Annotated in this window: 222 protein-coding genes, 2 tRNA genes and 1 riboswitch (1 of these 225 cut by a window edge); of the genes, 117 read left to right on the plus strand and 107 right to left on the minus strand. The window is 56.7% G+C overall.

The features are described 5' to 3' along the window. The 7 genes from DC3_RS03845 to DC3_RS03875 all read left to right on the plus strand — a co-directional run. A partial coding sequence (locus DC3_RS03845; protein WP_222594686.1) for an Lrp/AsnC family transcriptional regulator occupies positions 1–496 on the plus strand: 496 nt, incomplete at its 5' end. A 42-nt stretch (positions 497–538) separates the two neighbouring features. Then, positions 539–1,654, plus strand: a complete 1,116-nt coding sequence (gene hppD / locus DC3_RS03850) for a 4-hydroxyphenylpyruvate dioxygenase (RefSeq protein WP_146882503.1) — start codon at positions 539–541, stop codon at positions 1,652–1,654. A 9-nt stretch (positions 1,655–1,663) separates the two neighbouring features. After that, positions 1,664–2,830, plus strand: a complete 1,167-nt coding sequence (locus DC3_RS03855) for a homogentisate 1,2-dioxygenase (RefSeq protein ID WP_146882505.1) — start codon at positions 1,664–1,666, stop codon at positions 2,828–2,830. Continuing rightward, positions 2,827–3,687 carry a hypothetical protein gene (locus tag DC3_RS03860; RefSeq protein WP_146882507.1) on the plus strand — a complete coding sequence of 287 codons (861 nt, stop codon included), beginning with the start codon at positions 2,827–2,829 and terminating at the stop codon, positions 3,685–3,687. Before DC3_RS03855 ends, DC3_RS03860 begins: the two co-directional genes overlap by 4 nt. Further along, positions 3,647–4,972 (plus strand): fumarylacetoacetase, encoded by a 1,326-nt coding sequence (gene fahA, locus DC3_RS03865; RefSeq protein ID WP_146882509.1) that lies wholly within the window; start codon positions 3,647–3,649, stop codon positions 4,970–4,972. The genes DC3_RS03860 and fahA overlap by 41 nt, the downstream gene beginning before the upstream one ends. A gap of 2 nt (positions 4,973–4,974) precedes the next feature. Further along, positions 4,975–5,442: a DUF6882 domain-containing protein gene (locus tag DC3_RS03870; RefSeq protein ID WP_146882511.1), complete on the plus strand. Its 468-nt coding sequence runs from the start codon at positions 4,975–4,977 to the stop codon at positions 5,440–5,442. A 42-nt stretch (positions 5,443–5,484) separates the two neighbouring features. After that, positions 5,485–6,141, plus strand: a complete 657-nt coding sequence (locus DC3_RS03875; RefSeq protein WP_146882513.1) for an acetoacetate decarboxylase family protein — start codon at positions 5,485–5,487, stop codon at positions 6,139–6,141. Here DC3_RS03875 and DC3_RS03880 read toward each other — a convergent pair. The 6 genes from DC3_RS03880 to ssuD form a co-directional block, all read right to left on the minus strand. Beyond that, the gene (locus tag DC3_RS03880; protein ID WP_146882514.1) at positions 6,101–6,601 is read right to left on the minus strand and encodes a hypothetical protein; all 501 of its coding nucleotides are present in this window, start codon (positions 6,599–6,601) and stop codon (positions 6,101–6,103) included. The two genes, DC3_RS03875 and DC3_RS03880, sit on opposite strands and share 41 nt — an antisense overlap. 16 nt (positions 6,602–6,617) lie before the next feature. Next, complete coding sequence (locus DC3_RS03885; protein ID WP_146882516.1) at positions 6,618–7,874, minus strand: MFS transporter; 1,257 nt, start codon at positions 7,872–7,874, stop codon at positions 6,618–6,620. 21 nt (positions 7,875–7,895) lie between these two features. Next, positions 7,896–8,636, minus strand: coding sequence for an amino acid ABC transporter permease (locus tag DC3_RS03890; RefSeq protein WP_246130535.1), 741 nt, complete (start codon positions 8,634–8,636; stop codon positions 7,896–7,898). A gap of 48 nt (positions 8,637–8,684) precedes the next feature. Then, on the minus strand, positions 8,685–9,458 hold the full coding sequence (locus DC3_RS03895; protein ID WP_146882518.1) for a transporter substrate-binding domain-containing protein: 774 nt from the start codon (positions 9,456–9,458) through the stop codon (positions 8,685–8,687). A 207-nt stretch (positions 9,459–9,665) separates the two neighbouring features. Further along, complete coding sequence (locus DC3_RS03900; protein ID WP_146882520.1) at positions 9,666–10,634, minus strand: aliphatic sulfonate ABC transporter substrate-binding protein; 969 nt, start codon at positions 10,632–10,634, stop codon at positions 9,666–9,668. 219 nt (positions 10,635–10,853) lie between these two features. Beyond that, positions 10,854–11,996 carry an FMNH2-dependent alkanesulfonate monooxygenase gene (gene ssuD, locus DC3_RS03905; protein WP_146882522.1) on the minus strand — a complete coding sequence of 381 codons (1,143 nt, stop codon included), beginning with the start codon at positions 11,994–11,996 and terminating at the stop codon, positions 10,854–10,856. A 305-nt stretch (positions 11,997–12,301) separates the two neighbouring features. Between ssuD and DC3_RS03910 the strand changes: the two genes are divergently transcribed. Then, positions 12,302–13,273, plus strand: coding sequence for an aldo/keto reductase (locus DC3_RS03910; RefSeq protein ID WP_146882524.1), 972 nt, complete (start codon positions 12,302–12,304; stop codon positions 13,271–13,273). 48 nt (positions 13,274–13,321) lie between these two features. After that, positions 13,322–13,963, plus strand: a complete 642-nt coding sequence (pcp, locus tag DC3_RS03915; protein WP_146882526.1) for a pyroglutamyl-peptidase I — start codon at positions 13,322–13,324, stop codon at positions 13,961–13,963. Between the two features lie 91 nt (positions 13,964–14,054). On the opposite strand, the gene DC3_RS03920 is transcribed toward pcp, so the two are convergent. From DC3_RS03920 to DC3_RS03930, 3 genes are all read right to left on the minus strand, one after another. Continuing rightward, entirely contained in the window at positions 14,055–16,079 is a 2,025-nt protein-coding gene (locus DC3_RS03920) for a hypothetical protein (protein ID WP_146882528.1), read from the minus strand. A gap of 137 nt (positions 16,080–16,216) precedes the next feature. After that, on the minus strand, positions 16,217–16,729 hold the full coding sequence (locus DC3_RS03925) for a GspH/FimT family pseudopilin (protein WP_146882530.1): 513 nt from the start codon (positions 16,727–16,729) through the stop codon (positions 16,217–16,219). A gap of 41 nt (positions 16,730–16,770) precedes the next feature. Beyond that, positions 16,771–19,737, minus strand: coding sequence for an FtsK/SpoIIIE family DNA translocase (locus DC3_RS03930; RefSeq protein WP_246130537.1), 2,967 nt, complete (start codon positions 19,735–19,737; stop codon positions 16,771–16,773). 513 nt (positions 19,738–20,250) lie between these two features. Here DC3_RS03930 and DC3_RS03935 point away from each other — a divergent pair. After that, the gene (locus DC3_RS03935) at positions 20,251–20,637 is read left to right on the plus strand and encodes a M67 family metallopeptidase (RefSeq protein ID WP_146882534.1); all 387 of its coding nucleotides are present in this window, start codon (positions 20,251–20,253) and stop codon (positions 20,635–20,637) included. Positions 20,638–20,643: 6 nt separating this feature from the next. On the opposite strand, the gene DC3_RS03940 is transcribed toward DC3_RS03935, so the two are convergent. Further along, a complete protein-coding gene (locus tag DC3_RS03940) occupies positions 20,644–22,317 on the minus strand; it encodes a LysM peptidoglycan-binding domain-containing protein (RefSeq protein WP_146882536.1) in 1,674 nt (557 codons plus the stop codon). Positions 22,318–22,484: 167 nt separating this feature from the next. Here DC3_RS03940 and DC3_RS03945 point away from each other — a divergent pair, with 167 nt between their 5' ends. Continuing rightward, on the plus strand, positions 22,485–23,744 hold the full coding sequence (locus DC3_RS03945; protein WP_246130538.1) for an MFS transporter: 1,260 nt from the start codon (positions 22,485–22,487) through the stop codon (positions 23,742–23,744). A gap of 47 nt (positions 23,745–23,791) precedes the next feature. On the opposite strand, the gene DC3_RS03950 is transcribed toward DC3_RS03945, so the two are convergent. The 4 genes from DC3_RS03950 to DC3_RS28925 all read right to left on the minus strand — a co-directional run bounded on the left by DC3_RS03950 (position 23,792) and on the right by DC3_RS28925 (position 27,710). After that, positions 23,792–23,971, minus strand: coding sequence for a hypothetical protein (locus tag DC3_RS03950; RefSeq protein ID WP_146882540.1), 180 nt, complete (start codon positions 23,969–23,971; stop codon positions 23,792–23,794). Positions 23,972–24,148: 177 nt separating this feature from the next. Then, positions 24,149–25,897, minus strand: a complete 1,749-nt coding sequence (locus DC3_RS03955; RefSeq protein WP_246130540.1) for an SLC13 family permease — start codon at positions 25,895–25,897, stop codon at positions 24,149–24,151. Positions 25,898–25,986: 89 nt separating this feature from the next. Further along, entirely contained in the window at positions 25,987–27,045 is a 1,059-nt protein-coding gene (locus DC3_RS03960; protein WP_146882542.1) for a [LysW]-lysine hydrolase, read from the minus strand. Beyond that, positions 27,042–27,710, minus strand: coding sequence for a hypothetical protein (locus tag DC3_RS28925; RefSeq protein WP_186815800.1), 669 nt, complete (start codon positions 27,708–27,710; stop codon positions 27,042–27,044). The genes DC3_RS03960 and DC3_RS28925 overlap by 4 nt, the downstream gene beginning before the upstream one ends. A gap of 100 nt (positions 27,711–27,810) precedes the next feature. Here DC3_RS28925 and DC3_RS03975 point away from each other — a divergent pair, with 100 nt between their 5' ends. Then, positions 27,811–28,482 carry a glycerophosphodiester phosphodiesterase gene (locus DC3_RS03975; protein WP_146882547.1) on the plus strand — a complete coding sequence of 224 codons (672 nt, stop codon included), beginning with the start codon at positions 27,811–27,813 and terminating at the stop codon, positions 28,480–28,482. A gap of 74 nt (positions 28,483–28,556) precedes the next feature. Here DC3_RS03975 and DC3_RS03980 read toward each other — a convergent pair whose 3' ends face one another. The 3 genes from DC3_RS03980 to DC3_RS03990 form a co-directional block, all read right to left on the minus strand. Continuing rightward, on the minus strand, positions 28,557–29,834 hold the full coding sequence (locus DC3_RS03980; protein ID WP_146882549.1) for a Glu/Leu/Phe/Val family dehydrogenase: 1,278 nt from the start codon (positions 29,832–29,834) through the stop codon (positions 28,557–28,559). Continuing rightward, positions 29,831–31,078 (minus strand): Glu/Leu/Phe/Val family dehydrogenase, encoded by a 1,248-nt coding sequence (locus DC3_RS03985; protein ID WP_146882551.1) that lies wholly within the window; start codon positions 31,076–31,078, stop codon positions 29,831–29,833. The genes DC3_RS03980 and DC3_RS03985 overlap by 4 nt, the downstream gene beginning before the upstream one ends. A gap of 466 nt (positions 31,079–31,544) precedes the next feature. After that, positions 31,545–32,507: a polyprenyl synthetase family protein gene (locus DC3_RS03990; protein WP_246130542.1), complete on the minus strand. Its 963-nt coding sequence runs from the start codon at positions 32,505–32,507 to the stop codon at positions 31,545–31,547. A gap of 154 nt (positions 32,508–32,661) precedes the next feature. Between DC3_RS03990 and DC3_RS03995 the strand changes: the two genes are divergently transcribed. Next, complete coding sequence (locus DC3_RS03995; RefSeq protein WP_146882553.1) at positions 32,662–33,393, plus strand: hypothetical protein; 732 nt, start codon at positions 32,662–32,664, stop codon at positions 33,391–33,393. Between the two features lie 63 nt (positions 33,394–33,456). On the opposite strand, the gene DC3_RS04000 is transcribed toward DC3_RS03995, so the two are convergent. Together DC3_RS04000 and DC3_RS04005 are read right to left on the minus strand one after the other, a co-directional pair. Then, entirely contained in the window at positions 33,457–34,470 is a 1,014-nt protein-coding gene (locus tag DC3_RS04000; RefSeq protein ID WP_146882555.1) for a homoserine dehydrogenase, read from the minus strand. A gap of 45 nt (positions 34,471–34,515) precedes the next feature. Then, on the minus strand, positions 34,516–34,929 hold the full coding sequence (locus DC3_RS04005) for a hypothetical protein (protein ID WP_146882557.1): 414 nt from the start codon (positions 34,927–34,929) through the stop codon (positions 34,516–34,518). A 276-nt stretch (positions 34,930–35,205) separates the two neighbouring features. On the opposite strand from DC3_RS04005, the gene DC3_RS04010 reads away from it, so the two are divergent. The 3 genes from DC3_RS04010 to DC3_RS04020 all read left to right on the plus strand — a co-directional run bounded on the left by DC3_RS04010 (position 35,206) and on the right by DC3_RS04020 (position 37,398). After that, positions 35,206–36,315 (plus strand): tetratricopeptide repeat protein, encoded by a 1,110-nt coding sequence (locus tag DC3_RS04010; protein WP_186815801.1) that lies wholly within the window; start codon positions 35,206–35,208, stop codon positions 36,313–36,315. Positions 36,316–36,391: 76 nt separating this feature from the next. Then, positions 36,392–36,793, plus strand: a complete 402-nt coding sequence (locus tag DC3_RS04015; protein WP_186815802.1) for an NUDIX domain-containing protein — start codon at positions 36,392–36,394, stop codon at positions 36,791–36,793. Next, positions 36,790–37,398, plus strand: coding sequence for a YdcF family protein (locus DC3_RS04020; protein WP_186815803.1), 609 nt, complete (start codon positions 36,790–36,792; stop codon positions 37,396–37,398). The genes DC3_RS04015 and DC3_RS04020 overlap by 4 nt, the downstream gene beginning before the upstream one ends. Here the strand turns inward: DC3_RS04020 and DC3_RS04025 are convergent. Further along, positions 37,384–37,725, minus strand: coding sequence for a DUF952 domain-containing protein (locus DC3_RS04025; RefSeq protein ID WP_146882564.1), 342 nt, complete (start codon positions 37,723–37,725; stop codon positions 37,384–37,386). The genes DC3_RS04020 and DC3_RS04025 overlap by 15 nt on opposite strands. Before the next feature lie 46 nt (positions 37,726–37,771). Here DC3_RS04025 and DC3_RS30120 point away from each other — a divergent pair, with 46 nt between their 5' ends. The 9 genes from DC3_RS30120 to DC3_RS04070 all read left to right on the plus strand — a co-directional run bounded on the left by DC3_RS30120 (position 37,772) and on the right by DC3_RS04070 (position 46,173). Further along, entirely contained in the window at positions 37,772–38,200 is a 429-nt protein-coding gene (locus DC3_RS30120) for an RDD family protein (RefSeq protein ID WP_146882566.1), read from the plus strand. A 42-nt stretch (positions 38,201–38,242) separates the two neighbouring features. Beyond that, on the plus strand, positions 38,243–38,767 hold the full coding sequence (locus DC3_RS04035; RefSeq protein ID WP_146882568.1) for a TetR/AcrR family transcriptional regulator: 525 nt from the start codon (positions 38,243–38,245) through the stop codon (positions 38,765–38,767). Then, positions 38,760–39,089: a DMT family transporter gene (locus DC3_RS04040; protein ID WP_146882570.1), complete on the plus strand. Its 330-nt coding sequence runs from the start codon at positions 38,760–38,762 to the stop codon at positions 39,087–39,089. The genes DC3_RS04035 and DC3_RS04040 overlap by 8 nt, the downstream gene beginning before the upstream one ends. A gap of 60 nt (positions 39,090–39,149) precedes the next feature. Then, a complete protein-coding gene (locus DC3_RS04045; protein WP_146882572.1) occupies positions 39,150–39,794 on the plus strand; it encodes an HD domain-containing protein in 645 nt (214 codons plus the stop codon). Positions 39,795–40,095: 301 nt separating this feature from the next. Further along, on the plus strand, positions 40,096–40,854 hold the full coding sequence (gene rpsB / locus DC3_RS04050) for a 30S ribosomal protein S2 (protein ID WP_146882575.1): 759 nt from the start codon (positions 40,096–40,098) through the stop codon (positions 40,852–40,854). A 170-nt stretch (positions 40,855–41,024) separates the two neighbouring features. Then, positions 41,025–41,834: a translation elongation factor Ts gene (tsf, locus tag DC3_RS04055; protein WP_146882577.1), complete on the plus strand. Its 810-nt coding sequence runs from the start codon at positions 41,025–41,027 to the stop codon at positions 41,832–41,834. 171 nt (positions 41,835–42,005) lie between these two features. Next, on the plus strand, positions 42,006–42,722 hold the full coding sequence (gene pyrH / locus DC3_RS04060; RefSeq protein WP_146882579.1) for a UMP kinase: 717 nt from the start codon (positions 42,006–42,008) through the stop codon (positions 42,720–42,722). A 416-nt stretch (positions 42,723–43,138) separates the two neighbouring features. Beyond that, positions 43,139–44,122, plus strand: coding sequence for a porphobilinogen synthase (gene hemB / locus DC3_RS04065; protein ID WP_146882580.1), 984 nt, complete (start codon positions 43,139–43,141; stop codon positions 44,120–44,122). Between the two features lie 65 nt (positions 44,123–44,187). Beyond that, positions 44,188–46,173, plus strand: coding sequence for a protein kinase domain-containing protein (locus tag DC3_RS04070; protein WP_146882582.1), 1,986 nt, complete (start codon positions 44,188–44,190; stop codon positions 46,171–46,173). Between the two features lie 83 nt (positions 46,174–46,256). Here DC3_RS04070 and speD read toward each other — a convergent pair whose 3' ends face one another. Continuing rightward, positions 46,257–46,697, minus strand: coding sequence for an adenosylmethionine decarboxylase (speD, locus tag DC3_RS04075; protein ID WP_146882584.1), 441 nt, complete (start codon positions 46,695–46,697; stop codon positions 46,257–46,259). A 486-nt stretch (positions 46,698–47,183) separates the two neighbouring features. Between speD and sdhC the strand changes: the two genes are divergently transcribed. From sdhC to lysS, 5 genes are all read left to right on the plus strand, one after another. After that, on the plus strand, positions 47,184–47,555 hold the full coding sequence (gene sdhC, locus DC3_RS04080; RefSeq protein ID WP_146882586.1) for a succinate dehydrogenase, cytochrome b556 subunit: 372 nt from the start codon (positions 47,184–47,186) through the stop codon (positions 47,553–47,555). 2 nt (positions 47,556–47,557) lie between these two features. Beyond that, positions 47,558–47,950 (plus strand): succinate dehydrogenase hydrophobic membrane anchor subunit, encoded by a 393-nt coding sequence (locus DC3_RS04085; protein WP_146882916.1) that lies wholly within the window; start codon positions 47,558–47,560, stop codon positions 47,948–47,950. Positions 47,951–47,959: 9 nt separating this feature from the next. Further along, the gene (sdhA, locus tag DC3_RS04090) at positions 47,960–49,714 is read left to right on the plus strand and encodes a succinate dehydrogenase flavoprotein subunit (protein ID WP_146882588.1); all 1,755 of its coding nucleotides are present in this window, start codon (positions 47,960–47,962) and stop codon (positions 49,712–49,714) included. Positions 49,715–49,728: 14 nt separating this feature from the next. Beyond that, a complete protein-coding gene (locus tag DC3_RS04095; RefSeq protein WP_146882590.1) occupies positions 49,729–50,436 on the plus strand; it encodes a succinate dehydrogenase iron-sulfur subunit in 708 nt (235 codons plus the stop codon). A 337-nt stretch (positions 50,437–50,773) separates the two neighbouring features. Then, entirely contained in the window at positions 50,774–52,297 is a 1,524-nt protein-coding gene (gene lysS / locus DC3_RS04100; protein ID WP_146882592.1) for a lysine--tRNA ligase, read from the plus strand. Between the two features lie 40 nt (positions 52,298–52,337). Here lysS and DC3_RS04105 read toward each other — a convergent pair whose 3' ends face one another. From DC3_RS04105 to ruvA, 3 genes are all read right to left on the minus strand, one after another. Further along, complete coding sequence (locus tag DC3_RS04105; RefSeq protein ID WP_146882593.1) at positions 52,338–53,048, minus strand: hypothetical protein; 711 nt, start codon at positions 53,046–53,048, stop codon at positions 52,338–52,340. A gap of 73 nt (positions 53,049–53,121) precedes the next feature. Continuing rightward, complete coding sequence (locus tag DC3_RS04110) at positions 53,122–54,357, minus strand: HEAT repeat domain-containing protein (RefSeq protein WP_146882595.1); 1,236 nt, start codon at positions 54,355–54,357, stop codon at positions 53,122–53,124. Between the two features lie 258 nt (positions 54,358–54,615). After that, a complete protein-coding gene (gene ruvA, locus DC3_RS04115) occupies positions 54,616–55,209 on the minus strand; it encodes a Holliday junction branch migration protein RuvA (RefSeq protein WP_146882597.1) in 594 nt (197 codons plus the stop codon). 311 nt (positions 55,210–55,520) lie between these two features. Here ruvA and lepB point away from each other — a divergent pair, with 311 nt between their 5' ends. Further along, positions 55,521–56,060, plus strand: a complete 540-nt coding sequence (gene lepB, locus DC3_RS04120; protein ID WP_246130544.1) for a signal peptidase I — start codon at positions 55,521–55,523, stop codon at positions 56,058–56,060. Between the two features lie 4 nt (positions 56,061–56,064). On the opposite strand, the gene DC3_RS04125 is transcribed toward lepB, so the two are convergent. Next, the gene (locus tag DC3_RS04125; protein ID WP_146882600.1) at positions 56,065–56,268 is read right to left on the minus strand and encodes a hypothetical protein; all 204 of its coding nucleotides are present in this window, start codon (positions 56,266–56,268) and stop codon (positions 56,065–56,067) included. Positions 56,269–56,400: 132 nt separating this feature from the next. On the opposite strand from DC3_RS04125, the gene DC3_RS04130 reads away from it, so the two are divergent. The 3 genes from DC3_RS04130 (at position 56,401) to DC3_RS04140 (ending at position 59,535) form a co-directional block, all read left to right on the plus strand. Continuing rightward, on the plus strand, positions 56,401–57,072 hold the full coding sequence (locus DC3_RS04130) for a hypothetical protein (RefSeq protein WP_146882602.1): 672 nt from the start codon (positions 56,401–56,403) through the stop codon (positions 57,070–57,072). 245 nt (positions 57,073–57,317) lie between these two features. Then, a complete protein-coding gene (gene pyrG / locus DC3_RS04135) occupies positions 57,318–58,958 on the plus strand; it encodes a CTP synthase (RefSeq protein WP_146882604.1) in 1,641 nt (546 codons plus the stop codon). Positions 58,959–59,070: 112 nt separating this feature from the next. Then, entirely contained in the window at positions 59,071–59,535 is a 465-nt protein-coding gene (locus DC3_RS04140; RefSeq protein WP_146882606.1) for an SRPBCC family protein, read from the plus strand. Here the strand turns inward: DC3_RS04140 and coaE are convergent. Together coaE and DC3_RS04150 are read right to left on the minus strand one after the other, a co-directional pair. Further along, positions 59,499–60,086: a dephospho-CoA kinase gene (coaE, locus tag DC3_RS04145; RefSeq protein ID WP_146882608.1), complete on the minus strand. Its 588-nt coding sequence runs from the start codon at positions 60,084–60,086 to the stop codon at positions 59,499–59,501. The two genes, DC3_RS04140 and coaE, sit on opposite strands and share 37 nt — an antisense overlap. After that, positions 60,083–60,670 (minus strand): hypothetical protein, encoded by a 588-nt coding sequence (locus DC3_RS04150; protein WP_186815804.1) that lies wholly within the window; start codon positions 60,668–60,670, stop codon positions 60,083–60,085. The genes coaE and DC3_RS04150 overlap by 4 nt, the downstream gene beginning before the upstream one ends. A 79-nt stretch (positions 60,671–60,749) precedes the next feature. On the opposite strand from DC3_RS04150, the gene DC3_RS28930 reads away from it, so the two are divergent. Together DC3_RS28930 and DC3_RS04160 are read left to right on the plus strand one after the other, a co-directional pair. Further along, positions 60,750–61,001, plus strand: coding sequence for a TfoX/Sxy family protein (locus DC3_RS28930; RefSeq protein WP_186815805.1), 252 nt, complete (start codon positions 60,750–60,752; stop codon positions 60,999–61,001). Positions 61,002–61,098: 97 nt separating this feature from the next. Beyond that, positions 61,099–61,545 carry a hypothetical protein gene (locus tag DC3_RS04160; protein WP_146882613.1) on the plus strand — a complete coding sequence of 149 codons (447 nt, stop codon included), beginning with the start codon at positions 61,099–61,101 and terminating at the stop codon, positions 61,543–61,545. 39 nt (positions 61,546–61,584) lie between these two features. Here DC3_RS04160 and DC3_RS04165 read toward each other — a convergent pair whose 3' ends face one another. The 4 genes from DC3_RS04165 to efp form a co-directional block, all read right to left on the minus strand. Then, positions 61,585–62,601 (minus strand): tetratricopeptide repeat protein, encoded by a 1,017-nt coding sequence (locus DC3_RS04165; RefSeq protein ID WP_186815806.1) that lies wholly within the window; start codon positions 62,599–62,601, stop codon positions 61,585–61,587. Between the two features lie 15 nt (positions 62,602–62,616). Further along, positions 62,617–63,963 carry an acetyl-CoA carboxylase biotin carboxylase subunit gene (gene accC / locus DC3_RS04170; RefSeq protein ID WP_146882617.1) on the minus strand — a complete coding sequence of 449 codons (1,347 nt, stop codon included), beginning with the start codon at positions 63,961–63,963 and terminating at the stop codon, positions 62,617–62,619. A gap of 79 nt (positions 63,964–64,042) precedes the next feature. Further along, positions 64,043–64,567 carry an acetyl-CoA carboxylase biotin carboxyl carrier protein gene (gene accB / locus DC3_RS04175; RefSeq protein ID WP_146882619.1) on the minus strand — a complete coding sequence of 175 codons (525 nt, stop codon included), beginning with the start codon at positions 64,565–64,567 and terminating at the stop codon, positions 64,043–64,045. After that, on the minus strand, positions 64,567–65,127 hold the full coding sequence (gene efp, locus DC3_RS04180; RefSeq protein ID WP_146882621.1) for an elongation factor P: 561 nt from the start codon (positions 65,125–65,127) through the stop codon (positions 64,567–64,569). The genes accB and efp overlap by 1 nt, the downstream gene beginning before the upstream one ends. A 304-nt stretch (positions 65,128–65,431) precedes the next feature. On the opposite strand from efp, the gene DC3_RS04185 reads away from it, so the two are divergent. Together DC3_RS04185 and DC3_RS04190 are read left to right on the plus strand one after the other, a co-directional pair. Beyond that, positions 65,432–65,860 carry a DUF3592 domain-containing protein gene (locus tag DC3_RS04185; protein ID WP_146882623.1) on the plus strand — a complete coding sequence of 143 codons (429 nt, stop codon included), beginning with the start codon at positions 65,432–65,434 and terminating at the stop codon, positions 65,858–65,860. 177 nt (positions 65,861–66,037) lie between these two features. Further along, the gene (locus DC3_RS04190) at positions 66,038–67,513 is read left to right on the plus strand and encodes an NHL repeat-containing protein (protein WP_146882625.1); all 1,476 of its coding nucleotides are present in this window, start codon (positions 66,038–66,040) and stop codon (positions 67,511–67,513) included. Positions 67,514–67,605: 92 nt separating this feature from the next. Here DC3_RS04190 and DC3_RS04195 read toward each other — a convergent pair whose 3' ends face one another. Genes DC3_RS04195 through DC3_RS04210 form a run of 4 tightly spaced genes read right to left on the minus strand, consistent with a single transcriptional unit; the run spans position 67,606 to position 71,202 of the window. Further along, positions 67,606–68,556, minus strand: a complete 951-nt coding sequence (locus DC3_RS04195) for a DUF8754 domain-containing protein (protein ID WP_146882626.1) — start codon at positions 68,554–68,556, stop codon at positions 67,606–67,608. 39 nt (positions 68,557–68,595) lie between these two features. Continuing rightward, complete coding sequence (locus DC3_RS04200; protein ID WP_146882628.1) at positions 68,596–69,657, minus strand: ADP-ribosylglycohydrolase family protein; 1,062 nt, start codon at positions 69,655–69,657, stop codon at positions 68,596–68,598. Positions 69,658–69,698: 41 nt separating this feature from the next. Continuing rightward, positions 69,699–70,430 (minus strand): metallophosphoesterase family protein, encoded by a 732-nt coding sequence (locus DC3_RS04205; RefSeq protein ID WP_146882630.1) that lies wholly within the window; start codon positions 70,428–70,430, stop codon positions 69,699–69,701. Positions 70,431–70,440: 10 nt separating this feature from the next. Continuing rightward, entirely contained in the window at positions 70,441–71,202 is a 762-nt protein-coding gene (locus tag DC3_RS04210; RefSeq protein ID WP_186815807.1) for a Cof-type HAD-IIB family hydrolase, read from the minus strand. Between the two features lie 228 nt (positions 71,203–71,430). Here DC3_RS04210 and DC3_RS04215 point away from each other — a divergent pair, with 228 nt between their 5' ends. After that, on the plus strand, positions 71,431–72,255 hold the full coding sequence (locus DC3_RS04215) for a MerR family transcriptional regulator (RefSeq protein ID WP_146882634.1): 825 nt from the start codon (positions 71,431–71,433) through the stop codon (positions 72,253–72,255). Positions 72,256–72,303: 48 nt separating this feature from the next. Here DC3_RS04215 and DC3_RS04220 read toward each other — a convergent pair whose 3' ends face one another. Then, positions 72,304–73,692, minus strand: a complete 1,389-nt coding sequence (locus DC3_RS04220; RefSeq protein WP_146882636.1) for an aminotransferase-like domain-containing protein — start codon at positions 73,690–73,692, stop codon at positions 72,304–72,306. A 100-nt stretch (positions 73,693–73,792) separates the two neighbouring features. Between DC3_RS04220 and DC3_RS04225 the strand changes: the two genes are divergently transcribed. Further along, positions 73,793–74,638 (plus strand): DMT family transporter, encoded by an 846-nt coding sequence (locus DC3_RS04225; protein ID WP_186815808.1) that lies wholly within the window; start codon positions 73,793–73,795, stop codon positions 74,636–74,638. A 42-nt stretch (positions 74,639–74,680) separates the two neighbouring features. Here DC3_RS04225 and DC3_RS04230 read toward each other — a convergent pair whose 3' ends face one another. The 6 genes from DC3_RS04230 to carB form a co-directional block, all read right to left on the minus strand. After that, positions 74,681–75,259, minus strand: a complete 579-nt coding sequence (locus DC3_RS04230; RefSeq protein ID WP_146882640.1) for a hypothetical protein — start codon at positions 75,257–75,259, stop codon at positions 74,681–74,683. A 194-nt stretch (positions 75,260–75,453) separates the two neighbouring features. Next, positions 75,454–78,216, minus strand: a complete 2,763-nt coding sequence (locus DC3_RS04235) for an Ig-like domain-containing protein (RefSeq protein WP_146882642.1) — start codon at positions 78,214–78,216, stop codon at positions 75,454–75,456. Positions 78,217–78,356: 140 nt separating this feature from the next. Next, on the minus strand, positions 78,357–80,345 hold the full coding sequence (locus DC3_RS04240) for an Ig-like domain-containing protein (protein WP_146882644.1): 1,989 nt from the start codon (positions 80,343–80,345) through the stop codon (positions 78,357–78,359). Positions 80,346–80,678: 333 nt separating this feature from the next. Then, positions 80,679–81,449, minus strand: a complete 771-nt coding sequence (locus DC3_RS04245; protein ID WP_146882646.1) for a methylenetetrahydrofolate reductase — start codon at positions 81,447–81,449, stop codon at positions 80,679–80,681. A gap of 27 nt (positions 81,450–81,476) precedes the next feature. After that, the gene (locus DC3_RS04250; RefSeq protein ID WP_146882647.1) at positions 81,477–81,986 is read right to left on the minus strand and encodes a GNAT family N-acetyltransferase; all 510 of its coding nucleotides are present in this window, start codon (positions 81,984–81,986) and stop codon (positions 81,477–81,479) included. A gap of 180 nt (positions 81,987–82,166) precedes the next feature. Beyond that, positions 82,167–85,235, minus strand: coding sequence for a carbamoyl-phosphate synthase large subunit (carB, locus tag DC3_RS04255; protein WP_146882649.1), 3,069 nt, complete (start codon positions 85,233–85,235; stop codon positions 82,167–82,169). A 721-nt stretch (positions 85,236–85,956) separates the two neighbouring features. On the opposite strand from carB, the gene DC3_RS04260 reads away from it, so the two are divergent. The 16 genes from DC3_RS04260 to DC3_RS04335 all read left to right on the plus strand — a co-directional run bounded on the left by DC3_RS04260 (position 85,957) and on the right by DC3_RS04335 (position 117,167). Further along, a complete protein-coding gene (locus DC3_RS04260; RefSeq protein ID WP_146882651.1) occupies positions 85,957–87,162 on the plus strand; it encodes an argininosuccinate synthase in 1,206 nt (401 codons plus the stop codon). Positions 87,163–87,369: 207 nt separating this feature from the next. After that, positions 87,370–88,320: a GNAT family N-acetyltransferase gene (locus DC3_RS04265; protein ID WP_146882653.1), complete on the plus strand. Its 951-nt coding sequence runs from the start codon at positions 87,370–87,372 to the stop codon at positions 88,318–88,320. Next, entirely contained in the window at positions 88,317–88,793 is a 477-nt protein-coding gene (locus DC3_RS04270) for a GNAT family N-acetyltransferase (protein WP_246130546.1), read from the plus strand. The genes DC3_RS04265 and DC3_RS04270 overlap by 4 nt, the downstream gene beginning before the upstream one ends. Positions 88,794–88,805: 12 nt before the next feature. Then, entirely contained in the window at positions 88,806–90,197 is a 1,392-nt protein-coding gene (gene argH / locus DC3_RS04275; RefSeq protein WP_146882655.1) for an argininosuccinate lyase, read from the plus strand. A 22-nt stretch (positions 90,198–90,219) separates the two neighbouring features. Continuing rightward, a complete protein-coding gene (locus DC3_RS04280) occupies positions 90,220–90,735 on the plus strand; it encodes a hypothetical protein (RefSeq protein ID WP_146882656.1) in 516 nt (171 codons plus the stop codon). After that, positions 90,732–91,211, plus strand: a complete 480-nt coding sequence (locus DC3_RS04285) for an HIT family protein (RefSeq protein WP_146882658.1) — start codon at positions 90,732–90,734, stop codon at positions 91,209–91,211. Before DC3_RS04280 ends, DC3_RS04285 begins: the two co-directional genes overlap by 4 nt. A gap of 15 nt (positions 91,212–91,226) precedes the next feature. Beyond that, complete coding sequence (locus tag DC3_RS04290; RefSeq protein ID WP_146882660.1) at positions 91,227–91,751, plus strand: N-acetyltransferase; 525 nt, start codon at positions 91,227–91,229, stop codon at positions 91,749–91,751. Next, complete coding sequence (locus DC3_RS04295; protein WP_222594687.1) at positions 91,748–92,158, plus strand: GNAT family N-acetyltransferase; 411 nt, start codon at positions 91,748–91,750, stop codon at positions 92,156–92,158. Before DC3_RS04290 ends, DC3_RS04295 begins: the two co-directional genes overlap by 4 nt. Before the next feature lie 129 nt (positions 92,159–92,287). Then, positions 92,288–93,472, plus strand: a complete 1,185-nt coding sequence (gene carA, locus DC3_RS04300) for a glutamine-hydrolyzing carbamoyl-phosphate synthase small subunit (protein ID WP_146882664.1) — start codon at positions 92,288–92,290, stop codon at positions 93,470–93,472. Between the two features lie 412 nt (positions 93,473–93,884). Beyond that, a complete protein-coding gene (locus DC3_RS04305) occupies positions 93,885–94,385 on the plus strand; it encodes a hypothetical protein (protein ID WP_146882666.1) in 501 nt (166 codons plus the stop codon). 21 nt (positions 94,386–94,406) lie between these two features. Continuing rightward, positions 94,407–97,412 carry a hypothetical protein gene (locus tag DC3_RS04310; RefSeq protein WP_146882668.1) on the plus strand — a complete coding sequence of 1,002 codons (3,006 nt, stop codon included), beginning with the start codon at positions 94,407–94,409 and terminating at the stop codon, positions 97,410–97,412. 106 nt (positions 97,413–97,518) lie between these two features. Further along, entirely contained in the window at positions 97,519–100,830 is a 3,312-nt protein-coding gene (locus DC3_RS04315) for a DUF11 domain-containing protein (RefSeq protein WP_146882670.1), read from the plus strand. Continuing rightward, positions 100,827–106,316 carry a DUF11 domain-containing protein gene (locus tag DC3_RS04320; protein WP_146882672.1) on the plus strand — a complete coding sequence of 1,830 codons (5,490 nt, stop codon included), beginning with the start codon at positions 100,827–100,829 and terminating at the stop codon, positions 106,314–106,316. Before DC3_RS04315 ends, DC3_RS04320 begins: the two co-directional genes overlap by 4 nt. Before the next feature lies 1 nt (position 106,317). After that, the gene (locus DC3_RS04325) at positions 106,318–114,615 is read left to right on the plus strand and encodes a beta strand repeat-containing protein (RefSeq protein ID WP_146882673.1); all 8,298 of its coding nucleotides are present in this window, start codon (positions 106,318–106,320) and stop codon (positions 114,613–114,615) included. A gap of 160 nt (positions 114,616–114,775) precedes the next feature. Further along, positions 114,776–115,357 (plus strand): M23 family metallopeptidase, encoded by a 582-nt coding sequence (locus DC3_RS04330; RefSeq protein ID WP_146882675.1) that lies wholly within the window; start codon positions 114,776–114,778, stop codon positions 115,355–115,357. A 161-nt stretch (positions 115,358–115,518) separates the two neighbouring features. Beyond that, positions 115,519–115,603: riboswitch (cyclic di-GMP riboswitch) on the plus strand. Positions 115,604–115,982: 379 nt separating this feature from the next. Then, positions 115,983–117,167, plus strand: coding sequence for an RCC1 domain-containing protein (locus tag DC3_RS04335; protein WP_146882677.1), 1,185 nt, complete (start codon positions 115,983–115,985; stop codon positions 117,165–117,167). A gap of 77 nt (positions 117,168–117,244) precedes the next feature. Here DC3_RS04335 and DC3_RS04340 read toward each other — a convergent pair whose 3' ends face one another. Beyond that, positions 117,245–117,634 carry a DUF3197 domain-containing protein gene (locus DC3_RS04340; RefSeq protein WP_146882679.1) on the minus strand — a complete coding sequence of 130 codons (390 nt, stop codon included), beginning with the start codon at positions 117,632–117,634 and terminating at the stop codon, positions 117,245–117,247. A 180-nt stretch (positions 117,635–117,814) separates the two neighbouring features. On the opposite strand from DC3_RS04340, the gene DC3_RS04345 reads away from it, so the two are divergent. From DC3_RS04345 to DC3_RS04360, 4 genes are all read left to right on the plus strand, one after another. Then, a complete protein-coding gene (locus tag DC3_RS04345; RefSeq protein WP_146882681.1) occupies positions 117,815–118,507 on the plus strand; it encodes a S4 domain-containing protein in 693 nt (230 codons plus the stop codon). A gap of 147 nt (positions 118,508–118,654) precedes the next feature. Further along, positions 118,655–120,325 (plus strand): PhoX family protein, encoded by a 1,671-nt coding sequence (locus DC3_RS04350; RefSeq protein ID WP_146882683.1) that lies wholly within the window; start codon positions 118,655–118,657, stop codon positions 120,323–120,325. 2 nt (positions 120,326–120,327) lie between these two features. Then, on the plus strand, positions 120,328–120,624 hold the full coding sequence (locus tag DC3_RS04355; RefSeq protein ID WP_146882684.1) for a hypothetical protein: 297 nt from the start codon (positions 120,328–120,330) through the stop codon (positions 120,622–120,624). An 86-nt stretch (positions 120,625–120,710) separates the two neighbouring features. Further along, the gene (locus DC3_RS04360; protein WP_146882686.1) at positions 120,711–121,607 is read left to right on the plus strand and encodes a metal ABC transporter substrate-binding protein; all 897 of its coding nucleotides are present in this window, start codon (positions 120,711–120,713) and stop codon (positions 121,605–121,607) included. A gap of 49 nt (positions 121,608–121,656) precedes the next feature. On the opposite strand, the gene DC3_RS04365 is transcribed toward DC3_RS04360, so the two are convergent. Then, a complete protein-coding gene (locus DC3_RS04365) occupies positions 121,657–122,802 on the minus strand; it encodes a hypothetical protein (protein WP_146882687.1) in 1,146 nt (381 codons plus the stop codon). Between the two features lie 128 nt (positions 122,803–122,930). Between DC3_RS04365 and DC3_RS04370 the strand changes: the two genes are divergently transcribed. After that, on the plus strand, positions 122,931–123,509 hold the full coding sequence (locus DC3_RS04370) for a hypothetical protein (RefSeq protein ID WP_146882689.1): 579 nt from the start codon (positions 122,931–122,933) through the stop codon (positions 123,507–123,509). 62 nt (positions 123,510–123,571) lie between these two features. On the opposite strand, the gene rpmB is transcribed toward DC3_RS04370, so the two are convergent. Together rpmB and DC3_RS04380 are read right to left on the minus strand one after the other, a co-directional pair. After that, positions 123,572–123,805, minus strand: coding sequence for a 50S ribosomal protein L28 (gene rpmB / locus DC3_RS04375; RefSeq protein WP_146882691.1), 234 nt, complete (start codon positions 123,803–123,805; stop codon positions 123,572–123,574). Between the two features lie 156 nt (positions 123,806–123,961). Further along, positions 123,962–125,365 (minus strand): xylulokinase, encoded by a 1,404-nt coding sequence (locus tag DC3_RS04380; protein ID WP_146882693.1) that lies wholly within the window; start codon positions 125,363–125,365, stop codon positions 123,962–123,964. A gap of 322 nt (positions 125,366–125,687) precedes the next feature. Between DC3_RS04380 and zapE the strand changes: the two genes are divergently transcribed. The 4 genes from zapE to DC3_RS04400 all read left to right on the plus strand — a co-directional run bounded on the left by zapE (position 125,688) and on the right by DC3_RS04400 (position 130,257). Continuing rightward, entirely contained in the window at positions 125,688–126,710 is a 1,023-nt protein-coding gene (zapE, locus tag DC3_RS04385) for a cell division protein ZapE (RefSeq protein WP_146882695.1), read from the plus strand. Positions 126,711–126,821: 111 nt separating this feature from the next. Then, positions 126,822–128,519: a gluzincin family metallopeptidase gene (locus DC3_RS04390; RefSeq protein WP_146882697.1), complete on the plus strand. Its 1,698-nt coding sequence runs from the start codon at positions 126,822–126,824 to the stop codon at positions 128,517–128,519. Between the two features lie 91 nt (positions 128,520–128,610). After that, positions 128,611–129,882 (plus strand): M20 family metallopeptidase, encoded by a 1,272-nt coding sequence (locus DC3_RS04395; protein ID WP_146882699.1) that lies wholly within the window; start codon positions 128,611–128,613, stop codon positions 129,880–129,882. A gap of 66 nt (positions 129,883–129,948) precedes the next feature. Then, on the plus strand, positions 129,949–130,257 hold the full coding sequence (locus tag DC3_RS04400) for a hypothetical protein (RefSeq protein WP_146882700.1): 309 nt from the start codon (positions 129,949–129,951) through the stop codon (positions 130,255–130,257). 1 nt (position 130,258) lies between these two features. On the opposite strand, the gene DC3_RS04405 is transcribed toward DC3_RS04400, so the two are convergent. Then, the gene (locus DC3_RS04405; protein WP_146882702.1) at positions 130,259–131,650 is read right to left on the minus strand and encodes a phosphoglucomutase/phosphomannomutase family protein; all 1,392 of its coding nucleotides are present in this window, start codon (positions 131,648–131,650) and stop codon (positions 130,259–130,261) included. Between the two features lie 293 nt (positions 131,651–131,943). Between DC3_RS04405 and DC3_RS04410 the strand changes: the two genes are divergently transcribed. The 14 genes from DC3_RS04410 to DC3_RS04475 all read left to right on the plus strand — a co-directional run bounded on the left by DC3_RS04410 (position 131,944) and on the right by DC3_RS04475 (position 147,083). After that, positions 131,944–133,743: a hypothetical protein gene (locus tag DC3_RS04410; RefSeq protein ID WP_146882704.1), complete on the plus strand. Its 1,800-nt coding sequence runs from the start codon at positions 131,944–131,946 to the stop codon at positions 133,741–133,743. Positions 133,744–133,760: 17 nt separating this feature from the next. Then, entirely contained in the window at positions 133,761–134,858 is a 1,098-nt protein-coding gene (locus tag DC3_RS04415; protein WP_246130548.1) for a mannose-1-phosphate guanylyltransferase, read from the plus strand. Further along, positions 134,859–136,295 (plus strand): undecaprenyl-phosphate galactose phosphotransferase WbaP, encoded by a 1,437-nt coding sequence (gene wbaP, locus DC3_RS04420; RefSeq protein WP_146882706.1) that lies wholly within the window; start codon positions 134,859–134,861, stop codon positions 136,293–136,295. It abuts the gene before it with no gap. Positions 136,296–136,308: 13 nt separating this feature from the next. After that, the gene (gene rfbF / locus DC3_RS04425) at positions 136,309–137,082 is read left to right on the plus strand and encodes a glucose-1-phosphate cytidylyltransferase (protein ID WP_146882708.1); all 774 of its coding nucleotides are present in this window, start codon (positions 136,309–136,311) and stop codon (positions 137,080–137,082) included. Beyond that, positions 137,079–138,062, plus strand: coding sequence for a GDP-mannose 4,6-dehydratase (locus DC3_RS04430; protein WP_146882710.1), 984 nt, complete (start codon positions 137,079–137,081; stop codon positions 138,060–138,062). The genes rfbF and DC3_RS04430 overlap by 4 nt, the downstream gene beginning before the upstream one ends. Beyond that, positions 138,059–139,384: a lipopolysaccharide biosynthesis protein RfbH gene (gene rfbH / locus DC3_RS04435; protein WP_146882712.1), complete on the plus strand. Its 1,326-nt coding sequence runs from the start codon at positions 138,059–138,061 to the stop codon at positions 139,382–139,384. Before DC3_RS04430 ends, rfbH begins: the two co-directional genes overlap by 4 nt. Next, positions 139,381–139,932, plus strand: a complete 552-nt coding sequence (rfbC, locus tag DC3_RS04440; protein WP_222594688.1) for a dTDP-4-dehydrorhamnose 3,5-epimerase — start codon at positions 139,381–139,383, stop codon at positions 139,930–139,932. Before rfbH ends, rfbC begins: the two co-directional genes overlap by 4 nt. Beyond that, positions 139,929–140,810 carry an NAD-dependent epimerase/dehydratase family protein gene (locus DC3_RS04445; protein WP_146882716.1) on the plus strand — a complete coding sequence of 294 codons (882 nt, stop codon included), beginning with the start codon at positions 139,929–139,931 and terminating at the stop codon, positions 140,808–140,810. Before rfbC ends, DC3_RS04445 begins: the two co-directional genes overlap by 4 nt. Before the next feature lies 1 nt (position 140,811). Then, complete coding sequence (locus tag DC3_RS04450; RefSeq protein WP_146882718.1) at positions 140,812–142,056, plus strand: lipopolysaccharide biosynthesis protein; 1,245 nt, start codon at positions 140,812–140,814, stop codon at positions 142,054–142,056. Continuing rightward, positions 142,043–142,996 carry a glycosyltransferase family 2 protein gene (locus tag DC3_RS04455; protein WP_186815809.1) on the plus strand — a complete coding sequence of 318 codons (954 nt, stop codon included), beginning with the start codon at positions 142,043–142,045 and terminating at the stop codon, positions 142,994–142,996. The genes DC3_RS04450 and DC3_RS04455 overlap by 14 nt, the downstream gene beginning before the upstream one ends. Further along, the gene (locus tag DC3_RS04460; protein WP_186815810.1) at positions 142,993–144,180 is read left to right on the plus strand and encodes a glycosyltransferase family 4 protein; all 1,188 of its coding nucleotides are present in this window, start codon (positions 142,993–142,995) and stop codon (positions 144,178–144,180) included. The genes DC3_RS04455 and DC3_RS04460 overlap by 4 nt, the downstream gene beginning before the upstream one ends. Then, positions 144,173–145,204, plus strand: a complete 1,032-nt coding sequence (locus tag DC3_RS04465) for a glycosyltransferase family 4 protein (RefSeq protein ID WP_146882724.1) — start codon at positions 144,173–144,175, stop codon at positions 145,202–145,204. The genes DC3_RS04460 and DC3_RS04465 overlap by 8 nt, the downstream gene beginning before the upstream one ends. Beyond that, the gene (locus DC3_RS04470; protein ID WP_146882726.1) at positions 145,201–146,334 is read left to right on the plus strand and encodes a glycosyltransferase; all 1,134 of its coding nucleotides are present in this window, start codon (positions 145,201–145,203) and stop codon (positions 146,332–146,334) included. Before DC3_RS04465 ends, DC3_RS04470 begins: the two co-directional genes overlap by 4 nt. Positions 146,335–146,414: 80 nt before the next feature. Beyond that, positions 146,415–147,083, plus strand: coding sequence for a hypothetical protein (locus tag DC3_RS04475; protein WP_146882728.1), 669 nt, complete (start codon positions 146,415–146,417; stop codon positions 147,081–147,083). 63 nt (positions 147,084–147,146) lie between these two features. Here DC3_RS04475 and DC3_RS04480 read toward each other — a convergent pair. From DC3_RS04480 to DC3_RS04500, 5 genes are all read right to left on the minus strand, one after another. Continuing rightward, a tRNA-Glu gene (locus tag DC3_RS04480) sits at positions 147,147–147,221 on the minus strand. 76 nt (positions 147,222–147,297) lie between these two features. Continuing rightward, a complete protein-coding gene (locus DC3_RS04485; protein ID WP_307724733.1) occupies positions 147,298–148,623 on the minus strand; it encodes a hemolysin family protein in 1,326 nt (441 codons plus the stop codon). 477 nt (positions 148,624–149,100) lie between these two features. Further along, positions 149,101–149,712, minus strand: coding sequence for a GGDEF domain-containing protein (locus tag DC3_RS04490; protein ID WP_146882729.1), 612 nt, complete (start codon positions 149,710–149,712; stop codon positions 149,101–149,103). A gap of 126 nt (positions 149,713–149,838) precedes the next feature. Continuing rightward, positions 149,839–151,488 (minus strand): putative ABC transporter permease subunit, encoded by a 1,650-nt coding sequence (locus tag DC3_RS04495; protein WP_186815811.1) that lies wholly within the window; start codon positions 151,486–151,488, stop codon positions 149,839–149,841. After that, positions 151,472–152,206, minus strand: a complete 735-nt coding sequence (locus tag DC3_RS04500; protein ID WP_146882733.1) for an ABC transporter ATP-binding protein — start codon at positions 152,204–152,206, stop codon at positions 151,472–151,474. The genes DC3_RS04495 and DC3_RS04500 overlap by 17 nt, the downstream gene beginning before the upstream one ends. A 232-nt stretch (positions 152,207–152,438) precedes the next feature. Between DC3_RS04500 and DC3_RS04505 the strand changes: the two genes are divergently transcribed. Further along, the gene (locus DC3_RS04505; RefSeq protein ID WP_146882735.1) at positions 152,439–154,403 is read left to right on the plus strand and encodes an amylo-alpha-1,6-glucosidase; all 1,965 of its coding nucleotides are present in this window, start codon (positions 152,439–152,441) and stop codon (positions 154,401–154,403) included. On the opposite strand, the gene DC3_RS04510 is transcribed toward DC3_RS04505, so the two are convergent. Further along, positions 154,392–155,189 carry a DUF2785 domain-containing protein gene (locus tag DC3_RS04510; protein WP_186815812.1) on the minus strand — a complete coding sequence of 266 codons (798 nt, stop codon included), beginning with the start codon at positions 155,187–155,189 and terminating at the stop codon, positions 154,392–154,394. The genes DC3_RS04505 and DC3_RS04510 overlap by 12 nt on opposite strands. A 102-nt stretch (positions 155,190–155,291) precedes the next feature. Between DC3_RS04510 and DC3_RS04515 the strand changes: the two genes are divergently transcribed. Further along, complete coding sequence (locus tag DC3_RS04515) at positions 155,292–155,855, plus strand: DUF402 domain-containing protein (RefSeq protein ID WP_146882738.1); 564 nt, start codon at positions 155,292–155,294, stop codon at positions 155,853–155,855. 45 nt (positions 155,856–155,900) lie between these two features. On the opposite strand, the gene DC3_RS04520 is transcribed toward DC3_RS04515, so the two are convergent. Next, positions 155,901–156,527, minus strand: a complete 627-nt coding sequence (locus tag DC3_RS04520; protein ID WP_146882740.1) for an FMN-dependent NADH-azoreductase — start codon at positions 156,525–156,527, stop codon at positions 155,901–155,903. A 227-nt stretch (positions 156,528–156,754) separates the two neighbouring features. On the opposite strand from DC3_RS04520, the gene DC3_RS04525 reads away from it, so the two are divergent. From DC3_RS04525 to DC3_RS04565, 9 genes are all read left to right on the plus strand, one after another. After that, entirely contained in the window at positions 156,755–157,150 is a 396-nt protein-coding gene (locus tag DC3_RS04525; protein ID WP_146882742.1) for a winged helix-turn-helix transcriptional regulator, read from the plus strand. A 233-nt stretch (positions 157,151–157,383) separates the two neighbouring features. Further along, positions 157,384–157,884, plus strand: coding sequence for a CarD family transcriptional regulator (locus DC3_RS04530; RefSeq protein WP_146882743.1), 501 nt, complete (start codon positions 157,384–157,386; stop codon positions 157,882–157,884). A gap of 58 nt (positions 157,885–157,942) precedes the next feature. Then, a complete protein-coding gene (gene rsmA / locus DC3_RS04535) occupies positions 157,943–158,695 on the plus strand; it encodes a 16S rRNA (adenine(1518)-N(6)/adenine(1519)-N(6))-dimethyltransferase RsmA (RefSeq protein ID WP_222594696.1) in 753 nt (250 codons plus the stop codon). 87 nt (positions 158,696–158,782) lie between these two features. After that, positions 158,783–159,706 (plus strand): carbohydrate kinase family protein, encoded by a 924-nt coding sequence (locus DC3_RS04540; RefSeq protein WP_146882746.1) that lies wholly within the window; start codon positions 158,783–158,785, stop codon positions 159,704–159,706. A gap of 67 nt (positions 159,707–159,773) precedes the next feature. Further along, entirely contained in the window at positions 159,774–160,028 is a 255-nt protein-coding gene (locus tag DC3_RS04545; RefSeq protein WP_146882748.1) for a hypothetical protein, read from the plus strand. A 394-nt stretch (positions 160,029–160,422) separates the two neighbouring features. Further along, the gene (locus tag DC3_RS04550) at positions 160,423–161,682 is read left to right on the plus strand and encodes an ABC transporter permease (protein ID WP_146882750.1); all 1,260 of its coding nucleotides are present in this window, start codon (positions 160,423–160,425) and stop codon (positions 161,680–161,682) included. Positions 161,683–161,691: 9 nt separating this feature from the next. After that, entirely contained in the window at positions 161,692–162,900 is a 1,209-nt protein-coding gene (locus DC3_RS04555) for an ABC transporter permease (protein WP_146882752.1), read from the plus strand. Position 162,901: 1 nt separating this feature from the next. After that, entirely contained in the window at positions 162,902–164,245 is a 1,344-nt protein-coding gene (locus DC3_RS04560) for an efflux RND transporter periplasmic adaptor subunit (protein ID WP_146882754.1), read from the plus strand. Further along, on the plus strand, positions 164,229–164,927 hold the full coding sequence (locus DC3_RS04565; RefSeq protein ID WP_146882755.1) for an ABC transporter ATP-binding protein: 699 nt from the start codon (positions 164,229–164,231) through the stop codon (positions 164,925–164,927). The genes DC3_RS04560 and DC3_RS04565 overlap by 17 nt, the downstream gene beginning before the upstream one ends. A gap of 20 nt (positions 164,928–164,947) precedes the next feature. Here DC3_RS04565 and DC3_RS04570 read toward each other — a convergent pair whose 3' ends face one another. Then, a complete protein-coding gene (locus DC3_RS04570; RefSeq protein ID WP_146882756.1) occupies positions 164,948–165,427 on the minus strand; it encodes a macro domain-containing protein in 480 nt (159 codons plus the stop codon). Continuing rightward, a complete protein-coding gene (locus DC3_RS04575) occupies positions 165,424–166,215 on the minus strand; it encodes a GNAT family N-acetyltransferase (protein WP_146882757.1) in 792 nt (263 codons plus the stop codon). The genes DC3_RS04570 and DC3_RS04575 overlap by 4 nt, the downstream gene beginning before the upstream one ends. Positions 166,216–166,257: 42 nt before the next feature. Here DC3_RS04575 and DC3_RS04580 point away from each other — a divergent pair, with 42 nt between their 5' ends. The 6 genes from DC3_RS04580 (at position 166,258) to DC3_RS04605 (ending at position 172,428) form a co-directional block, all read left to right on the plus strand. Beyond that, on the plus strand, positions 166,258–167,028 hold the full coding sequence (locus DC3_RS04580; RefSeq protein ID WP_186815813.1) for a DsbA family oxidoreductase: 771 nt from the start codon (positions 166,258–166,260) through the stop codon (positions 167,026–167,028). Between the two features lie 146 nt (positions 167,029–167,174). Further along, a complete protein-coding gene (locus tag DC3_RS04585; protein WP_146882759.1) occupies positions 167,175–168,188 on the plus strand; it encodes a LacI family DNA-binding transcriptional regulator in 1,014 nt (337 codons plus the stop codon). Between the two features lie 94 nt (positions 168,189–168,282). Further along, positions 168,283–169,611, plus strand: a complete 1,329-nt coding sequence (locus DC3_RS04590) for an alpha-glucosidase/alpha-galactosidase (RefSeq protein WP_146882760.1) — start codon at positions 168,283–168,285, stop codon at positions 169,609–169,611. Between the two features lie 339 nt (positions 169,612–169,950). Beyond that, entirely contained in the window at positions 169,951–170,835 is an 885-nt protein-coding gene (locus DC3_RS04595) for an SDR family oxidoreductase (protein WP_146882761.1), read from the plus strand. Between the two features lie 18 nt (positions 170,836–170,853). Then, positions 170,854–171,558 (plus strand): DsbA family oxidoreductase, encoded by a 705-nt coding sequence (locus DC3_RS04600; protein ID WP_146882762.1) that lies wholly within the window; start codon positions 170,854–170,856, stop codon positions 171,556–171,558. Positions 171,559–171,876: 318 nt separating this feature from the next. Beyond that, complete coding sequence (locus DC3_RS04605) at positions 171,877–172,428, plus strand: recombinase family protein (RefSeq protein ID WP_146882763.1); 552 nt, start codon at positions 171,877–171,879, stop codon at positions 172,426–172,428. 107 nt (positions 172,429–172,535) lie between these two features. On the opposite strand, the gene DC3_RS04610 is transcribed toward DC3_RS04605, so the two are convergent. The 37 genes from DC3_RS04610 to DC3_RS04770 form a co-directional block, all read right to left on the minus strand. Further along, the gene (locus DC3_RS04610) at positions 172,536–173,162 is read right to left on the minus strand and encodes a hypothetical protein (RefSeq protein WP_146882764.1); all 627 of its coding nucleotides are present in this window, start codon (positions 173,160–173,162) and stop codon (positions 172,536–172,538) included. Positions 173,163–173,170: 8 nt separating this feature from the next. Further along, positions 173,171–173,410 carry a hypothetical protein gene (locus DC3_RS04615; RefSeq protein ID WP_146882765.1) on the minus strand — a complete coding sequence of 80 codons (240 nt, stop codon included), beginning with the start codon at positions 173,408–173,410 and terminating at the stop codon, positions 173,171–173,173. 2 nt (positions 173,411–173,412) lie between these two features. Further along, complete coding sequence (locus DC3_RS04620; protein ID WP_146882766.1) at positions 173,413–174,279, minus strand: transglycosylase SLT domain-containing protein; 867 nt, start codon at positions 174,277–174,279, stop codon at positions 173,413–173,415. Beyond that, on the minus strand, positions 174,257–174,520 hold the full coding sequence (locus tag DC3_RS04625) for a hypothetical protein (RefSeq protein ID WP_146882767.1): 264 nt from the start codon (positions 174,518–174,520) through the stop codon (positions 174,257–174,259). The genes DC3_RS04620 and DC3_RS04625 overlap by 23 nt, the downstream gene beginning before the upstream one ends. A gap of 286 nt (positions 174,521–174,806) precedes the next feature. After that, positions 174,807–175,652: a hypothetical protein gene (locus DC3_RS04630; protein WP_146882768.1), complete on the minus strand. Its 846-nt coding sequence runs from the start codon at positions 175,650–175,652 to the stop codon at positions 174,807–174,809. 87 nt (positions 175,653–175,739) lie between these two features. Next, a complete protein-coding gene (locus tag DC3_RS04635) occupies positions 175,740–176,738 on the minus strand; it encodes a hypothetical protein (protein ID WP_146882769.1) in 999 nt (332 codons plus the stop codon). Next, positions 176,728–177,225 carry a hypothetical protein gene (locus DC3_RS04640; RefSeq protein WP_146882770.1) on the minus strand — a complete coding sequence of 166 codons (498 nt, stop codon included), beginning with the start codon at positions 177,223–177,225 and terminating at the stop codon, positions 176,728–176,730. Before DC3_RS04640 ends, DC3_RS04635 begins: the two co-directional genes overlap by 11 nt. Next, a complete protein-coding gene (locus DC3_RS04645; RefSeq protein WP_146882771.1) occupies positions 177,212–177,442 on the minus strand; it encodes a hypothetical protein in 231 nt (76 codons plus the stop codon). Before DC3_RS04645 ends, DC3_RS04640 begins: the two co-directional genes overlap by 14 nt. Next, positions 177,439–177,615: a hypothetical protein gene (locus tag DC3_RS28935; RefSeq protein ID WP_186815814.1), complete on the minus strand. Its 177-nt coding sequence runs from the start codon at positions 177,613–177,615 to the stop codon at positions 177,439–177,441. Before DC3_RS28935 ends, DC3_RS04645 begins: the two co-directional genes overlap by 4 nt. Next, a complete protein-coding gene (locus tag DC3_RS04650) occupies positions 177,612–178,115 on the minus strand; it encodes a hypothetical protein (RefSeq protein WP_146882772.1) in 504 nt (167 codons plus the stop codon). The genes DC3_RS28935 and DC3_RS04650 overlap by 4 nt, the downstream gene beginning before the upstream one ends. Continuing rightward, on the minus strand, positions 178,112–178,519 hold the full coding sequence (locus DC3_RS04655; protein ID WP_146882773.1) for a selenoprotein S family protein: 408 nt from the start codon (positions 178,517–178,519) through the stop codon (positions 178,112–178,114). Before DC3_RS04655 ends, DC3_RS04650 begins: the two co-directional genes overlap by 4 nt. Next, a complete protein-coding gene (locus DC3_RS04660; RefSeq protein ID WP_146882774.1) occupies positions 178,516–178,815 on the minus strand; it encodes a hypothetical protein in 300 nt (99 codons plus the stop codon). Before DC3_RS04660 ends, DC3_RS04655 begins: the two co-directional genes overlap by 4 nt. A gap of 4 nt (positions 178,816–178,819) precedes the next feature. Then, positions 178,820–179,089, minus strand: coding sequence for a hypothetical protein (locus tag DC3_RS04665; protein WP_146882775.1), 270 nt, complete (start codon positions 179,087–179,089; stop codon positions 178,820–178,822). 11 nt (positions 179,090–179,100) lie between these two features. After that, positions 179,101–179,877 carry a hypothetical protein gene (locus tag DC3_RS04670; RefSeq protein ID WP_146882776.1) on the minus strand — a complete coding sequence of 259 codons (777 nt, stop codon included), beginning with the start codon at positions 179,875–179,877 and terminating at the stop codon, positions 179,101–179,103. 80 nt (positions 179,878–179,957) lie between these two features. Further along, on the minus strand, positions 179,958–180,449 hold the full coding sequence (locus DC3_RS04675) for a hypothetical protein (protein WP_146882777.1): 492 nt from the start codon (positions 180,447–180,449) through the stop codon (positions 179,958–179,960). 10 nt (positions 180,450–180,459) lie between these two features. Continuing rightward, on the minus strand, positions 180,460–180,855 hold the full coding sequence (locus tag DC3_RS04680; protein WP_146882778.1) for a hypothetical protein: 396 nt from the start codon (positions 180,853–180,855) through the stop codon (positions 180,460–180,462). Positions 180,856–180,890: 35 nt separating this feature from the next. Then, complete coding sequence (locus DC3_RS04685; protein ID WP_146882779.1) at positions 180,891–181,616, minus strand: ATP-binding protein; 726 nt, start codon at positions 181,614–181,616, stop codon at positions 180,891–180,893. Then, entirely contained in the window at positions 181,616–181,762 is a 147-nt protein-coding gene (locus DC3_RS28940; protein WP_186815815.1) for a hypothetical protein, read from the minus strand. Before DC3_RS28940 ends, DC3_RS04685 begins: the two co-directional genes overlap by 1 nt. Beyond that, a complete protein-coding gene (locus DC3_RS04690; protein WP_186815816.1) occupies positions 181,759–182,310 on the minus strand; it encodes a M23 family metallopeptidase in 552 nt (183 codons plus the stop codon). The genes DC3_RS28940 and DC3_RS04690 overlap by 4 nt, the downstream gene beginning before the upstream one ends. Before the next feature lie 4 nt (positions 182,311–182,314). Continuing rightward, a complete protein-coding gene (locus DC3_RS28945; RefSeq protein WP_186815817.1) occupies positions 182,315–182,836 on the minus strand; it encodes a hypothetical protein in 522 nt (173 codons plus the stop codon). Beyond that, a complete protein-coding gene (locus DC3_RS04695) occupies positions 182,829–183,248 on the minus strand; it encodes a hypothetical protein (protein WP_146882781.1) in 420 nt (139 codons plus the stop codon). The genes DC3_RS28945 and DC3_RS04695 overlap by 8 nt, the downstream gene beginning before the upstream one ends. Beyond that, positions 183,245–183,721 (minus strand): hypothetical protein, encoded by a 477-nt coding sequence (locus DC3_RS04700; protein WP_146882782.1) that lies wholly within the window; start codon positions 183,719–183,721, stop codon positions 183,245–183,247. Before DC3_RS04700 ends, DC3_RS04695 begins: the two co-directional genes overlap by 4 nt. Further along, a complete protein-coding gene (locus tag DC3_RS04705; protein WP_146882783.1) occupies positions 183,721–184,047 on the minus strand; it encodes a hypothetical protein in 327 nt (108 codons plus the stop codon). Before DC3_RS04705 ends, DC3_RS04700 begins: the two co-directional genes overlap by 1 nt. Before the next feature lie 107 nt (positions 184,048–184,154). Further along, positions 184,155–184,550: a hypothetical protein gene (locus tag DC3_RS04710; RefSeq protein WP_146882784.1), complete on the minus strand. Its 396-nt coding sequence runs from the start codon at positions 184,548–184,550 to the stop codon at positions 184,155–184,157. Between the two features lie 5 nt (positions 184,551–184,555). Continuing rightward, a complete protein-coding gene (locus tag DC3_RS04715; protein WP_146882785.1) occupies positions 184,556–184,816 on the minus strand; it encodes a hypothetical protein in 261 nt (86 codons plus the stop codon). Then, a complete protein-coding gene (locus DC3_RS28950; protein WP_186815818.1) occupies positions 184,813–184,965 on the minus strand; it encodes a hypothetical protein in 153 nt (50 codons plus the stop codon). Before DC3_RS28950 ends, DC3_RS04715 begins: the two co-directional genes overlap by 4 nt. Further along, positions 184,962–185,309 carry a hypothetical protein gene (locus tag DC3_RS04720; RefSeq protein ID WP_146882786.1) on the minus strand — a complete coding sequence of 116 codons (348 nt, stop codon included), beginning with the start codon at positions 185,307–185,309 and terminating at the stop codon, positions 184,962–184,964. The genes DC3_RS28950 and DC3_RS04720 overlap by 4 nt, the downstream gene beginning before the upstream one ends. A gap of 132 nt (positions 185,310–185,441) precedes the next feature. Further along, on the minus strand, positions 185,442–185,849 hold the full coding sequence (locus tag DC3_RS04725) for a WDGH domain-containing protein (RefSeq protein ID WP_146882787.1): 408 nt from the start codon (positions 185,847–185,849) through the stop codon (positions 185,442–185,444). Beyond that, positions 185,839–186,237, minus strand: coding sequence for a hypothetical protein (locus DC3_RS04730; RefSeq protein ID WP_146882788.1), 399 nt, complete (start codon positions 186,235–186,237; stop codon positions 185,839–185,841). Before DC3_RS04730 ends, DC3_RS04725 begins: the two co-directional genes overlap by 11 nt. Then, complete coding sequence (locus tag DC3_RS04735) at positions 186,230–186,739, minus strand: hypothetical protein (protein ID WP_146882789.1); 510 nt, start codon at positions 186,737–186,739, stop codon at positions 186,230–186,232. The genes DC3_RS04730 and DC3_RS04735 overlap by 8 nt, the downstream gene beginning before the upstream one ends. Before the next feature lie 10 nt (positions 186,740–186,749). Further along, positions 186,750–188,051 (minus strand): hypothetical protein, encoded by a 1,302-nt coding sequence (locus DC3_RS04740; RefSeq protein ID WP_146882790.1) that lies wholly within the window; start codon positions 188,049–188,051, stop codon positions 186,750–186,752. After that, positions 188,051–188,281 (minus strand): hypothetical protein, encoded by a 231-nt coding sequence (locus DC3_RS04745; RefSeq protein WP_146882791.1) that lies wholly within the window; start codon positions 188,279–188,281, stop codon positions 188,051–188,053. Before DC3_RS04745 ends, DC3_RS04740 begins: the two co-directional genes overlap by 1 nt. A gap of 1 nt (position 188,282) precedes the next feature. Continuing rightward, on the minus strand, positions 188,283–189,107 hold the full coding sequence (locus tag DC3_RS04750; RefSeq protein ID WP_146882792.1) for a hypothetical protein: 825 nt from the start codon (positions 189,105–189,107) through the stop codon (positions 188,283–188,285). Further along, entirely contained in the window at positions 189,104–189,412 is a 309-nt protein-coding gene (locus DC3_RS04755) for a hypothetical protein (protein ID WP_146882793.1), read from the minus strand. Before DC3_RS04755 ends, DC3_RS04750 begins: the two co-directional genes overlap by 4 nt. Next, the gene (locus DC3_RS04760) at positions 189,412–189,954 is read right to left on the minus strand and encodes a hypothetical protein (protein ID WP_146882794.1); all 543 of its coding nucleotides are present in this window, start codon (positions 189,952–189,954) and stop codon (positions 189,412–189,414) included. Before DC3_RS04760 ends, DC3_RS04755 begins: the two co-directional genes overlap by 1 nt. Next, complete coding sequence (locus DC3_RS04765; protein WP_146882795.1) at positions 189,954–190,133, minus strand: hypothetical protein; 180 nt, start codon at positions 190,131–190,133, stop codon at positions 189,954–189,956. The genes DC3_RS04760 and DC3_RS04765 overlap by 1 nt, the downstream gene beginning before the upstream one ends. A gap of 1 nt (position 190,134) precedes the next feature. Beyond that, positions 190,135–190,371 (minus strand): helix-turn-helix domain-containing protein, encoded by a 237-nt coding sequence (locus tag DC3_RS04770; protein WP_146882796.1) that lies wholly within the window; start codon positions 190,369–190,371, stop codon positions 190,135–190,137. An 83-nt stretch (positions 190,372–190,454) separates the two neighbouring features. Here DC3_RS04770 and DC3_RS04775 point away from each other — a divergent pair, with 83 nt between their 5' ends. Next, the gene (locus DC3_RS04775; RefSeq protein WP_146882797.1) at positions 190,455–191,000 is read left to right on the plus strand and encodes a helix-turn-helix domain-containing protein; all 546 of its coding nucleotides are present in this window, start codon (positions 190,455–190,457) and stop codon (positions 190,998–191,000) included. Here the strand turns inward: DC3_RS04775 and DC3_RS04780 are convergent. Both DC3_RS04780 and DC3_RS04785 read right to left on the minus strand, forming a co-directional pair. Then, the gene (locus DC3_RS04780; protein ID WP_146882798.1) at positions 190,983–191,192 is read right to left on the minus strand and encodes a hypothetical protein; all 210 of its coding nucleotides are present in this window, start codon (positions 191,190–191,192) and stop codon (positions 190,983–190,985) included. The two genes, DC3_RS04775 and DC3_RS04780, sit on opposite strands and share 18 nt — an antisense overlap. A 554-nt stretch (positions 191,193–191,746) precedes the next feature. Continuing rightward, entirely contained in the window at positions 191,747–193,189 is a 1,443-nt protein-coding gene (locus DC3_RS04785; protein WP_146882799.1) for a hypothetical protein, read from the minus strand. Positions 193,190–193,227: 38 nt separating this feature from the next. On the opposite strand from DC3_RS04785, the gene DC3_RS04790 reads away from it, so the two are divergent. From DC3_RS04790 to DC3_RS04800, 3 genes are all read left to right on the plus strand, one after another. Next, the gene (locus tag DC3_RS04790) at positions 193,228–193,968 is read left to right on the plus strand and encodes a hypothetical protein (protein ID WP_146882800.1); all 741 of its coding nucleotides are present in this window, start codon (positions 193,228–193,230) and stop codon (positions 193,966–193,968) included. Between the two features lie 11 nt (positions 193,969–193,979). Further along, complete coding sequence (locus DC3_RS04795) at positions 193,980–195,371, plus strand: recombinase family protein (protein WP_146882801.1); 1,392 nt, start codon at positions 193,980–193,982, stop codon at positions 195,369–195,371. Between the two features lie 232 nt (positions 195,372–195,603). After that, the gene (locus DC3_RS04800; RefSeq protein ID WP_146882802.1) at positions 195,604–195,888 is read left to right on the plus strand and encodes a hypothetical protein; all 285 of its coding nucleotides are present in this window, start codon (positions 195,604–195,606) and stop codon (positions 195,886–195,888) included. Between the two features lie 88 nt (positions 195,889–195,976). Here DC3_RS04800 and proS read toward each other — a convergent pair whose 3' ends face one another. Continuing rightward, positions 195,977–197,446: a proline--tRNA ligase gene (gene proS / locus DC3_RS04805; RefSeq protein ID WP_146882803.1), complete on the minus strand. Its 1,470-nt coding sequence runs from the start codon at positions 197,444–197,446 to the stop codon at positions 195,977–195,979. A gap of 507 nt (positions 197,447–197,953) precedes the next feature. On the opposite strand from proS, the gene DC3_RS04810 reads away from it, so the two are divergent. From DC3_RS04810 to hisG, 6 genes are all read left to right on the plus strand, one after another. After that, positions 197,954–199,762: a proline--tRNA ligase gene (locus tag DC3_RS04810; protein WP_146882804.1), complete on the plus strand. Its 1,809-nt coding sequence runs from the start codon at positions 197,954–197,956 to the stop codon at positions 199,760–199,762. A gap of 38 nt (positions 199,763–199,800) precedes the next feature. Next, the gene (locus DC3_RS04815) at positions 199,801–200,031 is read left to right on the plus strand and encodes a hypothetical protein (RefSeq protein WP_146882805.1); all 231 of its coding nucleotides are present in this window, start codon (positions 199,801–199,803) and stop codon (positions 200,029–200,031) included. A 189-nt stretch (positions 200,032–200,220) separates the two neighbouring features. After that, the gene (locus DC3_RS04820; protein WP_246130550.1) at positions 200,221–201,321 is read left to right on the plus strand and encodes an ATP phosphoribosyltransferase regulatory subunit; all 1,101 of its coding nucleotides are present in this window, start codon (positions 200,221–200,223) and stop codon (positions 201,319–201,321) included. 8 nt (positions 201,322–201,329) lie between these two features. Next, a complete protein-coding gene (locus DC3_RS04825; RefSeq protein ID WP_186815819.1) occupies positions 201,330–202,019 on the plus strand; it encodes a class I SAM-dependent methyltransferase in 690 nt (229 codons plus the stop codon). 275 nt (positions 202,020–202,294) lie between these two features. Continuing rightward, the gene (locus tag DC3_RS04830) at positions 202,295–202,987 is read left to right on the plus strand and encodes a class I SAM-dependent methyltransferase (protein WP_146882808.1); all 693 of its coding nucleotides are present in this window, start codon (positions 202,295–202,297) and stop codon (positions 202,985–202,987) included. Then, complete coding sequence (gene hisG / locus DC3_RS04835) at positions 202,980–203,612, plus strand: ATP phosphoribosyltransferase (protein WP_146882809.1); 633 nt, start codon at positions 202,980–202,982, stop codon at positions 203,610–203,612. The genes DC3_RS04830 and hisG overlap by 8 nt, the downstream gene beginning before the upstream one ends. A gap of 97 nt (positions 203,613–203,709) precedes the next feature. On the opposite strand, the gene DC3_RS04840 is transcribed toward hisG, so the two are convergent. The 4 genes from DC3_RS04840 to DC3_RS04855 all read right to left on the minus strand — a co-directional run bounded on the left by DC3_RS04840 (position 203,710) and on the right by DC3_RS04855 (position 205,980). Beyond that, entirely contained in the window at positions 203,710–203,919 is a 210-nt protein-coding gene (locus tag DC3_RS04840; protein WP_146882810.1) for a (4Fe-4S)-binding protein, read from the minus strand. A gap of 34 nt (positions 203,920–203,953) precedes the next feature. Further along, positions 203,954–204,568: a GNAT family N-acetyltransferase gene (locus DC3_RS04845; RefSeq protein ID WP_146882811.1), complete on the minus strand. Its 615-nt coding sequence runs from the start codon at positions 204,566–204,568 to the stop codon at positions 203,954–203,956. A gap of 90 nt (positions 204,569–204,658) precedes the next feature. Further along, positions 204,659–205,579, minus strand: coding sequence for an SIS domain-containing protein (locus tag DC3_RS04850; protein ID WP_146882812.1), 921 nt, complete (start codon positions 205,577–205,579; stop codon positions 204,659–204,661). 324 nt (positions 205,580–205,903) lie between these two features. Further along, a tRNA-Arg gene (locus tag DC3_RS04855) sits at positions 205,904–205,980 on the minus strand. Positions 205,981–206,022: 42 nt separating this feature from the next. Here DC3_RS04855 and DC3_RS04860 point away from each other — a divergent pair. Next, positions 206,023–207,972, plus strand: a complete 1,950-nt coding sequence (locus DC3_RS04860) for a peptidylprolyl isomerase (RefSeq protein ID WP_146882813.1) — start codon at positions 206,023–206,025, stop codon at positions 207,970–207,972. Between the two features lie 68 nt (positions 207,973–208,040). Here the strand turns inward: DC3_RS04860 and rnr are convergent, their stop codons facing one another. Together rnr and DC3_RS04870 are read right to left on the minus strand one after the other, a co-directional pair. After that, positions 208,041–213,188 carry a ribonuclease R gene (rnr, locus tag DC3_RS04865; RefSeq protein ID WP_222594689.1) on the minus strand — a complete coding sequence of 1,716 codons (5,148 nt, stop codon included), beginning with the start codon at positions 213,186–213,188 and terminating at the stop codon, positions 208,041–208,043. Positions 213,189–213,337: 149 nt separating this feature from the next. Continuing rightward, positions 213,338–214,108 (minus strand): exodeoxyribonuclease III, encoded by a 771-nt coding sequence (locus DC3_RS04870; RefSeq protein WP_246130551.1) that lies wholly within the window; start codon positions 214,106–214,108, stop codon positions 213,338–213,340. 64 nt (positions 214,109–214,172) lie between these two features. Here DC3_RS04870 and DC3_RS04875 point away from each other — a divergent pair, with 64 nt between their 5' ends. The 3 genes from DC3_RS04875 to DC3_RS04885 all read left to right on the plus strand — a co-directional run bounded on the left by DC3_RS04875 (position 214,173) and on the right by DC3_RS04885 (position 215,385). Next, a complete protein-coding gene (locus DC3_RS04875; protein ID WP_146882815.1) occupies positions 214,173–214,484 on the plus strand; it encodes a hypothetical protein in 312 nt (103 codons plus the stop codon). 77 nt (positions 214,485–214,561) lie between these two features. After that, positions 214,562–214,777, plus strand: a complete 216-nt coding sequence (locus tag DC3_RS04880) for a hypothetical protein (RefSeq protein ID WP_146882816.1) — start codon at positions 214,562–214,564, stop codon at positions 214,775–214,777. After that, complete coding sequence (locus DC3_RS04885; RefSeq protein ID WP_146882817.1) at positions 214,777–215,385, plus strand: non-canonical purine NTP pyrophosphatase; 609 nt, start codon at positions 214,777–214,779, stop codon at positions 215,383–215,385. Before DC3_RS04880 ends, DC3_RS04885 begins: the two co-directional genes overlap by 1 nt. A gap of 37 nt (positions 215,386–215,422) precedes the next feature. On the opposite strand, the gene DC3_RS04890 is transcribed toward DC3_RS04885, so the two are convergent. Then, entirely contained in the window at positions 215,423–216,790 is a 1,368-nt protein-coding gene (locus tag DC3_RS04890; RefSeq protein WP_146882818.1) for an FAD-dependent oxidoreductase, read from the minus strand. Positions 216,791–216,983: 193 nt separating this feature from the next. Then, positions 216,984–217,607, minus strand: a complete 624-nt coding sequence (locus tag DC3_RS04895) for a hypothetical protein (protein ID WP_146882819.1) — start codon at positions 217,605–217,607, stop codon at positions 216,984–216,986. A 348-nt stretch (positions 217,608–217,955) separates the two neighbouring features. Between DC3_RS04895 and DC3_RS04900 the strand changes: the two genes are divergently transcribed. Together DC3_RS04900 and acs are read left to right on the plus strand one after the other, a co-directional pair. Continuing rightward, positions 217,956–219,116 carry a hypothetical protein gene (locus DC3_RS04900; protein ID WP_146882820.1) on the plus strand — a complete coding sequence of 387 codons (1,161 nt, stop codon included), beginning with the start codon at positions 217,956–217,958 and terminating at the stop codon, positions 219,114–219,116. 314 nt (positions 219,117–219,430) lie between these two features. Further along, a complete protein-coding gene (gene acs / locus DC3_RS04905; protein ID WP_146882821.1) occupies positions 219,431–221,368 on the plus strand; it encodes an acetate--CoA ligase in 1,938 nt (645 codons plus the stop codon). Between the two features lie 204 nt (positions 221,369–221,572). On the opposite strand, the gene DC3_RS04910 is transcribed toward acs, so the two are convergent. Then, entirely contained in the window at positions 221,573–222,022 is a 450-nt protein-coding gene (locus DC3_RS04910; RefSeq protein WP_146882822.1) for a rhodanese-like domain-containing protein, read from the minus strand. Positions 222,023–222,110: 88 nt separating this feature from the next. On the opposite strand from DC3_RS04910, the gene pdxR reads away from it, so the two are divergent. The 5 genes from pdxR to DC3_RS04935 all read left to right on the plus strand — a co-directional run bounded on the left by pdxR (position 222,111) and on the right by DC3_RS04935 (position 226,915). Then, the gene (gene pdxR, locus DC3_RS04915; RefSeq protein WP_146882823.1) at positions 222,111–223,589 is read left to right on the plus strand and encodes a MocR-like pyridoxine biosynthesis transcription factor PdxR; all 1,479 of its coding nucleotides are present in this window, start codon (positions 222,111–222,113) and stop codon (positions 223,587–223,589) included. Between the two features lie 40 nt (positions 223,590–223,629). Further along, a complete protein-coding gene (locus DC3_RS04920; RefSeq protein ID WP_146882824.1) occupies positions 223,630–224,028 on the plus strand; it encodes a nuclear transport factor 2 family protein in 399 nt (132 codons plus the stop codon). Continuing rightward, entirely contained in the window at positions 224,018–224,821 is an 804-nt protein-coding gene (locus DC3_RS04925) for a DUF3108 domain-containing protein (RefSeq protein ID WP_146882825.1), read from the plus strand. Before DC3_RS04920 ends, DC3_RS04925 begins: the two co-directional genes overlap by 11 nt. Further along, positions 224,818–226,131, plus strand: coding sequence for a histidinol dehydrogenase (gene hisD, locus DC3_RS04930; RefSeq protein ID WP_146882826.1), 1,314 nt, complete (start codon positions 224,818–224,820; stop codon positions 226,129–226,131). The genes DC3_RS04925 and hisD overlap by 4 nt, the downstream gene beginning before the upstream one ends. A gap of 178 nt (positions 226,132–226,309) precedes the next feature. Further along, a complete protein-coding gene (locus DC3_RS04935; RefSeq protein ID WP_146882827.1) occupies positions 226,310–226,915 on the plus strand; it encodes a DoxX family protein in 606 nt (201 codons plus the stop codon). Positions 226,916–226,964: 49 nt separating this feature from the next. Here the strand turns inward: DC3_RS04935 and DC3_RS04940 are convergent, their stop codons facing one another. Both DC3_RS04940 and DC3_RS04945 read right to left on the minus strand, forming a co-directional pair. After that, positions 226,965–228,227 (minus strand): glycosyltransferase, encoded by a 1,263-nt coding sequence (locus DC3_RS04940; RefSeq protein ID WP_146882828.1) that lies wholly within the window; start codon positions 228,225–228,227, stop codon positions 226,965–226,967. Positions 228,228–228,289: 62 nt separating this feature from the next. Continuing rightward, positions 228,290–228,769, minus strand: the 3' portion of a protein-coding gene (locus DC3_RS04945; RefSeq protein ID WP_146882829.1) for a metal-binding protein. The gene runs 42 nt beyond the window's last position; only the last 480 of its 522 coding nucleotides appear in the window; the start codon falls outside the window, past its right edge; it ends in the stop codon at positions 228,290–228,292.

Below are 228,769 nucleotides of genomic sequence, written 5' to 3' on the forward strand. Positions count from 1 at the left end.
TGTGGTTAAAAATCTGTATACACTTATGCAACTCGATGAACTGGATCGCAAGATCCTGGATCTTTTACAACACGACGCAAGGAGCACCTTGCAGGACATTGCCCGTCAGGTGGGCCTCAGTGCCCCTGGCCTGCAGAAACGCCTGACCAAGCTGGAGAACTCTGGCCTGATTCTGGGCCACCACACCCTGCTCAGCCGCGACATTCTGGGCTATGACCTGCTGTGTTTTGTGCAGGTGCACCTCAGTCACCATGAGCTTTCCAGGGTGCACCAGTTCAGAGAGGCCGTGCAGCACATGCCACAGGTGCTCGAATGTTACCACCTGACCGGAGACACCGATTACCTCCTGAAAGTGGTGGCAAAAAACCGCAAGGACCTGGAGCATTTTCTGGTCGAGGTGCTGACTCCCGCTCCCGGAGTGGACCGCATCCGCACCAGTCTGGTCCTGAACGAAGTCAAAGCCACCACCGCCCTGCCTCTGAATCCCGAGAACTGACCTCAAGCGCACTGCTGCCCTGCAGCATCAAGGAGGAACCCCATGACACAACTTGTGAGCCGTCCCATGACCGAGGAAGCCGATTTCCTCAAACTGAAAAACGTCGACCACGTGCACTTCTGGGTCGGCAACGCCAAGCAGGCCATGTTCTACTACTGGAAGGGGTTTGGCTTCAAACCCATTGCCTACAGCGGCCTGGAAACCGGAAACCGTGAATTTGCCAGCTACGTGCTGGAAAGCGGCAAGATCCGTCTGGTGGTCAGTGCGCCCTACGGCCCCACCAGTGAAATTGCCGCCCACCAGCACCTGCACGGAGATGGGGTCAAAACCATCGCTCTGGGTGTGGACGATGTCGATCAGGCCTACAAGGTGACCACCGAACGCGGAGCCAAATCCGCATGGGCTCCCCGCACTGAAAAAGACGAGCACGGGGAATACCGCACTGCCGCCATCTACACCTACGGTGAGACTTTGCACGTCTTCGTGGACCGCAAAGACTACCACGGTGCATTTGCGCCTGGATACAGACCCCTCCCGGAGATGCCTGTGGAATCCACTGGCCTTGCTGCTGTGGACCACATTGTGGGCAACGTGCAACTCGGCAAGATGGAACACTGGGTCAAGTACTACCACCACGTGATGGGCTTCCGTCAACTCATGCACTTCGACGATGAGGACATCTCCACGGAATACAGCGCCCTGATGAGCAAGGTCATGAGCGATGGCCGCATCAAGTTCCCCATCAATGAACCTGCAGATGGAAAACGCAAGAGCCAGATTGAGGAATACCTCGACTACTACATGACCCCCGGGGTGCAGCACCTCGCCCTGATCACCAGGGACATCCTCTCCACCGTGCGCAAACTGCGCGAAAACGGGATCGAATTCCTGCGGGTTCCAGACGCTTACTACGACGCCCTTCCTGAGCGTGTGGGCCAGATCAAGGAAGACATGGACACCATCCGCGAACTCGGGATTCTGGTGGACCGGGACGATGAAGGCTACCTGCTGCAGATCTTCTCGAAGCCTGTGCAGGACCGCCCCACCGTGTTCTTCGAGATCATCCAGCGTCATGGGTCCAGAGGGTTCGGCAAGGGGAACTTCCAGGCCCTGTTTGAGGCCCTCGAAATCGAGCAGGAACGTCGCGGGAACCTCTGAGGTCAGAACATGCCCTACTACCACAAGATGGGGGAGATCCCCCACAAGCGGCACACCCAGTTCAGGAAACCGGACGGCAAACTCTACCGGGAAGAGGTGATGGGACTCGAAGGCTTCAGTGGCATCCAGAGCATCCTGTACCACCACTTCCTCCCTCCCAGAATTGTTGAAACCGAGTACCTCGGAGACACAAAAGTTGAGTACCTGCCTTACGGGGCCATCCGGCACCGTGCCTTTCAGACCAAGACCTTTGAGGCCGGGGGTGACGCTCTGGCCTCCCGCAAAGTCCTGATGGGCAACAGCGATGTGACCCTCAGCGTGGCCCGACCCACCGAATCGATGGGCTACTTTTACCGCAATGCCCAGGCTTTCGAGGTCTGGTACACCCACGAAGGGGAAGGGGTCCTGGAAACCCAGTTCGGGAACCTGAGTTTCTCCGGGGGCGATTATCTGGTGATTCCTTTCGGGACCACCTGGAGAATGAAGCTGAATTCCAGCGAGGCCCGTTTCTTCGTGATCGAATCTCCCTCGCAGATCGTGCCCCCCAGACGTTACCGCAACGAGTACGGGCAGCTTCTGGAACACGCCCCTTACTGTGAACGGGACTTCAGGGCACCCGAAGAGCTCGTCACCCACACCGACAAAGGGGAATTCGAGGTGCGTGTCAAAGTCAGGGATGGCCTGAGCCGCCACATTCTGGACCACCACCCTCTGGACGTGATTGGCTGGGATGGATACCTTTTCCCTTACGCCTTCTCGATCCATGACTTTGAACCCATCACTGGCCGCATCCATCAGCCACCACCGGTTCACCAGACCTTTCAGGCGGATGCGTTTGTGGTGTGCTCCTTTGTGCCAAGGCTCTTCGATTACCACCCTCAGGGCATCCCGGCCCCTTACAACCACAGCAACGTCAACAGCGATGAAGTGATCTATTACTGCGACGGCAACTTCATGAGCCGCAAGGGGATTGACCGCTATGACCTGACGCTTCACCCCAGTGGCATTCCCCACGGCCCTCAGCCTGGAGCCACCGAGGCGTCCATCGGTGCGAAAGAAACCCTGGAACTTGCCGTCATGGTGGACACCTTCCGGCCCCTGGACATCGCAAAAGACGCCATTGACTTTGAAAAGACCGGATACCAGAGCTCCTGGATGGAGGGGGATGGGGAGTGAACCCCATCAAAACCCTCCTCAGGCACATTGTGGATTACGCAGGACTCTATCCCCCTGCAGCCCTTCCCCTGCCTGAGGTGCTCAGGAATTATGCCCTTTACCAGCATTCAGAGGCCTCCTGGATGCTGGGCCGTCTGGTGATGGGCAGTGCCCAGCTTCCTGCTTTTCAGAACTTGCGGCCCAGCCTTCCCCCTGGACGCTGGCCCCTCAGTGTGCTGGCCCTGACCCCGGAGGACTGGGAGACCCTGACGGTGTGCATGCAGCAGGGACTTCCTGTGAAAGCCATTGAAACCCGGGCAGAGACTGCTTTGCAGGTCGCACAGGTGGCGGGCATGGGTCGCAAGCTGGGTCTGCGGGACATCTACATTGAAGTGCCATTGGATCAGCCTGAACTGCTGTCTGCCATTCGTGCCCAGGAGTGCTATGCGAAAGCCCGGACTGGCGGGGTGGTTCAAAAGGCGTTTCCTGATCCTGAATTGCTGCTGCACTTCCTGCAAGACTGTGTGAAGCTGGAACTGCCCTTCAAACTCACTGCTGGCCTGCACCATCCGGTGAGGGGATGCTACCGCCTGACCTACGCTCCAGACAGCGAAAAAGGCCTGATGTATGGCTTTCTGAATGTCCTGCTTGCCACAGCATTCACCCTGCAAGGCCTCCCAGAGCTGGCAAAAAAAGCCCTGCTGGAAGAGGACCAGGGTGCATTTCACTGGCTTTCAGATGGCCTGGAGTATGCTGGAGTGAAGATTCAAAATCCCCAGCTGGAACGGACGCGGGCCATGCTGCATGCTTTTGGTTCGTGTTCATTTACGGAGCCCCATGACGAACTTTTATCCACTGCCCTTGAACGAAACCCATGATCCAGACCTGAAGTCCTGGGTCGAATCTGCAAACGGACATCCCGATTTTCCCATCCAGAACCTGCCTTATGGGATTTTCTCTGTGGGCCGCGAAGCTAGACGGGTCGGGGTGGCCATCGGAGATTACGTACTGGATGTTTCTGCACTCGATGGGGTTTTTGCCCCCGAGGTGCAGGATGCTTTCATGCAACCCACCCTGAACAGGTTCATGGGCCTGGGGCGGGCCTGCTGGCAGGACACCCGCCTGCGCCTGAGCGAACTCCTGCGGGATGATTTTCCCAGCCCTTTTGAGTCCAGCCCGCACCTGCACCACCAGTCGGATGTGCAGATGCACCTGCCCTTTCAGGTGGGAGATTACACTGACTTCTACGCAGGAATTCACCACGCCACACGGGTGGGAAGCCTGTTCCGGCCAGACAACCCCCTGATGCCCAACTACAAGCATGTGCCCATCGGGTACCATGGGCGCTCATCAAGCATTGTGGTCAGTGGGACTCCCATCACCCGGCCTGCCGGGCAGATCCTGCCTGATCCAGCGCAACCTCCGATTTTCGCACCCAGCCGGCGTCTGGACTACGAATTGGAACTCGGGTTTGTGGTCTCGGGAGGGAACGATCTGGGAGAACCCATCTCCATTGAGCAGGCCCGGGAGCACCTTTTTGGGGTGGTGCTGCTGAACGACTGGAGCGCCAGAGACATTCAGGCCTGGGAGTACCAGCCACTCGGCCCTTTCCTGTCCAAGAACTTTGCCACCAGCATCAGTCCCTGGGTGGTGACTTTTGAAGCGCTGGCCCCATTTCGCACAGCTGCCTTCGTCAGACCTCCAGGCGACCCATCCCCTCTGCTTTACCTGCAAGATGAGCGGGACCGGATGCTGGGAGGGTTGGACATCCACCTGACGGTTTCCCTGCAGACCCAGAGCATGACCGAACCGCAACAGATCTCACAGAGCAGTGCCACAGACCTGTACTGGACTCCGGCGCAACTGCTGGCCCACCACACCTGCGGAGGCTGCAATCTGCGCCCTGGAGACCTTCTCGGCAGTGGCACGATCTCTGGGGCGGCACAACAAAATGCCGGATGCCTGCTGGAGATCACCATGGGAGGCAAAGACCCTCTTCCCCTCGCTTCTGGTGAGACCCGGTGTTTTCTGGAAGATGGCGATCAGGTGGTCTTGCAGGGCTGGTGTGAGAAAGAAGGCTTTGCCCGAATTGGGTTTGGAAACTGCTCAGGACAGGTGCTGCCAGCCAGGCAGATCGAGGCCGCTCAAACGGTGGAGCAATGAGCATGGAGCATGCACAGGACATTCAGGATTTCATTGAGGGCAGCATGGAGGGCTTGCGCCTTCAGACCGAAGCCCACCAGAACCTCTGGCATCTGGGGGAAGAAGAGCAGTGGAATGTGGACCTGCAGCAGGGCCAGATCCGCTGGACTTTTGCAGATGGAACGGTGGCTGTGGCAAACATTCAGGTGGTGGGCACCTTCAACCCACAGGACAGCACCTTCCTGTGGGGATGGGACCACCCTTCGGTTCCTCCTGCCCTCAGGGACCACGCTGAGAAGGTCAGGGTTTACGGAGAGGAACACCAGATCCCCACGTTCACCGAACGCACAATCACCTGCACTGAACTGCAGGCCTGGGAATTCACGGCTGTGGCTGCCAGGCTCGGAGGGGCCAGTGGAGCTTACAGAGGCAATGCTGGAGGTCCACTGGTCTTCATGACTTTTGGAGAGGTGCAGATTTCCCGGACCTGATGGCGGTTCTCCAAAAGAGAAGGCTGATATGATCAAAGGCATATGACATTGCACTCGCTCAAGCCTGTGCCCCCACCCTGGACCCTGATGGGGCGGGGTTTTGTATTTGTGTACCGTTTTTCCGATGATTTCATTCAGTCCAGTGGCTGGGTTCCTGCCCCTTTACAATCCAGGTTTTCTGGCGGTCTGGGTGCGGTGATGCTGGTGGATTATGCGACGTCTCCAGTGGGGCCTTACCAGGAGTTGCTTTTTGTTCCTGGCATGTTTTCCGGGCAGGACAACCGCAACCATTTCTCCATCACCAAGATTTATGTCTCCACGCTGGAGAGTGTGGTCAGTGGCTGGCACAACTGGGGCATCCCCAAAGAGCGTGCAGATTTCCGCTTTCAAAAGGACAGGGTGACGGCCCACCTGGGTGAGGACGCCATTGCAGACTTTTTTCTGCGTTCTGAGGGTCCTTTTGTTCCCCTGAATGCAAAGCCCCTGCAGCCAGATCTCAGGACCCTCCTGCAGATGTATGGGAGGCAACACCTGCTGACCACCCTTTCAGGGACAGGCTGGGTGCGCCCTGCCCGCCTGATGGCCTTCAAAGGGAGCAGTGATCTGTTCCCGGACCTGACCCACCAGCGGCCCATTGCAGGTTTTGAGGTCAAATCCTTCAACCTGAATTTTCCTGTGCCTGAGCGAAAAGTCCTTTGAACCCCAGATAAAGGGCCACCAGATACAGCAGAAAAGCCCAGAAGACCACCACCCGGGCGATGGCATCGTCTTGCTGAAGTCGGTTCAAAATCACCAGAATGTTCCACCAGTCATGGGTGTCCGGGTCATCGGTGATCAGAGGCAGGGTGCGTTCCTGTGCGTCCCGGATGTACACACTGACGTTGATCATGCTCTCTGCAGCCCACATCAGGGTCAGGCCGCTGGCATACAGGTCCCTGCGGTATGCAAAATAACCTGAACACAGGAGAGGAACCAGCACCTGATTCAATGATCCTCCCAGGTACATGAGGAGTTCACCTGAAAAGCCGAACAGCACATGCCCGGCTTCATGAAAGATCAGGTTGGCGTAATCCAGAAGGGAGTACGTCTCAGGGCGGAAAAAATAGAAAAGCACCACTGCCGCCATGAAGACCAGTCCTGCCCAGCGCACATAGAGCATGTCTCATGGTACGCATTTATTCGGTGCCAGGTCTGGGCCTCAGGTGCAGCTTTCGGAGTTCTGGTACAGTTGCGGCTGTTGCTGCCACCACCAGCAGGGTGACCATTCCCCCCACCCAGACTGCAGGTACGGTACCCAGCAAGTGTGCTGCAATGCCACTCTCAAATGCGCCAATCTCGTTGGAAGACCCAATGAACAGCAAGCTCACCGAAGCGACCCGACCCCGCAGGTGATCCGGGGTCCTGAGGCGCAGGATGGCCCTGCGAATCACCATGCTGACCCCATCAAAGGCACCACTGAAAGCCAGGGCAACCAGCGAGAGATAAAAGTTTTTGGATAAGGCAAACACAATGATGCTGACCCCGAACCCTGCAATGCAAAGCAGCAGGGTGCGTCCTGCATTTTCCACAGGTGGACGTTTTGTGGCCCACAGCATCACCAGCAAGGCACCCACCGATGGCGCAGCCACCAGAAAGCCCAGTCCTTTTGCACCCACATGCAGGATGTCGTTTGCAAAGACAGGCAGCAATGCGACTGCTCCACCAAACAGCACGGCAAAGAGGTCCAGGGCCATGGAACCCACCAGCACCTTGTCATTCCAGACGAATTTGACCCCATTCTTGATGCTCTGTCCAATGGGTTCACGCACCCGTTCCACTTTTGCTGTGGTGGGGCGAATCATGAAGATGCTCACCCAGGACACCAGAAAGAGAAAGGCAATCATCAGGTAGGTGCCTTTTGCTCCCAGCCAGTCATAAGCCAGACCACCCAGGGCAGGGCCGATGATGGAGCAGGCCTGCCAGGCGCTTCCCAGCCAGGTGGAGGCGTTGATGTAGGCCTTCATCGGGACCACCTGGGTTTCGAAAGCAGAGGCTGCAGGATCGCCGAATCCTCTGGCAATTCCCGCAATGAAAACCAGTGCATAAAGTCCAGACAATCCCAGGGTTTCAATGCTTCCAGAGAGCACCGCGAACAGCACCGCACAGACCACGGAAGCTCCACGGGTGATCAGCAGGATGCGTTTGCGGTCATGCTGGTCTGCAAAGTACCCTCCGAAGAGGGCCAGTCCAACTGCAGGAATGGCTTCCCAGAGGCCAAGCCAGCCCAGTGCAAGCGGACTCCTGGTGATCTGGTAGATCTGAAATCCAATCACCACGGCCAGCGCACGGCTTGCCAGCGAAGCACCAACGGTGGCGGCCATCAGGTAACGGAAGGCGGGGTAACTGAGGGCGTTTTCGGAGGCCTGCGGGACAAACTTGTGGGGTTCAGTCATGGGGGGTCCTGGGGATGAAGACTAGACGGTGTGGGCGCGGGCCAGATGGGCTTCCAGTCTGCGTTGCAGGGCACTGAAGATGGAGGAGAGGACCCAGTAGATCAGGGCTGCACTGAGAAAATAAGCCCGGCCATCGAAGGTGCGGGAGTAATTCTCGTAGGCGACCTTCATCAGCTCGGGAATGGTGATGACGCTGAGCAGACTGGTGTCTTTGAGGAGGCCCACAAAACTGTTCCCCATGCTGGGAAGGGCTGTTCGGAGGGCCTGGGGCAGGACCACCAGGCTGAGGGTTTGCAAATGGTTCAGGCCCAGCGACCTTGCCGCTTCCCATTGCCCTTTGCTGATGCCCTCAATCGAGCCCCGGATGGTTTCGCTCATGTAGGCCCCCACATTGAGGGCAAGTGCGAGGGTGCCTGCGAGCCAGACAGGAAAATCAATGAGGATGTCAGGCACCAGCTTTGGAAAGCTGGCGTCGATGGTCTGCCAGAAGGAAGGCACCCCATAGTAGGTCATGTAGATCTGGACCAGCAGCGGGGTCCCACGAATCACACTGACATAAAGACGTGCCAGCGGATCAAGAATGGGGGTGCGGCTCACGCGCAGCATGGCCACCACGAAAGCGATGATGACCCCGAGAACCATGCTGCCCACCGCGTAGGCCAGGGTGTAGCGGGTGGCAAGCACCATGGCTGGAAAAGCTGCAGCAGCGTTTTCCCACATCAGCTTCAGGTCACTGAAGAGGGTGTTCAGCAACTCCATCATGAAACGCCACAACCTCCCTTCGGAAAGGGAGGCTGGGTGAGAATAGGTTTACTGGTCTTTGGGAGCTTTGGAGACATCTTTGCCAAACCACTTTTTGCTGATTTTCAGGTAGGTCCCATCGTTTTTCATGTCGTCCAGGGCCTTGTTGACCGCAGCAGCGAATTTGGGGTTGTTCTTCTGGAAGGGAATCCCCATCTCGGTGGTTTCACCGATCTGCGCTGCGCCTTTGACCAGCAGACGGGTTTTGACGGTCAGGTAAGCAATCAGCAGGCTGTCGTTCAGGGCAGCATCAATGCGTCCCAGGCTCAGGTCGCGCAGGGTGTCCGGGGCGGCCTGATAGGTTTTCAGCTCAATGCCACTGATGGCTTTGGCCATGTCGTAGTAGTTGCTGCCTAGACCCACCCCGAGCTTTTTGCCTTTCAGGTCGTTGAGGCTCTTGAACTTGCGGGGGTCCCCTTTGCGGATGATCAGCTGTGCGCTGGACACGATGTAGGGTTTGGAGAAGTCCAGGATCTTCTTGCGCTCAGGGGTGATGGAGACCTGGTTGACGATCACATCGTATTTTCCAGCCTGCAGACCGGCAATGATGCCACTCCACTCGGTGGTGATGAATTCAGGCTTGACACCGAGGCGGGCTGCAAGTTCTTTTGCAATGTCCACATCGAAGCCGACCAGCTGGTTCTTTTCATCCCGGTAGTTGAAGGGAGGGTAGGTGCCTTCGAGGGCAATTTTGAGGGTGCCACGGTCTTTGACCGTGTCCAGAAGTTCTGCGTGGGCTGCGCTGAGCAGCAGGAGGCTGAGGGCCATCAGGGTCTTTTTCATGGTTGTTGTCCTTTCGGGGAGAACAGATCTTCCGAAGTCGTCGTCATCATAAGATTAATTACAATATCTGTCAACTATTCAAATGGCTTGGCTCTGGTGTCTTGAACCTGACAAGAAAAAGTCCTCCACATGGAGGACTGATTTTAATCGGATGGGCCTTGAAAAACATCAAGATCAGGTACAAAAGATCAGAAGCAAAACCGATGTTTACTTGCTGCTGGCCGTAATGCTCTTGGTAAAAGGCACCTTGCCAATCAGCTCACTGGTGAAGTTCAGCTTGTTGGGAAGCACGCCCAGTTTGTAGAAGGTGTCCGCTTCCTTCTGGAGGTAATTCAATTGACTGGTCGGGAAGGGGGTGATGCTGTAGTTGCCAGATCGCAGCAGCACGGTTTTCAGGATGTCTCTGGGAATCCCGAGGTCCTCATTCCACAGGTCCACCAGTTTGTCGCGGTTTTTGTTGGCCCAGTCTGCCGTGCGTTTGAGTTCGGCCAGCAGGTAGGAGAGGGCTTTCTTCTTGCCTGGGTCTTTGAGCACTCTGTCCACGGTGATCCAGTAGCCCACCCCATCGGTCAGGCCTTTGCTGTCCCGGATCACCCGCACATTGTTTCCGGCCTGTGCGATGGCGTAGAAGGGGTCCCAGATCACCCATGCATCCACAGCTTTGCCTTCCAGGGCACCACGGGCCTCGGCAGGGGGCAGGTTCACGATCTCCACATCATTGAGGTCCAGCCCCACTTCCTGCAAGGCCAGCTGGATCAGGTAGTGGGAGGCAGAACCACGTTGCAGGGCAATTTTCTTGCCTTTCAGGTCCTTCACTGTCTTGATGGGAGAATCTTTCGTCACCAGAATCGCACTGCTCTTGGGATCTCGGGTCTTGGTGATGCCCACATACTTGATGGGGGTTCCTGCAGCGAAAGCAAAGATGCTGGGGGTGTCACCTGTAGAACCAAAATCAATGGCTCCTGCCCGCTGGGCTTCCAGCAGTTGAGGGCCTGCAGGGAACAGGTACCACTCGTACTTGATGCCCAGTTTGGCCGCCTCATCCAGCCATCCCAGGGACTTCAGGGCTGTGGGGAGACCCCCTTTCTGGTAACCGATTTTGAAAACAATGTCTTCAGCGTGGGCGATGGAACCGAGCGTGAGGAGTGCAAAAGCGGCAAGCAACTGTTTTTTCATGGTGAACCTCTGGTGTTTGAAATTGGAACTCCAGTGAAGGAGAAGTTTGATGAAAAAGCCTGCACCTGACCGTGCAGGCGGACATGAGGAAGTTTGTTCAGCTCTTTAAACTCTGGGACAGTGTGCACCTCCCCACCCCGGGATGGGAGTTCTCGGCCCCGGAGTGATGGAAAATCGCGTACCAATTAAAGGAGAGGAACGAACGAAGAATTTCTGGGTTCAGTAAGACACGGCGAGTCGTTTCTCAGACTCTTTGACCTGCAGGACGCCCGTCTGGGTCTTGCCGATGGCCGGGAACAGCAGTTCTGCAGTGTAGTAGGCTTCTTCAAGGTGAGGGTAGCCAGACAGGATGAAGGTGTCCACCCCGATGTCCTGGTACTCGTGGATGAGCCCAGCGACGTTCTCAGGGTTGCCCACGAAGGCGGTGCCTGCCCCTCCACGCACCAGACCAATGCCAGCCCACAGGTTCTTGTGGATGACCAGTTTGCTGCGGTCTCCACCGTGTAAGGCGATCATGCGACGCTGACCTTCGGAGTCGCGGGTGGCCTGGGCCTGCTGTGCCCTGCGGATGGTTTCATCGTCCAGTTTCTCGATGAGTTTGTTCGCCACAGACCAGGCTTCTTCTTCGGTTTCACGGACGATGATGTGAGCCCGGACCCCGAAACGGACTTTTCTGCCCGCCAGTGCCGCCTGCTCAGCGACCCGCTCGATCTTCTCTCTGGCAATGTGGGGAGGCTCCCCCCAGGTCAGGTACACATCGGTGTAATCCGCCGCCACCTGAATCGCGGGCTCACTGCTGCCCCCGAAGTACACCGGAGGAAGGGGTTGTTGCACCGGACCGAACTGCAGTTTGCCTTCCGTGATCGACAGGTGCTCTCCCTGAAAAGACACACTCTCTCCCTGCAGCAGGGCACGGAACACGTGCACCCATTCTCTTGTCAGGGCGTAGCGTTCATCCTTGTCCAGGTAGCGCTCGGGGAGGCCTTCGGCGAGGAGGGCTTTGTCTCCCGAGCCACTGACAAGGTTGAGAGAGACGCGACCGTTCGAGATGCGGTCGAGTGCGGCGGTCATGCGTGCAGCGAGGGCAGGACTGATGAGCCCGGGCCGGACAGCAACAAGGAATTTGAGTCGCTGGGTGAGGGGGGCGAGTGCGCTGGCGGTGATCCAGGCTTCTTCACAGCCGTATCCGGTGGGGAGGAGTGCGCCGTCAAAGCCGAGGGTGTCTGCGGCGAGGGCGACACTTTTGAGGTAGTGAAAGTCGTTGGTGCGTTTCTGGTTGCTGCTGCCCAGATGGCGACCATCCCCACTGGTGGGAATGAACCAGAAAATGTCTGGCACGTTTTTGGAAATCTGCTGGGTCATAAGACTCCTTTCAGCACCTGTGGGTGCAGGGAAGGGGATCTGCTGTCATTGGCGGTGGGTGCACCGCTTGCTTGAGGTGAAGATTAGAATAGATTACATAAATTGTCAACTATTGTCCTGAAGCTCCTGATTGTTCAAGATGGGCGAACTGTGGTTTTTGCTGATATTCAGCCGAAAAACCATCATCTAGGTCAAAATCCAGAAGTTGTCCAGAAGCCTGCCATCTGGTAAGCCTAGATTATTGTTGATTTAATTTGTAATCTTTTGCTAACCTGTGTTACAGATTCACCCTTCAAGGAGCACACATGACCACACGCAAATTGGGACCTTTAGAAGTCAGCCCACTGGGCCTCGGATGCATGGGCATGTCCCAGTCTTATGGCACCACCGATGACGCCGAGTCGATTCGCACGCTGGATTACGCTCTGGACCACGGCATCAACTTTCTGGACACTGCCGATGTGTATGGTCCCCACACCAACGAGGAACTGCTGGGCAGGTACCTGCAGGGGAAAAGAGACAAAGTCGTTCTGGCCACCAAGTTTGGCATCCACCGCACCCCCACCGAGTACTTCGGCATCAATGGCAAGCCAGAATATGTGAAGCAGGCCATTGAAGGGAGCCTGAAGCGCCTGCAGACCGATTTTATCGACCTGTATTACCTGCACCGGGTCGATCCCAATACCCCCATTGAAGACACTGTGGGAGCACTTGCCGAACTGGTTCAGGCCGGACTGGTGCGCTACATCGGCCTCTCTGAGGTTTCTCCCGGCACCCTGAGACGTGCCCACGCCGTGCACCCCATCACTGCCGTGCAGAGTGAATATTCCCTGTGGACCCGTGATCCTGAAGATGGGCTGCTCTCCACCCTGAGAGAGCTTGGGGTGGGTCTGGTGGCCTACAGTCCTCTGGGGCGCGGCTTTCTCACTGGAGCCTTCAAAACCCCTGACGATTTTGAACCCACAGACAACAGGCGCAACCATCCCCGCTTCCAGGGTGAGAATTTCTACAAAAACCTGGACCTTGCCAGCCGCATTCAGGATTTCGCCCATGAAAAAGGTGCGACTCCCGCGCAGGTGGCTCTGGCCTGGGTGCTGTCCCAGGGGCAGGACATCGTGCCCATCCCTGGCACCAAACGGGTCAAATACCTGCAGGACAACCTCGGCAGCCTGAATGTGCAGCTCACGCATGAAGAACTTGCACAACTGGACCGCATTGCACCACTGGGCATTGCTGCAGGGGACCGTTACCCCGACATGAGCGCCATCAATCGCTAAAGACAAAAAAACACAAATGGAGAGGGGAAGGCAGGTTATGCTTCCCCTATGCGTGTTTTGCTCACCGGTTTTGAACCCTTCGGGGGAGAACAGATCAACCCTTCATGGCTTGCTGTGCAGGGGGTATCTGCCCTTGTGCCCCATCTGGACATCGTCTGCCACCAGCTTCCCACAGTTTTTGGAGCGGCCCTTGAAGAACTGAGGGTGGCCATTGAGGACCACAATCCCAGGGTGGTGATCTGCACCGGACAGGCCGGAGGCAGGCCCTGCATCAGTCTGGAACGGGTGGCCATCAACCTGATGGATGCCCGCATCCCGGACAACGCCGGACAGCAGCCCCTGGATGAACCCATCTTTGAAGGTGCTCCAGCGGCTTACTTCACCACCCTGCCGGTCAAGCGCCTCAGGCAGCGGATGATCCAGGAGGGCATCCCTTCAGAAATCAGCTACACGGCTGGCACTTTTGTCTGCAACGACGTTTTTTATGGCCTGATGCATGACCTGTCCACCCGCTCTCCAGGCATCATCGGTGGTTTTGTGCATGTGCCGTACCTGCCCGAACAGGTGGCTGCCCGGACCTGGGAACCCAGCATGTCCCTTTCAAACATCACCCGGGCCCTGGCGATTCTGGCCGAAGAAAGCACAAAGAACCCCGAGGACATTCGCGCCCTCGGGGGAACCATCTGTTAAACCTCCCCCTGGTCAGGAGGAGAAAAGCGCAGCGAAGAGGGAGATTAAATCTCCCCCTCTGTAGGGGGAGAAAAGCGCAGCGAAGAGGGGGTCATTCCCATCCAATCTCAGGCATGGTCAGAAGCTGTTCAGGAGACAGGTCTGAGAAGATCTGATACTGGATGGTGTATTCGCCGGGTTCCACATTCCCGAGACGGAAGGTGTTGCCACTGAGTTCGGCATTGACCCCTCTGCTGGTCACATTGCTGCGGGTGGTGAAGGTGTCACTCTTCGGCAGGGCGTCCACGATGCTGAGGTTCTTCACCGCTTTTTCGACACTCAGGTTCAGGGTGATGTTGTAGGCCTTGCCATCGAAGCTCAGGGCTTTTTTCACCCGAACATGGCTGTTCTCCTGCTTGATGCCACTGATCACCAGGCTCAGGGGGCGCACCTGCACAGCATTGGTGGTGCTCAGTCCACTCAGGTCCAGGGTTCCGGTGACATTGCCGTTGGCGCACGCTTTCGCCACAAAGGACACCGTGAGAGGGCTGCCATCCGACAGGTTGCCCGTGGTGGAGGTAGGCACATTGGCGGTGATGCCCTGCGGAAGAGAGACACTCAGGGTGCTCTTGATCGGGTAGGGGAAAAGGGTTTTTGCCACGGCATTGATCGAGGTGTTCCCACAGAAATCCACCACATCCGGGCTGGTGGACACAATCACTTCGGTGTTCACCCGGTATTCCAGGGTCACGGTGTTTTCCTGCTCAATCACCACGGTCCCTGTCTGGGTGAAGGTGCTGGACCCGGGAATCTCGGTCGGAATCACAGTGTAGCCCCCAGGGGGCAGGCTGATGCTGATGGGTGTTCTTGCGGTGATGCTGCTGGTGCTGGTTGCAGGGGTATTGGGATCTGCCGGTGGATTTTCTGTTGCTGGAGGGGTTCCATCCACTGGAGGGGTGGTGTTGATGGGGGTTCCACCAGGGTTGGCCGTGAGCTGGAAAGGAATCCCATTGAGGGGCACCCGGTTCTGCCCGATCACAGCCACCGCATTGACTTTGAGTTTGCCCTCATTGAGTTTCGCCACAAAGCGGATTTTGGCTGGAGCCTGTTCCACACAGACCGAGGTGTTGCTCTGAACGTTCCCTTTCCCTTCCACCACGCTGGAGCCCACAGGAATGTAACTCTTTGGGAGCACAGGAACAGCACACCAGTTGCGGTTGTTGGTGAGGGTGTACCCGGCATTTGGAATCGGTCTGCCCTGGGGGTCCACCACTTCCACGGTCACAGTGGGGGTGAGTTTCACTCCGGTGGGTGTGGCAAAAGGAGGCACAATCCCGTTGAAGGGCTCATTGTTGACGGTCAGTTTCAGGTTGAAGGCATTGGAGTACTGGCTGGGTTTTTCGGGAATGCGGGCATAGATGCTCCAGGTGCCCAGCAGATCCTGCGTGACCTGAAAGCGGTCCGTGGCACTCTTGCCATTGTCAGAGGTGGTCAGGCGGTACCGCTTGCCATCCGGTGCATCTGCATAGAGTTCCAGATCTGCATTGCCATCCCCGTCATAGTTGATGATCTGGATTTCCCTGCCCAGCATGAAATCGGGCACATTCAGCTGTGCGGCCAGCATGTACTGGTCCGGACGGCCACGGGCATTGATGGTGAACTGGTCGGAAAGCAGATTGAAGCCCCCCGCCAGACGCAGGGCGTAGGCGTTCTTGCCTTTCCCTTCGCTGTTGACCTTCAGGGTGTAGGTGCCTGCAGGAAGCGGTGTGCTGATCAGGCGCTCCCAGGTGTGTGCAAGGGTGTTCTCGTACCGCCGTTCAAAGACCTTTCCATTGGGCCCGGTCAGGGTGATGATCGAGGCAAAAGGCAGGTCCTTGCCGTAGATCTCATCTCCGTAGTACCCGGTGGTGGCCCTTCCATTCACATAATCGTTGAGGTTGAGCCCAGGTGAATACACCTCCAGATTGATGGGGGTGTTCTTCTGGGCGTCGGTGATCACGAAGGTGTAGGTTTCCCCTTTGGTGATCCAGCCGAAGCCGTCTCCCACGTTCACCAGGGGCAGGGTGCCGCCCGTCTGGGCAAAGGCCACCATCGAAGAAAAAATCATGCTGCTGATCAGGTGTTTCTTGAGTCGCATATGCACCCATCTTAAAGTGTTCCCTTTGCTGCTTTGTAAAGGAAACATTAATGCTCCTGCCATGTTGACGAACTTCCTCCAGAACATCAAAAGAACCTTTCAGGTGCAGGGTCAGGTGAAGCAGGTGAGAAGAATTTTCAATTTTTCACCTCTTCCTGACGGATGCGTCCCCCGGAACTCATGATGACTTTCAGTGCCCGTTCTTTTTTCTTCAGCAGGATGCTTCCCGCAGCAAAGCCTGTTCCTGTCTGTTTTGGAAAGCCTGCAGGACTCCACAGCATGTTGCCTGGAAAGGTCATCTGGTAATTCAGCCCCTGGTACTCTGCAGTTCTCCAGGTGCGAAGGGGAGCTTCCTGCACATCACAGGTGCCACTCTGGTTTTCATCCAGACAGCTGAGGATGTCCTCGGGACGGAAATCCATGAGCACTTCCGCATTCCGTTTGATGGCCTCCATGCGGGCCTGCTGCAGCACCAGTTGCAATTCATTGCCTGCACGCCTGAGCAGCATCCCATCTGGATTGTTGCGGGACAGAAGAACCAGCAGCAAAATGCCCACAATGCCCATCACGACAATCAGTTCCAGTAAAGTCATGCCATAAGGTTTCACCCCTCCAACCTGACAGATTGGAAGGGTGAATGGTGTGCTCATGCGCAGATTTCAGGCAGTGCCCGGATGGGGGAGAGGGGTTCTCACTTGCCAAAGAACTCGGGCAAGTCCTCCCGGGTGATCAGGATGTCTCTGGGCTTGGAGCCCTGGTGTTTGCTGACAATGCCCATCGCTTCGAGCATGTCCATCAGTTTTCCTGCACGGGCGTGGCCCACACTCAGGCGGCGCTGCAGACGGGACACGCTGCCCTGCCCTTCCTCGATGCAGATCTCTGCAGCCTGACGGAGCAAAGGATCGGAGAAATCCATCGGACCATTGGCTTTGGGGCCTGCTCCGCCTTCATCGACCCCATCAAAGTCGGTGCCGTAAGCCTCGCCGAACCAGTCCTCGAAGAACTGGCGGCGCAGGTAATCGTTGATGCGCACGGTTTCACCCTCGGAGATGTACGGTCCCTGCAGGCGCACAGGTTTCACCAGTCCGGGCTGGTAGAACAGCATGTCCCCCTGTCCGGTGAGGCGTTCGGCTCCGGTGTTGTCCAGAATGGTGCGGGAATCGTGGCTGCTGGACACTGCAAAGGCAATGCGGGCAGGCACGTTCACCTTGATCAGGCTGGTCAGGATGTCCACACTGGGACGCTGGGTGGCCAGCACAAGGTGCATTCCGGTGGCGCGGGCCATCTGGGCCAGGCGCATGATCGCACTTTCCACTTCCTTGGGACTGGTGATCATCAGGTCGGCAAGCTCGTCAATGATGATCACCATGAAGGGCAGTTCAGGCTCACCAATCTGGCGCATCTTGGCGTTGTACTGCTCCAGATTCTTGGCCCCGACCTGGCTCATCATCTTGTAGCGCCGTTCCATGTGCGCCACCGTTCCAAGCAGCACGCCTGCGGCATCTGCAGGATTGGTGACCACAGGGCGAATCAGGTGAGGGATGCCGTCGTAGGGGGTGAGTTCCACCATCTTGGGGTCGATCATCACGAAACGCAGTTCCTGGGGCAGGTAACGGTAAAGCAGGCTCACGATCAGGGTGTTCACGCACACCGATTTTCCAGAGCCCGTGGACCCTGCAATCAGCAGGTGGGGCATGCGGGCCAGATCGCCCACATACATCTCTCCGTCAATGCTTTTGCCAAGCACGATGGGCAGTTTGGCTTTGGAGTCCCCAAAAGCCTTGGAGGCAATCGCCGCATGGAAAGTGATGGGTTCACGCTCGGCGTTGGGCACTTCCAGACCGATCACGCTTTTGCCGGGAACGGGCGCTTCCACACGCACCCCACCCACAGCGAGGGCGCGGGCCAGGTCATTGCTCAGACCGGAGATGCGGGAAATCTTCTCGCCGGGAGCAGGTTCAATCTCATAGCGGGTGACCGTTGGACCCCGCGCATGGTCCACCACCCGGGCCTGCACCTTGAATTCTGAGAGGGTCTGGCTGATCAGGTCGGCACGTTCACGGGCCATCTGGTCCAGAATGCGGCGGTCCTGGGTGGTGTTGGGAATGGGATCAAGCAGGTCCGGGGTGGGTTTGGTGGCAGGAATGGCCCCCACAGTGGGTTGAGGGTCTTTCAGGTTGGCTTTTGGCTGCTGGGGCTCCAGAGGGTTGGAGGCCTCAGCAGGATCATCTTCTGGTTCTTCTGCTTCCATCCAGGGAGGGGTTTCTTCCTCTTCTCTGGATGCAGGCGCAGGAGGAGTGTAGGTGGGAGCAGGAACAGGATCAGCAGAGATGGGGGTAGGGTCCTCGAAAGAGAACTCCAGGCTGCTGAAATCCAGATCAAATTCCACGTTCTCTGCCACTTCGTTTTTTGAGGCAGGAACAGCCGGAGACCCTTGCAGGTTTTCCAGGCTCTTCTCCCACCAGCCAATTTCGCGCAGGGTTTTCTTGAAGTTCTGGGTGAGTTTCTTGGCGAGTTCGCTGTCCAGCACCAGACCCTGGGCGTGGGCTGCGACTTCCACCAGAAACTCCATCCAGGGAACAAAAATGTCCACCTGCTGCTGCCATGCTGTGACTGCCTTGCTGGTCTGTTTCCAGGACAGGGTGCGGCTTTCCTGCTGGGACAGCACCTGCCTCAGTTGCACGGCCCGCACATTTCCGGAGAGGGTCTTGATGTTCATGTCCCGCTCGCGGTTCATTTTGCGGATGGTTCCGAGAAGCTCGTTGTACTCGCGGGTCAGCATGACCCGGTGCCCTTCCATCAGCTGTGCACTCTGCAGTTCCAGCTTCAGAGGCCTTTCGAGTTCATGCGGCAGTTCTGGCAGGGGATATTCTTCTTCCTGCAAATGCTCGGTGATCTCGCGGGCTTTTTTGGTGGAGAATTCCTGCAACAATTCCTGGGTGTTGTTCAATTCCTCTTCAAGCTGCAGTTTCTCTTCAGGGGTGAAATCGGGAATGTTCACCTTGGCCTTGCGCAGGGTGGTCAGCCAGACTTTCAGTTCCTGAGCAGAGGGGTAGAGGCTCATCAGGGCTTCGAGTTCCTGCTCATGCACCCGGAGTTTTCCGTACAGCTTGCGTTGCTGGGAATTCAGTTCGGTGGTCTGCGCGAGGCCCACCACCCGTTCACTGATCAGGCGAAAAAAGGCAATCAGCAGGCTGAAAGGGGGAAGCAGGAGCAGCACCTCTGCACCCAGCGTCACACCCACCAGGGGCAGCAGCAAACCTCCCCAGCTGATGCTCTGGCGAATGGGTTCGGTGATGTACCCCAGCCACTGCCCTCCTGAGAGGGGCTCAATGATGTTGCTGGCAAGCAGGCCAGACACCAGCAGGATCAGGCTGGCAATCACCTGACGGGAAATGGTTTTTGGGCTCTTCTCCATAAAGGAAAGCACCCCGTACACAATGGGATACAGGGGAATGGCATATGCCGCCCAGCCCAGATTGTCCTTGAGGTAATCCCGGACGGAAGTGCCCAGCCCTCCGGTGTACTGACTGGGGGCATAAATGCACAGCATGCAGAAGAGCGCAACGGCGAAAAGCACCAGTCCGTACACCTCGTGGTTCCCCGGTTGAACAGGCACTTTCTTGCTTTTGCTGGCGGATTTTATGCGTTTGGTCACCACTCAAGAATACCATGCAGCACATCTTCATGTATTTGAGCAAAATACTTTGGTGAGTATGATGCCCAGAGTCGAGAGCCGAGGGCCGAGGGCGTATCCTGAAGCCAGTGCTTTTGCTCTGGAAAGCCCTGGAAGCATGAACAAAAGATGCAGTGCTTTTATCAAACGCAGCAGCCTCGAATCTCCTTCTTGACAGCATTAATCTTGAAATCTACCTTGCTCTCGGCTCTGTCTTGGCCCTGACTCCGTGCTCCCCAGGCGGCTGGGTCGCACTGGGCCGCCGGCTCTCGGCATTGCATCTGAAATCCATTAAAATGAAACTGTGAAAGAGCTGTTTTCTGACCTGTGGCGCATCGCAAAAATCCTGTTCATGGCCTCTGCTGTCCCTCTGGCCATTTATCTGTTGCTGCTGTGGATCGGTGTCTTCAAGTAGGGAAAACCCCAAACGTGTGATTGTTTAAGGAAAACGACAGATTTTTTCGTGCACAATGGGCCTAACCGGGAGGTGGTGTTGTGATCCTGCGAATTCCAGAGGTGCTGTGGAAAGAACTGTGGAGCCATGCATTCCGTGATGCACCCAGGGAATGTGTGGGATTGCTGGCCGGGAACGGCAACCTTGTGCAGGCAGTGTATCCGCTGATCAATGTGGCCCATGATCCCACCCGGCAGTACTTTGCCGATCCTCAGCGTCTGGTGCGGGCCATGAAGGTCATGCAATCTGAGGGGATGGAACTGCTGGGAATCTACCACTCTCACCCCAATGGCCCGAGTGTGCCCAGCATGACCGACGTGCGCAATGCCGAATATGACGTGCCTTACCTGATCCTCAACCTGCGGGATGCTGAAGTGGGAGCCTACCTGCTCCCGAGCAAGGAGCAGGTGGACGTGCAGGTCGCCTGAAAAAACTCAGCGCTTGGAAGCGGTGAGAGGGGAGAGCACCCGTCTTACACCAACAACACGCCTGGCGTAATAGGTGTTGGTGACGTCATCGATGGAAACCCGTTCCAGATAACTGTTGGCATGGATGAACTGGTTGTCGCCCAGATAGATGCCCACGTGTGAAACCCCGTGCCCGAGGGTGTCAAAGAAGATCAGGTCCCCTTCTTGCATCTCCTGGCGGTCAATGGGCTGACCCACCTGCGACTGTTCCATGCTGGTTCTGGGCAGCCTCACTCCAGCCTGCTGCATGACCAGCAAGGTGAAAGAGCTGCAATCCAGGCCTCTCAGGGGATCATTTCCTCCATAGATGTAGGGCAGGTTGAGCAGGCTCATGGCATAATCCCGCCAGGGATTGGGGTTGGTGCTGACGATGTTCACCAGATTGGAAGGCTGGGGAATGTTCTTGAGGGTGCTCGGGAGAATCAACACCTGGCCCACCTTCAGGTCTGTGTCGGTCAGGCCGTTGGCTTCCTGAAGTGCGCCCACCGTGGTGGAGTATTTGCGGGCCAGGGCACTCAGGGTGTCACCCCTTTGCACAGTGTGGTGCTCAGGATCGATGACCGGAGTGATGGTGGTTGCATTTTCCACCACCTGCACAGGTTTCACGGTGACTTTCTCTTGCTCTGCAGAGGGCTTCACTGTGGACATGACTTTGACAGGAACAGGCTCAGCCTTGACCTCTGCTTTGATTTCTGTTTTGGCCTCAGGCTTCACTTCGGGCTGTTTTGCAGCAACTGCGCTTTCAGGAGCAGGCTGAATTTTTGCGATCAATTGCAGGGTCTGGCCCACATCCAGTGCACTCTTCTCCAGGGCGTTCCAGGTCATCAGGTCATCCACTGTGACCCCAAACCTGCGTGCCAGATTGTACAGATTGTCCCCTTTTTCAACGGTGTAAAGGGTGGGATTGTTCAGGACAGGTTTGACTTTGACCGCTTTGACTGGAGCCTGGGCCACCTCGGGAGTGGTTTTCACGGGCTCGGTTTTCACCGTTTCCACAGGTTTGACAGGGGACTTCACAGTCTCCGTTCTGACCTCGGTTTTGGTCTCAACCTTGACTTCAGCCTTGACCTCTGGTTTGACCACAGGAGTGGTTTTCACCTCAGTTTTCGCAGGTTCTGCTCTGGTTGTTTTTGCGTCAGCAGGCGTCACCGGAGATTTGGGCTCGGGTTTGACCTCTGATTTGGTTTCCGTTTTGGCTGGAGGAACAGGCTTGGTGTTGGTGACCTTGACTTCTGGCTTGACCGGAGCAGCCACTTTTTCTGGAGGTGCAGACAGTTTCAGGACCTGACCGATGTCCAGATCGTTGCCAGTGAGCCCGTTCCACCGTTTGAGGTCCTCCATGCTGAGCCCGTATTTTCTGGCAATTCCAAACAGCGTTTCCTGTTTGGCAACAACGTGCTCTTTTGGATGGGTGGTGATGGGAGCAGAAACAGGACCAGCTTTGGCATCTGGCACCTGAATCACCTGTCCAAGGGTGAGTTTAGGCTCCTCTAAATGGTTGAGCTTCATGAGTTCTTCGACACTGAGGCCGAAGCGTTTTGAGAGGCTGTAAAGCGTGTCATTCTTCTGAACGGTATAACTGCCCGCCTGGGCGGTGGAAAGCAGCAAAAGAACACCCAAAACACTGAGATTGGAACGCATGACCTTCCCATCATAAGCACAGAAGTGTGTTCAGAAGATGTGAGGCCTTCATGATTCCTCATGGTGTGAAGCATCTCTTTTTTAAGAAAACCCCAATGGTGTGACTTTTTCGGTTTAAGCCAGCTTGCTTAGTCAGGGTGTGCACAATGCAGGCTTATGATGGCCCTATGAACGGCTTGCATCAGTGGCGGCAACGCACCTTCCAGGCCCTGATCCACACCGATTTCAGGGTGTACTGGTACTCCCAGATCCTCAGCCTGCTGGCCAGCTGGATTCAGACCACCGCCCTCTCCTACCTCGTGCTGGAACTCACCCCCTCCAGTCAGGTGCTGGGCTGGGTGAATGTCGTCCAGTTCACACCCACCCTGCTGTTTTCCCTTTTTGCGGGTGCACTGCTGGACCGCATTTCCAAGAAAGCTGTCTTGCAAGGGACACAGGTGGCATTCATGCTGATTGCCATTGCTTCTGGTGTTTTGATCCATACCGGACTGATCACCCTGCCCCTGATTTTTGTGATGTCTGCCCTGACTGGGTTTGCCAACGCCTTCAACATGCCCGCCAGACAGTCCCTGCTCGCAGAGTTTGTGCCCAGAGAATCGCTTCCCAACGCCGTGGCCCTCAACAGTCTGGCCTTCAACACCTCCCGCACCATCGGACAGGCCCTGTTTGGTCTGGTGGTTCCCCTCGGGGTGTTCATGCTGGCAGGTGGAGACGAGCACGCCATCAGCCGACTGGCTTTCCCGTTCTACCTGAACGCCCTCACCTTTCTGGGGGTGATGTTCATCCAGGCCCAGTTGCACTGGAAGGACCCGGAGCCCCAGATCCAGCAGGGCATGCTTGGGCGCATCGCTGAAGGCCTCCGCTACGTGAAATCCAGCCCCAAGGTCAAGTTCATCATGCTGCTGATCGGGGTGGTCTCCATCACCGTCATCAACTTCAACATCCTGATTCCCTACTTTGCCAAGCAGGTGTTTCACCTCAAAGAAGCCGCCTTTGGAGGGCTCAGTGCTGCCTTCGGGGCGGGATGCATGATTGGAGCCCTCTGGCAGGCCAGCAAACCGAAACCCGAACGCAACCTCAGGTACGCTGCACTGGCCCTGCCCGTCACCAACATCCTTTTTGCCCTCAGCCCCAACCTGATGCTGGGAACAGTCGCCCTGGTGCTGTGCGGTTTTTCCATGATGAGCTGTCTGGTCAGTGCCAACAGCCTGATTCAACTGACCATCCCCCACGAACTGCGAGGCCGGGTGATGAGCCTGTACACCACCGTGCTGGTCGGAAGCGCCCCCATCGGGGCTGCCCTGGAAGGGTACGCCATCGCTGAAGATGGTCTTTTCGGGCCTCACCTGGGTGTGGTGGTGCTCAGTGCCATCGGGATGCTGTTCATTGGGTGGCTGCTGTATGCCTACCGCAATGCCCTGAAGTAGACAGCACAAGAAAAAACCCCCACTGGTGGGGGCGAATGGAAATTGACTCAAACAAATAAGGGGTTGTCGTTTTCGTCCAGATCAACGTCGTCCGGGTGCTTCCGCTTCAGGAAGAACAGGGCAACAATCACTCCAGCAATCACGCCGAGAACCACGGCGGTCACGACAGAGCCCGTGTAATTGCGTTTTTGTGCAGGGGTCGCACGGGTTTCACTGTTTTCTGTCATGGCTTCAGTTTATCAGGTGAGGATGAAAGGACGCAAAGATGGAGAAGGAGCAGAAGGCCAAAGGCAGAAGGCAGAAGGCGGAGACTCTGCGAATTTCATGGTTGGTCAGCTGCAAAAAACAAAAGCAATGGCCAAAGCCTCAGGTTAAAAGCCTTCTGCTTTCTGCCTTCTGCTCTCTTAAAACGGCCACTTCCACGGAATGATCACCATCCCGAGCACAAACGCCAGCAAAGTCAGGGGCAAGCCCACTTTCACGAAGTCGATGAACTTGTACCTTCCGGGTCCAAACACCAGCAGACTGGCGGGCTCCAGTGGGGTGATGAAACTGTTGCTGGCTGCAATGGTGATGGCCACAGCGAAGGTGCGTGGGTTGTACCCGAGTTCGTTGGCCACGCCGATGGCGAGGGGCAGCACCACCAGTGCCGCCGCCTGATTGGACATGGGCTGCGTGAGGACCACCGTCAGGATGTAAAAGGCGGCCAGAATGCCGTAGGGTCCGATGGGCTTCACCCAGTCTGCCAGGTATCCCGCGATGGCTTCGGCAGTTCCGGTGTCCTGAAATGCCACACCAAAAGCCAGCATCGCAGCGATCAGGGCCAGCACAGGCCACTCAATGGTGCTGTAGCTTTCTTCTGGCGAGACCACCCTGAAGATCAGCATCACCACCACACTGATCAGGATGGCGGAGGAAAAGGGCATCAGTCCACTGGCTCCCATCACGATGGGAAAAAGGAACCCCAGAACAGCCAGAGGGGCTTTGCGGTGCTCCCTGACGGTTTCTGAGACATCATCGATCAGCACGAAGTTGCTTTTCAGGCGGTCTGTTTGTTCCGGGGTGCCCTGCACCAGCAGCACATCTCCGACCTGAAAGCGGGTGCGGGCCACCGGCGCAATCACTGTTTTTTCGAGGCGGTGAAAGCCCAGCACGGTGCAGCCGTATTTTTCCCGGAAGCCGTATTCCTTGAGGGTGCGGCCCAGCAGGGGAGAGCGGGGCATCACCAGCAGTTCCACCAGTTTCAGCTGGCTGGGAGCGATGTTTTCTTCGGCTTTGGTGACGAGGCCAAGAGCAGATTTGACACGCATCAGGTTGGCACTGCTGCCCTCCAGAAGCAGGGTGTCCCCGGTCAGCACAATGAAATCGGCCCCTGGAGACTGAATCACCTTGTCTCCTCTGCGTACCGCAAGCACCCAGAGCTGGTATTGTTCGCCCAGTCCGGTTTCCCTGAGGGTTTTGTGGTGGTAGGCGTGACCTTCTGGGAGGGTGAGGTCCGCGAGGTAATCCCTGAGCTGGTAGTTGGTGCCGATGTCGGTGCTGCGCTCAGGGAGGAGGCGGGGAGCCACGAACCACAGGTAGGCCAGACCGATCAGGGTCATCGGAACCCCGATCCAGGCAAGCTCGAAGAAGCCAAAGGATTCCTGTTTGAATTTGGGCAGGATGCCCGAGACCACCAGGTTGGTGCTGGTTCCAATGACGGTGATGGTTCCGCCCAGGATGCTGGCAAACGCCAGGGGCATCAGGGTTTTGGAGGGATTCAGGTTCAGCCTGCGGGTCAGGCTGAGCATGAAAGGCAGAAAGACTGCAGCTGTTGCTGTGTTGCTCACAAAGCCCGAGATCCCAGCAATGACTGCAAGCATCATGCGCAGCACCCATTTGACTTTCTTTCCCAGGTACCGTTGCAAAGCTGACCCGATGTTTTCAATCACCCCGGTTTTCAGCAGGGCACGGGTCAGCACGAAAAGGCCTGCGATCACCACCACCGTTTCCGAACCGAAACTCTGGAAGGCCTCGTCGGGTTTGATCAGGCCGAACAGCACCAGCAGGGCCAGAATCAGCAGGGCGGTGACATCGACAGCAAGAAGTTCAGTGGAAAAAAACACCAGTGCCACCACCAGCAGCACCAGCATCAAAAGTTGCTCTGTCCCCATTCCGGTCCTTTCTGCAAAGCGGCCTGAAGTGAACAGAGCAAGGGATGTGTTGTTCTGCCTGTTCTGACTTCAGACAGCTTCCTGAGGGATCAGGCACCGACCAGTTTGATCAGGGCCCTTTTCAACACCTCAATTGCCTTTTCGTATTCTGCAAGTTCCAGGTGCTCGAACGGTGTGTGATCCAATCCAGAGTCGCCAGGGCCATAAGCGACCATCGGGGCATCCCAGTGGGGGGCCACCACATTCATGTCACTGGTGCCGGTTTTGACTTTGAATTTGGGGGTTCCTCCCAGTTCGCGGATGGCCAGTCTGAGGGCCCTGCTGATGGGGGTGTCCTTCTCACCACGGTAAGGCACTTCATGCCCAACGAACTGCAGGTGCATGCCCGGCAGGCGCTGTTCAAAGATCTGCTGCTGGGCGGCAGTGGGGTGCAGTCCAGGAGGCAGCCTCAGGCCCACACTGGCCCGCGCAACCTGCTGCATGCCGTCTGCGTCCCCATGAATGCTCTGGACCATCACCGAGATGGTGTTGAAGGCTCCGGTGGCTCCATGGGCCTCATCCCGGTCTTTCGCCCACTTCTTCACCCGGTTGCAGAATTCCACAATGTCATCCGAGGCACTGGTGCCCTCGCCTGCGGTGTGGAAATTGTCCTTGGTGATCTCGGCCTTGCAGATCAGGCGTCCCTTGTATCCCAGGGTGATGGCGTCCCAGGCACTGGGTTCCCCGATGAAGATGTAATTGGGCTGGTACTGGGTGACCGCATGTCTGGCCCCTCTGGAGGTGGGGGCTTCCTCTTCGGTGGCCCCGATGCACACAAAACGGGCCTTTTCCAGGGCAGAATCGGGAAGCTGCTGGACAGCGCTCACAAAGGTGCAGAAGCTGCCCTTGGCGTCTACCGAGCCGCGCCCGTACAGTTTCCCGTCCTCAATGCGAACCTGGATGTCTCCGGGCACCGTGTCAATGTGGCCCAGAAGCACAACAGTCAGCGGCCCATGTCCACGCTCTCCCACGGCACTGCCCGAAGGGTCCACATGGGCATTCTGGAACCCATTTTTGGACATGTACTCTGCAAGGTATTTTGCAACCTCGGCCTCATGGTAGGACACGCTGGGAATGGCCACCGCGTGCCTGAGAAGTTCAATGCTCACTGGTTTTTCTCCTGCTGGTCAATCAACACCCTGAGGACTTCACTCATCACCAGCACCACCAGGGCCAGGAAGATGCTGGACACGAACATCCAGGCGGCCTGGATGAGCATTTCACGGTTGTCGGTGTACTGCAGGCCCCCAAAGACCGCACCCACCAGCACAATCAGCAAAGACAGCAGCTTGAAGCGGCTGATCAGGGTGCGGGATTCTGCCTGCAAAGAAGACCTGCTGACAGGAGCAGAACTGTCGTCCACATCTGCTTCAACAGGAGCCGGAGCAGGTTTTGGAGCAGGCTGGGGCCGGGGTGCTGGAGCAGGTTTGGGTTTGGGCTGTTTCGGCTGGGGTGCGGGTTTGGGAGCGGGTTGCACGGCCCTTTGTTTGGCTTCCGACACCAGAGGCTTGAGCCCTTCGAAGAAGGTCTTCAGGTCGGTGGCCTGAAAACCCTGCACAGAGACCGAAAGCGCATCCTGACCGCCCGCCTGAATTTTCAGAAGCCCCTGTGCATCAATATTGATTTTGCTGATTTTCGACAGGGGAATGCGCTGTGCCCTGCGAGCATCCATGTAAACAAGTTCATCAGAAGAGGCGGCCAGCACAGCTTGCGGACTCTCTGCCCGCAGCCCTGCATCAATCCCCTCATCTCTCAGACGTTCGTCCCAGTTCATGTGACCTCCACAATACTGAACAACAGCATAGTGCATTTCTGTGTGTTTTCCAGAGAAAAACCCTTACAAGTCTAAGACGCCCGGGTGTTATAACGGCCTCATGAAACTGCTCGGCCACCGGGGAACCCCCAGAACCCACACCGAAAACACCCTTGAAGGCTTCCAGAATGCTCTGGTCTCAGGGCTGGACGGCATTGAACTCGACACCCAGCCCACCAGAGACGGTGACATGGTCCTCTTTCACGACGAGCACCTTCCCGATGGTCGCCTGATTGCCGCCCTGAAGCTTGAAGAAATCCAGCAGGATTATCCCTATGTTCCGCTGCTCTCAGACCTGCTGGACTGGGCAAAAGAACACCCGGACTTTTTCCTCAACATCGAACTGAAAAACGACTCCAATGTCTCCGATGGCCGCGAGAAGCACCTGATCGAAGTGCTGAAACGATACGGGATGCACGAACAGATCGTGATCAGCAGCTTCAATCCCATCAGCCTGGTGCGATTGTACGCCCTGGACAGCAGTTACCGGCTGGGTTTCCTGTATGACGGGGAACTGGGCCTGGAATGGCTGGCAAAAGTGGGCCTCCACCTGCCCCTCTACAGCCTGCATCCCCACCATTCAAGAGTGATGGAAGAACTGATTGCAGATGCACACCGCAAGAACAAGAAAATCTTCACCTGGACAGTCAATGATCCTGCGCTGGTGCAAAAGTTCAAGGTGTGGGGTGTGGATGGTGTGATCGGGGATGTGCCGGAGGTGTTGCTGGGTTAGACAGCAAAAACCCCCAGAATCCTGGGGGAAGTCCAATGTAGGGGCGCAGCGTGCTGCGCCCTGTTCCAGAAAATTCAGGGATACAGTCCGCGCAGTGCCCGGGCCTCCAGCACCCGTGCGCAGGCCACGATGTAGGCTGCGGTTCTCAGGGTGACGTTGTGGCGCTCTTTGACGTCCCAGAGGCTGTCGAAGGCTTCGCGCATGATGCGGTCCAGTCGGGCGTTGATTTCATCTTCGGTCCAGAAGTAGCTGGAGAAGTCCTGCACCCACTCGAAGTAACTGACGGTCACGCCCCCGGCGTTGGCCAGCACATCCGGGACCACCAGCACACCTTTGGCTGAGAGGATGTCGTCTGCAACGGGGATGGTTGGGCCGTTTGCGCCTTCCACAATCACTCGGGTTTTGATGCGGTCTGCGTTTTCCTCGGTGATCTGTTTTTCCAGGGCGGCAGGGATCAGCACTTCACACTCGATGTCCCAGAAGCTTGAGGGCTCGATGCTTTCGGTGCCGGGCATGCCTTTGAGGGTGCTGTGTTCTTTCAGGAAAGCCAGAGCTTCATAGGGGTTGATGCCTGCTTCGCTGTAAATGGTTCCGGTGATGTCCTGAATGGCAATCACTTTTGCGCCGTGGTCATGGAAGATGCGTGCGGCAGCATTCCCCACATTCCCGAAGCCCTGCACGGTGACCCTTGCCCCTTCGAGGGCGATTCCGAGTTTCTGCATGGCCCGTGCTCCGGCCACGAACACCCCCCGTCCAGTGGCGTCGTTGCGGCCCAGCGATCCACCCAGTGCGATGGGTTTTCCGGTCACCACACCGGTTGCGGTTTTGCCTTCGTTCATGGAGTAGGTGTCCATCATCCAGGCCATGACCTGCGGGTTGGTGTTCACATCGGGAGCGGGGATGTCCTTGTCTGGTCCGATGATGATGCCGATTTCGGTGGTGTAGCGGCGGGTCAGGCGTTCCAGTTCACCCATCGACAGTTTGCGGGGGTCCACACGGATGCCCCCTTTGCCCCCCCCGTAGGGGAGACCCACCACGGCGTTCTTGATGGTCATCCATGCGCTGAGGGCCATCACTTCGCTGAGGGTCACGTCCTGGTGGTAACGGACCCCACCTTTGGCTGGACCCCGGGAGGTGTTGTGCTGCACCCGGTACCCTTCGAAGTGGGCCACAGAGCCATCATCGAGGTGAATGGGAACATCCACCACCAGAATGCGCTTGGGACGCTTGAGGGTTTCCACCCAGTAGGCAAGTTTCCCGAGGTAGGGGGTGACGCGTTCCACCTGTTCCAGGTAGATCTCATAAGGGCCAATGTTGTTTTTGTCCAGGTAACTGGGGATCTCGAAATTCATGGGTACACTCCTCTGAGGGCAGTGGCGTTGTGCAGGCGGTTGAGGGCGATCACGTAGGCGGCGGTTCTGAGGTCGATGCCCTGCTTGTAGGCAATCTGCAGGATCTGCCCGACCGCTTCACGCATGTGCCGTTCGAGGGCGTCGCGGATTTCTCCCTCGGTCCAGAAGAACTGGTTGGAGTCCTGCACCCACTCGAAGTAACTGACGGTCACGCCTCCACCGTTGGAAACGATGTCTGGAATCACAATGGTGCCTTTTTTGCGCAGCACTTCATCGGCGGCAAGGGTCACAGCAAAATTGGCCCCTTCCAGTACGAATTTTGCACAGACGTTCTGCACGTTCCCAGAGTGGATGGCTCCAGCATCCACGGCAGGCAGCAGGAGGGTGACCTCCAGTTTGAACAGGTCATCATGGGGGAGGTGGCGTCCTTCAGGGAAGCCCTGGATACTGCCCGTTTCCTCTTTGTGGCGGATCAGGGCAGGAATGTTGAGGCCTCCGGGGTGGTAAAGGCCACCCGAGGAATCGCTCACGGCAATCACTTTTGCCCCCAGTTCGCTGAAGGCCAGAGCAGCGTAACGTCCAACCATGCCGAATCCCTGAATGGCGACAGTGGAGCGGTTGAGGTCGTAGCCATAAGCAGGGAGCACCCGTGCTGCTGCGTAGGCCGCACCACGTCCTGCACCTTCTTTGCGCCCAACAGAGCCTCCCAGAGACACGGGTTTCCCGGTGACCACGCCAGGAATGGTGCTGCCGTGGTTCTCGCTGTAGGTGTCCATGATCCAGGCCATGATCTGCTCGTCGGTGCCGAGGTCAGGCGCGGGAATGTCCTGCATGGGCCCGATCAGGTCCACGAGTTCGCTGGTGTAACGGCGGGTGAGGCGCTCGAGTTCCTTGGAAGAGAGTTCCTTGGGATTGACGTCAATGCCCCCCTTGGACCCTCCGAGGGGAAGACCCATGACCGCACATTTGACGGTCATCAGGGCAGAGAGGGTTTCGATTTCTTCCTGGGTGACGCCAGCTTTGTACCGGAGTCCTCCTTTGGCCGGTCCCAGGGCAATCGAGTGCACGCACCGGTAACCCTTGAAGACCCGCACGGTTCCGTCGTCCATGACCACGGGCATGGAGAGACTGACCGAGCGTTTGGGATAGCGCATGAACGCCATCGAAGCACTGGTGGCTTCGGAATGGGGCAGTGCGCGGTCAACTTGTTGTGTGATGTTCTGCCAACTCAGTGGGTTGGTCATCCAGACCTCCGATTGGATCGCTTTTGGCAGTGCCATACAGGTCTTTTCAGACCTGTGGGCAGCAGTTCAAAGGCGCTTTGTCGGTTGGATTATACCTGTCTGGTTCTGCTGTCAAGACCCCAGGGAGCTTTGTCCTGAAAATCCAGATTGACATGCAAAAAATGCCCTCTGGGATTTTGATGTCCGGGACGTGTTTAACCGTGGTGAAATATTTCCATTTTTGGAAATTTTGGATGAAGTTCACATTCCGAATTCCTGTCCAAAGTACACCAAATTTTCTCGGGCAAGACGATGGTTTTGATGTAGAACAAAGCATAAACCTGACCGCAAAGGCATAAAAATACGCCTGTTTTTCCCAGAGGGCTGAAAAAATAACGGAGCATCATTGTTTCTGGCGTAGTAACAGAAAAGAAAACAAAAAATGCTGTACCTGACAACAGATACAGCACACATCTGCTGAAAGGGATTACAGGGCCCGCTCTGCCTCAGCAAGGGCCAGATGTTCGAGTGCCTGACGCGCCGGGCTGACCGGAAGCACCTGCAAAGCCTCCACGGCACGCTTCACCCGGGCAGCAATCTCCCGCCGGGATTTCTGAATGACCCCCATGCTGTGGGCCAGATCAAGCACGCGCTCCACATCCCCCTCTTCTGAGGCGCGGCGGGCCAGGATTTCCCGAACTTCCTCTGCATGCTCCGTTTCCAGCAGGTACAGCACAGGCAAAGTGGCTTTGCCTTCCCTCAGGTCCCCTCCGATGGGCTTGCCCAGTTTGCTGGCATCTGCAGTGAGGTCCAGCAGGTCATCCTGAATCTGGAAGGCCCGGCCATACTCCAGACCATAAGTGGTCAGGGCCTGCAAGATGGGTTCTGGCGCATCAATCATCAGGGCAGGAGCACGCACGGCGGTGGCCATCAGCACGGCTGTTTTGGCGGTGATGATCTCCAGATAATTCTCCATGCTGTAATCCCGGTAGGAAGCCACCTGAAACTGCAGCACTTCACCTTCACAGATGCGCATGCTGGTTTCAGCAAACTCAGCGGTCAGGCTGGAAGGATGCTCCGACAGGATTTTCAGCACCCGGGAAAGCATGAAATCACCCGACAGCACAGACACGGCATTGCCATACTTGCGGAACGCCGCCTCCATGCCCCGACGGGTGCTGGCATCATCGATCAGGTCGTCGTGCAGCAGGGTGGCAGAGTGCAGGAGCTCAACTGCAATGGCCAGATCCAGTTCCCTGAGGTCATGAATGCCCAGTGCACGGGCCGACAGCATCACCAGCGCAGGACGAAACCGCTTCCCTCCGGCACCCACCAGATCTCCGTTGATCAGACGAATGAATTCCACTTTGGATGCCAGCACCTCGCGCATGCGTTCTTCAAAGGCAGACAGGGCGGGCTGGATCAGAGACAGGGTGGGGGTACCTAACACATGGGTAGTATAACGTCTTTTGTCAGGCCTGTCCCTGAACCTGTAAAAGATCCCACTTTTCCCTCTCCCACAAAGGTAAAAATCAGACAAGATGAGGCAAAAGTCAGGAAGTCGATGTTTTTCTTAAAGGAAAAACCGCTATGCTGAAACCAGCATGATGAGGCACAAATTTCTCGGTTTACTGATGCTGGCGATGACCGCATGTGCACCCACGGTCACACAGAACCCAACTCCAGCACCGACAGCTGCCTCCGCAGCCTGGTTTGAAGGCCAGTGGAATGCTGCTGGGGTGCAACTCAACCTCACCCGTGGAGAAGACAACGTCATCGGAACACTGGTCCGTCCTGGCCTGCAGTGTGCCGCCAATCTGAAGGTGCTCACCCAGCAAAGCGACCAGTTGATTGCCCGTCAGGATCGGCTTTACGGAGGTGGAAACTGCGTTTCGGACCAGCTTGTGGTGATCCGCCGCACTGCAGGTCAGATGTCTGTGAATTTCGGAACAGGGGACACAGACCTTCCCCTCACATCAAATGCAGCTGCAGGCAGCAGCCTCCTGAAACCCGGCGTTTACAGTGCAGTGGCGGTCCAGCGCAATCCCGCAGCGTCCTACGCCCTGCAACTGGTGGTCAGTCAGACGGCCCAGGGCGCAGTGGTGTCTGCCCTCTATCCCGATCAGGGTTGCGCTTCCAGACTGCAATTTCAACGCAATGAAGGCAATGTGGCCCGTTTCACCGAACAGGTCCAGCATGGCACCTGTCTGAATGGCGGAACGGTTCGTCTGGACATTCAGGCAGGAACAGGAAACCTGCGCTACCAGTGGAGCAAAAATGAAGTCCCTGCGACGGTGGAGGCCTTTTTGCGTCCCGGTGCCCTTCCCAGAAAATAAACAGGGTTTTGAAAACAAAACATCCCCGAAACTTTCGGGGATGTTTTGTTGTGATTTTTAATCTCAGACTTCAGGCAGATCTTCAAAGGGGTCTGAGGGGGTTCCTGCTTTCAGGGCAATGGGTTTGGGGCCCAGAATGCCCTGCAGATAATTGATGAGGTCTCCCACCACACCACTGGCGGTGACAGCACCTCCCGCACCGCCTCCGGCCACAAAAATTTCTCCGCACTCGTCTCCAAAGAACACCATGGCGTTGCGTCCGGAAGCTGCACGGGCAATGGGATGATCCATCGGGAGCAGTCGTGGAGCCACTTTGGCCTTCCACTGACCACCTTCTGCATAAATGCTGCCAATCAGGCGGATGCGCTGGTCATTGTCCAGCGCCTTGCGCACTGCATCCTGCGGAATGGTGTCAATGCCACGCACAGAGACATCTGCGTAAGGAAAATCAGGGTCAAAGGCAAGACGGGCCAGCACGGTCAGTTTATGTGCAGCATCAAAACCACCCACATCCAGCGTGGGGTCTGCCTCTGCGTAACCCAGGTCCTGGGCTTCCTTGAGGGCCTGCTGGTAATCCTTGCCCTTTTCCATCTGGGTGAGGATGTAATTGCAGGTGCCGTTCAGGATGGCTTGCAGGGCAATGGGTTGGCTGGAACGCAGGATGCCCGACAGTGGATCAATCACAGGCGTGCCTGCCATGACAGCGGCCTCATAATACAGCTGGCCTGTTTTGGCAAAGGGTTTCAGTTCGGTCCAGCGTTCGGCCAGCATGGCCTTGTTGGCTGTGATGACCACCTTGCCTGCCTGCAGGGCAGGAAGCACCAGATCCAGTGGCCTCTGCACGCCACCCATCACCTCAATCACCACATCGACCTCGTTCAGGAAATCTTTCTCGGTGACGAGGGGAGCATTGGGAAAGCAGGTCTCTCTGGGCTTGCTGGCATCCCGGACCAGCACCCCTTTCAGCTGGAGGTCAAAACCCAGGGCTTCAAACTGGGCCCGTTGCCGGTGGAGGATGTCCAGCACTCCAGTGCCCACGGTGCCACATCCGATCATGCCAATACGCAAGGTCTGCATGCAGGGAGTATACGGGTGAGAAGGCAGCACCCCAAAAGCATTTGCTTAATTCACTTTGGAAAAGACCCGCACTTCCAGGTTCACCCCGGCCTTGACCGGGTTCAGAACCACCACCCGCAGGTACTTCCAGCTTTTCAGGGTTTTCTGGAAGGTTTTTCCGTCCTGGCTGTATTCCAGTCGGAAACTGTACCCTTTCACCTGGGTGCGTCCAGGGAGCAGAGTGGCCCCCTGAGGTGCCTGCAGTTTCAGCCCCAGCCGACCAGCTGGAAATTCAGCACGGGTGGAAACGCTGATCAGGTAGACCAGCACCTGTCCTTTTTTCACCAAAGTGACGTCCTGCAGTTTGTTCTGCTGCAGTTGTTTCACCACCACCGTGGTCTGAATGTCTTCGGCGCGGGGTGAGGTCTGGGCCAGGCCAGATCCCAGCAGACAGGCCAGAAGTGCTTGCATCAGCTTCATGTTGATGCCCATTGTACCCCCTGATGAGGAAGGCATCTGCATGTGATGAAGCCATTCAACAAACAGAACATGATGCGCTTGAAGCTCTTATGAACAAAATTGTAAAGACTGTCTTATACAGGATTTTTTTGACAGAACAGTGAGAGACCCATAAAGTTCATTTCTCACCTTTGATTCACTTTGGTACGGCAAAAACCGCGTATGATGCCTTTGTTTGAGATGCTGACTCGTGTCTTTGTTCTGTCAGCGTGGCAGATCTCCTGGAGGTTCCATTCAGTGAAGCGTTTAATTACTCTTGGTTTGTGCCTGCTGGCGCCAATCACTTTTGATGTGGCGTTTGCGCAGAACAGCTCCCAAAGCACCCCTGCCAAAAAGACCACAGGTACCACACCCACTGCCCAGAACTACCTGGCGCTCGGCAAGTACTACTACAACTCTGGACGCTACGATGCTGCTTACGCTGCATTTCGTACTGCCATTGAACTGGACAAGAAGAACAAAGATGCCCTGCTGTACCTGGGACGCACCCAGATCCAGCTGAAGCTCTACACTGCTGCCCAGGACAGCTTCAAGCAACTTGTTGCTCTGGATGCCCGCAACGTCAGTGCCTACATCGGTCTGGCCCAGACCTACCGTTACCAGTACATCACCGCCAAAGACCTCAGCACGGTGAAAAACAACCTCGACCAGGCCCTCAACATCCTGGAAGATGCTGAAAACGCCAATCCCAAGAGTGCTTCGGTGTTCAATGAGCGTGCCCTGGTCTACAACCTGAAAGGGGACGACTCCAAGGCCCTCGAAAACGCCCGCAAGGCTTCTGAGCTGGCGGCCGACGATGCCATCATCCTGGCCAACTATGCCCGCCTGCAGTATGAGGCTGGCAACATGAATGGCGCTGTGGACACCCTGCAAAAGGCCGTGATTGCCGATCCCACCGACCCCATCAACCGTGCCCTGTATGGCCGTTTGCTGGCTGAAAAAGGCGATCTGAAGGCAGCCAACCTGGAAATCGCTCAGGCCCTGCGCTTCAAGCCCCAGACCGCCACGGTGCTTGGGTACGCCGGGATTGTGAACTACCTGGCCAAGGACATGAACAATGCCAGGACCAACCTGAGTCAGGCTGTTCAGAAAGATCCAGCCCGCTACCCCGAGTTCTACTTCTATCTGGGTCGCATTGCGCTGGACGGGGGCAACAGCAAAGATGCCCACGCCAACTTCACCAAGGCTGTGACCCTGAACGGCACCAATGCCGAATTCAGGTTCTACTTCGCCAAGTCCCTCGAAGCCATCGGGGACAAGGCCAATGCCCGCACCCAGTACCAGAAAGCCCTGGAACTGAACAAGGGTTACAAGGACGCTCAGGAAGCCCTGGACCGCCTGAAGTAAAATCACTGCACGCTAGACCGCCCCCAGGGGCGGTTTTTCCATGAAAAAGGCAAACGGTATGATTTTAGAGCAACCCTTGATTCAGAATGCAGCAGGAATGGTGGTCATCAATGCACAACAGCAGATTTTGCTGCAACAGCGAGCGTCTGGCCTGTGGGACCTTCCAGGGGGGCATCTGGAACCTGGAGAATCCCTGGAGGAATGTGCCTTTCGGGAAACCCTGGAAGAGACAGGGCTGCAGGTGCATGCAGCGCATTTGCTGGGGGTGGCCAGTGGGAAGGATGTGTATGTCGACACACCGGAAGGCCAGCGCATCTTTTATGTGACGGCAATCTATCAGGCAAAGGCATTTGAGGGCGAATTGAGCTGCAGTTCGGAGAGCAAGGCTGTAGGATTTTTCCCTCTCCACAGTCTTCCTGATGTCATTTCGCCTTCTGTGAAATGTGTACTGCAGCACCTGAGAGAGAATGGCCTGTGAAAGCCAGATGGCCTGCACAGGTGGTCCGCTGGACACTGCGCCTGGGCTTGCTGGCTCTCCTGGTTTACCTGGGAACAGCCATTTACCTCGGGACACAGGTCAAGAAAGACACCCGCAGACAGACCGATGCCATTGTGGTGCTCGGCGCCCGGGTGAATCATAAAAATGGCATCAATCCGTGCCTGAGAGCCAGGGTCAACCATGGGGTCAGATTGTGGGAGCACAGGTATGCTCCTCTGATCATCATGAGTGGGGGAAACGACATCGAAGATGGAGCCAATGAGGCAGATGCCATGTTCAGGATGGCACGTCAGGCTGGGGTTCCAGAAACAGCCCTTGTCCGGGAGCGTGAAGCCCACTCCACCTATGAAAACCTGCTTTTCACCAGAAAGATCATGCAGGACAGAGGCCTGAAATCTTTACTCATCGTCACCGAAAATTACCACATGCCCAGGGCCTCCCTGATTGCCCAGGAGCTGGGATTGGACCACGCTGTGTCACCTGTGCAGGACAGCCCGTGCTGGACCCGCTGGACATTTCTTTCCCGGTATTTCCTGCGGGAACCTCTGGCCCTGATCAAAAACAAGGTGTTAGGGCGCTGGTAAGGTGTCGGGCAGCATGAAAGTGTCATGGTGCCATTCAAGCCTGTGGGTGCTTTCCACCTGATTCAACGGCAGTGGACTGTAAAGGTGTGGAAAATCTTCGTTGTACCCATACAGGTCTTCTGCCCTGAGTCCTGAGAGATTCTGGCCTGAGATTTGAAGCAAAAGCAAATCCTGGTGGGCAGGATAAAGAAAATTTGCTACTTCTACCACCTGATGCAGGTAAGACAGGTGGATGAACCCGTCTTTCTGCAACTCAGGAGGAGCATATGTTTTTGTGTTTCTGATGTCTTCCCATTCTGTGCTGGGCATGGTGCGGTAGATCTTCATGTTGAAAATTGTAGAACCCTGATGGTGCTTTGACTACAATCAGCAAATGTATTATGCGCCGATATGGAAAAGACTTCTGGCCTTTGTGATTGACTCTGTGGTGATGGTCTTGATGACTCATGCACTGTCTGTGGTTCTGTGGTGGCTGGAATATGCTTTTCTTCATCACCTGTCAGGAATGGTCGGTTTCCCAACTGTGGTTCTGCCCATTGGTTTTGCATGGCTTTATTTTGCCTTGCTGGAATCCTCGTCCTCAGGACAGACCCTCGGAAAGCGGTGTGTGAACATTCATGTCAGGCACATCACAGGTCTGCGGTTGACCTTTGCACAGGCCAGTTTGCGCTGGAAATTGAGGTTTTATCTGGTCCTGGGTGTTGGGGCATTTCTTATTCCTCCCCTGTGGATGAACCGTTTCAGACAGTTCTTGCATGATGCTGCTGCGGAAAGTGTGGTGCTGGAAAAGAGAGAAACGTAAAAAAAGCACAGTTACTGTACCGTCTGGACGGTACGGTAACGTATGGACACCCGATCCCAGATTCTGGATGCTGCTTACCGGCTGATTCAGCGCTCAGGTGCAGCAAGCCTCACCATTGAAGCTGTTGCAAAGGAAGCTGGTCTCAGCAAGGGAGGGGTGCTGTATCACTTCTCCAGCAAACAAAAATTGATTGAGGGGATGCTTGAAGCATCTCTCAGCCATTTCGAACAGGAAATGCAGAAATACCCTCAGGAAGGCGCAGGAGCAAAAACCCGTGCTTACGTTGAGGCCACGTTTGACTCACCTGCCGTTCCCGAAATTCCCTCTGCGATCATGGCTGCCATTGCCACAGATGCCAGTTACCTGAGGATCTACCAGGACCGCTACCAGATCTGGCAGGCCGAGCTGAATCAGGATGGGCTCTCGCCAGAACGGGCCATGCTGCTCAGGCTGGCTGCAGATGGACTCTGGATGGCAGACATTTTTGGGCTCAGTGCACCCACAGGAGAGGCCAGAGAAAAACTCAGGGCAGAAATGCTCAGACTGGCAGGAGTCAACAATGAATAGCAGTTACATCTACCTGTTCCTGGCCATTTTTGCCGAGATCATCGGAACCAGTGCCCTGAAAGCCTCTGATGGATTCACAAAATGGCTCCCCAGCACCCTGGTGGTTGTGGGTTATGCCACGGCCTTCTATCTGCTGTCCCTCAGCCTGAAAAACATCTCCATCGGGACAGCTTATGCCATCTGGTCGGGCCTTGGAACCGCAGGCATTGTGCTCATCGGGACCCTGTTCCTGAAAGAGAGCCTTGATCTGCCCAAAGTGCTGGGCATTGCCCTCATCATTGCAGGTGTGGTGGTGCTCAACGTCTTCTCCAAGGCCCACTGAAAAAGCCCGGGATATGCTTCAGAAACCTGTGCCAGAAAGTGTGCTAGCCTTGATTTACCTATGAAGCTGACCGTCCGCTACCAGCAGGCTCTGGCGTTTGCTTTTACACACCACCAACACCAGGAACGAAAAGGGAGTGGAACACCTTACCTGGCGCACCTCCTCAGCGTCTCCAGTCTGGTTCTGGAACATGGAGGAACCGAAGACGAGGCCATTGCCGCTCTGCTTCATGACAGCATCGAAGACATTGGCGATCACCTGAAGCCAGACATCCTGCAGCACTTCGGTGAAGAAGTGCTTGCCGTGGTCCTGGCCTGCACCGATGGCACCAGTCTGGAAAAACGCAATGCACGCCATCCTCTGGAACACTGGCTGGCCCGCAAGACCTTTTACGTGCAGAACTTGCACCACAAGTCTTATGCTGCCCGTCTGGTGGGCCTTGCAGACAAGGTGCACAATGCCCGTTCGATTCTGGAAGACTACACCTTCCTCGATGAAGAGGTGTGGAAGCGCTTCAAAACTGGCAAGTGGGGCTCCCTGTGGTATTACCGCGCCCTGCGAGAAGGATACGCTCCCTCTGCAGAAGATCCTCAGGGCTACTGTCAGCTTTACCGCCTCTTTGAAGATGTCATCTACACCCTGGAGCACCTGACGGGCGTGGAACACCTGTCCACAGAGGATTTGCGGGGGAGGGTGCTGGTTTAAAGAGCAGAAGGCAAAAGGCAGAAGGCAAATGATGCTTTTGCTAAAGCTAAAATGACCTTCTGGTCAGGTTGTTGGGAAGTCCAGGTTTTTTCTGGGCCTTCTGCTTTCAGCCTTCTGCGGGCACCCCTGGTGCCCATGTAACCCAATCCATATTGTTCCCTTCATTTTGTGCTAGACTCTTCTTTGGCTGTTTTTTGCCAGTGGTCTGTCAGGCCGTTTTGTGGGCAGAGGGTGTCCCCAGAACAACAACGCTTGCAAGACCAAAATCACTTGCTTTTCAACGCCCTCACAAGGAGTTTAGATGTCTTACATCAGCATGAAGCAACTGCTCGAGGCAGGCGTGCACTTCGGCCACGAAACCAAGCGCTGGAACCCCAAGTTCAAGCGTTTCATCTTCGCCGAGCGCAACGGGATTTTCATCATTGACCTGCAGAAAACCCTCAAGCAGATTGACCGCAGCTTTGACTTCATCAAGGAAACCGCCGAGCGTGGTGGCGTGATCCTGTTCGTGGGCACCAAGAAACAGGCCCAGGAAATTGTGGAACTCGAAGCCCGCCGCACCGGCATGCCCTTCGTGACCCAGCGCTGGCTCGGTGGAATGCTCACCAACTTCCGCACCATCCGCAGCCGCATCGATCGCCTTGAGGAACTCAACGAGATGATCGAAACCGGAGCCATCAACGCCCGTCCCAAAGCTGAACGCATCCAGCTGGGCAACGAGCGTGACCGCCTGGAGCGCTACGTGGGCGGCATCCGCAACATGACCCGTCTTCCTGACGCCCTGTTCGTTGTGGACCCCACCAAAGAAGTGATTGCTGTGCAGGAAGCCAACAAACTCGGCATTCCTGTGATTGCCCTCGCTGACACCGACTCCAACCCCGACGTGATCGACTACATCGTTCCTGGCAACGATGATGCCATCCGTTCCATTCAACTGATCACCAACCGCATCGGCGACCTCGTTGTCGAAGCCCGTGGTGGCGGCGAAGCTGTTTCCAGCAACGAAGTTGTGGAAGAAGCTGCTCCCGCAGTTGAAGAAGAAGCAGTCGTCCAAGAATAAGTGTGAACCTGACGGGAGTGGGGGGATCACAGCCCCTCACTCCCGATTGTGTGTCTGCACAAGACGACCAGATGGATTGACCCTGGACTGAAACGTCTGGGGCACCATCAAAACACCTGAGCACCACCCAACCCGAGTGAAAATCATCTCAAAATAAAGGAGATTCAGCCATGATGGAGTCCATCAAAAAAGTACGCGAACTGACCGGCGCTGGAATTGTTGACGTGAAAAAGGCACTGAACGATGCCGAAGGCAACGAAGAAAAAGCTGTGGCCCTGCTGCGCGAGCGCGGCATTGTCAAAGCTGCCAAGAAAGCCGACCGTGAAGCCAAAGAAGGCCTCGTGGCTTTCAAGGTTTCCGACGACGGCAAGAGCGCTGCCATGGTTGAAGTGAACAGCGAAACCGACTTCGTGGCCCGCAACGCCGACTTCCAGGCTCTGGTGAAGCAACTTGCCGAGGCTGCCCTGGCTGCCAAAACCAGCGACCTCGAAGCCTTCCGCAACGTGGAAATCGGCAATGGCGAAACTGCCGACACCGCTGTCAAAGGCGCTGCAGGCAAAATCGGTGAGAACATTGTGCTGAGCCGCGTGGCCTACCTGGAGTCCGACGGCGTGATTGGCGCTTACGTACACTCCAACGGCAAAATCGGTGCCCTGGTGGCCCTGACCGGCGGCGATGCTGCAGTGGCCAAGGACATCGCCCTGCACGTGGCTGCAGAGCGTCCCCGCTACCTGACCCGCAACGAAGTGGACGGCAGCGCCATCGAAGCCGAGCGTGAAATCCTCACCAACAAAGCCCTCAACGAAGGCAAACCTGCCCAGATCGTTGAAAAAATCGTGGCGGGCCAGCTCGGCAAGTTCTACGAAGAAAACGTTCTGCTGGAGCAGAAATTCGTCAAGGACAACAGCCTGACCGTGGCCAAGTACGCTGGTGACAACACCGTTACCGCCTACGTTCGCTTCGAAATCGGCGCAAAATAATCTCAAGCGGGGTTTTCCCCGCTTTTTTCATGTGGTGGAGCCTGTCGAGCCCGGCAAAAGAACTGTAGGGATGACCGAATGTCCTGACCGTTCCATTCGCTTTGCTCAGCCAAAAGCACTTGCAGTGCTTTGGCGAACAGCAACAGGCTCCACCCTTTTTCGGGAGGAAACATGGCGTACAAGAGGGTACTCCTTAAGTTGTCCGGCGAATTTCTGTCTGCCGAAAATGGATTTGGGATTTCCCACGAGGCCACCACGGCCCTGGCCCGCGAGATCAAGGCGGCCAGAGACGCCACAGGTGTGGAACTGGCCATCGTGGTCGGTGCAGGCAACCTGTGGCGTGGGGCACGCAATGGTGAGGGCATGGACCCTGCCACTGCCGACTACATGGGCATGATCGCCACAGTGATGAACGCCATCGCCCTGCAAGACGCTCTGGAGCAGGCCGGTCAGCCCACCCGTGTGCAAACCGCCATCACCATGAGCCAGGTCGCTGAGCCCTACATCCGCCGCCGTGCCATTCGTCATCTGGAAAAGGGCCGCGTGGTGATTTTCGGTGCTGGCACCGGGAACCCCTTCTTCACCACCGACACCACCGCCACCCTGCGTGCGCTGGAAGTCGGGGCAGAAGTGGTCCTGATGGCCAAAAACAAAGTCGATGGGGTCTATTCTGACGACCCCCGCAAGAACCCCGATGCCTACAAAATCGACAGCATCTCCCACCGCGAAGTGGTCGCCCGTGGCCTGCAGGTGATGGACGCCACTGCCCTGACCCTCTGTCAGGACAAAGGGCTGCCACTGGTGGTCTTTGACATCTTCGCTGAAGGCAACCTCGTGCGCCTCCTCAGTGGTGAAAAAGTCGGGACCTTCATTTCCAGCGCAGAGTGATTGAGCAAAAATCATATTGGGGCGGGCCATGTGCTCGCCTTTTTTGTTGATAGATGCCGAGGGCCGAGGGCTGAGTGCTGAGTACAGTTTGCAGGGATGGATCGCTCAGATGGAAGATTTGATTCCTGGATGGTCCTGAAAATCTGGGGTTTCTGCCAATAGGGCGAGGCACGCATCTTGTGCAAAACGAGAATCCGCAAGCTGGATTCTCTGCACGCCTCGCCCCTACAGGTTTTAATTCTGGATTTTTCACAGGAGGGTGCAGCATATTGCTCCCCCAGAAAAGAATCTCAGAAACTCTGACCCTGCAATGCAACAATTTTTGTCTTTTGCCCTCGGCTCTGGGTTCTCGGCTTTTCCCACCATCGTGCAATTCCGGGTTTTTCGTCCCGCCCACTTTGGGTATCCTGTACTTTATGGATTTGACCTACCGTCCCCGCCGCCTGCGTTCTAGCCACAGCATCCGTGAAATCGTGCGTGAGACCACGCTGGAACCCCGTCATTTGCTCTACCCCATGTTCATTGAAGAAGGGGAGGGAGTGAAGACTCCCGTGGCTGCCATGCCCGGGATTCACCGTTACTCGATCGATCTGGCAATTGAGCATGCCAGAGAGGCCTGGAATCTGGGCATCAAAGGGGTGGCCCTGTTTCCTGCAATTCCAAATGGTCTGAAAGACAAATACGGCTCCGAAAGCCACAATCCTGAAGGCCTCTTTGCCCGCACCATCCGGGCGTTTAAGAAAGAACTTCCTGAGCTTCTGTTGATCACGGATGTGGCTCTGGACCCTTATTCTTCTGACGGTCACGATGGAATTGTCTCTGAAGCAGGGGAGATCCTCAACGATGAAACAGTTGAGGTGCTGATCAAGATGGCCCTGACGCAGGCCGCAGCAGGTGCAGACATTGTGGCCCCTTCAGACATGATGGATGGGCGCATTGGTGCTTTAAGGGCTGCACTCGATGAGGCAGGCTTTGAGCGGGTCATGATCATGTCCTACTCAACCAAGTATGCCTCTGCATACTATGGGCCTTTCAGAACAGCGCTGGACAGTGCACCCAAGATGGGAGACAAAAAGACCTACCAGATGAATCCTGCGTCGGGATACCGTGAGGCCCTGAGGGAGTCCAGCCTCGATGAAGCCGAGGGTGCGGACTTCCTGATGGTCAAACCCGCACTGGCTTACCTGGACGTTTTGCGCGTTGTGCGGGACAACACGCAACTTCCGGTGGTGGCTTACAACGTGTCCGGTGAGTATGCCATGGTCAAGGCCGCTGCCCAGGCCGGATACATCGATGAACAGCGCATTGTTCTGGAGACCCTGACCAGCATGAGAAGGGCCGGAGCGGACGCCATCCTGACTTATCACGCGCTGGACGTAGCCCGGTGGTTAAAATCGTAATGGCTTCTTAACAAACTCTAAAATTTGCTATCCTATGAGAATAAACCGCACTCTTAGGGAGCAAAATGGTTTGGTTGATCCTGATTTTTGTTGTGAGTGGTGTGCTGTGGTACCGGACGTCAGAACGCGTTCTGGCCCTGGCCCTGGCAGTGATCACTCTGCTCTTCGTCACCTACCTGGTCAGTTTCAGTACGGTTGAGCGTGCGCTCACTCCGGCTTTGATTGCCAGCTTCCTGATTGGCACCAGCTTTTACGTGACAAAGTTTGTGCCAGTGAAAGGACCGAACCGAAAACAGCGGCGGAAACCCAGAGCGCGACTGGTCCGCCAGGGCGGGGAACTGCAACTGAACATCCGGGGTTACCAGATCCTGGAACGCATCGGAGAAGGGGGGATGGCTGTGGTTCATCTGGCCAGACGCCTGGAAGATGAGAAACTCGTTGCCATCAAGGTTCCTCTGGAAAAACACTTTGGGGACAACAAAGTGCTGCGCCGTTTTGTGCAGGAGGCCGCCACCCTCAAGCGACTGGAGCATCCCAACATCGTGCGGGTCTTTGACTACAATGCTGACACCCAGCCCTTTTACATGATCATGGAGTACGTCAAAGGCCAGTCCCTTGAGGGGTACATGCTCTCCCAGCCGGTCAGTGTGCCTTCTGTGCTGAACATCTCACGGGCGGTGTGTGATGCCCTGCGCTACATCCACTCACAGGGTCTGGTGCACCGGGATGTGAAGCCCTCCAACATCATGTTGATGCGCGACCAGATCACCCAGGGGGACATCGAGTCCTACCAGGTGCGCCTGATGGACTTCGGCATTGCTGTGGGTCAGGCGGTTTCCCGTCTGAGCGTGGGAGCGGGTCGTGTTGGGACCCCGATCTACATGAGCCCTGAGCAGGCCAAGGGGGGCAGTGTCGATGCCCGCAGTGACATCTACAGCCTTGGAATGGTCATGTACGAAATGGCTGCCGGACGCACCCCATTTGCTGGAAGCTACGATGTGGTGGTGCACCAGCAGGTGTTTGATGTGCCCACCCCACCCCGCCAGTACAATGTGCGGATTCCCATCTCCCTGAACGACCTGATCATGCGCATGCTGGAAAAGGACCCCGCCAACCGTCCCACGCTGGATGAGGTTCTGCGTCTGATTGATTCGGGAGATCTGGTGGACAACTCCATCCCCAGCCTGCCCAGCACACTGGTGGTGGTCACCAACAGCGGCCAGAATTTCATTCGTGTTCTGGACACCCAGGGGAACCTCCTGCAGGGGCTCGGAAACATGGAGTCTGGTGTGTTGCCCACCATTCCTGTGGCCTGCCATTACCTGCCAGATGGGAACCTCCTGGTTGGGGTGGTGGATTACAAAACCGCCAATGCTCCGATGTTGCGCATTCTGAACAGCGAAATGGAACTCGTGGGCGGATTTGCTCCTTACGGCCTGAAAGAGGGGAACCTGCTGAACCTTGTTTCCGTGGCTGTTACGCCCAGCAAACGCATTTACGCTCTGGATCTGGACACCTGCATGGTGCAGGAGTACACCCTGGAAGGGGAGATGGTCCGCAAGTTCGGGGGCCGTGGAGATGGGCAGGGCACTTTCCGTGAACCACGCATGATCGCTGCCAACGATGAGTTTGTGTTCGTGCTGGACACCCAGCTTCGCGAGGTCCAGCGGTTCAGTCCTGATGGGACCTACATTTCCAGGGTGGCTTTCAAACAGTCCAAGGACGCTCAGGCCCTCCAGACCCTGGATGGTGTTGGTGTGGACCTCAAGGGCAATGTGCTGGTCAGCGATGCCAGCAGCAGCCGCATTCGCGTCATGAGCCCGGCTGGAAAACCTGTTTCTGCTGTCCTGATCGATCCCTGGCACGGTGAGCCTTCCGGTGAACTGATGATTGATGTGGACCACGAGGGGCACATTTACGCTGCCCGCAAAGGTGGACAGCTGATCCGCAAGTACTCTGCCGATGGGCAACTGATGGGCATGCTGGACGCCCTGGCCCCTGTGCTGGCGTTCAGTGTGCGCAGGACGGTTCCTGTGTCGGTCAAAGCCTGACCCCTCAACAGAGACACAAAACATGCAAAAGAGGCTGGATTTCCAGCCTCTTTTTTGATGGAGCCTTGTGGTTTTGAGGGTGGTCAAGCCAGACGTGCAGCGAGGTATTCCCGTTCTCCGGAGAGGATTTTTTCCACCACGGAAAGGTCTTTGGGAAACTCTTTGCCTCTGTTGATGAAGTGGGTGTCGTATCGTCCGATGTCCAGTTTCTCAACGAGATAATTCAGGGCATGCTGGGCGTCAAATTCTTTGCAGGAGAAGATGTCGACGCTGACAAAGCCGCGTCTGGGGAAGGTGTGAATCGCAATGTGCGATTCTGCAATGATCACGACGCCGGTGTATCCCGAGTCGTCTTCGGTGAGGCCCTGGTATTCGGTCACAGCGGGAGGCAGCACCACAGTCATGTCGATTGCCCGGGGAAGGTCTCGCAGGATGTCCTCCAGGAGGGCTGCGTCTTCCAGTTTTTCAGAGGCGGCGTGATAACCATCGATCATCAAGTGGGGTCCGAAGCCGAACAGTTCCAAAATAGGCCTCCTTTTGCCTTGACAAGGCAACGGGATTAATTATACATGAGTGAGAGGACCCGTCAAACAAAAGAGCATGATTTTTCTGCATTCTGAAAAATTCTGGTAAAAAGCTAAAAAAGTCGTGTTTAGGAACACAGAAACAACATTTAAAATTTCTTTAATGCAGGAGAATTCCTGTTCTTTGAGGTTGCTGAGGGAGCAAATGTCCAGAAAAGGGACCAAAAATCAGCAGAGAATGAAGTGTTTGTGCAAAATTTCACATTAATAAAACGATTCGATGATCGGGTGCCAGGGCTGAAATGACTAGACCATCCTGGCTCCATCTAGACGAATGACCCTCTCATCATGCTCTCAAGCAGGAGTAGGCTTGAGGCAGGTCACCGGGACCACACTGTAGTGTAGTTAAAACACCATTTCGAGAAGAACGTGCTACACTATAACGTGTTGTTTAACCGACGTTAAAGGATTCTCAAGGAGGAGAACATGATCGGAGGGTATCGAGGCAAGGAAGGACAGTGGGCATTTGTCCTGCACCGCATTTCGGGGCTGGCCATCCTGCTGTACCTGCTTTTACACATCCTCTCCATCGGGTCGATTGCCATCAGCAGAGACGCCTACGAGGCTGTGCATGCTGTGGAAAGCCACTGGCTATTCTCGATGGGTCTGGTGTTTGTGACCGCTGGCGTGCTGTACCACGCCCTGAACGGACTGCGCATCATCTTCATGGATTTCGCAGGCTGGGGCGTCAAGATTCAGCGCGAGCTGTTCTATGTTGTGCTGGTGATCAGTGCCATCGGTGGAATCCTGACCGGCGTGCTGACCCTGATGCGTGTGCTGGCTGAACACGGAGGTTGATGATGATTCGCGCGAAACGTTTTGAAGACGCCAAGGCCCAGGCCACCGGCAACGCTGAACTGTTCTGGTGGGTGTTCATGCGCGTCAGTGGAATCGTGCTGATGTTCCTGGTGCTTGGCCACATCTACATGACCTTCATCTCCGTTCCTGAGTCCCAGTCTGCCAGTTACGAGACCATTGTCACCAAACTCCAGCAGCCTGTCTGGAAGCTGTACGACTGGCTGATCATGGTGCTCGCGGGTCTGCACGGTGTGAACGGTGCCCGTTACGTCATGGAAGACTACCTTCCCAACAAGAGCACCCGGTTCTGGGTCAAAGCCATCTTCTACACCATCGTCGGTGTGATCTTCGTGTGGGGCACCATCGGCCTTTACACCTTCAAGCCCGAGCTTTAAGGAGCCAATATGCATCACCGTTACGATGTCCTTGTGGTCGGCGCAGGTGGAGCAGGTCTCATGGCCTCACTGTATGCCGCGAAAAGCAAAAATGTCTCTGTCGCTGTGATCAGCAAACTGTACCCCACCCGCTCCCACACCGGAGCAGCGCAGGGTGGCGTGGGTGCAGCCCTCGGTAACGTCAACGAGGACCACTGGGAATGGCACATGTTCGACACCATCAAAGGTGGCGACTACCTCACCGACCAGGACGCAGCTGAAATCTTCGCCAAAGACGTGATCGAGGCTGTGTACGAACTCGAACACATGGGCCTGCCCTTCAGCCGTCTGGACAATGGCAAGATCGCCCAGCGCAAATTCGGTGGGCACACCCGCGAATACGGCAAATCTGCCGTGGAACGCGCCTGCTACGCCGTGGACCGCACCGGTCACATGATCCTGCAGACCCTCTACCAACAGAACGTCAAAGCAGGAACCACCTTCTACAACGAGTTCCAGGTGCTGGACCTGATCATCGAGGACAACGTCTGCAAAGGCGTGGTGGCCCTGGAACTGTCCAGCGGCGAAATCCACACCTTCCATGCCAAGGCCGTGATTCTGGCCTCCGGTGGTTATGGTCGCGTCTTCAAGATCACCAGCAACGCCCTGTCCCTGACCGGCGACCTGATGAGCATCTACTACCGCAAAGGCCTGCCCCTCGAGGACCTGGAGTTCTACCAGTTCCACCCCACCGGCATCGCCAAACTCGGGATTCTGATCACCGAAGGTGCCCGTGGTGAAGGGGGAATCCTCAGGAACGACAGCGGAGAGCGCTTCATGGAGCGTTATGCGCCCACCATCAAGGACCTGGCGCCCCGCGACATGGTGTCCCGTGCCATCTACCGTGAAATCCGTGAAGGACGCGGGGTGGGCAAGGAAAAAGACGCCATTATGCTCGACCTGACCCACCTGCCCAAGGACATCATCGAAAGCCGCCTCCCCGACATCACCGACTTTGCCCGCACCTACCTCGGTGTGGACCCGGTGAAAGAACTCGTTCCGATCCAGCCCACCGCACACTACGCGATGGGTGGGGTGCCCACCACCATCGACGGGGAAGCCCTCGCCAGCGAAGACGGCACCCAGGTGCGCGGTCTGTACGCCGCAGGGGAAGTGGCCTGCGTGAGCCTCCACGGAGCCAACCGTCTGGGCACCAACTCCCTCGGGGACCTGATCGTGTTCGGACGCCGTGCCGGTCTGGCCGCAGCCAAGTACGCCCAGAAAGCAGAGTTTGAAACCCTGCCCAACAACCCCGACGCGTTCTCCAAAGGCCTCATCGAGCGCCTGCGCAACGGAAGTGGCAGCGACAATGCCGCCAAGATCCGCAAAGAGCTGCAGGACACCATGATGATGAACGTGGGCATCTTCCGCAACGGCAAGGACATGGAAGCCCAGATCCAGATCGTGAAAGAACTGCAGGCCCGCTACAAGAACGTGTCCGTCGCCGACCCCAGCGCACGCTACAACACCGAACTCGTGGAAGCTTTAGAGCTCGGGTTCCTGCTGGACATTGCAGAAGCCATGACGGCCAGTGCCCTGAACCGCAAGGAATCCCGTGGCGCCCACGACCGTGAGGACTTCACCGAGCGCAACGACAATGACTGGCTGAAACACACCATGGCCTACCGGGACATGCAAAACCCCGGAAACGTCATTCTCAAGTACAAGCCCGTCGTCCTGAAGGGTGAAACCCTGAACTTCGTGCCCAAACCCCGGGTGTACTAAGGAGACCAGACCTGATGAAAGTCACCGTCAAAGTTCAGAGATACAACCCAGAGAAAGACAAAAAGCCAACCTGGCAGTCTTTCGCTGTGGAATGTGAACCAGGAGACCGGGTGCTGGACCTCCTCAACCACATCAAGTGGTACATGGACTCCACCCTGACCTACCGCCGCAGCTGTGCCCACGGCATTTGCGGAAGCGACGCCATGCTGATCAACGGCAGAAACCGCCTCGCCTGCAAAATTCTGGTGAAAGACCTCACCAAAGAAGGCGGCACCATCACCGTCGAGCCCATCCGTGGCCTCAAGGTGGAGCGCGACCTGCTGGTCGACATGGAACCCTTCTTCGACGCCTACCGCGCCGTGATGCCCTTCTTCATCAACGATGATCCCGCCCCCGCAGGAGAGCGCCTGCAGAGTGTGGAAGATCGGGCCATCTTCGATGAAGGCACCAAGTGCATCCTGTGCGCCTGCTGCACCACCTCCTGCCCCATCTTCTGGGTCAACGGACGTTACCTCGGTCCAGCCAGCATCGTGCAGGCCCACCGTTTCATCTTCGACTCCCGTGACAAGGGCAGTGACCAGCGCCTGAAAGTGCTCAACCAGAACACGGGCGTGTGGCGTTGCCGCACCGCCTACAACTGCACCGAAGCCTGCCCCAGAGACATCCCCATCACCGAACTGATCGAGGAAGTCAAACGCGCAGTGCTGTACCAGAAAGTCTGATTCTTGAGTTTGAAGGCGCAGCACGCTGCGCCCCTACACCCCCTTCTGGAGTTCTGGGAGGGGGTTTTGTGTTGTTTGAGGGTGCTGCCACGTCAGATCCCCCTGCCTGTCGCTAAAGCTCCAGGCGGTCCCCCTTAACGAAGGGGGACTTGGTGTGCGTCTGGTATGGCTTTAAGTTCAGTGCAGCACCAACCCCCTTTCTCTAAGGGGGGACAGCCTTGCTGGGTGCTTCGCACCGGCAAGGCAGGGGGGATCTTGTCCCCAAAGCGCTTAAAACAGGAATATCTGTGTAGCACAGGTCTTCATGTCCCGCCCCTTTTTCGGTATCCTGTAAACCATGTCGCAGGAATTGCACGAACAGACCGTGGCGCGCCTCAAGAACCAGAAGGCGCTGATTGAAATGGGCTTTGAAGCCTACCCTTACACTTATCCCCAGACGCACCACAGCCAGGACATCCTGAAAAAATACACCGAAGTGGAGCCCGGACAGCAGTGGCCCGAGGACACTTACGCTCTGGCAGGGCGTCTCACCAACCTGCGGGTGATGGGGGGGGCGGCCTTCGGAGACCTGCAGGATGAGAAGGGCAAAGTGCAGATTTACTTCAACAAGAAAGAAGTGCCCCACTTTGCTGCAGTGAAGCACCTCGACCTTGGGGACATTGTGGGTGTGAAGGGTTACCCCTTCGTGACCAAGACCGGTCAGGTGACCCTGCATGTGACCGAGTGGCAGCCCCTGCTGAAAAGCCTGCATCCTCTGCCCAGCTCCTACTACGGTCTGCAGAACATCGAGACCCGTTACCGCCAGCGCTACCTGGACCTGATGGTCAATCAGGATGTGCGGGAAACCTTCAAACTCCGCTCCAGAATTGTGCGTTTCATCCGGAACTTCCTGGATGACCGGGATTTCATGGAAGTGGAAGGTCCCACCATTCAGGCCATCGCAGGGGGCACAGAGGCCAAGCCTTTCGTGACCCACCACAATGCCCTGTCCCATGATTTCTTCCTGCGCATTGCACTGGAGCTGCACCTCAAGCGCCTGCTGGTGGGTGGTTTCGAGCGGGTCTACGAGATTGGCCGTGTGTACCGCAATGAGGGCATCGACCAGACCCACAACCCCGAGTTCACCATGCTGGAGCTGTACTGGGCTTACGTGGACTACGAGGACATCATGAAGCTCGTGGAAGAGTTGTTCTCTGCGCTCGCTGTGGCCGTGAAAGGCAGCACCGAGTTTGAGATCTACGGTCAGCAGGTCAACTGGTCTGCACCCTTTGCACGGGTGGATTATGTCGGCAGCCTGAGAGAGAAAGTGCCGGATCTGGACTTTGATCCCCTGGATCTGCCAAAACTCCGCGAGTTCTGCGATGCCCGTTACCCCCAGTGGAAGAAAGTGCCGGACTACAAGCTGCTGGACAAACTTTTCGGGGAGTACGTCGAGCCTGGCCTAGTGAACCCCACCTTCGTGATTCACCACCCCCTGGTGATCAGCCCTCTGGCCAAGAAGCACCGCAGCCTGGAAGGGGTCACAGAGCGCTTTGAACTCTTCGGCATGGGCTTTGAGCTGGCCAACGCCTTCAGTGAGCTCAACGACGCTCTGGATCAACGCCAGCGCTTTGAAAGCCAGACCCAGCGCCGCGAAGCCGGAGACGATGAGGCCCACGAGCAGGACGAGGACTTCCTCACCGCTCTGGAGTACGGAATGCCCCCTGCAGGAGGACTGGGCATTGGAATTGACCGTCTGGTGATGCTGTTGACCGACAAGGAAAGCATCCGTGACGTGCTGCTGTTCCCCCTGATGAAGCCTGAAAAGCACAAAGCAGCCCACGAAGAGGCCAGCCAGGACCCTTCTGAAGAACAGGGCTGAAGGTCAAAACAGAACCAGACACATCAAAAAGAGGCGTGAATCACGCCTCTTTTTTCAGTTCGATTTTGTCCTTTTGCCTTGCAGGATCGGTCAACTGGTGGTACCAGGACGCGACCACCATGCTGCCCACCGTGTAAGACACCCACATCATCAGCGCGTAGGACATGAAAAAGCGCAGGAGCTCCTCGGCCTGATCTGGATTGAGGTTCATCATGTCATTGAAGGTGATGTTAGGGGCAGGAATCTGACTGCCTGCCAGATATTGCAGGTAGGACCACAGGAACACCAGGGCCACCTGTTTCCAGAGGTCGCCCTTGCGGATCAGCTCGGCATTTTGCTGCAAGACCTGTGCGACAGTGAGGTCTGCACGGGCTACCACAAAGCTGTACAGAAAAATCAGGGTGATCATGGTGTTGGCCAGCAGGTCCAGCACCAGAAAGCTTGCCCCTCCAAAAAACAACAGGATCAGGAAGCTGAGGCCCATGAAGAGCAGGCTCAGCAGCAGGTGGGTGGTGGTGAAGACCCCATCCCAGCGCAGGCCCTGGCCTTTTTCACCTCGCAGGCCACCGATCAGGTAACGCTGCAGGGCTGCCGCGCCAGTGCCAAGCAGCAACTGTCCGGTCAGACCGGTCAGGAATCCGGTCACGAAAGACCAGAAGATCACCAGGGGTTTTCGAATCAGCAGGACAGAAACGTCGATCAGGGTTTGACGGATGGAAATCACAGGTTGACCTCGGGGTACGGATGACACAAACTCAAAGCCATCATACACTGAGCCCAAATGAAAAAACCCCTCCGGAGAGGGGCAGGTTTGCACAGGGGGTTCAGGCGCTCGGGGTCATGCCGACGTACTGGATCAGTTCCATGCGGTCTGTGGGGAGTTTGAAGGCCTTGAGGATGTCTTTCAGGCTGGACTCGTAGTGCTCACTCCACAGGTTTTTGTGGCTGGTCAGGTACATGATGGTCTGCTTCTGGCGCAGGGTGAGGGCCTCGGGGGTCTGCTTGGGACGCTTGTAGAACACGGACATCAGCAGGCGGTTGAGGAGGGGCTTCACGCTGGCCGTGGCGGTGTCCTTGTCGGAAGCAGAGAGGGCATTGAGGGTGCGCTGCAGGGCTTCTTCACCGAGGATGGAGAGGCAGGCGATGACATCCACGTGCAGTTTGTTCTGCACCCAGGGGAGGTCAGCGTAGGCTTCTTCGACCATTTCGGGTTCCACGAGGGCCTTGACGATGGACTGCTCGACTTCTTCAGGGGTGTATTCCTTGAGGAGTCGGGCCAGGCTCATGGCCATCACCAGACGGGTGAGAGGGTGGCCTTCTTTGTCCAGAGCGTTCTTGATTTCACCAGCAACCACAGGAGCGGGGGTGCCACGGGAAACCGCAAATGCACCAGTGGCGCGCACATGGGAGTTGGTGTCGCTGCGCATGATGCCCATCAGGGCAGCCAGGATGCGGGGGTCTTCCACACCGAATTCACCGAGGAAGAAGGTGGCCCAGGACCGCAAGCGGCGGTCAGAGGACAACAGCAGCTTCTCGATGGCAGGAACAGCACCACGCACGGCACGGTGGGCATTTTGCACCCATTCGTCGTTGCGTTTGCGCTGCTCCATCATCTCGGGGGTGTTGAGTTGTTGCTTCATTGCGTCTTGCAATGCATCGGACTGGTCGAACTGTTCGAAAACGCTGACGCCGTGACCGATCTTGATCAGCATGCGAACAATCGCATAGCGGTCGAGCAGGTCTTCATTCTCCAGCGCCTTGACCATCACTGGGACGGCGTGGGGGGTGGCCTCGAACACGAAGGCACCCTGGTGGATCAAGCGGTCTTCCAGCGCTTCCAGGGCAGTCTGTCGACTCTTGCGGTCTTCAGATTCCAGGGATTTGATCAGGCTGGGAATGGCGTCCGCAGGACCAAGTGCGTCTTCGAGCATTGACCAGTCGGTATCGTTGGACTTGGTGTTTCTGCGCCCCAGTCCAAAGAGCGTGGCCATCAGATTGGGTCTGGTGGGCCGACTCTCTGTCGTGCGCGTGATTCGTCTGAAGAGTTGAAGTACGTCCACGTTAGCCTCCGCCTGTCTAGAGCTTCTAGTTCCATACTACGGGCTGCGTCTTACAGCTTTCTCACTGTGCTCTTACACGTTGACATGCTCTGGACCCTGTCTTTTGCGGAAGGTGAGCTGACGCTGTTTTGCACCGTGTCCCTTAAGTCTATACTTATAAACCTCATTCTAACATCCCAGTCATGGGATCTGAAAAGTGGGTGTTTTGAACGTCTAGATCGAAAACCATCCTCCATTACAAAAACTGAAAACTTTCACTCATTTTAACTTGGAGAGGCCCTTGCGAATCAACAGGTCTGTTGTGGCCTCCGGGTTCTCTGAAGTGAGCTCTGACACCACCGTCCGCACATGAACTTCACGGTAGCCCAGTGCAATCAGGGCATCAATGGCATCTCTTTCATTTGGGTTGCGCTGCACAGCGGCCTTCTTGCCCGTGCTCCCTGCGCGAAGCTGTTCAGGGATCTTGCCCTGCAATTCCAGCACCAGACGCTCAGCCGTGCGTTTTCCCACCCCGGACACGCTGGAGAGGAGTTTGCTGTCCCCATCCAGAATGGCCCCTGCCAGCACATTGATGGGAAGCTGGGAGAGCATGGCCAGGGCCAGTTTGGGACCCACGCCAGAAACGCCTGTCAGGATATCAAACATCTGCTGGAGGTCCACATGGTGGAACCCGTACAGCGTCATGGAATCTTCACGGACCACCATGCGGGTGAAAAGCTCGATGGTGTCTCCGGGTTTGCATTTGTCGAGTGTGGGACGGGCCACAAAGACCTCGTACCCCACCCCTGCGCACAGCACAATCACAGCGCTTTCCCGAGTGGCTTTGACGGTTCCTTCGAGGTAAGCAATCACGGGAATACTTTACCAGATACTGCTGAGGGCAAAGGGCCGAGGGCTGAATACCAGCTCATATTTTTGCGTATGGCAAGAAAAGGAGAGAAAAATGCAAGCAGACGAATTCATCCGGGGGCCACGTTTTTCAAGGCTTTCCTTCTGTTCAGCTAAGGGCCTGGGTTTGTCTTGACATCCTCAGTCCAGAAATTAACGTTGCTCTCGGCTCTGTCTTGGCCCTGACTCCGTGCTCCCCAGGCGGCTGGGTCGCACTGGGCCGCCGGCTCTCGGCTCTCGGCCCATCTCTCATGCAGGCTGCGTACACTGGTTGGGTGCTGAAGCGTTTCCTGAAAGAATGGGTCCTCCTGACCTTTTTGCCCCTCTACCTGCTTCTGACTTTTGTGGTGACCTTTGGAACCGTCAGTGGAGACAGCATGGCCCCCACACTGCATGAAGGTGAGCGTGTGCTGGTCCTGAAGTATGCCAGATGGTTCTCTGCCTGGGGCCTGTCCCGTTCTTTTCCACAATACGGCCAGTTGCTGGTGCTCAAAGCCCCTGAGGGGAGCGAATACTCCATCGAGAAGGGCTGGTTTGGCATCGAATACCGCCCTTACATGGTCAAACGCCTGATCGGAAAACCTGGAGACCGCATCGAACTCCGGGAAGGGGAGGTGTACCTGAACGGCGAAAAAATCCCCGAGCCTTACATCAAAACGGCCCGGGGCGCAGACAGCATGCCTGAGGTGACCCTCAAATCAGATGAATATTTTGTGCTGGGAGACAATCGCTCCACTGGCAGCAGTGTGGATTCCAGGTATTACGGTCCTGTGAAGTTCAGGGATCTGGCAGGGCCTGTGGTTCCTCTGTTCTGAGGATTCAGGTTTCCGAGATGGGGTCCAGGCAGAACCATCTGCCTTTGGGATCGGGCACACAAGGCTGGGGCTCAGGTTCGGGGTCTTCGCAGGCACAGGGGCTGCCAGAAGAAGCGAGACACTGATCCGGTGGGGGGCAGGTGGGAGCAGCACTGCTCCAGGACAGAGGGGAGAGCAAAAACAGGATGGTCAACAGCGTTTTTTTCATGGGTGGTGCTCCTGAATGAAAAGAGCAGGTGTCTGCTGGGCATGAAGCATTCTCATGGCAAAGACCTCCTCGCTTGCTAGAATTGTAAAAAATTTGTATGTTCAAAACCACCCGCGTTTGAAGATTGACCCCATGACCGCAGAGCCCTCCTTATGGCAGACCATCACCGACAGTCGGGCTGCAGCGTTCCTGGTGGATGCTGAGCAGTCCCAGTACTTTGTGCCCTTTCTGGATCGGGAGTGCACCGTCAAGCAGCTCAGCGAAGAAGTGCCCTGCACGGCCCTGCAGGCCTACCGGGCTGTGGACCTGATGGAGCAACTCGGCCTGATTCAACTGGTGCGCAAGATCACCCGCCGGGGAAAACCCATCAAGGTGTACACTTCCACTGCCAGAGCCCTGTTCGTGCCCTTCAAATACGCCCCACACAACAGTTTTGAAGACATGATGCTTTCCAGAGACAACACCTGGAGGGAGCTTCTGTTTCACAGCCTGATGGCCCAGTTCCATGAGGCCGCAGATGAGGCCCACAAAGACCTGGGGCTGCGTTTCGTACGGCACAATGGCAAAGCTTATGTGGTCCAGGCCCTGGGTTCAGGAGAAGACGGCTCAAAAGGCCTGATTGCCAGTTTCGGTGACCCGGAGGCCCCGGCCATCCGGGACGACTGGCGTGTCCTGAAGCTCAGCAGGGAGCAGGCCAAGGAACTGCAGCAGGAATTCTATGAACTGATCCACCGTTACGCAGGACAGCAGGAAGGACGGGATTACATTCTGCGGGTGGCTCTGGCGCCTTATAAGGAGAAATAGCCGCCGGTTCTCGGCTCTCGGCAATGCCACATCCCACCCAGGACCCCAGACCTCCCACCACAGGTGTCTAACCCACCCCATTTGCCTTAACCCCCCTCCGTCGTGCTACAATAAAGACCCGAAGGCTTGAGCACTTCGGCTTTTTTATTGCCGTTTTCTCTCTCAAGCGAACATCCCAGCCATCCCGACTCGGACCACCTTCAAGGGTCCTGAGCTTTCTTTTTTGTTTCAGAGAGGAGCAGCACATGAAATACATCTTCGTGACAGGCGGCGTGGTTTCCAGCCTTGGCAAGGGCGTGGTCACCAGTTCACTCGGGGCACTGCTGCGTGCCCGGGGCTACAAGGTCACTGCTGTCAAAATCGACCCTTACATCAACATCGATGCAGGCACCATGCGTCCCTACGAGCACGGTGAGGTGTTTGTGACTGCCGGGGGAAGTGAGACCGACCTCGACATCGGGAACTACGAGCGTTTCCTCGACATGGACATTCCTGAGGGGTCCAACATCACCACCGGTCAGGTGTACCAGACCGTGATTCGCAAGGAGCGTGCTGGCGAGTACCTGTCCCAGACCGTGCAGGTGATTCCCCACATCACCGATGAGATCAAATACCGCATTCGTACGGCTGGAGAGCGTGCCGGTGCAGAGATTGTGATTGTGGAGGTTGGCGGAACCGTCGGGGACATCGAGAGCACCCCCTTCCTTGAGGCGATCCGCCAGATGCGCTTCGATGAGGGTGTTGAAAACACCATGTTTGTGCATGTGACGCTGGTGCCTTACCTGGAAACCAGCCATGAGTTTAAAACCAAGCCCACCCAGCACAGCGTGGCCACCCTGCGCAGCGTCGGCATTTCTCCCGATGCCATCATTGTGCGATCCAAGGTGGAACTGCCCCAGGACATCGCCAAGAAAATTGCCCTGTTCACCAGTGTGATGCCGGGTCGGGTGTTCACCAGTTATGACGTTGCCAACATCTACGAGCTTCCCATTGCCTTTGAAGAGCAGGGTCTGGGCCGTGTGGTGGAGAAGCAACTTGAACTGGAGAAGGTCACTCCAAATCTGAGTGTGTGGCAGAACGCCGTGCAGGTCATGAAGCGTCCTGGCAATGAGGTGAAGATTGCCATTGCAGGCAAGTACACCGCCATGCCTGATGCTTACAAGAGCCTGCTTGAGTCCCTGGAGCATGCGGCCATTGCCAACAATGCCCGCCTGAACGTCAAGTGGGTCAACACCGAAGAGGTGACCGAGGGGGACATCGCCGAGCACTTTGAAGGCACCGACGCCATTCTGGTTCCCGGTGGGTTCGGCATCCGTGGGATTGAAGGGAAGATCCGCACGGCCCGCTATGCCCGTGAAAACAAAATTCCCTACCTGGGGATCTGCCTCGGGATGCAGATTGCGGTGATCGAGTACGCCCGCAGCATCTGCAAACTGGAACAGGCCAACTCCAGCGAGTTTGACCAGTACAGCCCCCATCAGGTGATCGGTCTGATGCCCGAGCAGCTTGAAGTGGAAGGCATGGGGGGCACCATGCGTCTGGGCGACTGGCCGATGAAGGTCGAAGCTGGCACCAAACTGGGAGAGATCTACAGTGTGCCCAATGGGGGCACCGTGATGGAACGCCACCGTCACCGCTATGAGGTGAATCCCGAGTACGTGCAGCAGCTGAAAGATGCGGGTCTGGTGATTTCTGGCGTGACCCCTGGCATCAAGAGCCGTGGGGCGGGCCTGGTGGAGGCCATTGAATTGAAAGACCATCCTTTCTTTGTGGCCTTACAGTCCCACCCTGAATTCAAATCCCGTCCGATGCGTCCCAGCCCTCCGTTTAAAGCGTTTGTGGCTGCTGCCCTGCGCCATCAGGGCAAGGATCAGGTCGAAGCGTAACCCCTTAAATTCCAATGAAAACCTGCAGGGCGGGCCACAGGCTCGCCTTTTGTCTTTGACACTGTCTTGACAAAAGTTTAGGTATGCCTAAAAATTAGATCAGGTGATTCGAATGATTTTGAGGGTACAGACTGTGATTCCTCTGCCCACCCATACGGTGTGGCAGAGACTGAGACGCATTGAAACACTGGAACACGTCACAAGAGGCCTGATGGGTTTCCAGAAACTCACGCCCATTCCAGAACTCGCTGAAGGGGCAACCCTGAAAGTGCGTTTCTGGTTCTTTCACTTGCTGCCTGCCCCGTGGGTTCACCACCTGAAGATGCGCCGATGCGACAGTGAACACCTGGAAATGCTCACCGAAGAGGGAGGAGGCTTCATCAAGGTCTGGAACCACACCATCCGGGTCCAGCAGCACCAGCAAGGCACCTTCTACACCGATGAGGTCGAAATCCGGGCAGGCCTCATGACCCCCATCGTTTATGCCTACTCCTGGGTGTTCTACCACTACAGACAGTGGAGGTGGCGACAGTGGGCCGCTCAGGATTCGGGGGCGAGCAACTCATCCAGAATGTAATTGACCTGCATTTCCAGCATGTCCAGTGAGCCCTCATTCATGACCACAAACGTGGCCCGTTTGCGCTTCTCCTCGCTGGGCATCTGGGTTCTGTCCCGGGCCAGGATCTGTTCACGGGTCAGGCCATCGCGGACCATCACCCGTTCAATGCGCTGTTCCAGAGGGGCGTCCACCACGATGGTGGCGTCCATCATGGTGTCCAGACCCCCTTCGAACAGAAGGGGAATGTCCTGAACCACCAGATCGGCATTCAGTTGCGTTTCGAGCTCCTGCATGCGGGAACGCACCCTCGGGTGGATGATGCCGTTCAGGATCTGTCTGGCATCGGGTTTCTGGAACACCAGTTCAGCCACCTTCGGGCGGTTCATGCCTTCAGGGGTCACATACTGTGGTCCGAAAGCCTCTGCAATGAGGGCCAGGACTTCAGGGGAGGAGGACACCTCACGGGCCACCTGATCGGCGTCCAGCACGGGAATGCCACGGGCCATGAGCATGCGCGCCACAGTGCTCTTTCCGCTGCCAATGCTGCCCGTCAGACCGATTCTCTTCATGGTTTTTGCTCCTTGAGGAAGCTTTCAAACTCTGTCTTTTTGACCCCACGCACCGTCAGTTTGCCATCCATCGCCAGGAAATCTCCTTCCATGGGCACGGAGAAACTGAGGGTCACCACCTGCTGCCGGGGCAACTCAACATCCAGGCCCAGCATGGGGATGGTCAGGCGGGTGTCTGGGAGTTCGCTTTCGGCCAGAATTTCACGGATTTCTCCGACAGGCAGAATGAGCACGTTCTTGACGGAGGCTGTGCCTCCGTAACCCACCGTCCAGCCCTGATCGGTCAGGTGCAGGGTGGTGCGGTCGGCAGGAATCGCCTGCTGTGAATACAGCGCATATCCTGCTGCACCTGCAACTCCCGCAGAGAGCACAGCACCAATGGCTCCGGTCATCACCAGGTTCTTCTGGCGACCCAGGTTGCCCAGCATCAGGCCCAGTGAACCCAGAAAACCCACACCTCCCAGCACGGTGAAAAGCCAGATGCCCACTGTGGCTGCGGACCCCACAGAGGGATCTTCCAGGTCAAGGGCTTCGTGGGCCTGTGCTGCACCCAGCAGCAACATCAAAATGAGCATCCAGTGCATTCTGTTCATTCTAGAAAGGGTTTCCGGGGCAATTGCCCCATCCCAGTATCTCAGGGAAAAGGACGAGTACCATGAGAACATGCGCAATCTGGGACCAAAAACCCTTTCATGGCTGAAACAGGCTGGAATTCAAACGGAACAGGACATCCGCAGTGTGGGTGTGATCGAGGTTTTTCTGCAGCTGAAAGACATGGGATTTCGGCCCTCCCTCAACGCCCTGTGGGCACTGGAAGGGGCATGTGAGGGCATCGACTGGAGGGACATCCCTTCAGAACGAAAGCTTGAGCTGAAAGAAGAACTGCAAAGACAACTCAGCTCACACGAACCTTGAAGGTGTGCTGCCCTGAGTTTCACCTGTTTCGAAAAGACGGTACAATTCAGGACACAGCTCATCCGTCGCTGAGCAATGACCCAAAGAGGGGGTTGAAATGGTTTTTTTGTTGCTTGTTCCCGGTCTGGGTGGAGCCCCCATTCAAACTTCAGGTGTGGTCTATGCGCAGCCTGGGCAGTCGGTGGTCCTGACCCTGCAGATTGACAACCCCCAGGAAGTCCTGATCAACAAGGATGCCCCAACCCGCCTTTCTCTAACCACACCCTTTAAAACACTCACCCTGGAAGCAGATGCGATCAAAGGGCCTGATGCAGATTATGAACCCGAAACCTATTTTGCCCGCGTGGAACCCTTGAAATTCAAATTTGGTGTGCCAAAAGGCTTTAAAAAAGGCAGTTACCCCCTGACCCTCAATGCAGATTTCTTCATGTGCAACACGAAAGATGGTCTGTGCTACATGAAAACAGTGCAGGTCAAAGGGGAGCTGAAAGTTGGAGAAAAGGGCGAGAATCAACCGATGGTGGTGAAGCTTCCCAAAAGATAGAAGGAGCACTCAGGTGCTCCTTCTATCTTTTCTCTGGGCTTACTGCAGCCGTTTCAGGGCATCCTGGGCTTCTTCAGATCCCTGATCTGCAGCTTTTTTGTACCAGAAGAGGGCCTGTTTCAGGTCTTTTCCTGTCCCCTTGCCTTTTTCATAAAATTCAGCAAGGGAAAACTGGGAGTCCCTGTCTCCTTCAAGTGCCAGTTCCTGATAGAGCTTAAAAGCTCTGGGGAGGTCTTTTTTGACCTTTGCATCTGAATCAGAAATCAGATATGCCACAGAAGCAATGCCGCTTGGATTGCCCAGGGATGCTGCTTTCTCATACCAGAAAAGGGCTTTTGCAGTCTGACCTTCCACCAAATACCGAGTGGCCAGTCTGTCTGCTGCTTCACCATACCCCAGATTTGCAGATTTTTCGTAGAAGGGTGCAGCCACAGCAATGCCCGAAGTGCCATTGAAGTTCCCACGCCATGCAGCTTCTGCAGCCTCATAAATGGCGATGGGATCATTGCCTTCAGCAATTTTGATCCACAGTTGTTTGGCTTTTTCTGGGTTTGCCGCCTCTCCAATGAAGCCATAGTTATAACCTCTGGCCAGCTTCGACATGGCGTAGAAATTGCCCTGATCTGCAGCTTTCTGATAAAGGGCAAAAGCCTTTTGCAGGTCGTAATCTGGTGTGCTGCCCACATTGTGGTGTTCTCCCAACCGGACCTGAGCCTCAGGAAAACCAGCGTCAGCGGCCTGCTTCAGGTGTACCAGACCCGTGTTTTGATCTGGAGTTGTGCCAATTCCGTAGGTGTACAGACTGTAGAGATCGGTTTTGGCCTGAAGATTTCCGCTTTCGGCAACCTTCACATAGGCCTGAAAAGCTTCTGCATAAGTTGCTGGTGCAGGCAGGGTTTTTACCATCCTGACCACAGCTTCAATGCCTGGATTGAATTTGATGGTTGAGCATTTCTGCAGGGTCAGCTGGACATCCTGTGATTTGATGGCGTTGCCACAGGCCAGATCAGATGCCAGTGCAGGGCTGACCAAAAGAAGGGCAAATGAGATGAGCATTTTTTTCATTCTGGGTTACTCCATTCGGGTTTTCAGGAAGTTGGTCAGGACCGCCCCGCGTTTGTAGTACGGGTTGTCCATGATCTTGATGTACAGGGGGATGGTGGTTTTGACCCCATCCACAATGGTTTCTTCCAGGGCGCGTTTCATGCGGGAAATGGCTTCCTGGCGGGTGGGTGCCCACACGATCAGTTTGCCGACCAGGCTGTCGTAATGGGGAGGAATCTGGTAACCGGCGTAAGCGTGTGAATCAAAACGCACACCAGGACCCCCTGCCACATGCAGGTTGGTGATCTTGCCTGCACTCGGACGGAAATCCTTGGAAGGGTCTTCTGCATTCACGCGGCACTCGATGGCGTGACCGTACAGTTTGACCTCCTCCTGTTTGATGCGCAGAGGGTTGCCTGCAGCCACCAGGATCATTTCCTTGATGAAATCCAGCTGGGAGATCATCTCGGAGACGCAGTGCTCCACCTGAATGCGGGTGTTCATCTCCATGAAGTAGTAGTGGCCATTGGTGTCCACAATGAACTCCAGGGTGCCTGCACCAGCGTAGTTCACGTATTTGGCCAGACGCACACCTGCAGCCAGAATTTCCTGACGCAGGGAGTCAGGCAGGGTCGAGGGGGCTTCCTCGATCAGCTTCTGGTTGCGGCGCTGGATGGAGCAGTCCCGTTCCCCGATGTGGATGACGTTGCCCTGTCCGTCTCCGAGCACCTGCACCTCGACGTGACGGAACTCTTCGAGGAATTTTTCCATGATGATGGCTTCATCCCCGAAGTACAGGCGGGCTTCTTCCTGGGCCTGGTTGAAAAGGCTCTGCAGTTCTTCCTGGGTGCGCACGACTTTCTGACCGCGCCCGCCACCCCCTGCACTGGCTTTGAGCAGCACAGGGTAACCAATCTGTTTGGCCGCAAGCAGGGCTTCATCGACGGTTTCCAGCACGCCTGTTCCGGGCACAGTGGGCACCCCACTGCTGGCGGCAATTTCACGGCCACCTGCTTTGGAGCCCAGTGCACGCATGCTTTCAGGAGTGGGGCCAATGAAGACAATACCGTGATCCCGGCACATCTCGGCAAAATCGGGGTTTTCGGCCATGAAACCGTAACCGGGGTGGATGGCCTCGGCCCCGGTGATCAGGGCGGCAGAAAGGATGTTGGGAATGTTGAGGTAACTGTCCTTGCTGGCGGCAGGCCCCACGCAGACAGACTCATCTGCAAGCAAAACAGGAAGGCTGCCCTCGTCGGGCTGGCTGTAGACGACCACCGTTTTGATGCCCATCTCTTTGCAGGTGCGGATGACCCGCAGGGCAATCTCACCCCGGTTGGCAATCAGGATTTTCTTGAAGGGAGGTTGATCCATGGTGCTCCTTAAAAGGCTTCCCCCTGCATGGCCCCCGTTGTCTGGAGCCCCGAGGGGGAAGCGCAAAATGATTTTGAGTTCAGGCAGGTTCGATCAGGAACAAATCCTGACCGTACTCGACAGGCTGGGCGTTGTTGACCAGGATCTTGCGCACGATGCCTGCCACTTCTGATTCGATCTCGTTCATCAGTTTCATGGCTTCTACAATGCACAGCACCTGACCGAGCTGCACCCGGTCTCCCACCTGAACGTAAGGAGCTGCGTCGGGGGAGGAGGCGGTGTAGAAGGTGCCCACGATGGGGGCCTTCACAGGAACCAGTTTGCTGGTGTCCTCTGCAGGTTGTGCGGCAGGCTGAGCAGTGGGGGTGGGTTCTGCAGCAACCTGAGTTTGTGCAGCAGGTTGAGCTGCAGGCTGGGCCTGGGGTGCAGCCTGACTGACCACCACAGGCTGGGGAGCGGCCAACACAGGTTGAGGGGCCTGCACGAAGACCTGTTCGGCTCCGCGTTTGATCGAAATCTCGTACTCACTGGTCTTCAGGCTGAACTCGGAGAATTCAGCGTCCGAAAGAGCATCCAGAATTTTCTTGAGATCTCGGGGGTCCATTATGCCCGTCCCAGGTACTTGCCGCCGTCTCGGGTGTCGACTTTCAGTTTGTTGCCGGTTTCCACGAACAGGGGGACCTGAATGGTGGCACCACTGCTCAGTTTGGCGGGTTTGGTGCCGCCGGACACGGTGTCACCACGCACGCCAGGATCGGTTTCCACAACTTCCAGAACCACCTGGTTGGGGAGTTCGATCTTCAGGGGCTTTTCCTTGTACATCTGGACGTCCACCTGCATGTTTTCCACCAGGAATTTGCTCTGGTCGCCAGCGAGGACCACGGGCAGGCTGACCTGATCAAAGGTCTCCATGTCCATGAAGAGGTAGTCGTCGCCGTCCTGGTACAGGAACTGCATGCTGCGGCTCTCCACGAAGATGTCCTGCAGTTTTTCACCGCTGTTGAAGGTGCGGTCCACGATGGAACCGGTCTCCATGTTGCGGAACTTGGTGACCACTTTCGCGCCACCGCGACCCATTTTCAGGTGAGAGTAGTCCAGGCATTCCCAGAGCTGACCGTCCATCTCGACTTTTGTGCCGTTCCGCAATTCCGTTACGCTGATCATTGATGCTGACTCCTTTTGCGCTGTGCCCGCAGGCACGATAAAATACGTCCAGGTGAGCTTTTCTCAGGCCATCCTGTGCGTTTTGCCCATCAAGGGTCTGACCTTCTGACGGGGGGAGAGTAGGCTGTTCTACTCGCAACAGGTGTATTCTAACGCGTTCTCTCTTCAAAGGTAAGTCACCTTTTCGAGAACACCCGATTCAGGCTGCTGTGGTGCAGCATGGAAGATCTTACCTCAAAAGTGGGGTGAAAATGCTGTGCCCGCTGTGGTGGCATCCCCGTTCTGAACACAGTACAGTCGCAGCATGACCATGGAACGCACCATCATGACCATTTTTGCGGTACTGGGCACCCTGTTTTTGCTGGGCACCTCCTGGAGCATCGGATTGCAGTGGCGTTTTCTGCAGAGCAGTGAGACAGCCATCGGGCAGGTGGTGGATCTGGAACGCAGCCGCAGCGATGATGGCTACGTTTTTTATCCGTACATCCGTTACACCACAAAAGAGGGACAAACCCTCACCTTCCGGAACCCGGTGGGCTCAAACCCCCACCCGCAAATTGGAGACCGGGTGCAGGTGCGCTATGATCCACGCCGCCCTTCCGGGGCCACCCTCTCTGGATTCTTTGATCTGTGGCTCGTTCCATTTGTGATGGGCATTCTGGGGATCTGCTTTGCAGGAGTGGGGTACTGGGGACTCTTCAGGTTTTCCGGCAAGCCACGTTTCAGACGCTAAAGAGTCAGGCAAGGATTGCAAGATGGTTGGGCCGGAGGCTGTTTTCAGGGCAGATCCGGCTCACCGCTTTTGACCAACCATGCTCCAATCATGGTCGGTTTTCTAAGCTTCATTCATCAGCAGGACGCGCACTGGTCAGCAGGCCAGCACAGGCGTTCTGGCTCTGGAGGAAGACCTATGAAATTCAAAGCACTGACTGTTGCCACCCTTGCCCTGATGATCACCGCCTGCGGAACCCGCACCCCTGCCCCTGTGACCCCCCAGCCTGAAAACCCTGAACAGGTGGTCATCAATGAGGGTGTGTTCTATGAGCTGGACACCGTGACCAGAACCGTGCGCCCTGTGTCAGGAGGCATTTCCAAGCAGGTGTACTATGGTGGCACTGGGTTCAGCACCACGCAGATTGTCACCGACAGCACCGACAGCGTGTACAACATCCAGTTCACCCTGAAAAATGAGACCCAGCAGAACATGGGTGTGGACAGCGACCTGACGGTGTTCTATCCTTCCTTTCAGGCCCAGACAGCAACCGGCACTGTGGTTCCTGGAGGCGGTGTGGTGAATGCAGCAGGTTATCTGCCTGAGATTTACGTGCCTTTCCACTCCTTTTCCAATCAGGTCAAACCCGGTGATGGGGTCATCTTCAATGTGGCGATTCAGGTGCCTGAACCTGCCACCAAAGCGGTGTTCTCGCTGGGGGTACAGGCGGGTCAGGACTACAACCAGATTCCGATCACCGCCAAGGCCTTCATGCAGCCTGCCTATGGAAAGTTTGGTGTTGAGGGTTTCAAGGCAGGTGCTGCAGACCAGACCCGTTTCAACAAACCCTTCAGCCTTGCCATTTGCGACAGCAGTGACAGCATTTACATGACCGATCAGAATGGACTGTGGCGCATTGAGCCTCACAAGACCGTGCTGCTCAGTGACCGCGATGTTTACCGTGGCAACACTTTCATTGACTGCATGGAGAACGGAGAACTGGCCATCTCCAACCAGACCACCCGACAGATCTACACCGTTTCCACCTACGCCTGGTACTCTCCCACCCTGATTTCTGGAGTCACTGAGGGCGGAAATGCCGATGGCGATGTCAACACGGCCCGCTATGGGAACCCCCGTCAGGTCAACCACCACGGCACAGACCTCTACATTGCCGATTACACCAACCGCTCTGTGCGCAAGTTGACCAAACAACCCAATGGCAGTTTCCTGTCTTCCACTGTGGTCACCATGCCTGCTGGAGAAGCCTATGTGGAAGGTGTGGCCGTTGATCCTCAGGGGAACGTGTTCTTTGGCACCAGCACAGGCATCTGGCGCAAAGCCCACAACTCCACCACCCCGGTCAAGATCGTTGCCAAAACCGCTGGCTACCAGCCTGTCACCATCAAATGGCATCCCAACGGCATGATTCTGGTGACCGAGTTCAATGAGCACCGTGTGCGTGCCTACACCCCCTCTGACCCCAGTGGTACTGCTGGGTGGAAACGCATCACGCTGGCTGGAAACGGTGGAGTGGCAACCACCTTCACCAGAGGTGAACCCACCAAGTATGCCCTGAACACCCCCCTGGGCCTGACCGTCAGCAAGTACGGCACCATCTATTTCAGCCAGTTCAACGGTCAGAATGTGATGCGAATTGACCGTCTGAAGTGAACCCCCGTTTTCTGTCTCCCTGGTGCAAAAGTCCTTTCATACCGAAAAATTCCCGGAATGTTCCGGGAATTTTTCGTTTTCCCGACAGGGCTTTATGGATTCAGCGCATTGATCTCTGGCTTGAATCCAATTTTTTGAATGTACTCCAGATACTCTGCCTCTGTGAGGGCCTGCTTTTTCCCACTGAGGGCCACAAAGAAAGCTTCCATCACGTTGGTTCCGAAGGACCTGCCACCAATTCTGGGGGTGGTGGTGATCAGTTCCTTGACTCCAGCGGCTTTTGCCCACTCCAGGTCTGCCTGGGTGGTGGTGTTGGTGAGGATGGTTTTGCCCTTCAGGTCTTTCGGAGCGTAACGGCGGATGTAGAGGAAATCTCCGGCGATCACATCTGCCCAGGCGTAATAATTGCTGCCTGTCCCTTTCACCTCTTTGTCCTGTTTGTCCCCGGTGGGATAAAACCACTTGAAGGGCAGCAGGGTCAGCACGGGGAGCAGGGTGTGGGCCACCCGGCGCAAACCTCCAATGGTGCGAATCGGGACGGGCATGCCCAGGCTGAAGATGATGTCTCCATACAGCACATCTGCACCGGATTTCGCCAGTTCTTCGGCCATGCCGAAACGGTCTACAGCAGCCACCATCAGGGTGCGGGTGCCGTTCCAGTGGATGTGGCGGTCCAGCTGGCGGATGGCCTCCCGTTCCAGGGTGTGTTTCAGTCCGCTGCCATCCAGAATGGGGGTGATTTTGGCATTTGAGCACAGTTTTACGATGTCCCGGAAGGAATATTTCCTGTCTCCAGCGATGATGTACAGGTCGGTGCCCCCGAGGCCAAAGGCATCCACCTTGCCATCGAGATCACGGAAGAGCTGGGCGGCCTTCTCCATGTCCCCATCGGTGCCGATGCGTTCCAGAATGAGTTTCTGGCCCAGCACCGAGAGTTCTTCGCGCGCGTTGCGTTTGCTGGACCCGATCGACACGCTGACCACATGTTTGTACCCTGCGGGAGCGGGACTCCAGCCCGCAGGAAGTGCACTGCTTAAAGTCATGCTGTAAACTCCTTAAACCCACATTATAGAGGTCAGGATTCAAGCGGAAGATGAAGTCTTCAAGGCAAGCTGCCACCACAGGCGACGCAGCACATGGCCCATCACACTGGCGTGAAACACCACCTGACGGGTGCCAGACAGCAGCACAGACGCTCTGGGGTGGTCCTGTACACGGTTGACCGCCAGGCTGTACGCCACTTTTTCAAGGTAGGCCAGACCCCTGGCGGGCTCCCACAACTGCGCTGCCCACTCCAGGGGAATGCCATCATTGCTGACCCGGATGCCGACCAGACCCCCCACCAGGGCGGCCATGGTGTCGGTGTCTCCGCCCAGTTCAATCACCCGGGTGACCGCCTCTTCGAAGTTGCTCGGAGAGGAGAACCAGGCATGCAGCACCACAGGCAGGGTGTGATAAACATAAGCACTCACTCCGCTTTCCAGACCCAGTTCCAGAGCGAAATCACGGGTGCTCTGCTGGTTTTCCAGGCTGCTGTCCAGGAGACCAAGCAAGTCCCAGAGTTCAGGGTCCTCCTCTTCGGGAATCCAGTTGAAGAGCTCCTCCAGAAAAGGGGTGATCTGCAAAACCCTGTGTTCCAGAATGAAACGGGCTGCCAGGGCCAGCACCAGGGTGCCCCGCTCGGCACGGGGGTCCAGATGGGTGATGCGTGTGCAGACCCGCACCATCTGCCGGAGTTTTTCTGGCTCGGTGATCATCAGGCCCAGAGGCAGGCTGCGCATCAGGGGACCATTGCCCGCAGACATCACCCCACTGCGTTCTGGAGGGATGCCCACAAACAGACGGGACACGGCAACCAGGGTGGCTTTTCCAGCACTGATGGGCAGCAGGTGGCCCCACTGGATCAGGTTGCGGGCCAGATGCTTCTGAAAAAGATCCACATCTCCGCCAGACCTGAGCAGGGCTTCCAGGGTGAGGAGTGCGTGTTCGGTGTCATCGGAAACCATGCCATGGCCCAGCCACAGCCGCATCCGGTCAGGATGCCCGAGTCTGGCTGCATGCTGTCTGGGAAGGTGTTCATAGGGAAGACCAAGCGCATCGCCCACGGCCATTCCCAGCAGCATGCCGTGAATCCGTTCCTGCATGATTCAAGCTTACTGCAAATGGGCTGAGTTGAAACTGAAACTCATGTCCGTCCTGAGCTGATCCAGCGGGCACGATCAGGACGGCCTCTCTCAGCAGCTTGCTGTGCAGCACGGCTCCAGTCATAGACCACCTGTTGTTGCGAGACTTTCCAGTGTTCACCTGTCTGGGTCAGCAGGGCATAACGGGCATGAGGGCTGCCTGATTCCATCACATGGAAAAAGGGCACATCATCGTCATAGGCTGGCATGCCCACACTGCCCGGATTGACCACCAGCGAGTTTCCAGCCTGAACGGTCCGGGAGATGTGGGAGTGCCCACACAGCACCAGAGGTGCACTGGATATCCCAAGGCGTTGCAGAATCTCCTTTTCAGAAGCCAGACGCACCCCATGCTCAGTCACGGTTTCCAGCAGGTACGTGGTGTCCGAAGTGGGTGTCCCATGACAGAGCAACACATCTTCCAGAAGCAAGGTGGCAGGCATCTCTCTCAGCCACTCCAGGTGATGCTTCTGCAACTCAGCATGGATGCGGGTGTAATCCGCACCGGTCGCTTCAGCAGCACTGGGCTCAAGGATGCTGCGGTCCTGGTTGCCAGCGATGCAGACCACCTGATGCGCCATCAAAAAATCAGCCACCTCCCGCGGATCAAGTGAGCCCCACAGGTGATCCCCCAGACAGACCACCACATCGGGATGGTGCTGTTGCAGATCTTCCCAGACGGCTTGCAAGGCCATCAAGTTGCTGTGAATGTCCGAAATCGCGGCGATCCTCATGGGCGGCCCTTCACAGGTTGGCGTAAATCCACTGGACCACCCCGAGCTTCTCAGGCTCAGGAACATGCTCTTTTGCCAGGGACCTCAGGTGTTCACCAGCAAAACCCACAGCAATCCCTGTCCCGGCCCACTCGAACATGCTGATGTCATTCACCCCATCCCCGAAGGCAATCACATCTTCAGGCCCATACCCATGGTGTTCTGCCAGCAAGGACAGGGCATGCCCTTTGGAACTGCCATGAGGGAGCACTTCAAGCACGGTGTGGTCCCAGGGATAAAACTGCCCGTGCACCTCCGCATGGATTTTTGCAGAGAGTTTTGAGAGGTCCTTCCCATAAATCACAATCTTGTTGACCGTCTCTGGAGTGAGCTCCTCCAGGGTCTGCACCGTGTGCCCCTCGTCTTTTGACCAGCTGAAAAAAGGATCTTCAGGATCTTTCAGGAACATGTGGGTCGGACTGGTCATGAAAAACTTCGCAGAACGGTGGCGTTTCAGCAGGCTCAGGGTCTTTAAAACCTCTTCCGCCCCGATGTACACCTCATGGAGCATTTCCTCCCCAACCCCGTGCACCCTTGATCCCTGACAGCTTCCAAAGTGAGAGGGAACATCCAGCGCAGTCAGGTAAGGCCTGGAACTGCGGTCCGTCCTCCCGGTGATCACTGTGACCTGGTGTCCCTTGCTGCGGGCGTAATCGATGGCTTCTCGGGTTTGGGCAGGCAATTCGTATTTTCGGGTGACAATGGTGCCATCCAGATCAAAGGCAAGCAACATAGGGTATTTTATGCACCCATGCATGAGGGTTTGCAGTGGGCGATATGGCTTAGAGTTATACAAATTGAGCGCTCAGCGATCAGCCATCAGCAGTCAGCTTGATGAAAATCTTTGGCCATAGCACCGTATGCTCGGCTCTCGGCATCAGACGGCAACCTATTAAGCTGTAAGACATGACATGTGAATCCCCCTTGACTCTTCCCTTGGGTCAGACCCGAGACTGAAGCCATGAACGGGACCCGCACAGACCTCCTGACCATCAGTGCCTTTGCCCGCATGACCCGCCTGTCCCAGAAAGCCCTCAGGCTTTACGACTCAATGGGGCTCTTGCCTCCGGTGCATGTTGATCCGCAGAGTGGTTACCGCTATTACCATGCGGAGCAGTTTCAGGACGCCCACCTGATTGGCCTCCTGAGGCAACTGGAGATGCCCCTGAACCGCATCTTTGAGGTGCTGCAGGCCTCTGAAGATGCAAGGGCGGCCCTGGTGCGGAGTTACTGGCGTGAAGTGGAACAGGATGTGCAGCAGAAAAAAGAGCTCGTTCAGTACCTCTCGGATGTCCTGGAGAAGAAGGAGAATCACATGTTTGAGATTCAGACCCGCACGGTTGCTGCGGCCAAGATCATCACCATCCAGCGGCGTGTTTTTGCCAGTGAACTTCCTGCTTTCATCGATGAAAGCTTTGGGAGGCTGCAAAAGCACCTCGAGGCCTCTGGTGCTCCTTTTGCTGGAGCTCCTTTTGTGATCTATCACGGAGCTGTGAACCACGATTCGGACGGTCCTGTGGAGGTGTGCATTCCCTTCACAGGGCCTGTGGAACCTTTGGAGGGCATGAACATCCGCATTGAACCCGAACATCCCGAGGCCTACACCTCCATCACAAAGGCCCAGTGTGTGTTCCCGGAGATCCTCAAGGCTTACGACGCTGTGGCCCTCTGGCTCAGGGGGCAGGGCAAGATGTGCAGCCACCTGTCTTCCAGAGAGGTGTATTTCGAGAACTGGGACACTGCAGGGCCAGATGATCTGGTCTGTGACATTGCGTACCCGTATTGATGAATTGGGGCGAGGCAGCGACCCGCCCCTACATGAATGGACCTGTGCTCAATCCCAGTTTTCCAGCACTTCCCGGAGCCTGTGGATGCCGTCTTTCAGGGTCTGGGGGTCAACGGAGCCGAAACTCATGCGGATGAAGTCCCCATTGGGCTCTGCCGGGAAGTACACGTTTCCGCACACCACAATCACCCCGTTGCGTTCTGCAGCGCGGGTGAATTCTTCTGCCCTGATGCCCTCGGGAAGCCGGAGCCACATGTGCACCCCTCCGGTGGGGTTGGTGTAGGGGGTGAGGCCAGGGATGTGCCGGAGCTCCTGCAGGGCGATGTTGCGGCGGTATTTGAGTTCCTGATGAAGCTTTTTCAGGTGTTTGGGCCATGCAGGGCTGGTGAGAAGGTGCAGGGCAGCTTCCTGCAGCAATCGGCTGACAAACAGCCCATCCACCACGCTCATGGAGTGGATTCTGGCTCTGGCTGCTCCTTTGGCAATCACCGCGCCCACACGCATGCTGGGGGCCACACTCTTGGTGAGGGACCTCAGGTACACCACGTGGTTTTCGTTTTCACTGACCAGGGGTGGGGGAGGGGTGCCCTCAAACGTCAGACCATGCAAGTAATCGTCCTCCACAATGAACGCCTGGTATTTCTCAGCGATTTCCAGCACCCGTTTTCTGCGGTACGGGCTGAGGGTGGCTCCACTGGGGTTGGCGTGCCTGGGCTGGGTGTAGAACACCTTGGCCCCGGACTTCTGGAATGCAGACTCCAGAAATTCGGGAATCACCCCCTGCGCGTCACTGGGGACAGGGATGGGGTTCACTTTGTTGGACCGCATGATGGCGAGGGCACCCAGGTAGGTGGGGGATTCCACCAGCACGTTCTGTCCAGGTTCGGTGAGGGCACTGAAGATGGTGGACAGGGCCGCCTGCCCGCCGGAGACAATCTGCACGTCTGCGGCCCGCACGTACCCGCCTGCCTCGTGGGCAAACCAGGCCCGCAGTTCCTCAATTCCCTCCGTGGGGGCCCAGCCCCACACGGTGGGTTTGCGCATCACAGCTTTGAGACTGGTCTGCAATGCTTCCACAGCCTGCAGCTCAGGGTCAAGATAGCCTGATTGCAGGGGGATGCAGCCGCTGGGAACATTGGCCATGAATTCCCGCAGGTTGTCTCCGGGGTGGTAGCGGCTGCCCAGGGTGATTTCCTGCCATGCGGTGGGTTTGGTTTCCCTGCGCTGCACCGGATCTGCAACGAAAGTCCCGCTGCCAGTCTTGGTGACAATTTTTCCTTCAAGCGCCAGGGCTTTGAGCGCCTTGTTGATGGTGATGGGGCTGGCCTGAAACTGCTCCATCAGGTCCCGCACGGTGGGGAGTTTCTCGCCAGCCTGACGGTTCTGGATATCATCTTTGAGTGCGTTCAGGATTCGATCTAGACTGGACTTTGACATGGGTTTCCCTCAATTGTTATCATAATCCATGAAAGAGACCGATAACAATACCCTGTATTTACAAGGTCAGCTACAAGTGTTATCCAAAGAGGTGTACGGGATGCTGCTGGCTTTCCTGGGGGTGCTGATTTTCAGCTGGACCCTCCCGGCCTCCCGCTTTGCCGCTCCAGAAATGGGAGGTCTGGCTGTTGGGGTCTTTCGCAACCTGATTGGAGCCGCTGTTGCTGTTGTCGTTCTCATTGTTGCAAAAGAAAAATTTCCTGCCCGACAGCACTGGAAGAGCATCATCCTGGCCACCATCGGTACGGTGGGATTCGGGACCAGTGTGGCCATCGCCATGAAAGACCTGCCCTCTGCTCACGGTGCCGTGGTGATCGCTGTGATTCCCCTGACCACTGCCCTGCTGGCTGTGCTGAGGGCCAAAGAGCGCCCACCGCTGAATTTCTGGATTGGTATTGTGGTCGGGTGCAGCACCGTGGTCACCTTCCTGATCAGCCAGAACGGAGGAAGCCTGAAATTCCACCCTGCAGACCTCTGGCTCCTGGCTGCGCTGGTGTTCTCTGCTTTCACCTACGTTGAAGGTGCCAAAGTGACCCGTCACATGCCTGGTTGGAAAGTGGTGTCCTGGATTCTGGTCTTCACCCTCCCGGTGATCCTGCCTGCCAGCATCTACATGCTGGTTCAGAACCCCCAGATCCTCAATCTCACCCCCATTGCATGGGGAGGTCTGCTCTATGTTGCTCTCTTCAGCGCCTACCTCGGATTTTTTCCCTGGTACCACAGCTTCACGCTGGTGGGCATTTCCAGGGCCGGAGTCATCCAGTTGTTGCAACCCCTGATGACTTTTGTGTGGGGAGCCCTCTTTCTGGGAGAACAACTCACGCCAGCCATCCTGATCGCTGGGGCAGTGGTGCTTGGGAGCACGGTGCTCTGCTGGAAGAAGTAGGGCGAGCGTTCAGCAAATAAAGCCAGAGCTTGATCTCTGGCTTTATTTGCTTTTCAAAGGATCTGTCATGATGACAGGTTTCTGGCTGTCTGGACCATGCCAGTTGAAGCGGGCAACGAATGTGCCACAGCGGTCCTCCTGTCCTGCGTAGGCAAAAGTGGAATCGAAACGGGTGCGGGCGATCTGGGCCACAGAGAGGTTGAGGTTCCCACAGCCTTTTCGCGGCGGAATCTGAAAGCGGACAGGTACACTTTTGCCTGTTCGCAGGTTCACACGGGTTCCTTCCACGCTGAGGAAGGACATTCCTGCCATGTGGGTCACCTCATTGAGCAGCAGTTCACCCTGCCCCACAGCCACGGGCAGGCCGTAAACCCTGAAAAGCAACCGTCCTGTCCACTTGTCGAACCCATCTGTAAAGCACACCATCGCATTTTGTGAACTGCAGGAGGACAGATAAACCACCCGACCTGCCAGCTGAAATCGAGGCAAAAGTGGTCCAGGGCCAAAGCTGGTGGTGGGAGGAAGGCCGTCTGCAGGACTTTTCCACAAGACTTTGGTTCCAAGTTTTGCTGTGAGCACCTTGTGGTCAAGGGAGACCTGCAAAGAGGTTGCATGTGCCATGACTCCAAACAACACCATTCCCAGCAACACCAGATGAAAAAGCATCTTGCCTGAATTGTGAGGGTCTGGGTATGAGTCTGGTGAGCCGATGACGGCTCAAAGCCTCAGGTCAAACCCCTTTGAACACAACAGAAATTTCCCGGGTCGCTCATCGAGCGACCCGGGAATCAACCTGCCTTCTTGCTGATCCTGAATCAGAAGGGCAGCTTGATTGAGAAGAGAGGGTGGTTTGTGTTCGGTCTGAGCATCTGTTTGTCCGAACCCTGCTGTTTTGCAAAGGAAGACAGGCTGTTCATCTGGGGACCACTGGAGGGGGCAGGCCACCACAGGAGATCCTTGGGTACAGCCTGCAATCCTTCCAGAGCAATCTCAAAAGGACTGGTGTTCACCAGGGTGGCCTTCAAAAGGTTCCAGCCCTGATTCAGGAACACATTGTAGGTCAGCAGCGACCCGCCACAGCTCAAGGTACCCGTGAGCAGCACTTTGCGATCCGCAAAAGCAGGAATGTACTGGTTGCTTCCCACTGCAGGCATGCCTGCAAAAGGACTGGTGTTTGCTCCCGCCAGTCCGCGCAGGCCAGAAGACCCGGGAGTGAACAGTCCGGTGTTCATGAAGCCTCCCAGAGCACCAGGATCACCGAGCTGGAAATCGCCTGTGCATCCCGTTGACAGGAGAGCAAGGGGCTGCATCAAGTCCTTGGCTGGTGTGGGCAAAGTGGCACTGAATTTGCCCTGTTCATTGATCGGCACTTCGACCAGCGGGGTGCCGTTGCTGAAATTCCCGTACAGGGTTCCCGAGAACATGAAACGTACATGGGTGCCCAGTTCAGGCTTCCAGTCCACCACCTGCTGGTCTGTGAGCACCGAAGTGCCACTGGTGGGAGGGGTCACGGGAGCACTCAGCCACCATTTGAGATCTGCAGGAACACTGGTGGTGCTGGTGAAGCTGACCTCCAGGGGACCGGTGTAAGTGACAGCCACCAGGTTCCAGCCTTTCTTCAAATGAACGTCATAGGTTTCCTTCTCATAAGGGTAAAAGGTGGGGGGCTGGCAGTTGACCGTACCTGTGAAGGTCACATCCTGATCGGCATAGAAGGGAATATAGCCGGTGCCTCCCAGATTGGGTTGCTTGACCGTGCTGGCCCAGATGGCGATGGGCTGAGAAGCCCCTTCAAGGAGCACACTGGTGTTCAGGGTGGCCACCAGAACTTCTGGATCGGTGACTTTGACGTCAGAGGTGCATTCTGCAGGGAAAGTGGGGGTTCCCAGGGCAGCCAGTTGGCTGCTCGCAGGAGCAGGCAGGTCCAGAGAGAACTTGCCCTGGGCATTCACAGCACCGGAAGAAAGGGGAGAAGGTGGATCTTTGCGCGAAGAGACCTCTCCAAGCACCTTGCCTGTGAGACCTGCATCTGCAGGCCACTCCTGGATTTGCTGGTCGTAAAAGCCTTTCAGGGCTTCAATTTTCACGGTAGAAGTCACCTGCACCCCATTGCTGGATGCCAGACGGCCTGCAGTGTCGAACACCTTTGCGGTGTAATTGAACGTGCCCTCGCTGGAAATCCACTCTTCCAGGGTGTAGGGGGCAGAGGGGTCCGTGGCAACCAGCGTGCCATCCTTGTAGAACTCCACCTTGCTGACCCCAACATTGTCCTGTGCATCGGCAGTGAGCACCAGTTGTCCTGCTTCATTGAAGGTGGTCTGGTTGGCCTGCAGGGTGATGGTGGGATCGGTCAGGTCAGGAATGTTGACATCAACCATCAGGGGTTCATCGCTGCCAGACAGGTTCTGGGCATCAAAAGCCACGGCATGGTAAATGAAGCTGTTTTTGACCCCCTCGGTCTCAAAAGCTTCAGTGTATTCATAAGGAGCAGTGAGGTCCTCTGCAACCTGCAGGCCATCCTTGTAGAACTCCACCTTGCTGACCCCAACATTGTCCTGTGCCGCGACCGTCAGTTTGAGGGTGCCTTTCCCTGTGAATTCCGTCTGGTTGGCCTGCAATTCCATGGTGGGAGGGGTCTGATCCGGGATGTCCACCACAACCTTCACAGGCTGGCTGCTGGTGGCATTGTTGTGAGCGTCATACACCCTGGCGATGTAATTGGCGTTGGACTGCAGCGGATCAATTTCAAAGGCCTCGGTGTACTCAAAAGGTGCGGTGAGGTCTTCAGCAACCTTCTTGCCATCTTTGTAAAACTCCACCCGGGACAGCATCAGGTTGTCCTGGGCAGTGGCCGTCAACCTGAGGGTGCCTTTGTCTTTGAACACCGTGGAATTGGCCGTCAATTGCACCTCAGCAGGAGGGGTCTGGTCAGGAAGATTGACCAGCACTTTGACGGTTTGACTGTTGCTGCTGTTGCTGGCGGTGTCCACCACACGGGCGTGGTAGCTGAAGTTCCCTGCCAGGCCTTCGGTTTCAAAGGCTTCGGTGTACTCAAAAGGTGCAGTGAGGTCCTCTGCAACTTTCTGACCGTCCTTGTAAAACTCCACCTTGCTGACGCCCACATTGTCCTGCGCAGTGGCCGTCAGTTTGAGGGTGCCTTTCCCGGTGAAAATCGTAGTGCTGGCAACCAGATTCACTGTGGGTGCAGTGCTGTCGTGGATGTTGACATCCACCTTCACAGCATTGCTGAGCCCCACATTTTTGCTGGCATCCTGCGCCTTGGCAGAGTACGTGGAACTGAAAACCACCCCATCGGTTTCGAAAGCTTCAGTGTATTCGTAAGGGGCCTGGGTGTCGGTGAAGACCAGTTTGCCATCCTTGTAGAATTCGACGTGGGTGACTTTGCCCCGGTCATCGCTGGTTTCTGCGGTGATCTTCAGGGTTTGCTTGCTGGTGATTTTCGTGCTGCTGGCATTGATCTTGATGGAAGGGGCCACCACATCGGGCACAGGAGTGCTTGCGCAGGCGGCGAGCAAAAGGGCCACAGAGGGTCCCATCAGCTGTTTCAGGTTCTTCATTTTCTCTCCAGTGCCAGACGTCTCAGAACAGAGGCCCACAGAAGGCTTGATCATCTGGCGGTTGTTGTGCGAGGTCTGAAAGTTAAAGGATGCCTGCGCCAGAGGATTTCAGCGCAGGCAGGATCTCACATGGATTCAGATCACCAGGGGTATTCGGTGTTGATGTAGAAGGTGTTGGAGGATGCGGTCTTGCTCAGGTCGGTGTAGACCACCGCCTGATACTGGTGTGAGTTCCAGTTTCCCTGGGTCTCAAGAGGAAAAGTGTCCGTGTACTCGTAAGGGGCTGTTGCGTCTTCACCAAGCAGCACACCCCACTTGTAGAATTCCACTTTGGTGATGTTGCCCTTCTTGACTGAAGCGTTGGCTGTCAGGGTCAAGCTGCCAGGCAGCTTGATGGTAGAGCTTTCAGAACTGCTGCCCTGCAGGAGAACGGTGGGAACAGTAGGATCCATGACTTCCACAAAGGTCACCCAGTACGTGTTGGCATTGCCATGCTGGTCATAGGCCCTCACAACAAAGGGCTGGTTCCCCACCTTCGCTGGAGCATACTCAAGGCTGTAAGGAGCAGACGTATCTGTGACCAGGACCTTGTCTGTCCACCAGTCGAGCAGTTCCACCCGGGCGATGGAATCGCGGTCTTCCACCTCAACGTTCACAGTGAAGGGATCGCCCAGATAAATACGGTTGCTGCTGAAATTCACAGATTTGAATGAAGGTCCCGGATTGAAGGCAGAAGTGTACACTTCTGCCGACTGCTGGGTCAGGCCCTCTTTGTTGTACGCTCTGGCAGTAAGCACCAGATTGCCCACCTGATCTCCAGTGAGTTGCACATCTGCAGTGTAGGGGGCAGTGGCGTCGGTGCCCACCAGTTTGTCTCCCAGGTAGAACTCCACCTTCTCGATGCCACTCTCAGGGTCAAAGCTGTCGGCCTCAAGCACCAGAGGAGCGTCTTTCAGGGTGGGGACCTGACCGTCCCAGTTGCCCACTTTCAGGGAGACCACGGGAGGTGTGCTGTCTTTGACGGTGAATGTCGCAGCAACGCTGTTCACAGCCTGGCCTCTGGTGTCAATGGCCCGGGCGATCACCTCTTTGGGACCCACGGTGGTGGCCTGATAATTCAGGATGTAAGGCTTCTGGGTGTCTTCGCCGAGTTTGACGTCACCCTCATAAAATTCCACTTTTGCAATGCCGATGTCATCGCTGGCTGTGGCCACCAACTGGGTCACGCCAGGAGCGTCCACGATGTTGCTGTTGGCTTCCAGTTGCACTGCTGGCAGGAGGTCCACATCCACGATCACCTTCTGGGTGTCGAAAGTGGCATCTGCTCCGTTGTAAATGCGTGCGATGTAAGCTTTGTTTCCCGAGGTGCTGACCACGTGATCCACAGTGTAGGGAGCAGTGGTGTCTGTTCCAATCAGGGTGAGGCCTTCATAGAATTCCACCTTGCTGACATTGGTTTCAGGATCGGCCACACTGGCATTCAGGGTCACTTTGGTGGGGAACACGTTAACCAGAGATGCACTGGCTGTCAGGGTGCCCGTAGGAGGGGTGCCATCGGCCAGAATGACCAGGGCCTGACTCTGGCCCACATTTCCAGCATTGTCGGTGGCCTTGACCACGAACTGATGGACTCCAGAGGTCTGAATCTGGTAGGGGAAAACATACCCATTTCCTTTGGGAAGGGCATCACCCAGAGGGTTCTGGAGGTCGTTCGCAGCAAACACCTGCACTTTGGTGATGGTGCCATCCTGATCGCTGGCTGTGATGTTCATTTCGACCAGTTTTGGAACACTGGTGATCACCGGGGTGGCTGTGGTGGCAGCAACGGTGGGAGCATCTGGATCGGCGGTGACAATCAGTACACTTTCGGTTTTCAGACCTGCACCGTTGGTGACACGGACTTTGAAGGTGTGCTGTCCTTTGGTGGCTATTTTGGTTTTGAAGGTGTATTTGTCTCCACTCAGGGTCGCCGTACCCAGCAGTTTGTCTCCCTCAAAGATTTCCACTTTGGAGATGGTGCTTTCTTTTTCAACGGCGACCACGGAAAATTCCACTTCAGTGTTCAATTGATTGATCAAAGTGGTGTTGCTGGAGAACGTGACTGTGGGAGGGGTGGTGTCTTTGGGCACTTGCGCTGTATTGCAAGCTGTAACGATCAGGCCCAGAGTCAGCATACTTAAGAAAGATTTAAAGGTTTTCACAGGTTCACATCATAAATGGATTGCTCATCATTCTCAAGAGGCAAGAATAGACCACCTGGCCTCCTGGTGAATAAGCCAGATGGTCTTCTCAAGGGTGGTTATTGTTAAGACAAATGTCCTTTTGTGTGTCCAAAAGCTGTTTTTCCAAATCAAATCAGCACATCCCTTCAGATGCATGTCAAAAACCTGAAACTTCTGAAGATCAATGCTCTGTCAAACAGAACAACACCAAAGCATCAAGGGACCTGCATATTTGAATTTTCATACGCCAGAAGGCAGAACCCCCTGCAAGTAATCTTTCACCCTCACCCGGATGGGCATGAAATACAGGTGGCCCCCATGCACCCTGGCCCAATCAATGGCCTGACGCGCAAATTCCCGGTTCCACTCCAGGGTGGGTTGGAATTCACGGGGAAAGATGGCCCGGTTGCGGGTCTCCCAGTAATTTCTGGAACGCTCCCCCACCACCGAGGTGATGCCCCAGACGATGGGCAGGTCCCTGCATTCTGAGGCTTCAAACATCTCTGCGAAGACCTCCATCAGGCGCAAATCGAAATAGGGCTGGGTGAAAAACCCCTCAGCACCAGCTTCCTGCTTGCGTTCCAGATACTCCAGTTCTCCCCGCAAACTGGAACGGTAAGGGTCCAGAGCGGCATAGACCTTCACCTCGGGCAGCTCACGTTTAAACTTGCGGATGGCATCAATGCAGGAGGTGGGGTACACTTTGCGGCTCATGTCAGTGGGCGGATCTCCGGTCACCACAATGACCTCTTTCACTCCACTGACCCTGAGTTTTTCTGCAAAAGGCAGGGGTTTTCTCAAATCCAGGTCAATGGCCCGAAAGTGCGGAATGGGACTGACCCTGGGCAGCTCACCTCTCACCTGTGTGCAGGCATCCCAGCTTCGGATGGGCATGCGCATCAGGTCAGGAATGTTCACTGCATTCACGGTCGGAAATTCATCCCTGATGAACGCCAGTTCTTCCTGCAGGTGCTCAGGGCTTCTCGGGACCAGTTCGATGGACATCCACATGGGGAACAGTGTACTGGATGGGGGAGATCAGAGCTCAATCCAGTAACGCCTGATGGGCACAGGATGATGATCAACGGTATAGACCCTGTCGAGAACGCCACCGTTTTTCTCCATCACCCTGCTGCTGGCCAGATTGCTGTCATCGCAGGTGAGCATGACCCGTTCATACCCTCTGGCCCTTGCGTGTTCAAGAACCTTTTGCAGGGCCAGGGTGCCATATCCTTTGCCCCTGTGATTTCGGGCCACTTCATACCCAATGTGCCCACCAAATTCCTTCAGGAAGTCATTCAGTTCATGCCTGAAGGAAATGCTGCCCACCACCTGCCCCTGATCCACCATCCAGAACAGGGTCATGGGGACCCGGCCCGGGCGTACTGTTTCTGGGTTCTGTTCGTCTTCCACGCTTTGCAAATAAGCTTCAAAATGCTCACCCATCCAGCTCAGGTCCAGGTGCTTCAGGAGTCCTTCCTGTTGAATGTCTTCAAGAAAGTTGAGGAATTCATCTTTGTATTCCAGGCAGGGGGCAATCAGGTCCATAGGGTTTCATGGTACCGGGTTCGGAGGGCGAGGGCGAGGCATGCCTCGCCCTCGCCCTCCGAACCCAGTACCATGAAACGCAAAAAGGGCGCAGCACGCTGCGCCCCTACAAGGTTTGTTTTAAGTTTTAAGTCTTCTGCTTTCTGCCTTCAGCCTTCTGCAATTGGCCATCATGCCAATTTACGCCAGCCACTCCTGCAAACTCTTCACAGAAGGAGCCTCATCCTGAACAGCAGCCAGAGCTTTTGCGGTCCAGATGGCGGCCTCTCTGGTGGTCACGATGGGGACGCCGCGCTCCAGGCAGGTGCGCAGGTACTGGCTTCCGGTGGTGTCGATCAGCAGGCGGGGCAGTTCTTTACCGGGTCGGGTGCCCACAGCGTATCCGGCGTCCTGCAGCATCTTGCACACATCGTCCAGATCTTTGCCGATCACGGTGACGGTGCCCTCTCCGGGGAGCAGGCTCTTGACGCCAAGCTGGGCACGGTAGAACGCCTTGTAAGGATCGGCGTCGATGCCCATGCTTTCCCCGGTGGATTTCATTTCGGGGCCCAGAATGGGGAGCACGTTCTTGAATTTCAGGAAGGGCAGGTGCACTTCTTTCACGCTGTACATTTTGGGAGTGGGGGTTTCCAGGAAGTTCAGGTCTTCCAGGGTCTTGCCCACCCCGATCAGGGCAGCATATTTCGCCAGAGGATGCCCGATGGCCTTGCTGACGAAGGGCACAGTGCGAGAAGCGCGGGGGTTGGCTTCCAGAATGTAGGCCACACCGTCTTTGATGGCGTACTGCACGTTCATCAGGCCTTTCACGCCGAGTTCCAGCGCGAGGCGTTCAGTGGTGGCTTTGACGGTTTGCAGCATTTCATCAGAGAGGTGGACGGGGGGCAGAATGCAGGCAGAGTCGCCAGAGTGAATCCCTGCAGCCTCGATGTGCTCCATGATGCCAGCGACAACGGCACGTTTGCCGTCGCAGAGGGTGTCCACGTCGAGCTCCAGAGCACCTTCCAGGAACTGGTCGAGCAGGATGGAGGGTTTGCCTTCCACTTCTGCGTAGACCTCTTCCAGGTAGGTTTTCAGTTCATCCATGCTGCGCACGGTGCGCATGGCGCGGCCCCCGAGCACGTAGGAAGGACGGACCATCAGGGGGAAACCCAGTTTTTCGGCGTGCTGGTAGGCTTCTTCTGCGTCCTGGGCAACGAGGCCCTTGGGCTGGGGAATGCCCAGTTTTTCGCAGAGGTCATTGAAGCTCTTGCGGTCCTCGGCCTGGTGGATGGTCTCAGGGCTGGTCCCGATGATGGGTGCTCCTGCAGCAGCCAGTTTTCCAGCCAGTTTGAGGGGGGTCTGGCCGCCGAGTTGCACGATCACGCCCACGGGTTTTTCGTGGTCGATGATGTTCATCACGTCTTCAAAGGTGAGGGGTTCAAAGTATAGACGGTCTGCAGTGTCGTAGTCGGTGGAGACCGTTTCGGGGTTGGAGTTGACCATGATGGTCTCGTAACCCGCTTCCTGCAAAGCCCACACAGCGTGTACAGTGGCATAATCGAACTCCACACCCTGTCCGATGCGGTTGGGGCCGGAACCCAGAATCACGATCTTGGGTTTGTCGGTGGGGGTGACCTCATCTTCCCACTCGTAGGTGCTGTAGTGGTAAGGGGTGAAGGCCTCGAATTCGGCACCGCAGGTGTCCACGGTCTTGTAAACCGGGGTGGCCTTGGCCTTCTTGCGGAGTTCACGCACTTCAAGCTCGGTCAGACCGACAATTTCGCCGATTCTGGCGTCGCTGAAGCCCAGACGCTTGATTTCGCGCCAGTACTCGTATTTCCACTCTTTGATGTCGCCGAGTTCCAGGATTTCTTTTTCGGCGTCCAGGATCTCTTTGACCTGGCACAGGAACCAGTGGTCGATGAAGGTGATCTTGTGGAGTTCCTCCAGAGACATGCCGCGGCGCACCAGTTCCAGCAGAGCACCAATGCGTTTGGGGTTGGGGTAGAGCATGCTGCGCAGGTTCTCATCGCTGCGCTCGGCAAAGTCTGCACGCAGGTCCCCTTCCAGAGAGCGGATGGCTTTCTGCAGGGACTCCTTGAAGGTGCGGCCAATGGCCATCACTTCGCCCACGGAGCGCATCTGGGTGCCCAGACCGTCGTGGGTGCTGGGGAATTTCTCGAAGGCAAACCTGGGGATCTTGGTCACCACGTAGTCGATGGTGGGCTCGAAGGCTGCAGGGGTGACGCGGGTGATGTCGTTGGGAAGCTCGTCCAGGTGGTAACCCACGGCCAGCAGTGCAGCAATCTTGGCGATGGGGAACCCGGTGGCCTTGGAGGCCAGGGCGGAGGAGCGGCTCACGCGGGGGTTCATCTCGATGACGATCACGCGCCCATTTTTGGGGTTCACGGCGAACTGGATGTTGCTTCCGCCGGTCTCCACGCCGATTTCCCGGATGATGGCCAGTGACTGGTCGCGCAGACGCTGGTATTCCATGTCGGAGAGGGTCTGCGCGGGGGCCACGGTGATGGAGTCTCCGGTGTGCACGCCCATGGGGTCGAAGTTTTCGATGCTGGTGATGATCACCACGGTGTCGTTGGTGTCGCGCATCACTTCGAGCTCGTATTCTTTCCAGCCCAGGATGGATTCTTCGAGCAGCACGCTGGTCACCGGAGAGTCGCGCAGACCCTGCTCGGTGATCTGCAGGAATTCCTCGTAAGTGTGGGCAATGCCGCCCCCGGTGCCCCCGAGGGTGAAGGAGGGACGGATCACCACAGGGAGCCCCAGTTCCTTCTGGAACTCTTTGGCCTCTTCGAGGGTGTGCACCATCTTGCCTTTTGCAGTCTCCACGCCAATTTTCTTCATGGCAGCCTGGAACAGTTCGCGGTCCTCGCCTTTTTTGATGGCCTCGGGACCCGCACCAATCAGTTTGACCCCGTATTCCTCAAGGGCCCCGTCTTCGTGCAGTTCCATGGCCAGGTTCAGAGCAGTCTGGCCCCCGAGGGTGGGCAAGATGGCATCAGGACGCTCCTTGGCAATGACGGCTTTCACGTAATCCTTGGTCAGGGGTTCGATGTAGGTCTGGTCTGCCAGTTCCGGGTCGGTCATGATGGTGGCCGGATTGGAATTGATCAGGATCACGTCGTAACCGGCTTTTTTCAGGGCCTTGAGGGCCTGGGTGCCGGAATAATCAAACTCGGCAGCTTGCCCGATCTGAATGGGTCCACTGCCGAGAATCAGAATTTTCTTGAGGTCGGTCCGTGCAGGCATAACACTCCTTTGTGGGTCACGCTGCATTCAGCAGCAGGGAAACGGGTCAGGGGTCGGGATGGTCTCGCTCATGTGGGCAGATGAATCGATCTGCCTGCATTCCAACCGTAAAGGATAGCATGAGTGGGTCGGGTCTTTGCAACACATCTATGCAATGGGTTAATAAATTTATGCACAAATCATCGTCGAAGATTCACAGTATTTTCCTTTGCAGAGCAGGTCTCTCCCTTAAGGTTTTTAAGGCTGGAGCATAAAAATGCCTCAGTGTGGGTCTATGAGATGCAGCTTTTTGCTGTCTGTGCTGCCAGAAACCCATTGTTGGGTATGCAGCAAGAAAATGCGTATTCGCTGTATATACACGGATACTGATGGTGGCCTGGGAGAGAGGATATGTCTTTTCTGACTGCCGAGGGCCGAGGGCCGAGAGCTAAAAAAGCTTTAGCTGAAGCCCTGTTTTCCCCTCGGCCCTCGGCTCTGGGCTCTCGGCAGCTTCACTTTACTGTGCAGGTCTGCTCTCAGCATATGCTGAATAATCCATTGACACCTCCGCATAAAAATGTTAATCTCTGTATGAATATACGCTTCAGGCGTGTTCCCCCAACCATGACGAACAGACTGCCACGACGTTAAGACCACCCGACACACCCGAGATTTAAAGGTGTTATGGTCTTCTACGTCGGGGCTTTTTCTGTCCCCATATGCCTTCTAGAGGAGATGCATCATGACCAAAGAGAAAATCGTACTGGCATACAGCGGAGGACTGGACACCTCCATCATTCTCAAATGGCTGCAGGTTGAACGCAATTACGACGTGATTGCCTTCACCGCTGACCTCGGACAGGGCGATGAAGTGGAACAGGCCCGCGTGAAAGCCCTCAACACTGGCGCTGTGAATGCCTACGCCCTGGACCTCAAAGAGGAATTCGTCAAGGATTTCGTGTTCCCCATGATGCGCTCCAGTGCCCTTTATGAAGGCTACTACCTGCTCGGGACCAGCATTGCCCGTCCCCTGATTGCCAAGTACATGGTCGAGATCGCTGAAAAAGAAGGTGCAGTGGCCGTTTCCCACGGAGCCACCGGAAAAGGCAACGATCAGGTGCGTTTCGAACTGACCGCCTTCGCCCTCAAGCCTGACATCAGAACCGTGGCCCCCTGGCGTGAATGGGACTTCAAAGGCCGTGCAGACCTTGAAGCTTTTGCCCACGAGCACAACATTCCAGTGCCCACCACCAAGAAGGACCCCTGGAGCATGGACGCCAACATGCTGCACATCTCCTACGAGGGTGGCATCCTGGAAGACCCCTGGAACGAGCCCCCAAGCCACATGTTCAAACTGACCGTGAATCCCGAAGAGGCCCCGGACACCCCTGAATACGTGGAAATTGAATTCGTTGCCGGTGATCCTGTCGCCATCAATGGTGAAAAACTCTCTCCTGCACAGCTGCTGGAAAAAGCCAACAAGATCGCCGGAGCGCACGGTGTGGGTCGTGTGGACCTTGTGGAGAACCGCTTTGTGGGCATGAAGTCCCGTGGCGTGTATGAAACCCCCGGTGGAACCCTGCTGTACCATGCCCGCCGTGCTGTGGAGTCCCTGGCCCTGGACCGCGAAGTGCTGCACCAGCGCGATCAGCTTGCCCCCAAATACGCCGAGCTGATTTACAACGGCTTCTGGTTTGCCCCTGAGCGTGAAGCCCTGCAGGTGTACTTCGACCACGTGGCCCAGCGTGTGACCGGAACCGCCCGCATCAAGCTGTACAAAGGCAGTGCCACTGTGGCTGGTCGCAAATCCCCCTACAGCCTCTATGACAAGGAACTGGTCACTTTCGAGGCCGACAGCGTGTACAACCAGGCTGACGCTGCTGCATTCATCAAATTGAATGCCCTGCGTCTGCGTGTGCTGAACCGGGCGAACAGCAAGGTGGAATGACCCCTGGGGGCGAGGCCTGCCTGTCTTGTGCTCTACGAGCGACCGATTCCTGGTCCCTCAGCACGCCCGCCCCCACAATTCCCCCCCCTGACAAGGGGGGAATCTTTTCCCTCGCTCCGCTTTCCCTCCCGGGTAAAATGGTGAAAACCCCTTAGCTGCTGTGCCAGGACGTTCCTGGCACCTCCCAGGGAATGAAGAGGACCCACCATGAAATCACTCCAACCTGCCACACGTGAAGATGCTGAACTGATTGTTTCTCTGGTGCACCGGGCCTGGAAGGACACCATCGATCCCCGGTCCAGCGGTCACCGCATGACTGCGCCCGAAGTGCTGGAGATTTTTGATGATGGGGGCGGGGGCTTTCTGGTTTCCCGGGACGACACTGTGGTGGGATGCATCTGCTACAGGCCCAATGGCAAGACGCTGGAACTCTCCAAACTGGCTGTTTTGCCTGAAGCCCGCAAACAGGGGTTTTCCATCATGCTGGTGCAGGCTGTTGAGGATTACGCCCGTCAGCACAACTTCAAACGCATTCTGCTTGCGGTGAGCCAGTACAACCTCTCGGTGATTCCGCTGTACGAGAAACTGGGTTACACCATCAACGAGAACGAGGTGTATGAGCATTCCCATCCGGGCAGTCCCACTCCGGTGGTGATGACCCGCAAGTTGCAGACCCGCAAGGATTACCGCCTGAGGGCCGCAACGCTGGAAGATGCCCCCACCATTGCCTCTCTGGTGCGTGCCGCCTGGAGAAACACCATCGACGAGCGGTCCAGTGGTCATCGCCTCACCCCCGAGGCGGTGCAGGAAAACCTGAAGTGTGGGGGCGGATTCATCATGGAAGAGCACTTCAACTATGGGGAAACCCGCCCTGTGGGCTGTGTGTGCTTTGTGCCTGATGGAGACACCATTGACCTGATGAAACTGGCTGTTTTAAACGACACCAGAGGATACGGTCTGGCCAAACGTCTGGTGCTGGCGGTGGAAGAACATGCAGTCAAAGAAGGATTCAAAAAAGTCCTGCTGGCTGTGAGCACGTACAATCTCTCGGTGATTCCCTTTTACGAGAGGCTTGGGTACAGCATCGATGAGGAGGCTGTATATAAGCACCCCAGTGCCTCCGTGCCCGGTCCAAAGGTGATGGTGAAGAGCCTGTGACCGACCCTTTTCCATACACCTTCCGTCTGGCCAACATGAACGATCTTGAAACGCTGGCAACCCACCGTTATGAGATGTTTTCAGACATGGGCCTGAAAGAAAAGGTGGATCTGGAGGCCATGCGGGAGGCTTTTGTCCCCTGGGTGAAGGCCCAGATGCAAGCAGAAACATACCTGACGTTCTTTGCTCAAAAAGAGGGTCAGGTGGTGGCCGGGGCCGCCCTGATGCTGGTCAACTGGCCTCCAGGTCATCTGGACGCGAACCCCATGCGGGGCTACCTCTTGAATGTGTACACCCAGCCTGAGAACCGCAAAAAAGGACTGGCCCGCCTGCTGGTTGAGCAGGTGATCGACGAGTGCCGACGAAGAAAGATCAGGGCATTGTCCTTGCATGCCAGTGAATACGGCAGACCCCTGTACGAGAAGCTGGGATTCCAGAACACCAACGAAATGCGAATTCAACTCGGAGACTGAGGAGATCAAGAAATGACCAAGAAACTTTGGGGAGGACGTTTCCAGGAGGCCACCGACAAACTGGTGGAGGTCTTCAATGCGTCTGTCACCTTTGACCAGAAACTTGCAGAGCAGGACATCCGGGGCAGTCTTGCTCATGTCGCCATGCTGGGCAAGCAGGGGATTTTGCAGCCCGAAGAAGTCACCCAGATCACAGAAGGCCTCAATAGCATTCTGGAAGACATCCGTGCGGGCAACTTCGAGTGGAGCGTGTCTTTAGAAGACGTGCACATGAACATTGAATCCCGCCTCAGGGACCGCATCGGTCCAGTGGCTGGAAAACTCCACACTGCACGCTCCAGAAACGATCAGGTGGCCACCGATTTTCGGCTGTTCACCAAGGAAGCTGCGCTGGAGCTGGCGGACCTGCTGCATGGCCTGAGAACCGTGATGGTCCTGGAGGCCGAAAAGCACCTGACCAGTGATGAAGGCCAGCCCGTGATCATGCCCGGTTACACCCACCTGCAGGTGGCCCAGCCCATTTTGCTGTCCCACTGGTTCCTGGCTTACGTGGAAATGCTGGAAAGAGACGAATCCCGCTTCCGGGACGCTGCAAAGCGTATGGATGAAAGCCCCCTGGGTGCAGGCGCACTGGCCGGAACCCCCTGGCCCATTGACCGCTTTGCCACTGCTGAAGCGCTTGGTTTTGCCCGTCCCACCCGCAACAGTCTGGACAGCGTGGGCAGCCGTGATTTTGCGCTGGAATTCCTGGCTGCCTGCAGCATTGCCACCGCGCACCTGAGCCGCCTCTCTGAGGAACTGATCCTTTACAGCACCTTCGAGTTTGGTTTCCTGACCCTGCCAGACAGTCACACCACGGGTTCCAGCATCATGCCCCAGAAGAAGAACCCTGACGTGTCCGAGCTGTCCCGTGGCAAGGCAGGACGGGTTTTTGGTGACCTGATGGCCCTCCTGACAGTGGTCAAAGGAACCCCTCTGGCTTACAACAAGGACTTCCAGGAAGACAAAGAGCCTGTTTTTGATGCTTTTGAAACCCTGGCGATCATCCTGCAACTGCACATCGACATGATGCCAAAAGCAAAGTGGCATGCGAAAGTGACCCGTCGTGCTGCCCAGCGCGGTTACTCCACTGCAACAGACCTTGCAGATTACCTTGCCAGGAAGGGTTTACCCTTCAGGGAAGCCCACGAGGTGGCGGGAGAACTGGTGCACCTGTGCGTTTCTCAGGACCGGCAACTCTGGGACCTCACCGAAGAGGAACTGAAAAACGCCCACGAACTGCTGACTTCTGATGTGGCCCAGTACCTGACCGTGGAATCCAGCGCCAACGCCCGACTGTCTTATGGTGGCACTGGACTGGAGCGGGTCAGAGAAGCCGTTCAGGACGCCAAGGAACGCCTGTAATTCTCTCTTCTGGAGGTCCAGCATGGAAATCAAAAAACAGCTTGATCCCACTTTAGGAGCCCTGTTCACCGAGGCTTTCGAAGGGGAAAGTGTGTCCAGCTGGGAAGGCCGCATCGACCTGGGACTGTACGGCGAGGAAGCCCCCATGACTGTGGTGGTCACCGAAGAGGAAGACATCACCGATGAGCACCGGGATGCTTTCGATGAGATCAGCAGTGACCCTGAGCGGTATTTTCGTCTGGCCTATCAGGAAGTGCAGTTTGAGTTGCAGGATCGCCCGGAGAAATATGGCCTGAGCCGTGAAGCTGCAGACATCGCCGTGACCCTGCTCGGTTCAGGGCAGGGGAGTGAAGTGCTGTTTGATCCTCTGGTTGTGATTCATCCAGGTCAGGATGGACAGACCTGCTTCGGGATTGGGTTCAAAGAATCCCAGCTTGATGTGCAAGACGGTACAGGTGTGCTGTTTCTGGATGGTCGTCCTGTGGCTGTTCTGAGCCTGTCTCAACTTCTGGACTTGCCTGAAGGGGTGCTGGAGTGAAAGTCAGTTTTCTGCTCGATGGCTCCCAGTTTCGCAAGTACAAACAGGAGTGGGAAGAACATCTGGCCCATCCAGAAAAGAATCCTCTGCTGGATGAGGCAGGACTCAGACGAAATTCTTTTGTGCTGGAGAATGACCTGTGCCTGTACAGCCAGAATCCACAGTTCTCTGATGGGCTCACTGGCAGCGGAATCATCGTCACGAAAGCTCCGAGGGCAACCGTGTTTGACCTGACCCCTGGAGAATGGGTTGCAACATATGAACTGCTTCATCAGGTGAAAGCCCACCTGGACCACATGTACAGGCCTGATGGGTACACAGTGGGCTGGAATGTGAGTCCTGCTGGAGGGCAACACATCCCACAGGTGCATCTGCATGTGATTCCACGTTTTGAAACCGATCCATTCGCTGGGTGTGGCATCCGCTATTTTTACCGGGAGTGCCTCAAGCAGCCCTCAAGCCCTCAATTCCCCTGATCTGTCGGAGGCCCCATGCTGACCTTGGAATCCATCGCTGTCCCTGACATCCACCCGAACGCTCCCCTGATGCTGAGAAAAGCACGCCTCACCGACATTGATGCGATCAGTGAATTGATTGGTTACTGGGCGGTCCGGGGCCTGATGCTGGTGCGCAGCAAGCAACTGCTGTCTGAAACCATCCGTGATTTTTTTGTGCTGGAAGCAGAGCCTCTGGAAGGCCATCCAGGGGGAATCGCTGGTGTGGTCGGCCTTCACATGCTGGCCATTGATCTGGCAGAGGTGCGAGGTCTGGCCGTGCATCCCAGTTTTCAGGGGAAAGGACTCGGTCGCTGGCTGGTGCTGGCCTGTGAAAGGGAAGCAAGAGATCTGGGTTTGCCTGCGCTCTTCGCCTGGACCTACCAGCAGAAATTCTTTGAGAACTGCGGGTTCACCCGCATCGACAAGACCAACCTGCACCCCAAGGTGTGGAGTGAATGCCAGCGTTGCCCTTTCTACGAGAACTGCAACGAGATCGCCATGTTGAAGGACCTGAAGTGACGAATTACACCACCGACCTGCCTGGTGCAGTGGATTTCCAGAGTCTTTACCTGACCGCTGGATGGGGAAATCAGGACAAACCGCTGGAGTGGTTTGAAGCTGCCCTGAAAGGGTCGTGGTTTGCTGTTTCGGTGTACGAGGAAGAGCAACTGATCGGGTTTGGAAGGATCATCAGCGACGGGGCGATTCATGCCTTCATCACCGAGATGATTGTCCATCCCGACTGGCAGGGGAGAGGGATTGGGAAAGAAGTGCTTTCCCGACTGGTGGACCACTGCCAGACGCAGGGCATCCGGGACATTCAGCTGTTCTGTGCCCGGGGCAAGCAGGATTTCTACCTGAAGCAGGATTTCGTGCCCAGGCCAGAGGATGCCCCTGGCATGGAGTGGAAGTTCAAGCATGACTGACTGTCTGGATGACTGCCCATCCATAAAGGCATTTGACTGGGTAACTGATGGTCTGAAGTTCCAATTGATGGTAGTGTGGAACGCTGGAGACCATGAAACCTTGCCTGTGAGCAAGGTATGGGAGGTAACATGATCCGTAAAGAACGCGCAATTCTGGCCCTCGAAGACGGTACCGTATACCGTGGGTACGCCTTCGGGCACCGTGGTGAGACCGTCGGTGAAGTGGTGTTCAACACCTCCATGACCGGGTACCAGGAAATCATGACTGACCCCTCTTACAACGGTCAGATCGTCTGCATGACCTATCCGCACATCGGCAACTACGGTGTGGCGATTTATGACATGGAGTCCAACAAGCCTTACGTGCGGGGCTTCATCAGTCGCGAATTCAGTGAGTCTTACAGCAACCACCGCGCCCAGGAGTCCCTGGAACGCTTCATGCAGGACCACGGGATTGTCTCCATCTCCGGGATTGACACCCGTGCCCTGGTGCGCCGCCTGAGAAGTGGGGGTGTGGTCAAGGGCGTGATTGCCCACAGAAGCTTCACCCATCCCACCGATCCTTACGGCGAGTTCACCCCCGAAGAGGAGCGCGACCTGGTGCAGCGTGCTCGCAACCACGAGGACATCGATGGTCGGGACATGACCCCGGAAGTGACCACCCCCCTGCCTTACGCTTACCCCACCTTGCAGGAAGGGAAGCGTGTGGTGCTGATGGATTTCGGCATCAAGCACTCCATCATCAAGAACCTGGCCCGTGTGGGGATTGAGCCCATCGTGGTGCCTGCCACCACCACCCCGAGCCAGATCATGGCCCTGCAACCGCACGGTCTGTTCCTGTCGAACGGCCCTGGGGACCCTGCTGCACCCACCTATGCCCATGAGACGGCCTGGAACCTGCTTGGCCTGTTGCCCACCTTCGGCATCTGCCTGGGGCACCAGATTCTGGGCCTTGCGGTTGGGGGCAAGACCTACAAGATGAAGTTCGGTCACCGTGGGGGCAACCAGCCTGTGAAGAACCTGCTGACCGGTGAAATCGAGATCACCTCCCAGAACCACGGGTACGCAGTGGACATCGACTCCATTCCTGGCGGCCAGTTCATTGCCACCCACATCAACCTGAACGACAACACCCTGGAAGGCATGGCCCACAGCCGCTATCCAGTGTTCAGCGTGCAGTACCACCCCGAGGCTTCTCCCGGTCCTCACGATTCGCACTATCTGTTCGAGCGTTTCATTGAGGAGATCAATGCCTTTGATGGGGCCACAGGGTCTCCCATCCAGAAAGCCCTCTCTGGCAAGCTGGGAGTGTAAGAGACCCCACAATCAAATGTGTCCATTCTGAGCCCGGCCTGAAGGCCGGGTTTGTTGTTGGGCATGAAGGTTTTCCAATGGAAAAAGTCAGATTTTGTTCAGGTCATATTACGGATTTTTAACAGAACGGTGTTGTGGGGCGGTTTTGTCAGGACTTGCTTACACAACAGAAAGCCCTTCATGTTATGCTTTTTGCAGACAAGTTCGAGATTGAACCAGTGCTTGCAGTTTTTCAAAGTAGGGGTTTTCCTGTAAGAAAGCTGTGATTGGTCTGAGTTTAATCTGAAGACAAACTGAAGCAGTGATCCAACCAGAGTGATGCGGGCGCCTAGTGCTGGTTGGGGAGTTGGTGGCGCGACCGGCAGTCATTTGATCCAAATGGCTGCCGGTCTATTTTGTCTGGAGGTACAGGTTGAAGCACACAAGAACACAACTGATCCTGCTCCTGATGGGAGGACTCACGTTTGCCCAGCAGACGCAGGCTCCCAGGCTGGAACTGAAAAACCAGGTCTTCACCGTGGTGAGAACCGTCAAGGACGGCAAAACCACCGAAGAGCTGAAAGCCAGTAACGGCCTGCAAACGCCGGGACAGGTGGGTGTGTTGCGCCTCACCCTCAAGAATGTCTCGAAAGAGGTCCTGAAGAACATTCGTCCCAGACAGCCCCTCAACTCCTCCCAGGAATACCTGGCGGGTTCGGCCAGCAACAGCCACCCGGTGGAGTTCAGTTTTGATGGCGGAGAAACCTTCGCCCCCGAGCCCCTCTTCAAGACCGTCAGTGTGCAGGAAAACGGCAAGACGGTTCTCAAGAAGGTTCAGGTGAAACCCAGCGAGTACACCGATGTGCGCTGGAACATCCCTGAACTCCAACCCGGCCAGAGCGACGTTCTGGATCTCAGATACAAAGTCAGGTAACACCCTCAGGAGGAGGATTTCATGAGCAAGAAGTTTCTCGCACTTTCACTTGCACTGGCAGCCGCAGGGACTGCATTCGCCGCAGGCACGCCTGCCAACACCAAGATTCGCAACCAGGCTGTTGCCGACTTTACGGATTCCAGTGGCACCCGTCAGACCACCAAATCCAACGAGGTGCTGACGGTGGTGCAATCGGTGTTCCAGTACACCATCACCCCTGACGAAGCCACCACCGGAAACACCCCTGCCCGCAGCACCAGTGTGCCCAACACCGGAGCCCCCCGTTACTTCGCCTACTACGTCACCAACTCCGGGAACGCCACCGACCGCATCTTCCTGACCCCCACCCTGGCTGGAACCTCCACCATCGTCGGCACCCCCACCTTCAAGCTGTACTACGACTCCACCCCCAACGGACAGGTGGACAGCGGCGAAGTGGAACTCTCCAAAGTCAGCGGTGTGTACTACGTGGATGCTGCTGCCGACCAGACCGTCAACATCGTGGCCGAAGTGCGTCTGCCCGTGCAGGCCACTGTGGCAGGCACCCCCCGCGCCGACTACAACCTGGTCGGGGACAGCACCAACCTCACCGGTACCGGAGACGAGTTCGGCAACCAGAACAACACCGTCAGCATCAGTGTCAGCAACGACGCCTCCTTTGCCATCACCAAAGATGCCAACCTGGCCGACCTCGTGGACCGCAACGGCCTGCTGAAATACACCATCCAGGGCACCAACAACGGTGTGACTGCCGCCTCTGCTGTTGCTGTGACCGTGAACGGAGCCACCCGCTACGGCATCCTGATTCAGGACAACCTGCCTGTGAATGGTTCAGGCAACCAGCTGGAATTCCTCACCACTGCCCTCGGCACCACCGGTCCTGACAACTATGTGACCAGCGGTCGTGGCGTGGCCGTGCCCATCTACAACACCGGCACCCTTGCCGCTCCTGTCTGGACCACCACCTTCAGCAGCAGTGCGGTGTCCGTGGGCATGCTGATCCAGAACGATGCCACCGGAACCACCGACCCTGGTGCCTTCTTCCAGAACGGTGACCAGTTCACCCTGGCTTTCACCGTGCGGGTGGACAACGACAACAACGCCGCCAACACCCCCGATGCCAACATCCTCAAAGTCGGCACCCCCATCGACAACACCGCCACCGTCAAGTTCAAGAAGAACCCCCTCGACACCGGCACCACCACCCCCTCCAACACCCGCACCAACCACGTCGCTCCTGCTTACGCTGTTGCTGTCGGTCAGGATGACAGTGGCATCGCCGGAACCCAGGGTCTGGACAACAGCGGCACCGAAGAAACCTACACCACCGGGGGCAATGCCTACCTGGGCCAGACCTACACCTGGACCGTGTACCTCACCAACAACGGCAACACCGACGATCAGGTGCGCCTGAACCTGGATGGGGCCCTTCAGCTGCAGAACGCCACCATCTCCTACACCAACGGCACCTCCATCACTGCAGGCAGCTCCATCGCCATCGCACTGGGCCAGACCGTCACCCTGCGCGTGACCGGCACCATTCCCCTGAGTGCCACCACTGGCTCCCCTGCGGGCATCCGTCTGATTGCAGACTCCACCAACGTGGGGGGCACCATTGGCATCAGCGGCAAAGATGTAACCGTGGCTGGAGATGCAGCCGACACCGTGATCCTGCGCAGCCCCAACGTCACCAACCCCTACGCAGTGGATGGTGCAGTGGATGACGCCGCCGCCAGCAAGACCGGAGACGGTGACAGCAGCAACGACAGCACCAACACCGCCACTGCGCCTGCCCAGTACGTCAAGGTCAACCCTGGCACCACCGCCTACTACCCTGTGGAAATCCGCAACACCGGCACTGTGCAGGACAGCTACGATCTCGTGCTGCCCAGCGGTGCTGTGCTCCACACCTTCACCGACACCAACGGAGATGGCAACTGGGATGTGGGCGAACCCGTGGGCTCTGCAGTCAGCACCACCAGCCCCCTCAACCCCAATGCTTTCGTGAACCTTGTGCTGTCCTACCCCATTGCCAGCAACCAGGCCCCTGGTGACATCACCGTGCCTGTGCAGGCCAGAAGCACCACCCTGAACACTGTCTCTGACAGCTTCAACGTGATCTTCCAGGTGCAGGCCAACAACCAGGTGACCTTCACCCCGGACCGCACCGGCAGCGTGGTTCCCGGTGGTGTGGTGGAATACACCCACACCCTCGCCAACAACGGCAACACCTACGTCCAGTTCGACCTGGCTGCTGCTGGCACCAGTGGCACCAGCGACAAGGGCCTGATCTACACCTACACCACCGACGGCACCACCTACGTGATTGATCCTGCGGCCAGCGCCATCTGCGTGGCCCCCGGAGGCACCTTCAATGTGAAGGTCCGCGTGGAAGCCCCCTCCAGTGTGCCCATCGGCACCGAAGACCCCGAAATTCTCTCTGGGGTTGCAGGCTTCTACACCGATGCCACCTGCACCACTGCCGTGGCCGGAGCAGGAACCCAGACCCTCTCTGTGACCGACACCACCACCGTGGTGGGCACCCTGATCAAGGTCGAGAAGAAAGTCAAGAACCTCGGTCCCAAAGTGGTGGATGCTGGCTACTCCGACAACAACACCGCCTACCCCGGCGACACCCTGGAGTACAAACTGGACGCCTACAACAACGGCAACCTGGACGTGTACGCCCTGGTGGTCTCTGACCAGATGCCCACCGACACCACCTTCGAAGCGTTCGAAGTGAACACCTCCAGCCTGCCTGTGGCCACCAACGTGCTGGTGTCTGCCGACTACGATCCGCTGAACCCCACCGCTGCCACCTGGGTGGACTTCGACACCATCGATGGGGACAACGACAACATCGTGACCGCTTCCGAGTGGGCTGCTGCTTTCCCTGCTGCCACCTTCAGCACCCTGGTGGTCGGTTTTGACACCGACGGTGACGGCAGCATCGAGTACAGCAACACCGAAGACAACATCCAGCCTGCCAAGGGCGCAACCGTGCTCTTCCGGGTCAAAGTCAAATAAGCCTCTTCTCAGGGGCACTCTGATCAGGGTGCCCCTTTTTTTAAATCCACCTTTTCTTTCCCACAAACCCAGAATCGATTTTTCACACCCTCAAGGAGACCCTGATATGCCTGCTTCCCTGCGAAACCTGATGCTGACCATCCTGAGCCTGCTGGCTCTCGGACAGGCCCAGGCCCAGACCGAAGCGGGCAGCTCCATTGAGAACCAGCTGAAAACGCAGTACAACGAGAGTTTTCCCGGCAACCCCCGCTCTCAGGGGTTCTCCAGAACGGTGACCACCACCGTTCTGGGGCTCTGCGCACCCAGAATTCTCCCGGATGGCACCGTGAGCAATCCCGGTCAGGTCATTTCCAGCATTGCTGGAAGCCGCGCCATCCTCAGTTACACCGTGTTCAACCAGGGCAATGGGGCTTTTTCCCTGCCCCTCTCGGTCAAAGCCCTGGATGGCTGGACCGCCCAGAGCATCAAAATTTTTCATGACCTGCAAAACGATGGGGCCATTGACCCCACCGACCCGGAAATCACGGCCATTGACCTGAAAGCCGGTCAATCTGCACGGGTGCTGGTGCAGGTGCAGACCCCCTTCAGCACCTCAGGCAGTGCCCATTTTGATCTTCAAGCCCTGTGCACAGATGGTCTGGGCACCAAAACCGACAATGGTAACGTGGGCCGGGTGACCCTCACTGCTGAATCTGCCGTCAAACTGGACAAGCAGATGACCCTCACGGAAGTTCGCAAAGACGACGAGGTGACCGTCAAACTGAAAGTCACCAACACCGGATTTGACGACCTGCAGAACGTGCAGGTGATGGATCGCCTCGACCAGGAAGGCCTGCAGGGCATGGCCTACGTGCCCGGGTCTCTGGAAGTGGTCAGCGGTGTGAAGCCCTTCCCTGGAGCCCTGTATTTTGACAGTGGAAACCAGGCCGTGTCGGTCATCTTTGACCGCATCCCCAGAGCGGGCATCCGTGAAGTGCAGTTCAAACTGAAAGTCCTTTCTGCTGCCCTGCTGGGAAACCGGGTGAACAGTGCCCAGGTGCAGGCGGCATCCAGCACCGATCCTTCAGTGCTGGTCTCTGCAGATTCCAGTTTTGCCTTCAAGGTGCTGAACCGCCCCGAAATCTGGCTGGGGCCACTGTCCCAGCCCCAGGCCGCAGAAATGACCGATGCAGACATGCAGCAGGGCAAAATCACTGCCCAGGGCAAGGAGCTCTGCATGGGGCACACCGTGCTGAACGCCGCCCAGATCAGTGATGTGGTGTCCATTGCCGTGGAATCCATCAACCCTGATGTGCAGGTGCGTATTCTGTCTGCGCAGGGCACCCCACTTCCTGCAGAAATCCCCCTGGAACCCACCCAGAGCCTGAACTTCCAGACCTGTTACACCACGAGCACCCCCACAGAAAGCACCTTCGATGTGGTCTGGAAGGCCACCTCAAAACTGGGGGCCACCCCGAACCGCACCCTGGACCGCATCACCGTGCAGTACCCCCCGGAAATCTGGCTCGGTCCACTTTCCCTGCCGAAAGCTGCCGAACTGACCGAGGAAGACACCGTGCATGGTGAAATCCTTGCCCGCAACCTGATGGAATGTCTGGACCACACCGTGCTGAACGCTGCGGGTGTGACGGACACCGTGACCCTCACCCTGGAAGACATCAACGACACCCCGGTGTTGAACAGCACAGATGTGAAGTTTGACTTCTATCAGGGCACCAGCAAACTCACCCTTCCGGTGAAGTTCACCCTTCCTGCTGGGGGCAGTGAGAACTTCCGCATCTGCTACACCCGGGTGTCCAGCAAACAGACCCCCTTCAGTGTCCGTGTGGTTGCTGCTTCGGACCGGGGTGGGGTGAACCGCTCTCTGGACAGCCTGAGCCACGCCGTGCTGGGGCCAGACCAGAAGCTGAACCTGCAGAAATCCCAGTCTGTTGCGGCGGGCACCAAACTGCTCCACGGTGAGGAGTACACCTACACCCTCAGCCTCACCAACAAACTGCCCTACACCCTGACCGAACTCCTGGTCACCGACCTGCTGGACCCCAATCTGGATTACATCAGCATGGAAGTGCTGCTGGATGGCACTGTGCAGCCCGACGTTCAGGTGGTCCGCACCGAACTGAAAGACGAGCAGGGGAAACGCACAGCCACCCGTCTGGAATGGAAGATTCCTGCGCTGGACCCAGAGCAGATCGCAGAGATCCGCTTCAAAGTGAAAGTGCACCCGGATGCCCGTGATGGTTACGTGCTGGACAATGCCTTCACTGCAGATGCCCTGGAACTCGTTGCCCCCCTCGAATCGAACCACGTGCAGGTGCTCCTGTGGTCCACCGCCCTGCTGCTCAAGAAAGAAGCCGACAAAAAAGTGGTGGAGTACGGAGATGTCCTCAACTGGACCCTCACCCTCACCAACCCCGCCAGCACCGTGACCGTGCAGGATGTGATGCTGGAAGACCTGCTGCCCAGAGGACTGGTGTACATCCCTGGCAGCACCCAGTGGAAGCTGGAAAATGCGGGTGCTGCAAATCAACCCATGCACACCGCTCCAGATCCGGTGCAGCAGGGACAGTTGCTGCGCTGGGGTCAGAGTGCCCAGTCCACCCTGCCTGCCCTGCCTGCCCAGGCCCGACTGGTCCTCACCTTCAGCACCCGCGTCACCCCCGAAGTGGGCGATGAGATCATCAACGGGGCCACCGCCATCGGATGCGGCCTGAAAGACCCCAACCTGAACCAGTGCGTGGTGACCGTGGCCTCCAACAGTGGTGGGGTGTCCACCGCCACCGTGCAGGTGAAGAGCGCCCTGTTCAAAACCCCAGCCCTGCTGGTGGGCCGCGTGTACGTGGACCGGGATGAGGACCGCAAGTATGACCCTGCCATCGATCAGCCCCTGAAAAACGCCCGGGTGGTGCTCTCGAGTGGCCGCTCCATCACCACCGATGCAGAAGGCAGATACAGTGCAGACGGCATCCAGACCGGCATCTGGGCCCTGCGTCTGGACCCCTTCAGTGCACCCTACACCCCCGAAGCCATGCCCGAAGACCGGGGCAAACCCGGAAGCCGCAACCTGATGATCGCTGGACTCACCACTGTGGATTTCCCCTTGCTCCCCTCCAGTGCCGATGTGCGCACCTTCCGCACCACCCGTCTGCAATACGGTCCGCTGACCGTTCAGAAAACTGTGCACCCCGCCGGGAATAATGAATACATCGTGACCGTCAAGCTCACCGCCACCCAGGACCTGCCCGACTTCCAGATCACCGACCTTCTCCCGGAAGGTGCGACCCTGCTGGAAGGGGAAGCCGCACCCCAGTTCGAAGTGCTCTCTCAGGGAGACCACCTGCTGGATTACCGGATTCATTTCGAGGGTGCGTGGTCGGGAGCCCTGACCGATCCACAGGTGCGCTGGAGGTACCCATGAAACGCCTGCTCACCCTCTTCCTGATGCTCGGGGCCACCCAGGCCCTGGCCCAGAACACCGCCACCACCCTTCCCATCACCAGTGTGGGAAATGGCCTGAAATGGGAAGCCAGAGAAGAACAGCTGATCGTCCGGGTGCTGCAGAAAGGCCCTGTGCGCCTGCAGCTGTATGGGGCCAGCTTCGACTCCGAAGATTACCGCAGCAAGACCTACTTCGGGGATGAACGCTACGACCTGAATGCCGTGACGTCCATCTTCACCCTGACCGACAGCACTGGACGGGTCCTCAAGCAGCAGGTGTACGCCGGGGGCAAGCAAAACTGGTCCACCTTCTACCAGCAGGACCTGCAGCCCGGAGATTACCTGCTCACTGTGACCACCAGTGGGTACGGCAAGAACACCTTCCAGGTGAAGGCCGACAGTGCCAACGCCCAGGTGATTGTGAAAGGGGCCAGCCTGAACGTGCGCGGTCAGGCCTGGATTCCTGTGATGACCCTGGAACTGCTGCCCCCTCTGCAGGATGAAGTCAGCCTGCGCCTGTACGATGGGGACGGCCTCATGGAGATGGACGCCCAGATCATGACCCCCTCGGGTCGGGTGTTGCCCCTCAAGATTTCTGGAGACCTGCAGTGGGCAGACACCCCCCTCCCCAGAGAGGCCGGAAAATACGTGGTGTACGCCCGGCAGTCTCCGGAGGCAAAGCAGTTTTCCAACACCGTGCGTTTCGAACTGCTCCAGCGCAGCACGGAGAAACCTGCTCCCGTTCAGGAGACTCCGAAACCTGTTCTTCCAGAGCCCACCCCTCCTGCTCCCCAGGAACCCGTGGTGGAGGTGCCGGAAAAAACCGTGCCTGTCCAGCCTCCGGTGGAAGAGCCGCAACCTGTGGTGGTCACCCCTCCAGTGGCCCCTCAGCCTGTGGTGATTCCTGCCCCCCAGCCTTTTGTGATTGCCCGCAGCGAACCCGACCAGAAACAGGTGGGTCGCCTGCAGATCGAATCCGTGCTGGTGCTTCCCGATGAGGTGCAGCCCTTTTCCAGTCAGGTGAAAGTGGGCGATACCACCTTGCAGGTCAACAGGGGCAGCTTCGATGATGAATTCCCGGCCCAGAATTATGGCGTGCAGGCGGTCAGAATTCCGGGAACCACGGTCAATGCCCCTGCCAGTGTTTCCGTGCCCAACCAGGGCATCGGCAAGATCCGCGTTGAATACCGCCCTGAGGTCAGCCTGCGTCTGGTCGCAGACCGCGAGGTTCTGACTGAAGGTGAGGTGGTGGAGTTCACCGTGACAGGCAGCACCCAGTTCGGGGAGTACATCCCCGCAGAACTGGCCCTGATGCTGCCCGAAGGGTTTGAAGCCCTGGACCCCACCGAGTACACCTCACCCATCCGGGCAGGGGAGGGGGCCACCCTGGTGGTGCGTGCCCGCGCGGTGAAAGCTGGCACCTATGCTGTTCCGGCAACACTTGCCCCCTGGGAGAAGAAAAGCGCGGTGAACATCACCGTGATCCGCCCTGCGGAGTTGACCCTCAGCAAGACGGCCAGTGTGAAAGAAGCCGCTCCGGGCTCCACCGTGACCTACACCGTGACGGTCAGCAACGCCGGAGACGCCCCTGCGAAGAACATTCAATTGAAAGACGTGCTGCCTGTGGGCCTTTCTGGAAACAGTCTGGAAGAGACTTTTGATCTTGCAGGAGGCGAGCAGAAGACCTTCACCTATGACGCACAGGTCAATGTGGGTGCGCCTGAATGGATCACCAACACCGTGCAGCTCAGCGGTGCAGGTCTGGAAAAAACCCTGGTTTCCAAAAGTGACCTGCATGTGGCAAGGCTGCTCTTGCAGCGGTCCGCCCTCACCACCCCCAGCATTCCCGGTGAGGATCAGGAGGTGGTGCTGCAGCTCACCAACCCCTCCACCCTGCCTTTGCCTTTCACCCTCACAGACGACAGCACGGGCCTCCTGAGACCGGACAACGATGCCCGATTCTCGGGGTACCTGCAGCCTGGTGAGAGCCGCCGCTTCACCTACCAGGCCACCACCACCTTCGGGATTCAGCAGAAGGCTGTCCTCAAAGCGGTCCTTGAGAGCAACGGTGAGAAGCAGATTGCAGAAACCCCTTTCGAGCGGGTGCTGTTCTCCCTGAGCAAAACCGTGGATCAGCCGCGCACCGTGGTGGGTCGCCCGGTGAATTACACCATCACCCTCAAAAACCCCCTGAAGCGCGAGGTGGATGTCAAACTCTCCGGCAAGCACGATTCCGGTCTGGACATCGCCAGCGGAGAAAATGCCCTGCTCAGCTTCCAGCCACTTGAGGAAAAAGTGCTCGAAGTCTCTGCCCAGACAAAGCTGGTCGGAATCTTCGAGAACGTCGTGCAGCTCAGCAAGAACGGTGAGGCCATCTCCAACCCTGCTGTGGCGAAGGTGGAGGTCCTGCCCGAGTTGCTGCCCTTACGGGAATCCATCATCACCATTCCCTTCACCCAGAAGAGCCATGCTGGAACACTGGTCTTTGCCCAGGCCCTGCTCGAAGGGGCCACCTACGTCACGGGCAGCAGTGCCCTGAACGGGGAATCCCTGCCTGATCCCATGATCAGCGAGAAGGGCGTGATGTACTGGACGGTGCCCGCCTCGGTTTCGGGCAGCATCACCTACCGCCTGAGCCACACCACAGCCCTCAAAGACGTGCCTGCTCCCGGTCTGCTGGCGATCTACCCCAATGGCAGGCAGGAAGTGCTCTCTGGTGCGGTCAAATACGAGGATTACCTCGCTGCTGGAAAAGTGCAGGGCACCCAGACCAACGCAGGCCACATCAAACAGCCCCTCAGTGGCACGGTGGTCCGACAGCGGGACAGCATCAGCGTGGTGGTGGAAGGCACCGCCGACGAGGAACTGGTCCTGACGGTCAACGGTCAGCCGGTGGCAGCAGAACTGCTGGGCAAACGGGTGCTGGACCGGGGCAACAACCAGCAGCGTCTGGAGTACTCCGCCGTGCCCCTTCAGGTGGGTGTGAACATCCTGCAGGTCGGAGAAGAACAGATTCAGGTGATCCGTCCGGGCATTGCCCGCAACCTGCGTGTCACCCCCTTGCAGATCTACGCCGATGGCACCAACCCGATCCGCTTCAAGGTGGAAGTGGTGGATGAGGCGGGCGTTCCCACCGGAGAGGGCAACGTCACCCTGGAGGTGTCCAGCAGTGAAGTGGTGACGAAAGACAACGACCCCCTGATTGCGGGCTATCAGGTGTACCTGCAGGACGGAGCGGCCTACCTGGAGTTCCGCCCCCAGACCACCCCGCAGGACATCAGCCTGAACCTCAGCTATGGCAGCATTCGGTACAGTGGGAACTTCCGTCCACAGTTCACCCAGCGTCGCCTTGCCATTGGGCAGGCCAGCGTCGGGGTCAGCTTCTCCACAGGACTCGTGCAACTGCTGGGCCGGGCCTATTACGAAGGCCCCCTGTGGGAAGGGAAACTCTACATTGCTGCAGCCAGCGATGGCCTGACCCCCCTGCCAGACACCGCCCAGAACCAGGCGTTTCCCATCCGGGGCGACAACAGCACCAGTGAGCAGCAACTCTTCGGGATGGACCCGGTGGCTTTTGTCTATGACCATCCCAGCTTTGAAGTGGCCTACCGCCAGGGCAAGGTGCCCGTGGATTTTGTGGCCGTCCCCAGCAACAACACTACACTGACCGCGAGCACCAAAGGGAACAGCAGGTTCTCTGCGTTTGCTGCACTGGTCCCGGTGGCGCAGTTCACCACCGAAACCTTCCCCATGCTGGACCGGGGTTCCCGTTTCTTCCGCTTCGCCCAGATGTCTGTGCTGCCCGACAGCGAGCAGGTGACCCTGATCCGCACCGACCTGAAGAGCGGAGTGCAGGACCGCCAGGTGCTTGCAAAGTCCAGCTACCTGATGGAATACAACTACGGCTACCTGATCCTCAGCGATCTGGTGCTGCCCACCGACCTCGGGGACCTGGACACCCGTCACAGCCTCGAAGTGCGCTACCGCACGGCCACTGCTCCCAGTGAACGCCAGTTGCAGTGGGGTGCCCAGTACAGCCTGACGGACGGAAACCTGAAGGCCACCGCAGGTGTGGTGAACGTGGGCAACCACTACACCATCGGGGCAACGGCCAGTTACAGCGACAGAATCTGGACGGTGGGCGCTTCTGCCCTCACCGATCTGGAAGGCTACAAGTGGGACGCCAGTGCCTCCTACAAATCAGAGGACTTCACCGCCACTGCAAAAAGCGGTTTCCAGAGCGCAACCTACCAGGGCCTGGGAGGCACACAGGAGGGCTTTTATGCCCAGGTGGGCGTCAGCAAGACTTTTGATCGCAACTGGGGTGTGAGTGCCGGAGCAGATTACACGGTGCGCTCAGGGCAGGAAAACCTGAGCGTGCAGGCCGCTGCCACCTACAAAGCAGATGCCTTCAACGCCTCTGTGGGTGTGCGCCAGCTTTTTGGCACCCAGAACAGCACCTTCATGGAGGCCGGACTGGGCTACGACACCCGCCCTTTCAGTGTGAACCTCAAGCACGCCCAGAACCTGCAGGATTCCAGCCAGTCCGTGACCTCCCTGAAAGCCCGCTACCAGATTCAGGACAATGTGGCTTTTGTGGCCACCGACGAATACACCTGGAATGGGAACAACAAAGCTGCGGTGGGTCTGGAAACCCGCAGCGACAGCACCAACCTGTCGGTGTACTACGACCTGCCCACCGCTTCTGGCGATGGAAACCGTGCAAGGCTCAGTGCCGACACCAAACTGCCCCTCTCTGCCAGCTGGTCTGTGGACCTCAAAGGTGGAATGGACCGCAACTTCAACAGCGGAACCAACAACTACGTGTTCGGGACCACCTTCCGCTACCAGGGAGAGGGACTGGTGGGCAGCCTGGGCACCGATCTGGGCCTGAACAGCAAAGGGGAACTCTCCGTGCTGGTCAAGACGGGCCTCACCGCCAGTGTCAGCAATGTGCTCACCCTCTCTGCCGACTACCAGCAGAAATTCGGAGCGGAAGCAGGCAAGCAGGCCAGTGTGGGCTTTGCAGCCCGTGCAGCCCAGTGGAACGCTCTGGGCTACCTGAAGTACGCCGATGGCTCCATGGGAGGAAATGCCCCTGCACTCACCGCACGGGTTGCAGGCAGCTATTTCCTGCCTGACTGGCAACTGCGCGCAGGACTGGACCTCAAGTACCCCCTCATGGACCCCGAGGGTTTCACCTACCAGGTGTACGCCGGGGGCACCTATTACTTCACCGATGCTTTCGGTATTGGAGCCAACGTGCGGATGCTTTCCACCCCTGCGGTGAACAGCTACACCTATGGGTTTGGGCTGGAAGCCTCTCTGCGCATGCTGGAAGGCCTGTGGCTGACCGGAGGGTACAACTTCAAAGGGCTGGACAGCGCACCCAACATTGAAGCGAGAAGCGGGTTCTACGTGAGGCTCGACTTCCTGCTGGACGAAATGACTTTCGGAGGAGAATAAAATGTTTTGCACTGCATCTTCAGGTTTGAACCGTGCAGGAAGGGGGCGTATTGCTGGCATCTGGCAGTCCCTCCTGAAATGCCTGCTGCTCCTCCTGTTTGTGGGGTCTGCTGCACAGGCCCAGACCACCACCCTGAAAATCACCCCCATCACCTGGGACATCATCGGTCTGGACTCCAACAACGTGAACACTGGCCCCAACGTCTTTGTGGTGGGGGCACGGGTCTGCAACATTGGCAGCAGCACCGCCACCAATGTGACTGCGCAGTTCCTCAAGACCGGGACCAACAACCCCTACATCAACCTGCAGGACCTGGACAGTTACAGTGTGGCCTCCCTGCCTGCCGGGGTCGATCCCAACCCCACCGGCAGAAAAACCTACATGTACCCCAACCCCACCCAGACCAGCATTCCTGCCAACTGTTTTGATTTTTACTTCAACGGGGTGATCACCCGCACCACAGATGCGTACACCACCAAGCAGGATTACATCATCCGGGCCACGGCCACCAATGCCAGCACCGTGCAGACCCCCTCTGGACGTGCCCTTTACATCGAGAAACTGGTGTCCCAGAACCGCAACTCGGTCAAAAGCCTCACGGGTTCCACCACGGTTGAGGTGGGCAAAACCTACCAGTACACCCTGGTGGTGGACACGGCCACAGGCGGGTACGAGCAGATTGAGCACTTCCCCAACTTTCCCAACAACCAGTTCCAGATCCTGAAAATCGAAACCTCTTACGATGAGCCTCCAAATCAGAAAAACCAGATCGCCTGGGGGGACGCCTGCGGCTGGAATTACGTTTACGATTACAGCAAGAGCAACCCCAACCAGAGCTTTTGCGGACCTGTTTCTGGCTACAACATCACTGGAGGCAAAGCCGGGGGGAACCCCATCACCACGGTTTACACCGTCAGGATTCTGGGTCCCGGGAACGGGGCCATCAACAACCTGATCTACGATTTCTCGGGCAGCAGTTACCACTACAACAGCGATTACAACACCGGTGGAACCATGAATTTCACCTCGGTGTTTCCCCCCAACCTGACCGTGACCAAGAGCACCAGCACCCCGGTGGTTGCCCGGATCAGTGGGGCCACCGCCAGTTACAGCATCACAGTCTCCAACGCTGCCACCGACAGTGGCACCGCCACCAGTGTGGTGATCAGTGACCCGCTTCCCACGGGGTTCACCTATGCGTCAACAGGCACGGTGGTGCTGTCTGGTGGAGCCACCCGCACCACCACCAGCAACCCCACTTCGGGCAGCACCACGCCCAGCTGGGGAAGCTTCACCCTGCCTGCTGGAGCCAGTGTCACCATTCCTTTCACGGTGAATGTCTCGACCAGTGCAGCACTCACCACCCACCAGAACGGGGTGACTGCCACTTACACCAGTCCGGACGGCACCACCGGCAACCAGAGGACCTACAATTCAGCGAGCAGCACTGCTGAAGATGTGACCCTGATCAATCCTTTCGATTTCGGTGATGCCCCCACCGCCAGTCCTTACAACTACGGAAGTGCCAGCCATCTCGTTGGTGGAGGGTACCTGGGTCTCGGGGTGGACACCGAGTCGGCCAACCAGCCCACCACGGCAGCCAATGGGGACGACCTGAACGGCACCGATGACGAAGATGGCGTGACCCTCAACCCTGCTCTGGGGAGCAATTACAGCACAGTGGCCCTGGCGGGCAGCAGCAACGTGATGTCTGTGGTGGCCTCTGCATCAGGGTTTGTGAATGCCTGGATCGACCTCAACCTGGACGGGGATTTTCTGGATGCCGGGGAGCAGGTCCTCACCAACCAGGCCGTGGTTGCAGGAAGCAACAGCCTGAACTTCACCCTGGGCAATGCTGTGCGGCACGGGGTCAGTTACCTGCGGGTGCGTTACACCACCAGTGCTGTGGGCTCTCCATCACCCGTCGGGCAATTGAACAGCGGTGAAGTGGAGGATCACCAGATCAACCTGGCCGTTCCGATGCCTTCTGGTCAGTGTGGGGTGGGCCTCGACAATGGAGGGTTTGAGTCCCTCTCGGTGCCCCTGAGCACCTACATCATCACCGAAAAAACCAATGTGCCGGGCTGGAACACCACCGCCACCGACAACCAGATCGAAATCTGGAAGTCTGGATTCAATGGGGTGCCTGCTTTCGCAGGAGGCCAGTTTGCAGAACTGAACGCCAACATGGTCTCCTCGCTGTACCAGGATGTGGTGACCGTACCCGGGCAGGTGGTCCGCTGGACTTTCGCCCACCGGGGCCGCCTCGGGACCGACACCCTGCGCCTCAGGGTGGGCGCTCCCACCACCAGCATTGCTTCCATGACCCTGCTGCAGACGGCCTCCGATGGCACCAGTGGATGGGGATTCTACACCGGAAGTTACACCGTTCCTGCCGGACAGTTTGTCACCCGCTTTGCCTTCGAGTCGGTTTCTGCCTCTGGAGGAGACCCCACCTTCGGAAACTTCCTGGATGCCGTCTCCTTCGCTGCCCCCTGCAATTTCTCAGGCACCATTTTTGAGGACTACAACTATGGGGGAGGGGCAGGGCGCAACTTCAACAGCGGTCAGGGCATGGCCGGAGTGCCTGCCAGAGTGGAACTGTACAACGCAAATGGCAATTACATGCTCAGCACCACCGCAAGCAGCACCGGAGCGTACAGCTTTGATTTCTCCCTGCTGGGGACCCATTACATCCGTGTGGTGAACAGCACGGTGCAATCCAGCCGCAGTGGGTACACCAGCAGCCTGATTCCAGTGCAGACCTACCGTTCTGTGTACACCTCGGGAAGCGTCACGGGCGTTTCAAACGAGGTGGGGGGCCGGGCACCCGCTTCTGTGGATGCGGCTTCTGGAGCATCCGGTGCAGTGCTGGACACCACCGCCTTCACCCTTTCCAGTGGAGGGCAGGTCCAGACGGTCAGCCCCATTGATGTGATCCAGACCTCGGTGAACGTCACGGGCGTGAACTTCGGCTTCAACTTTGACACCATTGTGAACACCAACAGGACCGGGCAGGGCTCTCTTGCCCAGTTCATCACCAACGCCATCACCCTCGGAGGGGAAACCAGCCTGGCCCAGTCGGGAAACCGCAGGACCACTGCAGGGACCAGTGAATCCCTCCCAGCAGGTTACGAGAGCAGCATCTTCATGATTCCTGCGGCCCAGCACACCAGTGGGGTGGCGATCATCAACCTCTCAGGGGCCTCCGATCCAGCCCTCCCCAGCATCCTTGGGGCCAATGCGGTGCGGACCATTGTGGATGGGACCACCCAGACCGCCAACATCGGCAACACCAACAGCGGTGTGCTCGGTGCTGGAGTGACGGTGGGCACCGGGAACGATGGTCAGGAAGGTGGGGGAGATGATCCCACGCTGGCCCAGGTGCAGCGTCCAGAAGTGCAACTGACCGGGCGTTTTGGCATCAACGGCCTGTGGGTCGGGGCAAACAATGTCTCCCTGCGCGGTCTGGCTGTTCGGGGCTTCGGGCAGAACAGCACCACCAGCAACCACGGGGATGTGGTCATTGATGGGGCCAGCAACGTGACCATCGAAGGCATGATCCTTGGAACAACGGCGAGCAGTTTCAGCGATCCTGGCGCAGGGAACCGCAGCAGCAACGGCATTGTGATCTGGAGTGGCGCAGTCAGCAACCTGACCCTTCAGAACAACCTGATTGGTTTCATGGAGCGCAGAGGCATTGCTGCCACCGGAAACACCCTGCAACTCGACACCGTGCTGATCCAGCAGAACGAAATCCGCTCCACCAACCGCCTCGGGACCACCCAGGGCGGAGGGATTGAACTGAACCCCAACTACAGCCCTTCTGGGACGTACCACCGCCTCATCACCATCAGGCAGAACCTGATCACCGGGGTGGGCACAGGGGATTCAGGGATCGAACTGGGTTACACCCCCAGCGACACCGTCAAACGCATCGAGGACAACACCATCAGCAACAATGCTTTTGGTGGGATCAGCCTGTCTCTGGACACGGCCACAGGAACGGCCACCTTCAACAGCAGCACCGTGCGGGACTACATTCTGCACAACGTGATCACCGGAAACCAGACCGGTGTGCAGATTTACGCTGCAGGCACCATCTCTGCCCTGAACAACAAGACCATCTCCCAGAACGCCATCTATGACAACACGGCCCTGGGGATCGACCTGAGACAGGACGGGGTTTCGGCCAACGATGGGGGGCTCACCACGGCCCAGCCCAACCAGATGATCGATTACCCGATCATCACCTCCAGTGTGCTGACCGGAAACAGCCTGCAGCTCAGAGGGGTGGTGGGTGGAAACCTGCCCAGCAACGCCATTCCCACCCCCAACAACTCCACCTTTGCTGGCGTGACCGTTGAGTTCTTCATTGCAGACAACAATCCGGCCAACCAGAACGGACCTGTGCTGGTCAGCGACACCCTCAGCAAACCACACGGTGAAGGGGCCATCTACATTGGTCAGGGCACTGCAGATGCCAGCGGAAACTTCAATGTGACCCTGACTTTGACTGCCGCTCAGGTGACGGCTCTGGGCACGGCCACCAACGTCACGGCAACCGCCACCAGTGCAGCAGGAGCCACCTCCGAGTTTGGTCCGGTGTACCTGTTCAATCAGGTGTCCGGAACGGTCTTTGAAGATGTCAATTACGGTGGAGGGGCAGGTCGGGATTACGCCACCTCCAACACCAGTGCCCAGAACGGGGGCAGCGGTTTTGCTGCCGGAGCCATCGGACGGGCAAATGTGACCGTTGAGGTGTACGACAGTGCCGGGAATCCCGTGGACCTCAATCCAGGAACCGCAGGTGTGCAGAACAGTGTGACCACCCAGGCAGGAGGCACCTACAGCATCGGGCTCTTTGAAGGCAATTACCAGATCCGCGTGGTGAACAGCACCCTGACTTCCGTGCGCGCCACCTCTGGAACGGGATTGATTCCGGTCCAGACCTACCGGACGAATGCCTCGAGTGGAACTGCTGTGGCCGTCACCAACAGGGTTGGAGGAGAAAACCCTGCAGAAGTGGACGCTGCAGCAAACGCCAGCAGCACCCTCAGCGCCCTGAACGCCCAGACGGGCATCGAAGTGCAGTCCATCAGCCTCGTGAACCTCAACGCAGGGAACGTCAGCGGGGTGGATTTCGGCTTCAACTACGACACCATCGTGAGCACCAGGGACAGCGGTCAGGGGTCCCTGAGGCAGTTCGTGCTCAATGCCAATGCCCTTGGCGATGAGAGCAAACTGGCCCAGAGCGGCAACCGCAAGAAGCTCGACAACACCAACGAGGCCCTCCCCGCAGGGAAGGAAAGCAGCATCTTCATGGTGCCTTCTGGCCAGCTCACCACCGGAGTGGTTGTCATCACCCTGAGCAGCACCGTGCAATTCACCGGAACCAACAGCCCCAACGCCATTCTGGATGCCACCACCCAGACCGTGAACATCGGGGACACCAACAGCCAGGCAGCGAACGGCAGGACGGATCAACTGGGCACCGGGGGCACAGTGGGCCTCGGGCCAGATGCCGTGGCCAGCAGTGGCGACGAACTGGTGCTGAACAAAGTGTTCCGTCCAGAAGTGGAAATCAAAGCAGGCAGCGGGGTTCCTGGCGTGGGTCTGAGGCTCTCTGCCAACAACATCACCGTGCGTGGGGTGTCCATTTACGGGTTTGGCAGCTCGGCCAACAGCGACAACAATGCCAACATCCAGATCGACGACACCTTTGTGAACACCCTGATCGAGCAGAACTGGATCGGCCTGCAGGCTGCACGCACCGCTTTCGATTGCTCTGCCACTGCTGCCACAGCGGTTTCTACCGGAACCGGAGACAACATCCGCAGCGTTGGGGGAGACAACGGCACCGTGCGATACAACCTGATCGGATGCAGTGCCGGAAAAGGCTTTGGGGTGGAAAACAGCTCCACAGGCTGGCAGATCATCGGAAACGAAATCCGGGGGAACGCCATCCTCAACCGCCACCTGGATGGCATCGACATCGAAAACGGTGCTTCCGGAAGTGCCACTGTGCGGGGCAACCTGATCACCGCCAACTGGGGGGTGGGAGTGGACTCCTACTCGGGCGCAGGAAGCAACACCATCGAGCAGAACACCATTGACGGCAACGGCATCGGCATTTCTGGAGGAAGCCCCCTCGAAGATGCAGGCATCCGGCTTTACGGAAGTGGCAGCACCGTTCAATTCAACGTGATCCGCAACAACGTGGGATCGGGTGTGCAGATCCAGGTGGGCAGCAACAACAATGTGATCACCCGCAACTCGATCCACAACAACACCAAGATCGGCATCGACCTCCTGAAAACCGGGGACGATGAAACCAAAGGCACGGACCCTTATTACACCATCAACGACTCAGGCGACACGGACACGGGCGGCAACGACCTCCTGAACTTCCCGGTCTTCACCACGGCCACCTTGCAGGCAGGAAACCTGGTGGTCCAGGGGTACGCCCGTCCTGGCGCAGCCATTGAACTGTTCATTGCCAGCCCTGATCCCAGTGGCTTTGGTGAAGGGCAGACCTACCTCGTGACCCTGACCGAAGGCTGTGCTTCAGTCGCCACCTGCCTTTATCTGGATCAGGACAGCACCACCGGATCTTACGGACCGGGTGCAGTGAATGGCACCCCACAGGGCCAGGACAGCACCAACCGGTTCCAGTTCAGCATTCCGGTGGGAAGCCTGCTGGCCTCTGTCAGCGTGGGAACCCAGCTCACCGCCACCGCAACCCTGGGCGGCAAGACCTCGGAGTTCAGCGGTCTGGTGACCATCAGTGTCGGAGGGTTCACCGTCTCTGGCAACGTGTACGAGGACCTGCAACCCAACGGCACCCGCGAAGCCACAGAAAGCTGGGCCACGGGCACCACCGTTTACGTGCACCTGATCCAGGGCGGCAATGTGGTGGCAACCACCACCGTGAATGCTGGGACCGGAGCTTTCTCCTTCTCCAACATCGGCAACGGGACGTACACCCTTGCAGTGTCCAGTGTCTCTGGTGTGGTCAGCAGTCCTGCTCCTGCCATTCAGGCCCCCACAGGCTGGCTGTACATGAATCCCGATTCTGGCAGCAAACAGGTGGATGTGGCTGGAAACGTGAGCAACCAGAACTTCGGGCTTTATCACGGCTCCAGGCTCACCGGACGGGTGTTCTACGACAATGCCCATGGTGCAGCAAGTGCTGCAGATGAAAGCAAGGCCAACAACGGCATTCAGGACCTGCAGGAAAAAGGTGCTTCTGGCGTCACGGTGAAAGCCACTGCTGGAACGGGAACCGTTACGGCTGTGACCGATGGGAGCGGCAACTTCCAGATCTACCTGCCCCACCAGCAGTTCGGGGGTCAACTGGTCATCGTGTCCCACAATGTGCAGCCTGCCACCGGAAACAACATCAACAACAGCACGTCTGTGGTGCTCGCCTCTGCCCTGAACGATGGTCTGGCGTCCAGTCGGGTGTACAGCAACACCAGTGGTCAGGTGTACGGCAGCTTCTACTTCGGGGTTTTGAGTCCTTCTGCCTGGAGGCCCGATCAGAGCGGGACCACCAGCAGCCCTGGCATCATTGATTACACCCACTCGTACATTCCGCAAACCCTCGGTGCCCTGAACTTTGCCACCACCGGAAACCTGTTCTATGCGGTCTATGGCGACCTCAACTGCGATGGAACCCTCACCGATGCCGAGAAGAACGTCAATGTGCTGGTCAACCCTGTGCAGGTCGGGTACAGCTGGCCGCGCCTGAGTGACGGCAGCTTCAAACCCTGTGAATACCACGTGCTGGTGAGCGTCCCCTCCAACCTTGCCGCCAACTCCGTCGATAAAGTGAGGGTCAAGGCAGAACTCACCTGGCAGAACAACACCAGCGTCAAAGATCCCCTGTATCTGCTGGACACCACCACCACCCGCACCCTGGGCAACGGAGGCAAACTCAGCCTGACCAAGGGCCTGCGCAACATCACCCAGGGAGAAACCTCCTACACCACCAGCAACGGAGGCAAGGTGGGGGAAACCATCGAGTACAAGATCACCTTCACCAACTCTGGAGACACCGTGATCACCGACATCGTGCTCGGGGACAACATCCCCTACTTCACCGACCTGCTGCAGAACATGTATGGAGCCACAGGAGAGATGGAACTGCACTGCCCGAATGGCGCTGTGGTGAATGTCCACCTCGGGGTGGTCGGTGTGATTGATCTGCCCCTGAATTTGCCCACCAGTTGCAACATCACCCAGATGGCCCCGGGAGATTTCGGGTACTTCCTGTATCAGGTGAAAATCCGCTGATTCCAGCACCCTGGACACCCGCACCCCGGCCACCTGCCGGGGTGTTTCTGTTGAAAAGCGCTGTCAATGGGGAAAATCCTGATCCGACTTTGATTGATGTGACCTCACCCGCACAGAATGACGGCTCTGATTCTGGTCTCAAAAAGCCTATCCTGTCGGTATGCCACTGATGTTTCCGATGCGGTCCGAGGGAAAACCGCAGATTACTGCGGTCTATGCAGACAGAACCTACCCCACCCATCTGGGTTACCACACCGGATGGGACTGCAATTACTATTACGACTGGGTGAAACGCAAAAACATTGCTGGAGACGGAGACCTGGGGTTGCCCTTCCTGGCCGTTGCAGATGGAGAAGTAAAATACATCAGCAACCATGCCGGAGGCCTGTGGGGTGGCCTGATCGTGATCTGGCATGAGCAGTACGGGATCTACTCCAGATACGGTCATGACCTGCTGGAACAGGACCTCATCAAGGTGGGGGACAGGGTCACTGCAGGCCAGGAGATTGGCAGGATCGGGAAAGGGGAGAGGGGCACATTCCTGGCCCACCTGCACATCGACTTTCCCAGGCAGATCCCTGGAGATGAACGTGGAGCGCCGTTCTATGCCTTCTGGCCGGGAAGAAACCGGGACATGTGCCGCACCTTCTTTGTGGACCCCTCCAAGCTGTACCAGAAATTCAGGGCAGCCACGCCAGACATGCACGATGAAATGCGCCTGTTCACCAGCGCATACCGCTGAAGCCTCGGGGGCAGGGTTGCAGCGCTGGAAAATGCAGTGCTGGAAACAGGACATCACCTTTGTACAGAAACTGTTACCCAAATCTAAAATAAAAAAGCCTTGCAGGACAGTAAAAAACCCTTCTCAAAACGGGGAGGGAGTGGCATAATGTGTATCAGAGATTTGGCTCATGAGGCGATGAAGCGTTCTCCCGTATACGGGCACCTGGGAAACGCAGAGCCAGTGGTGCGACCGGCATGGAGCAATTGGTCCTCTGTATTTCTGCGTTCAGCAGTACAGTCCAACCCATTGTTGTCGTTGTCGGTCACTCTTCCCCACTCGGAAGGAGTGACTTTCAGCATGTTACAGACAGAAGAAAACACCAGGAACCGCGGTCCCAACCCACCCAGACAGATCTGCAGGCCTCTCAAGGCACCGCAGCATCGGTTTGAACCCTGACCCCTGATTTTTTCTGACAGCACCCCATGAAAGCACAGAGAAGTCCCCTTCTCTGCAGGTGAATGCTGTTTTGAAAAACCACAGGCAGCCAGCGTGGGACAGGAAGGCAGTGCACAGCACTGGTGAGGACCTCCCACAGACGATGTGACCCCACAGTCACCGTTTCAAATTTTCCTCACACCGCACCATGAAAAACACCCTGATTCTGACAGGCCTGACCTTCCTGATGGTCGCCTGTGGCACCCAATCTGTTCCCTCCCAGACCGTTTCCGAACCCTCCACCGAAGTCAGCACCGAAACCCCTGCACAGGCCCCTGAAGGTGCTGCAGACATGAATGCCCTGGTTGCACCTATTGCTGCTCCCCGCAACCTTTCCAGTGGGAACCAGCACAACCTTGGGATTGTGGGCGGTGTGCTGAAAGCCTGGGGATGGAACGGTTACAACCAGATCAGCAATGCGAACACCCTCAGTGGCATCACCGAAGTGGCCGCAGGCTGGAACACCTCCCTGGTTCGCAAGAGCGATGGCACCGTGTACGCCTGGGGCCGCAACGAATTCGGACAGCTGGGTCTTGGCAACAAGGTCGACCAGAGTGCGCCCCAGAAGATTTCCACCCTCAGCAATGTGACCGCCATCAGTGCAGGCATGGAACACAGCCTGGCCCTCAAGAGTGACGGCACTGTGTGGGCCTGGGGCCACAACAATGTGGGCCAGATCGGAGACGGCACCAGCACCGACCGCCTGACCCCCGTGCAGGTCAAGGGCCTCTCTGGCATCGTGCAGATCACCGCAGGCCTCGGGCATTCCCTGGCCCTCAAGAACGACGGCAGCGTTTGGGTGTGGGGCTGGAACATGGACGGACAGCTGGGCACCGGAAACACCACCACCCTGACTGTTCCTGTGAAACTCACCACCATCTCTGGCGTCACCCGCGTCTCTGCAGGGCACTACCACTCCCTGGCCCTCAAGAGCGACGGCACCGTGTGGGCCTGGGGCGACAACCACAATGGTCGCCTGGGCAACAACAGCACCATTGGCAGCAAACGCCCTGTGCAGGTTCAGAAGCTCAGTGGAGTGAAAGACCTCGTTGCCGGACCCGCCCACAACCTCGCCCTCACCACCAGCGGTCAGGTGTACAGCTGGGGCAAGAACGACAGCGGACAGCTGGGCAACGGCACCCTGATCGATCAGAAAACCCCCGTGCTGGTTCCCGGAATCAGCGCTGCCACTGCCCTCTCCACGGGCCGTGCCCACAGTGTGGTCCTGACCAGCACTGGCAAACTCTGGGCATTTGGCAACAACTTTGGCGGACAGCTCGGTGATGGCACCACCACCAACCGCATGTCCCCTGTGCAGGTCACCAAACTGTAATTCCACGCGGACCACAATCTCTGATCAGAAGCCCGGGTTTTCCCGGGCTTCTGATCGTGTGGATTCAAATGTCTGGATTAAATGTAGATGTTGTAATCGGTGGGGTTGGCCTTCGAGAGCAGAACCTTGAGGTCTGCCTCGTCAGGGTCGCTGGTCATGCGCTGGAAATCATAAGGATTGACCACGGTTTCCTTGAAGTTGGTCACCCCTGAAGCAATGGCGGTCTGCACCACGTCCCTGAGGGCTTCGATGCCTGCCTGCCCATAGTGGGGACCGAAAGCAGGAACGCTCAGGGTGCTGGCCTCCTTGTTGTGCACCAGCACGCTGTAACGGGCGATGTTGCGGTGCCCCTGAAAGTCGGTGATCACAATGAACATGGTCTGGGCGTTGAAATCACTTTTCTCCAGCAGCAGGGAGAGGGTTTCTTTCGGTGCACCGATGGTTCCGGTGATTTCTGGAGTATGCATGGTCTCATCTTAACGTCTACGAGCGCAGCAAGACGGGAACTTTTGGCAAAGTCTCCTGGAAGCCTTTCACCTCTGGGTGGCACGCCTGAGATTGTGAACCATTTCTGTGGCATTTTCTCCTGTGCGATAGGCAGAAATCACGATGTGCGGAGGGGGAGAGCTGTGCTACTTTGATAGCATATGAACCTCTCCAAACTCATCGCTCAGGCTGCCGGAGGACGGGTGATCCGCACTGGATTCATCCCGCAGGACAGCGTGAGCCGCCGTGAACTGAACAGCCCCGAGGTGAAACATCACATCTCTGGTGGTTTTCTCAATGCAGAACGCATCGTTCTGACCCTGTACCCCGAACACATCCCCAGTGTCAGCGATCCCGTGGACATCTGGGAGATCTCTGGAGAATTCCCCCCGCACCTTGATGAGGTGCAGCTCAAACACCGTCTGCTGGATCTTGTTCCCGAGGAGCAACTCGGGGACATCCGTGAGCACCATGGGGCTTACTGGGTGGCTGCCACAGGCAAGGCTTCCGCTGTCCTGGAAGGTCTGACCAGCATTGGTGGCACCGAAATCACCGTGGAAAAGGTGGACCTCTCCCAGCACCAGCGGCCCAGCAAGACCCGCGAGGTGGTGGTGCCCAGCATGCGTGTGGATGTGGTCGGAGCCAAGGGCTTCGGGGTGTCCCGCGCATATTTCCAGGCCGGTCTGGAAAACAAGAAAGTGCGCCTGAACGGGCAGATTGCCAAATCCAGCAGCGAGATCCGCGAAGGGGACATGCTGGCTGCCGAAGGCATTGGCAAGATCGAATTCAAGCGCATCATCAACGAGACCCGGCGTGGGAATTTCAAGGTGGAACTACTGATCCACCGGGAGTGACCCTTTGAGAGCTGACATCCCACTGAACCACTGTTGATACAGTGGTTCTTTTTTTGTTGGACAGGTGAGAATTTCCTTTGCCAGAGCTGAATTTTGACTGACACAACCCAGGTACATATAGAACAAATAGATTTCTGGGGAGAAAACATGACCGAGCACAAGAGCATCTGGCAACAACTTCTGGACAGGAAAATTTCAAGACGTTCCGCCATTCAGGGCGCTGTGGCCACGGGCATTGCCGCAACCCTGCCCGGACAGGCTGCAAAAGCCGTGTCCAACAATGGTGCACCTGCAGAGCAGCCTGCAGGAAAACCCGGCCTGCGTGCTCCTTTTGTGAGCAGCAAGGCCACCACTGCAGACACCATCACCCTGCCCAGAGGGTACAGTTTCCAGGTTCTGGCCCCCTGGGGTGAGGACATGGGGAATGGCCTGAGCATCGGTTTCAACCACGATTACGTGGGTTACTTCCCCATCGACATGCTGCAAGGTGGAAAGAGCAGCGAAGACGCTCTGCTCACCATCAACCACGAGTATGTGAACCCCCTGTTCCTCGGCACCATCGAGCGCACACCTGCCAACATGGAGAAAGAGAAGCGGGCCATGGGTGTGTCTGTGGTGCGCGTGAAGCGTGTGAACGGCCAGTGGGAAATTGTCAAAGGCGATCCCCATAACCGCCGCATTGACGGTCTGGCCGACATCGAACTGACCGGTCCTGCCGCAGGAACCCCTGTGGTCAAAGGGGCCAGAACCGTGAAAGGCACCATCGGCAACTGCTCTGGTGGTCAGACCCCCTGGGGGACCCTGCTCACCTGCGAGGAGAACGTGGACGGGTACACCAGGCAGTGGGAAGGCACCGGCTATGAGGCCACCCACCAGGGCTGGATCACCGAGATCGATCCTTTCGATCCCAAAAGCACCCCGAAAAAGCACACCGCGATGGGCCGTTTCCGTCACGAGAATGCTGCTGTGACCATTGCAAAAGATGGCCGCGTGGTGGTCTACATGGGCGACGACATGCGCGACGCCTGCGTGTACAAGTACGTGTCGAAAGGCAAGTACAACGCCCAGGACCGCAAGGCCAACCTGAACCTGCTTGCCGAGGGGGACCTGTACGTGGCAGATTTTGCTGCGGGCAAGTGGCTGCTGCTGGATTATGACCGCAACCCTGGTCTCAAGAGCGCCAAAAAGTCCGATGGCAGCCCCATGTTCACCAGCCAGGCCGACATCCTGGTGGATGCCCGTGCCGCCGCACTCGCCGTGAAAGCCACCCCCACCGACCGCCCCGAGGACATCGAAATTCACCCCATCACTGGAGAAGTGTACGTGGCCCTGACCAACAACAGCGTGCACGGCAACTACTTCGGGCAGATCGTGAAACTGACCGAAGACCAGAACGACTGGACCTCTGAGAAATTCCGCTGGGAAGTCTTTGCTGTGGGCGGACCCCAGAGCGGATTCTCCAGCCCCGACAACCTGGTCTTTGATCCTTACGGCAACCTGTGGATGGTGACGGACTCCGGCACCGGCGAGGACACCATCTACGACTTCCTGGGGAACAACAGCATGTTCTTCTTCCCCACCGAAGGCCCCAACAAGGGCAAGGCCTACCGTTTCTGCACCGGACCTGTGGAAGCTGAAATGACCGGTCCTGTCTGGAGCCCGGACGGCAAGACCCTGTTCCTGGCCATCCAGCACCCTGGTGAGGACACCCAGAGCCTGGACAACCCCACCAGCACTTTTGCTGCCCTTCCTGGAAGCCGCATTCCCCGTCCCACCCTGGTGGCCATCAGCGGGTTCCCGGGCTGGAAGGAGGCTTAACCATGCTGAACACCTCTGTGGCCCCCTGGGTGGTGGGTCGGGAGCCCCTGCTGGAATACGCCATTGACGATCACCTGCGTGAACTGGGCCGGGCCACCCCCTGGCTGGGCAAAATCCATGAAGAGATCCTCTCCCGCCTGAATGCAGACCTGGATGCAGAGTTTGGCCTCACCCCCCTGCGCATCATGCAGCAGGATCGGGTGGACCAGTGGGTGCAGGAGCAGCCTGAACCCGAAACAGCAGCGGTGATCCATGAATTCCGCCAGTATCTGCTGGACTGGAACTGGCTCTCCGAATAAGACCAGAGCCCCTGCCGCACATCCCGTGAAAGGTGTGCGGCTTTTTCATTCCTTCTCAAAACCGATAATGATAAACTGATATCAATATGCAAAATGTTTTACAATTCCACAGAAAGCTCCAGCGGTTTCTGCTGCTTTCCTCCCTGACTTTGCTGGGTTCACTGAACACAGCCTCTGCCCTGGAAGTGCTGGTGAGTTTTCAGCCTTACCAGTCGGTGGTCCAGAACATTCTGGGTGAACACGGCAAGGTCACTGTCCTGTTGCCCCCCGGAGCCAGCCCTCACATGTTTGATCCGACCCCCCAGGACCTGAAGAAGGTGACTGCCGCCGGGGTGGCGATCATGAATGGAGGGGGCATCGACCACTGGCTGAAAACCCTGGCCCAGAAGGTGCGCCCCGGGCTTCCCATCCTTGAGGTGATGCCCCGGGTGAAATTCACCCCCCTGAAAGCAGATGCCCTCCACGGAGGAGGGAATGATCCCCACATCTGGCTGGATGCCAGCATCATGGCAAAAGCAGCTGTGTGGATCGGGCAGGAACTCGGAAAGGTTGATCCAGCGAACAAAAAAGCCTATGCACACAATGCCACCCTGGAGGCCCGGAAGCTCATGCAACTGCATCAGGAACTGAAAAGGGACCTCAGGAGCATCCGCAACCAGTCCGTGGTGACGTTTCATCAGGCGTGGGGCTACTGGTCCAGAGCTTACGGTCCGAAGGTTGCCGCCACTGTGGAACCTTTCCCCGGCAAAGAACCCACCCCCAGATACGTGAAGGGGGTGCTCGAACAGATCCGCAGGCATCAGGTGCAGGTGATTTTTGGAGAACCCACCCTGCCAGAAGGTCCTGCACGGACCATTGCCCAGATGGCCGGGATTCGGTATGCGGTGCTCGCACCCGAAGGGGATGCTCTGGGTCTGGGTTACGAGCAGATGATGCGCAGAAACCGGGATGTCCTGCTGAAAGAACTGCTGCCTGCCAGATGAAAGAAAAGAGGAGGGAAGCCCTGAGCCTCCCTCCTCTTCAAATCCTGATTTACTCGTGGTCTACAGCGTTTTCAATGGTCAGGGCCACCACTCCTGTGGGTTTTCCTCCCACTTTGAAGCTTGAGCTGACCTTCCAGTCTGCCAGGTTCACCTGCACGATCTCTCCAGTCGCAGGATCGGTGACGTAAGCCTGACCTTCATGCACGGCCAGTCCTGGTCTGGGCACCCCGGACACTGCAAGGTCCACAGGGCTGACCACCTGGGCGCTGCGTTTCAGCTTTCCATCCGCAGAAATTTCGTGCAACTGGCCGTCTGCGGTGAGCACCACCAGGGTCTGGCCTGACCCATCAAAAGCACCCTTGATGAACGTGCTGCTGAGGGGGATGGGTTGCAGTCCAGCCTGGGTGTCAATGCGAACCACGCCCTTGCCCCAGTTGCCAAAGAAACCACTGGCTTCAGGATGGGACAGCACTGTGCCCACCCGCACTCCTTCCGCCGTGCCGGAGGGGTTGCTGAATTTCTGGCTGGAAAGAGCTCCATTCTGGTTCTGGATCAGCAGCACCCCGTCCTGGCAACCGTAGGCCACAGTGTTGCCCAGCAGGGCTTCACCGTGCAGGCCCGGGCATCCGGGGAAGCTGTTTTTCACTTCCAGGGTCTGCAGGTCCACGGCATCCACCCGGTTCAGTTTCAGGTACCCGATCAGCAGATGGTTGCCCAGCAGTGCAGGTGCACCGTGGTCTGGAATTTCAGCCTTGATGGTCTGGGTGTCCATGCTCAGGCCAAGCAGGCTTTCTTTCATCAGGGCCACGGTGCCGTCCTGGTCGTTGAAGAACACCATCTGGTCCCCATGGGCAAAGTAGTGGGTGGGCTGCCGTCCCACATCGATGGTTTGCAGCACGTGGGGTGGATTTTTCACCAGGTCCTGGTGCTCCCCGTGGTCCACGGTGCTGAAACCGCTGTGCAAAAAAGTGATCCGGTTTTCATTGCGGTGCACCAGCACAGCGTATTTCTTGCTGGGGGTGGCATAGACGCCTGCTGCGGGTCCAGGGACGGTGAACTGTCCGACAACTTTCTTTTCCTGCAGGTCCAGCACCTGGGCAGTGGGAGAGGCAGCATCAACAAAAACCAGTCTTACAGCGTCTTGTGCATGGGCGGCGGTGAGGCTGAGGGTCAGAAGGGCAAACCAGTTTCTCATGCCTCTACCCTAGCGTATCGAAAATGATATTTCAATATCAATAGAGAAAAGGGTCTCTGGTGTGGTGGGCGTCCTGTCTCTTCGGGGGAGCCATTTAAAACCTGATAATGATTTTGTATTATCAAAATATGTTTCAGACTTCACCTCGACACAGAGCCCACCCAGAAGATTTGCGCTGGAGAACCCCTTCTCAACCTGCCCAGAAATTTTCTGGGCACCTGCGCCCGGGACGCAATCCACTGGTGGTGCAGTTCTGGCTTTGGGGCATGGATGCTGCATCCGGCGACCTTTATGCTTATGCCCACAACAAAATGCCCTGTTCCAGGGGTTCCAGCATCTACCAGATGAGAGACTGGTCGGTGCACTCCATGGGACTCATCTGCCACCAGGAGGGGTGGCTGTATTATGACCGCCCAGGTCAGGTGTTCTACCGTTCTGAACATGAACCTGATTTTGAGCACCCCATTTCAGGTGTTCCTGTTCAACGCAGTGAAGGTCTGCTTGCTGTGCAAGGGCGCATCCGCGAGTACGAGCAATGGATTCAGTCCCGCAGAGGACCCCACCACCGGGAGGCCCTGCTTTCGGGCAAGCTCCCTGCACGGGTTCGGCGTGAGACAGAAGCCTGGAAACAGTGGATCTCAAGAGACCCTCTGGAGCATCAACGCATGCTGCTTCCAGAGGGTCATTCTGTGGTGATTTTGCGGTAGATCGCTTGCAAACGCCCCTCCTTGCTGGCATCAGCAGGAGGGGCGTTGAGCCTGTCGCGGAATCAGAGCAGGGTGATGTGCTCAGGCAGGCGTTTCAGGGCACGGGCTGAAAGCCACACATGCTTCCTTTCACCGTTCACCAGCACCCAGCGTTTGTGCAGATTGGCGTACTGCCGTCTTTTGCTGATGCCGGTGGTTTTGCGGCCCACCCCACCGTCTTTTTTGGCTTTGCCTCTGCGGGTGACGCTGTTCACCACATGGCTGGACTTTCCTGTCACAAAGCAGGTTTTTGCCATTTTGACCTCCAGAAAAAGGACCCCTACCTGCGTTGTAGGGGTGCGTGCTTGAACATGGCTGCTTCTGCGAAAAGCAGTGATAATATTAATAACTCATTATCATTAGAGAGTCAAGAGATGGATTTCAACCTCTGGGCTCTGAAAAGGGCCACACTTTCAGAACGACCATCCTGCCAGCCTCGCATAAGCGTCTTTGAACTTCAGAAACTTTTCTGCAAAAGGGTCCTGACCGACAGGAGAGACTTCCCGAACGGGGTCCTGCTGAATCCAGCGTTCAAAAGGATGACCCACCCCTGCTGCAGCCAGCATCGCGGCCCCTTTTCCACTGCTGTGCAGGGCTGCCACAGGTTGCAGGGGCAACTGCAGGACATCTGCCAGCAGTTGTTGCCAGCGTGCATCTCCACTGCCTCCCCCCGCGAGCCTCAAGGAGTTCACGTCATGCTGCTGTTTCAGGGCACCCAGGCCATCCCGGATGCTGAAGGCCACCCCTTCCAGAGCCGCCCGCATCAGTTCTCCTCGAGACGTTCCAGGCTGCAGGTTCAGCCATGCTCCCCGGGCACCAGGGTCCATGATGGGGGTGCGTTCACCACTCAGGTAAGGCAAAAACACCACAGATGTCTCCTGCTCAAAGGCTGCATCGTAGGCATCGGGCCAGCTGAACCCCAGGCTGTTTCGCACCCACTCCAGAGCCACACCTGCATTCTGCATGGCCGCCATCACGTACCAGTGGTCTGTCACTGCCCGGTAGGCATTCAGGGCAGGATGAAAAGCAGGCCGGGACCCTGTCAGGGTGATGAGCTGTGCTCCCGTTCCGGTGGTGAGCTGGGTCTGACCTGCAAGGACCAGTCCACTGCCGAGTGCAGCACAGGGGGTGTCTCCACCTCCGACGGCCATGGGAATTCCCCCAGGCAATCCCAGCTCTGCTGCTGCAAACGCACTGAGATGTCCTCCAATGGAATGGGAGGACCTCACTTCTGGAAACAGCCGGGCAGGAAGGCCCAGAGCCTCGATCAATTCCCAGTTCCATGAACCATCTGGATGGGCCAGCAAAGTCCCCGTGCTGTCTGAAGGATCGGTGCAGGGATCGCCTCCCATCAGAAACCGCAGGTGGTCCTTGGGCAAAAACACATGGTCTGCCTGCTCCAGTGCTGCTGGGCGGTGCTTCAGCAACCAGCGCAAGCTTGGCCCCATCATGCCCACCGTCAGCGGATTGAGCAACTGCTCTGCTGCACCTTCTGGATAATCCAGAAGTTCAAGGGCGCTGCGCTGGTCCAGCCACAACACCGCTGGATGGGTCACGATTCCATCCTGTCTGGTCAACACCGCACCATGCATCTGGCCACTGAAGGAAATGGCCTCCACCTGATCCCTCAGGTGCCCAGGAAGTTGTGAGAGAGTGGTTTTCAGGGCCTGCCACCACACCGCAGGGTCCATCTCTGCCCATCCCCGCTGGGGCGTTGAGGGCCGGTAAGTCTGGCTGTGAACTGCCCGGATCTCCCCTTCCTGATCCATCAGGAGGACCTTGATGCTGCCTGTGCCGAGATCGATGCCTAGAAACATGGGGACTCCTTAATTGCATGGAGCCGAGGGCCGAGGGCCGAGGGCCGAGAGCATTCAGTTCGCTCAAGCAGAAGCATTTTACCTTACGGGGAATGCATTTTTTGAAATCTCTGCATGCCCTTTGTCGCTTGAAGATCAATTCCTGAACAGATCTGTTTTTTCGCCCTCGGCTCTCGGCCCTCGGCCCTCGGCTGAGTCAGCCACCATGTCTGCCAGCTCAACACCCATCACCCTCCTGCTTCTGATACAGAGAGAGTACCCACTGTTTTACCCGGGTTAAGCATTACACTGTAAACAGAGGGTTCGCCCCGGCCAAGGACTTATGCGCATAGACCTGTTATCTCGCAACCCCCAGGTGACCCCGGAGCAGATGCTGGAGGGTTTTCAACCCACGGCCCGTTTCGGGGCTGTGAACTTCGACAACTACTATCCCAATCCGGAGTATCCCTCCCAGGCGCAGACCAGGGACACCCTTCGGGAATTCACGGCCAATCCTCCTCAGCCTGTGAAACGCCTGTTTCGCAGGCCCAAACCTGTGGAAGGGGTCGGTTTTTACCTGGATGGAGGGTTCGGGGTGGGGAAGACCCACCTGCTCGCAGCTGCCTGGCATGCTTTTGAAGGCAGGAAAGTGTTCCTGAGTTACCAGGAGCTGCTGTACACCATCGGGATGCTCGGGATGCACAAAGCCATTGAGGCTTTTCACGGGTATGAGCTGCTGTGCATCGATGAATTCGAACTTGATGACCCCGGCAACACCCACATGACCTCCACCTTCCTGGGTCAACTCATGCCGATGGGCACCCACGTGATCACCACCAGCAACACCCAGCCTGAGCACCTCGGGCAGGGGCGTTTCAATGCAGAAGATTTCAAGCGGCAGATTCAGGCCATTGCAGAGCGATTCACTGTGCTTTCCATCGATGGCCCCGATTACCGCCAGCGTGGAGCCGGGGTAGGGAAGCCCCTCAAAAAAGCGGACCTGACAGCACTGGAACAGTCTGCTGGAAACTTCGTGCGCCTGACTGCCAGCGAACTGAACCTGCACCTGACCCGCGTGCACCCTGCACGTTTCTCCAGAATGCTGGAAGGCATTGACACGGTGCTGCTCGATGATCTGGTGTGCATGACCGACCAGAACATTGCCCTCAGGTTCGTGCATTTCGTGGACAAGGTGTACGACCTGAACCTGCGGTTTGCTGCATCTGGAGAGGCCCTGGATCACCTTTTTCCTGCCACCTACAGGTATGGTGCTTACGCCAAGAAATACAGCCGTTGCCTGAGCCGCCTCACCGAGATGCTCTCGATCAGTGGCAAAAAGCTGGAACAGCTGGAATCTGTGGGGTAAACCTGAGATTCGATGCTGTTTTGAAAGGACCCACAATGGGCTGACCCCTTTGTGGGTTTTCTTTTTGGTCAGTCCTGTCATCTGTGGATTTCAGGCTGTAAACTCAACACCATGTTCAAAGATCCATTTGCATATGACTGGCCCGAGCAACAAAAAAAGTGGCAGAATCTGCTGGACCTGCCCCTCACCCCGGAAAACAAACAGACATGGATGGACCTCTGGGACGACCTGGAACGCAATTATGCCGAACAGAAGGCAAGGTTGCACTGGGACAGCATGGCAGATGTGGAGAGCCCTGAGCCTCTGGAGAGATTCAAGCACTTCAATCAGGAGGTCGTTCCACAGGTCATGGGCTTTCAGCGCCAGATTTACCAGCGCTGGGTGACTTTTTCAGAAGAGCATCCCACACCAGGGTGGGAAGTCACCACACGTTATTTGAAGCACCTGCAACATGAGCAGCAATTCCCGGAGCTGCTTCAGCAAGAAGACGAAAAAATCATGGAGTATTACAACACCAGTCATCTGGAGCAACCCGTTCCACCTCCATATGAAGACCTGCAGGCTCTGCTGGACAGCATGCTGTCCCCGGACGCTCAGGAGCGCCAGAGGGCCTGGACGGCAAGACAGATTTACATGAAACCCGTGCGTGCCCACAGGTCTGAGAAATATCTGGAACTGATCCATCTTCGCTGGAAGCAGGCCCGCAATCTGGGATTTGAGCATCCTCTGGCCATGGCCTGGGAGCGCCTGAAGCGCCATGATTTCACCTTGCAGCAGTGGCAACAGACCCGATCTGTGCTTCTGCAAAGGGTTCCTGCTCTGCATGGGGAATTGCAGCAGAAGCTGGCAGACCTCCTGGGCATCCCAGCATTCAAGGTGACCGATACAGGCCATCCTGCTCTCAGTCAGGCCAGCACCCTCTATGACCGGACAGACCTCAAGGCGCTTCACCAGGGTCTGGAGAAGATGTTTCAGGCCTTCAGCCCACTGCTGGCAGACCGCTATTGTGAATTGCTGGAGAAGGGCTACCTGGATCTGGAAGACCGCAGAACAAAGACCACGCAGGCTTTTGCAGACCTGCTTCCTGTAACGCACAAAGCCTGTGCCATGCTGATGATGGATGCCCAGATGGGCAGTTTGAGCATGTTGTGGCATGAACTGGGTCATGTGTTTCATTTCAGTGAGATGGTGGGGAGACACCATGCCATGCAACTGGAACCCTCCTACAAGTTTCTGGAATTTGTGGCTCATGCCTTTGAGGTGCTTGGAGCCTGTTTTGTTGCAGAGAGTGGGCTCCTTTCCCCTGAAAAAGTCCAGCTTCTGCAGCTCCTGACCTTGTTAAGCCGCTCTGAAGGCATGCTGATTTGTTCCATTATTGATCTCTGGGAGGAATGGGTGTACACCACGCCTCCAGAACAGCTCACGCTGGAGGCTCTTTATGGGCACTGGGAGAGGCTTCTGCAGACCCATGCCCCCTGGTTTCTGGGCGTCAGGGAATATGGCATGAATTACTGGACAGCTGGGTGGCATGTGCGGGTGCCTCTGGGGATGACCCGTTATGCCCTGGCTGACCTCTGTGTTGCTGAATTTTCAGACCAGATGCTTGCAGATCCCCACCAGGCTTTTGCACGCCTGACAACAGGCATGCAACTTGGTGGAACCAAGCCTTTCCTGGAACTCATCAGGGCATGTGGACTGCAGTTTGATTTCAGCCCTGAATCTGTAGAGCGGGGATTGCAACAGTTTGAGCGACTTGCTGCTGGATGGGGTTATCCCTTGCACAAGAACCCTTCTTCCGCTGTGCTCTGAACTCACAGGTTGCAGCCTCCTCAAATGAGGGCCAGAGCACAGCGTGGGGTTGTGCCCAGTGTCGGCACAGCCCTCCCTTTATACTTGGGGCATGCGAGATGTTCTCCAGCTCTTAGAAGCCCAGCAAGACAGCATGATTCAGGACCTGCGCACCCTGGTCGAGATCGAGTCGCCCAGCCGCAATGCCGACCAGATCCGCAAGGTCGGAGATGTGGTGGAAGGCTGGCTGACCCCGCTTGGTGCCCGGAGTGAACGCATCACCTCCAGCAATGGGGACCACCGACTCTTTCGTCTTGAAGGGGTGTCTCAGGAGCGAATCCTGATCCTGGCCCATGCCGACACTGTCTGGGAAATCGGCACCCTGAACCGCCTGCCTTTCCGCATTGAGGAGGACAGGGCTTATGGGCCGGGCAGTTACGACATGAAAGGGGGGGTTGTTCAGGCCGTTTATGCCCTGAGGGCCCTGCAGAACAGAGGACCCCTGCCATGCCACATCGATTTTCTGCTGACCAGCGACGAGGAAATCGGTTCCCGCACCTCTTACAGCCTGATTCAGGAACTGGCCCAGGGGGTTCAGGCAGTCCTGGTGATCGAGCCTTCCAACCCGGGAACGCACACCCTGAAAACCAGCCGCAAAGGGGTTGGAGATTTTTACGTGACCGTGCAGGGAAGGGCCGCACACGCCGGAGGGCAGCCTGAGAAGGGCATCAACGCCATTCTGGAACTGGCCCATCAGGTGCTGGATGTGACCGCTCTTGCCAACCCCCCCAGAGGCACCACCATCAATGTCGGGGTGATTCATGGTGGGACAGCCAGCAATGTGGTCCCGGCAGAAGCCTGGATGCACGTGGACCTGCGCGTGACCACCCTCCCGGAAGCGGAACGGGTGGAGGAGGCCATGCGCAACCTGCAACCTTTCGATGACCGGGCAAAAGTGACCGTCACCGGAGGACTCAACCGTCCCCCTTTCGAGCGCACCGAAGGGACCGCCCACCTGTATGAACTGGCCCGAACTGTGGCAGACACCCTGGGTTTCGAGGTGGGAGAGGCTGCAAGTGGAGGAGGCAGCGATGGCAATTTCACAGCCAGCATTGCTCCCACGCTGGACGGTCTCGGGGCCTGCGGAGATGGAGCCCACGCCGAGCATGAGCATGTGATCATCTCCGAAATGCCCAGACGTGCTGCCCTGCTCGCCGGGCTGATCCTGGCCCTGCATCCTGCTCCTGAGGAAAGTCAGGATGAAGTTGGTCAGGAGGAAGACAGTCAGGATGATGCCAGCCAGGAGACCGGGGAGCAATTTCTGGACATGACCCTGCCTGATGCAGAAAATGAGGAACCCGCTAGAATAAGAACAGACGAATGACCGCTGTCCTGGGGTCTGCTGTTTTAGAGTGATGTGTCTCGGGTGACCCCCACCCTGGAGGTTTGAATGTTCTCTTTGTTTCGCAAATCTGCCCCAACGCCCAAGGACCCTTACGTCAGACAGGTGGACCAGAACGCCTTCAAAATCCGTGTGCGCACCAACCGCCACAAGGAAGTGGTCGAACTGCGCTTCACCCGCAGCGCCGACATCGGTCGCCAGGACGATGGTGATGGTTTCATCTACCGCAAGATGGTGGTCGGCCCCAACCACTTCGACCGGGGAGAGGTGACCATCCTCTTTGATGCCCGTTACAACGTCAAGGACGTGCAGACCGAAGGTTGCACGCCCATTGAAGTCAAAGACTGGGACGATTGATTCAGGCACCAAGCAGGTGCAGGGCAGCCTGCAGAATCTCCTGAACGGCCTCTTCTGATCCTGCTTCGGCATAAACCCGCAGCACGGGCTCGGTCCCTGAGGCGCGGAACATGACCCAGGCACCACCCTGCAAAAACCACTTGATGCCGTCTCTGGTATCGATGCTCAGCACCTCCCGTCCGGCCACCGGACCGGGGGTGTTCAGTTTTTGCATCATCTGGTCCTTGATGGCGAGACTGGGCAGTTTCAGGTCGATGCGGTCATAGGCGTGCTTCAGGCCTGTGAGGTCTTCCACCTCACGGAAGAGTTCAGAGAGGCTTTTCCCGGACCGGGCCACCGCTTCCATCATCAGAAGGCCATTCAGGATGCCGTCCCGTTCGGGCAGGTGTCCTTTCACCCCCAGACCTCCTGACTCTTCGCCTCCGATCAGAATGTCCCCCTGCAGCATCTCCTCGGTGATGTACTTGAAACCAATGGGGGTGGTGGTGACCTCCAGCCCAAGTTTCTCAGACAGTGCAGCAATCAGGCCGGACACCGAAACGGTCTGGACCACACGGCCACGCAACCCCCGGTCATGCAGGTGCCTGAGCAGCACAGCAAAAATCTGGTGGGAGTTGAAGAACTGTCCTCCAGCCACCACTGCCCCGATGCGGTCAGCATCCCCATCTGTCACCGCAGCGAAACTGTCAACGGGGGCAGATTGCATCACCTGCATGGTTTCTGCCAGGTTCTGGGGCAGGGGCTCTGGATTGACCCCGTAAAACATCGGGTTTGGAGTTGCATGAAGTTCCTGAAGTTTGATGCCGTCCAGGCGAGCGTGTTTCAGGAACCCCGAAATCCAGCCGCAGCCTGCTCCGCCCATGCTGTCGTGGTAGAAGGTGCCCGTGAACCTGCGTAAAGTCTCCAGGTCCAGCAGGTCAGAGAGGTGCTGGTAATAAGCTTCCTGCACGTCAAAAGTCTGTACCGTGTGCTGTGCAGGATCAAAAACAGCAGGGGTTTCCCCCAGATGCCGCTCAACGTCTTTCACCATCTCAGGCGTGGCGCTGCCCCCATAAGCGCCCTTGAGTTTGAAGCCACAGTATTCGGGGGGATTGTGTGAAGCACTCAGCATCACCCCACCGTCGGCCTGCAGGTGTTTGACCGCAAAAGACAGCACCGGAGTGGGAACGTAACAGCCAGACAGGTACACTTCCAGGCCATTGGCAGCCAGTGTCTGTGCTGCTGCGGCAGCAAAACGGTCTGCCAGAAAGCGGGTGTCATGGCCCACCACCACCCGTTTTCCTCCCTGCCTGAGGATGTGACGGGCATAGGCCTGGGCAACAATGCGAACATTTTCGAAGGTGAACCGGTCGGCGATGATGTCCCGCCATCCGTCGGTGCCAAACTTGATCATCGGTAACAGTATAAACAGAGTGAAAGGCCGAGGGCCGAGAGCCGAGGGCTGAGGGCTGACAAAGAAGCTGTGGCATCTGCAAAAACTCGGGAAAGGTCGAAGCATCCTGTTGCAAAACAAGAATCTGCATCCTGTCTTGCCTCGCCCTTGCAGATGCTTTGGATTTCCTGGGTTCAGCCCTTCTCCTTTAAGCGTCTTGACACACTTGATCCCAGAATCTACCTTGCTCTCGGCCCCGCAAGCCTTGCCCTTTCCCACAGACCCTGCTCACCCAGCGAGACTATACTGTGCCCGTGACTGCGCGTTTCAAAAGACATTTTCTGACGTGTGCAACCCTGTTTTTGCTGGGCTCTGCACTGGCGGCCTGCCCAGAGAAGGACCTCTCCCTCGAAGACGAGAGCCTTGGTGTGATCTATGCCGATGACCTTGATGCAGGTGAGGAGCAGACGGTGTTTTCGGGAGCCTGTTTTACCCTCGGAGGGCTTGACCTGTCCACCCCGAGCATCACCATCAAAGGGGGTGCCTTTTCGTCGGAGGTGCTGACTGTTTCAGGGGATGGGGTCTCCGGAACCGTGCAGAAATTGTCTGGGACGCCTGATCAAAGAACACTGACGGGTGTGAAATTGACCCTGACCCTTCCCAGTGGGGTCCTGAACAATGTGCCCCTGGAAACTGGAACCTATCTGCTCGAGGGTGAAGCCACCCAGAGTGCAGAGGTGTGGCATTTTGAGCGGGCAGTGCTCACCCGACAGGATGGGCGTGCCGAGAAATATGCCCTGGAAGATGCAGACCTGAAAGAGGGTCGCCTTTCAGCAAAAGAGGCCAGACTGGTGCAGGACCTGAATCAACTGAAAGCCAGTGGGGTGTCTGGCACCGAACAGCAGGTGCAGGCTGCCCAGGTGGAATTCTGTGTCTGTCGGGACCTGGATGCCCGTGAGCTTCTGGTTCAGGGTGAGGACCTGCAGGTGACCCCTGCCACGTTTGCTGTGCGCAGCGTGCGTTTCCATGCCTATGGCCTGCAAACCCCCTCCCTGGGCAGTCTTGAGCTTCCGCTGGACCCCGAAAAACCTTTGCTTGCTGCTGTGCAGGAGGCTTTTGAGGATTATCAGGCAAAGCTGGAACAGAAGCCTGTGGGTGTGGTGTCAGCGTCTGGCAGTGTCGCCCTGAAAAACCTGCCTGTGACCCTGGACCTGGACACCCGCCTGAACCTGGGGGTCCACACCCTGCAGCAGGGCACCGTTCCCGAAGTGCTGCTGGACCGGGAAACCGCCGATTTGCGGTTGCAGGTGGGCCTTGCTGCTCCAGTGAACGGAGAATCCTCCAGCCCATCCCTGCTTTTTGATGCTGCGCCATCTTCGGGCCCAGCGCTGAGGGCACACTTCAGGGTGGGGGCCCAGGACACCAGTGAGATCGGGGCTGGGTACAGTTTCAGGACAGGAGATTTCCGTCTTCTGGCCCTGGCCTCTTTTGCCCAGGAGAACGGCCAGACCGCGCCTGTTTATGCTCTGGAAGGCCTGTACAGGGGTGAAATCAACTCTGGGAACTTCACCCTCAAAGCGGACACCCGATTGCGCCTGCAATCCACCCTTGGAGATGTGGCTTTTGTGCACGATGGCTTTTATCTGGTCGGGTACCAGCAGGGTCCCTGGAGTGCTGAGGTGCAGCACACGCTGGGCACCCAGGCCGGGGACGTGCATTTCCGGGCCTTTTTGCCAGAACAGCGCAACCAGACCCGTCTGACTGTGCAGTACGCACCAGAAAACTGGAGTGCCCGTTACAGCCTCATGCAGGACTGGCAGAACGCCCAGACCATGAACGGTGTGCTTGTGACCACAGCTGTGTTGGAATTGGAAGGGCAGACACGTTATGATGCAAAAGCTGAACGCTGGCTGAACCTCAGCCTGAACGTCACCCCCCTGATCGTCCTGACCCCGGATTTCAGAGCCGAACCCATGCTCGGGTATGATTGGGCTTCTGGCAGCGTGCTGTATGGTCTTGGAGGCACGTTTTACACCTCCAATTACGCCTACACCCTTGGACTGTACCACCGTTCTGAGGGCTGGGGCCTGAAAGCCCGGGTGGCATTGCGCTGACGGTGGTAAGGATAGACATGACCAAGGACCTGAACATGCAAACCCTCCCTTTTATCCCTGTCATTCTGGCAGGGGGCAGCGGTGAACGCTTCTGGCCGCTGTCCAGAAAAGCCAGACCCAAACAATTTCTCACACTTGATGGTGGACAGCACAGCCTCCTTCAGGCCACAGCAAAGCGCCTGGAAGGCCTCGCCACCGAAATGGATTGTGTATTTGTGGTGACCAGCAACGACTACCGTTCGCTGGTGCTTGAGCAGCTTCCCGACCTGCCCCTTGAGAACCTGCTGGTGGAACCCCAGGCCAGAGACACTGCTCCTGCGGTGCTCTATGCGGCCCTGACGGTTGCCCAGCACCATCCAGATGCCGTGATGGGCATTTTCACCTCCGATCACCGGATTGGCAATGAGCGGGCTTTCCATCAGGTCATTCGGGATGCCGCCCGACTTGCTGCCGAAACCGCCTCCATCGTGACCCTGGGCATCACCCCGACGTATCCAGCCACAGGTTATGGCTACATTGAAAGGGCCGAGCAGGTGATGGCTTTCGAGGAGAATGTGGGGTACCGGGTGGCCCGCTTCACCGAAAAGCCTGACGCCCAGACCGCTGAAGCTTTCCTGGGCACCGGGCGTTTCTCCTGGAACAGTGGAATTTTTGTGTGCACCGTGCAGACCCTGCTGGAAGAATACCGCACCCACCAGCCTGAACTTTATGCCACCCTCAGTGAAGCCATGAAGGTGCGGGGCAAAGTGCGGGAGGTGTTCCCGACCCTCAAGAAAATCAGCATTGATTACGCCATCCTGGAGAAATCCTCCCGGGTGATGGTGATTCCCGCAGAGTTCGACTGGGATGACCTTGGGGACTGGAATGCCCTGGAGCGCCTGTTACGTTCTGAGTCACAGAATGTGTCTGTGGGACGGCATGTGGGCCTGGACACCGAAGGTGCTATTCTTTATACGACAGGTGGAGACGACCTGATTGTCACCATAGGACTGGAAGATGTGGTGGTGGTGCGCACCAGTGAAGTGACACTGGTGGTGAGAAAAGACCGGACCCAGGACATCAAGAAAGTGGTCCAGCAGATCAAAGCCCATCCCGAACTCCATCGGTTTGCGTAAATGGCCCAACAAACTTATGCTGGAAACAATGTGAAACCCTGGGTGCGCAGGCTGTACAAGGTCGAGGCTCTGCCGCAAGCTGTGGCTCTGGTGCTCGCAGATGCGACAGCGGCCCTGCTGTCCCTGCTGCTTGCCTACTTCGTCCTGACCGACAGGCAATTTGCCTCCCTGGACAACAACTTCATGGTGACCTGGGGTGCAGTGTGGATTTTCATTCGCATGCTGCAAGGGTATTATCCGGCCTATGGGCGCTCCCCACAGCATGAGATCCAGATGCATTTCACCACCACCATCCAGGTGCTCCTGATCCAGCTTGCTGCCATGTTCGCTGTGCACAACCTCGTGCCAACCCGTCTGGGTCTGGTTGTGCTGTGGTTTGGCCTGTTCGTGTTTGCATTGCCCATGCGTTACCTGGTGCGTCACTTGCTGGTGAAATCCGGTTACTTTGGCCGTCCGGTGGTCATCATTGGTGCAGGAAAGACAGGGAAAGCGGCCATTCAGCAGATGCTGCGTTTCCCGGCTTATGGCCTGAAGCCAGTGGCCATCTATGACGACAACCCTCAACTGACCGGGCAGGAAATTGAAGGGGTGCCCATCCTCGGCACCTTGCAGGATGCAGTGAATGCTCCTCTGACCAACCATGCGCTCATCAGCATTCCGGGGGCACGGGCACAGCGGCTCAGCCAGATCATCAACAACATCCACCACGCCTATCCCATGACCTGGGTCATTCCTGATTTTTTTGGGGTGCCCAACCAGTCCCTGCGGCCCCACAGCCTGGGGACATTTGCCGCCCTGGAAGTCCGAAACAACCTCAGAAGCACACGCTCCAGATTCATCAAACGGGTTCTGGACATCCTGCTGGTGCTGCTGGGTGGCATTGTTGCCCTGCCTGCCATGCTGATCATTGCTCTGGCGATCAAACTGGACAGCAAAGGGCCTGCCGTGTACCGTGCCAGACGCATCGGGGTGGACGGCAGGATGTTCGACTGCCTGAAATTCCGCAGCATGTACCAGGATGCCGACCAGCGCCTGAAGGACATTCTGGCCTCCGACCCAGAATTGCGGGCAGAGTTTGAGGCCACCCACAAACTGAAAGACGACCCCAGGGTCACCCGGGTGGGCAACTTCCTGCGCAAGACCAGCCTGGATGAACTCCCCCAGATCTGGAATGTGCTGATCGGGGACATGTCCCTGGTCGGACCTCGCCCCATTGTCACTGCAGAGATCGAGAAATACGGTGACATCTTCGAGGTGTACAAGCAGGTGCGCCCGGGCATCACCGGGTACTGGCAGGTGCACGGCAGGAGTGACACCACCTATGAAGAGCGGGTCAACATGGACCTCTTTTATGTGTCAAACTGGTCTCCGTGGCTGGATCTGGTGATCCTGATCAAAACGGTCGATGTGGTCCTCAGAGGCAAAGGGGCCTATTAACAAAGGAGCAAGTGTGAAAGCAGTCATCCTCGCAGGTGGGCTGGGTACCCGTCTGGCAGAAGAAACAAGCATTCGGCCCAAACCCATGGTCGAAATTGGCGGAAAACCCATCCTCTGGCACATCATGAACATCTACGCTGCCCACGGCATCAAGGAGTTCATCATTGCACTGGGGTACAAGGGAGAATCCATCAAGGAATACTTCCTGCATTATTACGCCATCAACAATGACATCTCCATTGACCTGAAGACCGGTCAGACCACCATTCACGATGGGAAACAACCCGACTGGAAAGTGCATCTGGTGGACACAGGCCTGCACACCCAGACCGGTGGACGTCTGAAACGCCTCAAGGACTGGCTGGGCGAAGATGAAACCTTCCTGGCGACTTACGGGGATGGGGTGGGCAACATCAACATCACCGAACTGCTGAAATTTCATGCGGATCACGGCAAACTGGCCACCCTGACTGCCGTGCGCCCGCCGTCCCGCTTTGGCGGACTGAAACTCGAGAACGGTCAGATCACGGAGTTCATCGAGAAGCCCTCTCTGGGAGAAGGCTGGATCAACGGAGGCTTTTTTGTGTTGAACCGCAAGGTGCTGGACTTTGTCCAGAACGATGACATCATCTGGGAAAGGGAACCCCTGGAAACCCTTTCGCGCAGTGGTGAACTGATGGCTTTCCAGCACGATGGTTTCTGGCAGCCCATGGACACCCTGCGTGAAAAGCAGGTGCTGGAAAAATTGTGGGAGTCGGGCAATGCGCCCTGGAAGGTGTGGTCATGAGCGGCTTCTGGCAGGACAAACGGGTTTTCATCACCGGAGCCACCGGACTTGTGGGTTCCTGGCTGACCCGTGAACTGGTGAATCAGGGTGCTTACGTGGTGGTGCTCATTCGCGATCAGGACCCCCAGAGTGAGCTCTACCGCAGTGGCACCATTCAGCGGGTCAGCATTGTGAATGGCCGTCTGGAAGAATACCGGGATCTGGAGCGGGCCATCAACGAGCACGAAATTGACACGGTGTTCCACCTCGGGGCCCAGACCATTGTGGGCACCGCCTACCGCAGCCCACTTCCCACCTTTGAGGCCAACATTCGCGGGACCTACAACCTGCTGGAAGCCTGCCGGGTGCATTCCGGTCTGGTGAAACGGGTGCTGGTGGCCTCCAGCGACAAGGCTTATGGGGACAGTGCCGTGCTTCCATACACCGAGGAAATGCCCCCAATGGGGCAGCATCCCTATGATGTTTCCAAGTCCTGCACGGACCTGCTCTCTCAAACCTACCATCACACCTATGGCACCCCCGTGGTGGTGGCCCGTTGCGGGAACATCTACGGTGGAGGAGACCTCAACTGGAGCCGCATCATTCCGGGCACCATCCGCAGCTTTCTGAACGGGCAGGCTCCTGTGGTACGCAGTGATGGGACCCTCACCCGCGATTATGTTTACGTGATGGATGCGGTTGAAGCCTATTTGAAAATGGCCCAGGAAGCCCACCGTCCTGAAGTTCAGGGACAGGTGTTCAACTTTGGACCGGATCAGCCCAGAAATGTGTTGCAAGTGATCGATGCTCTGGCACAGGTGATGGACAGAGCCCACCTGAAGCCTGTGGTTCTCAACCAGGCAAAAGCGGAAATTCAGGACCAGTATCTGGATTCCAGCAAAGCCCGGGCCATCCTGAACTGGGAGCCCACCTACAGCTTTGAAGCTGGACTGCAGGCCACTGTGGAGTGGTACCGCAGATTTTTTGAGGTACAGCCATGACCACCACGCCCCGTACAGCTGAAGAACTGCGTCAGGAAATCCTGAAACTGACCCGTGAATACCAGACCCTGCAGTGGCCTGCCCGCAATTTTGTGCCAGGAGAGGGTGCTGTCCCGGTCAGTGGCAAAGTCTTTGATGCCGATGAGGTGGAGGCCCTGGTGGACTCTTCGCTGGACTTCTGGCTGACCACCGGTCGCTATGCCAAGCAATTTGAGAAGGAATTTGCACGCTGGATGGGAGTGCGCTTCTGCCTGCTGGTGAACTCCGGTTCGAGTGCCAATCTGGTGGCCCTCACCGCCCTCACCTCCCCACAACTTGGGGACCGTCGCCTGATGCCTGGCGATGAGGTGATCACCGCAGCAGAAGGATTTCCCACCACCGTGAATCCCATCATCCAGAACGGTCTTGTCCCGGTGTTTCTGGATGCCCACATTCCCACCTACAATCTGGATGTCACCCATCTGGAGGCCGCCATTGGCCCACGAACCAAAGCCATCATGGTGGCCCACACCCTGGGCAACCCCTTCAACCTGGGCGCAGTGATGGAAGTGGCCCGCAAGCACAACCTCTGGGTGATCGAAGACACCTGTGATGCTGTTGGTGCAGAATATGCAGGCCAGAAAGTCGGGACTTTTGGCGACATTTCCACCGTCAGTTTCTACCCGGCCCACCACATGACCATGGGCGAAGGTGGTGCCGTGCTGATGAACGATCCCCGACTCAAGAAAATTGCAGAGTCCTTCAGGGACTGGGGACGGGACTGCTGGTGTGACACCGGAGTGGACAACACCTGTGGCAAAAGATTCCAGTGGCAACTGGGAACCCTGCCTTATGGTTACGACCACAAGTACACCTACTCTCACATTGGGTACAACCTCAAACTGACCGACATGCAGGCCGCTGTGGGTGTGGCACAGCTTCGAAAACTGGACGGTTTCATTGAGCAGCGACGCCAGAATTTCGAGCACCTCAAAGCAGGATTGCGAGCTTTTGAGGATGTGCTGATTCTGCCAGAAGCCACTGAGAACTCGAATCCCTCGTGGTTTGGTTTTCCCATCTCGGTCAGAGAGGATGCACCTTTCACCCGCAACCAGATGGTGCAGCATCTTGAAGCCCGTAAAATTGGCACCCGCCTGCTGTTCGGAGGCAACTTGCTGCGGCAACCTGCCTACCAGAACATCCAGCATCGGGTGGTGGGTGGCACCGATCGGGCAGATTTTGTCATGAACCAGACCTTCTGGATTGGGGTCTATCCAGGTCTGACCCGGGCCCATCTGGATTTTGTGATTGAATCCATTCAGGAGCTCTGTCAGCAAGCGTGAAATTTCCCACTGCCCTGCCTGGATGTTTCGAACTGCGTCCCAGAGTGATGGAAGACGCCCGTGGACGGTTTTTCAAGTACTACGTGCAACCTGAGTTTGCTGCTCTGGGTCTGCGCACCGACTTCGTGGAGGAGTACTGCTCTTTTTCCAGACGGGGGGTGATCCGGGGAATGCACTTTCAGGAGCCGCCTCATCAGCATGCCAAACTGGTGTTTTGTGCGACAGGCTCGGTCAGAGATGTGGTGGTGGACCTCCGGGTGGGGTCTCCCACCTACCATCAGGTGATGGAGGTGGTGCTCAGTGCGGAACAGGGCAACATGCTGTACATTCCAGAAGGCATGGCCCACGGTTTTCAGGCCCTGGAAGATGCCTTGATGGTCTACAAAGTCACCAGTGTGTACCATCCAGAGTCTGACCGGGGGGTGCTGTGGTCAAGTCTTCCCATCGACTGGCAAACCGCTGCTCCGCCAGTGCTGTCTGACCGGGACCAGAAGTTTCCTGCCTTGCAGGACTACCAGAGCCCGTTCCGGTATGAGGAAACCCCATGAGAATTCTGCTGAGTGGAGGAACAGGCTTTCTTGGTGCTGCTGTGGCAGAGCATTTCTCGGGCCTCGGCCACGACGTTCACCTGCTGACCCGCAGACCTGTTGAAGCTTCTGTTTTTCCTGTGGTGGTTTTCGATGGTGATGTCCGGTCTCTGGCCCGGCAGATGCAGAATCAAAGCATCGAAGCAGTGGTGCATCTGGCTTCGCTGTTCCTGTCGGACCATCAGCCTGAACAGCTGGATGACCTTGTGCAGTCCAACATCACCCTTGGGCTCAAACTGCTGGAGGCCATGTCCCTGAGTGGGGTGCGTTTTTTTCTGAACACCGGAACCTCCTGGCAGAACCACCTCAATGAGGATTACCATCCGGTGAACCTTTATTCGGCCACCAAGCAGGCTTTTGAAGACCTGCTTCGCTATTACCATGAAGCCAGAGGCATTCAGGCCCTCACCCTCAGGTTGTTTGACACTTACGGGCCTGCAGACAACCGCAGAAAGCTCTTCTTTCTGCTCGGTCAGGCTTACCTGAACGGTGAGGTGTTGCAGATGTCTCCAGGAGAACAGAGCATCGATCTGGTTCATGTGGACGACGTGGTGCAGGCTTACGGGCAGGCGCTGGTGTACCTCACCAATGGAGCCCTCCATCCATGTGAAGTGTTCGCGGTCTCCAGTGAACATCCGCTCCCTCTCAAAACCCTTGTGGAACGTTATGAGGCCATCCTGGGACAAAAACTGGCAGCATTTGGGGGACGGCCTTATCGGCAGCGGGAAGTGATGCAAACCTGGTCTGGTTACAGTCTGCTTCCCGGATGGCATGCCCGGGTTTCGCTGGAGCAAGGATTGCAGCAAATGGCCCTGAAACTGAAATCCTCCAGGACCTGAAATGCGGGGAGTCCTCAAGACCGCCTTCAACTTTCTCCTGGGGAGTGGCATCAACTACCTGGTTTCGTTTCTGGTGCTCACCCTGCTGCTCAGGTATTCTTCCCAGCAAGAATACGGCCATTTTGCCATCGCCCAGAGTGTGGTGTTCTGGTTGATGCCGGTGGTCCAGATGGCCATGAACATCACTGCAGTGGCCCAGTTGAATCGCAGTTCACAGGATGTGGATGTGGTGCAGCAGGTGATTGTACTGCGGATGGGTGCCCTGTTTTTTGTGCTCATTCTGATGGGTGCTTTTGGCTGGATGCTTCAACCCCAGCAGCAGGTCCTGATGTGGGCGTTCTTTCCGCTGCTGCTGGCGAATGCTTTACAGCTCGATTACTATGCCATTGCCCGCCAGAAAGCAGGGTTGCTGGCCCGCAGCCAGGTGCTGTATGCCCTTCTTTATGGCATTGGTGTGGTGGTCGTCGTGACCTGGCATTTGCCGCTGTGGTGGATTCCCCTCATCAACGGTCTGTCCATGCTGTGCGCTGTGGTCTGGCAATGGCATGGCTTTTTGCCCCAGATGGTGGGCCAGTGGAACATGAACCTGATGCCAGGTGTCCTGAAAGTCCTGCTGGGGCAGAGCGCCCTCAACACCTTCGCAAATTTCATCCAGCTGGGGTATTACACCATTGATCTGTTGCTGCTGGACCGTCTGGGCCCACACATCGCAGGCCTGACAGGCCAGTATGCCGCCACCAGTCGTCTCACCCAGGTGGCGGTCATGCCCATTGTGGCCATCCTGAACACCCTGATGCCCAGAATCGTCCAGGCTTATCATGATGGTGATTCCCAGAAGCGCCATCGGTTGTTCAGGGCTTATCTGGTGGCTTCCTGGGGTGTTGGACTGGTCGGTGCACTGGGACTCTTTTTTCTGGGTACCCCTGTTCTGGCCTGGATCAGTGATAAAGAGGTGCAGCATGCTGCGCAGGTGTTCCCGGTGTTTGCCGTGCTGTACCTGTTCATTGGTCTTCATTCTCCCTTTTCATCTGTGCTGGCCTTCATGGGTCAGGAAAAGGCCTATTTGCTCTGCAACGCCCTGGCATTTGTGGTGAATGCTGCGGCTTGCATGTTGCTGATCCCCAGATATGGTGCAGTGGGGGCTGCTTTGTCCATTCTGCTGGGCATCCTCACCCTGACACTTGTATCAATGTGGATCTACTTTCGCCACAGGCGCAAAGGGGAGGTCAAGCTTGAAGCCTTTTAAAGTCACGGTTGCCATTCCAACCTACAACCGCAGTGCTTATCTGCGACAGTCCATTGACTGTGCTCTGAATCAGACGGTGCTCGAACTGGAAGTGCTGGTGACCGACAACCAGTCCACCGACGACACTGCAGATGTCGTGGCTTCTTTCCAGGACTCCCGGGTGCGGTACATTCGCAATGAGAAAAACCTTGGCATGTTTGGCAACTGGAACCGTGCCCTTGAACTGGCACAAGGAGAATACTTCTTGCTGCTGTCAGACGATGATCTGATTGCTCCAGACTTTCTTGAGAGAATGTTGCGTCTGTTTGAAGTTCATCCGGACCTTGCTTTTGCCTATGGGAAAAACGTCTTTATTGACAGTCAGGGGTGTCAGATTCACCAGGGTCACACTGCTCCCCAGATGGAAAGTGGCTGGGATGTCACCCTGGGATTTTTACGCAGCAAACGCACGATCAATCCGTGCAGTGAGCTCTTCAGAACTGCAGACATCCGGGCATTGGGAGGCTACCCTGGTGACCGTTACCGTCTGGCCGGGGATGCCTGGCTCTGGATGACGCTGGCCCTGCAAAAGGGAAAAGTCGGGTTTGATGCAGAAGCAGTGGCGTATTACCGCACCCATGCTGCCAGTGAGACCTCTCTGGCGAGGCTGGACATGTGGCTGGAAGACCACCAGCAGCTGTTTCAGGACCTGAAGCAATGGGTGCCATCGCAGGTGGCCGAACTGGGCCGTGCCTTCCATCAACACGATGCCATCATGCTGATGGAATTGCTGAACAAGAGCCACCAGCAAGGACATCCGGGAAATCTGGCCCGGGCCTGGCAGTACCGCCATGTTCTGCTGAAGCACCCTTCTGCCCTGGTCCTGCGCAAGTGGATTCAGCTGCTGTTGCCTGTCCCTCTGGTGCAGCAGTTCAAGTCTCTATTGAGAGGTTCCAGATGAAAATCGTCTACATTGCCCCTTTTTTGCCCCACCCGATGGACTCTGGAGCAAAATTCAGAATCCATTCCCTTGTGGAGGGACTGGCTCAATTCGCAGAAGTACACCTGGTGGTGCTGTCTGACCCTGTGCCAGCAGAACACCTGTCCTCATACCCTCGCCAGCACACCACCACTTTTTTCCCTGCCCCTGCAGAATCCAGAATCCAGAAATTGAAGCGCTATCTGCTGGGTGCTGTCAGTCCGTTTGGGACCATTCTGGGCAAGCACATGCCTTCAGGGCGTCTGCAGCACATCCAGGCGCTGCTGGACCAGATCCAGCCTGACCACCTGATTCTCGGGGACACCTACATTTCCAGATTGTTTCAGCACCTGCGTTTTCCCACTGGGCGGATCACCATTGACACCCACAACGTGGAATCTGTCCTGATGGGACGCATCAGTGCAGACAAGACCAGCCGGGCCCAGAAGTTGCGTTACCGGTACCTTGCATGGGAAGCCAGGCGTCTGGAACGGGATTTTTCCAGGGTCTCGCAGGTGCTGGCTGTCTCTGAACAGGACGCAACAGTGTACCGCCAGCAGGGACTTCGGAGGGTGTTTGTGGTGCCCAACGTGGTGCCCATCGAACAATACACCCATCTGAAACCAGGAGATCCTCGCAAACTGGTGTATACCGCCTGGTATGGTTATCCGCCCAATGAAGAGGCAGCCCTGCGCATCATCTCGCTGTCCCACCGTGCCCTGAAACAGGGCCTGCAACATCAGGTCAGCCTGGTGGGCAAAGAACCCACGCAGGCCATGCAGGAGGCTGCCAGGGGGGCAGACCACATCAGGATCACCGGTGCGGTTCCCAGTGTGCTGCCTGACCTTGAAGCTGCAGGCATCTTTTTTGCTCCACTGTTCTCGGGATCTGGCACCAAGTTGAAACTGATTGAGGCCCTGGCTGCAGGCCGCCTGGTGATCACCACCCCCATTGGTGCAGAGGGATTGGACCTGGTGCATGGAAAGCATGTGCTGGTGGGAAACACCGAGTCGGAACTGCTGGACCTTCTGCGCAGTGCACTTCATGATCCCCAGCGGTACGCAACACTTCAGAACACTGGAAAACAGCATGTGATGCAACATTTTTCGCAGGACAATGTGAACAGCAGATTGCAGAGCCTGTTCCTGGAGGGAAACCATGCCTGAATCTCTGGTGGTCAACGTCCGCACCCTCATGCAGCCCCTGACCGGGGTCCAGCGTTACACCCAGGAACTGCTGAACCGTCACCCGGACCTGCCGAGGGTGGCCCCCACCTCGGGTTCGGAGGGCTTCAAGGGGCACCTCTGGGAGCAGTTTCAGCTGCCGGGTCTGGTGCGTGGAAAACTCCTGTGGAGCCCTGGAAACACAGGCCCCCTTTCGGTTCCGCATCAGGTTTTGACCATTCACGATCTGGCCACCCTGGACCATCCGGAGTGGTTTGAAAGGAAGTTTGCCCTGTGGTATGGCTTTTTGCTGCCCAGGCTGGCCTCCAGGGTGCAGCACATCCTGACGGTCTCGCAGCATTCCAGAAGGCAAATCCTCAGGCGGTTCGGGCTTCCAGAAGACCGGGTCACGGCCATTCCTCTGGCCGCTGACCCTCGATTCAGACCCTGTACGCCTGCTGAGAAGGAAGCCTACCGCCAGAAAAAGCAGCTTGGCCGCTATGTGCTTGCTGTGGGCTCGCTGGAGCCCCGCAAGAACCTGCGCCTGCTCTTCGAAGCCTGGATGGCCTGGAAGGACCGCCCGGAGGACCTTGAGCTCGCTGTGGCTGGAGGGGCAGGGAAGGTCTTCAGCAGCATCGGTTTTCCAGAAATCCCTCCTGGCGTGCGCCTGCTGGGTCGTGTCCCCGATGAGGACTTGCCCCTCCTGTACGCCGGGGCGGAGGTGTTTGTGTTCCCATCCCTTTACGAGGGCTTTGGGCTTCCACCCCTGGAGGCCATGGCTTGCGGTACCCCTGTGATCACCACCGAAGTCACTTCTCTGCCCGAGGTCGTTGGTGAGGCTGGCTGGTACTGTGATCCACACGATGCCGGATCGCTGGTGACGGCATTGCGTGCCCTGATGGAAGCCCCCGACCGCAGGCAGGAGATGACCCAGCAGGGGCTGGTTCGGGCAGGCCGCTTCTCCTGGGACCGCACCGCGCAGGCCACCTGGGATGTGCTGCTGGAGCACAGTCGGAGGAACCCTTGAAACTCGCTTACGTTCACGAATGGCTGGTCAATTATGCTGGCTCGGAGAAGGTGGTGGAGGCCATGATGGAACACCATCCTGCTCCCATCTACACCCTGGTCCATGACCCTGAGGCCCTGAAAAACACCCCTCTGGCAGGCCGTGAGATCCACCCGTCCTTCCTGCAGGGCTTCCCACAGGCGATCAAGCGTTACCAGCAGTACCTGCCTTTCATGCCTCTGGCCGTGGAACAGTTTGACCTGACCCCTTATGACGTGGTGGTTTCCAGCAACCACGCTGTGGCCAAAGGGGCAAGGGTGCGGGCAGACCAGTTGCACCTCAGTTATGTGCACACCCCCATCCGCTACGCCTGGGACCTGCAAGATGAGTACCTGCGGGATGCTGGACTCACCCGGGGCTTCAAGGCTTTCGTGGTGAAAGCCATCTTGCATTACCTGCGCCTGTGGGACACTTCAAGTGCCAACCGGGTGGATGTGTTCATGGCCAATTCCGCATACGTGGCCCGCCGCATCTGGCGCACCTACCGCCGCAAGGCCCGCGTGGTCTACCCTCCGGTGGACATCCATCTGTTCAATCCGGCAAAGTCCAGAGATGACTTTTTCCTGACCATGTCCCGCATGGTGTCCTACAAGCGCACAGATGCGGTGGTGCAGGCCTGCAATGAACTGGGCCTCCCTCTGGTGGTGATTGGCGGAGGTCCAGACCTGGAGCGCATCCGTGCCATGGCAGGCCCCACTGTGAAAGTGATGGGCCGCCAGAGCGACGAGGTGGTGCGCGACCACATGTCCCGTTGCCGGGCTTTCGTTTTCGCTGCCGATGAGGACTTCGGAATCGCCACTGTCGAGGCCCAGGCTTCTGGGGCTCCGGTGCTGGCCTATGGACGGGGTGGCTCCACAGAGATCGTGCAGGGGGGCAAGACAGGCCTTTTCTTCCCGGATCAGGGCGTTGCCAGCATCAAACAGACCCTGCAAGACTTCCTGAAGCACCCCACCTTTGACAGCCATTTCATTCACGAGCAGTCCCAGAGGTTTTCCAGGGCACGTTTTCAGCAGGAGTTCCATGACCTGCTGGAGCAGAGCTGGGAGGCTTTCAGACAGGGACAGAACCCTGAGGATCAACTGTTCAGGTGAAAGTGCAGGTCTGAAACCACCAGAAGAGGTCAGACCCCACTGGTGGTTTTTTGTTGCGGGGTTTGAATTACACTGAACCCATGAACAAATGGCTTGCTGCAGGTTTGCTGTCGCTGGGATGCACCATGTTTGCGCTGTCCCAGAATGCTCCTGTTGACCTGGACTCGCTGGGATACTCCACCCTTGCCGACTTTGAATTGCATGGGAAAGTCAAAGCCGTCAGGGTCTGTTCTCTGGTGACCGATTACTGCGAGACCCTCGAATTCAACGCCTATGGGGTGGAGTTGCAGGAAATCCGCAACCGCAAACTGGTTTCCAGCCTGGATGGCACAGTGGTCTTCGAAACCCCAACCAACCATGGCAGGATTCTGGACACTTATCAGGATGGACTGTTGTTGAGCCGGGAAGAGGAGGGAGGAGACATTGTCCCCACCCGCAGGGTCTTCGAGTACAGCCCAGAGCGGCTTCCCACCAAAGAGAGCCTGTATCAAAAAGAGGGAGACACCTTTGTTCTGCAAGGGGTCAACCTGCTGAACTACGAAGGGGGCCACCTCGCTTCTGTGGTTTCCGCCGATGGAAGTTTCACCACCCTGTACAACGCCAATGGGGCAAAGGTTGCAGAGAGGTCCTTTCAGGATGGGGAGACCTTCATCCTCGAATTCACCTATGATTACGATGCGCAGGGCAACTGGATCAAACGGTATGAGGAAGAGGAGCCCACCCTCACCCGGGAGATCACCTACGGATGAAGCCCTGAAGGCCAAAAAGGCCAAAAGCAGAACCCCCAGAGTCAGACTCTGGGGGTTCAGGGCTGGTGACCCCAACGGGATTCGAACCCGTATCGCTACCTTGAAAGGGTAGTGTCCTAACCGTTAGACGATGGGGCCAGAGGCTTTCTGGCCCTGGAGGTTACTTGGAACCTCGCGGACACGCACGAAATAGTATACCAGGGTCGCCAGAATGTCAAGCCTCTTCTTCAGTGGTCTCCTGGTGGGGGTAAATGGACACCTGTTTGATGGCCCGCTCGTTGGCGTCGATCACCTCAAAGATCCAGTTGTTGGCCCTGACGCTCTCACCTGCTTTGGGAATGTGACCCAGCCTGGAGAACAGGAAGCCTGCAACAGTCTCGTATTCAGATTCATCTGAATTGTCGATTTCCTGCTCCAGCAGGCTCTCGATCTCATTCATGTGTACGCCGCCATCCACCAGGTAGGTGTTGTTGTCCAGGATCTGGATGCTGTCTTCTTCCTCGTCGGTCTCGTCGTAGATGTCACCGACCAGTTCCTCAATGGCATCTTCAAGGGTGACCAGTCCGGCAGTGCCACCGAACTCATCCACCACGATGGCCATGTGGGTCTTCTGGGTCTTCAGGCTGTTGAAGAGGTCCCGCACCTTCATGCTTTCAGGCACGAAGTACACCGGGCGTTTCAGGTCCGACAGGGTCATGGTGTCGAGGTGCTCAAGGTGCAGCAGGGTGTCTGCAGTGTGCACGATGCCCGTCACGTTGTCCAGGGTGCCACTGAAGACCGGAACGCGGGAATACCCGTGCTCACGGCGGTACTCGATCAGGTCCCTGAGGGGGGCGTCTTCTGGCATGGCGATGATTTCGGTGCGGTGGGTCATGATGGTCTTCACCGTGATGGCATCGAACTCAAAGACGTTCTCCAGAAATTCCCGTTCCTGCTCCTCGAACATGCCTGCCTCACTGGAGGTGTCCAGAATCATGCGGATTTCCTCTTCGGAGTACAGGCTGTGGTGCCCACTGGCGGGTTTCAGGCCCATCAGGCTCACCACCTTGTTGCCCAGCCAGTTCATGCCGTAGATCACGGGCCTGAAGACAGTGGTGAAAATGATCAGGGGTTTGGTGACTGCCAGGGCCGTCTGTTCCGTCAGTTGCAGGGCAATGGTTTTGGGGGCAAGCTCTCCAAACACAATGTGCAGCGTGGTCGAGATGGCAAAAGCCACCCCGAAAGAAATCGCCTTGACGCTGCTTTCGCTGATCTGGGCTTTCTCAAGCCAGGGGTGCAGCAGGTGCTCAATGGCCGGCTCTGCCACGAAACCAATGGCCAGAGAGGCCATGGTGATGCCGAGCTGGGTGGCAGCAATGTAGAGGTCGAGTTGTTGCAGGGCCATTTTCACGTCTTTTGCGGCCCGCACCCCCTCGTCGACCAGCTGTTCAATGCGGGTCCGTCTGACACTCACCAGTGCAAACTCGGAAGCGACAAAGTACCCGTTGAGCAGCACCAGCACGAATAACGACAAGAGGCCTAAAAGGTCGGATATGTTCACACAAGCTCCTGTGGTGGAATATAGCGTTAAAGCGTCCCTGCCCCGAAAGGACAGGCACGCTGAATAAGCGTTGAGGTTTGGGGTCGTTCTTTATGAGAACTGGGAGGTTCCTCCACCATTGCAGGCATTTTAGCAAAAAAGTTTAAAAAGAGTAGTCAGGTTTCACGCAGTGACAGGGAGGCAGGGAGCTGGATGGGGGATGGGTTGGTGGGGCAGCAGAAGGCAGAAAGCAGAAGGCAAAAGGCCAAAGACATCGGCCCTGTGACTGCTGGGCCGTTCTCCAGGCATCCTGGGAAGACAGCAAAAAGCAAGTCTCTGTTTTTGAAAGCCTCAGAAAAAAGCTCCCTCTGGTGTGTTTTCAGAAGGAGCTGAGATTTGAGAAATATTTCAATCGAATGGTCGCAGGGAGTGTGCTGGAAGGCTTGTGGTGATGTGTTCAGGAGGTGATATTGGAGAGCAACAGGGCTTTCTGCCCCCTCACACCTGATCGCTGTACCGGGTCAGCAAGGTTTCCAGGGCTTCCCTGAGCAGCGAGGCCTCCGTGCGTTTCTGGGCGCTGGCAATGCGAGACAGGCGTTCCAGGCTGGCTTTGGGGTAGTAATTGCTTTTCAGAACCATTTTGGCTTCCACATAGATGCCGATGCTTCCGCGTTTTTCGGTTTTGATGCGGTACAGGGCTTCATCTGCGGCCTGCAACAGGCTGGGAAAGTCCCGGGCATGTGCGGGTCTGCTGGCAATTCCTGCTGAAAAGGTCAGTTTGAATTTTGGAGTGAGCAGGTCACTGTACCCGAGGAAGTGCGCCTGGATTTCGCTGAGCAGGATCAGGGTGCTTTCCGGGCTGTATTCCGGGAGGGCCAGAGCGAACTCGTCTCCGCCAACCCGGGCCACCAGTGCACCTTCTGGAAGGCTCTGCAGCAGCAGTTTCTCCAGGGTTTCCAGAACCTGGTCTCCACTGTCTGTGCCGAAATGGCTGTTCACGTGGTCAAAGTGGTCCATGTCCACCAGGGCAAGGGTCACTTCCTTGCGGGGGTCCAGGGCGTTGACAGACTGCTGCAGGGTTTCACGGGTCAGGGCTTTGGATTCATACATATGTTTCTCCTTCGTATCGATACACCATATGTTTAACATATATACATATATATGTAAAGCGGGCATGTGGATCAAGCGCAAAGAAAAACCTCTGCACCTGGCAGAGGTCATCAAAGAGCAGGGATTTTACTGGTGCAACCGGTCCAGCGCACGAATTCCCCACAGCAGAATGCCCACCGTCAGGCCCACTGTCAGCAACGCCACCAGACCTGCCACAAAATACCCTTCACCTGAAGTCCAGTAAGCTGAGGTGTTTTGCAGGAACAGCATGGCTGCAGGCCGGGCCATGATCACGGCCAGCAATGCCACATAAATCAGGCTGAACACCATGTACATGATGCCGCCTGGAGACATCGCAATTTCACTGGGGTTGTCTGCCTTGAACCTTGGAAAGGCTGCACCCAGACCCACCCCAAGTGCAGTGATCACCAGGGTGCTGCTGATGGCCACGATCCACAAAGAGGTTCCCATGACGCTCCCCAGTTTCAGGATGTTCACGGTTTGCCAGGCCAGCACCAGGGAAACCGCCAGCATCGGGACCAGGGCACCCAGGAACTTCCCCACCACCAGACGGGTGTAGGTGATGGGGGTCGTCTGCAGCAGCCAGAAGCCATACCCTTCCATGGACACCACTGGAAAAGCCATGCGGATGCCAATTCCGGCCACCAGAAATCCCTGGAAGACCAGTTGCAGAAAACCAATCACATTCCTGAACCGCTGGGCTGAAAGTGCCCCTTCCAGTGGAAAGGAACTCAGGGAGAACAGATACACCCCCACCAGGGCCACCAGCACCAGAAGCTGACTCCACTGGGTGGCATCCCGCATCATCAGGCGCAGGTCCTTGTAAAGGATGTGCCCGATGGAACCCATCGTCCCGTACAGCCTCTCTCCCCAGCTTGCGACCAGGACTTTCGGGTTGAGGGCACGACTTGTGCCTTCCAGTCCTCGAATCCAGCCTTCCCGGTAGGCCACAACAGCCATGAACCCGGCAAGCCACAGGGCCACCACACTGATCAGGCTGACCCCCAGAACAGCTGTGTTGAATTCTCCCTGTGAGGCATCCCACACGGCCCGGGCCGCCAGTGCAGGAGGCAAGAGGGTGTCCTCATTGCCCACGTACTGCGCAAGCAGGCGGTCAAACTGACCTGGATCGGTCACATTTAAGAGGGCCTCGGGTTTCAGGGCACGGATCATGTACACCAGACCTGCCGAGAGCAGCACCCCGAAACCTGTGGACACCTCCTTGACCCGCCCTGCCGGGGCCACACGCATCAGCACCACAGCAATCAGGCAACCCACCGCCACTGGCAGCATGTAAACAATCAGGATCAGCCACACGGCCAGCAGGTAATACCATGCTGGTGCATTGAAATAGGCCCCAATGCTCAAAATGGCAGGAATGGTGAGCAGGGCCGGAACACCCGCTGCACTCAGGAAAGTCTCCAGCAGTTTCAGCCCGAACACCCTCAGGGTGGAGATGGGCTGGGTCAACAGGAAATTCAGGTCATCGGACAGATACACCGTGCTGATGGCAGTGGTGATGCTGGTGAAAGTCACACCTGCAGCCAGAACCACCACACCCGCTTCCAGAAACCGTTTGGCAATGGAAAAGCCCAGTCCTTCACCGTAACGGTCCAGAAAGTCCAGGGCACGATGCACCCCAATCCATTCCCCAAAGACCATCCCCAGGCAGATCAGAACCACAACGGCATAACCGAAACGGTTGCCGGTGCGCACAGCATTCCACAACCCCTGCAGTTTAAGTTGCAGCAACATGCTGGGCCTCTTCTTCCAGCAGTTTGAAGAACACCTCTTCGAGGTCGCCTCCATGGGTCTGGTTCTTCAATTCCTCCATGTTGCCCAGAGCCCTGAGCTGGCCCTTGTGCAGAACAGCAATTTTTTCGCTGATGGTTTCTGCAAGCGGCATGCTGTGGGTGGTCAGCAGCACCGTGTTTCCTTTGCGGGCATGTTCCTGCAGCAGTTCACGCACCTGCTTGGCCGCTTTGGGGTCCAGGCCCACCATCGGCTCATCCACCACCAGCACAGGAGGCTCAGGCAGCATGGCTGCAATCACTGTGAGCTTCTGCTTCATGCCGTGGGAGTAGGTTTCGATCAGTGAATTCCCGAAGTCCTCCAGACTGAAAAACTGCAGCCAGTTCTCGATTTTGGAAGTGACCTCTCCCAGATTGTGCACGCCTGCAATGAAACGCAGCAGTTCACGGGCACTGAGTTTGCCATACAGGTAAGGGCGATCCGGGATGTACCCGATCAGCTTCTTGGCCTTGAGGGGCTCTTTCCAGACATCAATCCCCTGCACCTTCACCTGCCCGGCACTGGGCCTGGTCAGGCCCACAATGGCCCGGATGGTGGTGGTTTTGCCTGCCCCGTTGGGACCAAGCAGTGAAGTCACCACCCCCGGATTCATGGTGAGGGAGAGGGGCTTGACAGCTTGATACGCACCGTAGGTTTTGGAGTACTGTATCAACTCGATCATTGGATTCAGTGTAAAGGTTTGGGACTGTCATAAATATTGCCAGGGAAGGAATCAGCGGTCAGCAGTCAGCCGTCAGCAGAAGATGCAAAGGCAAAAGTTTGATCAGGTCTTGCTGGATGCAAAGGTTTTCAGACTTTTAGGACTGCCTCCTGATTCAGGAGATATCTTTGAATGATGCTTTTGAGCTGATGGCTGACTGCTGATCGCTGAAAGCTTGTTTTATACTCTCCCTATGTTGCCCGAATTCAAAATCACCCATGAAGCTGCCCGCAGCCTGACGCAGGAGTTCCTGCTCACGGATGGTCTGGGAGGCTTTCACATGATGACCCCTGCCGGTGTGCCCACCCGCAAATACCATGGTCTGGCCCACAGCCACAATCCACCTGTGGAACGGGACCTGCCCTGGATCATGCCTCTGGAAACCCTGAAGGTGGGGAGCCAGCAAGCTTCCCTGTACACCTTTGAGATGACCCCGGGTTATTTTGTGGGCAGGGGACGGGATTTTCTGATGGAATGCAATTTGGAAGCGCTTCAACCCACCCAGGTGTATCAGGCGTGTGGGGTGACCGTGCAGAAAACCACCGTCATGCCCCGGCACAGTGGGACCCTGGTCTACCTGTACGAAGTGACCACCCCCCACGAAACAGAATTGATCCTGGAAGGTCTTTTCTCAGACCGGGACATGCACGGAACCCGTGCAAAATTGCCTGCTCTGGAGTTCAATTCAGAGCATGGAGTCATCCAGACCCAATACGGAAATGGGCGCGGCGTGCAGGTGCGTCTACAGGCAGACACTTTTGATGAACTGCCTCTTGCGCCCATCCCGCAACAGCTCTTCTACCGGGTGGAGTGCGAAAGGGGAGAGCCTTGTGAAGACATTGCAGCCCGCACCGGCCTTTACCACCTGAAATTTACCCCTGGACACCACCGTTTTGCACTCACCGTTTCCGCAACAGGCTGGAACCAGGACCCCTGGGAGGCCGCAGAAGCTGAGAAGGCCCGGAAAACCTATCTGGTCCAGCAGGCTTTCGAGGCCACAGGGGTGCAGGATGCAACAGTTGCGACGCTTGCCCTGGCTGCAGATGCATTTCTGGTGCACCGCCAGACTGTGGAGTCCATGAGCGTGATTGCAGGCTATCCCTGGTTCGCAGACTGGGGTCGGGATTCCATGATTTCCCTCTCAGGCCTGACCCTTCCCACCGGGCGCTTTGAGGATGCAAAGGGCATCCTGACCACCTTCCTGAAATACCAGAGAAGAGGACTGGTTCCCAACAACTTCTGGGACGATGGCAAAGGCGCAGGATACAACACTGTGGATGGGGCCCTGTGGCTGTTTGTGGCACTGGATCGCTACCTGGAAGCCACACAGGACTTTGATTTTGCCAGGGAACAGTTTCCTGTTCTGCAGGAGATCATCCACCACCACATTGAAGGAACAGATTTCAACATCGGTGTGGACCCAGAAGATGGCCTGCTCAGTGCTGGAGAAAAGGGGGTGCAACTCACCTGGATGGACGTGAAGATCCGGGACTGGGTGGTCACCCCCAGGCATGGCAAGGCCATCGAGATCTGTGCCTTGTGGCTCAATGCCCTGCAGATTTTCCTGCAGATCAGCAAAAAACTGCAGGTGAACGACGATTTTATGGGGCGCTGTGAACACCTGCTCCAGCAGGGTCAAAGTTCTTTTGATCGCTTCTGGAACCCTGAAAAAGGATATTTTTACGACTACATCACTCCAGAAGGCCACCTGGACGACGCCATCCGGCCCAATGCCCTGATTGCCCTGGCCCTGCCCCATACCCCTTCCACGCCTGAACAGCGAAAAGCCGCTTTGAAAACAGCTGCAGAATTGCTGGTGACTCCGGTGGGCACCTACTCCCTGGCCCCCAATGACAAAGAGTTCAAACCCAGTTTCACAGGTTCGCAACTGGTCCGGGATGCTGCCTACCACCAGGGCACCATCTGGGCGTGGCCTCTGGGCAGTTATCTGGAGCTGCTCTGGAAGGAAACCGGAGACAGAACCCTGCTCAATCAGGCGATGCGTGGTCTGAAAAACCACCTGCTGGATGGTGGGCTGGGTTCTGTTGCAGAAGTCCTGGAAGCCAAAAACATGACCACCAAAGGCTGTCCTTTCCAGGCCTGGAGTGTCAGTGAGTTTTTAAGGGTTTATGCCATGGTGAACGGCTCAGGCAAGTAAGAGCAACCCCTCTCTGGCCCAGGCCTGTACTTGCTCCTGGTGGTTTTCTGTACCGATCAGGAGCAAGGCCGAAAAGAACCCTCGAAGGTTCAATCTTGAAGCGGCCCACTCAGGAGACATGAACCACTGCTCTGGCACCAGGGAGAGTTGAGCCCCCATTCTGTGTTCCACAACAAAGTCATCCATGCGGGTGATGGCAGAAAAGGCTGCACGTGCCAGCCTTTTTTCTTCATTGTAGAGGTACACCTGATCCATTGCAGCGAGATCCAGTACGGTTTCCAGAATTTGCTCCAGCTGCTCTGGAAGGGTCAGAGGATGATCTGCGAAAGCCATCAGGGCGTCTGCGCCGTGGGCCACTGCATGGGCCCAGCCTTTTTCTGGCAGGTATCCCCTCAGGTCGCATTCTTCAGAAAGGTAATGCAGGGTTTTCTCAAAGGCTGCGTTGCGTTCAGCCTCATTCAAGAAGGGCTTTCTGGCATCCAGTGCCACCACTTCTGAGAGGATCAATGCACTGAAAGACCTGAGGAACACCGAATCATGCCCGCTGGTTCCCAGACCCAGGCGCAGGTTTTCGCCTGCCCAGGTCAGCATGTTGCTCAGTTCTGCAGGACTGTAAAGTTCCCTTTCAATCCAGGCAGACAGGGTGAAGTACCCCACCGTGTCCCTCAGAAAAGGATCGGTGGAGGAGAGGAAACCCAGCAATTCACGGGTGGCCTCCTGCAGAGAGATTCCGTGTGGAAGCTGGTGATCCTGATCGATGACGTGTTGCCACTGGTCGCGGTTCATACGGGTAAGGTACCAGAATCCTGATTGACCAGGGGATATGTTTCTGGAGGTCCAGGAGAGAGCATGGAAGCCTCCTGCTGGTTGCTTCATACTGGATGCCAGATGAAAAAGAAATGTTTTGACCACCGCAACTGGCACCGTACCACCTCCGATGAACAGCACATTTACAACCTTCTGGATGGAATTCTGGTCGATTATCTTGCTGGGGAGGTCACCAAACCCCTGGTGGTGTCTTCCTGTGGAGTTCAGATGACGGTGCTGGATTCCTTTCACCGCTGGATTCACTGGGCTCCAACGGGAGCGCATCACGCCCTGACGGTTCAGCTGGATGCCCAGGACAGACCCATCCAGTTCTACATCGACATCAACCATTCCAATGCTGTTTCAGAAGATGGCCTTCCTTATGGCATGGACCTGTACCTGGATGTGGTTGCACTGACGGAAGGCTGGCAGGTGAAAACCGCTGAGATCATCGATGGGGATGAGCTGGAAGAGGCCATCAGCCAGGGACGGGTTTCCCCTGAGCTTGCTGAATTTGCCTGGATGCAGGCCCGAAACGTTCATGCATTGCTCTTGAATCAGGCGTTTGAAGATCTTCTGGTGGTGCAGAAGCATCTGAAGGATCATCCGAGACGTGTTTTCTGGGAGGCCACTCCGACGGCTTGAACAAAAGATAAAGCCCAGCCTGGCTGGGCTTTCCGGGTTCAATGTTCAAACGCTGGTCAGTTGTCCTTCACGGGTCAGAGTTTCAATGTCCTTGCGGGCTGCAGCCAGATTCTCTTGCTGGGCTTCTGGGGTGTAGCCGTGGTGCCGGATGAAGGTCACGTCGGTGATGCCGATGAAGTTCAGCACGGTTTTGATGTAAGGGGTGTGGTGGTCCAGACTCTTGAAGGGTTCTTGACTGAAATCGGAGCCGCTCGCGGTGATGACGTAGGCCTGTTTCCCTTTGACCAGACCTTCCGGACCACTGGAGGTGAATCGGGCTGTGCGTCCCATGCGAATCACCTGGTCCAGATACGCCTTGAAGCTTGCGGGAACACTGAAGTTGTAGATGGGCACCCCGAAAACCAGCACATCGGCGGCCATGAGTTCATCGATCAGCAGATCAGAGACGGTCAGGGCAGACTGTTCCTGGGCTGTGGGAGGCGTGCTGGGATTGAACACCGCAGAAATCCACTGCTGGTCAATGAAAGGCAGGGGGGTGGTGTTCAGGTCCCGGTAGGTCACGGTGTCCTGGGGGGTGAGTTTCAGCCAGGTTTCCACGAATTCGCGGGTGAGCTGACGGGAGTAGGAGCCAGTGGTGCGTGCGCTGGAATCCAGATGCAGGATGTGTGCCATGGTGTTTCTCCTTGAGAAATGAGAAGGCTCGCATCAGGATGGCCTGATGCCTGTGAAAGCAGAATTTTGCATGGGGAAGTGGAGACAGGGGACCCTCGTGGACTGTGTCCAGAAGGTGCACTGCTGCCTGTTCTGGTTATAAATCACATGATATGTTTTGTGAAGTACTTACCAAAAAGTAAGGTACTTACTAAAAAGTAAGCCCCTTTTGACCTGATGGAGGTTTCATGACAAAACGCATGACAGACCAGACCCACATTTGCCCCACAGGATTCACCCTCAAAGTCATTGGGGGACGCTGGAAGGTGCCCATCCTGTACCTGCTCTTTGCACGCCCTCACCGTTTTGCGGAATTGCGCAGAGGACTCAGCGGAGTCACCGAGAAAATGCTCACCCAGCAACTCAGAGAACTGGAAGAAGATGGGGTGGTCCAGCGCAGGGTTTACGATCAGGTGCCTCCAAAAGTGGAGTATTCCCTGACAGGGTATGGAGAAACCCTGAAACCCGTGATCATGGCCATCAGCAGCTGGGGGGTGGAGCATGGTCCGGGGATGGAAGGTGATCCAGAGGGCACATTTTGTGGCCCCAGACCCTCTGAAGTTGATGCACCCCTCAAGGGATGATCGAACACACAAATCCACCCATGTTTTTGCACAGAATGCAAGGATGTTTGTCTAGATTTTTGACGTGCTGAAAGACAGATCTGTTCATTAAACCCGGTCCATTTTTCAGGGGCCACTCAGCATTGAAACCCCAGATATGGTACAATCGGTATTTGTGCTATCTGCTGATTTTGGCGGAAATCGACGCTCGATTTTTGACAGGTCCATGGCACATGTAAAGGAGTCTTTTCAACATGCCTATCAGCTTAAATGTCGGTGACAACGTGGTTTACCCCAGCCATGGCGCGGGAACCATCATGGGGCTCAGCGAACTCGAAGTCATGGGAAGAACCCAGAACTACTTTGAGATTGAACTCCTCAAAACTGGCATGCAAGTTCGTGTTCCTGTCGACCATGCAGAACGCCTCGGACTCAGGCGCATCACCCCTGTCGACGAGATTCCGAGACTGCTCGGACAGCTGGTCCTTCCGGATATGGACTTACCTGCAGCATGGACCCCACGCCACCGTCGGGAACAGACCATCATGCAAGAAGGAAACATCTACACCATCGCCCACCTGGTCGGCACCCTGCACCGCCGTGCTCAACTGCGCAGCCTTGCAGTCACCGAACGGGCGATCTATGAAGAGGCCAAGCACATTCTGGTGACAGAAGTGATGGTCGCCCTGCACCTCAGCTTTGAGGATGCCAAGGCCAAACTGGAACACACTCTGGATCACACGGTGATGGCTTAACGTGGAAGCACCCCTTTACTCCCCCAAAGTCGTGCATGACCTTTTAGAGCGTTACGGCATGCGTCCGACCAAGGCCTTTGGACAGAACTTCCTGATTGACGGCAACATCCTGCGCATGATTGTGCAGGCTGGAGAACCTGCAGGAACGGTGTTCGAGGTGGGGCCGGGTTTAGGGGTGCTCACACGGGAGCTCGCAGCAAGCGGATTGAAGGTCATCACCCTGGAAAAAGACGAGCGTCTCAGGCCCGTGCTGGAGGAAACCCTGGCCGGGCTTGAAAACGTGCAGGTGGTGTGGGGCGATGCCCTTGAATACCCCTGGCAGGATGTTCCAGAAGGCAGCGTGCTGATTGCCAACCTGCCGTATTACATTTCCACGGCCATCCTCACCCGCATTTTTGAGAGTGGTCGTTTCAAAAGGGCCACCTTTCTGGTTCAGAAAGAAGTTGCCCAGCGTCTGGTTGCCCCCCCGGGAACCGACCAGTACGGCTTTTTGAGTGCCTTAACGGCACTGCATGGCAAGGCCAGAATTGTCAAGGACGTGCCCAAAGGCGCGTTTTATCCTGCCCCCGATGTCACCTCCAGCGTGGTGCGTGTGGACCTGTCGGGACAAAAGCCACCTCGCAGCCTGCTACGTTTACTGGAAGCCGGACTGGCACATCGCAGGAAAACCCTCAGAAACAACCTTCAGAGCGCAGGATACCCTGTTCAGAAGATTGATGAGGTTCTGGCAGCTCTGGGCATCAGCCCGACCATTCGCGCGGAGGCCCTTTCTTACGCGCACTGGCAGGGCCTGCACGAAGCCCTGGCCTGAACAAGGGTCAGGATTCGCTGACGGATTTTCCCGCTGAGCCATGCTAAAATTTCCCTGATAAACAAGACACACTTTTTGGAGGAAGCTGTGAAGTTTTACGTCATTGGTGATGTTACGGTGGATCACCTGTACCACCTGAACCACATCCCCGCACCGGGCGAGGAAGTGTCCCCGATCCGTTCCACCATGCAACCGGGTGGGGCAGGCGGCACCATGAGCGTCACCCTGGCGCGCCTCGGGCATGAAGTTTCCCTGGCTGCCTCTGTCGGGTCCGACCCGTTTGCAGAGGTGGCTTTAAAATACGTTCGCGAAAGCGGTGTGAACACCAGCCCCATTCAGGTCATTGAGGATTTGCTCACCAGCACCATCACGGTGATGCAGACCCCCGATGGCAAACGGGCCATGATTTCTTCTGGAGATGCCAACCGACAGCTGGATGCTGCAAAGCTCAAGAAGAAAGACATCGAAAGTTCTGATGGCCTGCTGGTCAGCGCCTACAGCCTGATTGGCGGTCCCCAGCGGGAATATGCCATCAAGGCCATCAGTTACGCCAAGAAAGCCAGTGTGCCGGTCCTGATCGACCTGGGCACCGGGGCTGTGAATGCTGCAGGGGTCAAACTGCTGGACACCGTGCTCAGTGCAGACTACCTGCTCCTCAATCGCCATGAACTGCAGACCATCACCGAGACCGACAACATCAGCGACGCACTGCTGGGCCTCAAGGACCGTGGAGCAGGCTGTGTGATCGTCAAGGTGGGTGCCCACGGATCGATCATCTGGACCCCCCAGGAGACCGATCTGGTGGAATCTGTGCCCCTCGGAGATGAGGTTGTGGACTCCACCGGGGCAGGGGACACCTTCAGTGCGGTGTTTGCCCATGCAATCCTGTCTGGCAAACCCCTCAAGCAGGCTGCCAAGATGGCCAACCTCGCCGGAGCCCTGGCTGCAACCGCTGTGGGAGCCCAGCGCAAGACCATCACCCAGACAGACCTTGAGAGTGTTCTGGCGTAATTTGCAAAAACTTGGTACAATCATTTTTCGTGTGCAAGTCTAAACGCTTGCAGTTCAGGAGGACAGCATGGAACTCAAAGCCGTGAAACGTGAAGGCAAGGCTGGCGAAGGTCTGATCGCCGCCGTCGCCTACAACAAAGAGAACAACGTGAAGCTCGCCGTGGACGCCAAAGCCTTCGACCGCGCTTTCCGTCAGGTCAGCACCAAAGAAGCCATCAAACTTGATGTGGATGGCAACGTGCTGAATGTCAAGGTGCAGGAAGTGCAGATCGACAAGCGTCGTCGCACCCCCATCCACATTGACTTCATCATCGTTGGCTGATTTCAGCGAACCACAGGCACCCCGTGAACGGGGTGCTTTTGTTTGGTCTATCTTTGTTGACAGACTATTTAGATAAGCTATATACTAAAGCATCAGCCTGATTCCATCTGTCAGCGATTCCGCAGGGACACCCCAACGTTGCCTTTCTCCATGACAGATCAGGGATTTCACCGATCAGGTCGCTTGCTAGACAGAACCCCTTGCAAGATTGTTGTGCTGCAAGGAAAACATAAGATTCCACAGAAGTTTCATGTTGGGCCTGCATGAGATGGTCTGGACATCAAACTGAAATCAATCACACCATCTCACCTTTCTGCGGATAAAGTGGAAAAGAGAGGAGGAACCATGTAACTCCATTTCTTTTTCAAATCGAAATGTCATTTCAGGAGGATCAATGCGAATCAATGATGCAATAAAATTGGCCCTGCGTCCCATCCGAACCCGAAAACTTGAAAGCATCCTGATCATTCTTGCGCTCGCACTGGGGGTTGGCGTGGTCACCCTGGCCATCAGCATGATTCAGACGGTGACAGCATTTTCCATGAACATGGACAGCCGGAACATGCGTGAACTGACCGTGGTCAGCAAGAAAGATGACTGGGGGGCTTTCTCTGAAGGTGGACACCAGCGGGGCATTGTGGAACTTGGAGGCACCCGGGACAAGGCCGTCAAACTGGACCTCAAGGACCTGGAAGTGATCCTCAAGGGTGTGCCAGCCCTGCAATACGGATACGTTCTGGAACGCCAGAGCACCAAAGAACCGGGTCAGAAAAATGCCGTCTGGGGCAAAGAGTTTGGAGTAACGGCGGCAACAGAGCAGTTTTCACAGGCCGATGGGCTCAAACTGGTGCAGGGCTCCTGGATCAGCCAGAAAGAGTACATGGAAAGAAAACCGGTGATCATGCTGACCGATTGGGCAGCAAAACAGCGCTTCCCCGGTGAGAACCCCGTGGGCAAAACCCTGCGGCTCGGAGATTACCATGCCAGAGACTTCAAGGTGGTGGGGGTCTTTCAGCCTGAGAAAGACAACAACGACTACCTGAGCAACACCACGGCAGGATGGGGGAGCATCGGTCTGGTCCCTTTGAACTCCACCTGGTCGAGTCAGGTCACACAACTGTCTTTTCTTCCCAGAGCAGGGACAGACCTGGCCCAGGTTCAGGCCACCTTGCGGGCCTTTGTGCAACAGCAGTATGGACCTTCGGTGGTGGTGCGCTCCCAGAAGGACAGGATGCTGGATTGGAGAAAGAGCGCGATGCAGAGTGGACTTTTGCTGGCTGCTTTCGCCTCTGCAGGTCTGATTGTGGCTGCCATCAACATCACCAACCTGATGCTGGCCCGCGTGCTGGGCAGGACCCGGCAATTCGGCATTGCCAGTGCACTGGGGGCAGACCGTGGCCTGACGCTGAGACTGGTCTTGCTGGAATCTCTGGTGCTGGGAGCACTCGGAGGACTGCTGGGTATAGGGCTCGCTTATGGCTTCGAGAAAGTGCTCAAACAGGCCATGGGGAACGCCACACCCACAGGCATGCTCACCCCCCTGACCTGTGCAGAAGGATTCGGTGTTGCACTGCTGGTCAGTGTAATTTTTGGCCTGTACCCCGCAATGGTGGCATCCAGACTCCGCCCCATCGAAGCATTGAAAACCGCCTGAAGGAGGCCCATGCAACACACATTAAAATTCGCCTGGATTCGGGCCATGAAGCGGCCCATCCGTACCCTGCTCAGCATTCTGGAACTCGCCCTTGGGGCTTTCGTGGTGGCCGTGGCCCTCAGTGTGGTCCATGCCCGCTACGCCAGTCAGGTAACGTCAGATGCCTTCAAGGTGGTGGCCGGGAAAGAAAACAGCAGCACCTACAGCCTTTTTGAAAGCAAGGACCTGCCAGAACTCCAGAAACTCAGCCCTGCAGTGGAAAGCATGTCCATCTATGAGGACGTGTGGGACGCCAACTTGCTGGACCATCAGGGAAAACGCTTCAAAATTCAGGGGGTGTTTGCGGTCAGTCCCAGCTATCCCCAGATTGAACGGGTGCAGATGCTCAAAGGCACCTTTCCCAGGCCGGACAGCCAGGAACTTTTGATTGCCCAGAGCGTGGCACAGACGCTTTTCGGATCAGAGGACCCCATCGGGAAGACCGTCAAACTCTCCTCCCAGTGGAACCCGAACAGCAAGCCCCGGCAGGTGAAAGTGGTGGGGGTCATGCGAGATGATGCCAGTGCCAGCTTTCAGACCCCTTTCTTTCTTTTGCCTGCCGCAAGCAAAAGGGCTCCTGCACAAACTTCAGGGATCGCCATGGCTGTGGTGGTGAAGGCGAAAGCAGGCCAGGCCACCGAAGCCAAAAGGCAACTGCTCGATGCCATCCGCAAGACCTACAAAAACAGCCCCATGTTCAAAAGTTCCGGAGGAGCCCTGTACACCAAGGCCCTCAATGAAGCGATCTACGCCCCACCCGGAGAAGTCGATTCCACCCTGGTGGTCTTCTCGTTCATGGCGATCATCATGCTGATGGTGTGTTCCATCGGGATCTTCACCATCCAGTTTGTGGACACCGTGGAAAGGACCCGCGAAGTGGGGCTCAGGCGCACCCTGGGGGCCCACAAGGGCCAGGTGGTTCAGGAGCGCCTGATGGAAAGTGTGCTGCTCTCGGTGTCTGGAGGCATCCTGGGTCTGGGTGCAGCCATCCTGACCATTCCCGTTTTGCAGCAGAACTTCTCGGGCTGGAATGGACTGTTTGCCAGGGGCATCGAATTCAGCCCTCTGGTTGCTGCAGGTGTGCTGCTTGCTGTGGTTCTGGTGGGGCTTCTGGCAGGCCTGTATCCGGCGCTTGCTGCCGTGCGCCTGAGCCCTACCCAGGCTTTCAAGGAGGCCTGAGGTGAGCAAACACTCCGAGCCCATCATTCCATCCCCAGGCCCCGGCAAAAGGACCCAGGTGAAAGCTGAGCGGCCCCGCACCCAGACCGGCATGATTGTGGGGGTTCTGCTCACGCTGGGGGTGCTGGGTGCCGTGCCCTATTTCTGGCTGAAACCGCGCACCGGGACTTTTGTGTTGCGCAGTTACGAGACGGCCACAGTGCAACAAAGCTCCTTCACGGAGACCGCCTCACTTGCAGGAACCATTGCCTCTGCAGATGAACGCACGGTCATGGCCGGGGCTGAAGGGGAAATCGACCATTTGATGGTCGAGGAGGGGGATCTGGTCCAGCAGGGACAGGAACTTGCCCGCCTGCGATCCAGATCCCTCGAAGACCAGTTGCTCAAAGCCCAGGCTGCTCTTGAAGATGCACAAAGTGCGTTGGAGAAAGAGGGCATCACCCATGAGGGAGAAGTGCTGGAGGCCAGACAGGCCCTCGAAGACCAGCAGCAGGCCCTGAAGGTCGCCACCTCCGACCTCAGGCTCAATGAGGAGCTTTACACGGCCGGAGCGATTCCCAGGGTGGATGTGGAGAAAGCCCGCATGGCCGTGCAGGAAGCCCAGAGGAAACTGCTGGCCGCTCAGGTCAAACTGCGAAGCACCCAGCTTGCCGGAAAAACTGTTCTGGAGAGCAACATCCGCAAAGTGCAGGCTGCACAGCGTGAGGTGACAGAGGTGAAACGCCAGCAGCAGAGACTGGTCCTGAAAGCCCCCATCAGCGGGCGCATCACCAGCGTTGAGGTCAAAACTGGAGACACCTTGCAGCCCTCCGCTGCCGTGGTGAAACTGTCCAGCGTGAAAAACCTGCGCATCACTGCCGACCTTGATGAAGCGCAGGCGGAGCAGGTGCAGGAAGGCCAACAGGTGGAGATCACCCTTGGTGAAAAAACCTACCCCGGTCAGGTCAGCAAGGTGGCGCAAGATGCCCAGACCAGCGAAAAAGGCACGTTTGTGCCTGTTGAAATTCGGTTCCAGACCCTGCCCTCAGGGGTGAAACTTGGTGCGAGCGCTGCACTCGAAATCACCACCGACAGGCATGAAGACGTGCTGACCCTGCCCCGCGCCGAATACCTGAGCACTGGAGGAGAGCGCCTGGTCTACGTGATTGAAGGGGAGAAGGCGATCCGCAAAGAGGTGCAATTCGGTGCCCAGAACAGCGAGGTCATCGAGGTGGTCTCGGGCCTCGAAGCAGGGGACACCATCGTGGCCTCCAGTTATGAGCTGTTCAAAGACAGAACCGAAATACAGACCCCCCGCAGTGGTGCCCTCAAACTGCAAGGAGAAAGACATGTCACAGATGATTGAAGTGAAACACCTGTCCAAACGCTATGCCCTGGGCGAGACCATCGTGGAAGCCCTCAGTGACATTTCCTTCTCCATGAACCGGGGTGAATTCATCAGCATCATGGGGTCTTCAGGGAGTGGCAAGAGCACCCTGTTGCACATTCTCGGTGCGCTCGATGCCCCCACAGAAGGGGAATACCTGCTTGAGGGCCATGACATTGCCTTTTTGAGGGACCGGGAGCAGGCAAGAATTCGCAACCGGCATTTCGGGTTCATCTTTCAGGCCTACAACCTCTTTCTGGAACTCACCGCACTGGGAAATGTGGAAATGCCCCTGATCTACAGCGGCACACCCCCTGCAGAAAGGCGTGAACGTGCAAAGGCTGCACTGGAACAGGTGGGCCTTTCCCACCGGATCAGGCACCACCCCACCCAGCTTTCCGGAGGTGAGCAGCAGCGGGTGGCGATTGCCCGCGCACTGGTCACAGAACCCACCCTGCTGCTGGCAGACGAGCCCACCGGGAACCTCTCAAAAGAAGGGGGAGGGGTCATTCTGGACATCCTGCAGAAACTGCATGCCGAGGGCATGAGCATCATCATGGTCACCCACGACCCCGAGGTGGGAAGTCTGGCCCCGCGTGTTCTGAAGCTCAGCGATGGGAAACTCATCAGCGACATCCAGCGGGAAAAAGTGCTGGTCTGAGCAGACTGCACTCTGGCAGGTCACGGCAGATGGTAGACCGTGACCTGCACTTTTTTCTGGACCAGTGTTTCCTCAATGATCTCTGAGATCTTCTGCCAGTCTCCTCCCGCCAGACCCGCTCCAATTCGGGGCATGTGAACGCTGGCCTCGTGGGCCAGGGCAAATTCGGCTACGGTGGCCAGCCCCTGCCGGATGGCTTCATACCGGATGGGGGGAACGCTGGACCTTGACCCCTGGGTCTTCACCCCATGCTGCCCGATCAGGTTGGCCACCCACAGGTCTTCTTGCACCTGCACAAACTGGACCTCTCCCAGTTTGAATTTCTGGTCGGTCTTCCCATCGGCCCACAACTTGTACTGGCGTTCGGGTTCCTTCCAGCGACGAGAGACTGCCAGAACGAATCCCTTGCCCCATTTCCCGAGGTCATTGCACACATGCACCAGGATTTTGTTGCCTTCCCCCTTCGGCTGGGTGGCATCACCCGCAACAGAGTGGATCACTGGGGTGGCATCTTCAGCAGGGCGTACTGTTTTTCTGCTGGCTCAAAGCCCATGCTGCGGTAGATGTCCTTGGCGAAATAATGCTCATCGGCCACGATCACCAGGGTTCGGGGGCCGAAAGTGTCCATGGTGTGGTCTGCGGCGTGCTTCAGCATGGCCCTGGTGAGCCCCAGGTTTCTGAAATCCGGGTGGGTCCCCACCTGCTGGTATCGGGCGAGTTGATCGTCCACAAAAAGCCCCAGATTGGAAACCAGTTGCCCATCCAGCCAGGCTCCGTACCAGTGCCCCAGACCCTGGTTTTGCATGTCGCGGTACATGCGCAGGTGGGCCTTTTTGAATTGGGCGTAGGCCCCTTCTTCGTGCTCTTCTGGTCTGAGGGTCATCTGCAGTTTGAAGAGGGCATGCCATTCCTCGTCGGTGTCCTGCAGAGGGCGGATCTCAACGGGTCTTTTTGTGCTGGCTGCTTTCAGCTGGTCTGCTTTCATCACAATCGAGTCTTCCAGAATGAACCCGGCGTCCAGAAACTCCTGCACCTCGCCCAGGTTTTCGGGGTCGTCCCAGCAGAAAAGCTGGTGTTTGACCTCTTCGGGTGAGCCCACAAACTGTTCAAACTGCCCGGTCCAGATGGGAAAATCTCCGGGCTGTGGAGGTCGGTTGTAGATCATGTAGTTCCCGAAGTAGTGGGTGCGGTTGCCGGGGCTCTGGATGCTGGTGCAGGTGCCGTGGTCCTCAATCACGCCGAAAAAACGGGCAAAGATCAGGTCTGTCTGGTGGCCGAGGGATTTCATGCCTCCACACTAGGGGAGATGCAGGAGGGGGGCATCTGCAAAATGCATTACGATCCTGTGCGCCCTAAGCCTTATTGTGGACCCATGACAGAACGCCAGACCCTGATCTGCCAAGACGATGCCTGCGAGATTCAGGCTGTCCCAGAGCATGCTGTTTCGGCCACGGGCCACACCCTGCACATCGAGATGGTGTCGGACTGGGTGTGCCCTTACTGCCCGGTGGGAGAGGCCAACTTGAGAGAAGCCCTTCAGGCCTTTCCAGATCTGGAGGTGACTTTTCAGTACACTCCTTACATGCTGAACCCAGACCTGCCTGAACAGGGGGCAGACAGGCAGGCTTACCTGCAAGAGAAAGGGGCAGACCCTGCAAAAGTTCGTGAGAACGAGCAGAAGTACACCGAGATGGCCGCACAGGTGGGCTGGATTTACCGGTATGACCTGATCAAGCGTTCTCCAAACACCCTGAATGCCCACAGGCTTGCGGCTTTTGCTGCATGGCAGGGGAAACAGCTGGAGATCGGACATCGCCTTTTTGCCGCCCATTTCACGGAAGGCCGGAACCTCTCAGATCTGGAGGTGCTGCTGGACATTGCACAGGCGGACGGTCTGGACCGTGAGACAGTCCGGTGTTACCTGCAGTCCCAGGAGGACCGTGAGGAGATCCGCTCCAGGGCCCTGGCCCAGAAACCCATCCGGGGAATTCGTGGGGTCCCGAGTTTCTTCCTCAATGGGGAGCTTGCCGTGACGGGAGCAGAGCCTGTGGAGGTCTTCAGACAGGCCATTGTTGCCTGTTTGAATGGTTCTGCGGTCTGAAGACACTGGGGTGGGTTCACAAAAGTTGTCAAAGCTTCATCCTGATCGGTCATCTGGTGCCGGGGCCAGTGAGGGGCACAAAGGCAGTGGTTGACAGCCTTTGCAGAATCTGGTTCAATACATTTGAACGATCAAATGAGGTGAGTATGGCCCGTGTGACCTTGAGGGCAGTGGCAAAACGAGCAGGGGTGTCCTACCAGACCGTGTCCAATGTGATCAACAACATGGATGTGGTGCGGCCTGAAACCCGTGAAAAAGTCAAAGCGGTCATTGAGCAGATGGGTTATGTGCCCAACTACGCTGCCAGGGCCCTGCGTCAGGCCCGGGCCATGACGGTGGCCTGCGTCTTCTACCAGGTGTACGACGACGCCGTAAACGATCCTTACCGCACCCTCGTTCAGGCGGCCCTGGCCCACGCGGCCAGAAACAACAACTACAGCCTTCTCACCTACCACGTCACCGATGATCCAGACAGCCTGCGCGACATGATGCAGCACTTCGCACAGGGAAGGCTGGACGGTGCAGTTCTGGTCGGCCCGAGCCTGCCCGAACAGGCCCAGTCGCAACTCAGACGTTCCGGGCAACCGCTGGTGATTTTCGACCATGCCCATCCGCACCGCAAGTGGCTCTCGGTCACCGCAGAGTATCGGGAAGGCATTCTGGCTGTGCTGCAGCATCTGGCCCAGAAAGGCAAGCGCAGAATCGCTTTTCTGTCTGGTCTCAAGGCAGACCACAGCAGCACCGGAGAAGAGCGTCTGCAGGGTTACTTCGATGGCATGAAACAGCTCGGGGTCAGCATTTCCCCGAGTTACGTGCACCAGGGCAACTGGACGTTTGAAGGGGGGCAGGAAGCTTTCCGCTATTTCTGGTCCCTGAAACAGCGTCCTGAAGCCATTGTGGCAGCCAACGACCGCATGGCAGCAGGTCTGCTCCATGCCGCACTCCATGCTGGAGTGCGGATTCCCCAGGAACTGGCCATCACCGGAGTGGACGATTTTGAATTTGCCCGTTATCTGGTGCCCTCCCTGTCCACCGTGCACATTCCCTATCAGGAAATGGCCAACACTGCCATTCAGTTGCTGCTGGAGCAGATGAACGGCCAGACCCGTTCGGGTGTGGTGCGCCTTCCCGTCACCCTGAAGATCCGCGAATCCTCCTGAAGTTCGATGTGCAGGGCAGCCTGCTGCTTCTGGCATCAACTTTGAACGATCAAAACCCCCAAGACCACAAGCCCCATCTCGAAAGGAGCATCCCATGTCCCGCAACCCCGTGATCACCTTTATTGGCGCTGGCAGCACCGTGTTTGCCAAGAACCTCCTCACCGACATCCTCAGCTTTCCCGAGCTCTCAGGTGCAGAAATCCGACTGTACGACATCAACGAGGAGCGCCTGAAGACCAGTGAGGTGGTGGCCCAGAGGCTCGCCCAGACCCTCGGCATTCAGCCCACCATTGTCTCCACCCTTGACCGGGACCGTGCTTTAGACGGGGCAGATTACGCCATCAACATGATCCAGGTGGGTGGGTACCAGCCTGCCACCGTCACCGACTTCGAGATTCCCAAAAAATACGGCCTGAGACAGACCATCGCAGACACCCTCGGGATGGGTGGCATCATGCGTGCCCTGCGCACCATTCCGGTGTTCCTGGACATGGCCCGTGACATGGAACGCCTGTGCCCCGATGTGACCCACCTGAACTACGTCAACCCCATGGTCATGAACTGCTGGGCCCTCAACAAAGCCACAAAGATCAAAACCATCGGACTGTGCCACAGCGTGCAGCACACGGCCCAGGAACTGGCCAATGATCTGGGCATTCCTGTGGAGGAGATCAACTATGTGGCCGCAGGCATCAACCACATGGCGTTCTATTTGAAGTTTGAGCGGGATGGAGAAGACCTCTACCCCCGCCTGCAAGACATTGCCCGCACAGGAAAAATGCCCGACTGGAACAGGGTGCGCTACGAAATGCTGACCCGTCTTGGTTACTTCGTCACCGAGTCCAGCGAACACTTCTCCGAGTACGTGCCTTACTTCATCAAAGAGAAGCACCCCGAACTCATCGACCGATTCAACATTCCCCTGGATGAGTACCCCCGCCGCTGTGTGAACCAGATCGCAGGCTGGGAAGACCTCAGAAAGCAGCTGGAAGACCCCAGCCACCCCATGGAAGTGCACCGCAGTGTGGAATACGGGTCCCTGATCATCCACAGCCTGGAAACCGGAATTCCCCGGGTGGTCTACGGCAACGTGCAAAACGACCACCTCATCGAAAACCTGCCGCTGGACTGTTGTGTGGAAGTTCCCGTGCTGGTGGACAAGAATGGCCTGCAACCCACCCGCATTGGCAAGATTCCTCCACAACTCGCCGCCCTGATGCAGACCAACATCAACGTGCAGTCCCTGACCGTGGAAGCCGCCCTGACCGGCAAGAAAGAGCACATCTATCACGCCGCCATGCTGGACCCCCACACCAGCACCGAACTCACCCTGGACGAAATCTGGTCCCTGGTGGATGACCTCCTGGAAGCCCACAGGGGCTGGATTCCCGATCACTTCCTCAAAGAGCCTGTGCTGTCCTGAGAAGTTGACAGTAAACAGTTTACAGTTCACAGCAGGAAGATCCGACCAGCAGTGCGACGCTTCAGGCATTTCCCTGGTTGAAAACACCGGATCTGAAGTTCAGCGTCAGACCCCTCAAAGAAGACACCCTCCAGGCCGGGAGGGTGTTTTTGTGACCTGGTTTGTTTCTCGCTGTCTACTGTGAACTGTCTACTGTGAACTGTTGATCATTTTCGGTGGTATCGGTGGACACAGGGACAAAGTGGTCGATTCCTCGTGAAAATCGGGACAAAGGTTCCTCTTTTTCGGAGTACGCTGACATCAAGTCAGCCATTTCGTCTGTTGGAAGCGAGGAACAACATGAAACAGATCCTGATCACCGGAGCCACGGGCAATGTCGGTGAATACGTCACCCGTCACCTGAAAGCCAGAAGTTACCCCTTCAAAGCCGCCGTCACCGATGTGGAGAAGGCAAAGGCGAAGATGGGACCCCTGTTTCCTTTCATTGAATTTGATTTTGAGCGCCCTGAAACCTACGCTGCAGCCCTGCAGGATGTGGACCGTCTGTTTCTGGTGCGTCCTCCCCATCTGGGGAACCCCAAAAAGGAAATTTTTCCTTTCCTGGAAGCTGCAGTGGAAGCTGGCGTGAAGCATGTGGTGTTCCTGTCCCTGCTTGGGGCGCAGAGCAACAACCTCTCTCCCCACCGCAAAATTGAGCGTCATCTGGAGAAGATGGGGGTGCCCTACACCTTCCTCAGGGCCTCTTTTTTCATGCAGAACCTTACCACCACCCACAAGGAAGAAATCGAGGAAGGGGAACTCTTCATTCCTGCAGGTCACGGCCTGACCAGTTTCATTGATGCCCGCGACATTGCCGAGGTGGCCACAGTTTGCCTGATCAACCCCGGACATGAGTACAAAGCTTATGACCTGACTGGACCGGAAGCCCTGGATTACCAGCATGTGGCCGATGTGCTCAGCAGCACCCTGGGACGCCGCATCCAGCACATTGACCCCAGCATTCCCGAGTGGATCAAGCACTGGCGGGCCAGAGGGGCCTCCTGGGATTACATCATGGTCCTGACGGCCATTTACACCACGGCACGTCTGGGTTTTGCAGGCCGGGTCAGCGATGACCTGCAGAAGGTGCTGGGCCGTCCTCCGGTGTCCTTTGAACGCTTTGCTGCAGAGCACCGCTCCGTGTGGGCCGTGAAGAGAGAAGGGTTACTTTCCACCGGGAGTTGATGCTATAAAATATATAGTATGAATGAACAGGAAACCCTGATCTGTGAGGGCGACGTTTGCGAAGTGCGTCCCGCAGAACCCCAGCAACTGAAACCCATGAACCTGAAACCCAGTCCGACCCTGAACATTCAGATTGTGTCGGACTGGGTGTGCCCCTTCTGCCCGATAGGAGAAGCCAACCTGCAAAAGGGCCTGGACCTGCTCCGGCAAAGCGGCACCTGGAACGGTGAGGCCACTGTCGAAATGCTTCCTTTCCAGCTCAACCCTGAGATCCCCATGGAAGGGACGGACCATGTGGAACACCTCAGCAAAAAATTTGGCTCAAAAGCCCGCATGGAACAGATGCAGGACATGATCACCGAGAAGGCAAAAGAGGCAGGCTGGGAGTACCGCTTTGACCGGGTGACGGTCGCTCCCAACACCATCCATGCCCACCGTCTTGCAAGATTCGCCCAGGAAAAAGGCAAGCAGCCTGAGATCACCCAACTGCTGTTCAAAGCCTACTTCACCGAAGGGAAAAACCTCTCCGACCTGAAGCTCCTGACCGAAATTGGTGTTCAGGCCGGGCTGGACCGTGAAGAAGTCTCTGCCTACCTGCACAGCGATCAGGATGTGCAGGACATCCGGGTGTTCGACCAGCACATCAAGCGCCAGGGGGTACAGGGCGTGCCCTTTTTCATAATCTCTGAGAGATATATACCGTTATTTCAAAATGCGTGCTAGACTGGATTTACTCTTCTTCTCCGGAGAGAACTCCCTGCGTTGGTCGGGGAGTCTTTTTAGATCTGGGTGGGACCATCAAGGTCCCTTGGTAATCTTGTGTGCCCTGGGGCAAGTGGCTCCAGGGATTTTCTTTTGCCACAGATTTCCCGTGAATATAACTTTTAAGCTATATTGCTCGTCTTAAAAACGGTCATTTTCGTGACACTCCCTGGACTGGGAAAACTATCGTTCTTTCTGTCGTGTTTTCTGCTGCAAAACCCATCTCAAAATCAAGTGTCTCAAACACTGGCAACCACATGGGTTTTGCTACACTTAACCATGGCGCTCATTGGATATGCCCGTGTTTCAACAGCTGATCAAAGCCTCAACCTGCAGACAGATGCCCTGACCAAAGAGGGATGCACCAAGATCTTCACAGACCAGATTTCAGGCAGCAAGGCTGACCGGCCTGGTCTTTCTTCTGCCCTGGAGTATCTGAGATCTGGAGACAAACTGGTGGTCTGGAAACTCGACCGGCTGGGCCGCAGCCTCCAGCACCTGATCGAGACCGTGAAGGGTCTGCAGGAGAGAGGGATAGACCTGGTGGTGATCCAGGAACGCATTGACACCAGTTCTGCAGGAGGGAAGATGGTCTTTCACATGATGGGTGCACTGGCAGAATTTGAGCGTGACCTGATCCGCGAACGCACACAGGCAGGCCTGCAGGCTGCACGCGCACGTGGGCGCAAGGGTGGAAGGCCCTCAGCCCTCTCTGCGGATAAGGTGGACATGGCCAGGGCCCTGCTGATGCTGCACCCTGCTACAAAAGTCGCTAAAACGCTTGGGGTGTCCAGGGCTACGCTATACCGTGCACTGGAAAAGCAAAAATAGAAAAACCTCCATCTCTGGAGGTCTTTCCATTCGGGTAGCGTGTTGGGTATGAATTAATCCTACGCTCAGTTCCACTTCAGCACAATCACGGTTCGTGGTATTTCACATCACAGACTGACTTTGTGCCGCTTTGCGGTGGCTTTCACAGTGGCCATTTTCTGACTGGCACTCTGGATCTTCTTCTGCTGGATCTGTTTTGACTTTGCTGTTTTCGGATTGGCACGCTTGGCCTTCTCCAGCTTGTTTTGTGCTTCCAGGAAGTCCGCTTTGATCTGGGCTTCAGAAGGTGCAGGAGCTTTCCCTTTCCGGGCCTTGTTGGCCTTCCGGGTTGCAGCTGCACGCTTCGCCTTGTCTGAGTTGTACCCCTCCTGCATCAGTTCCTTCTCCATGATGCGGTTTGCGCGGATCTTTTCATCTTTCAGGATCTCGTCTGCCAGGTCCCGCTCGATGCGCTTGCAGTCATCCACCGAGATCTCACCCCTGGACACGGCTTCCCGCACAGAGGGCCAGACCACCCTGCAACTGCTGGGCACCTGGTACCCGTACCGGTTCAACTTGTAGCGAAAGTACACCTTCGCATACTCACCGTCTCCAAGCGGGATTTCTTCTTTGACTTCGCCCTTTCTCCGGACCTCGTTCTTCAGGGTCGGATGGGGGTTCTTGACGAATTTCCCAGTGACGGGATCTTTCCACCGGGTGATGACGATTTCAACCAGTATGGGCTGTTGTTTCACGGTTCACCTCACAGGGTTTTGAATTTGCTGAGCCAGTCCTCAACGGTGTCCACGACATTCCCCACACCGTCAATCACTCCAGACACCTTGTCTGCAGCATTCCCGATGCTGTTGGATGCCTTGCTCAAATTTGTTTCACGGATGGCCCTTTCCAGCCGATCGGCCACGATCCAGGCCCCACCGATGAACGCAAGACTGGCCAGAGCCACAGAGCCCAAAACAAGCACTTCATTTCGTTTCAGAGACATACTCACTCCTTCCCGGTCCAGGTGTCCCACCGGACCGTGTGCAGCTCAGGGCAGTTTCTGGCCACTTCCAGCACCCGCTGCGTGTACACATACGCCTTGTGACCACATTCGCTTTGCCAAACGCTGTATGTTTCCTGTGCTTTTCCAGGACAACCCAGTTTCATGGCCTTCTGGAATCCACCGTAACCCATGCCGTAAATGCGCAGACAGTCCACAACAGAACGTCTGGCCTCTGGGTACGTGCGCCTGATCCACTTCATGTACTTGATGCCGATCCGGATGGCTGACTGTGCAGAGATGGGGGGCCAGAACTCTCCCACCTGCTCAGCTGCAACCCGTGTCACCTGCAGGGGCCCGATCGCACCGGCGCTGTTCATGGTCATGGCAGGCCTGCAGGAGCTTTCAGCCCATGCATGACCGATCGCCAGATCCAGAGGGTAGTTTTCTTCCTTGCAAACCTTTAAAAAGTCCTGGGCCAATTTCCACATGTAGGAGGGTCCCACAAAGGGGATTTCCTTCCAGATGGCCAGTTTCCAGTCTTCAAAGGACCTGAGATAACCACGCCCGTAACCAGCTTCATACATCATCTGCCTGCAGCGTTCAGCCTGCTGATCCAGGTGCAGGCTGTACAGGCCTGAGAGAGGCCGGTTGTCCTTCTGGTCCGTGAACAACCGCAGCTTCACCACGGGCGTTTTAGGCTTCACTGTGGGATCTGGAGAGATGGGCACAGGAAGCAAAGGGGCTTTTTTGGTGGCCACCTTTTTGGACTGGGCTTTTACCACCCTTGCAGATGTGGGAGAGAGGAGCACCAGGGCCAGAACCACGCCACCCACAATCAAAAGTTGTTTATTGCCGTTTGACAGCTCCAACGTCCTCACCTCCGGAGAGTCCACGCCTGCTCATCTTGCGACCATTCCTGTACTCCCATCCCCCCCGCACGTACCAGGTGCAGGCATTGATGTCCTGATAGGTGGCCACCGTGCCCGTCACCTCTCCAGAGACATGATTGAAACTCTTGCCTGCTGCAGGAGAGACCACCACATCCAGCCTCACTGTAGGCACTGCTGCAGGCAGGATTTTAGGAGCAGGATGCACAGGCCGGACGTTCACACCTGCACCACCTGAACACCCTCAGGGGCCTCACCGATCCAACTGGAGACCAGTTCCACCCGCAGGCCCAGAAACTCCTCACGGGCAACCATGAAACCCCTGAAAATTACCATCTGCAGATCAGGGTCCACTGAGACCTCAGACCGCACCGCCGGCACAGCCTGCAGCTCTGTCACAGAGCCATAGAGAGCTGCGCTCGACAGGTGGATCTGGCCAGCTGCAGACTCTGGAGCTGAACGATGCAGGATAAAAACGTTAAACGTGTATTGCGCCTGGTCCATGCTGATCACCTCGTGAGACTGACCCTGCAATTCAGAGTCAGCCGGTAGTCCTTGTTTTTGACGATAGAGCCACTGGTGAATTTCACCTTGAAGCAGCTCTTGCTGTTTGCGTTTGCACCCGCATCCTCACCGATGCTGTATCCATAAATGGTCATGTCAGCACCGGTGGGAGGGATTTCACACGACCAGTCCCGGTAAAAGGTGCCAGCTGTGTATGTGATGGGGCCACCATAGTTACCACTTCCAGGGGTGCTGTTGGCATAGCTCATGTTTGGAGCTGAGGTGTACAGATTGAAGGCCTTGCCCTTGTCAGCCGTACATCCAAACAGGTCAGCATCCCCCCACCCAAAATTGTCTTGTGCACCGGTGAAAACAATGGATGAGTCAATGTTTCCCATCCCGGCAATGTTGAACGTGTTTGCAGCTGTTTCCACCACTGGAGACAACACCAATGTAAACGTGTAAGTCAGTAACAGCCTTGTGTCAGATGTTTTGGTGATGGTAATGGGGTTGCCAAGGTTGGTAAAAAGACTTCTGGTGATCAGGAGGCCACCAATTGTTTTCGCTCCAAATTCCGTTAAGTTGCCGTTCGCCTGGTGGTAGTCAAACGCCTTAAAAAACACGAGCGTGAACACGCCATTGGCTGTTCTGGTCAGGGTGTATTTATCCTGAATCTCCAGGTTGTCAGCGGTTTCTGCAATCTGAGCACCCAACGAAGTTTGACCATATGCAGGAGCGGTGCTGCTGGTCCCAACAGCAATATATCCACAGATGGAACGCATGTTCAGCGAGGACAGGATGTAGTTCAGTCCCTGGTCCAGAATCAGGTTTTGACACTCTCCCTGCTGCACCACTTCTCCTGCACGGTTCACCAGGGCAAACCCTAGACGGCCTTCAATTTTTCCTGAGATCTCTAACATGGTCAGTCCTTTACACCTTTACAGCGAATAAGATCCATCCAGTAATGTCACAGAGGCACTTAGGACGGACTCTGAAACGCCCTGACGAATCACAGCGAGAGCATAGAGGCTGTCCCGCAGGAGCACCGATCCAGAGAGGTTGGGCTCACTCTGTGAATGGGCCTGAACAGCAGACTGATACAAGCCGTCCCGCAGGAGCACCGATCCAGAGAGGTTGGGCTCACTCTGTGAATGGGCCTGAACAGCTGGAAGATACAGCCCATCCTGCAGAAGCACCGATCCGGAGAGGGCTTCAGTGCCTGCTGCAAGGGTGACTGCTGGAAGGTACAGCCCATCCTGCAGAAGCACCGATCCGGAGAGGGCAGACTCAGACACGAAAACCGGATACAGCTCACTGGAGAAGGAAAGTTCTGACTCTCGCACCTGTCCTGTTCCGAGCAGCACCTGGTAACGGTAGGTTTCCACTGTGACCTGATCCAAGTACACTGGACTCTCGAACGCGTGCAGCACATGCTCAATGGCGTACAGTTCATTCTGGATTCTGTAACACAGGCTTCTCCGGTCCACACTTAGGTAAAACAACACCAGATCAGAGCCAGGAATGTGCTGTGAAATGGTGGCATCCATCATCAGCACCGGGTCCACCCCCACAAACGGACCTCTGAAAATGTAGGCTCCGGTGGCCACGTCCCACTGTCTCACAGTGATCTGATTTTCATGCTCCCACGCGAAAATATGTCGGGCCGACTGATCGAAATTCAGTGTGATGTGCCTAGCATTTTTAGGGAGAATGGGAAAGGCCTGACCAGGGGAAATCTCCACCAGTTCAGCACCCTGCTCCTGCAGCAAAATTAAGCCTCGTTTTTTGTGCCAGTACAAATACCAGTTGCGACCAAAAAGGGTGTTGTAACTGCCGTCACCGGTGACAGTCATGGCCAGCGGTCCCCGAGCTGCAACCAACTCGGGGAGCAGGGTTTTCCCCCTCCTGCTGACCTTGACGAACGGTTTATTGGACATACACCTGGTAGTCTGCAGGTTGCCCATCCTGCGGAATGATGGTGATCTTCGCAATGAAGCAACTGAGCTGAATGGTGGTTCCAGGAAGCACCCGATGCTCCACAGTCTTGTCATTCATGCCGTGCAGGATGACTTTGAAAACGTCATCTCCAAGGTTGGCATAAAAGCCTGAACTGGCCAGCCGGCCCAGTTTCTCCTCGATGTTGATGGTGAGCATGGGCGTTTGTGGAGTTGCAGTGAAGGGACCTTCCCAGATCTCAGGGAGCGCCGTGAAATTCCGGGGCACAATGCGGCCCTGGTCTTTTGCTGCAGGCTCTTCCACGCGGCCAAACTGGTACTCCAGGATCTCCCGCTGTTTCTTGGACTCTTCCCAAGTGGCGTATGTGCTGCTCCAGATGCATTTCAGTTGCTCAAAGCAGGCCTGCAGGGCATTCCGTGCTTCTGGGATCAGGGCTTCATACTTGGCCATGCCATCAAACAGCCCCATTGGTGGCCACCCTTCCCATGCGCTCCAGGGCATCGGTTTGACGGTCCAGGATGCTCACCATCTGGACCTGCGTTTTCTGGGTTTCTGCCTGCACAGTCTCAATTCCTTTCAGGCGGTTGTTCACTTGGGTCATTCCGTTCACAAAGAAGTAGATGATCAGAGCAAAACTGCCCAGTTCACGGACTGTTGCAATCCACGGGGTGAGGTCCACATTCATTTCTGGTCCTTTTCCTTACAGGGGCAGGTTGGCTTGAGACTCAAGGGTTGGCTTTTGGGAGCAATGGGGGCCTGAATGACGTACAACACGCCATACACCACAGAGCCCACGATCAGGGCCCCGATTGCCGAGTAGATGCCCACGCGGATGAGTTCAGGGGCTGACTGTTTCATGTCAGCCTCCAATCTTTGGGGTCAAACAGGGGTTGAGGTTTGATGTACACCATGGGGTCCTGGTGCCCCGTGTTGATGGGTGGTGTGGTGCCATTTGTGGGGGTCACAAGTTTCCCATCAATGAAGGTCAGTTGCGTTTTGGTGGGGTCCAGGCTGGAGTCCAGCAAAACAGGCTTTCCAATTGGCAGGGGTTTGAAGATCAGATCATTGATGGGTCTGCCGTTCTCACCGGGCAGAATCCCAAAAATGGGAGTGGGGTCTTTCACAACCTTGGGAGGGGGAACAATGCCAGTGTTCCCGTTGGGAGGGGTGCCGATCGCTGGGGTGGTGCCATTGTTCGTGGTGGGGGTGCTGCCACTGCCTGCAGGGACCTTCCCGGCGTCAGCAGGCTTCTGGTCTTTTTTCTCGAAGAACAGTTTGTAGGCCACAAACGCCCCACCTCCGAGGAGGGCAGTGGCCACCAGTGCACCAGTGAGGCTGATCGAAAGTTTTGCTTTCATGTGTAGCTCCCTTCACCAGTGATCGGGTTGTAGGGCTTTGGTTTGGTGATTGGAGGGGGAGGCGCAGGGGTAGGGGCATTTGAGGCTGGAGGCGCAGGGGGGTCACCAGGTGTGGTGAAGTTTTTCCACCAGTCTTTGATCCGGTCTTCCCAGTCCGGGACGTACCAATCTTCTTTGTCTCCAGAGCCGTAGCTCCCTTCTCCAGTGATGGGGTTGTATCCCCCGCCCTTGTTGGGGTTCTGATCATTGGAGCCAGATCCGGTGGAGGGTTTGGGTTCCACCTGGGTCCCTTTTGCAGGGGCCTTCTCATGGGACCCGAACATGTTCCAGGCGACCAGGCCGACAGCACCCACAGCCAGCAGGCCAGTGAGCAGCAGAAGCGTGCTTTGTGTTTTCTTTTTCATGTTGTGCCTTTCGTGACAAATGCGAAAAAGTCCGACTTGGATGGGGTTGACGTTTTGGGAGAGCCACCAAGGACCTTGCCGATGCTGGAAATCATTTCGTTCGCCAGATCTTTCCTGGGCATGTTCTTGATCAGGTCGGGCGCACGTGAGACCAGTTGTTCTGTTTTGGTCTGCTGTGATTTCTCTGCAGCGTCTCGCTTTGCCTGTCTGGCCATGAGTGCCACGGCATAAGCGGCTCCCCCTAAAGCGACAGCCATCAGGGTGATCCCGATGGCTTTTTTCATCGCTTTGCCCATGGGGTCAGTCCTTCATGGCCTGGTAGCCAATGAAGCAGGCTCCAATGACTGCAACCCCGATCAGGCCATACAGGGCAACACTCTGCATGCTTTTGGCATTCAGTTGTGCTTCCTGCAGTTTGGCTGTGGCGATCATGCTGTCAGACTGGGCACGGGCCTTGTCTGCCGCTGCCTTGTCCTTCATGGCATCTGCCTGCAGCTGCTCGTCTCCGGAGACCCACAGGTCATCCACCAGACCGACCGCACCATTGAGGAGACCTCCTAACCAGTCCATGACCAGGCCCCTTAAACGTATCCGCCACGCAGTTGCACTTCTGCTTCTGCGTCCATGCGGCTGCGGTTCAGGATCTCGATGGGGGCACTCCAGGCCTGCAGGCTCAGCTCATGCTCCGCTTCTGGATCGGCGTAAATCAGGCTTTTGCTTCGCACGGCAATCTGCAGTTCCCACTGGGGAGGCAGAGGGGGGTTGGTGCCCTCATGCCCGAGTTTGGGGGCGCTACGGGTGTTGGTCTGATCGGTCTCGTGCATGGCCTTCAGGCCCATGTCGAACAGCTTCATGTTGATCGAGTCCGAGCCGTTGGGGCGCTTGGCGCGGATCTCGAACTCCCCACCACCAGGAACGAAGTAAATCCGGATCTTCTTCACGTCTGCAGTTTTCGCCACCGTGACGGTGTTGGCGGCAAAATCAATGGCGGTGATGTTGGCTTTGTCCCAAGTGTCTGAGCCGTCCTCCTGGGTATAAGCCACCACATCCGGGTGAGACTGGGTCGGGAAGCCACCCGTGAAAGGCCTCTGGGTGCGGATCAGGTCGTGACCGAGGGCCCCGAGGTTGACCACTTCTGTCAGGTCAGCGTCCATGGTGATTTCCACCTCTTCACGGGCCTTCAGGAAAAACCTGGGACTCTGACCACCTTTGATGAAGAGCATTTCACCGAGGGGCACAGTCAGAATCAGGGCTGCACTGAGCATGTCAGGGGTCTGCCTGCCTTGCATGAAGTTGGTGATGGTGAGGGTTTTGGGACTGGGCTTTCTCAGGGCCCGAAAGGGAAGGTTCTGAGTCATACGTGTGTGTCCTCCAGGGGTGCTGCTGTGGGAGAGAGGAGGAGGTGGGCCGGGCCAGCTGGTCGGGCCCACCTGGTCGGTCAGTTCACTTCAAACAGAGGGATCTCAAGGTAGGATTTGGTCCAGTCGATGACATCCGGACCTTTGGCCAGGATCATCAGCTTGTAGGCCTCTGGCAGCTTGAAACCCGTGTCCTCACCGAGGTCCAGGGCACTGATGATGTTGGTTTTGTAATCATCGTTGCGCTGGTTGACGATGGGCAGGTCCCTCCAGGGGCTGTAGGGCACGGTGCGGACGATCTTTTCGGACTCATCCGAAGGGCCCTGCACGGCAATGCTCAGGGTGGTGGCTCCGCTGATGCGGGTGCCAGCGGTGACGTTCAGGTCAGCCAGCATCAGCATGCCGCGCAGGAGGGAGTCGCGCACCCGGTTCTGGTTGGCCAGCAGGTAGACCACGCCACGGGGCACCAGGACCTCAAAGATGGGGGTCCGGACGTTGGCCACGTTGGAGGTGAGGGTGACGATGCTGCTTTCGGACTGACTGGAGATGGTTTTACCGCGTGGTGCTCCCATGGTTTACTCCTTATTTGAGTGAGGGAAAGATTTCCTGGATGGCGTGGGCGAGGGTGACAGCGGCAATGCCTGCGAGGGTGTACTGCATCAGGCCGCCGGTCTTCTCAGGGATGTACTCAATCCCTGCGACACAACCGACCACGATCCCCACACGGGCCAGTTGGCGGTTGGTGCCAAACTTGGGGTTGGCAGGCTTCTTGGCGTTGTACTCCTCGTAGGACGCGAAGTACTGCACGCCTGCAGGGGTGTTGATCGCATAGCCGAAAGCTGCACGGTTCATGCTGAACAGGCTTTTTTCGAGCACTGCGCCTGCAACAGATCCGACCGCAAGGGTGATCATTCTGGGGTCGGTGAGGAGCTGGAGGATGTTGCCATCTGGCTTACTGAGAAGTTGCACTTTTTCCATTGCTGGGGTTCCTTTCAGAGCGGAGGGGTTGACGTTCAGGTCCCAATCCGAACCGGGATGCGGCTCCCGTCTGGCTGTCTTGTGAGGCGATCAGCCCGACCGGTCGGACGATCCCGGATCAGGTATTCAGGGCCCCAACCATTGGCCAGATCAGGCATTTTCAGGTCTCCTGGGTCGGTCATCTCCGGATACCACTCCAGGATTCTTCGCCTCTGGTTCACCTCACTGAGGGGGAACACGACCAGGCGCGTCACCTGTTTCACGGCATCCGGTTCAATGGCCGTCTGGCCAGTTGATGTGATGTTCTGGGTGGCCTTCATCACGCCTATCCCAAATTTGCGGCCCTCTGTTTCAATGCGGTTCCAGCCTTCGGAATAGCATTGCTTTGAAACGTAGTTCTGGCATTCATCCACAACCACCAGAACCTGCAAGCTCTCTGCTTCAAACACACCGAGCGACATCACAGCCTCACTGAGGGAGTTCAGGAAGGCTTTGGCCTTCTTGGACGGGGCCACCTCGAAGTGAATGCTTCCTTTTGCTCTGATCAGGTTGGCCAGCATCTCAGGTGAATACTGTTTGTCCAGATCGGCATTGCTCACATACTCGTGATGGGCACAGTGTTGCTGCAGCTGCCTGGTGCTGTTCACCACCACCAGGTACCGCACATGCGACCGGAATTCCTCAAGCAGCATGTTCAGGTAATAGGTCTTCCCGCTCCCACTGGAGCCGAGAATGAGCCAGTTCTGCAGGGCCAGGGACATTACTCTTCGTCCTCTTCTTCCTGCAGGTGCACCGGCACCAGAAGCACAGCCACCGCTGGAGGTGGGGGTTTGGGTGGGTCCAGCAGGCAAAGCACACCATACGCAGCCAGAATGCCAAGCAGGGTGATGGAGACACTGGGATTCATGGTTGTACCGCCTTTAGTGTGGTGAAAAACTGTTGTGGGTCAATGTAGTACTGCAACACTGCTGTCTTGTTGCCACCGGGCCAGTGTGACCAGGTCAATGGCTTTTCCTGGAAGATGTCGAAATGCAGATGTGCCACCCACTTGTTGTGGTAGCCCTTGCCAATCGTTCCAAGCTGCTGACCTGCCTGCAGGGTCTGCCCGACCTTGCATTGAATATCCTGCAGGTGTGCATAGCGGGTCCAGCGGGTTTTGCCGCCAATGTTGTGTTTGACCACCACAATGTTTCCCCAGGACTGGCCTGCACCTTGACCTGCGAAAACAACGACACCACCACCCACGCAGTAAACCGGGCGACCCAGATCCTGATCCCCAGTCCCCCAATTGAGATCCCACCCTGTGTGCCATTGGCCTTTCAGAGCGGCCCCATAGGTACCGTCAAAGTACTTGGGGTCCAGGAATATCGTGCTGATCGTTGCGTTCCGCACTGGGAACACAATTCGGGTCACAGGGAGAAGGTCAGGTTTGCCGGGTTGGGTCACTTTTTCCACCGCCTCAGATAATCGTGTCCACACCGGAGGTCTGCTGAGGATCACTGCCAGCATGACCGTAGCTGTCAGGATCACCAATGCTGTCTTTGTCTTGTGGTGCATACTTCCTCCGAAGGGTGGCCACGCCATAACCGAGGGCCCCAACGCCGATCAGGACCTTTGCCCAGTCAGGGAGGGCCCCACCACCGGCACCAATGCCGTATTTGGCCAGTGCGTCTGTGATGCCTGACATGTGCACGCCCATCTTGACGATGGGAGATGCAGCAAGCTCAGCCATGTAGGCCTGCCTCTGGTCTGCAGGCAGGTCGATGCTGGAGAGTTCACCGACCAGGCCGATCAGGTCATCTGGACTGAAGGGCACAGCCTCTTCAACGTAGGGCTCTTCTTGCTCCTCATGCTGAGGATCAGAGGTGCCCTGCAGGGCAGCATCTGCCAGTGACTGAGGCAGGGTGGGATCGGGAGGGGTGGGAGGTCCTGGAGGGGTTGGGGGGGCATTAAATCCGTTGGTGATTTTCTGTTCATCCATTTTGCGCTCCTGGGACAGTCCAGCCTGCCAGAGGGTCTGCAGGAGGATTCAACTTCAGGTTTCGGGGTGCGACGGGTACAGCAGTGGAGGGTGCAGGCCTGCCCGATCTGCCCGGTTGACGACCGGAGAAGAGAGCGAGGGCAGTGAGCAGGCCCACAGCACAAAAACCACCGAGCACCGCAAAAATTGAGACCTTCGAGTCACCACTGTCCACCGGGGAGGTTGAGGGCAGGTTTTGATGCGTGGTGTCTGAAGGGGGTGCTGCAGGTTGCAGGGCATCTGGCACAATGGGAGCTTCGTTCACCAGGGCCAGAGTCAGGGGGTCCAGGCCGGTCACAGGGGCCGGTGCTGGAGAAGAGGGAGCAGCTGCAGGGGGCACAGCCGCAGAGGTGGCCACCGAGCGGGGTCTCATCTGCGTTTCCCTCTGGATGTGGACGGGGTGCGGGAGGGATCTCCAGCTGCAGATTCCAGTCCGGTTTTCCCTTCGTTGTAGACGGCACTCACACCGTCTGCGGCATCTCGACCGGCCCCACGGAACTGCTTGACCAGAACCGCGCCGGTGAAAAGCACAATGGCAAGGCCCCACATGCTCCAGGGATTGTTTACAGCGTCCTTGGCCACTTCGTTAAATGAGACTTTTCGGTCAGGCAGGACGGTTTGATCCAGCACAGGACTGGCCATCTTTTCCTGCACGTACCGGGTAAGACCGGGAGTATCGATCAGCTGACCCACGACCTGCTGAGGGTTGGCCAGTTTGTCACCAAGAGCTTTGAGCTCATCCATGGTGGCCAGCTTCTTGTTGATCATGTATGCACTCACGGCCAGCGTGATCACGAGCAGGAGACCGACCAGAATGGCAATCAGGGGAAGTGCAAGGACAGGCATTATTTCACCACCGAGAGCCAGAACCAGAATTCACCAGTGGCTTCTTCAAAGCCTTTTCTGGGGCGGAATTTTCCACCCACTTTGTCGAGACCGGTGAGGGGATCAACAAAGTTGGTTGCTGGAAGTTTGATGTTGGGGTACTTCTGGTGAATTGCAGGAACGACCAACTTGTCCCACACATCCCCCACCAGGGCAAGGCGGTAGCCACCTGCAACCAACTTCACCACCCGCTTGAGAATGGGGTCTTTGACTCGGACCTCAAACCGGTATGCACCAGGGGGAAGTGAGGTGAGATCTGCAGTATTTTTCACACGCTGCTCTGCCATGGTTCCAGAGTGGTGTATCCGATCACACAAAAAAACACCGGTTCATGCGCATGGTTCGTGAGCACGGACCGTGAGCACGGTGCATGCTTTTGGTGGTGCTGGAGGGTTTACTCCAGCACCAGGGTCAATTTTGCTGAGCCGTGCAGTTTGATGTCCAGCAGGAGGTCCATCAGCACACGCTCAAAATGCTTCCCGGTCTGGTGGTCCTGCAGGCGCTTCCGGAGGAACAGCAGGAGGTCATGCATCCGGAGCCTGTACCACTTGGAAGAATACGTGAGTTGTGATGCTGGAGCGTCCTGCACAAACTGGTGTTTGATCAGTCTGTACCGTTTGGCCACCTGCACATCAAAAACCACGGACCGTGAACCTGGGCTGACACTGATCACGATCAGGGCATAGTAACCCGTTGCACCAGGCCTGCGGTGCAGGGTCCGGATGTGGTTCCCTGGAGCACTGTAAAAGGGGTCTCGGAGGTTTACCAGATGGTGAATGTCACGGTTCATGTTTTTCAGAACCCCCATCCCACACCCACCATGCGCATGAAGCGTGACAATTGCCGTTTGAAACGCAATCTGCGTTGAACCAACAAATCGGCCTGTTCAATTGCAGAATACTTGCACGGCACAGTCTGAACCACGTCCCTGAAGTGATTCTTGGCGTTCCGAAGCCTGACATCTGCACGTCTGGCCAGTTGTTTCAGCTCCTCATTGCTGAAACGGTAGAAACCATTCTGGTATCCCCAATCGTTTAAAGCCTGCAGGTCTCTCACTGGCCACCTGCAGGAATGAACAGACTAAAGATCCACATGAATGCAATCATGCCGAGAGCCAGGCCTGCCCCGATCAATGGCAAACCGAGCATTGCAGCCACAGCCAGGAGCAGCAGGTCTTTGAAGTGGTCCCAGTCCCACCGGCTCACTGGTGGCCACCTTTGGGGGGTTCTGCTTCACCGCACACCCGCAAACTCAGTTCATAGAGCACTTCCAGCAGTGCAGCTGTTGCAGGGCCGATGTTGGGGGCCCCGATCATGTTCTGTCCGGATTCGATCTGGTCCAGGTTGCTGAGGGAGCCGCACCGATCCAGCACTGCCTCTGCAGCGGTGCGGTTGTGCAGGGCCACACTGAGCAGTTCCAGGTCGGTCATGTCCTCGACCTTTCGGGGGTTGCGCTTGCTGAACAACCGACTGGCCAGAAGTCGGGCGCTCTGGAGCAGGTGGATGGTGGTTTCAGTTTCAGTTGATGGTGCAGGTGCTGTTGCCGTCATGATGATCTCCCAAACCCTGTACACGCCCCGTGATCATTCTTGTGCTGCACGCTGTTTTCTACCCGCTCTCCAGAATGCGTTTTAAGGCCTCTCCAAATCCTTTCAGGTATTAGATGACCTGCGCTTTTTGCCTTACAGGGCCTCTATCAGTCGGTGGTGTTCCTCCTTTCCGGTTCCATCCCACGGTTTGGTGTACGCAGGCAGCTGATTCTGGAACTGATCGACTTCATGGGGTGCCAGGTGGTAAGAAATCTGGCCACCATCAGGCATGTCGATGAAAAGCACATGGCACCAGTCCGGGGTTTCATCCGGATCGATCCCGATCCCGGCCTGCAGGCCAAGCTCAATGCTGTACTTTGCCAGGGCCATGGCCAGCATGTTCCTCTGGTGGTACACATCTTCCAGATTGGCCTGCAGATCGGCTTTCTCCTGCTCCAGGTCCTGCAGGAGAAACCGGTCTGCTTTGCGCCCCATCAGACCGACATAAAAGCCGAGCAGCAAGCAAATGAGTGCGAACCATACGGGCACCTCATTCAGCATGGGTCCCCTCCTCTCTCCAGGGGTGGGCCCTGAGGAAATCACGGGTTCTCCGGACGGTCAGCTTTTCAATGGCCACCTGGATCTCCCTGAAGATCTTGTGTTCTTCTTTCTCCAGCAGCTGGGCCGCATGCAGGATTTCCCTGCTCTCCAGGTGCGCGACCTCATGCGCGATGGTTTCCCAACATTCCTGCAGGGAGTCCATCTGAGAGGGATCAAACTGCAGATCAGCCTCCAGGTATGCGTCCAGGTAGTAGAGCTGGGCCAGCTTGTTCTCTTCTCTCCGGGTAGCGGTCAGGTGGATTTTGATTTCCTCTGGAATCCCAAAAAACCGTTTGGCTTCCACCCTTGCCAGTTCTGCAATCTCCATGGCCTTCTCAGGATCAAGCATGGTCTTCCTCCTGCAGGAGATGGGGCTGGGTGGCCACCGGCTGAACAGGCAGGCCCCACTTTTTGATCTTGTACCACCCCTTGACTTCCAGGCTGGATTTCACCAGGCCCTGCTTCTCCAGCTTCCGGAGCCAGTATTCAACCCAAGTCAAAGCCTTGCTTTCTTCGTGCAGGAAGTTGCTCTGTTCATCTGACCATCCTGTTTCAGGGAGGCCCCACCCGGTGATCAGAATGTGCCACTGTACAGAAACAGTTGTCACCTCATGCCGGTGTTTCTTTTTAAGAACCTCCAGGGCCTGCAGCACCAGCTGGGCCCGGTTGCTCTCCAGATCTGGAGCGGGGTGCACCTGCTTCCAGCACTCTGCACACCAGACCTGGGATTCGTCTTGCTGAAGTCTTTTGTCTTTGGGGTGCACCAGGCGCTTCACCACATGGCCGCATGAAACGTGAAAATGGTAGGCAATCCCCTGCCCTCTCTCGACTCTGGTCACTGCTCTGAACATTAGGTCTCCTTCATGCTTTCACCCGTGTCACACAGTCGCGGGGCTGCAACACCAGTTCATCCCACAGGTCGAGCTGTTTCAGCCTCCACACCAGGGCCGCACCGGGTTTTTTGCGGATCTCGCCTTCACGCATGGACTCGTCCAGCCATGCCAGTTGATTCAGCAGGTATTCAAAACGGTCTCTGCCCTGGTCCTTCATCCGCAGCAGTTGCCAGAGGATGAAACGGTAACAGTTCACGTTGGAAACGTCGTTGTACCGCTGAGAAATTCCGTTCGAGAGAATTTCAACCCGTGCGCCACGTTCGTTTCTGGGGCAGTCCCGGAGGGTCAACAGGTCAAAAATGGTGTCCAGGTGCACCGGAGATACATTACTAACGGTTTCCTTTTGTTTAAAACCAACAAAAGACGGTGATAACGACCAATTACTTATAAGTATTTGTGCGTCTAACATCTCTTCGGCTTCTGATGTATCTCCGGTCCTGCTTTGCAGAAAATTCCAGACCGTTTTTTTGTCGGCCATGTCAGCTTCCAGGTCACGCCACTCCTGCCTGAGTTCATCTGGGGTGAATCGGGGGGTGAAGTCACTGGAGGGGTCCAGTTTCACGCAAAAGAGGGTGCCGGTACGCCGCACCACCAGAGAAGGGTCATGCCGTTTGCCCCTGCGCTTCACTGTGGTCGTTTTGGGGGCATCCTCTGAGGTCACAGGGGGATTTGTGCCCTCCTCTCCTTCTGAGGCCTCTGAGGGCTTCTCAGGAGCAGGAATCCAGGTGGTTTTGCCCTTCCATGCCACCAGGCCATGACGGATCAGGTGATGGCGGATTTCGTACAGGTAACTGCTGCTGTAACCGGTGTATTCCATCAGCAGTTCTGCAGGCAGGTGGAAGGTCACAGACTTCATGAGATCCAGGCGCATGCCAATGGTTCGCCCGTAGGTGCGAGCCAGGCGCTGCAGGGCCCTGTACACCACATCAGCTGCAGGAGGCAGGGACTTCATCATGGACTGGTAAATCGGGCACTGGTCCAGAAGTTGGTCCACCTCATCTTTCAGCACCTCTTCCAGGGGCTTTGGTTCCGTCATGATGGGAAGCACATCATCTGTGCGCCGTCTGGCCACCCGTGGATCTGGAGCCATCCCTTTGGGCATGGCTTGTGTGAAATCTCGCAATTTTTCGGGTGTGGGCTTTGCTACAGTCGGAACAGGCCCGGCTTCGGGTAGCAGGTATTGCTGGGCCTGTCTTGCAATCTCAGCAGCTGTCTCCTGGTCATAAATGTTGGTCAGGTAGACCGAAGGGTCAAACTTTCCGCGTGACATCAGATCCCCTGCCTGTCACGCACACGTGCAGTTTTTGCCATCAGGTTGATCAGCAGTGTGATGCTGACAGGCCTGATTTCGGCATCGTCCAGATATGGCTTTCTGAGTTGCAGCACCGTCTGCTGCAACTCTTCCAGGCCTTTCAGGTCGTTTGCTGCTTCGTAAATTGTCCCTTGCTGTTCCGCTTGTTTCAGTTGAAGTAGGGTTTGATCGCGGTCCAGATGGTCCATCTCAGCTCATCTGCCCTTCTGGATCTGGTCGATCCACCAGGCGGGGGATCTCCACACTGTCCTCGTCAAAGTGGATCATGAACCGCTTCTGACAGCTCACATTCTGGCAATCCACCAGACGCTCATAAGGTGTGGTTTCATTGGGCTGCAGATCAAACCCGAAGTTGTTTTCACAGCCACAGGTGGGGCAAAGCACAACCACATCAATCTCTTCTCCTGAAGGGTCCACATGCACCGCGTTCCCGGTGGCCACCTCTTCTGTGACCGTTGCGGTCGGCACAACCTCCACACCTTCCACGAAATGCACAGCTCCAGCGTCTTCACCAGAGAGGAATGGGGGCATCCATTTTTCCTGGATGGGGAAACGGTCAAATTCCTGCTGAACGTACATGGCCAGAGTGGTGCCATAAAACGCCTTCCAGCGCATTTCACGGTCCATCTGGCGCATGGCCACATCACTGGTGTCCCCCTTGTACACCTTCAGAGCCATGCTGTACCCCAACAGGTTCAGCAGGTCCTCTTCCGTGGGTTGCTCGATCTCCTGGTTGTCCAGGGCCATCAGCACCGCATCCTCTGAGGTCCAGCCTTTTTCGACCAGGCGCACCGCAGGTGTCATGTGGTGCCCTGCAGGGAAGGGGGAGGTGGGTCCTGCAGCATGGGTTGCTGGATCTGACAGATCCAGCAACCGGTCAAACCACGCGGGGATTTGTGCAGGTGCAAACGCAGCCATGATGCCCATCTCTGCACGCAGGTTGTCACGGGCATGCTCTTCAGCAGGCACATGAAAGACGGCCAGGGCCTGGAGGATGTCGAAAGCTGATTTCATGATTGACCTCCGAACAGTCCAGAGAGTTTGGTCTTGGACTGCTTTTTCTTTTCTTTGTGGGTGACGGTGAGGGCCTTCTGGAGGTTCATCTCCAGACGCCGCTTGATGTTCTGCAGGAGGTAGGTGGTGGGGTGGGTGGGGTCATTCAGCCACTTCAGCCACTTCGCAACCTGCAGCACCTGCTCCTGCAGCTTCTGGCTGTCCCCATCTCTGGCCAGTTGCTCCGCGTGGTTCCCGTAATTGATGGCCTGGTTCTTGATGTCCACCAGCTGCAGGGAAGTGGGAGGGGTCAGGTCCTCAGACATCACAGATCACCCACCCGATCCAGGGCATCCATGAGGGCCCGGGCATGGCAGGCAGACCAGTTGGCCTGTCTTCTGGCCTCCAGGGTCAACTCACCGGCATACGCTTTCACTTCCTGGTCGTGCACAGACAGGACATGCAAGTACTCACCGGTCACCCGCTCATACAGGGGCAGGTGCTGCACCAGTGCATGGAGGTCATTTCGCTCCAGGGCCTTTTCCTTTGCAGTTGTCGTCAGGTCATGGGGCAACTCACCGAGCACCGCATACATGCAGTTCAGGTCCTGCTCCTCCATGGGGTAAGCGAAATACACCCACGCCTGGAACAATAGAGGGTCTTTGGGTTTGAAGGGGTCTCTCCAATCGCGGGGGCATGCAGGCGCATGAATGGCCAGTTGCTGCAGGAGCTTTGCCTTGCGTTCCTTGGCAATCTCGTCTGCCTGCTCCTGCAGGGTGTCTTCCATGGCCGCCAGGCACTTCTGGATGTAGGTGCTGCTGAAAGACTCTGCAACCCCATGCCACTCTTTGGTGTCTGGGTGAGACATCAGCTTGCCCTCCTCGCTGCGGCCTGCTGCTCCTCGATGTGGGAACGAACCAGGTAATCGGCCAGCCGGGGCAAAACCACAGCAGCAAACTCCTCAGGGGTACATTCCACCCCGTCAATCCGGTAACCACCAGCAAAACACCGCTTCTTCTGTTTTGGGCCTCTCTTCTCTCCGGACATATCACTCCTTGCTGTTACTTGTTACAAATAACAAGTCCGAAAGCTGACAATTGAACGCTCTGCAGAGATGGACCAGGTTTTTCAGCGAGGGGATCAGCGTACCGTTCTCCCACCTGGTGACATCTGCTGCTCTTTCTCTACGCTGAAACGCCTTTTCAGCAAGATCATAAGTACTCCAACCGCGCTCGGCACGCTTGGCTTTGATCTTGCTTCCAATCTGCAGAATCTCTGGAAGCATGGTTAGATGTTATAAGTAACAGCATAACCTGTCAAGAATGACAGCTGTGACTTGTCACGTTCAACATTGTTACTATTAACAGTATGATTACACTCGATGGCCTTACCGCAGACAGAATATTGCCCACTGAGAGAGGGTTAGAGTTCATGCCCAAGCAATTTATTGACGCAAAGGTTGCAGGAGAATTTATAAGGCAAAAACGTGAAGCCCTAGGTCTCACTCAGCGGCAGCTGGTAGAGCAGACTTCACTTCCTGACCCAGAATATTTATCGAATTTTGAGCGTGGAATTCGCCATGTAGGACGCAGCTACAAGCACTTTACTAGCATCGCAGAAGCACTGCGCCTTTCTCCAGAAGAGATGATCTATTTAAATCCCAACCTGGAGCGTGTTCTCAAGACCAATGAGCATGCTGGCAACCTAGTAATTGTTAATGTAAATAAAGAAACAAAAGGACAAATTGTCCTTTTGCCATCTCAGAATGCTGAACTGGTTATAGATAGAAGTAGCAGAACAGGCGTACTCCTGTTTAAAATTGGAGATGAGTTCTGGATCATTGATTCAGATAGTCCGCTGTGCCCAGATAAAGAAAAAACCTTCGGAGAAATCAAATCAATTAATTTCTCTTGATTCTAAGCATTCCATAGAAACAGGTCTATTATTTAAAATCCAGCGATTGGCATCATCAAGGTTTTCAGGAAGTACATACACACGCCAAACTCCATTCTTCACTTCGATAAACAGATCTATTTGTACTGCTAATGCCTTGATCTGTTCTATGGAGAGGCTGTCTAATTCTTCGAGATCATCGTGAAAATGCATCTAAAATTCGCCTCGCCTCTATAATTTTTTCGGTTTCGATCCATGCACGCAACCCAAGAGGAAACTGCAGGAATGCAATATCAGCTTTCTCAAGGGCGTTTGCTTCAGTTTCGAGTAATGGCCGACCCAGTTCTGTGAAATTGCGCAACATGTTGATTCGGATTGTGCCCATTTTTCCTCACTGCAATGAGCCTAAATCTGGGGGGGATGTTATAGGGTTGTCACACAGGGTAGGGAGAAACCCCTAACGTTCCTAGTTTTTTTGTCGCATCTTCAAGAGTTGAGCGATTTCAGAGAATTTTCCAATTTTCCTGAAAAAAGTTGGAACGCAACCTCTTTGGAATGAAAAAACCGGGCGTTTATACCCGGTCAGAAGGATCAGTCAGCAGGTGCCGCAGTGTCCAGGAGGTGGGGGAGGACCATCCTGTTTGGAAATGTTTTGGGTGGGCACAGCGGCCCCACAGCTGCTCAACACCAATGCCAAAACTGCGATCCAAAGGGGAAATCTTTTCATGACTCCAGCATAGGAACACTTGAAGAGAAAACCCCTGGTTTTACGTTCCAAGTTTTTCAATGATGGGTTGGTATATGACGGGTGGCATGCCCAAGGATTCCAGGGCATGGCGGTGCCGGTGGGCCTGATGTCTCTGCTCTACTGGTATCTGGCCACCTGCCAGAAGCGTCAGCACATGACGGGTCATGAAGTCCTTGGGATAGGTTTTAACTTTGGTGCCTGCGCGCCTTGCTCCAGTGGCGGACACGACCACGAAATCTGCAGCAACCTCCTGCAGCTGGGCCGATTCTCTGGCCAGTAGGTACAGCGGCACTGGTGTAAAGTCCCGCATCCACTGGATCAGCCATTCCCTCTGGCCAGTTGGCAGGGCACGAAATTGCTGGGCCATGGTGGCCAGCGCTTTTTGCACCTCATCCCCTTTCGGAAGATGGGGCAGGTTGGCATGGATCTGCACCAGGTTGGCAAAGAAAGTCATGGCCATGAGACCAATTCCAGTCTGAGGATACCTGAATGCCTTTTTGAGCACGTCCAGGGCGCTCTGGTCATGGTTCATACTGAGGGCCAGGGCCAGGGCCGACTGGCCCAGAAATCCCAGAATTTCACCGTAATCAGTTCCCACACACTTCTTGATGCGATCCAACTGCAAAAGGCGGCGTTCCCGATTCTCAGCCACATGAAACAGGGGAAGCTTCAGATGAAACTCTCTGGTGAAAGCACGCAACTCTGAAAGAATCGGAATCATGTAAGGAGATGCGGCCATGGAAGGGGCCTCAATAGCATCCTTTGAGGCTTGTCCCTCTCTCAGGGCCTTCAATGTGGCTCGTGACCACTGAGGTAACCATTCAGGGGTTTTCCCTGACAACCAAGAACCAACGGTCGCATACTCTACTGCATTGTTGTGAAGCCCAGTATTTTCTGCAGTTGACCGCACGACTTCGCCAAAGGTATCTACACCTTTCCCTATGTCTCCGGTATACAGGCTTCTCCAGGCTGACTCATAATGCACGATATCCCTGAACCGCTTACATTCAAGGATGTCTGCAATTTGCCCTGCCTTGATAAAAAAACCAACACCTTCTTGCCTCTTCAAGGTACTGGCTGCAATAGCCAGCGCAAGGTAAGCCCTGAATTTGGCTTCCAGGTTCACCAGACTGCTTTTCAGTGGCCAATCTGGCCTGAATGACTGAAGCACCCGTTGCATGACATCATCCCCTCCGGAGTCCACCAAGAAACCAAAGTAAAACGATTTGCATAGCACACAACTGGAGTGTTTGTACACCAGGGCCATGGCCTCATTCATCTGACCACGCAAGCGCAGAATGGCAGCAATTCTTGCGTCTCGCACACTGCAATCTGGCAAACCCTGCAAGGCCACCAAAAGCTCTGACAGCCTCTTCTCCTGCTGGACCTGCAGAAAGAACTGATCCCACTCAACAGGGCAGAAGATCAGTTCCTGTAAGTCTGCAGCAAAAGAAACGTCCATATGTATCAGGATATATAAACTCGCCTTCTGGTGCTAGCATGAACACCAGTACCGGAGGGAGCATGAGGAAACCTATACTGAGTGCCGCGTTACTTTTGTTGTCTGCCTGCACTCCTGCGCAGCAAGCAGAGTTGGCAACATCCATCAACAAGTTTAATGAGTCTCAGACGCTGAAAAGTAAACTTCAGTATGGCTTAAAAAGCACTCTCAGTTGCACAGACCAGAACGGCTTCACACGCAACCAACTGATGGTGGGTGAGAACTCCTGTGTTCTGGTGCTGGAAACTCCCATTGATTATGGAGTGCTATACCTCCACACGCAGGCAAGTTACCTGGAAAAGCGTGGAGGGATTTTCAACCCGTCTTTTGAAGAAGTCAACAAAGACGGATATGGAAAGTTTGAGATTACAGAATATGTCCAGAAGAATCGAAGCAGAAATTTTGTCATTCTTCCCTTCAAGTATTTTGTGACAGACAAGAATTTTTGGCGGAGCTTCCCACAAAAGCTTGTAACATCTTTTTCTTCCACACAAGCGGTAGATACGAGTCTGGTTGAAATGACCTTGAACTATGCTGCTCCAGCAGTAAGCTTACCTCCAAATTCTGGAACTGTCTTGGTCCAAGGATCTAAGGTGATTACATCGGTTTTAATGGCAGTTGATCAATACCTTTCAGCAGACAAAAATCCATATGGTCTCAAGCTTTTTGCAACCTTGTGTGTTGAAGATACTTGTTCAAATGAAACGCTATCTTTTGTAGGTGTGAATGATAAGCACTGAAGGGATTTAGCATGCGTGCGGCCATCTACCTTCGGGTCTCCACAGAGATCCAGACCACCCGTTATGGCCTCGACGCACAGAAGGCTGACTGTGAGGCCTACATCAAGCAGCAGGGCTATCAACTGGTGGCCACCTTCAGTGATGCGATCACCGGCACCAGCATGCAGCGTCCGGGACTCCAGTCCCTGCTGTCCCGTCAGGATGAGTTTGACCTGGTGGTGATCCCGGATGTGGACCGACTGGCCAGGGCTGTCCCTGCAGCTTATGCCCTGCGTGATCAGCTGCTTGCTGCAGGCCTGGAGGTGCACGGGGCCAGAGACGGACGCTACGATCCAGACGACGAAAGCAAGGAACTGGCTTTCGGTTTCAAGGCGATTCTGGCCAGCAATGAACGCAAGCGCATTGTGCGCCGGTTGATCTCCGGACGTGCGGCAAAGGTGGCCAGGGGCGAATTTGCCAAGCCAATAGATGCCTACGGATGGTCTGCAGGAAAGATCAACCCGGTGGAAGCTGAGCATGTGCGCTGGATCTACAGCATGGCCCTCCGGATGGGGGGCAGGCAGATCATTGACCGGCTGGAATTGGCAGGGGTCCTCTCTCCGGAAGGGGAAAGCAGATGGCATGTGTCATCTCTGAACCGACTGCTGAGAAATCCCCTGTACCGTGGGGAATACCACTTCAAGATCCCTGGAGGGACACAGCACGTCCTGCCCTGTGACGCGATCGTCAAGCCTGAGATCTGGTGGGCTGTGCAGGCTGCAGTCAAAACCCGCAAGTCAAATGGCAATGCCAGAGGCAACAGGACCGACCGCTTTCCCCTGACAGGAAACATTAAGTGTGATGTGTGTCAGCACGCCATGACCGGCCTGGAAGACGCACGTGTGAGGAAGGACGGCACGCGACTGCTCTATTACACCTGTGGCCACAGCAAGCACACCCGGAAACGCGAATGTGGCCACAGCACCCACTACCCTGCTGCAGACATCCATGAAACAGTCTGGACCATGCTCAGGGCCCTGGTGGAACGTCCTGAGCATGTGATCAGCACCCACATCAGAATCCAGACTCCGGAGTTCCCAGAGCCCGACCTGGAAGCTGCAAAGGCAGAACTCAAACGCAGATGGGACAGGGCCTATGCTGCATATGAAAAGGGCATCATCAGCCTGGACGACCTGGAAGCCAAAAAGAGAGACCTCGACCAGGCGCGTGAGGCCCTGCAGGCACGCACCACCCCCAAACTCACCCTCGATGTTGTGGACTGGGCCGCAAGACTCAGGGCCCTGCTGCAAAGTGACACCAGTCTGACCAATATTGTGAAAGAGCAAGGCATCTTTGTCATGGTCAATACGTCTGGGAAGGTGTTTTTGGAAGTCAGGCAGCTGGATAAAATGCCAGTGGAATAATCTCACTCTTCATCGTGAATGGTTACGCGGTGGCCTCTGGAGCGATGCCTCCGGAGCACTTTCAGAATGCCATTCAGGAAGTGCTGAAACTGCAGGAACAGGGCCACTGATTTCAGCAGGTTTGTCAGTGCAGGCCAGAAAATTCTGGCCTGTTTTTCTGGGTTTTGCATGACCAGGGCAATCAGGCGATAATGGATTCATGTCGCGCGTCCAACTGCTGGAGTCCACAAGAATGGAATTGCAACCTTACCATGAAGAGTTTAAGCAGTATGTCGCTGACCTTAGACTGCCAGAGGGACACTGGAGCGGATATGATCCCGAAACGGGTTTGCGGATTGGGGGCAGGGTGATTCCGCCAACGCCTCAAGAAATCTGGGCAGACACAGACCTCTTTTTGCAAGGTGAGGTTGTAAGGGTGGGGGTTCAGTTTCTGATGCGTTTTAAGAAAATGGTGATCGAGGTGACTGGGAAGCAGGTGACATTTCGTAACCTCTTCAGGCTGGTGAGTGATCAATGAAATGAAGAGCGTATTGGTTTTTTTGTGTTCAAATGGTCATTGAAAACAAAAAACCCGCCCGGCTGGACGGGTTTTTTGTCTGATCCGCTCAGTACTGACGGCCAAACAGGATGCGCTTGCTGTAACCCGAGGGTTTGCCGCACTTCACGCAGGTTCCGGTGCTCTCCTGATTGAAGTACTCGCCTTCTGAGAGGGGTTCGTTGCGGGTGGTGGCTCTGGTTTCTTCCTTGATGCTGGCCTCGCAGGCAGCATCGGCGCAGTGGTGGGCCAGCACCCACTTGTTGTTGTCAATTTCGGTCTTGAACTGCTCGAAGGTGTCCACTGGAACCGTGTTCTCCAGCAGGAAGTCCTCGGCACGTTTGAACAGGAACTGCTGGATCTCCTGCAGCCTTGCAGGCATGCCGGAGATGACCTCTTCCCGGGGCAGGATTTCCTTGTCACCGTGGGTGCGGTTCTTGACCACCAGCACACCCTGCTCCAGATCGCGGGGACCAACTTCCAGACGCACAGGCACCCCTTTGAGCTCCCAGTCGTTGTACTTGAAGCCATTGGAGAGGCCTTCGCGCTTGTCCACCTTCACCCGGACACCCAGAGCTTTCAGTTCATCGGCAATCTGGTCTGCAGCCTCGAACATCTGCTCGGTGTTGTCCTTGCGGGTCACGGGCACAATCACCACCTGAATGGGGGCGATGTTGGGGGGCATCTGCAGGCCCTTGTCGTCCCCGTGGGTCATGATCAGGGCACCGATGATGCGGCTTGAGATCGCCCAGGAGGTGGTGTGCACGTAGTGCTCCTTCTGGTCGCGGCCCTGGAATTTCACCTCGAAGGCTTTTGCGAAGTTCTGGCCCAGGTAGTGGGAGGTCCCGCTCTGCAGGGCCTTACCGTCGCGCATCATGCCCTCGATGGAGAAGGTGTCCACAGCACCCGCGAAACGCTCTGAAGCAGTTTTCTTGCCTCGCACCACAGGCAGGGCCAGAATGTCCCGGCAGAAGACATGGTAGATGTTCAGCATCTGTTGCACTTCATTCCGGGCTTCCTGCTCGGTTTCGTGGGCGGTGTGCCCCTCATGCCAGAAGAATTCAGCGGTGCGCAGGAAAGGCTTGGTGCGCAGCTCTGCACGGAACACGCTGCCCCACTGGTAGTGCAGGTAAGGCAGATCCCTGTAGGAGTTCAGCCACTGGGACCACATGTGCCCGATGATGGTCTCACTGGTGGGACGCATGACATAAGGCTCTTCGAGCACTTCCGTGCCAATCTTGGTCACGGTGAAAAGCTCGGGGGCAAAGCCTTCCACATGGTCGGCCTCTTTGGTGATGAAACCCATGGGGATCAGGGTGGGGAAGAGCAGGCTCTCGTGGCCGGTCTCTTTGAATTTGTCATCCAGCCAGCGCACAATGCGCTCCCAGAGGGCGTGTCCATAAGGCTTGACCACCATGCTGCCACGCACAGGGCTGTAATCGGCAAGGTCGGCTTTGGTGATGACCTCGTTGTACCACTCGTTAAAATCCACACTCTGTGGGGTGACGCCAAACTGTTGGGCTTTCTTGTCCTGACTCATCTTGAGTAGTGTAACAAATTGGGTTTGAGGGGTTGTGACTGTGCTAGAAGGGGTCAGCAGAAAGCCGAGGGCCGAGGGCTGAGAGCAGAAAGATCGTTTGCGGGAGCTGGATTTGCAGAGCAGAAAGCAAGTGGATCTGTTGGTTCATTTCTTCGATCCAGATGCCCCTGTCTACCTGGGCATTTTGAGCTGTGGCGGGAGATGCAGCTTTTGCTCTGTGCCTTCCTGATCATGTTGCGCGTGTCATTTTGCTATTGCCCTCAGCCTTTCACCTTGACATCTTCCCCAGACTCCCCAACAATAGACCCATGACATGGGAAAACTGTATACAATTTACCCGGTTTTCTCTGGTGTACTGCCCGCCACCCCGCAGGGGGTAAATTTTCTTTCAATTCATGAAAAGTGGCCTGCGTGTGTTGCCCTCTGCAACATTTTGTAGGTGATGTGCCTTTGATTTCCTCCTTCTGCCCCCACAATGGCAGGAGCACATGATTTTCAGGAGAAACAATGAGACTCAGCCAGTCTTTTTTTTACACCCTTCGTGAAGTTCCGAGCGACGCCGACATTCGCAGCCACCAGCTTCTGGTGCGGGCCGGGTATATCCGCCGCCTGGGATCAGGGTCCTACAGCCTGCTGCCCCTGATGCAACGGGTGATCCACAAAATTGAAGCCATCGTGAGAGACGAACTGGACCGCATCGGAGGCCAGGAGTGCCTGCTTCCCCAGATGCACCCCGATGAAGTCTGGGAAGCGTCCGGGCGTCTGGAAGCCTACCGTGCAGAGGGCATCCTGTTTCACTTTCAGGACCGCCAGAACAGGGGACAGGTGCTCGCCCCGACCCATGAGGAGGCCGTGACCCTGGCTGTGAAAGACGTGCTGCGCAGCTACCGCCAGTATCCGGTGCACCTGTACCAGATCCAGACCAAATTCCGGGACGAGATCCGGCCCCGTTTTGGCCTGATGCGCTCCCGCGAGTTCATCATGAAAGACGGGTACTCCTTTCACACCTCGGCACAGTCCCTGGAGGACACCTACCAGCAGATTGGACAGGCCTACGAACGGGTCTTTGAACGCCTGGGCATCAAAGTGGTGGCTGTGGAAGCAGACTCTGGTGCGATGGGTGGCAAAAAGAGCCGGGAATTCATGGTCCTGACCCAGGCGGGAGAAGACGAGGTGCTTTACACTGCAGACGGCCAGTACGCCGCCAATGTGGAAAAGGCAGAATCCATCTTCAGTCCGGCGGTTCCGTCCAGATTCACCGAACACCACAAACACCACACCCCGGGAACCCCGACCATTGCCACCCTGTGTGACTTCATGGACTGTGACCCCACGCAGGTGGTCAAAAACGTGCTCTATCAGGCGATTTTCTCAAGTGGCGTACTGGTTCCAGTGCTGGTCAGCATCCGTGGAGATCAGGATGTGAACCCCACCAAACTCTCCAACGTGCTTTCCGAGATGTTCAGTGGACTGGGAAGCCTGCAAAGTCTGGAGGTGCCAGATGCAGATCAGCTCAAGGAATGGACCACAGGAGAACTGCCGCTGGGCTACATCGCCCCGGACCTCCCGGACAGCCTGATCGCCTTCAGGGAGGGGGTGCATGGTCAGTTTGCCCGCATCACCGACTTCACGGTTTCAGAACTTGAAAACTTTGTGACCGGAGCCAACGAGACTGACCACCACGTTTACGGAGCCAACTGGGGTGGAAATTTCCAGCTCGGGTACCTCGCAGATGTGCGGATGGCAAAAGCAGGAGACCGTGCCAAACACGACCCGGAGCAGACCCTGCTCAGTGCCAGAGGGGTTGAGGTGGGCCACATCTTCCAGCTTGGGAACCGATATGCAGACCGACTGGGACTCCGTTACCTGGATGCCCAGGGACAGGAGCAGGTCCCCCTCATGGGCTGTTACGGCATGGGCATCACCCGACTGGCCCAGGCCATTGTCGAGCAATCCCACGATGAGCAGGGCATCATCTGGCCACTGGCAGCAGCACCGTATCAGGTCATCCTCACGGTGGCGAACATGGGACAGTCAGAGCAGGCTGAAAAAGGCCTGCAGCTGTATCAGGACCTGAAAGCAGCAGGCCTGGAAGTGATGCTGGATGACCGGGACGAACGGGCCGGAGTCAAATTCAAAGACGCAGACCTGATCGGCATCCCTTTCCGTGTGGTGGTTGGAAAGACCATCCAGGAAGGATTGGTGGAACTCATCACCAGACAGACCGGAGAAAAACAGCAGGTTGCGCTTGAAGATCTGGAGTCGACCCTCTCAGGTCTATGTGTGGAAAGAAAACGTTCTGACAGCGTTTGCTAACATGATTGCAAAAGCACCCCAAAGCTTCTGGAGGCTCCATGTCTGGCAACAACACCTTTCTGTACATCATCCTGATCGCCTTCGCCACAGTCGGCATCTATTCGGGCTTCAAGGAGGCAGGCATGCAGGGCGTGATCAATGCCCTGATCATGTACGGGATTCCCGTGGTGCTGGCCGTGATGGTGCTGCAGACCGCAGCCAGACGCCGCAAACGCCCTTCACCTCCAAAACCTGAGGTCAGGGAAGGGGAAAAGGATTCAGAAAATTAAGGGGATGGGTTTCTGGCCCATCCTTTTTTTGTGGGTTGTCTGATCAAGACCATCCAGATTCCTGTCAGGAGGGGGGTGAGCCAGCGGCCCGCCCCTACATCTTCCTTCTGCCCCCGGTCTGATTTGCCCATATCACCCCACCCACGCTTCTGACAGGGAACGGGTATCATGGGCTCTTGGAGGTTGACCTTGCCCATCATTCCTGACGGAACGCGTTTTGTGCTCCCCCCCGAGTGGGAGTGGCGTGAGTCTCTGAAACACAACATCCAGGAGGTGTTCAGCACCTGGGGTTACCAGGCTGTGCAGACCCCTGCTTTAGAAGTCCATGATCCCAGCCATCCTCTGTCTGACCGGGCCTTCAAACTGGTGGACAGAGATGGGATGGTGCTGGCCCTGCGCAGTGAATACACCACCGCCGTGGGCAAACTGATCCGCACTGACCTCTCCAGCCATCCTTTTCCGATTCGCCTGCAATACGCGGGTTCCCTGTGGCTCCGCTCCATGAGCAGTGAACTGGGACGCATGCGGGAATTCACCCAGGTGGGGGTGGAACTGGTGGGGGTGTCCTCTCCCAGAGCGGATGCAGAACTGATCATGATGGCGCTTGACGCACTGGACCGACTGGGTGTGCGTTATGAACTGGAACTCGGCCATCCGGGTTTTGTGCACAGCGTGCTGGAGGAAACAGGCCTGCCAGAAGAGAGCCTGAATGTGCTGCACAACATCATTGACCGCAAGGCCACCCCTGAACTGCGTGCAGAGCTGGAAAAACAGGGCATCACCGGACCCCTGGAGGAACGCATTTTGCGCCTCCCCGACCTGTATGGTGGTACCGAGATTCTCGATGAGGCCCTGACCATCGCTGGAAATGACACTGCCAGAGAAGCCCTGGGTCACGTGCGGGAAGTGGTGGAGCTCACAGGACGCGCAGACCACCTGCTCGACCTTGGCATGTCCCGTCGGTACAGCTATTACTCGGGTCTGACCTTCCGGGCCTACACCCCTGACTTCGGTCTGCCCCTGCTGGGTGGAGGCCGTTACGACGCTGGAATTCCCGGAGCAGGCTTTGCCATCGGACTGGAACGGGTGATGGCTGCACTGGGTTCTCCCCCCGGCAGAACCGAACCCCAGGCCATCGCCATGGATTTTGCCTCTGCACAGAGGGCCAGGCAGGACGGTTACCGCACCGAATTCTCGCTGGAGACCACCCTGGAAGCGACCCTCAGGTATGCCAGAGAGCGGGGCATCTCACGTGTTTACACCCCTGATGGTGTGACAATGGTGGAATGAAAGGTGGAATGAAACCCTCCATCCAGGCTTACAACACCCCGGAGAAGGCTGCAGACTACCACGCAGGTCTGCAGCCAGGTTCCATTCGGGACCGCATGTTGCAGGTCACCGCCCAGACCCTCAGAGACGCCCTGCCTGATGGGGGAAGGGTGCTGGAACTCGGCGCTGGAACCGGACACCTGACCCGCAAGATTCTGGAACTCAACCACTTTGCAGAAGTGCTGCCCACCGACGGCTCAGAAGAGATGCTCTCTGTTGCCCGAAACAGCATGCCAAGTGTGCCCTTTCAGCTGCTGGACTACTTTGACCCAGACTGGAGCCAGTCTTTCTCGGGCATTCGGGGTGTGGTCAGCAGCCTGACTTTTCACTACCATCCTGAGAAATCCCGCCTGTTCAGAGAAATCCACGCCCTGCTTCCCCGGGGTGGTGTGCTGGTCTTTGCAGACAAAATCGCTCCAGACCATCCTTTACAGGCTTCACTGTTCGATTACGAAAATGCCCGCCGCTGGTTGAAGCGTCATCCCCTGCCAGAGGAAGTGGCGGAAGTGGCCCAGAAAACCGAGGCCTGGAACCGCCAGTCTGGCAAACACCTGGAAACGGCATCCCGCTTGCTGAATCACCTCGAACGGGCCGGATTCATGGCCGGGCAACTCTGGCAGGAGCACAACCATGCCATTTTTGCTGCTGTCCGGAAATGAACGGCCAGTCTTCTGTCTTGCTGAAGGTTGGTTGATTCGAGGGGCCATCAGCCATCAGCCGTCAGCTTTCAGCCTCAAAAGACCTGCAATCTGCAGAACAGGCCAGAACACCAGGAGCATCATTTTCCTTCAGGACAGACTCCAGGGCTGCTGCAGGCTGTGGCGAAAGCATCAGGTGGTTTTTTGCTGATGGCTGACCGCTGAATGCTGATGGCTCATCTCCATCAGCCATTTCACGCTTTGCGCTGCCCCGTTGTGATCGCTAGACTGCACCCATGACAGATGCCATCCGGGCGTACCATGATCCAGACCGGGCCAGACGCTACCACACCCAGCATGCTTTTGATCCTCCCCGCAAAGCACGCATGTTTGAGGTGATGCTGGACACCCTGCGTGCCCTGATTCCTGCGGGTGGCAGGGTGCTGGAACTCGGGGCAGGCAGCGGAGATTTTACAAAGGTGCTGCTGGATTCGGGGTTTTTCTCCCGAATCGAGGCCACAGATGGGGCAGAAGAGATGCTTTCCCTTGCACAGTCTGAAATCACGGCAGAGCAGGTCTCTTTCAGGCTGCTGGACTTCACCCGGCCCTGGAGCGCCCCAGAGCCTCTGGATGCCATCGTGAGCAGCATGGCGCTTCACCATGCCCCGGACAAACTCTTCAGCTTCCAGCAGGCCTTTCAGGCGCTCAGGCCGGGAGGTGTGCTGGTGATTGGAGACCACATTGCAGGGGCCACCCCGCACACCCACCGCCTGATTTCGCTGGAACGGGCACGGGTCAAACAGATCCCTGAAGCGCAGGTGCCAGACTGGATTTTGCAGGACGAGCAGGCCCAGGCGGCACAGGGCAACATCTGTGAACCCCTAGATGTTTACCTGAATGTGTTGCAACAGGCAGGCTTCATGCACGTAGACTGTTTGTGGCGAGACCACTGGATGGCTGTCGTCCTTGCCCTGAAACCTTATGAGTGACCAACTGCACATCCCCGAAGGCCTGACCCTGACCCTCGCCCTCCCCAAAGGACGGGTGATGGAAACCGGAATTGAACTCCTGCGCAAAGCAGGACTCCCCCTCACCATCCCCGAAAAAAGCCGCCTCCTCAGGCACCACTTCGGCCCCATCACCCTGCTTGAACTGCGCAACAGCGATGTTCCCGCCTACGTGGACCTCGGTGTTGCAGATGCAGGCATTGTCGGGAAAGACGTGCTGCTCGAAGCAGGCCGGGACATCTTTGAACCCCTCGATCTGAAATACGGTGCATGCCGTCTGGCCCTGATCCGTGAAAAAGGGGCAAACGGTCCCATCAACCGGGTCGCCAGCAAGTACCCCCACGTGGCCGCCCAGTACCTGCGGGAAAAAGGCTCCACCGCAGAGGTCATCAAACTGAACGGCAACATCGAACTGGCCTGCCTCACTGGCCTTGCCGACGCAGTTGTGGACATTGTGGAAACCGGAAGCACCCTGAAAGCCAACAACCTGGAAGAAGTCGAAACCATCGCCCAGTCCAGCGCCCGCTTTGTGGTGGCCCGCAGCAGCCTGAAACTGAAACGGGCCATCCTCAGGCCCCTGATTCACAGGCTGTCGGAACTGGTTTAGTCCCCCCTGTGCACGCTCCTCTTGCACTGTCCCCCCTCAACTTTGTGGGGGGACAGCTCCAAATGAAATGAGGAGCAGGGGGGCAGAGCAAGGGGATCTACTTCAACGTGTAAGCCAGTGCTTTAGAAGGACACTGGTCAATGACTGCACTGATCTCCTGGGCCGTGCCGTTCTCAATTTTGATCCATGGGCGTTCTTTCGGCTGAAAAACCGACGCCAGACCGCGAGCACAGATGCCCGAGTGCTGGCAGATGTCGCTGTTCCAGTGGATGGTGATGCCCTCTCCTTCATAGTCGCGCTGTGCCATGTTCCTTCCTCCTTGACTTCAGGGTAATGCGAGCTCACTGACCGGATTGTGGTGAGAGGTGCATGCCCAGATCATACGACCAGGGATGCTCTTGCAGGGTCTGAAAGCCCATGCGATGGTAGAAGGCCACAGCACGGGGATTGTCTCTGGAGACCCCCAGATGCACTCCTCTGATGCCCTGTGATCGCAGGAGGTCCAGAAAGGCCAGCATCAGGCGTTTGCCGTTTCCGCCTCCCTGTGCGCGGGGCAGCAGGTCGATGTGCAGGTGGGCAGGAAAGTCCTCTGCTTCCCCTCTCGCCTGATAGCCCCGGTGGATGGCACGGATCATGCGGGCATCCAGGCTCTGGTCTTCAGGGCCAGGCAGAGCGTACTGTTCCCTGAGGGCAGGCCACCAGTGTGCCTCTGTGCGTTGCTCGAAGACATGGGAATCCGGGGTGCCCACAATGTACCCACAGACCCCCTCTTCATCTTCAAGCACCAGACAGGTTTCAGGGAACAGCACGCCATAAGGGGCAGCATAATAATGCCCGAGCAGCTTCGGGTCCCTGTACAGGTGGGTGGCGTCCCCACCATTGTCCCCGGTCTTCAGGCAGATGTGGTACAGGGCTTCAAGATCCTCAGGCTGGTAAAGACGAATCCTCGGGGTCATGCATACCACTATAAGACCAGTTGGGCAGAAAGCAGACAGCAGAAAAGCTTAAGCTCTGGCTTAAATTGCCTTCTGCTTTCTGCCTTCTCTTCAGTTCAGACTGTCATCTTCATCGACCCTGGGCTTGAAGTCTGCGTTCAGCAACTCTGCCACTTTGGTGTCTTTCGGGTCCTGGTTGTAGGTCAGGGCGAGGTAATAGCTCACCCAGGCCCCGAAGTACCACAGGTACAGGTTGCGTGCGTAATCGCTGAGGTTTTCAGGGGGCAGCACCGGAATGATCTCATCGATGCGGGTTTCCAGGATTTCACGGGCAAGCTGCATTTCAGCATCCGGTTCGCCGAGGATCAGGGCCACACGCTCATCTCCAGACTCGTGGCGGGCTTCAAAGCCTCCAGAGAGGGTGAGGAGGGGTTCATGCTCCAGAGGCACGCTCATGGACTTCCCAATGCGTCCCAGCAGTTGCTGCCATGCACCGATCAAGGGAGCGTAGCTTCTTGAAGCCAGCAGCAGGGGAGTGCGGGTCCACAGGGACCACGCCAGTTGCTTGGCAGGGTTCTGTTCGGTGGGGATCTGGAAGGTGCAGCGGTCTGCCAGCAGGCGCAGGGCGGCATCGGCTTTTTCGGCCTCCTCACTGTTGCCGGTGGCGTGGGCAAGGTACTGGGTGTAGGTGTAGAGGCTCAGGGGCTGGGTGGGCACCAGGTAATCCAGGTCCCTCAGGCTTGGGCTGACCCCCACACGCTGCACCTGGGCTCCACTGGCCTCGGCGATGTTCACGAGGTCCTCCCCTTCAGGGTCGTGCACGTTCCCGAGCAGGAACTGGGTTCCCTGGGCCACCACAGTCTTTTCAATGAAGCTGGTGAGGCGCAGGGCCAGAGCCCCCTCCTCATAACCCACGGCTCCATAGGGTTGGGTCAGGATTTTGCGGGGTCCAGCATAGCTGCCAGGCAGGCCCTCGAGGGCATCATGCAGGTTTGAGGTGTCAAGTTCTTTGCGGCTGTGGTCGTCTAGCATATGTTCACTCTACCGGGATTGATGGGGGAAGAAAGTTCAGGGAGACCAGACAAAGCAGCGGCACTTTGCAGACGCTGCAAGATCATTTGGAGATCGCTCTCTTTGCTTTCGGGTTCTCAAACGCATGTAACATCCGTGACTGTCGTTGCAGGATCAAGCATCCGCACATCTTTTCAAGCTTTTCATCTAAAGGTGCTAGAATCTTCTGCGTGTGTGCAAACTGCCTGATCCCAACACCACGATCTGCGTGGGGGTCGTCCAGAAAAACACCTTGCATGGCGTGGTGTCTGAACATGAAAAACACCACGCGAAGCGTGGTGTTGATGGCGCACCCGACAGGATTCGAACCTGTGACCTTTGGCTCCGGAGGCCAACGCTCTATCCGGCTGAGCTACGGGTGCAGGGCAGAAGGTAAAGTAGCACGATGACCAGGAGGAAGTCAAGTGAAATCGGAAACACAACCAAGTAAAAGCCTGGGCGTGAGGATCGCCCTCGGTGTTGTCGCGTTTGCCCTGCTCGGAGGAATGACCTTCACCTTCCTGCCTTACCTGCAGCAAGGGGGCCTCTCCCAGAACGACGGAACACCGGCTTTCAAGGTCAATGACCAGACCGTCACCGAAGAGGACATCAAGGCGTTCCAGAGCCGCTCTGCCATCTTCAACAACACCGAAGGCATGATCGGGGATGACCTGAAGCGTGTGATGGTCAGCTACCTGATTCAGGAAGCTGCCCTGAAAGACGATGCCTCCAGCGTGAAAATCGCCAACAGCGAAGTGCAGAAGATCATTGATGACTACCGCAAGGCCAACAACCTGCAGGACCGTCAGAAATGGCGTGAATTTGTCACCAACCAGCTGCAGACCACCGAACCCAAACTGCGCGAGGACCTGAGAAACAACCTGCGCATCCAGAAGCGCTCCGAGGAGGTCAAGGCCAGTGCAACCGTGACCGACCCCGAAGCGAAACTCTTCTACGAGGCCTTCAAGGACCAGTTCAAGTCTGAACCCCGTGTGGTGGCCCGCCAGATCGTGGTGAAAGACCAGGCCAAGGCTGCAGACCTGCTCAAGCAGGCCAGGGCTGGCGCAGACTTCGCCAAACTGGCCACCGAGAACAACACAGGTGATCTTGCCAAGACGGCAGGTGCGGTGGGTGCAACCGGTACGGAAACAGAGCCCAAGGAAGTGGCAAAACTCGCCTTCCCTGAAGCTGTGTCCACGGCGGTCTTCGCCCTGAAAGCCCCAGGCCTCACCGATGTGATCAAAGATGGCAGCAACTTCTACATCGTCAAGGTGGAAAAAATCCTCCCTGCTGCAGCCAAAACCTTTGACGAGGCCAAAAATGATGTGATGACCAGGGCCAAGGCTTTCAAAGAAGCCCAGGTTGTTGAAGCCTGGCAGGAAAGCGTCGTCAAGAATGCCAAGGTCGAGTTCATCGACAGCAAATGGAAGGTGGAAGACCCCATTGTCGCTGTTGTGGACAAGCAGAACGTCAAGTACTCCGAGGTCCTCAACACCCTCTACAGCAACCAGCAGATCTCCCAGTTCATTCAGCCCGGCAACGCCCAGGCAGAGAGCTTCGTCAACCAGTTCTTCAAGCCCCAGGCCGTGGAAAGCCTGATCAACCAGTACGCCGCTGTGGAGATCGCCAAGAAGCTGAACCAGCCCTTCATCGGGGGCCGTGCCCAGCTGGAAGCTGAACTCGTCGCCTACCAGGGCCGCAACGAAACCGTCACCGAGGCAGAAATTGAAGCCTTCTACAAGCAGAACCAGACCCAGTACGCTGTTCCTGGCAGTGCCAGCCTGAAGGAAGCCTCCTTCAAGGACAAGAACAAGGCCCTGGCCTTCCGTGACAGCTTCGTCAAGGGCGGCAAGGACTTCACCAAGGACGCAGGCAAGGCTGGAGCCACCGTCAACGAGACTGGAACCGTCACCGACACCAGCAGCAACGTGAGCCCCGTGATCCTGCAGAGCATCTTCAAATCCGGACGCCTCACCGGTGCAGGGGAAGGCAGCGTCAGCGACGTTCTGGAAGTGGACAAGAAGTTCGTGGTGGCTTACGTTTCCGATCTGGTCAAACCCAGCGTGAAGACCCTCGCAGAAGTGCATGACGACATCCGCGAGCAGGTGCTGCAACAGAAGATCAGCCAGAAAGGCCAGGCCTTCATCACCGCCGAGCGCAAGAAGCTGAAAGTCGAAAACAAGCTGCAGGACATCCTGAAAGCCCAGCAGACCGAAGTGGACGCCGCCAACCCCAAAACCCTGGAAGACTCCCAGAAGGATTCCGGTTCTGCTGGTGGCACCAACTCCGGTGGCGAAACCAGTGGCACCGAGAACAAAGATTCTGGCACCACGGGCACCGAGAACAAAGACTCTGGCAGCACCAACAACCAGTAATTCTTCAAAACAAAAACCCAAAAGAAGAAGCCCCGAAAGTTCGGGGCTTCTTTCATGTTTGCTGGAGGTTATTCTTCGCCAGAGCTGTCATTGCCCTTGCCGTTGGTTTTGGGCTTCCGGCGGCGGCGCTTCTGGGCGTCGTTCTTCTGGGCGTTGCCTTCGGTCCTGGTTTGCTGGGCAGGGTCTGCTTTCACCTGAGGCTGGGCTTCACGGGGCTCGGAAGGCTGATACTGCTGGGGCTGAGGGACACTGCGCTCTCCCTTGCCTTCAGAAGGACGGCTGGCATTGCGGTCTGGATTCCTGGGAAGTTGCATGGGCTTCTGAGGACGGGGTTTTTGCATGGGAATCGGAGATTCACCCCGGTTGCGTCCCTGGTTGCGCCCCTGGTCCCGATTCTGCTGCTGGGCTTTTTGCTGCTCCCTGCCCTGATCGCGGTTCTGGTCGCGATTTTGATCCCGAGTCTGATCGCGGCGTTCCTGCTGATCTCTGCCGGAATTGCGGTTGCCGCCCTCCCGTGCCTGCTGGGGAGCCCGGTCCTGGCCTTTCTGTTGCTGGCCAGGGTTGCCCTGCTGTCCTTTGCCACGGTTCTGGCTCTGGTTTTGCTGCTTGTTCTGGGGAGGACGGTTGTTGCCGCCCCCGCCCCGGAAATCGCGTCTGGGCTGCTGGGGTTCATCGTCCCGCAGGTTTTCCACGGTCCAGTCTCCGAAGTAGAGTTTCTGCACCGTGACGTTCACCGGGCGGGAGTACTCGTTTTTGGAGCGTTCCAGGGTGACCACGCGGCGTTTGCGTCCGCCCTGACCGCCTTGACCGCCAGCGTTGCCTCTGGCCTGCTGGGGAGTGGGTTTGCGGTTGTTGGTGTTTTGATTGGTGTTGCTGCCATTGTTCTGCGTCTCGCCCCTCTTGCGGGCGCGGGGTTTCTGATCCATGTCATTCTCCCAGAGGATGAAATCAATTTGTCTGGCTGCCAGGTTCACATTGGAAATCTGCACCTGCAGTTTGTCTCCCAGCTGGAAGCTCTGACCGTTGTTCTTGCCTTTCAGGGACATGGTGTCCTCGAAGAAGATGTAATAGTCGGGCAGGCTGGAGATGTGCACCAGTCCTTCAATGCCGTTTTGAATGGACACAAAGAACCCGAAGCTTGTCACGCTGCTGATGTGCCCATCGAAGACCTCGCCAAGCTGGCCCTGTGCCCACAGGCACTGGTAGTACTTGGTGAGTTCACGTTCGGCATCGCTCGCGGCGCGTTCCCGTTCGCTGGTGTGGTCGCCCATGCCAGCGAGTTTGTCGTGGATGCGTTCTTTTTCAGGCCCACTGATTTCCTGCTGCAGGTGCTTGCGCAGCATGCGGTGAACGAGCAGGTCCGGGTAACGGCGGATCGGGCTGGTGAAGTGCAGGTATTCCGAGAAGGCCAGTCCGAAGTGCCCGAGGTTGTGCTGGGCGTACTTGGCCTGCTTTAAGGAACGCAGCAGCAGGTGGTTGACCACGGTCTCTTTGGGGGTCCCGCGCACCTGTTTGAGGAGGGCCTGATAGTTCTGGGGGGTGGGCTTCTCGTCGGCCTGCAGGCCCATTTTGGTGAGCATGTGGCGCAGTTCGGTCCAGCGGTCATCGCTGGGGTCCTCGTGCACCCGGTACAGGGCCGGGATGTGGTGTTCGATCATGTACTGGGCCACGACCTTGTTGGCGAGCAGCATCAGGTCCTCGATCATGCCACGGGCGGTTTCCTCGCGGATGGGAATGAGTTCCAGACGCCCCTCTTTGTCCACCTCGACCTTGACCTCGCTGAGTTTGAAGTCCAGGGACCCTTCACGCAACCTGCGCTGGCGCATCTTGTTGGTGATTTTCAAGAGCAGATGCATGTCGCCTTCGAGGTGACGGGCATGGTCGGGGAGGGAAGCGGTGCCTTCACTGTAGGCCTGCACCTCGTCGTAGGTGAGGCGGGCTTTGGAGTGAATCACGCTGGGGGTGACGCTGTAGGTCAGGATGTCCATGTCAGGACCCATCTCGACCAGCGCACTCAAAGTCAGGCGGTCCTTGTGGGGCACCAGGGAGCACACGCCGTTGGAGAGCTTCTCGGGCAGCATGGGCAGGACCTTGCCAGGGAGGTACACGCTGGTGGCCCGCTGGTAGGCTTCCTTGTCGAGCGCACTGCCTTCGGTGACGTAGTAGGACACGTCTGCAATGTGAATGCCCAGCAGGAAGTTGCCGTTCTCCAGACGCTCGATGTGGATGGCATCATCGAAGTCCTTGGCGTCCCGTCCGTCCACGGTGAAGATGTTCTTCTCACGCAGGTCCAGGCGGCCTTCCAGCATCTTCTTGGTGATGCGGGTGGAGATCTTCTCGGATTCCTTCTCCACTTCGATGGGAAATTCATCGCGCAGGTCGTACTGTGCGATCACCGCGCGGGTCTCGGTTTCCGGGGTGATTTCGGTGCCCAGCACTTCTTTGACCCTTGCGTAAGGCTCGCGGGTGTTCTCAGGCCAGTGCAGCTCAGCCACCAGACGGGAACCCAGGGCCACGTTTTCCAGCCCTTCAGAGAGCAGGGGGATGCTTCTGGCCAGACGGGTGTCGTCAGGGATCAGCACCTGGTTGCCTTTGCGCTCTTCCAGGGTTCCAATCAATTGGGCATTGCCGCGTTCGACAATGCGAACCACCACACCACGCGGCGAGTTCTCGTTCTTGCGTTTCTCTTCGGCTTTGATCTGGACGATGTCTCCGGTCCAGGCTCCCAGGGTGGCATCGGCAGGAATAAAGTAGTCTTCCTTGCCTGTTTCTGGAATCACAAAACCAAACCCACTGCTTGAGGACTGGAAGCGACCCCGCACCAGATTGGTGTCTTCCGGGTAGGCGTAAACACGCCTGCGCACCCGCACCACCTTGTCTTCTTCTGCCAGTTCTTCCAGCAGGGATTCCATGTTGCGCCGGTTCCCCAGGTTGTTCTTGACCACACGGGGAAGGGCACGTTCCAGATCCCGCACATGCCAGGTGCGGCGCTTCTGCTTCATGAACTCCAGCAGCACCTCTTTTGGATCTTTGTTTGCCAGTTCAGCAGGATCAAGCTTCTGGGGCTCGGGGGTCTGCTGCTGGTTTTGCTGCCCTTTGCCTCTGGATGGACCCTTTTCGGGGGCCTTTTGCTGGGGCTGCTGGCTTCTGGGTGCAGCTTTTGAGGTGGGCTGCTTGTCCCGCTTCACATACAGGTAAGCAGGCAGATCAGGAGATGCAGGGCTGCTCTGGGGGGTGGGAATGGAAGGCTTGCTGGGAGCCGTTTCAGGGGTGGAATCCCCATGCTCCAGTGTGCGGATGGAAGGCTGGGGAACATCTTCCTGCCCACCTTCTTCGACCAGATCCACCACTTCTGCACTGTCTTCCAGGGCATCATCCAGTTTCAAGGGCTCCTGGGTGGGTTCCTCGGGGACCACCACTTCAGGTGCAGCCTGCTTTTTGCCTCTGCCTTTTTTCTTCACAGGAGCCTGAACAGGGACGCTTTCAAGCACTTCCTGAACATCTGCATCAGGGGCCTGTTCAGTGCTGATGTCCGGTGCAGGGGCAGCTTCAACAGAGGTCTCCTGGATTACAGGTTCAGCGGCAGTTTTCTTCCGTCTGCTGGATGTTCTGGGCGCATTTTCAACCACCTGTTCACTGACAGGCTCCACAGCAGCGGCCACTTCCACCGGGGTGTTTTCTGCAGGCCTTGCTTCAGTAGGGGAGATTTCAGCGACTTCAGGTGCGACAGGTGCTGCAGCAGCTTCAACAGGTGCAGCTTTTCTGGTCTTGCGGCCTTTCTGGGCTGGGACAGCTTCTGCTGGTGTGCTCTCTGTGGCCTGAACTTCTGCAGGTTGCACAGGTTCACTGTTCTGCTCGGGTTCAGAGACCACAGGAGTCACCTGCACGGCTTCCGTCTGGGTCAGGGCCTGATCGGGAACGGCAGGAGCATTCTTCTTGCGGCTCTTTCTGGCTTTTGGAGCGGCTTCTTCTGCTGCAACCGTTTCCGTGGCAGCAGGTTCAACCCCGACAGGTTCAGTGGCCTGAACTTCAGGCTCTGTCTGGGCAGGTTCAGGATCAATTTCTGGCGTGACCACAGACTGAGCTGATGCCATTTCACTGGTGCTGACCTTTTCAGCCTGTTGGGTGTCATCTGCTGCCTGAGTTGTTTTGCGCCCTTTTCTGGGCTTGCTGGTCTTCGCAGGCTGCGCATCAACCTGAACACCTTCAGGGGCCACTTCTGCAGCTGTTTCAGGGGTGGCTTCAACAGTTGCAGGCGCGTCTGCTGCAGTTTCGGGAATTACAGTTTCAGAAGCAGTTGTTTCCATGCTTTCGGCGGCAACAGGCTCGGGGTTTTGCACCTCTTCAGAGGGCTGTTCGGTTTTCTTGCGGCTGCCCCTGCCTTTTCTGGGTGGATCAGGAGGGGTGTCGATGGCGACAGGTTCGGCAGGTTGCTTTGCTGGAGCCTCAAGGACCACCATCTCAGGCTGCAATTCAACCACTGCAGAAACCTGAGCTTCTGTGCTCTGGGCCTTCTTCTTGCGTTTGGAACCTGCTTTTTTGTCCTGCAGGTCTTCGGTGGGGATGCTCGACTGTGCGACATCAGCGGCAATCGCTGCTGCAGCGTGCTCAGGTGCAGAAATCACCACTTCGGTGAAGTGCTCGGGGGTCACTTCATCCTGTTCTGCCTGACGCTCAGGAACACCTGCGAGCACTTCAGGATCGAGGGGCTGCAGGTCGGCTGCAGGCGCAGAGCTGATCTCGATGCGAGGGGCCTCCTGCTCTGCTTTCTTTTTGCGAGACGTGCGGCCCTTCTTTTCAGGCTGGGGAAGTTCCACGTCTGCAGCTGCAGGAAGGGATTCTGCCCCTTCAAGATGGGTGTCTGCCTGCAGCACTTCAGGGACCTGAACTTCAGGTTCGGTCCGGGGGGTTTTTTTGCTTGGGCGTTTGCTGGTCTTCACAGGAAGAGTGTCTGCGATTTCTGCAGTGCTTTCCGGTGAAATCTCTTGCAATTGTCCATCATCAGGCGTTTCAGAAGCCTTCATGCTGGAAGCTCTGGATGTTCTGGTTGCTCTGGAGGAAGGTTTTGGAGCCTCCTGGGTTGAAGACGCTGACGGTTTTCCCTTTCCTTTGCGGGACGTGGGTTTGACCGCCTCTTCAGAGGGTGTGTTTTGCTCTTCTGGCACAATGGTTTCAGGAGTGCTGATCTGATCAGCACTGTTTTTGCGTTTAGGCATACTCGGGCCTCAAGACGTGAGAGTCGTACAAATTGTGGTCCTTAACTTTCGCCTGCACATCTGGTGCAATTGCTTGCCAGCGAAATCTGAGATTTCTGGTGCGGTTGTCAAACCACGCGAAAACGCGTCTTGGTGTCAGTATACCATCTTTACGTCAAGGGAAATTGGTACTTCATACTTACCGCAGCATGATCGCTTAAGCGGTTTTCGCGGTCTGTGTGATGAAAGTGGGCTTTTTCAGCCAGCATAGGGGTGCTGAACTGGTAATCCAGACGCCACCCGACATTGTTGGCGAAAGCCTGCCCACGGTTGCTCCACCATGTGTATTCTGCTGTTTCTCCCAGTCTGCGGCGGTGGGTGTCCAGCAGTCCCAGCTCCAGATAGCGGGTGAGCCAGGCCCTTTCTTCAGGCAGAAAACCACTGTTTTTCTGGTTGGCTTTCCAGTTTTTCAGGTCGATGGGGTGGTGGGCGATGTTGAAGTCTCCGGCAACAATGAGCTGCCTGTCCCCAAGGCCTGCCAGAAGTTCGCGGGTGTACTCGAAAAACACATCCATGAACCGGTACTTGAAGGCCTGGCGCACCTCTCCACTGCTCCCGGAAGGCACATACGCACTGACCACCGTGAGATGGTCAAATTCCACGGTCAGAACCCGTCCCTCCACATCAAACTCGGGACGGTCCATGCCGTATTTGACGCTTCTGGGGGAGATTTTGCTGGCCACGGCCACGCCACTGTACCCGGGTTTTTCTGCCGCATGCCAGTGGGCCTGGTACCCCAGTTCATCAAAGAATTCGGGATGGGGGAAAGCCCGGACCTCCTGCATCAGGAGGATGTCGGGGTCGTTTCGGGTGATCCACCCAGAGAGGTCTTTCTGGATGGCGCTTCGCAGGCCGTTGAGGTTCAGGGTGGTCACATGCACGGTATCAATGTACCAAGTTGGAAGCCTTTCTTTCTTGGTAGAATGGAACATCAAGGAGGCTGTTATGGCGGTGATTCTTTTCTTTGATGCTGAAGGACAAACTTTTACCTGGGATGACCACGAAGAAAACAGCAAGCGCGTGACCCGCAAAATCCGCGACTGGGCAGAGCGCAACAGTTTCGACCGCGTGGCCTTCTGGCGCGACAAAAAAGAGCCCCACAAGCTCTTCGTTGAACTGGGCGGAACCAAACTCAATTACTGGGTTCCCGAACACATCTTCATGAATGGTGACGACACCAGCATTGAAGAACAGATGGACTACGCCAGAGGGGCGCAGCGCCGCTCTGTGGCAGGCTACACCAAGTTTGACACCTGACTTCTCGGGATCAACTGCAGAATTCAGTTAGACGAAACCTCCAGAGGCGCAAGCTCTGGAGGTTTATGCTGTGACCCATGTACCAGACTTACGCCGGAACCGTAGAAGCCATTGAAGTGCAGCCCATCCACGGGGTCCATTTTTACACCCTGACCCTCAGGTCCCCGGAAGGACTGCGCAGAATCCGGGTTCAGGACACCCTCACGCCCAGAAACCTCAAGGTGGGGGACAGCGTTGAGATTGATGTGCTGCTCGGGAATGTGACGGAAATTCGGATGCTCCCTGCCAGGTGATGCCAGAGGTCCTGTACCTGACGACCAACCCTGGAAAGGCCCGGGAAGCCAGAGACATCCTGATCGGTCAGTATGGGCTGAACTTGCAGGTCGAGAGTCCTCCTTTCGAGATCCCCGAGATCCAGAGTGACTCCTGTGCAAAAGTGGCCCTGTTCAGTGCCAGATTCGCAGCAGACCGTCTCGGGCAACCCTGTCTGGTCTCTGATACCGGGTTGTATCTGGACTGCCTTGGTGGCCTTCCAGGGCCCTACAATGCCCACTTTGACAGACAGATCGGGGTGGAAAAGTTTCTGCGCCTGATCCAGCATGAAGCCAACCGCATGGCCCGCCTGGAAAATTGTTTTGCCTGTTGTGAACCCGGTCAGGAACCTGTGGTGTTCTCTGGAGGCAGCACAGGCAGCATTGCTTTCGAACCCAGAGGCAACCTGGGCCGCTGGCATGAGCTGTTTTACATTCCAGATGGAGAAGAACGGACCCTCAGCGAACTGCGCCAGATCGACCCAGGACGAGAAAGCCAGTATTGGGGTGGGGCGATTCACGAAATGGGAGCGTGGTTGAGGAGGTCTTCAAATCACAAACCCCTCCCAGAACCTCAGGAGGGGTTGTAGGGGCGGGCCGCTGGCTCGCCTGGTTTTTTGGTGGAAATTACCCTTTGACAGGCTCCAGTGCGCTGAGCATTTCCTGCACGGTGGCGAATTTCACACGGGGACGGCCCAGGGCTTTGCCTTTTTCGGTCTCAACTTTGTCGAGTTCGAGCCAGTCCTGGAAGGTGACCACACGGGCACCCTTGGCAGCCAGCAGGGCGTCCACGGCTTCGGGGGTGGCGTTGCTGTCGTCCACGCGGGAGAGGTTCGCAGCGTCTTCGAGGAACAGGTTCACGGAGTCCACGGCGCAGGCCTTGTTGGTGCCGACCACGCCAGAGGGACCACGCTTGATCCAGCCAGCGGTGTATTCGCCGGGGAGCACACCGTTTTCGCCTTTGACGCGGCCACCCTCGTTGGGGATGACGCCTTTGCGGGCATCAAAGGGCACACCGGGGAGGGCGACGCCTTTGTAACCCACGCTGCGCAGGACCATGCCGACGTTCAGGGTTTCAAATTCGCCGGTGCCGACAGCGGCAATCCAGCCGTCCTGCTCGACGAGTTTGTTCTTCTCGATTTTCAGGCCTTCCACGCGGTCGGTCCCGATGATTTCCACGGGGGAGACCAGGAAGCGCAGGTGCACGCGGCGGGGTTTGCCCTCAAGGTGCTTTTTGCTGAATTCCTGCAGCACTTCCACATTCTTGGCGGTGCCGGGGTTTTCCATCTCTTTGGCGGAGAGTTCATCCACCTGCACTTCGGCGGGGTCCACGACCACATCGGCGTTCAGCAGTTCACCGAATTCACGCAGTTCTTTGGTGGTGAATTTGGCCTGTGCTGCACCACGGCGTCCGAGCACGTAGATGTCTTTCACTTTGGAGTGCTTGAGTTGCTCGATGGCGTGGTCTGCGGTGTCGGTCAGGGCGAGTTCCTCGGCGGTCTTGGCAAGGATGCGGCTCACATCGACAGCCACGTTGCCCACACCCACCACAGCGACACCCTCAACATCGAGGGGCATCACGCGGTCGGCGTAGTCAGGGTGACCGTTGTACCAGGCGACGAATTCGGTGGCACTCATGCTGCCCTTGAGGTCTTCGCCGGGAATGCCCAGAGAGCGGTCGGAGGAAGCGCCCACGGTGTAGAAAATGGCGTCGTAGTGGGCTTTCAAGTCGTCATAGGTGATGTCGGTGCCGAAGTTGACGTTGCCCAGGAAGCGCACTTTGGGGTTGGCCGCAATTTTCTGGAAGATGTTGGTGACGCTCTTGATTTTCTGGTGGTCGGGAGCCACGCCGTACCGCACCAGCCCGTAGGGGGTGGGGAGACGGTCAATCAGGTCCACGGTCACGTCGTACTGGGTCTGTTTCAGCAGGGCTTCGGTGGCGTAAAAGCCGGAGGGGCCTGCGCCGATGACTGCGATGCGAAGAGGTCTGGTCATAATGTACTCCTTACACTAAGTTCTGGTTTTAAGTTTACAGAATCAGTCAAGATTGATTCCACATCTTGACTACACAGACAGGTCGCAGGAAAGCTGGCGTAGCAACTGCGCTGGTAACAACAGAAAAAGCAAGAGGGAAAAGTGTCATGCAGCGCGCTGCTTTTTCACCGGGAATCTTTGAGGAAGGCGAAGGTCAATGGTCCAGCAGATTCGGCACATGTACCCTGAGCTTGCCCACATCAGCAAAGTGGAGGTGCACCCCGCATTTCCACAACCCAAAATAAGGCAGGAATGGCTCTGCAATTGGAATCCGGTCCCCATACAGAGGCCAGGTGAGGTGATCAGTAAGCGTGTGATCTGCAGCCAGGGTGTAAAAGGCTTCATGCATCAAAAGGGCGTGGCTTTGTAGGGGAGCCTGCCCGTATTTCAGTTCAGCCATCAGGTCTCCCAGAAATTCATACAGAACGGTGGCCATCGGGCTGACTGCTGTTTCAGGAACTGCGCCATGCACAATTTCAATGCTCTGAAGGGATTCCAGACCTTCCCGCACGTCCTCATCAGACGGACCTCTGGACCATTCATTCAAGGCAAGAAGGTTTTGCAGGTGCCTCTGAACCAGGGCCAGCGTTTCTGCTCTGGAGAGGACCGGTGGATTTCGAACCACGAAATAAACGTCGTACCTTCCATTTTCACCCCAGCCTGCAGCAGTGGCTTCATAAACCTCTAGAAGTCGGGCCAGAATGGCTTCTCCATGGATGGCACCATCAAATGCGGCTTCTACACCCGCTCCGAGAGGCCTGAACCACTGGAAAAACATGGCCAGATCACCTTCTCCCCAGTCTTCTGGTGACGGATCAGATGCAAGCTGTTTCCAGTGTGCAAACATTTCCTGTTCTGATGACGCTGGTGTGGGCATTTTTTGAGTCTACAGGGATGCTGAGGCTGGAAATTGGATACACTTGAGCTGTAGGTGATTTCAAGAGTGCTGAGGGTGAGATCCCCCCTGCCTGTCGCTAAAGCTCCAGGCTGTCCCCCCTTAACGAAGGGGGGTTTGTGGAAAACAGGAGTGGAAGCCATCCCATACGCTCACCAATCCCCCTTAACAAGGGGGACAGTGCCAGGCGGAGCGCGGCACAGGGGGATCTTTCACCAACAAGGAGTCCAGATGTCCAGAACCTTTATTCCGGCCTTTTTCTCCCTGACCTTGATGCTCCTGTCTGCTGCCCTGGCTTCACCACCAGAAAGCCTGAACATGAGCAGAAACAATGATGCGATTCAGCTTGACCTGATGATCAGCAAGGAAGGGCTGCCGTGGGTGGCCTGGATTGAGCGCAACAAAGCCACAAAGATCGATGATGTGTGGGTCAAACGGTTTGATGGAAAAAATTGGGTGCAGGTGGGTGACAGAATCAACACCGAGCCTGAGAAATCCGGCCAGACCCCCATGCTCAGGACAGGTCCAACCGGAGATGTGTGGATGGGCTGGACCGAGCAGCGTGGGGATGGGGACATCTTTGAGGTGAAACACTGGAATGGCACAGCGTGGGAATACAACCTGGACCAGCGTCAGGGCATTGACCTGACCAATGCTGCCCGTTCCCGTTCTCTGGCCGTTGAGCCTGACGGAAGCCCGACCATCACCTGGAGCGAGATCATCAAGACGGGCATCAAACTGGAAATCAAGCACTGGAATGGGGACATCTGGGAGGTCACCGATTCCCTGGGCTTCAGCCCGAAAAGAATGGCTTCAGAGTCCACCTTGCTGATTTCACCCAATGGCAAGCGCACCGTGGTCTGGACCGAGGGGAATGGTGCGGTCAGCAACCTGTGGGTGAAAGTCAAACAACCAGGGAAAGACTGGGTGGTCCTGGGAGACACCCCCCTGAACATCCGCCAGAACGTGTACATCACGCCGCCCAGCATGACGCTGGATGGGGCAGGGCGTCCGGTGGTGGCCTGGCCTGAAGAAATCAAAGATGGCCTTCCCAACATCTTTGTGAAGCGCTGGGATGGGCAAAAATGGGTCGCTCTGGGTGGGTCCCTGAATGTGCATTCTGAACGCTGGGCACAGAAGCCCTCGGTGGCTGTGGACCCCAGAGGCCGCATCTGGGTGGCCTGGGCAGAAGAGGCAGAAGACCACCACTGGCTTTATGTCAAAGTCTGGGACGGCAAAAAATGGAATTTGCTTCGTCCGTTCATGAACCTGGACGCTGAGCATGACGCCCACAGTCCGGTCCTCAAGGTTGCCCCAGAGGGTCAGATGCTTCTGGCCTGGATCGAAGGCCCCCCGCAGAAGCATCAGGTTTACGTCACCCCTCTGAACTGAATGGGTGAATTTTCATGCATTCGTCTAGACACCATACCACTTGAAAATGAAATTCAAAATTTTAAAGAACATTCTGATTTTTTAAGGAATCTTTTGAAGGAAAACATGTCTGTGAAACATAAAATTTTTGCAACATGTGACCTCAAATTTATGGAAGATGCGGCAGATCCTGACCTTTTCCGGTGGTCTGCTGCACTTTTGTTACTTAGACAGTAGTATTGCGAATGGCCTGATTTCCATCAAAACAACCAACCGTGAACCCAAGAATCCTCGCTATAGTGGGAGAAACACCCCACCACAGCAGGAGGACGTCCATGAGCGACAAGGCAATTGAGAATGTGCTGCATGAAAATCGGACCTTTCAGCCCAGCGAGGCCTACACCCGCACCACCAGCATCACCCGTGAAGTTTACGAGCAGAAGTACCAGCAGAGCATCGAAAACCCTGAAGCCTTCTGGGGCGAAGTGGCACAAGACCTGCACTGGTTTGAGCCTTACAGCAAAGTTCTGGACTGGAATGAACCTTTTGCCCAGTGGTTTGTGGAGGGCAAAACCAACCTTTCCTACAATGCTCTGGACCGCCACCTGGAACAGAAAGGGAACAAAACGGCCATCATCTGGGAAGGGGAGGACGGCGAAGTCCGCACCTACACATACGCCGAGTTGACCCGCGAAGTCAAAAAATTCTCGAATGTGCTGCTCAACCTGGGCGTGCAGACCGGGGACCGGGTGACCATCTACCTGCCCATGATTCCCGAAGCCGCCTTTGCCATGCTGGCCTGCGCCCGCATTGGCGCCGTGCACAGTGTGGTTTTCGGTGGGTTCTCCAGTGGTGCCCTCTCAGACCGCATCAACGATGCAGGCTCAAAAGTGCTGATCACCGCAGACGGCGGTTACCGCAGGGGCAGTGCCGTGCCTTTGAAGAGAAATGCCGACGATGCTGCCGAGAACACCCCGAGCCTGCAGCACATTCTGGTCATCAAGCGCACCGGACAGGACGTCAACATCAAGGAAGGTCGGGATGTCTGGTACCACGAAGCCGTGCAAAATGTCAGTGAAGACCATGATGCTGTGCCCCTCGATGCCCAGCATCCCCATTTCATTCTTTACACCTCTGGTTCCACAGGCAAACCCAAAGGGGTGCTGCACGCCCTCGGCGGGTACATGGTCAACACTTACCTGACCACCCAGACCGTCTTTGACCTGAAAGAAGACGACATCTACTGGTGCACCGCCGATGTGGGCTGGATCACCGGACACTCCTACATCGTGTACGGGCCTCTGCTGAACGGGGCCACGGTCCTGATGTACGAGGGGGCTCCCAACCACCCTGACTGGGGTCGCTTCTGGAAGATCATTGAGGACCACAAAGTCACCATCCTGTACACCGCTCCCACCGCCATTCGCAGTTTCATGCGGGCAGGCAGCGAGTACCCCAACAGCCATGACCTCTCCAGCCTGCGTCTGCTGGGATCGGTGGGCGAACCCATCAACCCCGAAGCCTGGATCTGGTATTACACCGTGATCGGCAAGGAGAAGTGCCCGGTGGTGGACACCTGGTGGCAGACCGAGACGGGTTCCATCATGATCACCACCCTGCCCGGAGCCCACACCATGAAGCCTGGCAGTGCAGGGGTGCCGATGTACGGGGTGGATGCTGCCATTGTGGACGCAGACGGCCATGTACTCGGAGCCAACGAGGGCGGGTTCCTGGTGGTCCGCAAACCCTGGCCCAGCATGCTGCGCACTGTGTACGGCGATGACAACCGCTACAAGACCCAGTACTGGGGCGAGATTCCCCATGTCTACTTTGCTGGTGACGGAGCCCGACGCGATCAAGATGGCTATTTCACCATCGTGGGTCGCATTGATGACGTGCTGAACGTTTCCGGTCACCGCCTCGGCACCATGGAGGTGGAGTCCGCTCTGGTGTCCCACCCTGCAGTGGCAGAAGCTGCCGTGGTGGGCCGCCCTGACCCCATCAAAGGGGAAGGCATTGTGGCCTTCGTGACCCTGCAAACCGGTTTTGATGCCACCGAACAGGAACTCAAAGCCCACGTGGCAAAAGAAATTGGAGCGATTGCCCGCCCGGATGACATCCGTTTCGCGGAAGCCCTGCCCAAAACCCGATCTGGCAAGATCATGCGCCGCCTCTTGCGCCAGATTGCCGCTGGACAGGAAATCAAAGGGGACACCAGCACACTGGAAGATGTCTCGGTGATTGAGAAGTTGCAGAAAGCTCCCCAGCAGTAAGGAGCAGTCAGCTTTCAGCGATCAGTTTTGAAGGACGGGCTTAAAACCCGTCCTTTTTCAATGCATTTTGGATGTGGGATGAAATCAACGTGCAAAGGTCGAAGCACACAGGATCAGGTCATCTGTCAAGGATTGGCTTGTGTCAGAGAAAGCAAGGGCTGTTTGTGAGCTGACTGCTGATGGCTGATTGCTGAAAGCTCCTCTTCACCCCACCAGTGGCGCTGCATCCCCCAGGGTGCCTTCAATTTCAAAGCCCTCCCGGCGCCAGTATTCAATGCCGCCGATCATCTCCTTGACCTGAAAGCCCAGAGCAGCGAGTTTCATGGCAGCTTTGGTGGCCCCATTGCAGGCCACGCCCCAGCAGTAGGTGACGATCAGTTTGTCTTTCGGGAAGTGGGCTGTGCTTTCTGGGCTGATCTTGCTTTGTGGAAAACCGATTGCCCCTTTGATGTGGCACTCCTCGAAGTGTTTGCTGGAACGCACATCCAGCAGAATGAAGCTGTCCAGTTCATGTTGCAGGTCGTAATGCACGTCTGAAGGGTCGGTTTCTACAGTCAGTTTTGCGGCGAAGTGCTGCCGGGCCACTTCAGGGTCAGCGGCAGGGGTGGAGAGCACCTGGGAAATGCGGCCTTTGATTTTGAAGGTCTCGGTCATGGGATCTTCCTCCTGCCTGTTATGCTAGGTGGAAAGTGCACCTGCAGACAGGAGCACTTTTGTGTGAAAAAACCAGACCACTTTTACCATGAAAAACACCAGATCTGCCGTCCTTCCTGCCATCCGCCTTGAGCGCAAAACCGGGGTTTCCCTGGAGCTGCAGCTGGTTCGTGCCCTGCGCACAGCCATTCTGGGGGGACAGTTGCCTGAGGGTGCACGTCTGGCCTCCCAGCGCCAGCTTTCCAGCGAGTACAGGGTGAATCGCAATGTGGTCGTCTCTGCCCTCGACACCCTGCAGGCCGAGGGCTATCTGGTGACGGTGCATGGATCAGGGACGTTTGTGGCCGAGGGGGCTCACAGGACTGAAAGTCCAGTGTTCCAGATGGTGCAGGGGAGATGGTTCCGCGAGGTGCCTGAAATTCTGGTGGACCCCCCGCAGCATCAGGAAGGACTGGAATTTCGGGTCTGTCAGCCGGGCACGTCTTTCCTGAACGAGGAAGACTGGCAAAGAAGTGTGAAATTTGCAGCAAGGCAGCCCATCTCCGGGGATTACCTTGACCCCCAGGGACTGCTTGCTCTTCGGGAGCAGATTGCAGACCACCTCAGGAGGTCCAGAGGGTTGCAGTGTCATGCAGAGCAGGTGCTGGTGACGGCGGGGGCCTTGCAGGGCATTGATCTGGTGGCCCGTCTGGTGCTGCAGCCAGGGGATGGGGTGGGGTTTGAGAATCCGGGCTACCGTCTGGCAAGGCAGGTCTTCGAGGCCAGAGGCGCAAAAGTGTGGCCTCTGCCCGTGGATGAGGATGGGCTCTCTGTCCAGCACCTGCAGTCCCTGCCAGCGCCACCCATCCTGACCTATGTGACCCCCTCCCATCAGTTCCCGGTGGGTGGACGGATGCCTCTGGGCCGCAGGCTTGCTTTGCTGCAGTGGGCGGAAGAACATGACAGCCTGATTCTGGAAGACGATTACGACAGCGAATTCCGCTACGATGCTCCACCTCTCCCTGCCCTTGCCTCGCTGGATGAAAGGGGAAGGGTGGTGTATGCAGGGAGTTTTTCGAAAGTGCTCACCCCGGAATTGCGGGTGGGGTATCTGGTGGCCTCAGAGCCCCTGATCCGGCAACTGGTGCGCCTCAAGCAACTGTCCGATTACCACACCCCTGCCCTGATCCAGCACCTGCTGGCCCACTTCATGGACAGCGGAGCCCTGGACCGCCACATCCGCCGCATGCGCAGGGTGTATGGAGCCCTCAGATCTGCCCTGGACCCCCTCAACCATCTGGCAGAGGACATCCAGCTCAGGGGACTGGAGGCAGGGCTTCACGCCTTTCTGGAACTGCCACAGCACATTCATGTACCGTCCCTGATCGAAAACTGTCTGAAGCGTGGCATTGTGGTGCGGGATGTGGCAAATTATGCCTCCGGTGAGGTTCTGCAGCATGGTCTGATTCTCGGATACGGGCATCTGGACCTGCCCTCCCTCAGGGAGGGTGTCGCTGTGCTTGCTGGAGAGATTCGACGGCACTCAGGTCTGTCAAACAGCATGCCAGAGGGCTTTTCTGCAGGCTGACCGCTGACGGCTGATGGCCCTGATGTGGTACAACCTTTTCATGCAGGACGTACTCACCTTCCTGAGAACCCATCTTGAGAGCATCTACAGCCGGGACTGGGACACCTATCAATCGACCACATCCACAGACCTGACCCTGTACGAGCATTTTGTGACGCCGCACCGCCAGGAAGGGCTGGATTTCCACAAATTCATGATCGAGAACAACTGGGCCACCCAGGGGGCCCCCACCCACATCAGCATTCTGGAGCCGAAAGTCCAGCTTCTGGCAGGTGGGCAGGTGGCGGTGTGCAGCTACACCCTGATGATTTCGGTGGTGCGGGGGGAAGTTATACACCACCGCTCTGTCAATGAGAGCCGGGTGCTAGAAATGAGAGAGGGAAAATGGTGGGTGGTGCACGTCCACAAGAGCCCTGCAGGAGGGCACGATGCAAGCTGAAGAACTGCAATACCAGCTCGTGGTGGGCAACAAGGCCATCGGGGAGCAGAAACTGAAAATCGAGGCGGAGCGCAACTACTGGGTGATCAAGGCCCAGACTTCGTACTCGCACCACCTGCTCGGGAGTGGCAGAAGAGAGCAGGTCAGTCGCGTCCGCCCCAAGAGCCGCACCAGTGCCTACTACCATGAAAGCTCTGAAAATGGGGGCCGCAAGGGCAGCACCTTTGAAACCGTCTTTGACCGCAAGACTGGACTGGTCACGGTCCGGCAGGGCAAAGACGAGGCGTCCATCCCCATGACGCAGGATTATCAGGACCCCCTGAGCCTGATCCAGATGCTGCGTGAACTGCCCGACGATGCCCATGCCATCACCGTGCCGATGGTGGGGGCAAGTGTGCACATCCAGCGCCTGCCCGATCAGGTGATCTCCACCCTCGAAGGGGAGAAGATGACGCGGGTGTATTACCTGCGCCCCGGTCTCAGCAAGGTGTACATCGAGATGGAGCCGCCTTTTCGCCCATTCAAGTTGACCCAGCCCGTGGATGGGGGCAGCATGGACATGGTGCTGGTTCGCACCCCGGAGCGCCGCAGACCAGAGCGCAATGACCGTTCTGACCGTCAGGAGCGCCCGGAGCGCAGAGAACGTGAACCCCGTGCCGAGCAGCAGAGGGAAGGTCGGGAGGCCCAGAAGGACACGGCCCGTGAGGTGCGGGATGCCCGCAATCCCCGCAGCGAACTGGTGATCTCCAAAACCCAGAACAACATGCGCAAACCCAGGAGCAGACGGAAATGAAGATACTCACCTATCAGCAGGCCAGGACCGCACTGAAAAGAAATTTCGGAGAAGAATCTGTTCCAGAGAGCATGCTGGAACGCATCGAGAAAACCTTCGGTGAAAAGCTCACCCCCGAGCAGGTTGTGGACCGCATCCTGCAGGATGTGAAGACCCGTGGGGATGAGGCCCTCAAAGAATGGACCCGCAAACTGGACCGGGTGCATGTTGAAGCGTTGCAGGTGACTGAAGAGGAACTGCAGGGGGCGTCCATTGAACCCGAGCTGCATGCTGCTTTGCAACAGAGCATTGGAAGGGTGGAGCATTTTCACCAGAACCAGCCGACTTCTGGCTGGATCAACCACACCGAAGCTGGAGCCCTCGGGCAGATTGTGCGTCCCCTTTCTCGGGTGGCAGTGTATGTTCCTGGTGGCAGTGCACCCCTGATCAGCACCCTGATCATGACGGCGGTGATCGCAAAAGTGGCTGGCGTGCCCGAGATCATCGTGGCAACCCCACCGGACAAACTGGGCAAGGTGCATCCTGCCATTCTGGTGGCGGCCCGCGAAATTGGCATCCAGAAGATCTTCAAGATGGGTGGCGCTCAGGCCATTGGTGCCCTGGCTTATGGCACCGAAAGTGTCCCCCAGGTGGACAAGATTGTTGGCCCTGGAAACACCTTTGTGGTGCTGGCCAAGCGCAAGGTCTTCGGTCAGGTGGGCATCGAGTCCCTGCCTGGCCCCACCGAAACCCTGGTCATTGCCGATGAGACGGCCAGTGCCTCTTTCGTGGTGGCAGACCTGCTTGCCCAGGCCGAGCACGTTGGAGCAGAGCCTGTGCTGGTCACCCCCAGCGAGAAATTGCTGTATGCCGTTCAGGAGGAGCTGGAGTCCCAGCTTTCTGCCCTGCCTGAACCCAACCAGGGCTGGGCCCGCGAGAGCGTGAAAGAGCGCATGAAGATCGTGATTGTGGAGAACCTGCAGCAGGCTTTTGAGTTGAACAACATCTATGCTCCCGAGCACCTGTGCCTCCTGATTGAGAACCCCTGGGAACACCTGGGTCTGGTCGAATCTGCGGGAGGGGTGTTTGTCGGTGAGGACAGCATGGAAGCTCTCGGGGACTACATTGCTGGTCCCAGTCATGTCATGCCCACTGGTGGCACAGCACGCTTTTCCAGCCCGCTCAACGTGCGCGATTTCCAGAAGATCATCAGTGTGGTCGGGGTGAACCGCAAAACCCTGCAGACCACTGGACCTGCCGCCGCGCAGATTGCCCGTGCTGAGGGACTTGAAGCCCACGCTAGAGCCATCGAAGTGCGCCTGCAGGAATGAATTGCATTGCCCGTCTCAAGGCCAGCAACTGCTGGCCTTTTTTGCGTTGGCCTGATCTGATCGATTTCCAGCGAAATGTTCTCATCATCTTCATGTGACCCGTGTCCCAGCTTGACACGGGACATTCTTCACGAAGCCAGGTTTTAACATGAAACCATCAAGAAAGAAGGTGTGGGTTATGAAAACCACCAGCGACCTCAGTACACAAATCCCGGAGCCCGCGTTCACCCGTTTCCTCTTTGCGGACACCCGCATGAACGTTGTCTGGACCCTGCTGCGCATCTGGCTTGGCTACGAGTGGCTGCATGCCGGATGGGGCAAGATCACCAACCCTGCAGGCGTCTGGGTCGGTGAGAAGGCCGGAGTGGCGGTCAGTGGTTTTCTGAAGGGCGCTCTCGCCAAAACCCAGGGAGACCACCCGGATGTGCAGGGCTGGTATGCCTCCTTCATCACCAATTTTGCCCTCCCCAACGCAGAACTGCTCTCGTACATGGTGGCGTTTGGCGAAGTGTTCGTGGGCATCGCCCTGATCCTGGGACTGTTCACAGGAATTGCAGCTTTCTTCGGAGCCACGATGAACACCAATTTCCTGTTCGCAGGCACCGTGTCCTCCAACCCCCTCCTGCTGGTCACAGCAATAGCCATCATGCTCGCCTGGCGCGTCGCCGGACAGTGGGGCCTGGACCGCTTCCTGCTCCCTTACCTCGGTGTTCCCGGAGCCCCTGGCAAACTCTTCAAACACGAACCCAGAAGTCCGCAGAGCCCCATCCCCCCAACCGCCTGATCCCTCTGCTCCTCACTTCAAGAAAACTGGACCTTTTCAGGTCCAGTTTTTATTTGGTGTCCAGTGAAATGCGGGGTGGATCATACATGCGGGTGAGGGCCAGTTCATAGCACATCAGGATGCGTTTCGCCATGGTTTCCAGAGAGCCCTCAGCGTCCACCCAGCGGGTCAACTCTGCTGCGAAGGTGGGTTTGCCTGCCTCCAGCACGTCCTCCACGCGGGCACGGAACGCTTCGGGGTGTTCGGGGTCCACCAGATAGCCTGTCTTGCCATGCTCGATGGTGGTGGTGACCCCGCCCCCTGCCCGGGCCACCACTGGAAGACCGCAGGCCTGGGCCTCCAGGGCAACCATGCCCTGGGTTTCCGTGACGGAAGCGAACACAAAAACATCTGCATGCTGGTAGTAATCCGCGACCTGTGCAGGCTTCACATACCCGGTGAACACCACCTGACGGCCCACCCCCAGATGTTCTGCTTGCGCTTCCAGCGCATGGCGTTCAGGGCCGTCTCCCACAATGATCAGGCGGCTGTTCACCCGTTCTCTGAGCAGTGGAGCCAGGTGTTCCAGCAGGAAATCCACACTCTTCTCCTTGCCCAGACGGCTGATGGTCAGCATGCGCTCGCCTTTCGGCAGGTGGGGCAGTGGATCGAGCCTTGGAGTGCGCAGGCGGGCAATGGGGATTCCATTGGGCACCACCGCGATGGGCGTTTTGACGCCAGCATCCAGCAACTCATTTTTGATGACCGAGGTGGGGGTGATCAGGTAGTGGCAGCGGTTGGCAAACCACACATCAAAACGCTCTGCAAACATCGCTGTTCCAGCATCAATGCGTTTGCGGATCAGCTTTGAACGGGACTCGTTCATGTACCAGTGGTCCGGTCCGGCCAGACGGCTCAGGGTGGGGTACCAGGGGTAATAGTGCAGGTAATCCTGCATGCGGGTGTGATAGGTGTGCAAGAGTGCAGTTTCCCAGGTGCGGGCCAGCACCAGGCCCATCACAGGCAAAGGGCCATTGCCGTGGGTGTGAATCACATCAAAGCGCCTTGCCTGCATCAGGCGAAGCTTGCGCGGAGAGGGGAGCAGGGCCATGCGGTGCTCGGGAATCGGACGGTAGGTGGTGGAACGGATGCGAATCACGTCCACCTCCTCCTGCTGCTCGGGGTGCCTGGGGGCGACAATCGTCACCTGGTGTCCCTGCTCCCTGAGGGTTTCCGCCAGACCGCGCACAGAGGACACAACTCCATTGATGGAAGGCGTATATGCATCGGTAAAAAGTCCAACACTGAGTTTGTTTTTCAGGTAACGGGTCACATTGCCTCCCAGAACCTACAGAATCTTGGTGCCAGGAAAAAGGGCGGCACATCCCCACAAGCTTACCGTTTTTTCTTTTTGAATGTGCGGCTTAAAGCGCGCATGTCAGGGCTGATGCCATCTGCAATCAGGTGAAGCCACTGGCTCACATAATAACCAAGGATGTAAGGCTGCCAGAATTCCAACGTGCGGGGTACATTCTCAAAGCGAATCCTGCTTTTCAGGTCTGGCAGAATCAAAATCGCCAGATAATACAGCGCAGCCAGAAGGATGGTCAGGTAGACCAGCCGGGTGAGTGGACCCACAATCCAGGTGTGGCTCAGGCCTCGATGAGAGAACATCTTGCCATATGGCACCCAGATGAAACCAAAGATGCCCCAGGCTTTCTTGCTGCTCACATTCTGCTCAGCAAGGTCCAGATCGGGACTCATCATGAAGGTGCCCACAAAAAAAGTCCCGGTGAAAGCCAGAATTTCGGGGATGGAAGGGTCAACATAACCCTGTTGCTTGGCGTATGCCGTGCTTCCTGCAATCAGCAGAAA

The sequence above is a fragment of the Deinococcus cellulosilyticus NBRC 106333 = KACC 11606 genome, assembly GCF_007990775.1.
Classification (GTDB): Bacteria; Deinococcota; Deinococci; order Deinococcales; family Deinococcaceae; genus Deinococcus_C; species Deinococcus_C cellulosilyticus.

What these genes read in the sequence shown, in the direction of transcription:
- hppD (WP_146882503.1), top strand. Translation starts at nt 539, where the DNA reads ATGACACAACTTGTGAGCCGTCCCATGACCGAGGAAGCCGATTTCCTC.
- DC3_RS03855 (WP_146882505.1), top strand. Translation starts at nt 1,664, where the DNA reads ATGCCCTACTACCACAAGATGGGGGAGATCCCCCACAAGCGGCACACC.
- fahA (WP_146882509.1), top strand. Translation starts at nt 3,647, where the DNA reads ATGACGAACTTTTATCCACTGCCCTTGAACGAAACCCATGATCCAGAC.
- DC3_RS03870 (WP_146882511.1), top strand. Translation starts at nt 4,975, where the DNA reads ATGGAGCATGCACAGGACATTCAGGATTTCATTGAGGGCAGCATGGAG.
- DC3_RS03875 (WP_146882513.1), top strand. Translation starts at nt 5,485, where the DNA reads ATGACATTGCACTCGCTCAAGCCTGTGCCCCCACCCTGGACCCTGATG.
- DC3_RS03880 (WP_146882514.1), bottom strand. Translation starts at nt 6,601, where the DNA reads ATGCTCTATGTGCGCTGGGCAGGACTGGTCTTCATGGCGGCAGTGGTG.
- DC3_RS03885 (WP_146882516.1), bottom strand. Translation starts at nt 7,874, where the DNA reads ATGACTGAACCCCACAAGTTTGTCCCGCAGGCCTCCGAAAACGCCCTC.
- DC3_RS03890 (WP_246130535.1), bottom strand. Translation starts at nt 8,636, where the DNA reads ATGATGGAGTTGCTGAACACCCTCTTCAGTGACCTGAAGCTGATGTGG.
- DC3_RS03895 (WP_146882518.1), bottom strand. Translation starts at nt 9,458, where the DNA reads ATGAAAAAGACCCTGATGGCCCTCAGCCTCCTGCTGCTCAGCGCAGCC.
- DC3_RS03900 (WP_146882520.1), bottom strand. Translation starts at nt 10,634, where the DNA reads ATGAAAAAACAGTTGCTTGCCGCTTTTGCACTCCTCACGCTCGGTTCC.
- ssuD (WP_146882522.1), bottom strand. Translation starts at nt 11,996, where the DNA reads ATGACCCAGCAGATTTCCAAAAACGTGCCAGACATTTTCTGGTTCATT.
- DC3_RS03910 (WP_146882524.1), top strand. Translation starts at nt 12,302, where the DNA reads ATGACCACACGCAAATTGGGACCTTTAGAAGTCAGCCCACTGGGCCTC.
- pcp (WP_146882526.1), top strand. Translation starts at nt 13,322, where the DNA reads ATGCGTGTTTTGCTCACCGGTTTTGAACCCTTCGGGGGAGAACAGATC.
- DC3_RS03920 (WP_146882528.1), bottom strand. Translation starts at nt 16,079, where the DNA reads ATGCGACTCAAGAAACACCTGATCAGCAGCATGATTTTTTCTTCGATG.
- DC3_RS03925 (WP_146882530.1), bottom strand. Translation starts at nt 16,729, where the DNA reads ATGAGCACACCATTCACCCTTCCAATCTGTCAGGTTGGAGGGGTGAAA.
- DC3_RS03940 (WP_146882536.1), bottom strand. Translation starts at nt 22,317, where the DNA reads ATGCGTTCCAATCTCAGTGTTTTGGGTGTTCTTTTGCTGCTTTCCACC.
- DC3_RS03945 (WP_246130538.1), top strand. Translation starts at nt 22,485, where the DNA reads ATGAACGGCTTGCATCAGTGGCGGCAACGCACCTTCCAGGCCCTGATC.
- DC3_RS03950 (WP_146882540.1), bottom strand. Translation starts at nt 23,971, where the DNA reads ATGACAGAAAACAGTGAAACCCGTGCGACCCCTGCACAAAAACGCAAT.
- DC3_RS03955 (WP_246130540.1), bottom strand. Translation starts at nt 25,897, where the DNA reads ATGGGGACAGAGCAACTTTTGATGCTGGTGCTGCTGGTGGTGGCACTG.
- DC3_RS28925 (WP_186815800.1), bottom strand. Translation starts at nt 27,710, where the DNA reads ATGAACTGGGACGAACGTCTGAGAGATGAGGGGATTGATGCAGGGCTG.
- DC3_RS03975 (WP_146882547.1), top strand. Translation starts at nt 27,811, where the DNA reads ATGAAACTGCTCGGCCACCGGGGAACCCCCAGAACCCACACCGAAAAC.
- DC3_RS03980 (WP_146882549.1), bottom strand. Translation starts at nt 29,834, where the DNA reads ATGAATTTCGAGATCCCCAGTTACCTGGACAAAAACAACATTGGCCCT.
- DC3_RS03985 (WP_146882551.1), bottom strand. Translation starts at nt 31,078, where the DNA reads ATGACCAACCCACTGAGTTGGCAGAACATCACACAACAAGTTGACCGC.
- DC3_RS03995 (WP_146882553.1), top strand. Translation starts at nt 32,662, where the DNA reads ATGATGAGGCACAAATTTCTCGGTTTACTGATGCTGGCGATGACCGCA.
- DC3_RS04000 (WP_146882555.1), bottom strand. Translation starts at nt 34,470, where the DNA reads ATGCAGACCTTGCGTATTGGCATGATCGGATGTGGCACCGTGGGCACT.
- DC3_RS04005 (WP_146882557.1), bottom strand. Translation starts at nt 34,929, where the DNA reads ATGAAGCTGATGCAAGCACTTCTGGCCTGTCTGCTGGGATCTGGCCTG.
- DC3_RS04025 (WP_146882564.1), bottom strand. Translation starts at nt 37,725, where the DNA reads ATGAAGATCTACCGCACCATGCCCAGCACAGAATGGGAAGACATCAGA.
- DC3_RS30120 (WP_146882566.1), top strand. Translation starts at nt 37,772, where the DNA reads ATGTATTATGCGCCGATATGGAAAAGACTTCTGGCCTTTGTGATTGAC.
- DC3_RS04035 (WP_146882568.1), top strand. Translation starts at nt 38,243, where the DNA reads ATGGACACCCGATCCCAGATTCTGGATGCTGCTTACCGGCTGATTCAG.
- DC3_RS04040 (WP_146882570.1), top strand. Translation starts at nt 38,760, where the DNA reads ATGAATAGCAGTTACATCTACCTGTTCCTGGCCATTTTTGCCGAGATC.
- DC3_RS04045 (WP_146882572.1), top strand. Translation starts at nt 39,150, where the DNA reads ATGAAGCTGACCGTCCGCTACCAGCAGGCTCTGGCGTTTGCTTTTACA.
- rpsB (WP_146882575.1), top strand. Translation starts at nt 40,096, where the DNA reads ATGTCTTACATCAGCATGAAGCAACTGCTCGAGGCAGGCGTGCACTTC.
- tsf (WP_146882577.1), top strand. Translation starts at nt 41,025, where the DNA reads ATGATGGAGTCCATCAAAAAAGTACGCGAACTGACCGGCGCTGGAATT.
- pyrH (WP_146882579.1), top strand. Translation starts at nt 42,006, where the DNA reads ATGGCGTACAAGAGGGTACTCCTTAAGTTGTCCGGCGAATTTCTGTCT.
- hemB (WP_146882580.1), top strand. Translation starts at nt 43,139, where the DNA reads ATGGATTTGACCTACCGTCCCCGCCGCCTGCGTTCTAGCCACAGCATC.
- DC3_RS04070 (WP_146882582.1), top strand. Translation starts at nt 44,188, where the DNA reads ATGGTTTGGTTGATCCTGATTTTTGTTGTGAGTGGTGTGCTGTGGTAC.
- sdhC (WP_146882586.1), top strand. Translation starts at nt 47,184, where the DNA reads ATGATCGGAGGGTATCGAGGCAAGGAAGGACAGTGGGCATTTGTCCTG.
- DC3_RS04085 (WP_146882916.1), top strand. Translation starts at nt 47,558, where the DNA reads ATGATTCGCGCGAAACGTTTTGAAGACGCCAAGGCCCAGGCCACCGGC.
- sdhA (WP_146882588.1), top strand. Translation starts at nt 47,960, where the DNA reads ATGCATCACCGTTACGATGTCCTTGTGGTCGGCGCAGGTGGAGCAGGT.
- DC3_RS04095 (WP_146882590.1), top strand. Translation starts at nt 49,729, where the DNA reads ATGAAAGTCACCGTCAAAGTTCAGAGATACAACCCAGAGAAAGACAAA.
- lysS (WP_146882592.1), top strand. Translation starts at nt 50,774, where the DNA reads ATGTCGCAGGAATTGCACGAACAGACCGTGGCGCGCCTCAAGAACCAG.
- DC3_RS04125 (WP_146882600.1), bottom strand. Translation starts at nt 56,268, where the DNA reads ATGAAAAAAACGCTGTTGACCATCCTGTTTTTGCTCTCCCCTCTGTCC.
- DC3_RS04130 (WP_146882602.1), top strand. Translation starts at nt 56,401, where the DNA reads ATGACCGCAGAGCCCTCCTTATGGCAGACCATCACCGACAGTCGGGCT.
- pyrG (WP_146882604.1), top strand. Translation starts at nt 57,318, where the DNA reads ATGAAATACATCTTCGTGACAGGCGGCGTGGTTTCCAGCCTTGGCAAG.
- DC3_RS04140 (WP_146882606.1), top strand. Translation starts at nt 59,071, where the DNA reads ATGATTTTGAGGGTACAGACTGTGATTCCTCTGCCCACCCATACGGTG.
- coaE (WP_146882608.1), bottom strand. Translation starts at nt 60,086, where the DNA reads ATGAAGAGAATCGGTCTGACGGGCAGCATTGGCAGCGGAAAGAGCACT.
- DC3_RS04150 (WP_186815804.1), bottom strand. Translation starts at nt 60,670, where the DNA reads ATGCACTGGATGCTCATTTTGATGTTGCTGCTGGGTGCAGCACAGGCC.
- DC3_RS28930 (WP_186815805.1), top strand. Translation starts at nt 60,750, where the DNA reads ATGCGCAATCTGGGACCAAAAACCCTTTCATGGCTGAAACAGGCTGGA.
- DC3_RS04160 (WP_146882613.1), top strand. Translation starts at nt 61,099, where the DNA reads ATGGTTTTTTTGTTGCTTGTTCCCGGTCTGGGTGGAGCCCCCATTCAA.
- DC3_RS04165 (WP_186815806.1), bottom strand. Translation starts at nt 62,601, where the DNA reads ATGCTCATCTCATTTGCCCTTCTTTTGGTCAGCCCTGCACTGGCATCT.
- accC (WP_146882617.1), bottom strand. Translation starts at nt 63,963, where the DNA reads ATGGATCAACCTCCCTTCAAGAAAATCCTGATTGCCAACCGGGGTGAG.
- accB (WP_146882619.1), bottom strand. Translation starts at nt 64,567, where the DNA reads ATGGACCCCCGAGATCTCAAGAAAATTCTGGATGCTCTTTCGGACGCT.
- efp (WP_146882621.1), bottom strand. Translation starts at nt 65,127, where the DNA reads ATGATCAGCGTAACGGAATTGCGGAACGGCACAAAAGTCGAGATGGAC.
- DC3_RS04185 (WP_146882623.1), top strand. Translation starts at nt 65,432, where the DNA reads ATGACCATGGAACGCACCATCATGACCATTTTTGCGGTACTGGGCACC.
- DC3_RS04190 (WP_146882625.1), top strand. Translation starts at nt 66,038, where the DNA reads ATGAAATTCAAAGCACTGACTGTTGCCACCCTTGCCCTGATGATCACC.
- DC3_RS04195 (WP_146882626.1), bottom strand. Translation starts at nt 68,556, where the DNA reads ATGACTTTAAGCAGTGCACTTCCTGCGGGCTGGAGTCCCGCTCCCGCA.
- DC3_RS04200 (WP_146882628.1), bottom strand. Translation starts at nt 69,657, where the DNA reads ATGCAGGAACGGATTCACGGCATGCTGCTGGGAATGGCCGTGGGCGAT.
- DC3_RS04205 (WP_146882630.1), bottom strand. Translation starts at nt 70,430, where the DNA reads ATGAGGATCGCCGCGATTTCGGACATTCACAGCAACTTGATGGCCTTG.
- DC3_RS04210 (WP_186815807.1), bottom strand. Translation starts at nt 71,202, where the DNA reads ATGTTGCTTGCCTTTGATCTGGATGGCACCATTGTCACCCGAAAATAC.
- DC3_RS04215 (WP_146882634.1), top strand. Translation starts at nt 71,431, where the DNA reads ATGAACGGGACCCGCACAGACCTCCTGACCATCAGTGCCTTTGCCCGC.
- DC3_RS04220 (WP_146882636.1), bottom strand. Translation starts at nt 73,692, where the DNA reads ATGTCAAAGTCCAGTCTAGATCGAATCCTGAACGCACTCAAAGATGAT.
- DC3_RS04225 (WP_186815808.1), top strand. Translation starts at nt 73,793, where the DNA reads ATGCTGCTGGCTTTCCTGGGGGTGCTGATTTTCAGCTGGACCCTCCCG.
- DC3_RS04230 (WP_146882640.1), bottom strand. Translation starts at nt 75,259, where the DNA reads ATGGCACATGCAACCTCTTTGCAGGTCTCCCTTGACCACAAGGTGCTC.
- DC3_RS04235 (WP_146882642.1), bottom strand. Translation starts at nt 78,216, where the DNA reads ATGAAGAACCTGAAACAGCTGATGGGACCCTCTGTGGCCCTTTTGCTC.
- DC3_RS04245 (WP_146882646.1), bottom strand. Translation starts at nt 81,449, where the DNA reads ATGTGGATGTCCATCGAACTGGTCCCGAGAAGCCCTGAGCACCTGCAG.
- DC3_RS04250 (WP_146882647.1), bottom strand. Translation starts at nt 81,986, where the DNA reads ATGGACCTGATTGCCCCCTGCCTGGAATACAAAGATGAATTCCTCAAC.
- carB (WP_146882649.1), bottom strand. Translation starts at nt 85,235, where the DNA reads ATGCCTGCACGGACCGACCTCAAGAAAATTCTGATTCTCGGCAGTGGA.
- DC3_RS04260 (WP_146882651.1), top strand. Translation starts at nt 85,957, where the DNA reads ATGACCAAAGAGAAAATCGTACTGGCATACAGCGGAGGACTGGACACC.
- DC3_RS04265 (WP_146882653.1), top strand. Translation starts at nt 87,370, where the DNA reads ATGAAATCACTCCAACCTGCCACACGTGAAGATGCTGAACTGATTGTT.
- argH (WP_146882655.1), top strand. Translation starts at nt 88,806, where the DNA reads ATGACCAAGAAACTTTGGGGAGGACGTTTCCAGGAGGCCACCGACAAA.
- DC3_RS04280 (WP_146882656.1), top strand. Translation starts at nt 90,220, where the DNA reads ATGGAAATCAAAAAACAGCTTGATCCCACTTTAGGAGCCCTGTTCACC.
- DC3_RS04290 (WP_146882660.1), top strand. Translation starts at nt 91,227, where the DNA reads ATGCTGACCTTGGAATCCATCGCTGTCCCTGACATCCACCCGAACGCT.
- carA (WP_146882664.1), top strand. Translation starts at nt 92,288, where the DNA reads ATGATCCGTAAAGAACGCGCAATTCTGGCCCTCGAAGACGGTACCGTA.
- DC3_RS04310 (WP_146882668.1), top strand. Translation starts at nt 94,407, where the DNA reads ATGAGCAAGAAGTTTCTCGCACTTTCACTTGCACTGGCAGCCGCAGGG.
- DC3_RS04315 (WP_146882670.1), top strand. Translation starts at nt 97,519, where the DNA reads ATGCCTGCTTCCCTGCGAAACCTGATGCTGACCATCCTGAGCCTGCTG.
- DC3_RS04320 (WP_146882672.1), top strand. Translation starts at nt 100,827, where the DNA reads ATGAAACGCCTGCTCACCCTCTTCCTGATGCTCGGGGCCACCCAGGCC.
- DC3_RS04325 (WP_146882673.1), top strand. Translation starts at nt 106,318, where the DNA reads ATGTTTTGCACTGCATCTTCAGGTTTGAACCGTGCAGGAAGGGGGCGT.
- DC3_RS04330 (WP_146882675.1), top strand. Translation starts at nt 114,776, where the DNA reads ATGCCACTGATGTTTCCGATGCGGTCCGAGGGAAAACCGCAGATTACT.
- DC3_RS04335 (WP_146882677.1), top strand. Translation starts at nt 115,983, where the DNA reads ATGAAAAACACCCTGATTCTGACAGGCCTGACCTTCCTGATGGTCGCC.
- DC3_RS04340 (WP_146882679.1), bottom strand. Translation starts at nt 117,634, where the DNA reads ATGCATACTCCAGAAATCACCGGAACCATCGGTGCACCGAAAGAAACC.
- DC3_RS04345 (WP_146882681.1), top strand. Translation starts at nt 117,815, where the DNA reads ATGAACCTCTCCAAACTCATCGCTCAGGCTGCCGGAGGACGGGTGATC.
- DC3_RS04350 (WP_146882683.1), top strand. Translation starts at nt 118,655, where the DNA reads ATGACCGAGCACAAGAGCATCTGGCAACAACTTCTGGACAGGAAAATT.
- DC3_RS04355 (WP_146882684.1), top strand. Translation starts at nt 120,328, where the DNA reads ATGCTGAACACCTCTGTGGCCCCCTGGGTGGTGGGTCGGGAGCCCCTG.
- DC3_RS04360 (WP_146882686.1), top strand. Translation starts at nt 120,711, where the DNA reads ATGCAAAATGTTTTACAATTCCACAGAAAGCTCCAGCGGTTTCTGCTG.
- DC3_RS04365 (WP_146882687.1), bottom strand. Translation starts at nt 122,802, where the DNA reads ATGAGAAACTGGTTTGCCCTTCTGACCCTCAGCCTCACCGCCGCCCAT.
- DC3_RS04370 (WP_146882689.1), top strand. Translation starts at nt 122,931, where the DNA reads ATGTTTCAGACTTCACCTCGACACAGAGCCCACCCAGAAGATTTGCGC.
- rpmB (WP_146882691.1), bottom strand. Translation starts at nt 123,805, where the DNA reads ATGGCAAAAACCTGCTTTGTGACAGGAAAGTCCAGCCATGTGGTGAAC.
- DC3_RS04380 (WP_146882693.1), bottom strand. Translation starts at nt 125,365, where the DNA reads ATGTTTCTAGGCATCGATCTCGGCACAGGCAGCATCAAGGTCCTCCTG.
- zapE (WP_146882695.1), top strand. Translation starts at nt 125,688, where the DNA reads ATGCGCATAGACCTGTTATCTCGCAACCCCCAGGTGACCCCGGAGCAG.
- DC3_RS04390 (WP_146882697.1), top strand. Translation starts at nt 126,822, where the DNA reads ATGTTCAAAGATCCATTTGCATATGACTGGCCCGAGCAACAAAAAAAG.
- DC3_RS04395 (WP_146882699.1), top strand. Translation starts at nt 128,611, where the DNA reads ATGCGAGATGTTCTCCAGCTCTTAGAAGCCCAGCAAGACAGCATGATT.
- DC3_RS04400 (WP_146882700.1), top strand. Translation starts at nt 129,949, where the DNA reads ATGTTCTCTTTGTTTCGCAAATCTGCCCCAACGCCCAAGGACCCTTAC.
- DC3_RS04405 (WP_146882702.1), bottom strand. Translation starts at nt 131,650, where the DNA reads ATGATCAAGTTTGGCACCGACGGATGGCGGGACATCATCGCCGACCGG.
- DC3_RS04415 (WP_246130548.1), top strand. Translation starts at nt 133,761, where the DNA reads ATGACCAAGGACCTGAACATGCAAACCCTCCCTTTTATCCCTGTCATT.
- wbaP (WP_146882706.1), top strand. Translation starts at nt 134,859, where the DNA reads ATGGCCCAACAAACTTATGCTGGAAACAATGTGAAACCCTGGGTGCGC.
- DC3_RS04430 (WP_146882710.1), top strand. Translation starts at nt 137,079, where the DNA reads ATGAGCGGCTTCTGGCAGGACAAACGGGTTTTCATCACCGGAGCCACC.
- rfbH (WP_146882712.1), top strand. Translation starts at nt 138,059, where the DNA reads ATGACCACCACGCCCCGTACAGCTGAAGAACTGCGTCAGGAAATCCTG.
- DC3_RS04445 (WP_146882716.1), top strand. Translation starts at nt 139,929, where the DNA reads ATGAGAATTCTGCTGAGTGGAGGAACAGGCTTTCTTGGTGCTGCTGTG.
- DC3_RS04450 (WP_146882718.1), top strand. Translation starts at nt 140,812, where the DNA reads ATGCGGGGAGTCCTCAAGACCGCCTTCAACTTTCTCCTGGGGAGTGGC.
- DC3_RS04460 (WP_186815810.1), top strand. Translation starts at nt 142,993, where the DNA reads ATGAAAATCGTCTACATTGCCCCTTTTTTGCCCCACCCGATGGACTCT.
- DC3_RS04465 (WP_146882724.1), top strand. Translation starts at nt 144,173, where the DNA reads ATGCCTGAATCTCTGGTGGTCAACGTCCGCACCCTCATGCAGCCCCTG.
- DC3_RS04475 (WP_146882728.1), top strand. Translation starts at nt 146,415, where the DNA reads ATGAACAAATGGCTTGCTGCAGGTTTGCTGTCGCTGGGATGCACCATG.
- DC3_RS04490 (WP_146882729.1), bottom strand. Translation starts at nt 149,712, where the DNA reads ATGTATGAATCCAAAGCCCTGACCCGTGAAACCCTGCAGCAGTCTGTC.
- DC3_RS04495 (WP_186815811.1), bottom strand. Translation starts at nt 151,488, where the DNA reads ATGTTGCTGCAACTTAAACTGCAGGGGTTGTGGAATGCTGTGCGCACC.
- DC3_RS04500 (WP_146882733.1), bottom strand. Translation starts at nt 152,206, where the DNA reads ATGATCGAGTTGATACAGTACTCCAAAACCTACGGTGCGTATCAAGCT.
- DC3_RS04505 (WP_146882735.1), top strand. Translation starts at nt 152,439, where the DNA reads ATGTTGCCCGAATTCAAAATCACCCATGAAGCTGCCCGCAGCCTGACG.
- DC3_RS04510 (WP_186815812.1), bottom strand. Translation starts at nt 155,189, where the DNA reads ATGAACCGCGACCAGTGGCAACACGTCATCGATCAGGATCACCAGCTT.
- DC3_RS04515 (WP_146882738.1), top strand. Translation starts at nt 155,292, where the DNA reads ATGAAAAAGAAATGTTTTGACCACCGCAACTGGCACCGTACCACCTCC.
- DC3_RS04520 (WP_146882740.1), bottom strand. Translation starts at nt 156,527, where the DNA reads ATGGCACACATCCTGCATCTGGATTCCAGCGCACGCACCACTGGCTCC.
- DC3_RS04525 (WP_146882742.1), top strand. Translation starts at nt 156,755, where the DNA reads ATGACAAAACGCATGACAGACCAGACCCACATTTGCCCCACAGGATTC.
- DC3_RS04530 (WP_146882743.1), top strand. Translation starts at nt 157,384, where the DNA reads ATGCCTATCAGCTTAAATGTCGGTGACAACGTGGTTTACCCCAGCCAT.
- rsmA (WP_222594696.1), top strand. Translation starts at nt 157,943, where the DNA reads ATGCGTCCGACCAAGGCCTTTGGACAGAACTTCCTGATTGACGGCAAC.
- DC3_RS04545 (WP_146882748.1), top strand. Translation starts at nt 159,774, where the DNA reads ATGGAACTCAAAGCCGTGAAACGTGAAGGCAAGGCTGGCGAAGGTCTG.
- DC3_RS04550 (WP_146882750.1), top strand. Translation starts at nt 160,423, where the DNA reads ATGCGAATCAATGATGCAATAAAATTGGCCCTGCGTCCCATCCGAACC.
- DC3_RS04555 (WP_146882752.1), top strand. Translation starts at nt 161,692, where the DNA reads ATGCAACACACATTAAAATTCGCCTGGATTCGGGCCATGAAGCGGCCC.
- DC3_RS04565 (WP_146882755.1), top strand. Translation starts at nt 164,229, where the DNA reads ATGTCACAGATGATTGAAGTGAAACACCTGTCCAAACGCTATGCCCTG.
- DC3_RS04575 (WP_146882757.1), bottom strand. Translation starts at nt 166,215, where the DNA reads ATGAAATCCCTCGGCCACCAGACAGACCTGATCTTTGCCCGTTTTTTC.
- DC3_RS04580 (WP_186815813.1), top strand. Translation starts at nt 166,258, where the DNA reads ATGCATTACGATCCTGTGCGCCCTAAGCCTTATTGTGGACCCATGACA.
- DC3_RS04585 (WP_146882759.1), top strand. Translation starts at nt 167,175, where the DNA reads ATGGCCCGTGTGACCTTGAGGGCAGTGGCAAAACGAGCAGGGGTGTCC.
- DC3_RS04590 (WP_146882760.1), top strand. Translation starts at nt 168,283, where the DNA reads ATGTCCCGCAACCCCGTGATCACCTTTATTGGCGCTGGCAGCACCGTG.
- DC3_RS04595 (WP_146882761.1), top strand. Translation starts at nt 169,951, where the DNA reads ATGAAACAGATCCTGATCACCGGAGCCACGGGCAATGTCGGTGAATAC.
- DC3_RS04600 (WP_146882762.1), top strand. Translation starts at nt 170,854, where the DNA reads ATGAATGAACAGGAAACCCTGATCTGTGAGGGCGACGTTTGCGAAGTG.
- DC3_RS04605 (WP_146882763.1), top strand. Translation starts at nt 171,877, where the DNA reads ATGGCGCTCATTGGATATGCCCGTGTTTCAACAGCTGATCAAAGCCTC.
- DC3_RS04615 (WP_146882765.1), bottom strand. Translation starts at nt 173,410, where the DNA reads ATGTCTCTGAAACGAAATGAAGTGCTTGTTTTGGGCTCTGTGGCTCTG.
- DC3_RS04635 (WP_146882769.1), bottom strand. Translation starts at nt 176,738, where the DNA reads ATGTCCAATAAACCGTTCGTCAAGGTCAGCAGGAGGGGGAAAACCCTG.
- DC3_RS04640 (WP_146882770.1), bottom strand. Translation starts at nt 177,225, where the DNA reads ATGGGGCTGTTTGATGGCATGGCCAAGTATGAAGCCCTGATCCCAGAA.
- DC3_RS04645 (WP_146882771.1), bottom strand. Translation starts at nt 177,442, where the DNA reads ATGAATGTGGACCTCACCCCGTGGATTGCAACAGTCCGTGAACTGGGC.
- DC3_RS28935 (WP_186815814.1), bottom strand. Translation starts at nt 177,615, where the DNA reads ATGAAACAGTCAGCCCCTGAACTCATCCGCGTGGGCATCTACTCGGCA.
- DC3_RS04650 (WP_146882772.1), bottom strand. Translation starts at nt 178,115, where the DNA reads ATGAAAGCAAAACTTTCGATCAGCCTCACTGGTGCACTGGTGGCCACT.
- DC3_RS04655 (WP_146882773.1), bottom strand. Translation starts at nt 178,519, where the DNA reads ATGAAAAAGAAAACACAAAGCACGCTTCTGCTGCTCACTGGCCTGCTG.
- DC3_RS04660 (WP_146882774.1), bottom strand. Translation starts at nt 178,815, where the DNA reads ATGGGCAAAGCGATGAAAAAAGCCATCGGGATCACCCTGATGGCTGTC.
- DC3_RS04665 (WP_146882775.1), bottom strand. Translation starts at nt 179,089, where the DNA reads ATGGACTGGTTAGGAGGTCTCCTCAATGGTGCGGTCGGTCTGGTGGAT.
- DC3_RS04670 (WP_146882776.1), bottom strand. Translation starts at nt 179,877, where the DNA reads ATGACTCAGAACCTTCCCTTTCGGGCCCTGAGAAAGCCCAGTCCCAAA.
- DC3_RS04675 (WP_146882777.1), bottom strand. Translation starts at nt 180,449, where the DNA reads ATGGGAGCACCACGCGGTAAAACCATCTCCAGTCAGTCCGAAAGCAGC.
- DC3_RS04680 (WP_146882778.1), bottom strand. Translation starts at nt 180,855, where the DNA reads ATGGAAAAAGTGCAACTTCTCAGTAAGCCAGATGGCAACATCCTCCAG.
- DC3_RS04685 (WP_146882779.1), bottom strand. Translation starts at nt 181,616, where the DNA reads ATGTCCCTGGCCCTGCAGAACTGGCTCATTCTCGGCTCCAGTGGGAGC.
- DC3_RS28940 (WP_186815815.1), bottom strand. Translation starts at nt 181,762, where the DNA reads ATGAATCCCAGTGTCTCCATCACCCTGCTTGGCATTCTGGCTGCGTAT.
- DC3_RS28945 (WP_186815817.1), bottom strand. Translation starts at nt 182,836, where the DNA reads ATGGATGAACAGAAAATCACCAACGGATTTAATGCCCCCCCAACCCCT.
- DC3_RS04695 (WP_146882781.1), bottom strand. Translation starts at nt 183,248, where the DNA reads ATGAGACCCCGCTCGGTGGCCACCTCTGCGGCTGTGCCCCCTGCAGCT.
- DC3_RS04700 (WP_146882782.1), bottom strand. Translation starts at nt 183,721, where the DNA reads ATGCCTGTCCTTGCACTTCCCCTGATTGCCATTCTGGTCGGTCTCCTG.
- DC3_RS04705 (WP_146882783.1), bottom strand. Translation starts at nt 184,047, where the DNA reads ATGGCAGAGCAGCGTGTGAAAAATACTGCAGATCTCACCTCACTTCCC.
- DC3_RS04710 (WP_146882784.1), bottom strand. Translation starts at nt 184,550, where the DNA reads ATGAACCGTGACATTCACCATCTGGTAAACCTCCGAGACCCCTTTTAC.
- DC3_RS04720 (WP_146882786.1), bottom strand. Translation starts at nt 185,309, where the DNA reads ATGACGGCAACAGCACCTGCACCATCAACTGAAACTGAAACCACCATC.
- DC3_RS04725 (WP_146882787.1), bottom strand. Translation starts at nt 185,849, where the DNA reads ATGCTGAATGAGGTGCCCGTATGGTTCGCACTCATTTGCTTGCTGCTC.
- DC3_RS04730 (WP_146882788.1), bottom strand. Translation starts at nt 186,237, where the DNA reads ATGCTTGATCCTGAGAAGGCCATGGAGATTGCAGAACTGGCAAGGGTG.
- DC3_RS04735 (WP_146882789.1), bottom strand. Translation starts at nt 186,739, where the DNA reads ATGTTCAGAGCAGTGACCAGAGTCGAGAGAGGGCAGGGGATTGCCTAC.
- DC3_RS04740 (WP_146882790.1), bottom strand. Translation starts at nt 188,051, where the DNA reads ATGTCACGCGGAAAGTTTGACCCTTCGGTCTACCTGACCAACATTTAT.
- DC3_RS04745 (WP_146882791.1), bottom strand. Translation starts at nt 188,281, where the DNA reads ATGGACCATCTGGACCGCGATCAAACCCTACTTCAACTGAAACAAGCG.
- DC3_RS04750 (WP_146882792.1), bottom strand. Translation starts at nt 189,107, where the DNA reads ATGAAATCAGCTTTCGACATCCTCCAGGCCCTGGCCGTCTTTCATGTG.
- DC3_RS04755 (WP_146882793.1), bottom strand. Translation starts at nt 189,412, where the DNA reads ATGTCTGAGGACCTGACCCCTCCCACTTCCCTGCAGCTGGTGGACATC.
- DC3_RS04760 (WP_146882794.1), bottom strand. Translation starts at nt 189,954, where the DNA reads ATGTCTCACCCAGACACCAAAGAGTGGCATGGGGTTGCAGAGTCTTTC.
- DC3_RS04765 (WP_146882795.1), bottom strand. Translation starts at nt 190,133, where the DNA reads ATGTCCGGAGAGAAGAGAGGCCCAAAACAGAAGAAGCGGTGTTTTGCT.
- DC3_RS04770 (WP_146882796.1), bottom strand. Translation starts at nt 190,371, where the DNA reads ATGCTTCCAGAGATTCTGCAGATTGGAAGCAAGATCAAAGCCAAGCGT.
- DC3_RS04775 (WP_146882797.1), top strand. Translation starts at nt 190,455, where the DNA reads ATGATTACACTCGATGGCCTTACCGCAGACAGAATATTGCCCACTGAG.
- DC3_RS04780 (WP_146882798.1), bottom strand. Translation starts at nt 191,192, where the DNA reads ATGCATTTTCACGATGATCTCGAAGAATTAGACAGCCTCTCCATAGAA.
- DC3_RS04785 (WP_146882799.1), bottom strand. Translation starts at nt 193,189, where the DNA reads ATGGACGTTTCTTTTGCTGCAGACTTACAGGAACTGATCTTCTGCCCT.
- DC3_RS04790 (WP_146882800.1), top strand. Translation starts at nt 193,228, where the DNA reads ATGAACACCAGTACCGGAGGGAGCATGAGGAAACCTATACTGAGTGCC.
- DC3_RS04795 (WP_146882801.1), top strand. Translation starts at nt 193,980, where the DNA reads ATGCGTGCGGCCATCTACCTTCGGGTCTCCACAGAGATCCAGACCACC.
- DC3_RS04800 (WP_146882802.1), top strand. Translation starts at nt 195,604, where the DNA reads ATGGAATTGCAACCTTACCATGAAGAGTTTAAGCAGTATGTCGCTGAC.
- proS (WP_146882803.1), bottom strand. Translation starts at nt 197,446, where the DNA reads ATGAGTCAGGACAAGAAAGCCCAACAGTTTGGCGTCACCCCACAGAGT.
- DC3_RS04810 (WP_146882804.1), top strand. Translation starts at nt 197,954, where the DNA reads ATGAGACTCAGCCAGTCTTTTTTTTACACCCTTCGTGAAGTTCCGAGC.
- DC3_RS04815 (WP_146882805.1), top strand. Translation starts at nt 199,801, where the DNA reads ATGTCTGGCAACAACACCTTTCTGTACATCATCCTGATCGCCTTCGCC.
- DC3_RS04825 (WP_186815819.1), top strand. Translation starts at nt 201,330, where the DNA reads ATGAAACCCTCCATCCAGGCTTACAACACCCCGGAGAAGGCTGCAGAC.
- DC3_RS04830 (WP_146882808.1), top strand. Translation starts at nt 202,295, where the DNA reads ATGACAGATGCCATCCGGGCGTACCATGATCCAGACCGGGCCAGACGC.
- hisG (WP_146882809.1), top strand. Translation starts at nt 202,980, where the DNA reads ATGAGTGACCAACTGCACATCCCCGAAGGCCTGACCCTGACCCTCGCC.
- DC3_RS04840 (WP_146882810.1), bottom strand. Translation starts at nt 203,919, where the DNA reads ATGGCACAGCGCGACTATGAAGGAGAGGGCATCACCATCCACTGGAAC.
- DC3_RS04845 (WP_146882811.1), bottom strand. Translation starts at nt 204,568, where the DNA reads ATGACCCCGAGGATTCGTCTTTACCAGCCTGAGGATCTTGAAGCCCTG.
- DC3_RS04850 (WP_146882812.1), bottom strand. Translation starts at nt 205,579, where the DNA reads ATGCTAGACGACCACAGCCGCAAAGAACTTGACACCTCAAACCTGCAT.
- rnr (WP_222594689.1), bottom strand. Translation starts at nt 213,188, where the DNA reads ATGCCTAAACGCAAAAACAGTGCTGATCAGATCAGCACTCCTGAAACC.
- DC3_RS04875 (WP_146882815.1), top strand. Translation starts at nt 214,173, where the DNA reads ATGGCGGTGATTCTTTTCTTTGATGCTGAAGGACAAACTTTTACCTGG.
- DC3_RS04880 (WP_146882816.1), top strand. Translation starts at nt 214,562, where the DNA reads ATGTACCAGACTTACGCCGGAACCGTAGAAGCCATTGAAGTGCAGCCC.
- DC3_RS04885 (WP_146882817.1), top strand. Translation starts at nt 214,777, where the DNA reads ATGCCAGAGGTCCTGTACCTGACGACCAACCCTGGAAAGGCCCGGGAA.
- DC3_RS04890 (WP_146882818.1), bottom strand. Translation starts at nt 216,790, where the DNA reads ATGACCAGACCTCTTCGCATCGCAGTCATCGGCGCAGGCCCCTCCGGC.
- DC3_RS04895 (WP_146882819.1), bottom strand. Translation starts at nt 217,607, where the DNA reads ATGTTTTTCCAGTGGTTCAGGCCTCTCGGAGCGGGTGTAGAAGCCGCA.
- DC3_RS04900 (WP_146882820.1), top strand. Translation starts at nt 217,956, where the DNA reads ATGTCCAGAACCTTTATTCCGGCCTTTTTCTCCCTGACCTTGATGCTC.
- acs (WP_146882821.1), top strand. Translation starts at nt 219,431, where the DNA reads ATGAGCGACAAGGCAATTGAGAATGTGCTGCATGAAAATCGGACCTTT.
- DC3_RS04910 (WP_146882822.1), bottom strand. Translation starts at nt 222,022, where the DNA reads ATGACCGAGACCTTCAAAATCAAAGGCCGCATTTCCCAGGTGCTCTCC.
- pdxR (WP_146882823.1), top strand. Translation starts at nt 222,111, where the DNA reads ATGAAAAACACCAGATCTGCCGTCCTTCCTGCCATCCGCCTTGAGCGC.
- DC3_RS04920 (WP_146882824.1), top strand. Translation starts at nt 223,630, where the DNA reads ATGCAGGACGTACTCACCTTCCTGAGAACCCATCTTGAGAGCATCTAC.
- DC3_RS04925 (WP_146882825.1), top strand. Translation starts at nt 224,018, where the DNA reads ATGCAAGCTGAAGAACTGCAATACCAGCTCGTGGTGGGCAACAAGGCC.
- hisD (WP_146882826.1), top strand. Translation starts at nt 224,818, where the DNA reads ATGAAGATACTCACCTATCAGCAGGCCAGGACCGCACTGAAAAGAAAT.
- DC3_RS04935 (WP_146882827.1), top strand. Translation starts at nt 226,310, where the DNA reads ATGAAAACCACCAGCGACCTCAGTACACAAATCCCGGAGCCCGCGTTC.